General features: G+C 71.7%; 195 protein-coding genes, 1 other RNA gene and 5 CRISPR repeat arrays (1 of these 201 running past the window's edge). Of the genes, 83 read left to right on the forward strand and 113 right to left on the reverse strand.

The window, feature by feature from the left end:
- The first annotated feature begins 155 nt into the window (after positions 1-155).
- The 6 genes from kdpF to ACYVHU_RS09550 all read left to right on the forward strand — a co-directional run bounded on the left by kdpF (position 156) and on the right by ACYVHU_RS09550 (position 7,943).
- Entirely contained in the window at positions 156-248 is a 93-nt protein-coding gene (gene kdpF / locus ACYVHU_RS09525) for a K(+)-transporting ATPase subunit F (protein WP_200813608.1), read from the forward strand.
- Positions 249-251: 3 nt separating this feature from the next.
- Positions 252-1,928: a potassium-transporting ATPase subunit KdpA gene (kdpA, locus tag ACYVHU_RS09530; protein ID WP_498948127.1), complete on the forward strand. Its 1,677-nt coding sequence runs from the start codon at positions 252-254 to the stop codon at positions 1,926-1,928.
- Position 1,929: 1 nt separating this feature from the next.
- Positions 1,930-4,038 (forward strand): potassium-transporting ATPase subunit KdpB, encoded by a 2,109-nt coding sequence (kdpB, locus tag ACYVHU_RS09535; protein WP_498948128.1) that lies wholly within the window; start codon positions 1,930-1,932, stop codon positions 4,036-4,038.
- Position 4,039: 1 nt separating this feature from the next.
- Entirely contained in the window at positions 4,040-4,624 is a 585-nt protein-coding gene (gene kdpC, locus ACYVHU_RS09540) for a potassium-transporting ATPase subunit C (protein WP_498948129.1), read from the forward strand.
- 68 nt (positions 4,625-4,692) lie between these two features.
- On the forward strand, positions 4,693-7,248 hold the full coding sequence (locus ACYVHU_RS09545; protein WP_078761511.1) for an ATP-binding protein: 2,556 nt from the start codon (positions 4,693-4,695) through the stop codon (positions 7,246-7,248).
- Complete coding sequence (locus ACYVHU_RS09550) at positions 7,248-7,943, forward strand: response regulator (protein WP_078761512.1); 696 nt, start codon at positions 7,248-7,250, stop codon at positions 7,941-7,943. Before ACYVHU_RS09545 ends, ACYVHU_RS09550 begins: the two co-directional genes overlap by 1 nt.
- Before the next feature lie 37 nt (positions 7,944-7,980).
- On the opposite strand, the gene ACYVHU_RS09555 is transcribed toward ACYVHU_RS09550, so the two are convergent.
- Positions 7,981-9,078 (reverse strand): glycerophosphodiester phosphodiesterase, encoded by a 1,098-nt coding sequence (locus tag ACYVHU_RS09555; protein WP_078761513.1) that lies wholly within the window; start codon positions 9,076-9,078, stop codon positions 7,981-7,983.
- Between the two features lie 196 nt (positions 9,079-9,274).
- A complete protein-coding gene (locus ACYVHU_RS09560; RefSeq protein ID WP_078761514.1) occupies positions 9,275-10,195 on the reverse strand; it encodes an aminoglycoside phosphotransferase family protein in 921 nt (306 codons plus the stop codon).
- Between the two features lie 355 nt (positions 10,196-10,550).
- On the opposite strand from ACYVHU_RS09560, the gene ACYVHU_RS09565 reads away from it, so the two are divergent.
- Positions 10,551-12,632, forward strand: coding sequence for an HAD family hydrolase (locus ACYVHU_RS09565; protein ID WP_498948130.1), 2,082 nt, complete (start codon positions 10,551-10,553; stop codon positions 12,630-12,632).
- Between the two features lie 85 nt (positions 12,633-12,717).
- Here ACYVHU_RS09565 and ACYVHU_RS09570 read toward each other — a convergent pair whose 3' ends face one another.
- Complete coding sequence (locus ACYVHU_RS09570; protein ID WP_078761516.1) at positions 12,718-13,398, reverse strand: sirohydrochlorin chelatase; 681 nt, start codon at positions 13,396-13,398, stop codon at positions 12,718-12,720.
- Between the two features lie 770 nt (positions 13,399-14,168).
- On the opposite strand from ACYVHU_RS09570, the gene ACYVHU_RS09575 reads away from it, so the two are divergent.
- From ACYVHU_RS09575 to ACYVHU_RS09600, 6 genes are read left to right on the forward strand one after another with little or no spacing between them, the layout of a single operon-like run.
- Complete coding sequence (locus ACYVHU_RS09575) at positions 14,169-15,389, forward strand: glycosyltransferase family protein (RefSeq protein ID WP_078761517.1); 1,221 nt, start codon at positions 14,169-14,171, stop codon at positions 15,387-15,389.
- A gap of 44 nt (positions 15,390-15,433) precedes the next feature.
- Positions 15,434-16,693, forward strand: a complete 1,260-nt coding sequence (locus ACYVHU_RS09580; RefSeq protein ID WP_078761518.1) for a glycosyltransferase — start codon at positions 15,434-15,436, stop codon at positions 16,691-16,693.
- A 23-nt stretch (positions 16,694-16,716) separates the two neighbouring features.
- Positions 16,717-17,856 (forward strand): glycosyltransferase family protein, encoded by a 1,140-nt coding sequence (locus ACYVHU_RS09585; RefSeq protein ID WP_498948131.1) that lies wholly within the window; start codon positions 16,717-16,719, stop codon positions 17,854-17,856.
- A 43-nt stretch (positions 17,857-17,899) separates the two neighbouring features.
- Positions 17,900-19,705 carry an ABC transporter ATP-binding protein gene (locus ACYVHU_RS09590; RefSeq protein ID WP_498948132.1) on the forward strand — a complete coding sequence of 602 codons (1,806 nt, stop codon included), beginning with the start codon at positions 17,900-17,902 and terminating at the stop codon, positions 19,703-19,705.
- A complete protein-coding gene (locus ACYVHU_RS09595) occupies positions 19,698-20,957 on the forward strand; it encodes a phosphotransferase (RefSeq protein ID WP_432936725.1) in 1,260 nt (419 codons plus the stop codon). Before ACYVHU_RS09590 ends, ACYVHU_RS09595 begins: the two co-directional genes overlap by 8 nt.
- A 49-nt stretch (positions 20,958-21,006) precedes the next feature.
- Positions 21,007-22,125, forward strand: a complete 1,119-nt coding sequence (locus ACYVHU_RS09600; protein ID WP_432936728.1) for a phosphotransferase — start codon at positions 21,007-21,009, stop codon at positions 22,123-22,125.
- Positions 22,126-22,181: 56 nt separating this feature from the next.
- Here the strand turns inward: ACYVHU_RS09600 and ACYVHU_RS09605 are convergent, their stop codons facing one another.
- Both ACYVHU_RS09605 and ACYVHU_RS09610 read right to left on the reverse strand, forming a co-directional pair.
- Complete coding sequence (locus tag ACYVHU_RS09605; protein WP_078761712.1) at positions 22,182-23,837, reverse strand: BCCT family transporter; 1,656 nt, start codon at positions 23,835-23,837, stop codon at positions 22,182-22,184.
- 325 nt (positions 23,838-24,162) lie between these two features.
- Complete coding sequence (locus ACYVHU_RS09610) at positions 24,163-24,885, reverse strand: maleylpyruvate isomerase family mycothiol-dependent enzyme (RefSeq protein ID WP_078761522.1); 723 nt, start codon at positions 24,883-24,885, stop codon at positions 24,163-24,165.
- 422 nt (positions 24,886-25,307) lie between these two features.
- Between ACYVHU_RS09610 and ACYVHU_RS09615 the strand changes: the two genes are divergently transcribed.
- Positions 25,308-26,117 carry an aminoglycoside adenylyltransferase domain-containing protein gene (locus tag ACYVHU_RS09615; RefSeq protein ID WP_078761523.1) on the forward strand — a complete coding sequence of 270 codons (810 nt, stop codon included), beginning with the start codon at positions 25,308-25,310 and terminating at the stop codon, positions 26,115-26,117.
- Positions 26,118-26,237: 120 nt separating this feature from the next.
- Positions 26,238-26,999: a CRISPR direct-repeat array (repeat unit 29 nt; unit sequence GGGTCCATCCCCGCGTGCGCGGGGAGCAG).
- Between the two features lie 111 nt (positions 27,000-27,110).
- Here ACYVHU_RS09615 and ACYVHU_RS09620 read toward each other — a convergent pair.
- On the reverse strand, positions 27,111-27,446 hold the full coding sequence (locus ACYVHU_RS09620; protein WP_498948133.1) for a hypothetical protein: 336 nt from the start codon (positions 27,444-27,446) through the stop codon (positions 27,111-27,113).
- 564 nt (positions 27,447-28,010) lie between these two features.
- Entirely contained in the window at positions 28,011-28,268 is a 258-nt protein-coding gene (locus ACYVHU_RS09625) for a hypothetical protein (protein ID WP_498948134.1), read from the reverse strand.
- Between the two features lie 389 nt (positions 28,269-28,657).
- Between ACYVHU_RS09625 and ACYVHU_RS09630 the strand changes: the two genes are divergently transcribed.
- Entirely contained in the window at positions 28,658-29,491 is an 834-nt protein-coding gene (locus ACYVHU_RS09630; RefSeq protein WP_498948135.1) for a helix-turn-helix domain-containing protein, read from the forward strand.
- Between the two features lie 9 nt (positions 29,492-29,500).
- Entirely contained in the window at positions 29,501-29,680 is a 180-nt protein-coding gene (locus ACYVHU_RS09635; RefSeq protein ID WP_498948136.1) for a DUF397 domain-containing protein, read from the forward strand.
- Between the two features lie 591 nt (positions 29,681-30,271).
- Here the strand turns inward: ACYVHU_RS09635 and ACYVHU_RS09640 are convergent.
- Genes ACYVHU_RS09640 through ACYVHU_RS09650 form a run of 3 tightly spaced genes read right to left on the reverse strand, consistent with a single transcriptional unit; the run spans position 30,272 to position 33,154 of the window.
- Entirely contained in the window at positions 30,272-30,946 is a 675-nt protein-coding gene (locus tag ACYVHU_RS09640; RefSeq protein WP_078761528.1) for a hypothetical protein, read from the reverse strand.
- Complete coding sequence (locus ACYVHU_RS09645; protein WP_498948137.1) at positions 30,943-32,757, reverse strand: polymorphic toxin-type HINT domain-containing protein; 1,815 nt, start codon at positions 32,755-32,757, stop codon at positions 30,943-30,945. Before ACYVHU_RS09645 ends, ACYVHU_RS09640 begins: the two co-directional genes overlap by 4 nt.
- Positions 32,758-32,803: 46 nt before the next feature.
- Positions 32,804-33,154 carry a hypothetical protein gene (locus tag ACYVHU_RS09650; protein ID WP_078761530.1) on the reverse strand — a complete coding sequence of 117 codons (351 nt, stop codon included), beginning with the start codon at positions 33,152-33,154 and terminating at the stop codon, positions 32,804-32,806.
- A gap of 318 nt (positions 33,155-33,472) precedes the next feature.
- Positions 33,473-33,928: direct repeats of the CRISPR family, unit length 29 nt; unit sequence GGGACCATCCCCGCGTGCGCGGGGAGCAC.
- A gap of 367 nt (positions 33,929-34,295) precedes the next feature.
- Between ACYVHU_RS09650 and ACYVHU_RS09655 the strand changes: the two genes are divergently transcribed.
- The 3 genes from ACYVHU_RS09655 (at position 34,296) to ACYVHU_RS09665 (ending at position 37,358) form a co-directional block, all read left to right on the forward strand.
- Complete coding sequence (locus tag ACYVHU_RS09655) at positions 34,296-35,723, forward strand: FAD/NAD(P)-binding protein (protein WP_498948138.1); 1,428 nt, start codon at positions 34,296-34,298, stop codon at positions 35,721-35,723.
- A 74-nt stretch (positions 35,724-35,797) separates the two neighbouring features.
- Positions 35,798-36,574 (forward strand): SDR family oxidoreductase, encoded by a 777-nt coding sequence (locus tag ACYVHU_RS09660; RefSeq protein ID WP_498948139.1) that lies wholly within the window; start codon positions 35,798-35,800, stop codon positions 36,572-36,574.
- A 442-nt stretch (positions 36,575-37,016) separates the two neighbouring features.
- Positions 37,017-37,358: a VOC family protein gene (locus ACYVHU_RS09665; RefSeq protein WP_498948140.1), complete on the forward strand. Its 342-nt coding sequence runs from the start codon at positions 37,017-37,019 to the stop codon at positions 37,356-37,358.
- A gap of 109 nt (positions 37,359-37,467) precedes the next feature.
- Here the strand turns inward: ACYVHU_RS09665 and ACYVHU_RS09670 are convergent, their stop codons facing one another.
- Together ACYVHU_RS09670 and ACYVHU_RS09675 are read right to left on the reverse strand one after the other, a co-directional pair.
- On the reverse strand, positions 37,468-38,331 hold the full coding sequence (locus ACYVHU_RS09670) for a hypothetical protein (protein WP_498948141.1): 864 nt from the start codon (positions 38,329-38,331) through the stop codon (positions 37,468-37,470).
- A 63-nt stretch (positions 38,332-38,394) separates the two neighbouring features.
- Complete coding sequence (locus ACYVHU_RS09675; protein ID WP_235000911.1) at positions 38,395-38,805, reverse strand: peptidase inhibitor family I36 protein; 411 nt, start codon at positions 38,803-38,805, stop codon at positions 38,395-38,397.
- A gap of 439 nt (positions 38,806-39,244) precedes the next feature.
- Between ACYVHU_RS09675 and ACYVHU_RS09680 the strand changes: the two genes are divergently transcribed.
- Positions 39,245-40,012 carry an aminoglycoside adenylyltransferase family protein gene (locus ACYVHU_RS09680; RefSeq protein ID WP_078761536.1) on the forward strand — a complete coding sequence of 256 codons (768 nt, stop codon included), beginning with the start codon at positions 39,245-39,247 and terminating at the stop codon, positions 40,010-40,012.
- Positions 40,013-40,076: 64 nt separating this feature from the next.
- Positions 40,077-40,411: a CRISPR direct-repeat array (repeat unit 29 nt; unit sequence GGGACCATCCCCGCGTGCGCGGGGAGCAT).
- 89 nt (positions 40,412-40,500) lie between these two features.
- On the opposite strand, the gene cas2e is transcribed toward ACYVHU_RS09680, so the two are convergent.
- The 8 genes from cas2e to cas3 are packed head-to-tail and all read right to left on the reverse strand — an operon-like array spanning position 40,501 to position 49,675.
- Positions 40,501-40,860 (reverse strand): type I-E CRISPR-associated endoribonuclease Cas2, encoded by a 360-nt coding sequence (cas2e, locus tag ACYVHU_RS09685; protein WP_498948142.1) that lies wholly within the window; start codon positions 40,858-40,860, stop codon positions 40,501-40,503.
- Positions 40,857-41,825: a type I-E CRISPR-associated endonuclease Cas1 gene (cas1e, locus tag ACYVHU_RS09690; RefSeq protein ID WP_498948143.1), complete on the reverse strand. Its 969-nt coding sequence runs from the start codon at positions 41,823-41,825 to the stop codon at positions 40,857-40,859. Before cas1e ends, cas2e begins: the two co-directional genes overlap by 4 nt.
- The gene (gene cas6e, locus ACYVHU_RS09695; RefSeq protein WP_498948144.1) at positions 41,822-42,535 is read right to left on the reverse strand and encodes a type I-E CRISPR-associated protein Cas6/Cse3/CasE; all 714 of its coding nucleotides are present in this window, start codon (positions 42,533-42,535) and stop codon (positions 41,822-41,824) included. Before cas6e ends, cas1e begins: the two co-directional genes overlap by 4 nt.
- Positions 42,535-43,260 carry a type I-E CRISPR-associated protein Cas5/CasD gene (gene cas5e, locus ACYVHU_RS09700; protein ID WP_498948145.1) on the reverse strand — a complete coding sequence of 242 codons (726 nt, stop codon included), beginning with the start codon at positions 43,258-43,260 and terminating at the stop codon, positions 42,535-42,537. Before cas5e ends, cas6e begins: the two co-directional genes overlap by 1 nt.
- Positions 43,257-44,450: a type I-E CRISPR-associated protein Cas7/Cse4/CasC gene (gene cas7e, locus ACYVHU_RS09705; RefSeq protein ID WP_498948146.1), complete on the reverse strand. Its 1,194-nt coding sequence runs from the start codon at positions 44,448-44,450 to the stop codon at positions 43,257-43,259. The genes cas5e and cas7e overlap by 4 nt, the downstream gene beginning before the upstream one ends.
- On the reverse strand, positions 44,447-45,109 hold the full coding sequence (casB, locus tag ACYVHU_RS09710) for a type I-E CRISPR-associated protein Cse2/CasB (protein WP_498948147.1): 663 nt from the start codon (positions 45,107-45,109) through the stop codon (positions 44,447-44,449). Before casB ends, cas7e begins: the two co-directional genes overlap by 4 nt.
- Positions 45,106-46,782 carry a type I-E CRISPR-associated protein Cse1/CasA gene (gene casA, locus ACYVHU_RS09715; protein ID WP_498948148.1) on the reverse strand — a complete coding sequence of 559 codons (1,677 nt, stop codon included), beginning with the start codon at positions 46,780-46,782 and terminating at the stop codon, positions 45,106-45,108. Before casA ends, casB begins: the two co-directional genes overlap by 4 nt.
- Positions 46,772-49,675 carry a CRISPR-associated helicase Cas3' gene (cas3, locus tag ACYVHU_RS09720; RefSeq protein WP_498948149.1) on the reverse strand — a complete coding sequence of 968 codons (2,904 nt, stop codon included), beginning with the start codon at positions 49,673-49,675 and terminating at the stop codon, positions 46,772-46,774. The genes casA and cas3 overlap by 11 nt, the downstream gene beginning before the upstream one ends.
- Before the next feature lie 90 nt (positions 49,676-49,765).
- Positions 49,766-50,467: direct repeats of the CRISPR family, unit length 29 nt; unit sequence GGGGTCATCCCCGCGTGCGCGGGGAGCAG.
- A gap of 416 nt (positions 50,468-50,883) precedes the next feature.
- Here cas3 and ACYVHU_RS09725 point away from each other — a divergent pair.
- Complete coding sequence (locus ACYVHU_RS09725) at positions 50,884-51,396, forward strand: DUF6624 domain-containing protein (RefSeq protein WP_078761545.1); 513 nt, start codon at positions 50,884-50,886, stop codon at positions 51,394-51,396.
- A 7-nt stretch (positions 51,397-51,403) separates the two neighbouring features.
- Here the strand turns inward: ACYVHU_RS09725 and ACYVHU_RS09730 are convergent, their stop codons facing one another.
- The 4 genes from ACYVHU_RS09730 to ACYVHU_RS09745 all read right to left on the reverse strand — a co-directional run bounded on the left by ACYVHU_RS09730 (position 51,404) and on the right by ACYVHU_RS09745 (position 54,264).
- Positions 51,404-52,486 (reverse strand): methyltransferase domain-containing protein, encoded by a 1,083-nt coding sequence (locus ACYVHU_RS09730; RefSeq protein ID WP_498948150.1) that lies wholly within the window; start codon positions 52,484-52,486, stop codon positions 51,404-51,406.
- A gap of 434 nt (positions 52,487-52,920) precedes the next feature.
- Positions 52,921-53,244 (reverse strand): hypothetical protein, encoded by a 324-nt coding sequence (locus ACYVHU_RS09735; protein WP_498948151.1) that lies wholly within the window; start codon positions 53,242-53,244, stop codon positions 52,921-52,923.
- Positions 53,245-53,341: 97 nt separating this feature from the next.
- Complete coding sequence (locus ACYVHU_RS09740; protein ID WP_498948152.1) at positions 53,342-53,482, reverse strand: hypothetical protein; 141 nt, start codon at positions 53,480-53,482, stop codon at positions 53,342-53,344.
- A gap of 371 nt (positions 53,483-53,853) precedes the next feature.
- Positions 53,854-54,264, reverse strand: a complete 411-nt coding sequence (locus tag ACYVHU_RS09745) for an ATP-binding protein (protein WP_498948153.1) — start codon at positions 54,262-54,264, stop codon at positions 53,854-53,856.
- 239 nt (positions 54,265-54,503) lie between these two features.
- On the opposite strand from ACYVHU_RS09745, the gene ACYVHU_RS09750 reads away from it, so the two are divergent.
- The 4 genes from ACYVHU_RS09750 to ACYVHU_RS09765 all read left to right on the forward strand — a co-directional run bounded on the left by ACYVHU_RS09750 (position 54,504) and on the right by ACYVHU_RS09765 (position 58,187).
- Positions 54,504-55,313, forward strand: coding sequence for a helix-turn-helix domain-containing protein (locus ACYVHU_RS09750; protein WP_498948154.1), 810 nt, complete (start codon positions 54,504-54,506; stop codon positions 55,311-55,313).
- The gene (locus ACYVHU_RS09755; RefSeq protein WP_498948219.1) at positions 55,310-55,477 is read left to right on the forward strand and encodes a DUF397 domain-containing protein; all 168 of its coding nucleotides are present in this window, start codon (positions 55,310-55,312) and stop codon (positions 55,475-55,477) included. Before ACYVHU_RS09750 ends, ACYVHU_RS09755 begins: the two co-directional genes overlap by 4 nt.
- Before the next feature lie 180 nt (positions 55,478-55,657).
- Positions 55,658-56,236: a CRISPR direct-repeat array (repeat unit 29 nt; unit sequence GGGACCATCCCCGCGTGCGCGGGGAGCAC).
- 244 nt (positions 56,237-56,480) lie between these two features.
- A complete protein-coding gene (gene def / locus ACYVHU_RS09760; RefSeq protein ID WP_498948155.1) occupies positions 56,481-57,035 on the forward strand; it encodes a peptide deformylase in 555 nt (184 codons plus the stop codon).
- 177 nt (positions 57,036-57,212) lie between these two features.
- Positions 57,213-58,187 carry a coiled-coil domain-containing protein gene (locus tag ACYVHU_RS09765; RefSeq protein WP_432936775.1) on the forward strand — a complete coding sequence of 325 codons (975 nt, stop codon included), beginning with the start codon at positions 57,213-57,215 and terminating at the stop codon, positions 58,185-58,187.
- 252 nt (positions 58,188-58,439) lie between these two features.
- Here the strand turns inward: ACYVHU_RS09765 and ACYVHU_RS09770 are convergent, their stop codons facing one another.
- Positions 58,440-59,087 (reverse strand): DUF6518 family protein, encoded by a 648-nt coding sequence (locus ACYVHU_RS09770; protein WP_498948156.1) that lies wholly within the window; start codon positions 59,085-59,087, stop codon positions 58,440-58,442.
- A gap of 371 nt (positions 59,088-59,458) precedes the next feature.
- Here ACYVHU_RS09770 and ACYVHU_RS09775 point away from each other — a divergent pair, with 371 nt between their 5' ends.
- Complete coding sequence (locus ACYVHU_RS09775; RefSeq protein WP_498948157.1) at positions 59,459-60,439, forward strand: MBL fold metallo-hydrolase; 981 nt, start codon at positions 59,459-59,461, stop codon at positions 60,437-60,439.
- Between the two features lie 247 nt (positions 60,440-60,686).
- Here ACYVHU_RS09775 and ACYVHU_RS09780 read toward each other — a convergent pair whose 3' ends face one another.
- The 5 genes from ACYVHU_RS09780 to ACYVHU_RS09800 all read right to left on the reverse strand — a co-directional run bounded on the left by ACYVHU_RS09780 (position 60,687) and on the right by ACYVHU_RS09800 (position 65,442).
- A complete protein-coding gene (locus ACYVHU_RS09780; RefSeq protein ID WP_498948158.1) occupies positions 60,687-61,904 on the reverse strand; it encodes an MFS transporter in 1,218 nt (405 codons plus the stop codon).
- A gap of 88 nt (positions 61,905-61,992) precedes the next feature.
- Entirely contained in the window at positions 61,993-62,799 is an 807-nt protein-coding gene (locus ACYVHU_RS09785) for an alpha/beta hydrolase family protein (RefSeq protein WP_235000916.1), read from the reverse strand.
- Positions 62,800-63,208: 409 nt separating this feature from the next.
- Positions 63,209-63,778, reverse strand: a complete 570-nt coding sequence (locus tag ACYVHU_RS09790) for a TetR/AcrR family transcriptional regulator (protein WP_498948159.1) — start codon at positions 63,776-63,778, stop codon at positions 63,209-63,211.
- Positions 63,779-63,799: 21 nt separating this feature from the next.
- Entirely contained in the window at positions 63,800-64,126 is a 327-nt protein-coding gene (locus tag ACYVHU_RS09795) for a DMT family transporter (protein ID WP_432936791.1), read from the reverse strand.
- A gap of 533 nt (positions 64,127-64,659) precedes the next feature.
- Positions 64,660-65,442: a CPBP family intramembrane glutamic endopeptidase gene (locus tag ACYVHU_RS09800; protein ID WP_432936794.1), complete on the reverse strand. Its 783-nt coding sequence runs from the start codon at positions 65,440-65,442 to the stop codon at positions 64,660-64,662.
- A gap of 221 nt (positions 65,443-65,663) precedes the next feature.
- On the opposite strand from ACYVHU_RS09800, the gene ACYVHU_RS09805 reads away from it, so the two are divergent.
- Positions 65,664-67,826: an elongation factor G-like protein EF-G2 gene (locus ACYVHU_RS09805; protein ID WP_078761554.1), complete on the forward strand. Its 2,163-nt coding sequence runs from the start codon at positions 65,664-65,666 to the stop codon at positions 67,824-67,826.
- 70 nt (positions 67,827-67,896) lie between these two features.
- On the opposite strand, the gene abc-f is transcribed toward ACYVHU_RS09805, so the two are convergent.
- On the reverse strand, positions 67,897-69,555 hold the full coding sequence (gene abc-f / locus ACYVHU_RS09810; RefSeq protein WP_498948160.1) for an ABC-F family ATP-binding cassette domain-containing protein: 1,659 nt from the start codon (positions 69,553-69,555) through the stop codon (positions 67,897-67,899).
- A 176-nt stretch (positions 69,556-69,731) separates the two neighbouring features.
- On the opposite strand from abc-f, the gene ACYVHU_RS09815 reads away from it, so the two are divergent.
- Both ACYVHU_RS09815 and ACYVHU_RS09820 read left to right on the forward strand, forming a co-directional pair.
- On the forward strand, positions 69,732-70,337 hold the full coding sequence (locus ACYVHU_RS09815; RefSeq protein WP_078761556.1) for a TetR/AcrR family transcriptional regulator: 606 nt from the start codon (positions 69,732-69,734) through the stop codon (positions 70,335-70,337).
- Positions 70,338-70,483: 146 nt separating this feature from the next.
- On the forward strand, positions 70,484-71,422 hold the full coding sequence (locus ACYVHU_RS09820; protein WP_498948161.1) for a threonine ammonia-lyase: 939 nt from the start codon (positions 70,484-70,486) through the stop codon (positions 71,420-71,422).
- Between the two features lie 25 nt (positions 71,423-71,447).
- Here ACYVHU_RS09820 and ACYVHU_RS09825 read toward each other — a convergent pair whose 3' ends face one another.
- A complete protein-coding gene (locus ACYVHU_RS09825; RefSeq protein WP_078761558.1) occupies positions 71,448-72,245 on the reverse strand; it encodes a M48 family metallopeptidase in 798 nt (265 codons plus the stop codon).
- A gap of 54 nt (positions 72,246-72,299) precedes the next feature.
- Positions 72,300-74,078, reverse strand: coding sequence for an amidohydrolase (locus tag ACYVHU_RS09830; RefSeq protein ID WP_498948162.1), 1,779 nt, complete (start codon positions 74,076-74,078; stop codon positions 72,300-72,302).
- 345 nt (positions 74,079-74,423) lie between these two features.
- Here ACYVHU_RS09830 and ACYVHU_RS09835 point away from each other — a divergent pair, with 345 nt between their 5' ends.
- Complete coding sequence (locus tag ACYVHU_RS09835; RefSeq protein ID WP_498948163.1) at positions 74,424-75,509, forward strand: acyltransferase family protein; 1,086 nt, start codon at positions 74,424-74,426, stop codon at positions 75,507-75,509.
- A 78-nt stretch (positions 75,510-75,587) separates the two neighbouring features.
- Here ACYVHU_RS09835 and ACYVHU_RS09840 read toward each other — a convergent pair whose 3' ends face one another.
- Positions 75,588-76,589: a CDP-alcohol phosphatidyltransferase family protein gene (locus ACYVHU_RS09840; RefSeq protein ID WP_498948164.1), complete on the reverse strand. Its 1,002-nt coding sequence runs from the start codon at positions 76,587-76,589 to the stop codon at positions 75,588-75,590.
- 224 nt (positions 76,590-76,813) lie between these two features.
- Here ACYVHU_RS09840 and ACYVHU_RS09845 point away from each other — a divergent pair, with 224 nt between their 5' ends.
- From ACYVHU_RS09845 to ACYVHU_RS09860, 4 genes are all read left to right on the forward strand, one after another.
- The gene (locus ACYVHU_RS09845) at positions 76,814-78,253 is read left to right on the forward strand and encodes a GuaB1 family IMP dehydrogenase-related protein (protein ID WP_078761562.1); all 1,440 of its coding nucleotides are present in this window, start codon (positions 76,814-76,816) and stop codon (positions 78,251-78,253) included.
- A 177-nt stretch (positions 78,254-78,430) separates the two neighbouring features.
- Positions 78,431-79,474 (forward strand): P-loop NTPase family protein, encoded by a 1,044-nt coding sequence (locus ACYVHU_RS09850; RefSeq protein WP_498948165.1) that lies wholly within the window; start codon positions 78,431-78,433, stop codon positions 79,472-79,474.
- 7 nt (positions 79,475-79,481) lie between these two features.
- Positions 79,482-81,911: a YhgE/Pip family protein gene (locus tag ACYVHU_RS09855; protein ID WP_498948166.1), complete on the forward strand. Its 2,430-nt coding sequence runs from the start codon at positions 79,482-79,484 to the stop codon at positions 81,909-81,911.
- 68 nt (positions 81,912-81,979) lie between these two features.
- Positions 81,980-82,618 (forward strand): TetR/AcrR family transcriptional regulator, encoded by a 639-nt coding sequence (locus tag ACYVHU_RS09860; protein WP_432936815.1) that lies wholly within the window; start codon positions 81,980-81,982, stop codon positions 82,616-82,618.
- Here the strand turns inward: ACYVHU_RS09860 and ACYVHU_RS09865 are convergent.
- The 3 genes from ACYVHU_RS09865 to ACYVHU_RS09875 are packed head-to-tail and all read right to left on the reverse strand — an operon-like array spanning position 82,593 to position 85,433.
- A complete protein-coding gene (locus tag ACYVHU_RS09865) occupies positions 82,593-82,973 on the reverse strand; it encodes a DUF3592 domain-containing protein (RefSeq protein ID WP_078761565.1) in 381 nt (126 codons plus the stop codon). The two genes, ACYVHU_RS09860 and ACYVHU_RS09865, sit on opposite strands and share 26 nt — an antisense overlap.
- Before the next feature lie 60 nt (positions 82,974-83,033).
- Positions 83,034-83,669 carry a hypothetical protein gene (locus ACYVHU_RS09870; protein WP_498948167.1) on the reverse strand — a complete coding sequence of 212 codons (636 nt, stop codon included), beginning with the start codon at positions 83,667-83,669 and terminating at the stop codon, positions 83,034-83,036.
- A gap of 3 nt (positions 83,670-83,672) precedes the next feature.
- On the reverse strand, positions 83,673-85,433 hold the full coding sequence (locus tag ACYVHU_RS09875; RefSeq protein ID WP_498948168.1) for a substrate-binding and VWA domain-containing protein: 1,761 nt from the start codon (positions 85,431-85,433) through the stop codon (positions 83,673-83,675).
- 555 nt (positions 85,434-85,988) lie between these two features.
- On the opposite strand from ACYVHU_RS09875, the gene ACYVHU_RS09880 reads away from it, so the two are divergent.
- The 5 genes from ACYVHU_RS09880 (at position 85,989) to ACYVHU_RS09900 (ending at position 91,034) form a co-directional block, all read left to right on the forward strand.
- On the forward strand, positions 85,989-88,472 hold the full coding sequence (locus tag ACYVHU_RS09880; RefSeq protein ID WP_498948169.1) for a sensor histidine kinase: 2,484 nt from the start codon (positions 85,989-85,991) through the stop codon (positions 88,470-88,472).
- Positions 88,469-88,915: a roadblock/LC7 domain-containing protein gene (locus ACYVHU_RS09885; RefSeq protein ID WP_432936823.1), complete on the forward strand. Its 447-nt coding sequence runs from the start codon at positions 88,469-88,471 to the stop codon at positions 88,913-88,915. Before ACYVHU_RS09880 ends, ACYVHU_RS09885 begins: the two co-directional genes overlap by 4 nt.
- Before the next feature lie 11 nt (positions 88,916-88,926).
- A complete protein-coding gene (locus ACYVHU_RS09890; protein ID WP_498948170.1) occupies positions 88,927-89,304 on the forward strand; it encodes a DUF742 domain-containing protein in 378 nt (125 codons plus the stop codon).
- Positions 89,285-89,878 carry a GTP-binding protein gene (locus ACYVHU_RS09895; protein ID WP_498948171.1) on the forward strand — a complete coding sequence of 198 codons (594 nt, stop codon included), beginning with the start codon at positions 89,285-89,287 and terminating at the stop codon, positions 89,876-89,878. The genes ACYVHU_RS09890 and ACYVHU_RS09895 overlap by 20 nt, the downstream gene beginning before the upstream one ends.
- A gap of 196 nt (positions 89,879-90,074) precedes the next feature.
- The gene (locus ACYVHU_RS09900) at positions 90,075-91,034 is read left to right on the forward strand and encodes an oxygenase MpaB family protein (RefSeq protein ID WP_498948172.1); all 960 of its coding nucleotides are present in this window, start codon (positions 90,075-90,077) and stop codon (positions 91,032-91,034) included.
- Positions 91,035-91,088: 54 nt separating this feature from the next.
- Here ACYVHU_RS09900 and ACYVHU_RS09905 read toward each other — a convergent pair whose 3' ends face one another.
- Positions 91,089-91,607, reverse strand: a complete 519-nt coding sequence (locus tag ACYVHU_RS09905; protein WP_498948173.1) for an NADPH-dependent FMN reductase — start codon at positions 91,605-91,607, stop codon at positions 91,089-91,091.
- A 540-nt stretch (positions 91,608-92,147) separates the two neighbouring features.
- Between ACYVHU_RS09905 and nagA the strand changes: the two genes are divergently transcribed.
- The 3 genes from nagA to ACYVHU_RS09920 all read left to right on the forward strand — a co-directional run bounded on the left by nagA (position 92,148) and on the right by ACYVHU_RS09920 (position 94,842).
- Complete coding sequence (nagA, locus tag ACYVHU_RS09910; protein WP_498948174.1) at positions 92,148-93,284, forward strand: N-acetylglucosamine-6-phosphate deacetylase; 1,137 nt, start codon at positions 92,148-92,150, stop codon at positions 93,282-93,284.
- Positions 93,285-93,345: 61 nt separating this feature from the next.
- Entirely contained in the window at positions 93,346-94,383 is a 1,038-nt protein-coding gene (locus tag ACYVHU_RS09915) for an aminotransferase class V-fold PLP-dependent enzyme (RefSeq protein WP_498948175.1), read from the forward strand.
- A gap of 105 nt (positions 94,384-94,488) precedes the next feature.
- On the forward strand, positions 94,489-94,842 hold the full coding sequence (locus ACYVHU_RS09920; protein ID WP_498948176.1) for a hypothetical protein: 354 nt from the start codon (positions 94,489-94,491) through the stop codon (positions 94,840-94,842).
- A gap of 19 nt (positions 94,843-94,861) precedes the next feature.
- On the opposite strand, the gene ACYVHU_RS09925 is transcribed toward ACYVHU_RS09920, so the two are convergent.
- The 12 genes from ACYVHU_RS09925 to ACYVHU_RS09980 all read right to left on the reverse strand — a co-directional run bounded on the left by ACYVHU_RS09925 (position 94,862) and on the right by ACYVHU_RS09980 (position 110,412).
- A complete protein-coding gene (locus ACYVHU_RS09925) occupies positions 94,862-95,059 on the reverse strand; it encodes a hypothetical protein (protein ID WP_498948177.1) in 198 nt (65 codons plus the stop codon).
- A gap of 183 nt (positions 95,060-95,242) precedes the next feature.
- Positions 95,243-95,613: a transfer-messenger RNA gene (gene ssrA / locus ACYVHU_RS09930) on the reverse strand.
- 642 nt (positions 95,614-96,255) lie between these two features.
- The gene (locus ACYVHU_RS09935) at positions 96,256-98,220 is read right to left on the reverse strand and encodes a penicillin-binding protein (RefSeq protein WP_498948178.1); all 1,965 of its coding nucleotides are present in this window, start codon (positions 98,218-98,220) and stop codon (positions 96,256-96,258) included.
- Positions 98,221-98,242: 22 nt separating this feature from the next.
- On the reverse strand, positions 98,243-98,707 hold the full coding sequence (gene smpB, locus ACYVHU_RS09940; RefSeq protein WP_078761577.1) for an SsrA-binding protein SmpB: 465 nt from the start codon (positions 98,705-98,707) through the stop codon (positions 98,243-98,245).
- Positions 98,708-98,729: 22 nt separating this feature from the next.
- Entirely contained in the window at positions 98,730-99,638 is a 909-nt protein-coding gene (gene ftsX / locus ACYVHU_RS09945) for a permease-like cell division protein FtsX (protein WP_498948179.1), read from the reverse strand.
- A gap of 77 nt (positions 99,639-99,715) precedes the next feature.
- Positions 99,716-100,405 carry a cell division ATP-binding protein FtsE gene (gene ftsE, locus ACYVHU_RS09950; protein WP_078761578.1) on the reverse strand — a complete coding sequence of 230 codons (690 nt, stop codon included), beginning with the start codon at positions 100,403-100,405 and terminating at the stop codon, positions 99,716-99,718.
- Between the two features lie 363 nt (positions 100,406-100,768).
- Positions 100,769-101,884 carry a peptide chain release factor 2 gene (gene prfB, locus ACYVHU_RS09955; RefSeq protein WP_078761579.1) on the reverse strand — a complete coding sequence of 372 codons (1,116 nt, stop codon included), beginning with the start codon at positions 101,882-101,884 and terminating at the stop codon, positions 100,769-100,771.
- A gap of 37 nt (positions 101,885-101,921) precedes the next feature.
- The gene (locus ACYVHU_RS09960; protein WP_498948180.1) at positions 101,922-102,761 is read right to left on the reverse strand and encodes a tetratricopeptide repeat protein; all 840 of its coding nucleotides are present in this window, start codon (positions 102,759-102,761) and stop codon (positions 101,922-101,924) included.
- A gap of 113 nt (positions 102,762-102,874) precedes the next feature.
- Complete coding sequence (locus ACYVHU_RS09965) at positions 102,875-107,725, reverse strand: NAD-glutamate dehydrogenase (protein WP_432936844.1); 4,851 nt, start codon at positions 107,723-107,725, stop codon at positions 102,875-102,877.
- A 507-nt stretch (positions 107,726-108,232) separates the two neighbouring features.
- Positions 108,233-108,994 carry an HAD family hydrolase gene (locus ACYVHU_RS09970; protein ID WP_078761582.1) on the reverse strand — a complete coding sequence of 254 codons (762 nt, stop codon included), beginning with the start codon at positions 108,992-108,994 and terminating at the stop codon, positions 108,233-108,235.
- Positions 108,995-109,215: 221 nt separating this feature from the next.
- On the reverse strand, positions 109,216-109,671 hold the full coding sequence (locus ACYVHU_RS09975) for a DUF6912 family protein (protein WP_078761583.1): 456 nt from the start codon (positions 109,669-109,671) through the stop codon (positions 109,216-109,218).
- A gap of 84 nt (positions 109,672-109,755) precedes the next feature.
- On the reverse strand, positions 109,756-110,412 hold the full coding sequence (locus ACYVHU_RS09980; RefSeq protein WP_498948181.1) for an HAD family hydrolase: 657 nt from the start codon (positions 110,410-110,412) through the stop codon (positions 109,756-109,758).
- A 193-nt stretch (positions 110,413-110,605) separates the two neighbouring features.
- On the opposite strand from ACYVHU_RS09980, the gene ACYVHU_RS09985 reads away from it, so the two are divergent.
- Positions 110,606-111,805, forward strand: coding sequence for an acyl-CoA dehydrogenase family protein (locus ACYVHU_RS09985; protein WP_078761584.1), 1,200 nt, complete (start codon positions 110,606-110,608; stop codon positions 111,803-111,805).
- A 131-nt stretch (positions 111,806-111,936) separates the two neighbouring features.
- The gene (locus ACYVHU_RS09990; protein ID WP_432936852.1) at positions 111,937-113,310 is read left to right on the forward strand and encodes a hypothetical protein; all 1,374 of its coding nucleotides are present in this window, start codon (positions 111,937-111,939) and stop codon (positions 113,308-113,310) included.
- A gap of 53 nt (positions 113,311-113,363) precedes the next feature.
- On the opposite strand, the gene ACYVHU_RS09995 is transcribed toward ACYVHU_RS09990, so the two are convergent.
- The 7 genes from ACYVHU_RS09995 to ACYVHU_RS10025 form a co-directional block, all read right to left on the reverse strand.
- A complete protein-coding gene (locus tag ACYVHU_RS09995; RefSeq protein ID WP_498948182.1) occupies positions 113,364-115,037 on the reverse strand; it encodes a glycoside hydrolase family 3 protein in 1,674 nt (557 codons plus the stop codon).
- A 122-nt stretch (positions 115,038-115,159) separates the two neighbouring features.
- The gene (ptsP, locus tag ACYVHU_RS10000) at positions 115,160-116,842 is read right to left on the reverse strand and encodes a phosphoenolpyruvate--protein phosphotransferase (RefSeq protein ID WP_078761587.1); all 1,683 of its coding nucleotides are present in this window, start codon (positions 116,840-116,842) and stop codon (positions 115,160-115,162) included.
- A 9-nt stretch (positions 116,843-116,851) separates the two neighbouring features.
- Entirely contained in the window at positions 116,852-117,100 is a 249-nt protein-coding gene (locus ACYVHU_RS10005; protein ID WP_078761588.1) for an HPr family phosphocarrier protein, read from the reverse strand.
- Positions 117,101-117,128: 28 nt separating this feature from the next.
- Positions 117,129-117,794, reverse strand: coding sequence for an HAD family hydrolase (locus tag ACYVHU_RS10010; protein ID WP_235000920.1), 666 nt, complete (start codon positions 117,792-117,794; stop codon positions 117,129-117,131).
- Positions 117,791-118,237: a PTS sugar transporter subunit IIA gene (locus ACYVHU_RS10015; protein WP_078761590.1), complete on the reverse strand. Its 447-nt coding sequence runs from the start codon at positions 118,235-118,237 to the stop codon at positions 117,791-117,793. The genes ACYVHU_RS10010 and ACYVHU_RS10015 overlap by 4 nt, the downstream gene beginning before the upstream one ends.
- Before the next feature lie 55 nt (positions 118,238-118,292).
- A complete protein-coding gene (locus ACYVHU_RS10020) occupies positions 118,293-118,529 on the reverse strand; it encodes a PTS sugar transporter subunit IIB (protein ID WP_078761591.1) in 237 nt (78 codons plus the stop codon).
- Positions 118,530-118,619: 90 nt separating this feature from the next.
- On the reverse strand, positions 118,620-119,663 hold the full coding sequence (locus ACYVHU_RS10025) for an SIS domain-containing protein (protein ID WP_078761592.1): 1,044 nt from the start codon (positions 119,661-119,663) through the stop codon (positions 118,620-118,622).
- Between the two features lie 194 nt (positions 119,664-119,857).
- On the opposite strand from ACYVHU_RS10025, the gene ACYVHU_RS10030 reads away from it, so the two are divergent.
- On the forward strand, positions 119,858-120,598 hold the full coding sequence (locus tag ACYVHU_RS10030) for a GntR family transcriptional regulator (RefSeq protein WP_078761593.1): 741 nt from the start codon (positions 119,858-119,860) through the stop codon (positions 120,596-120,598).
- Positions 120,599-120,677: 79 nt separating this feature from the next.
- Entirely contained in the window at positions 120,678-122,024 is a 1,347-nt protein-coding gene (locus tag ACYVHU_RS10035) for a PTS transporter subunit EIIC (protein ID WP_235000921.1), read from the forward strand.
- A gap of 757 nt (positions 122,025-122,781) precedes the next feature.
- On the opposite strand, the gene secA is transcribed toward ACYVHU_RS10035, so the two are convergent.
- Entirely contained in the window at positions 122,782-125,688 is a 2,907-nt protein-coding gene (gene secA / locus ACYVHU_RS10040) for a preprotein translocase subunit SecA (protein ID WP_078761594.1), read from the reverse strand.
- 219 nt (positions 125,689-125,907) lie between these two features.
- Here secA and ACYVHU_RS10045 point away from each other — a divergent pair, with 219 nt between their 5' ends.
- The gene (locus ACYVHU_RS10045) at positions 125,908-126,231 is read left to right on the forward strand and encodes a hypothetical protein (protein WP_078761595.1); all 324 of its coding nucleotides are present in this window, start codon (positions 125,908-125,910) and stop codon (positions 126,229-126,231) included.
- 260 nt (positions 126,232-126,491) lie between these two features.
- On the opposite strand, the gene hpf is transcribed toward ACYVHU_RS10045, so the two are convergent.
- The 5 genes from hpf to mtrA form a co-directional block, all read right to left on the reverse strand.
- The gene (hpf, locus tag ACYVHU_RS10050; RefSeq protein ID WP_078761596.1) at positions 126,492-127,166 is read right to left on the reverse strand and encodes a ribosome hibernation-promoting factor, HPF/YfiA family; all 675 of its coding nucleotides are present in this window, start codon (positions 127,164-127,166) and stop codon (positions 126,492-126,494) included.
- Between the two features lie 711 nt (positions 127,167-127,877).
- Positions 127,878-128,558: a ComF family protein gene (locus tag ACYVHU_RS10055; RefSeq protein ID WP_078761597.1), complete on the reverse strand. Its 681-nt coding sequence runs from the start codon at positions 128,556-128,558 to the stop codon at positions 127,878-127,880.
- Between the two features lie 63 nt (positions 128,559-128,621).
- Positions 128,622-130,502, reverse strand: coding sequence for an LpqB family beta-propeller domain-containing protein (locus ACYVHU_RS10060; RefSeq protein WP_078761598.1), 1,881 nt, complete (start codon positions 130,500-130,502; stop codon positions 128,622-128,624).
- Positions 130,499-132,244: an MtrAB system histidine kinase MtrB gene (gene mtrB / locus ACYVHU_RS10065; protein WP_078761599.1), complete on the reverse strand. Its 1,746-nt coding sequence runs from the start codon at positions 132,242-132,244 to the stop codon at positions 130,499-130,501. The genes ACYVHU_RS10060 and mtrB overlap by 4 nt, the downstream gene beginning before the upstream one ends.
- A gap of 11 nt (positions 132,245-132,255) precedes the next feature.
- A complete protein-coding gene (gene mtrA / locus ACYVHU_RS10070; protein ID WP_078761600.1) occupies positions 132,256-132,933 on the reverse strand; it encodes an MtrAB system response regulator MtrA in 678 nt (225 codons plus the stop codon).
- Between the two features lie 458 nt (positions 132,934-133,391).
- Between mtrA and ACYVHU_RS10075 the strand changes: the two genes are divergently transcribed.
- The 5 genes from ACYVHU_RS10075 (at position 133,392) to ACYVHU_RS10095 (ending at position 138,941) form a co-directional block, all read left to right on the forward strand.
- Positions 133,392-134,717, forward strand: a complete 1,326-nt coding sequence (locus ACYVHU_RS10075; RefSeq protein ID WP_498948183.1) for a DUF7847 domain-containing protein — start codon at positions 133,392-133,394, stop codon at positions 134,715-134,717.
- Positions 134,714-135,355 carry a DUF4129 domain-containing protein gene (locus tag ACYVHU_RS10080; protein WP_235000923.1) on the forward strand — a complete coding sequence of 214 codons (642 nt, stop codon included), beginning with the start codon at positions 134,714-134,716 and terminating at the stop codon, positions 135,353-135,355. Before ACYVHU_RS10075 ends, ACYVHU_RS10080 begins: the two co-directional genes overlap by 4 nt.
- Positions 135,356-135,369: 14 nt before the next feature.
- A complete protein-coding gene (locus ACYVHU_RS10085) occupies positions 135,370-136,521 on the forward strand; it encodes a DUF4350 domain-containing protein (protein ID WP_078761720.1) in 1,152 nt (383 codons plus the stop codon).
- An 88-nt stretch (positions 136,522-136,609) separates the two neighbouring features.
- The gene (locus ACYVHU_RS10090) at positions 136,610-137,593 is read left to right on the forward strand and encodes an AAA family ATPase (RefSeq protein WP_078761602.1); all 984 of its coding nucleotides are present in this window, start codon (positions 136,610-136,612) and stop codon (positions 137,591-137,593) included.
- Positions 137,594-137,639: 46 nt separating this feature from the next.
- Positions 137,640-138,941, forward strand: coding sequence for a DUF58 domain-containing protein (locus ACYVHU_RS10095; RefSeq protein ID WP_432936875.1), 1,302 nt, complete (start codon positions 137,640-137,642; stop codon positions 138,939-138,941).
- A 386-nt stretch (positions 138,942-139,327) separates the two neighbouring features.
- On the opposite strand, the gene ACYVHU_RS10100 is transcribed toward ACYVHU_RS10095, so the two are convergent.
- On the reverse strand, positions 139,328-139,738 hold the full coding sequence (locus ACYVHU_RS10100; protein ID WP_078761605.1) for a VOC family protein: 411 nt from the start codon (positions 139,736-139,738) through the stop codon (positions 139,328-139,330).
- A 20-nt stretch (positions 139,739-139,758) separates the two neighbouring features.
- A complete protein-coding gene (locus tag ACYVHU_RS10105) occupies positions 139,759-140,193 on the reverse strand; it encodes a helix-turn-helix transcriptional regulator (protein WP_078761721.1) in 435 nt (144 codons plus the stop codon).
- A gap of 257 nt (positions 140,194-140,450) precedes the next feature.
- On the opposite strand from ACYVHU_RS10105, the gene ACYVHU_RS10110 reads away from it, so the two are divergent.
- Positions 140,451-140,924, forward strand: coding sequence for a DUF1801 domain-containing protein (locus ACYVHU_RS10110; protein ID WP_498948184.1), 474 nt, complete (start codon positions 140,451-140,453; stop codon positions 140,922-140,924).
- A gap of 222 nt (positions 140,925-141,146) precedes the next feature.
- Here ACYVHU_RS10110 and ACYVHU_RS10115 read toward each other — a convergent pair whose 3' ends face one another.
- Positions 141,147-142,142 (reverse strand): stage II sporulation protein M, encoded by a 996-nt coding sequence (locus ACYVHU_RS10115; RefSeq protein WP_498948220.1) that lies wholly within the window; start codon positions 142,140-142,142, stop codon positions 141,147-141,149.
- Positions 142,143-142,275: 133 nt separating this feature from the next.
- On the opposite strand from ACYVHU_RS10115, the gene ACYVHU_RS10120 reads away from it, so the two are divergent.
- Positions 142,276-143,079: an RDD family protein gene (locus ACYVHU_RS10120; RefSeq protein WP_498948185.1), complete on the forward strand. Its 804-nt coding sequence runs from the start codon at positions 142,276-142,278 to the stop codon at positions 143,077-143,079.
- A gap of 30 nt (positions 143,080-143,109) precedes the next feature.
- Here the strand turns inward: ACYVHU_RS10120 and ACYVHU_RS10125 are convergent, their stop codons facing one another.
- On the reverse strand, positions 143,110-144,369 hold the full coding sequence (locus tag ACYVHU_RS10125) for an adenosylhomocysteinase family protein (protein WP_498948186.1): 1,260 nt from the start codon (positions 144,367-144,369) through the stop codon (positions 143,110-143,112).
- Positions 144,370-144,388: 19 nt separating this feature from the next.
- Positions 144,389-145,825, reverse strand: coding sequence for an adenosylhomocysteinase (ahcY, locus tag ACYVHU_RS10130; protein ID WP_498948187.1), 1,437 nt, complete (start codon positions 145,823-145,825; stop codon positions 144,389-144,391).
- A 104-nt stretch (positions 145,826-145,929) separates the two neighbouring features.
- Here ahcY and ACYVHU_RS10135 point away from each other — a divergent pair, with 104 nt between their 5' ends.
- Entirely contained in the window at positions 145,930-146,298 is a 369-nt protein-coding gene (locus tag ACYVHU_RS10135; protein ID WP_498948188.1) for a MerR family transcriptional regulator, read from the forward strand.
- A 440-nt stretch (positions 146,299-146,738) separates the two neighbouring features.
- Here the strand turns inward: ACYVHU_RS10135 and ACYVHU_RS10140 are convergent, their stop codons facing one another.
- Entirely contained in the window at positions 146,739-148,841 is a 2,103-nt protein-coding gene (locus ACYVHU_RS10140) for an acyltransferase family protein (protein ID WP_498948189.1), read from the reverse strand.
- A 242-nt stretch (positions 148,842-149,083) separates the two neighbouring features.
- Between ACYVHU_RS10140 and ACYVHU_RS10145 the strand changes: the two genes are divergently transcribed.
- The gene (locus ACYVHU_RS10145) at positions 149,084-150,328 is read left to right on the forward strand and encodes a hypothetical protein (protein WP_498948190.1); all 1,245 of its coding nucleotides are present in this window, start codon (positions 149,084-149,086) and stop codon (positions 150,326-150,328) included.
- 13 nt (positions 150,329-150,341) lie between these two features.
- Here ACYVHU_RS10145 and ACYVHU_RS10150 read toward each other — a convergent pair whose 3' ends face one another.
- The 5 genes from ACYVHU_RS10150 to ACYVHU_RS10170 all read right to left on the reverse strand — a co-directional run bounded on the left by ACYVHU_RS10150 (position 150,342) and on the right by ACYVHU_RS10170 (position 154,928).
- A complete protein-coding gene (locus ACYVHU_RS10150) occupies positions 150,342-151,589 on the reverse strand; it encodes a serine/threonine-protein kinase (RefSeq protein ID WP_498948191.1) in 1,248 nt (415 codons plus the stop codon).
- A 28-nt stretch (positions 151,590-151,617) separates the two neighbouring features.
- Positions 151,618-152,736, reverse strand: a complete 1,119-nt coding sequence (locus ACYVHU_RS10155; RefSeq protein WP_498948192.1) for an SIS domain-containing protein — start codon at positions 152,734-152,736, stop codon at positions 151,618-151,620.
- Between the two features lie 52 nt (positions 152,737-152,788).
- A complete protein-coding gene (locus ACYVHU_RS10160; protein ID WP_078761615.1) occupies positions 152,789-152,965 on the reverse strand; it encodes a Trm112 family protein in 177 nt (58 codons plus the stop codon).
- A gap of 36 nt (positions 152,966-153,001) precedes the next feature.
- Entirely contained in the window at positions 153,002-154,366 is a 1,365-nt protein-coding gene (locus tag ACYVHU_RS10165) for a phosphomannomutase/phosphoglucomutase (RefSeq protein WP_498948193.1), read from the reverse strand.
- Positions 154,367-154,517: 151 nt separating this feature from the next.
- Positions 154,518-154,928, reverse strand: a complete 411-nt coding sequence (locus ACYVHU_RS10170; protein ID WP_498948194.1) for a DUF3499 domain-containing protein — start codon at positions 154,926-154,928, stop codon at positions 154,518-154,520.
- A gap of 147 nt (positions 154,929-155,075) precedes the next feature.
- On the opposite strand from ACYVHU_RS10170, the gene ACYVHU_RS10175 reads away from it, so the two are divergent.
- Entirely contained in the window at positions 155,076-155,501 is a 426-nt protein-coding gene (locus ACYVHU_RS10175; protein ID WP_078761618.1) for a metallopeptidase family protein, read from the forward strand.
- Between the two features lie 209 nt (positions 155,502-155,710).
- On the opposite strand, the gene ACYVHU_RS10180 is transcribed toward ACYVHU_RS10175, so the two are convergent.
- Together ACYVHU_RS10180 and ACYVHU_RS10185 are read right to left on the reverse strand one after the other, a co-directional pair.
- Complete coding sequence (locus ACYVHU_RS10180) at positions 155,711-155,998, reverse strand: WhiB family transcriptional regulator (protein WP_078761619.1); 288 nt, start codon at positions 155,996-155,998, stop codon at positions 155,711-155,713.
- 214 nt (positions 155,999-156,212) lie between these two features.
- The gene (locus ACYVHU_RS10185; protein ID WP_144390080.1) at positions 156,213-157,637 is read right to left on the reverse strand and encodes a hypothetical protein; all 1,425 of its coding nucleotides are present in this window, start codon (positions 157,635-157,637) and stop codon (positions 156,213-156,215) included.
- Positions 157,638-157,912: 275 nt separating this feature from the next.
- On the opposite strand from ACYVHU_RS10185, the gene cofD reads away from it, so the two are divergent.
- The 4 genes from cofD to ACYVHU_RS10205 all read left to right on the forward strand — a co-directional run bounded on the left by cofD (position 157,913) and on the right by ACYVHU_RS10205 (position 163,330).
- Complete coding sequence (gene cofD / locus ACYVHU_RS10190) at positions 157,913-158,881, forward strand: 2-phospho-L-lactate transferase (RefSeq protein WP_078761621.1); 969 nt, start codon at positions 157,913-157,915, stop codon at positions 158,879-158,881.
- Positions 158,878-160,158, forward strand: a complete 1,281-nt coding sequence (locus ACYVHU_RS10195; protein ID WP_078761622.1) for a coenzyme F420-0:L-glutamate ligase — start codon at positions 158,878-158,880, stop codon at positions 160,156-160,158. The genes cofD and ACYVHU_RS10195 overlap by 4 nt, the downstream gene beginning before the upstream one ends.
- 274 nt (positions 160,159-160,432) lie before the next feature.
- Positions 160,433-161,629: a glycosyl hydrolase family 18 protein gene (locus ACYVHU_RS10200; protein WP_078761623.1), complete on the forward strand. Its 1,197-nt coding sequence runs from the start codon at positions 160,433-160,435 to the stop codon at positions 161,627-161,629.
- A 117-nt stretch (positions 161,630-161,746) separates the two neighbouring features.
- Positions 161,747-163,330 carry a Na+/H+ antiporter gene (locus tag ACYVHU_RS10205; protein ID WP_078761624.1) on the forward strand — a complete coding sequence of 528 codons (1,584 nt, stop codon included), beginning with the start codon at positions 161,747-161,749 and terminating at the stop codon, positions 163,328-163,330.
- 21 nt (positions 163,331-163,351) lie between these two features.
- Here the strand turns inward: ACYVHU_RS10205 and ACYVHU_RS10210 are convergent, their stop codons facing one another.
- From ACYVHU_RS10210 to ACYVHU_RS10225, 4 genes are all read right to left on the reverse strand, one after another.
- Entirely contained in the window at positions 163,352-165,964 is a 2,613-nt protein-coding gene (locus ACYVHU_RS10210; protein WP_078761625.1) for a bifunctional FO biosynthesis protein CofGH, read from the reverse strand.
- Positions 165,965-166,045: 81 nt separating this feature from the next.
- Positions 166,046-167,224: a glycosyltransferase family 4 protein gene (locus ACYVHU_RS10215; RefSeq protein WP_078761626.1), complete on the reverse strand. Its 1,179-nt coding sequence runs from the start codon at positions 167,222-167,224 to the stop codon at positions 166,046-166,048.
- Entirely contained in the window at positions 167,224-168,054 is an 831-nt protein-coding gene (locus ACYVHU_RS10220) for a hypothetical protein (RefSeq protein WP_235000925.1), read from the reverse strand. The genes ACYVHU_RS10215 and ACYVHU_RS10220 overlap by 1 nt, the downstream gene beginning before the upstream one ends.
- A gap of 307 nt (positions 168,055-168,361) precedes the next feature.
- Entirely contained in the window at positions 168,362-169,066 is a 705-nt protein-coding gene (locus ACYVHU_RS10225) for a class I SAM-dependent methyltransferase (protein ID WP_144390081.1), read from the reverse strand.
- Positions 169,067-169,173: 107 nt separating this feature from the next.
- Between ACYVHU_RS10225 and ACYVHU_RS10230 the strand changes: the two genes are divergently transcribed.
- On the forward strand, positions 169,174-170,100 hold the full coding sequence (locus tag ACYVHU_RS10230) for a lysylphosphatidylglycerol synthase domain-containing protein (RefSeq protein WP_200813612.1): 927 nt from the start codon (positions 169,174-169,176) through the stop codon (positions 170,098-170,100).
- Here ACYVHU_RS10230 and ACYVHU_RS10235 read toward each other — a convergent pair.
- From ACYVHU_RS10235 to ACYVHU_RS10245, 3 genes are read right to left on the reverse strand one after another with little or no spacing between them, the layout of a single operon-like run.
- Complete coding sequence (locus tag ACYVHU_RS10235; RefSeq protein ID WP_078761628.1) at positions 170,042-171,214, reverse strand: glycosyltransferase family 4 protein; 1,173 nt, start codon at positions 171,212-171,214, stop codon at positions 170,042-170,044. The two genes, ACYVHU_RS10230 and ACYVHU_RS10235, sit on opposite strands and share 59 nt — an antisense overlap.
- A gap of 7 nt (positions 171,215-171,221) precedes the next feature.
- Positions 171,222-172,154, reverse strand: a complete 933-nt coding sequence (locus tag ACYVHU_RS10240) for a glycosyltransferase family 2 protein (protein ID WP_078761629.1) — start codon at positions 172,152-172,154, stop codon at positions 171,222-171,224.
- A gap of 49 nt (positions 172,155-172,203) precedes the next feature.
- Entirely contained in the window at positions 172,204-174,225 is a 2,022-nt protein-coding gene (locus tag ACYVHU_RS10245) for a hypothetical protein (protein ID WP_078761630.1), read from the reverse strand.
- A 158-nt stretch (positions 174,226-174,383) separates the two neighbouring features.
- On the opposite strand from ACYVHU_RS10245, the gene ACYVHU_RS10250 reads away from it, so the two are divergent.
- The 3 genes from ACYVHU_RS10250 (at position 174,384) to ACYVHU_RS10260 (ending at position 178,310) form a co-directional block, all read left to right on the forward strand.
- Positions 174,384-175,187 (forward strand): TIGR03089 family protein, encoded by an 804-nt coding sequence (locus ACYVHU_RS10250; RefSeq protein WP_078761631.1) that lies wholly within the window; start codon positions 174,384-174,386, stop codon positions 175,185-175,187.
- A 21-nt stretch (positions 175,188-175,208) separates the two neighbouring features.
- Positions 175,209-176,657, forward strand: a complete 1,449-nt coding sequence (locus tag ACYVHU_RS10255; protein WP_078761632.1) for an LCP family protein — start codon at positions 175,209-175,211, stop codon at positions 176,655-176,657.
- 207 nt (positions 176,658-176,864) lie between these two features.
- The gene (locus ACYVHU_RS10260) at positions 176,865-178,310 is read left to right on the forward strand and encodes an LCP family protein (protein ID WP_498948195.1); all 1,446 of its coding nucleotides are present in this window, start codon (positions 176,865-176,867) and stop codon (positions 178,308-178,310) included.
- A gap of 49 nt (positions 178,311-178,359) precedes the next feature.
- Here ACYVHU_RS10260 and ACYVHU_RS10265 read toward each other — a convergent pair whose 3' ends face one another.
- From ACYVHU_RS10265 to wecB, 3 genes are all read right to left on the reverse strand, one after another.
- Positions 178,360-180,495 (reverse strand): glycosyltransferase, encoded by a 2,136-nt coding sequence (locus tag ACYVHU_RS10265; protein ID WP_078761727.1) that lies wholly within the window; start codon positions 180,493-180,495, stop codon positions 178,360-178,362.
- Between the two features lie 193 nt (positions 180,496-180,688).
- Entirely contained in the window at positions 180,689-182,416 is a 1,728-nt protein-coding gene (locus ACYVHU_RS10270; RefSeq protein WP_498948196.1) for a hypothetical protein, read from the reverse strand.
- Between the two features lie 97 nt (positions 182,417-182,513).
- Positions 182,514-183,632 carry a non-hydrolyzing UDP-N-acetylglucosamine 2-epimerase gene (wecB, locus tag ACYVHU_RS10275; RefSeq protein WP_078761634.1) on the reverse strand — a complete coding sequence of 373 codons (1,119 nt, stop codon included), beginning with the start codon at positions 183,630-183,632 and terminating at the stop codon, positions 182,514-182,516.
- A 91-nt stretch (positions 183,633-183,723) separates the two neighbouring features.
- On the opposite strand from wecB, the gene ACYVHU_RS10280 reads away from it, so the two are divergent.
- The 4 genes from ACYVHU_RS10280 (at position 183,724) to ACYVHU_RS10295 (ending at position 188,969) form a co-directional block, all read left to right on the forward strand.
- The gene (locus ACYVHU_RS10280; RefSeq protein ID WP_235000927.1) at positions 183,724-185,415 is read left to right on the forward strand and encodes a glycosyltransferase family 4 protein; all 1,692 of its coding nucleotides are present in this window, start codon (positions 183,724-183,726) and stop codon (positions 185,413-185,415) included.
- A gap of 88 nt (positions 185,416-185,503) precedes the next feature.
- Positions 185,504-186,826 carry a nucleotide sugar dehydrogenase gene (locus ACYVHU_RS10285; RefSeq protein WP_078761636.1) on the forward strand — a complete coding sequence of 441 codons (1,323 nt, stop codon included), beginning with the start codon at positions 185,504-185,506 and terminating at the stop codon, positions 186,824-186,826.
- Positions 186,827-187,042: 216 nt separating this feature from the next.
- The gene (locus tag ACYVHU_RS10290) at positions 187,043-188,248 is read left to right on the forward strand and encodes a glycosyltransferase family 4 protein (protein ID WP_078761637.1); all 1,206 of its coding nucleotides are present in this window, start codon (positions 187,043-187,045) and stop codon (positions 188,246-188,248) included.
- Positions 188,249-188,360: 112 nt separating this feature from the next.
- Complete coding sequence (locus ACYVHU_RS10295; RefSeq protein ID WP_078761638.1) at positions 188,361-188,969, forward strand: malonic semialdehyde reductase; 609 nt, start codon at positions 188,361-188,363, stop codon at positions 188,967-188,969.
- 81 nt (positions 188,970-189,050) lie between these two features.
- Here ACYVHU_RS10295 and ACYVHU_RS10300 read toward each other — a convergent pair whose 3' ends face one another.
- The 8 genes from ACYVHU_RS10300 to ACYVHU_RS10335 all read right to left on the reverse strand — a co-directional run bounded on the left by ACYVHU_RS10300 (position 189,051) and on the right by ACYVHU_RS10335 (position 196,152).
- On the reverse strand, positions 189,051-189,881 hold the full coding sequence (locus ACYVHU_RS10300; protein WP_078761728.1) for a glycosyltransferase family 2 protein: 831 nt from the start codon (positions 189,879-189,881) through the stop codon (positions 189,051-189,053).
- A gap of 320 nt (positions 189,882-190,201) precedes the next feature.
- Positions 190,202-190,972 carry a CDP-alcohol phosphatidyltransferase family protein gene (locus ACYVHU_RS10305; protein WP_078761639.1) on the reverse strand — a complete coding sequence of 257 codons (771 nt, stop codon included), beginning with the start codon at positions 190,970-190,972 and terminating at the stop codon, positions 190,202-190,204.
- Complete coding sequence (locus ACYVHU_RS10310; protein WP_078761640.1) at positions 190,950-191,999, reverse strand: iron-containing alcohol dehydrogenase family protein; 1,050 nt, start codon at positions 191,997-191,999, stop codon at positions 190,950-190,952. The genes ACYVHU_RS10305 and ACYVHU_RS10310 overlap by 23 nt, the downstream gene beginning before the upstream one ends.
- Positions 192,000-192,004: 5 nt before the next feature.
- A complete protein-coding gene (locus tag ACYVHU_RS10315) occupies positions 192,005-192,736 on the reverse strand; it encodes a phosphocholine cytidylyltransferase family protein (RefSeq protein ID WP_078761641.1) in 732 nt (243 codons plus the stop codon).
- A gap of 43 nt (positions 192,737-192,779) precedes the next feature.
- Entirely contained in the window at positions 192,780-193,400 is a 621-nt protein-coding gene (locus ACYVHU_RS10320) for a DUF5941 domain-containing protein (RefSeq protein WP_078761642.1), read from the reverse strand.
- Positions 193,401-193,403: 3 nt separating this feature from the next.
- Positions 193,404-194,324 (reverse strand): hypothetical protein, encoded by a 921-nt coding sequence (locus ACYVHU_RS10325; RefSeq protein WP_498948197.1) that lies wholly within the window; start codon positions 194,322-194,324, stop codon positions 193,404-193,406.
- A gap of 215 nt (positions 194,325-194,539) precedes the next feature.
- On the reverse strand, positions 194,540-195,334 hold the full coding sequence (locus ACYVHU_RS10330; RefSeq protein WP_078761644.1) for an ABC transporter ATP-binding protein: 795 nt from the start codon (positions 195,332-195,334) through the stop codon (positions 194,540-194,542).
- Positions 195,334-196,152: an ABC transporter permease gene (locus ACYVHU_RS10335; protein WP_078761645.1), complete on the reverse strand. Its 819-nt coding sequence runs from the start codon at positions 196,150-196,152 to the stop codon at positions 195,334-195,336. The genes ACYVHU_RS10330 and ACYVHU_RS10335 overlap by 1 nt, the downstream gene beginning before the upstream one ends.
- A gap of 450 nt (positions 196,153-196,602) precedes the next feature.
- On the opposite strand from ACYVHU_RS10335, the gene ACYVHU_RS10340 reads away from it, so the two are divergent.
- Together ACYVHU_RS10340 and ACYVHU_RS10345 are read left to right on the forward strand one after the other, a co-directional pair.
- Complete coding sequence (locus ACYVHU_RS10340) at positions 196,603-197,361, forward strand: IspD/TarI family cytidylyltransferase (RefSeq protein ID WP_078761646.1); 759 nt, start codon at positions 196,603-196,605, stop codon at positions 197,359-197,361.
- A complete protein-coding gene (locus ACYVHU_RS10345; protein ID WP_078761647.1) occupies positions 197,358-198,110 on the forward strand; it encodes a glycerophosphodiester phosphodiesterase in 753 nt (250 codons plus the stop codon). The genes ACYVHU_RS10340 and ACYVHU_RS10345 overlap by 4 nt, the downstream gene beginning before the upstream one ends.
- A 28-nt stretch (positions 198,111-198,138) precedes the next feature.
- Here the strand turns inward: ACYVHU_RS10345 and ACYVHU_RS10350 are convergent, their stop codons facing one another.
- Complete coding sequence (locus tag ACYVHU_RS10350) at positions 198,139-199,140, reverse strand: glycosyltransferase family 2 protein (protein ID WP_078761729.1); 1,002 nt, start codon at positions 199,138-199,140, stop codon at positions 198,139-198,141.
- 540 nt (positions 199,141-199,680) lie between these two features.
- Here ACYVHU_RS10350 and ACYVHU_RS10355 point away from each other — a divergent pair.
- The 6 genes from ACYVHU_RS10355 (at position 199,681) to ACYVHU_RS10380 (ending at position 205,985) form a co-directional block, all read left to right on the forward strand.
- Positions 199,681-201,045: an LCP family protein gene (locus tag ACYVHU_RS10355; RefSeq protein ID WP_235000929.1), complete on the forward strand. Its 1,365-nt coding sequence runs from the start codon at positions 199,681-199,683 to the stop codon at positions 201,043-201,045.
- A gap of 63 nt (positions 201,046-201,108) precedes the next feature.
- Complete coding sequence (locus ACYVHU_RS10360) at positions 201,109-201,729, forward strand: hypothetical protein (protein WP_498948198.1); 621 nt, start codon at positions 201,109-201,111, stop codon at positions 201,727-201,729.
- A gap of 314 nt (positions 201,730-202,043) precedes the next feature.
- Positions 202,044-203,108 carry a hypothetical protein gene (locus ACYVHU_RS10365; protein WP_078761649.1) on the forward strand — a complete coding sequence of 355 codons (1,065 nt, stop codon included), beginning with the start codon at positions 202,044-202,046 and terminating at the stop codon, positions 203,106-203,108.
- Positions 203,109-203,522: 414 nt separating this feature from the next.
- Positions 203,523-204,842, forward strand: coding sequence for a UDP-glucose dehydrogenase family protein (locus ACYVHU_RS10370; RefSeq protein WP_394330051.1), 1,320 nt, complete (start codon positions 203,523-203,525; stop codon positions 204,840-204,842).
- A 60-nt stretch (positions 204,843-204,902) separates the two neighbouring features.
- Complete coding sequence (locus ACYVHU_RS10375) at positions 204,903-205,316, forward strand: CoA-binding protein (RefSeq protein ID WP_078761651.1); 414 nt, start codon at positions 204,903-204,905, stop codon at positions 205,314-205,316.
- A gap of 54 nt (positions 205,317-205,370) precedes the next feature.
- On the forward strand, positions 205,371-205,985 hold the full coding sequence (locus ACYVHU_RS10380; RefSeq protein ID WP_235000931.1) for a type III secretion system chaperone family protein: 615 nt from the start codon (positions 205,371-205,373) through the stop codon (positions 205,983-205,985).
- 38 nt (positions 205,986-206,023) lie between these two features.
- Here the strand turns inward: ACYVHU_RS10380 and purE are convergent, their stop codons facing one another.
- Together purE and ACYVHU_RS10390 are read right to left on the reverse strand one after the other, a co-directional pair.
- On the reverse strand, positions 206,024-206,566 hold the full coding sequence (gene purE, locus ACYVHU_RS10385) for a 5-(carboxyamino)imidazole ribonucleotide mutase (protein WP_078761652.1): 543 nt from the start codon (positions 206,564-206,566) through the stop codon (positions 206,024-206,026).
- Positions 206,563-207,720 carry a 5-(carboxyamino)imidazole ribonucleotide synthase gene (locus tag ACYVHU_RS10390; RefSeq protein ID WP_078761653.1) on the reverse strand — a complete coding sequence of 386 codons (1,158 nt, stop codon included), beginning with the start codon at positions 207,718-207,720 and terminating at the stop codon, positions 206,563-206,565. The genes purE and ACYVHU_RS10390 overlap by 4 nt, the downstream gene beginning before the upstream one ends.
- A 97-nt stretch (positions 207,721-207,817) precedes the next feature.
- Between ACYVHU_RS10390 and ACYVHU_RS10395 the strand changes: the two genes are divergently transcribed.
- The 3 genes from ACYVHU_RS10395 (at position 207,818) to ACYVHU_RS10405 (ending at position 210,497) form a co-directional block, all read left to right on the forward strand.
- On the forward strand, positions 207,818-208,303 hold the full coding sequence (locus ACYVHU_RS10395) for a GtrA family protein (protein ID WP_235000932.1): 486 nt from the start codon (positions 207,818-207,820) through the stop codon (positions 208,301-208,303).
- Positions 208,304-208,481: 178 nt separating this feature from the next.
- On the forward strand, positions 208,482-209,150 hold the full coding sequence (locus tag ACYVHU_RS10400) for a response regulator transcription factor (protein WP_078761655.1): 669 nt from the start codon (positions 208,482-208,484) through the stop codon (positions 209,148-209,150).
- A gap of 63 nt (positions 209,151-209,213) precedes the next feature.
- Positions 209,214-210,497, forward strand: coding sequence for a sensor histidine kinase (locus ACYVHU_RS10405; RefSeq protein WP_078761656.1), 1,284 nt, complete (start codon positions 209,214-209,216; stop codon positions 210,495-210,497).
- Positions 210,498-210,725: 228 nt separating this feature from the next.
- Here ACYVHU_RS10405 and ACYVHU_RS10410 read toward each other — a convergent pair whose 3' ends face one another.
- The 8 genes from ACYVHU_RS10410 to ACYVHU_RS10445 all read right to left on the reverse strand — a co-directional run bounded on the left by ACYVHU_RS10410 (position 210,726) and on the right by ACYVHU_RS10445 (position 219,187).
- Positions 210,726-211,367, reverse strand: a complete 642-nt coding sequence (locus tag ACYVHU_RS10410; protein WP_078761731.1) for an MBL fold metallo-hydrolase — start codon at positions 211,365-211,367, stop codon at positions 210,726-210,728.
- Entirely contained in the window at positions 211,367-212,449 is a 1,083-nt protein-coding gene (locus tag ACYVHU_RS10415; RefSeq protein ID WP_078761657.1) for an S-(hydroxymethyl)mycothiol dehydrogenase, read from the reverse strand. Before ACYVHU_RS10415 ends, ACYVHU_RS10410 begins: the two co-directional genes overlap by 1 nt.
- Before the next feature lie 121 nt (positions 212,450-212,570).
- The gene (locus ACYVHU_RS10420; RefSeq protein WP_078761658.1) at positions 212,571-213,578 is read right to left on the reverse strand and encodes an adenylate/guanylate cyclase domain-containing protein; all 1,008 of its coding nucleotides are present in this window, start codon (positions 213,576-213,578) and stop codon (positions 212,571-212,573) included.
- 330 nt (positions 213,579-213,908) lie between these two features.
- The gene (locus ACYVHU_RS10425; RefSeq protein WP_078761659.1) at positions 213,909-214,781 is read right to left on the reverse strand and encodes a biotin--[acetyl-CoA-carboxylase] ligase; all 873 of its coding nucleotides are present in this window, start codon (positions 214,779-214,781) and stop codon (positions 213,909-213,911) included.
- A gap of 68 nt (positions 214,782-214,849) precedes the next feature.
- Positions 214,850-217,450 carry a phosphoenolpyruvate carboxylase gene (locus ACYVHU_RS10430; protein ID WP_235000943.1) on the reverse strand — a complete coding sequence of 867 codons (2,601 nt, stop codon included), beginning with the start codon at positions 217,448-217,450 and terminating at the stop codon, positions 214,850-214,852.
- Positions 217,451-217,661: 211 nt separating this feature from the next.
- Positions 217,662-218,753, reverse strand: a complete 1,092-nt coding sequence (locus ACYVHU_RS10435) for a type II toxin-antitoxin system VapC family toxin (protein ID WP_078761661.1) — start codon at positions 218,751-218,753, stop codon at positions 217,662-217,664.
- Complete coding sequence (locus tag ACYVHU_RS10440; protein WP_144390082.1) at positions 218,740-218,982, reverse strand: hypothetical protein; 243 nt, start codon at positions 218,980-218,982, stop codon at positions 218,740-218,742. The genes ACYVHU_RS10435 and ACYVHU_RS10440 overlap by 14 nt, the downstream gene beginning before the upstream one ends.
- 55 nt (positions 218,983-219,037) lie before the next feature.
- The gene (locus ACYVHU_RS10445; protein WP_159457255.1) at positions 219,038-219,187 is read right to left on the reverse strand and encodes a hypothetical protein; all 150 of its coding nucleotides are present in this window, start codon (positions 219,185-219,187) and stop codon (positions 219,038-219,040) included.
- Positions 219,188-220,205: 1,018 nt separating this feature from the next.
- Between ACYVHU_RS10445 and ACYVHU_RS10450 the strand changes: the two genes are divergently transcribed.
- The 3 genes from ACYVHU_RS10450 (at position 220,206) to ACYVHU_RS10460 (ending at position 223,969) form a co-directional block, all read left to right on the forward strand.
- Entirely contained in the window at positions 220,206-221,810 is a 1,605-nt protein-coding gene (locus ACYVHU_RS10450; RefSeq protein ID WP_498948199.1) for an acyl-CoA carboxylase subunit beta, read from the forward strand.
- On the forward strand, positions 221,807-222,061 hold the full coding sequence (locus tag ACYVHU_RS10455) for an acyl-CoA carboxylase subunit epsilon (protein ID WP_078761664.1): 255 nt from the start codon (positions 221,807-221,809) through the stop codon (positions 222,059-222,061). The genes ACYVHU_RS10450 and ACYVHU_RS10455 overlap by 4 nt, the downstream gene beginning before the upstream one ends.
- A gap of 138 nt (positions 222,062-222,199) precedes the next feature.
- Complete coding sequence (locus ACYVHU_RS10460) at positions 222,200-223,969, forward strand: acetyl/propionyl/methylcrotonyl-CoA carboxylase subunit alpha (protein WP_078761665.1); 1,770 nt, start codon at positions 222,200-222,202, stop codon at positions 223,967-223,969.
- Positions 223,970-224,624: 655 nt separating this feature from the next.
- On the opposite strand, the gene ACYVHU_RS10465 is transcribed toward ACYVHU_RS10460, so the two are convergent.
- The 8 genes from ACYVHU_RS10465 to ACYVHU_RS10500 form a co-directional block, all read right to left on the reverse strand.
- A complete protein-coding gene (locus ACYVHU_RS10465; protein WP_498948200.1) occupies positions 224,625-225,119 on the reverse strand; it encodes a hypothetical protein in 495 nt (164 codons plus the stop codon).
- Positions 225,120-225,165: 46 nt separating this feature from the next.
- A complete protein-coding gene (locus ACYVHU_RS10470) occupies positions 225,166-225,834 on the reverse strand; it encodes a hypothetical protein (RefSeq protein ID WP_498948201.1) in 669 nt (222 codons plus the stop codon).
- 73 nt (positions 225,835-225,907) lie between these two features.
- On the reverse strand, positions 225,908-226,333 hold the full coding sequence (locus ACYVHU_RS10475; protein ID WP_498948202.1) for a hypothetical protein: 426 nt from the start codon (positions 226,331-226,333) through the stop codon (positions 225,908-225,910).
- Between the two features lie 37 nt (positions 226,334-226,370).
- Positions 226,371-226,844: a hypothetical protein gene (locus tag ACYVHU_RS10480; protein WP_498948203.1), complete on the reverse strand. Its 474-nt coding sequence runs from the start codon at positions 226,842-226,844 to the stop codon at positions 226,371-226,373.
- Between the two features lie 38 nt (positions 226,845-226,882).
- Positions 226,883-227,278 (reverse strand): DUF4913 domain-containing protein, encoded by a 396-nt coding sequence (locus tag ACYVHU_RS10485; RefSeq protein WP_498948204.1) that lies wholly within the window; start codon positions 227,276-227,278, stop codon positions 226,883-226,885.
- 514 nt (positions 227,279-227,792) lie between these two features.
- On the reverse strand, positions 227,793-227,981 hold the full coding sequence (locus tag ACYVHU_RS10490; RefSeq protein ID WP_498948205.1) for a hypothetical protein: 189 nt from the start codon (positions 227,979-227,981) through the stop codon (positions 227,793-227,795).
- 300 nt (positions 227,982-228,281) lie between these two features.
- Positions 228,282-230,081: a type IV secretory system conjugative DNA transfer family protein gene (locus tag ACYVHU_RS10495; RefSeq protein ID WP_498948206.1), complete on the reverse strand. Its 1,800-nt coding sequence runs from the start codon at positions 230,079-230,081 to the stop codon at positions 228,282-228,284.
- A gap of 9 nt (positions 230,082-230,090) precedes the next feature.
- Positions 230,091-230,686, reverse strand: the final stretch of a protein-coding gene (locus tag ACYVHU_RS10500; protein ID WP_235000934.1) for a putative type IV secretion/conjugal transfer ATPase. Its footprint extends 994 nt past the window's final position; only the last 596 of its 1,590 coding nucleotides appear in the window; the start codon falls outside the window, past its right edge; it ends in the stop codon at positions 230,091-230,093.

The raw sequence follows: 230,686 nt of genomic DNA on the forward strand, positions 1-230,686 counted from the left end.
GTTCAATCCTTCTGCCGGGCTTGTTCGAGTAGGGGGACGGTCCCCTGCCGGGCGCGGCGGAAAGGAGCGATCCCCGTGCTGGACGCCGTCTACATCGCCCTGACGCTCGCGTGCTTCGCGCTCGTCGGGCTGGTCGCCAGAGGGGTGGGACGGCTGTGACCCCCGTCCTGGAGATCACCGGCCTGGTCGTCGCGATCGCGCTGCTGGTCTACCTCGTCGTCGCCCTCGTCCTTCCCGAGAGGTTCTAGGCCGTGTCCGACACCTTGGCGGGGCTGCTCCAGATCGCCCTGCTGTTCTGCCTGCTCGCCGCCGTGTACGTCCCGTTGGGCGACTACATGGCGCGCGTCTACTCCTCCACCCGCCACCTCGCGGCCGAGCGCCTGGTCTACCGGCTGTGCGGGGTGCGGGCCGACACCGAGCAGCGCCCGGGGGCCTACCTGCGCGGTGTGCTCGCGTTCGCCCTGCTGTCGATCCTGCTGGTCTACCTGCTCCAGCGGGTCCAGCAGTGGCTTCCCCTGTCCATCGGGATGGGGCCGATCGACCCCGACCAGGCGTGGAACACCGCCGTGTCGTTCGCCGCCAACACCAACTGGCAGTCCTACTCGGGCGAGGCGGCGATGAGCCACCTCACCCAGATGGCCGGGCTGGCGGTGCAGAACTTCCTGTCGGCCGCGGTGGGCATGTCCGTGGCGGTGGCGCTGGTGCGCGGCCTGATCCGGCGCCGCAGCGACACGCTCGGCAACTTCTGGGTGGACCTGGTCCGCACGGTCGTGCGCATCCTGCTGCCGCTGTCCTTCGCCGGCGCGCTGGTGCTGGTCGCGGGCGGGGTGGTGCAGAACCTCTCCGGCCTGACCGAGCAGGCGACGCTGGGGGGCGGGACGCAGCTGGTTCCGGGCGGTCCGGTGGCCTCGCAGGAGGTCATCAAGGAGCTGGGCACCAACGGTGGCGGCTTCTTCAACGCCAACTCGGCGCACCCCTTCGAGAACCCCACCGCCTGGACCAACCTGTTCGAGATCTTCCTGATCCTGCTGATCCCGGTGTCGTTGACCCGCACCTACGGGACGCTGCTGGCGCGCTCCGGGGCCGGTTCGCACCGCCACGGCCTGGCGATCCTCGGCGCGATGGCGACCCTGTTCTGCGTGTCGCTGGCCGCGACGACGGCGGCCGAGGTCCACGGCGGCGGCGCGGCGACACAGGCGGCGGGCGCCGCGATGGAGGGCAAGGAGGTCCGTTTCGGCGAATGGGCGTCGGCGCTGTTCGCGACGGCCACGACCGGCACCTCCACCGGCGCGGTGAACTCCTTCCACGACTCCTTCACCCCGCTGGGCGGCGGAATGGTCCTGTTCAACATGCTGCTGGGCGAGGTCACGCCGGGCGGTGTGGGATCGGGCCTGTACGGGATGCTCGTGCTGGCGATGCTCGCGGTGTTCCTGGGCGGGCTGATGATCGGCCGCACCCCCGAGTACCTCGGCAAGCGGATCGGCGCCCGCGAGATCAAGCTGATCGCCCTGTTCGTCCTGACCACACCGGCGCTCGTGCTGGTGTGCACGGGGATCGCCATGGCGCTGCCGCAGGCGCGCGCCTCGATGGGCGACCCCGGCGCGCACGGCTTCACCGAGGTCCTCTACGCCTTCGCGTCGGGGGCCAACAACAACGGGAGCGCCTTCGCCGGGCTCAGCGCCGACACCTTCTTCTACAACACGGCGATCGGCCTGGCGATGCTGTTCGGCCGCTTCCTGCCGATCGTGTTCGCGCTGACGCTGGCGGGCGCGCTGGCCGCCCAGCAGCCGGCGCCGGTCACCGCGGGCACGCTGCCCACCCACCGTCCCCTGTTCGTGACGATGGTCGTGGCCACCACGGTCATCGTCACCGGTCTCACCTTCTTCCCGGCGCTCGCGCTGGGGCCCATCGCGGAGGGGCTGCTCTGACATGTCCGACACCGATACCCTCACCCCCGCCCCCTCGGGCACCGACGGGTCGGCCGCGCCGGCTCCCGCCCGCGCGGACGCGGCGGCCGGCCGGCTGACCGCGCGGGCCGTGCTCGCGCAGGTGCCCGCCGCGCTGCGCAAGCTCGACCCCCGGTCGATGGCCGCCCAGCCGGTGATGTTCGTGGTGCTGGTGGGGTGCGTGCTGACCACCGTCTACTGCGTGGTGGAGCCGAGCGTCTTCGCGGTCGTGGTCACGCTGTGGCTGTGGGCGACCGTGATCTTCTCGAACCTGGCCGAGGCGATCGCCGAGGGCCGCGGCAAGGCGCAGGCGGACACGCTGCGCCAGGCCCGCCGCGAGACGACGGCGCGCCGGCTTGAGGGCGGCGTGGAGAACGTCGTCCCCGCGACCCGGCTGGGCGTGGGCGACCTGGTGGTGTGCGAGGCCGGTGACGTCATCCCCGGCGACGGCGACGTCGTCGAGGGGGTCGCCAGCGTGGACGAGTCCGCGGTCACCGGCGAGTCCGCCCCGGTGATCCGCGAGTCCGGGGGCGACCGCAGCTCGGTCACGGGCGGTACCACCGTCCTCAGCGACCGGATCGTCGTGCGGATCACCGCCGAGCCCGGCGCGACCTTCCTGGACCGGATGATCGCGCTGGTCGAGGGGGCCGACCGGCAGAAGACGCCCAACGAGATCGCGCTGGGGGCGCTGCTGGCCTCGCTGACGCTGTGCTTCCTGCTGGCCGTGGTGACGCTGTCCCCCTTCGCGGCCTACGCCTCGGGGGACGGTTCGGGCCCCTCCGTGCTGATCCTGGTGGCGCTGCTGGTGTGCCTCATCCCCACCACGATCGGCGCGCTGCTGCCGGCGATCGGCATCGCCGGCATGGACCGCCTGGTGCGGCGCAACGTACTGGCGATGTCGGGCCGGGCGGTGGAGGCCGCCGGCAACGTGGACACGCTGCTGCTGGACAAGACCGGCACGATCACGCTGGGCAACCGCCAGGCGCACGCGCTCCTGCCGGCCGCCGGTGTGAGTGCGCGGGAGCTGGCCGCGGCGGCGCTGGCCGCGAGCGCGGCCGACGAGACGCCGGAGGGCCGCAGCATCGTGGTGCTGTGCGAGCGCGAGACCGGCCCCATCGCGCCGGCGCAGGAGGCCACCGCGGTGCCCTTCAGCGCCGAGACCCGCATGAGCGGCATGGACCTGCCCGGGGGGCGCGGCGTCCGCAAGGGCGCGGCCTCGGCGGTGCGGCGCTGGGTCGAGGAGTCCGGCGGGACCTACGACGCCGCGGTGACCGAGGTGGTCGAGGCGATCGCCTCCGAGGGCGGCACCCCGCTGGTCGTCGCCGAACGCGACGGCTCCACCGCCCGCGTCCTGGGCGTCGTCCACCTCAAGGACGTCGTCAAACCCGGCCTGCGGGACCGGTTCGCGCGGCTGCGCGCGATGGGGATCCGCACGGTGATGGTCACCGGCGACAACCCGCGCACCGCGGGGGCGATCGCGGCCGAGGCCGGTGTCGACGACTTCCTGGCCGAGGCGACCCCCCAGGACAAGCTGGCCCTGATCAGGAGGGAGCAGGAGGGCGGGCGCCTGGTCGCGATGACCGGTGACGGCACCAACGACGCCCCCGCGCTGGCCCAGGCCGACGTCGGCGTGGCGATGAACACGGGCACGACCGCGGCCAAGGAGGCCGGCAACATGGTCGACCTGGACTCCGACCCGACCAAGCTCATCGACATCGTCGCGATCGGCAAGCAGCTGCTGATCACCCGCGGCGCGCTGACCACCTTCTCCGTCGCCAACGACGTCGCCAAGTACTTCGCGATCATCCCGGCGATGTTCGCCGGGATGGCCGGCTACGAGGGGTTGGGAACGCTCAACATCATGGGGCTGACCAGCCCGGAGTCGGCGATCGTCTCGGCGGTGGTGTTCAACGCGCTGGTCATCGTCGCGCTGATCCCGTTGGCGCTGCGCGGCGTGCGCTACCGCGCGGGCGACGCGGCGGCGATGCTCCGCCGCAACCTGCTGATCTACGGCCTGGGCGGCCTGATCACGCCCTTCGTCGGCATCAAACTCATCGACGTCGTCGTCTCCCTCATCCCCGGATTGGCCTGACATGTCCTCCACCTCTCCCTGGCTACGCCGCCACCTCGCCGCGGCGCGGGTCCTGCTCGTCATGACGGTGCTGCTCGGGGTCGCCTATCCGCTGGCGGTCACCGGTGTGGCCCAGCTCGTCTTCCCCCACCAGGCGGACGGCTCGCCCGTGAGGCACGACGGCGAGGTCGTCGGTTCCGAACTGCTCGGACAGTCCTTCTCGGGACCGCGGTGGTTCCACCCCCGCCCCTCGGCGGCCGGCGACGGCTACGACGGGTCGGCCAGCGGCGCCTCCAACCTCGGCCCCAACAACGAGGAGCTGACGGCCGCGGTCGAGGAGCGGCGGGCCACCGTGGCGGCGGAGAACGGCGTGGCGCCCGAGGAGGTGCCCGCCGACGCGCTGACGGCCAGCGGCAGCGGACTCGACCCGCACATCTCGCCGGCCTACGCCGACCTCCAGGCCGACCGGGTGGCCCAGGCCCGGGGAATGGACCCGGGAGAGGTGCGCGCGCTGGTCCGCGAGCACACCACCGGCCGCGCCCTGGGCTTCCTCGGCGAGCCGGGCGTGAACGTGCTGACGCTGAACCTGGCCCTGGAGGACGCCTGAACCGCCGTGGCCGTGCCCCGGGACGCGCCACCCGGGGCGCGGCCGCGGCCTTTTCCCCAGGCAGCACAATGAGTGGTGTGGCACGTGGCAGACTCCGGATCTACCTGGGCGCAGCGCCCGGCGTCGGCAAGACCTACGCCGCGCTGAGCGAGGCGCGGCGCCGGCGGGAGCGCGGCACCGACATCGTCGTCGGCTTCGTCGAGACGCACGGGCGGCCCCGCACCGCCGAACTCCTCGAAGGGCTGGAGGTGGTCCCGCGGCGCACCCTGGTCCACCGTGGTGTGGCGTTCGAGGAGCTGGACGTGGCGGCGGTGATCGCCCGGGCCCCGCGGGTCGCGGTGGTCGACGAGCTCGCCCACACCAACGTGCCGGGGTCGCGCAACGCCAAACGCTGGCAGGACGTCGAGGAGCTGCTGGAGGCCGGCATCGACGTCATCTCCACCGTCAACATCCAGCACCTGGAGTCGCTCAACGACGTCGTGGAGCAGATCACCGGGGTGCGCCAGCGCGAGACGATCCCCGACGAGGTGGCGCGCCGGGCCGACCAGATCGAGTTGTGCGACATGTCGCCGCACGCGCTGCGCCGGCGCATGTCGCACGGCAACGTCTACCCGGTGGAGAAGATCGACGCCGCGCTGTCGAACTACTTCCGCGAGGGCAATCTGACCGCGCTGCGGGAGCTGGCGCTGCTGTGGGTCGCCGACCGGGTGGACGAGGGGTTGGCCCGCTACCGGGGCGAGCACAACATCCGCCTGACCTGGGAGGCCCGCGAACGGGTGGTGGTCGCGCTGACCGGCGGCCCCGAGGGCGAGACGCTGATCCGCCGCGCGGCGCGGATCGCCGCGCGCTCCCGTGGCGGCCGGCCCCAGCCCAGCCACCTCATGGGGGTGCACGTGGTCTCCGGCGACGGCCTGTCCTCGGCCGAGCCCGAGGCGCTGGCCCACCAGCGCCGGCTGCTGGAGCAGTTGGGCGGCACCTACCACCAGGTCCTGGGCGACGACGTGGCGGGCGCGCTGCTGGACTTCGCGCGCGGGGTCAACGCGACCCAGATCGTGCTGGGCTCCTCCCGCCGGCGCAGCTGGCAGTACGTGTTCGGGCCCGGCGTCGGGGCGACCGTGGCGCGCGAGGCCGGTGACGTCGACGTGCACATCGTCCCCCACGAGCACGTGGGCAGCGGCATGGGGCTGCTGCCGCCGCCGGCGGCGGCCGGCCTGGGCCGGGCCCGCCGCGGGTGGGGGTGGGTGGTGGCGGCGCTGGCGCCGCCGCTGGTCGCGGCGGGGTTGTGGCTGCCGCCGCTGAACCTGCTCGGCCTGTCCACCGACATGATGCTGTTCCTGCTCATCACCGTGGCCGTGGCGTTGATCGGCGGGTTGCGCCCGGCGGTGTTCTCGGCGCTGTGGGGCAGCACACTGCTCAACCTGCTGTTCACCCCTCCCCTGTACCGGTTGACGGTCGCCCAGCTCGACAACCTGGTGGCGTTGGTCGTCTCGGTCGTGGTGGGGGTGGTGGTGGCGCTGATCGTGGACGTGTCCACGCGCCGTTCGGCGCAGGCCGCCCGCGCCCGCGCCGAGGCGAGCACGCTCAGCCTCCTCGCCGGCAGCGTCCTCGGCGAGGAGGACCCGATCCCGGCGTTGCTGCGGCGCATCACCGAGACGTTCGGGCAGCGCTCGGCGGCGCTGCTGGAGCAGGACGACACGGGGCGGTGGCGGCCCCTGGCGGGGGTCGGCTCCGACCCCTGTGACCGCCCTGAGGACGCCGACGTGCTGGTGTCGGTCGGTGACACGCTCGCGCTCGCGTTACGCGGCCGGGTCCTGGCCGCCGGGGACCGCCGGGTGCTGGGCGCCTTCGCCACCCACCTGGGCATCGCGCTGGACCGCCAGCGGCTGGCCCGCGACGCCGCCGAGGCGCGCCGCCAGGCCGCGGGCAACCGGATCCGCACGGCGCTGCTCGCCGCGGTCTCCCACGATCTGCGCACGCCGTTGACCTCGATCAAGGCGAGCGTGTCGAGCCTGCGCGCCACCGACATCGACCTGGACGAGCGGGACCGGCGAGAGCTGCTGGAGAACATCGAGGAGTCCACCGACCGGCTCAACGGCCTCGTCGGCAACCTGCTCGACATGAGCCGCCTCCAGACCGACACCGTCCGGCCCAACGTCAAGGCGGTCGGCCTGGAGGAGATCGTCCCCGCCACGCTCATCGGCGTGCCCGCGCGGGCCGTGCTCGTCGAGGTCCCCGACGACCTGCCGCGCGTGGCCGTCGATCCGGGGCTGCTGGAGCGGGCGGTGGCCAACGTGGTGGAGAATGCCGTACGGCACAACCCTCCCGGCGCGGCCCCGGTGCGGATCGCCGCGAGCGCCCTCGGCGACACGGTGGAGCTGCGCGTGGCCGACCACGGCCCGGGTGTCCCCGATGAGTCCAAGGAGCGGATCTTCGAGGCGTTCCAGCGGCTCGGCGACGCTCCGCGGGGCACGGGCATCGGCCTGGGGCTGGCGGTGGCGCGCGGGTTCACCGAGGCGATGGAGGGCAGGCTGGCCGCCGAGGACACCCCCGGCGGGGGGCTGACCATGGTGTTCACGCTGCGTGGCGCGGACAAGGGACGGCACGGCGGAAAGGGGACCGGGTGATGCGGGTGCTCGTGGTCGACGACGACGCGCAGATCGTCCGCGCCATGCGGATCAACCTGCGGGCGCGCGGCTACGAGGTGGACACCGCCGCCGACGGCGCCGGCGCGCTGGAGGCCGCGGCCCGGCGCGCCCCCGACATCGTGCTGCTCGACCTGGGCCTGCCCGACATGGAGGGGATCGAGGTCATCGAGGGGCTGCGCGGCTGGTCGGCGGTGCCGATCATCGTGCTGTCCGCCCGGCACTCGGCCGGGGAGAAGGTGCGCGCGCTGGACGCGGGCGCCGACGACTACGTCACCAAGCCGTTCGGGATGGACGAGCTGCTGGCCCGGTTGCGCGCGGCGGCCCGGCGCGCGGTGCGCGTCGAGGAGGCGCCGGTCGTGCGCACCGCGACGTTCACCGTGGACCTCGGCGCCAAGCGGGTGCTGCGCGACGGCGGGGAGGTGCGGCTGACCCCCACCGAGTGGCACATCCTGGAGATCCTGGTGCGCAACGCCGGCCGGCTGGTCAGCCAGCGGCAGCTCCTGCACGACGTGTGGGGGCCGGCCTACCAGAGCGAGACGAACTACCTGCGCGTCTACCTGGCGCAGTTGCGCCGCAAGCTCGAAGCCGACCCCGCGCACCCGCGCCATCTCATCACCGAGGCGGGGATGGGGTATCGCTTCGAGCCCGGTGAGCCTCCCACGGAACAGGGCTGACCGCCGGGCGGACCGCGCTCCGCCCGGCGGCCGGCCGTCACCGGCGGTCGCGCAGGAACTTCTGGCGCGCCTTGTACAGGTGGTCGGGGTTGTCGGAGAACACGCCGTCCACCCCGGTCTCCAGGACCGCGGTGTAGTAGGCGCGGTGGTCGCCGTACTTGTCGGGCCGGGAGCCCTTGTCGTAGCCGTCGGGCAGGTGGGCGTTCTCGCTGCGCAGCGTGTAGGGGGTGACGAGCAGCCCCCGGTCGTGGGCGTCGGCGACCAGCGAGGTGGGCTCACCCGCGCGGCCGTCGGGTCCGGTGGGCAGGACCAGCGAGATCGTCGGGCCGATCGCGTCGGCGTAGCCGGCCACCTCGTCCAGCCCCTCGGGGGTGGTCAGCTCGCGCTGGCCGCCGCTGATGAGCTGGACGATCCGTACGTCGGTGCGCCGGTCGAGTTCGCGGGCGCTGTCGGGCTCGAACGACTGGAGGACCACGGGGTCGTCCTCGTCGGTGAGCCCGCGCTCGGCGAGGGCGTCGGTGACCTTCTCCTCCAGGTCCAGGCCGATGGAGTCGAAGTAGGCGCCGTGCTTGAGCTCGGGGATGATCGGGATCTGCCGGCCGTGGCGGCGGGACAGCTCCTCGCGCAGGTCGAGGATCTCCTCGAAGGTGGGGATCTCGTAGCGGCCGTCGTAGCGGCTGCTGCCGGGGCGGATGTCGGGGATGCGTTCGACGGCCCGCAGCGTCTTGAGCTCGGCGAGGGTGAAGTCCTCGGCGAACCAGCCGGTGACGCTCACGCCGTCGATGACCTTGGTGGTCCTGCGGTCGGCGAACTCGGGGTGGTCGGCGACGTCGGTGGTCCCGCCCAGCTCGTTCTCGTGCCGCGAGACGAGGTGGCCGTCCTTGGTGGCGACCAGGTCGGGTTCGAAGAAGTCGGCGCCCTGGCGCACCGCCAGCTCGTAGGCGGCGAGCGTGTGCTCGGGCCGGTAGGCCGAGGCTCCCCGGTGGCCGATGACCCACGGCGTCTCCACCAGGGACTCCTCGCCCCCGGCGGTGTCGGCCGCGGCGGGGGCCGCCACGGTGGTCAGCCCCGCGCCGAGGAGAAACAAGGTGGTCAGAGCGCCGGTCCAGGCCCGCGCCGGTGCGTTGCGCCGCATGGTTCTCCCTCGCGTTCGGTGACGATGCGAACGGGGGAACCCTGCCGGGTCGGCGCGTCCCCCCGACCCCTGCCGATTGAACGACATCCCACGGGCGGTTGAACGCTGGCGGGCGCGGCCGGGAGCGGCCAGGCGCGCGGCCGCGGTCACGGCGCGTCGTGGAGGGGGCGGACCGCGGCCGGGGAGCGAGGGCCGGTCAGCAGCTGCCGAAGTCCATCAGCGTCGCGAAGGAGGCGCTGGAGGCGCCACCGCGGTTGGCGACGGCGATCGCCATGATCGGGGCGAGGGCGCGGGCCCAGGCCAGCAGCCGCTCGGTGGGGACGCCGACGCCCGTGGCGAGGATGGCGGCGCGGTGTTCGATCTCCTCGACCGACTCGACGCGCCACAGCGCCCAGTCGGCCGCGTCGGCGGCGGCGTCTCCCAGGCAGCCGCGCGGGTCGACCGCGACCAGGCCGCGCTCGGGGCCGCCGTCGAGGACGTTGCCGGGGTGCAGGTCGCCGTGGAGCGGAACGAGGTCGTCCTCGCCCGAGGCGAGGGCGCGGGCGCGGGCGTGGCCGTGGTGCAGCACGGAGGCGGGCACGAACTCGGCGGCCAGTCCGTCGGCCCGGTAGCGTTCCCACAGGTCGAAGACGAAGTGGATGCGGCTGTGCAGCGGGTGCAGGCGCCCCCGGTCGCGTTCGGGGATGTCGGCGCCGTGCAGGTCGGCGATGAGCGCGGCGATCTCCTCCACGGTCGGCGCTCGCTCGGCCTCGGCGATGGAGCGCCCCGGTGAGATCGCCTCCATCAGCAGGCCGCCGCGCCGCCCGTCGACCTGCCACACCTCCGGTACCCGCCGGGTGCCCTCCCACAGCCGCAGGATCTGCGCCTCGTTGCGGATCAACCGGGGTTCGGGGCCGACCTTGAGCACGGCGGGGGTGCCGTCCTCGCGCCGGCAGTACAGGACCACCGAGGTGGCGCCGTGGGGCGCGGGTCCGTCGATGGTCAGTCCCCACTCGCGGGCGATCTCATCGACCAGCGCGGGCATCGCGGCCAGCCAGTTCCGTGCTCCGGCGCCGAAGCGTCGTACCAGCCTGTCTCGCTGTTCGTCATCGACCAACTGCGCTGTGACGTCGCTCATAGGGTCCACCTTATGCATCCGCGCCGCGGCCGATTCGGGGTGCGTCCGGTGCCCGCGGCACGCCGGGGGTCGGCGTGACCTGCGCGGCGTCCCGGTACCCGCGGTGTCCCCAGGGCCGCGGCCGGCCTGGTCCCGTCGCGTCCGGAACCGGACTCCTGACTGCCTTCCTGCCCGCCTCGGCGGCGACGAATCCCCTTTGGGGGGTGCCGTTCGCAACACGCCCGATGTCGTGGGCTGCCCCGCCTCCCCCGAGCGGCGTGGGAGCGTGAACGCGCCCGGGGGAGGCGCCACTTGACGACCACATACCCCCAGGGGGTATAAAGCGGATGATGACACCCGATCTCGGGAGGCCGATATGGGACCCGATGACCACGCCCGGCACCACGCGGCGGCGCCCGCCTCCACCGGAGACCCCGCGCCCGCCACCACCCCGGGCCACGGCCAGCACGCCGGCCACGACGGCCCACACGGGCACGGCGACCACGCGGCGGCGTTCCGCTCCCGCTTCCTATGGAACCTGCTGCTCGCCATCCCCGTCGTGGCCACCAGCCACATGGTCGCCGGATGGTTCGGATACTCCGTTCCGCACTGGGCCGCCTGGATCCCGCCCGTCCTGGGCACCGTGATCTTCGGCTACGGCGGCTGGCCCTTCCTCAGCGGCGCCGTCGGCGAACTGCGCGCCCGCCGGCCGGGCATGATGACGCTCGTCGCGCTGGCGATCACCGTCGCCTTCGTCGCCGGGCTGTTCTCCGCCGCCGGGCTGGCCGGACCCGCGCTGGACTTCTGGTGGGAGCTCGCCCTGCTCGTGGTCATCATGCTGCTGGGCCACTGGCTGGAGATGCGGGCGCTGGGCCAGGCATCAGGCGCGCTGGAGGCCCTCGCCGAGCTCCTGCCGGACACCGCCGAGCGGATCGCCGAGGACGGGAGCGTCGAGGAGGTGGGACTGGGCGAGTTGCGCGTGGGCGACACCGTCCTGGTCCGCTCCGGCGGCCGGGTCCCCGCCGACGGCACGGTCATGGACGGTTCGGCCGCGATGGACGAGTCGATGATCACCGGGGAGTCGCGGACCGTGACCCGCCGCGCGGGCGAGCGGGTCGTGGCGGGAACCGTGGCCACCGACTCCGCCGTCCGGGTGCGCGTCTCGGCGGTCGGCGAGGACACCGCGCTGGCCGGAATCCGGCGGCTGGTCGCCGAGGCGCAGGAGTCGCGTTCGCGCGCCCAGGCGCTGGCCGACCGCGCCGCGGCGGCCCTGTTCTGGTTCGCCCTGGTCGCGGGCGCGCTCACCTTCGCCGCCTGGTCGCTGCTGGGGCCGCTGTCCGACGCCGTGGAACGGACCGTGACCGTCTTGGTGATCGCCTGCCCGCACGCGCTCGGCCTGGCGATCCCACTGGTCATCGCCATCTCGACGACGATGTCGGCGCGCGCGGGCATCCTGGTCAAGGACCGCTTGGCGCTGGAGCGCACGCGCGCGGTGGACGTGGTGCTGTTCGACAAGACCGGCACGCTCACCCGCGGCCGGCCCACGGTCACCGGCGTCGCCGCCGCCTCCGGCCACGACGAGGAGGAGGTGCTGGCACTGGCCGGCGCCGCCGAGGCCGACTCCGAGCACCCCTTGGCCCGGGCGATCACGCGCGCCGCCCGCGAGCGGGGCCGAGTCCCCTCGGCGAGCGGCTTTCACTCCCTCACCGGCCGCGGCGTGCGCGCCGAGGTCGACGGCGCGCGGATCGAGGTCGGCGGTCCGGCCCTGCTCGCCGAGTCGGGCGCGGCCGAGCCCGCCGAACTCGTCGAACGCACCCGCGGCTGGCGGGAGCGGGGGGCCACCGTCCTGCACGTGCTGCGCGACGGCGCGGTGACCGGCGCGCTGGCGTTGGCCGACGAGGTCCGGCCGGAGTCCCGCCAGGCCGTGACGGAACTGCACGACCAGGGGGTGCGCGTGGCGATGGTGACCGGCGACGCCCGGCCCGTGGCCGACGCGGTGGCGGCCGAACTCGGCGTCGACGAGGTGTTCGCCGAGGTGCTGCCCGAACAGAAGGACCAGGTGGTGCGCGACCTACAGCGGAGAGGACACCGGGTGGCGATGGTCGGCGATGGCGTGAACGACGCGCCCGCGCTGGCCCGCGCCGACGTCGGCATCGCGATCGGCGCGGGAACCGACGTCGCGATCGAGTCGGCGGGCGTGGTGCTGGCCTCGGACGACCCGCGCGGCGTGCTGGCGGTCCGCCGCCTCTCGGCGGCCGGGTACCGCAAGATGTGGCAGAACCTGCTGTGGGCGGCGGGCTACAACATCATCTCGGTGCCGCTGGCGGCGGGGGTGCTGGCGTCGATCGGCTTCGTCCCCCCACCCGCGGTGGGCGCCGTGGTGATGAGCCTGTCGACGATCGTGGTCGCGCTCAACGCCCAGCTCCTGCGCCGGGTGGACCTGTCGCCCGGTAGGTGATGCGCTGCCGCGCCGCCGCGCGGGCGGGACCCGCGCGGCGGCGCGACGCTCATCCGGTACGGGGGCGTTCCTGACGGGGAGCGGCTCAGGCGGCCAGCCGCGACGTCGCCGCGCGGTGCTGGGCCAGCAGCGTGTCCACCACGACGTCGGAGGGCCACAGCGGCGCGGTCACGGCCGTGGCGTCGAGTTCGCGGAGACGCTCGCCGTCGGCGCCGTCGACCAGGCGCCAGGCGGCGACGGCGACCCGCGGGTTGCCGTTGCGGCGCAGCCGCGCCACGGCGTCGGAGACCGAGGGCGCCCAGGTTCCCAGGTGCCCGACCTGGACGGGTGAGTGCACCCTGCGGCTGAGCATCCGCGCGACCGCGGCCACCTGCTGGCGCTCGTCCTGGTCGCGGATGCCGTCGGCGGCGAGGACGACACCGTCGCCGGGCCGCCAGCCGGCCTGCTCCAGGCGGACCGCCAGGTTGGCGACGATCGAGGGGACGGCGCCCAACGGGGCCGTCGCGCAGGCGTCGAAACGGTCGGCGAGGTTCAGTCCGGCGAAGAGCTCGGAGCTGGCGTGGTCGCCACCGGCCAGGAAGGCCGGGACGGCGACGAGCGGTCCCTCCAGCGCCTCGACGGCGGTCTTCAGGTCGGTGTCGGAGCCGAAGGCGGTCACCACGGGAGCCTCTCCACGACTCGCGATCGCCTCGGCGAGGTCCCCCAGCGCCTCCCTGCGCTGCGGGTCGTGAGAACCGTCGGCCACCAGCAGCATCGTCGGAACCATGTCCGTCTCCTTAAAAATCGCCGAGAACGCCCACTCGGTATTGACGAGCGTAAAGATCACGGGTTTCACCCGAATGACCTCGTGTTACACACGTGAAAACAGCGTCTAATCACGACGTCCAAACGACCCAAAGGGGCGGCAAAGATCACCCGAGGTGACTCCGGAGCTCGTTCCGGGAAAAACGACGGCCGCAGGACCAGGCCCTACTTCCGCACGATAGCAACGATATACGGGGGGATTTCCTTTTTCCACAGCGGGGTGCTGTTATCGCCATCACTTCCTCCGCGGTCGCCTCCGGAGCGGGATCGCCTGAGTCTCCGACGCTCTCGCTAAGCCGGCGACTTTACTACCCGACCTCTCTAGAGAGGTTCGCGTGATTGAGATTGGCAATTAACCGCCCCGCACTGGGAAATGGGAAATACCCATCTGGACGGATGATTAACATCAGCACCGGCCTCCCGGGCACGGACTGTCGGCACATGACGCTCTCGCGTCAACGATTGCGCTGCCCAGGACACCCGCCACTTCCACCTTGGCCGCCCCCGGCCAGGTCGCCCGCGCAGGCGGGCCAATGATCCGTCACCGGATCCGCGCGCAATTTCACGTCTCGCGTTCCCACGCTCCCACCGGCGCTCCCGCCGGCGCGCACCCCTCCGCCGCCTTCTCATCGCCTTCTCGTCTCCTTAACCCCCCGTTAGGGCGCTCGCCAGCACAGTTGTTGCGCCGGGCGACACCGCCGGCCATCCCACCCGACCCCGTGGAGGATCCCTGTGACCCTGGATGACGTAGCGACCCCGCGTCCCCCGCGCGCCGCCGGGGACGGGCCCGGCCGGCTTCGCATCGCGCTGTACTCCCACGACGCCCAGGGCCTGGGCCACACGCGCCGCAACCTCGCCCTCGCCTCGGCCCTCGGCGCGCTGGAGCCGCGCCCCGACGTGCTCCTGCTCACCGGGGCGCCCGAGGCCGCGGCGTTCGGCCGTCCCCCGGGCTGTGACGTGGTCGGCCTGCCCGCGCTGGGCAAGGACCCCGACGGGGAGTACGCCGCCCGTCACCTCTCCGCCGACCTCGCCGACCTCATCTCGCTGCGCTCGGCGATCCTGTCCTCGACGCTTCGCTCCTTCACCCCCGACCTGCTCATCGTCGACAAGCACCCGCGCGGCGTGTTCGGCGAGCTGGAACCGGCGCTGCGCGTCCTGTGGCGCGGCCCCACACGCGTCGTCCTGGGTCTGCGCGACGTCTTAGACGCCCCCTCCGCCGCCGCGGCCGACTGGGAACGCGCCCGCGGCACCAGCGCGCTGCGCCGCTACTACGACGCCGTGTGGTGCTACGGCGACCCGACGCTCAGCGACCCCACGGCCGACCTCGGCCTGCCCGCCGACCTCGCCGCGCGCGTCACCCACACCGGCTACCTGGTGCCCGACCGCGGGCGGAGCGGCGCGCCCGCGCCGATGCAGACCCCCTTCGTGCTGGGACTGGCCGGCGGCGGCGCCGACGGCGCCCGCCTGGCCGAGGCGTTCGTCTCCGCCCCGCTGCCCGCGGGGGTGCACGGGGTGTTCGTCACCGGACCGCACATGCCGCCGGCGCGGCGCCGGGCGGTGGAGGCCCTGGCGGCCGGCCGCGCCGACATGAGCGTGCGCGAGTTCGCCCCCGACCTCGCCCCCTGGCTGGAACACGCCTCCGCCGTGGTGTCGATGGGCGGCTACAACACCGTCTGCGAGGCCCTGGCGGGCACCGCCCCGCTGCTGGTGGTGCCACGGGTGCGGCCACGGGCCGAACAGCTCGTCCGCGCCCTGCGGCTGGCCGGGGCCGGACTGCTCGACCTGCTGCACCCGGCGGCGCTCACCCCCTCGGGGATCGGGGCGTGGGTGGGCGAGGCGCTGGAACGTCCGCGCCGGCCGCGCGGCGGAGCCGACCTGGAGGGGCTGGCCCGCATCCCCGAACTGGCCCGGAAGCTGATCGACTCCCCGGCCTTCGCTCCCACCGCCTCCTGACCGTCCCTGTCCTGTCGGACAGGCATCCCCCGAAAGGACCCGTCATGTCCCTCTCGTCGCCCGGCGGCGCCACCGGACACCGGATCGGCTACGTGCTGAAGATGTACCCGCGCTTCTCCGAGACCTTCGTCGTCACCGAGGTCCTGGCCCGGGAGGCCCGCGGGGCCGACATCGAGCTGTTCTCGCTGCGCCTGCCCAACGACGGCCGCTTCCACGACACCCTGTCGCGGGTCCAGGCCCCCGTCACCTACCTGCCGCACACGCGGCTGCGCGCCGCGGAGCTGTGGGAGACGCTGGCCCGGGTCAACGCGCTGCGCCCCATCGGCCCCGACGCGCTCACCGCCCTGCTCGCCGCCGACGCCCGCGACGCCGCCCAGGCCATGGAGCTGGCCGTGCACGTCACCGAGCGGGGCATCACCCACCTGCACGCCCACTTCGGCTCGGTCGCCACGACCGTGGCCCGGCTGACCTCGCTGATCACGGGGGTGCCCTACTCGTTCACCGCCCACGCCAAGGACATCTTCCACGCCTCGGTGGAGCCGGCCGACCTGGCCGCCAAACTCGCCGACGCCCACCACGTGGTCACCGTCAGCGACTACAACGTCGGCCACCTCACCGACCGCTACGGGAGCGCGGCGCGGCGGGTGTACCGGGTCTACAACGGCCTGGACCTCTCCGCGCACCCCTACCGCGACCCCGTCGACCGTCTCCCGCTGATCGCCGCGGTGGGCCGCCTGGTCGAGAAGAAGGGGTTCGACGTGCTGCTGGAGGCGTGCGCCCTGCTGGTGGCGCGTGGCGTGCGGTTCCGCTGCCGCATCGCGGGGACGGGCGCGCTGGCCGGCGAGCTGACCGCGCTGGCCGAACGGCTCGGCCTGGCCGGGACGGTGGAGTTCACCGGTCCGCTCCCCCAGCCCCGGGTCCGTGAGCTGGTCGGCGCGGCCGCGGTGTTCGCGGCGCCGTGCGTCGTGGGCTCCGACGGCAACGCCGACGGGCTGCCGACCGTGCTGCTGGAGGCGATGGCGCTGGGCACCCCGTGCGTGTCCACCGACGTCACCGGCATCCCCGAGGTGGTGCGCGACGGCGAGACCGGGCTCGTGGTGGCCCAGCGGGACCCGGCCGCCCTGGCCGACGCGCTCGCCGCGCTGCTGGCCGACCCGACGCTGCGGGTCGGCCTGGCGCGGGCGGGCCGCGCACTGGTCGAGCGGGAGTTCGACGCCGCCGTCCAGGCCGGCCGGCTCGACGCGCTCCTGCCCCCGCCCCCGGTGACCGGACCTCCCGTGCCCGCCGCCGTCGCGGCCCTGTGACCAGCCCCGTCAAGGAGGACAACGTGCGAATCGCCTATGTGTGCGCCGACCCCGGCATCCCGGTGTTCGGCTCCAAGGGGGCCTCCATCCACGTCCAAGAGGTCCTGCGGGTCCTGCTGGCGCGCGGCGCGCGCGTCGAGCTGTTCTGCATGCGCACGGGCGGCCCGCCGCCCGCCGACCTCGCCGGCATCCCCGTGCACGAGGTCGCGCCGGCGCGCACCGGTGACACGGCCACGCGCGAGCGCATGACGATGCGCGCCGCCGCGGCCCTGGAGAACCTGATGGAGGCCGCCGGCCCCTACGACCTGGTCTACGAGCGCTACGCGCTGTGGGGCGGGTTCGCGTTGGAGCGGGCGAGCGCGGCCGGGGTGCCCGGCGTGCTGGAGGTCAACGCCCCGTTGATCGAGGAGCAGGCCGAGCACCGCGGCCTGGTCCACCGGCGCGGCGCCGAGGCGATCCTGTCGCGCACCCTCACCGTGGCCTCGGCCGTGGTGTGCGTGTCGGGACCGGTCGCGGAGTGGGTGCTGGCCCACGGCGCGCCCCCGCAGCGGGTCCACGTCATCCCCAACGGCGTGGACGTACGACGGTTCCGGCCCGCCGACCGGGAACCCGACGGCCCGTTCACCGTCGGCTTCACCGGTTCCCTCAAGCGCTGGCACGGCGTGGACGTGCTGGTGGGCGCGTTCGCCCGGATGCGCGGGGACGACGCGCGGCTGCTGATCGTCGGCGACGGCCCCGAGGCCGCGTCGCTGCGCGACCTCGCCCACCGGCTGGGCGTCGCCGAGCGGGTCGAGTTCACCGGGGCGCTCCCGCCCGACCGGGTGCCCGCGCAACTGCGCCGGATGCACGTGGCCGCGGCGCCCTACCGGGCCGAGGGCGGACACTACTTCTCACCGCTGAAGCTCTATGAGTACCTGGCGGCGGGCCTGCCCGTGGTCGCCGGCGACGTCGGCCAGATCGGCCAGGTCGTCGTCCCCGGCTCCAACGGCCTCCTGGTCCCCGGCGGCGACGCCCCCGCGCTGGCCGCCGCGCTGGAGTCCCTGCGCGACGACCCCGCGGCGCGCGCCCGGATGCGCGCCGCCGCCCGCCGCACCGCCCTGGGGCACACCTGGGAGGCGGTCGTGGAACGCACGCTGGCCGTCGCCGGTCCGATCGCGGTATGACCACCCCCGTCCCCACCCCGCTGCCCCCTGAAAGGACCACAAGATGGCCCGACCGAAGAACCTACGGGAGTCCCTGCCGGGGCTGCGCCGTATCTTCGGCCACCTGCGCCCGCATCTGCGCCAGGAGCGGACCCTCGTCGCCGGCGGCTTCATCGCGCTGTTCACCGAGGTCGCCTTCCGGCTGCTGGAACCCTGGCCGCTGAAGATCGTCCTGGACGCGGTGGTCCGTCCCGACCTGGAGCCGACCCCGCGCCTGATGTTGATGCTGGTGCTGTGCGGGGTGACGGTCGTCGCGTTCGCCGGGATGCGCGCGCTGGCCTCCTACCTGATGACGAGCGCGTTCGCGCTGGCCGGGTCGCGCGTGCTCACCAAGGTCCGGGGCGACCTGTTCGCCCACCTGCAACGCCTGTCGTTGCGCTACCACCGCAGCAGCCGCGCCGGCGACCTGCTGACCCGGCTGACCGGGGACGTCAACCGGTTGCAGGAGGTCGCCGTCACCGCGGCGCTGCCCATGGTGGGCAACGTCGTCACCCTGCTGGGGATGAGCGTCGTCATGCTCATCATCAACTGGCCGCTGGCCTGCCTGGTGCTGGCGATGTTCCCGGTGTTCGCGCTGTACGGGACGCGGGACTCCGCGCGGATCAACTCGGCGGCGCGCGAGCAGCGCCGCCGCGAGGGCGAGCTGGCCGGCGGCGCGGCCGAGGCGCTGGCCGCCATCACCGTCGTGCAGTCCTACGGCCTGGAGGCCGAACAGCAGAGGGGCTTCGCCGCCAGCAACGACTCCAGCCTCGTCTCGGGCGTGCGCGCCACCCGGCTGTCGGCGGGGCTGGAACGGCGCACCGACCTGCTCGTGGGCATCGCCACCGGCATGGTCGTGACCGCGGGCGGGTATGCCGCTCTCTCAGGCAGCCTCACCCCCGGCGAACTGGTGGTGTTCGTGACCTACCTGAAGAGCGCGTTCAAACCGATGCGGGACATGGCCAAGTACACCGGCCGCATCGCCAAGGCCGCGGCCAGCGGTGAGCGCGTCGCCGAGCTGCTCGCCGTGCGCCCCGACATCACCGACGGGCCGCTCGACGTCACCCCGCCGCGCCGCGGCGAGGTCCGCTTCGAGTCGGTGAGCCTGGACTACGGCGCGGGCCGGTGGGGGCTGCGCGGACTGGACCTGGCGGTGCCCGCGGGCACCCGGGTCGGCGTGATCGGCCCGTCGGGGTCGGGCAAGTCGACGATGGCGTCGCTGCTGCTGCGCCTCCAGGACCCCACCGAGGGGCGGGTGGTGATCGACGGGCTGGACCTGCGCGACCTGCCGGTCGCGGCGGCGCGCTCGCAGGTGGCGATCGTGCTCCAGGAGTCGGTGCTGTTCGCCACGACGATCCGGGAGAACATCCGGCACGGCGACCCCACCGCCGACGACGCGCAGGTCGAGGCCGCCGCCCGGGCCGCCAACGCGCACGGCTTCGTCTCCGCGCTGCCCGACGGCTACGACACGGTGCTGGGCGAGCGCGGGGCGACCCTGTCGGGCGGGCAGCGTCAACGCATCGCGATCGCCCGGGCGATGCTGCGCCGCTCCCCCATCGTGGTGCTGGACGAGGCGACGACCGGCCTGGACCCTGATAGCCGGCGGGAGGTCCAAGACGCGCTGGCCGAACTGACCCGGGGGCGCACGACCTTCCTCATCTCCCACGACATCGACGCGGTCGCCGACTGCGACGTCGTCATCGCCATCCACGACGGGCGGGTGCTCGCCCAGGGACGGCCCCAGGAGGTCATCGAGGTGACCGCGAACATCGCCGCCGCGTCGGAGACGACCGGCTCCCCGACCGAGCCGAGGAGGCCCACCGGTGCTTGAGCCAGCGGACGCCGAGATCGCCGACCGCGACCCCGCCCTTCCCGCGCTGCGGGTGGTGCTCGACCACGAGGCGCTGACCTCGCTGGTGGCGGAGCTGCTGCCCGCGGACGCGAAGGCCCCCGAACGGGTCACCGTCACCTACCTGCGCTACAAGCCGGGCACCAGCCTGACCGCGGCGCTGCGGCTGGGGTACGGCGGCAGGACCCGCCGCGCCTTCCTGCGGGCCTACACGGCCGAAGGCGACGGCAAGCTCGGTAAGGACGTCCGCCACGCCGAGGGGCCCCCCGCGCCGGCCCCGCCAGGCGTCGATCTGACGGAAGTGACCGATCCGGGCTGGCGGGGCCCCCTGGTCGCCCCCGACCTGGGGCTGGTGGTGGCGGCGCCCGCCGACGACCGCGCCCTGCCGGCGCTGCGCCACTTCGCCGGCGCCCCCGGGTTCGCCTCGCAGGGGACCCGACGCGCGCGGACCCTGCGCCACAAGCCGGGACGGCGCTGGGTGGGCCGGCTCGACGGCGACGCCCGGCGCCCCGAGCACGTGCTGCGCGCCCACTCGGGCGGGGTGAACGTCGCCCCCTATGTCACGCTGGCGGCGGCCGGGCTGCCGGTGCCGGAGGTGACCAGGGTCAGCAGGTTCGGGCTGTTGGCCACGCGCTGGATCCCCGGGACGCCCCTGGACGGAGCGCTCGCGGCCGGTGACGTCGACGCGCCGGCCGCCGTGGGAGGTCTCCTCGCCCGGTTGCACGCCGTCCCGGCGCCCCGGGAGCTCCCCGAAGCCCGGCCCACGGACCCGGCTGTGGCCGCGCGGGCCGTCGCCGCGCTCCTGCCCGACCTCGCGGCGCGGGCGGAACAAGTCGCCCAGGCGTGCGCCCGGGCCCTGGAACCGGAGCCGGGCGTCCTGGTGCACGGCGACCTCTCCGCCGACCAGGTCCTGCTGACCGAGCGGGGTCCGGCGCTGATCGACCTGGACCGGGTGCGCGTGGACGCCCCGGCCGCGGACCTGGCGTCCTTCGTGGCCGCCGAGATCGCCGCGGGCCGGGCCCTGGCCGGCGCCGAACCGGACCGGGTGCTGGGCCCGCTCCTCGACTCCTACCTGGAGGCCCGCCCCGGCCGGCCCCGGCCGCGGGGGCTGGCCGCGCACACGGCGGCGGCACTGCTGAACCGGTGCGCCGAGCCGTTCCGGCACCGCGTGCCCGGCTGGGCGGGGCAGGCCCGGATGCTCGTCGAGACGGCCGCCGGACTGGTGGGCGCGTGAACGAGGACCACGCGGCGCAGGACGGCCGCGCCCACCCGTGGAGGATCCCGTGACCGAACGCTTCGTCGCCGACCGGGTCGTCTCCCCCGCCACCGGCGAACCGCTGCTGCTGCGCCGGGCCTGGCCGCGCGGCACCGACCACGCCCTGGTCGAGTGGGAGCAGGCCGACGGGCGGCGCGTCGCGGGGCAGTGGTTCGCCGACCCGGACCGGCTGGAACGGGTCGCGGCGGCGACCCCGGGCGCGTCCGCCCTGCCCGGGGAGGGCGTGCTGCTCCAGCCCGACGGGGCCGACCGCAGGCTGCCGAGGGTGCGCGCGCTCGTCCGGGCCGGCGGCCGGCTGGTCGCCCACCGGCCGGAACGGCGCGCCGTGGTGCGCACCGACCGCGGCTACGTCAAGGCGGTGCGGCCGGGCCGTGAGACCGCCCTCGTGGCCCGCTTCGAACAGGCCGAGCGCCTGGCCGGGACGGCGTTCGCGGTGCCGCGGCTGCTGGAGGACATGGGCGAGGGGGCGACCCTGTGGTCGGCGCTGCCGGGCGAGCCGCTGACGCGCCCCGCGGCCGGCGGGCGGGTCGGCGACTGGCTGCTCGACTGGTACCGGGCCGGCGCCGCGCTGGCCGTACTGCACGCGGCAGAGCCCCCCTCACCCGGTCCGGGCGGGCAGGGCGGACTGCCCCGGCACACCCCCGCTGACGAGAAGGAGACGGTGCTGCGCTGGCTGCGCCCGGCCTGGCGGTTCGGGCTGCTGCCGCACGCCGACCCCGACCCGGTGCTGGCCGCGCTCGGGGAGGAGGCCGGCGCGCCGCTTCGCCCGGTGCACCGCGACTGCTACGACAAGCAGTTCGTCGCCGCTCCCGAGGCCGAGCGGATCGGGCTGGTGGACCTGGACACCCTCGCGCTCGGCGAACCCGCGGTGGACGTGGCCAACGTCGTGGCGCACCTGGAACTGCGGAGCGCCCAGGGGGTGGTGGGCCCGGCCCGCGCCCGGGCGGCGCGGGCCGCGTTCCTGGCCGGGCTGGAGCCCGACGAGGCGACGCTGCGCCGGGTTCCCGCCTACGCGGCGGCGACCCGGCTGCGCCTGGCCGGGGTCTACGCCTTCCGGCCCCGCTGGCGGGGGCTGGCCCGGGAGCTGTACGCCTCGGCGCTGGAATCGCCCCCGGCCCCCGGTTGAGACGGGCCGGGGCCGCGCCCCGCCGGGCACGGCGGCGGCACGGCCCCGGTTCGCGGTCAGTAGCGGCCGGCGAACTCCGGCTCCTTGCGGCCCACCTCGGAGGGGCCGGTCCAGGAGGGGACCTCCTCGTCGCGCTTCTCGGGGATGCCCGCCGCGTCGGCGCGGGAGAGCAGACCCTGCTCGACGGCCATCCAGCGGATGATGCGCGGCGTGGTCCACAGGGTCGGCAGCATGATCAGGCCGACGGGGACGGCGGTGACCACGATGAACGACTGGAGGGCGTTGACCCCTCCGTCGCCGATCGCGATGAGGACCGCCGCGGCGGCGCCCATCACGACGCACCAGAAGGCGCGGATGACGGGGCGCGGTTCGCTGTCGCGCATGCCCGAGGCGGCCAGCGCGTAGGACATCGAGTCCATGGTGGAGGCGACGAAGACGACCGTCACCACCAGGACGATCACGCCGAGCAGGGCGCTCATCGGCAGCTGCTGCACGATCGACAGCGCGGCGGCCGGCAGACCGGTCTCCTCGTAGGGGCCGGAGACCGAACCGGGGTTCTGCGTCTCCAGCCAGATGCCGGTGCCGCCCAGGGCGGTGAACCAGAACGTGGTGACCACGGTCGGCAGGACGGTTCCGCCGATGAAGATCTCCCGGACGGTGCGGCCCTTGGAGATCCGCGCGATGAAGATCGCCATCAGCGGGGCGTAACCGACCCACCAGGCGAAGAAGAAGGTGGTCCAGGAGCCCAGCCACGACCCGTCGCCGCGGTAGACCGACATCGACAGGAACTGGGTGGCGTGCAGCGCGAAGGCGTCGAAGAAGGTGTTGAAGACGAACACCGCCGAGCCGAGGGCCAGCACGCAGACGAGGAGGGCGAGCGCGACCCACACGTTGAGCCGGCTGAGGAACTGGATGCCCTTGTCCAGACCGCTGAGCACCGAGATCGCGGCGACCACGGTCAGCCCGATGATCACCACGAGCTGGGTGGCGTAGCCGTCGAACGTCCCGAACATCTCACCGGAGATGTAGGAGACCTGAAGGCCGAGGAAGCCCACCGGGCCGACCGTTCCGGCGACGACGGCGAGGATGCAGCAGATGTCGGCGACCGTGCCGATCCAGTGGTCCTTGACCCGGTCGCCCATGATCGGGTACAGCAGGGTGCGCGGCCGTAGCGGCAGGCCGCGTTGCACGCCCCGCATCATGACGAACGTCGCCAGCGTCCCGCCGACGGCCCAGCCCAGGAAGCCCCAGTGGATGAAGCTCTGGGCCAGCGCCACGCTCTCGGGCGAGGGGTCGGTGGCGCCGCCGCCGGTCCCGAACAACGGCGGGGTGTCGACGTAGTGGGCGATGGGCTCGGCCGCCGCCCAGAACACGCCGCCCGCGCCGAGCAGGGTCGTCATCACCATGGCGACCCACTTGAACCAGCCGAACTCCGGACGCGCGATCCCGCCCATGCGGACCCGGCCGTAACGGGAGCAGGCGAGGACGGCGGCGACCAGGAACGTGGCCAGGAGGAAAAGCTGCCAGTAGGCGCCGAACCAGTCGGCGGACCAGGTGAACGCCGTGTCGACGGCGTTCTCCGTGGCGGTGGGGAAAAGGAGGGCTGCGGCGACGAAGGCGATGAGGGCTCCGCCACTGACGCCGACCACCCAGGTGTCGACCCGCCCCTCCTCTCGTTTTCGGAGGGCACGGGTGCGTACACGTTCAACCATGTTGACCATGGGAATGAGAACTCTTCTCAGCTCGTCTGGACCGGTCGAAACGGTCCTCAGACGCCTGCCGGGTCGGCAATGAACGACCCCGAAGACGACAAAAACGTCTTTTCTATCAAATTGCGACGGTACCCGGCGAAGTAACGCGCCATGCACCGTCACGCTGTGGCGGATCACTCACTCCGGCGTGCCTGGCGCACATCCCGGCGGGGATCCGCCATCGCGACGGCGGTCGGAACCGCGACGTGACGCCGTTCACCGCGGGACGTGGTTCATGCCACCGCGGACGCGCCCACCGGCCGCCACCACGCCGTCCCGGGCCCGGTCACCTCCACGCCGGCGGACGCGGCGCCTCCCGCTCGGTCCCCGTGCGCAGCCGTGTCCCGCGCTCGCGGCCCGTCAGCCAGCCCAGCAGGTCGGCGGCGGGCCCGGTCACCTCGGCGACCTCGCCCTCCCCCGCGACCTCCCAGGTCCGTCGCCGGTCGGTGGCGACCAGGTGCAGCGCCGGGCATCCCGGCCGCTGCGAGAGGTCGCCGGCGGCGCGGTCCAGCAGCGCGTCGACCAGCTCCGCCGGCAGGTCCGCGCAGGAGTCGCCCGCGTTGAGGTCGACGAGGTGCAGCCACACCTCGACCACGCGCTCCCAGGGAAGGTCGCGCGCCGTGATCTCGGCCCCCCGCGCGTCGGTGAGGACGGTGTCCGGTTCGGCCTCCCCCAGCCCGGCCAGGGCCTCGCTCAGCCGGCGCGCGGAGTCGGCGAACTCGGCGCGCAGCCACTCCGGCGGGTCCTGCGCGCCCTCCTCGATCTGGGCGTCGCGCTCCTCCGGCGACGGGTACATCGGGGTCTGCACACCGGTGCGCGCCCAGGCGACCAGGTTCAGCAACGCCCCGGCGTTGGCCACGAGGTGGGCGATGACGTGCGCCCTGGTCCACCCCGGCAGCCGCGAGGGCACCCGGAAGTCGGCGTCGGGAAGGCCCGCGATCCGTTCGGCGAAACGCTCGGTTCCCTGTTCCAACCACGACTGGATCTGTTTCGGTTCGAGCTGCGGCATCAGGTTCTTCCTGGCTCGGGGGCGGGCCGTCCATGTCCGTCCCTTAGATCCCCCATGGCCGCTGGTTTATGCTCGATGGCCCGCGGCCGCCACCGGGCCGGGCCGCGAAACCGGGCGCGTGGTGGTGCGCGCACCACCATCCACGGGGACATGGCACCAGACTCGCGCCGCTTCGCTTGCCAAGCCGCGCACCGGCTCCCAGACTGGAAGGCAGGGGCCGCGCAGCCGGCCCCTGCGACAACCGAACGCATGAGCATCGACGCCGCCTGCCGTCCCCGATTCCCCCGCGCGCAGCGGAACCGGGAACCGGACGGGGTCGTTGGACGTGAAGGGCCCAGGCCCCGCGCCATCGCCGGCGATGGCGCCGCGCGAGCGCTCACGACCCTCACTTCCGCGGCCAGGCGGAGCAGACTGGAGACCACATGGCTGTCCATCCGCAGGCGCGGACCGTTGCCGAGACGTTCCTCAGGGACATCGACGGCGAGGCCCCCGGCTTGGTGGAGGGCCTGTACCTCACGGGGTCGGTCGCCCTGGACGACTACCGTCCGCACGTCAGCGACGTCGACTTCGTCGTGGTCACCGCCCGCCGCCTCACCGACACCGACTTCGACGCGCTGCGCCGCGTCCACTCCCGCATGCGGTCACGGTTTCCCCGACCGCAGTTCAACGGCATCCACGTCACGTGGGAGGATCTCGACGACGACCCCGCCGCGTGCGGCCCTCTCGCGTCGGTGAACGCGGGCCGGCTGCGCCGCAAGGCGAGCGCCGACGTCAACCCGGTCACCTGGCACGTGCTCGCCGAGCGCGGCGTCACCGTGCGCGGGCCGCTCCCCGTCGAGCTGGACATGTGGAACGAGCGCGACAGCCTGCGCGACTGGTCGCTGGGCAACCTCGACGAGCACTGGCGCCGCTGGCGGGCCAAGGCCGGCCGGCTGGTCACGCCGCGCGGCCTGGCCGCGCTGGGGTCGCTGGCGCCGTCGTGGAGCGTGCTGAGCGTCAGCCGGCTGCACTTCACGTTGCGCACGGGCGAGATCACCTCGAAGTCCGGCGCGGGGCGTTACGCGCTGCACGCCTTCCCCGAGCGGTGGGACCGCATCGTCAACGAGTGCCTGCGCATCCGCCGCGGCTCCCGGCTCCCGTCGCTCTACCAGAGCGCGCTGGCCCGCCGCCGCGCCGCCCTCGACTACATCGAGATGGTCCTGGACGACGCCCTCTCCCCCCAGCCGGCCTGACCCGCCGCCCAGACGCACACGTGGGGCCTCTCCCGGAACACCGGGAGAGGCCCCACGTTCTTCGCCCACCCTGAACTGGCCCCGACCGCTCCGGCTCGCCACCCCGGGCGGGCACGGAGAGGGGCCGTCCCCGCGTGCGCGGGGAGCAGCGACGCTCTGTATCGAGCATCCCGGTATCCCCAGGGTCCATCCCCGCGTGCGCGGGGAGCAGGAGGGCGGTCCGATCCTGATCGAGATCTCCTCGGGTCCATCCCCGCGTGCGCGGGGAGCAGGAGGGCGGTCCGCTACTGGTGGGCCCATTTGCGGGGCCATCCCCGCGTGCGCGGGGAGCAGTCCCCCCAGAGGTGGTCAGCGTAAAGCTGGTCGGGGCCATCCCCGCGTGCGCGGGGAGCAGAGGACGTGCACGGGGCGCACCCGGCTCCGGCTGGGGCCATCCCCGCGTGCGCGGGGAGCAGAATCCCGGGATGAGGCGCGGACCGATCTGCGAGGGGCCATCCCCGCGTGCGCGGGGAGCAGGCAATCGCATCGCGAGCTACTTCTCCCGTGTCGGGTCCATCCCCGCGTGCGCGGGGAGCAGCTCCAGCGATGAGCCCAGCCCCTCGAACAGGCGGGTCCATCCCCGCGTGCGCGGGGAGCAGTGGGTCCACCTCACCGCCAACCAGCCGACCCTGGGTCCATCCCCGCGTGCGCGGGGAGCAGCCACCACGCCGTCGAGGAGTAGCCCGCACGCCGGGTCCATCCCCGCGTGCGCGGGGAGCAGGCGAAGGTCCACACTTACGAACCCACAGGTTCGGGTCCATCCCCGCGTGCGCGGGGAGCAGGGAGGGAGCCGCGTGGATCTACCGGGCTGCCTGGGTCCATCCCCGCGTGCGCGGGGAGCAGTCTTATTGACCTGGGACGTTACCAGCTGACCCCCTCGGTTTCGACCACTTCTTAAGAAAAGGGCGAAGCGCGCGATAGGCCACCAAACGCCCATTCAATACCCAGGGGAAATCACCCTCTTCCCGTCACCGGCTTGTCCGACTGATCGGCGTGGCCGGCCGCATGGGACTTCAGGCGAGCCTTGATCGTGTCGAGCGCGACCCCGTAGGCGCGGGCAAGCGAACGCTGAGACTCCCCCGCCCGAAACCGCGCCGCGATCTCCTCCACCGGCAGGTCCAACTGTCCGCCGGGTGGACGAACCGCGATACCCGCACGACGTAGATGACGCGCCACCACGCTGCCCGCCGCCCCCACCCGCATCCCGACCTCGGCCAACGACAATCCCTGGACCACATACATCTCTCGCAACACTCCGATATCCAGATCAGCGCGCCGCGGCGGAGCCACCCTCACCCACCTCCCTTCCCACAGGACGGGAGATGGCAGGAGCATGGCCGGTGAGGCACCACCGCACCGGGCGCCGCCCCACCACCCGCGCGCGTCTCCCCTCAAGGGAGCCCGCGGGGAAGCGAGCCGGGGAAACGGTCGGAGAACCCGCTGGAACGCGTCGAGGAATGCGGACTCCCCGCGCAGCCTCACGGTCAAGAGCGGATGTGCTCCCGGATCGTAAGACGGCGAGGAGCGCCTCAACGGTCTCGGCCTCACGCAGTCCCGAGGAGGTCATCGCCCAGTACCGCTGGGTCACCTCCCCCCACCACACCACCACGCCCGGGAAACGCCGCCGCACCGCAGCCGCTCGTCGATGCTCCACCGCGAACTCCCGGCAACGCCCCCACACCGCCCCGCCCTCGTTCGCCGCCCGCGCCGCACGACACCTTTGGTGCGCACACGACACACAGGCACCACCCCGGCCCAGAGTCTCCTCCCCGCCAGGCCGACATCCCTCACCACTACGAGGCGAACCGGGACGAGCGTTGCCGCCCACTGGATCGCAAGACGGGTTCATGTCCCTCACCCTCCCGCCGGGGCCATGAACACCAGATCGTTCAACGCGGCCAACTCCTCGGCGCGCTGGCGCTCCTCGGCCTCCACCACATAACGGCGCACCCGCGACGGCGGCTCCGCCACCGACAACATCACCTCGAACAACTCCCGATCCGACGCCGCGAACACCAGATCCGGCTGCCCCCGATGCCGCGCCCGATACGGCATCACCGCGTCGTAGTCATAGGTGAGCTCCCACTTATGCGCATACCGCTCCGCGAGCACACACCACCCGTAGTGATCCGGTATCCGCCGAGGCGGGGGCGGTGCCTGCCGCGCCGGCAACACCGGCGGTGGAGTTGGAGGGGGAACCGGAGGACGTGCCACCCTCGAGGCGGGATCCCCCACCCGCGCGCCCCCTGACGACCACAACCGCAACAACGACAAACCCATCCAGAAATACAAAGAAAGGACCGTCATAGGAACCCCAAGAGAACAGGCCAGGTGAGACACCCGGCAAGATCCAACACTCTCAGCATGAAACGTAGAATCTACGATTTCAACGAGAAAGAAGTAGATGGGCGACCTGGAATTACAACTTTGTATTGGATGGAATTTCTGACTCGGGATTGCGTGGATAATATGAGCGCCCAGCTCGTCGGGAGGTAGACGCGGTGCCGGACAGCCCCACCATCAAGAGACGGCAGCTTTCCAATGAACTCCGTCGTCTCCGCGCAGCCGCCGGCTTGACAGTCGAGCAGGCCGCCGAAGCCCTCGAATGGTCACGGGCGCGACTGGGACACATCGAAACCGGTCGCCGCAAGAAACCTCTCATCACCGACGTGAAGGCGCTGCTCGATCTCTACAAGGTCACAGACGAGCGCGAACGTGATGCCGTACTCAACCTCGCTCGTAGTGCACGGGAATCCGGATGGTGGACTCGCTACGACGATGTGCTCACCGGACATTTCGTGGGCTTCGAGGCAGCCGCACGCAACATCGGTACCTACCAGCCCACCGTCATCCCAGGTCTACTTCAGACGCCCGCCTACATCAGGGCCATGACGCGCGCCGCCCTCATCGTGGACACAGACGACATCCAGCGAGTAATCGCCACGAGACAAAACCGCCAGGCGCTCCTCACCTGCCCTGACCGACCAGACGTGTGGGCCGTCATTGACGAGGCCGCGCTGCTGCGCCTCGGTGACGGGGACATGGCACGCGAGCAGATCCAGCACCTGATTGACGTCATAGAGGACACCGCGAACTCAGTGACAGTACAGGTGCTCTCACTCGATGCCGGATTACACGCGGGCGTCGGCGGTCCCTTTGTCCTGCTGGATTTCGATGAGAGCACGAAGCCGCTGGTCTACATCGAGACCGACACCGACGGGCTGTACTTGGAGGAAGAGAAAGAGATCGAGCGCTACCGCAAGCTCTTCCTGCACATCCAGGCGGCAGCATGGAAGCCAGCGAAGTCTCTGGACTACCTGAAGAGCAAACTCTAGAGAGACGCCATGGACACGATCCCCGACTTCCGCAAGTCCTCCCACAGCAGGAGGAACGACTGTGTCGAGATCGCCGACCTGTTCGGCGCCGCCGCCGTCCGCGACTCCCAGAACCCGGACGGCCACCTGATCTTCCCGGCAGGCGAGATGGCCGCCTTCCTCGACGCGATCAGGGCCGACGAACTCTAGACCTCAAGAGCCAGGGCCTGGCGGCACATACCAGAACCACGTCAAGGATGCCCCTCACCCACGCTCGGTATCGTCTGCCCTCTGGAGATACGTTCGGTCACGCCGATCGCGCCCCCGCGGCGTCCTCGCCCTGGCCTCTCACTTCGTCCCCGTCGACGGCACAGCCACGACGACCGACTTTTTCACCTCGCCTGGACAGAACCCACGGGCGGGGCAGGGCCACGCCTCCTTCTTATGGAACGATCCCCGCGTGCGCGGGGCTTACGATCCGTGTCGTCGACCCCGCCGTCGACGTGTCGGTCCATCCCCGCGTGCGCGGGGCTTACCGACGGTCTGGGACTGCCCGTCCAATGGGTCGCGGTCCATCCCCGCGTGCGCGGGGCTTACAGCCACGCCTGCATGATTCTCCGCAGCGCCGGCGGTCCATCCCCGCGTGCGCGGGGCTTACAGAAGATGACCTGCGGCTTCGCGGGCCGTTATCTCCGCTTTATAAAGCTTGAGAGTCTGCCGGTTATCAAGCTTGAGGGTCTGCTGAGACGCGCACGAGCCCTCACCTACGTCAGCGACCCGCTCGTGCCGTCCCTCGAACTGCTAGCCCCGTGCCGCCTCGATGTCGTCCGGCGACCAGCCGCTGGAGGAGGCGAGGACGGGCAGCAGGACCTCCCGCACGCGCCGCCCGTGGGCGGCGGAGCGTTCGCGCAGACGGCGCCGGGCCTCCGCCTCCGGCTCCTCGCGCACGATCCTCAGGCTCTCTTCGAGGAGGTCGCCCTCCAGCTCCTCGAACGGTCCACGCGAGTCGGCGTACTCCTCGGCGAGCCCGCGCAGCGGGTCCGCGCCGATGGCGCCCTCGACCTCCTGCACCAGCCCGATGCCGAACTGGATGGCGCGGTCGGCTGCGCGGAGGGAGTCCTCCTCGGCGAGCTCCAGGAAGGCGAAGCGGGGAACCTCCAGCGCCCGGATCTTCCAGTAGCGCGGCTCGTCGGGCTCGTACTCGGGCTCGTCGGCCTCGAACTCCGGGTCCGGGTCGTCACCGTAGGGCCAGATCGCGCCCAGACGCTCCAGCACCGCGCGCGCCTGTTCCGGGCCGCCGGGGTCCAGCGACCACAGCTCCTCCACCGCCGATGCCAGCACGGCGCGCTCGGAGTCGTCGGCGAAGTAGTCGTACACCGCCGCCGCGCGGGCCGCGGAGCCCGCGGCGAGCGTCACACGCTGTCGCGCGTCGAGCTCTCGCAGCTCGTCGCGGTAGCGCGATTTACGCGGGATCATCCGCCCTCCCACCAGAATTCGCGTTTCCCAGAGGTGTAAGTGGTGCCAGGGTAGTCACCGCCGGTCTCCAGACCCAACTCGTCCTCGATGATGGGCATGCAGTTCCCGGTCGAACGCTCCCCCTGGCAGATGTTCGAGCTGGTGCCGCCCTCGACCACGCGGTACTGCGGGTTGCGGTTCAGGTGGTCCCTGAGCGCGTTCTCGGCGTGGCCGCGGCCCGGCACGTAGATCTCGCCGGGGTTCAGGTCGAACCCGGCCGGCGGGTTGTTCGCGTAGGAGCCGGGGTCGTCGCTGTTCTGCCCCTTGGGGTTGCTGCTGGTGACCCACACCTCGAACTCGCCGGTCTCCGTGTTGTACACCCGGGTGACCGCGACGGTCAGGTTGCGGCTGTTGGTGCCCCGCATGATCTCGTGGGCGCGCTGCGCGGCGACGGCCGCGAAGTCGCGGTCCCCGACGGGGCGCTGCACCCCGTCGTCGTCCTCCCGGTATTCGCGGTCGGGGTGGCAGTCGCCGTTGGTGTTGTGGACGAGCGCGTTCGCGGCCCCCGCGCCCACGTAGTAGGTGTGCAGGTCGGCGACGGTGAGGTTGTGGACGCGCTGCGCCTCGGCCTCGGCCCGGTCGACCGCGGTGATCTGGACCCAGGTGCCCGCCGACGTGCGCAGCCAGGTGCCCGGCTCCAAGGCGGCGGCGTCGACCCACTCCGCGCGGTCGGGCACCCAGAAGGGGTGCTCCGCGGTGGCGGTGATCGTGTCGGTCGCACCGCCGCCGTCGTCGACGGTGAGGGTGATGAGCGTCTTGGTCCCGATGCTGGAGACGAGGGCGGTGACCTCGCGAGGCCCCTCCTCCCCGGTCAGGGGGTCGAAGGCGAGGACGGTGTCGCCGACCTCGATCTCCTCGATGGGGAGCATGGTGCCGTCCGCCAGCAGGACCGGGGTGCCCGGCACGAAGCTGGACGGGCGGCGGCAGGAGGGGCTTTCCGCGTTCTCGCCCTCCTGGTCACCGTCGGCCCGTTGCTCCCCGGTGCCGTCACCGTCCCCGCCACCGCCGTCGTCGCCGCTGTTGTCGGCCATGTCGTTAAGGCGGTCGATCTTCTTGCCCCAGCCGAAGTAGGGGATGAGCGCGACCGCGTTCTCGGCCACCCCCTGGCCGATGGCCTCCAGGTAGTTACCGTTGTTCCAGTTCTCCTGGGTCTCCTCGCTGAAGAGCAGGTCCAGGCCCCAGCCGACCGGGTCGTCGGTGAAGGCGTCCCAGTTGCCGGTCACCCCGTCGACCAGGGAGTCCCAGGTGTCGGAGACCCACTGGCCCGGGTCGTCCCACAGGCGCTGCGCGCCGTCGACCAGGCCGTTCCAGGCGTCGCCCACGCTGTTCCACGCGTCACTGGCGGCGTTCCCGACGCCGGTGCCGAAGTCGGTGACGCCGTCCCACACCGCGCCGAGCCCGTCCCCCGCCCACGACAGGAACCCGCCGCCGTCGTCATCGTCGCCGCCGCCACCGCCGCCGTTGTCGGAGACCTGCGTGACCTCGCCCTGCGGGGCGTCCGGGGCATCACCCGACTCCTCCGCGCCGTCGTCCCCGTCGCCGCCGGTGCCACCCGTCTCCCCGGTACCGCTCCCGCCGTCGTCACCGCCACCACCGTCGCCTCCGCTGGTGCCGTTGAGGATCGACTCCACGCCGGCGGCCACGGAGGAGGAGATCTGGCCGCCGATCCCGCTGGTGATGAGGACCGCGAAGAGCGCGGCGACGAGCAGGATGACGGCGGTGTACTCGATGTAGCCGGCACCGCGTTCGGGATCGTGGATGCGTCGGAGCATGGGGGAACCTCGATGTCGGCCCGGGGCCACGGGGCGGTGGGGAGGGTCAGCGCAGGAAGAACGCGCGCGATGCCGGGCGCAGGAGCAGGACGAGGATCACGACGGGCAGGATGAGCTGGGTGATCCGGCCGTCGCCGCCGAGGGTGAGCAGGGAGTACAGGGCGAGCAGCGACTCCAGGACGAGGATCGACCAGAACACCACGCGCCCGCCACGGCGGACGAACACCGCCAACAGGATCTGGAGGATGCCGGGCAGGGAGGCCATGAGGTTGTAGCCGAGTTCGTAGGCGGAGATCCCGGTGAGGATCAGCATGGACACGGCGAGCAGGAGGGTCAGCCCACCAGAGACGTACAGCAGGGCACGGACCCAGCGCACGGGCACGGGAAGTCGGGTCACGGGCGATCTCTTCTGGACGGGGGGCACCGCCCAACCTGCGGGTCGGGCATGGAAGGACGCCTAGCATAGATGGAATACGTCACAGAAAGCCGGAGGGTGGCCGTTTTCGGCCAAACGAAGGCGCCGAGGCCCCATTAAGGCGTTCTGCCGGGTATCGCCCGATTCCTTGCCGGTCGTGTGGGTCTGTGGCGTGGCCAGCGTCATTGGGACGGTTGCGCGCGCCTCGGGCTCTCCCCGTGCCCCCTAAGCCCCGAGCGTCCACTGGCGGCCCTGACCACGATCAGCGCCATGAGATCCGCCCTTGCCAGGGCAGACATACACCCCATCCCCGCGTGCGCGGGGAGCACACCACCGTGCCCGCGCGCGGGGTGCCGTCGGCGGGACCATCCCCGCGTGCGCGGGGAGCACGGTGGCTGCTGCGCACGGCCGGCCAGACCGTAGGGACCATCCCCGCGTGCGCGGGGAGCACTCGCCGTAGCGGACCGCGTTCGCGGGGGCGTTGGGACCATCCCCGCGTGCGCGGGGAGCACAAGAGCCAGTACGTCGGCCTGTGGTACCGCCGGGGACCATCCCCGCGTGCGCGGGGAGCACGCAAGTCTTCGCCTCTTCACAACGAAAGACGAGGGACCATCCCCGCGTGCGCGGGGAGCACCCGGTTAACGGATGGTGGCCCATCCCCAGCTTGGGACCATCCCCGCGTGCGCGGGGAGCACGTGGCCAGGGCCTGGATCTTGCCCAGCAGGTGGGGACCATCCCCGCGTGCGCGGGGAGCACTCTTGTTGACCTGGGACGTTACCAGTGGGGAGCCGCGTTTTCGACCACTTCTTGAGAAAGCGGCACGGAGCAGCAAAAGGCTCAAAACGGCACAGAAACGCCCTTCTCCCGGTCGGAGGCGCCGGGATGGGACGGACCAAGCCCATGGCTCCTCTCACACCGAAGTGGCACACGGCGTCACGTGGCGCCGGCCCGCCGAGGAGGCCGGGACCCGCGAAACGTCTCACAGGTAGTGGCCGCCCCGGCCGCTCTTCACAGGCGGTGGCCGCCCCCGGCCGCTCTTCCCGTTTCCCCGGCTCCCGGTTCCGCTCTGCGGCAGGATGCACCATAAGTACGCGATTCGCCGCGGAGGAGACACATCGGAAGCATGCGGGACATCGCCATCGTCGGGGCCGGCGTGGCCGGGATCAGCGCGTTCGTGCAGTTGGTTCGGGAGGCGGGCGCCGGCCTGTCCTCGGTCACGCTGATCGATCCGAACGCCCCCGGCACCGGGCCCGTCTTCGGTGATCCGGATCCCGACCTGCTCTGCAACACGTCGGCGGGCATCTGTTCCCTGCTTCCCGAAGCGCCTTCCGACTTCGTCGGCTTCTGCGCCGAGCATGCCCGCCCCGTCGGGGACGCCGACCTCGTTCCCCGTTCCTGGATCGGCGAGTACGCCCGTGTGCTTTTCCGGGACCACTCCGCGCCGGCGCGCGCCCGGGGCGTCGGGGTCGCCCACGAACCCGGCCGCGTCCACCGCGTGACCAGGACGGGCGGCGGGTACCGGCTCCGGCTGGGGGACGGAAGGGAAAGGACCTTCTCCCACGTCATCGTGGCCGTGGGCCTGGGGGGACCGGTCGTCCCCGACGGTTTCGCGGCGCTCACCTCCCACCCCCGCTGGACACCGTCGCCCTACCCCTCGGCCCGCCTGCGCCGGCGGGTCGGGGACGCGCCCTCCCGCGTCCTGGTGGTGGGCGGGGGGCTTTCGGCGGTCGACGCCGCGCTGCTGCTGTGCCGGGACGGCCACCACGTCACCTTGGCCTCCCGCAGCGGCCTGTTGCCCGCCGTGCGCGCCCGTATCCTGCCGTCCCCCCGGCCCCTCCCCTCCTTAGAGAGGATCGCCGGGCTGGAACCGGACGACCCCCTCCTGCACCACAAGGTCGGCCGCGCGGTGGTGGAGGCCGTGCGCGTGGTCTCGCCCCTCCCCCTGCGCCGCCAGCTGTCCCGCAGCACCGACCCGGTCCGGCGGCTGCGGGAGGAGACCGCGCTGGCGGAGGCGGGGTTGTGCCACTGGCAGGACGTCCTGCTCTCCGTCTTCCACGCCGCGTCCGCGTGGAGCGAGGGGCTCCCCCTGCCCGACCGCGAGGCCGCCCTCGCCCCCGTCAGGCCCGTGATATGGCGTTACGTCACTTCCCTGGCGTTGCCCAACGCCAGGAAACTGCTGGCCCACATCGACGCCGGGAAACTGACCCTGGACACCTACGACCCCGCGCGCGTCCGCGCCCACGACGGAGGTTTCGAGGTGGCCTCGCGCGACGGCCGCGTCCGCGTCCACGACCACGTCGTGGCGGCGGCCGGGTTCCACATGCCCGCGCTCCACCACGACGCGGACGGCGTCCACCTGGTGGACCCTCCGCCGTCGGCCGTCCCCCTCACCGCCATCGACGGGGACCTGCGCCTCCACCTCGACGGCCGGCCGGAGCGGATCTGGGTGATCGGCCCGGCCTCCCACGTCCGCCGGTCCTTCGTCAACTTCCTGACCTCCGTCGCCGTCCAGGCGCGCGCCGTCGCCCGGCAGATCGGCGAGGGCTCCTGAGCCTGCCGGGGTGTGGCACTCCCAGGCACGACAGGGCCTTCATCGGTTCGGCGGCCGCGACGAGAGTGGACGCCATGACCACGAATCAGACAGCCAGGCACACCACGTCCTCCTCGCAGGAGGACGCGGCGCGAAAGGTCGTCCTCGTGACGGGGGCGAGCAGCGGGATCGGCGAGGCGATCGCGCGCCGGCTCGCCGCCGAGGGGCACACCGTCGTCCTCACCGGCCGGCGCGCGGACCGTCTGCGCGCCGTCGCCGACGAACTCACCGGTGACGGGCACAGCGCCGACGCCCGAACGCTCGACGTGACCGACCGGGCCGCGTTCGCCGCGCTCGTCTCCGACGTGATCGCCGCCCACGGGCGCCTCGACGTCCTCGTCGGGAACGCGGGCGTGATGCTGCTCTCGCGCCTCGACTCGCTGCTCGTCGACGAGTGGGACCGGATGATCGACGTCAACGTGCGGGGGCTCTGCAACGGCTTCGCCGCGGTGCTGCCGCACTTCCGCGACCGCCGGTCGGGGCACGTCGTCACCATCGCCTCGATCGGGGCGCACGAGGTCTCGCCCACGTCGGCGGTCTACTCCGCGACGAAGTACGCGGCCTGGGCGCTGGCCGAGGGGCTGCGCCAGGAGGCCGACCCGTCGATCCGGGTGACCACCGTCTCCCCGGGGGTCGTCGAATCCGAACTCGCCGACCACATCACCGACGCGCACGCCGCCGACCTGATGGTCGGGTACCGGGCGGCGCTCCTCCCCGCCGACGCGGTCGCCCGCGCCGTGGCCTACGCCATCGACCAGCCTGCGGACGTCGACGTCAACGAGATCGTCGTCCGGCCCGCCGCCCAACGTTGATCCCGCTCCGCCCGTCCGGCCGGCTCCCGCGCTCCGCCCGTGGGAGCCGCGCCGTTTCCGGGGGCCGTCCGGACGCGCAGCCACGGCAGGACCGTCGGCGGGTCCACCGGGGTCGGGCGCGGCCGGGGCCGGTCTCGCGCCGGGAGGTCCGTTCTCAGGCCCCGCTCTCTCGCGTTCCGGGCCGTGTCCGCCCCCGTCCGGGTGACGGGCGCGGCGGCCGTCACCCCTCGGCTCCCTCGCCCGGCCACCCGTCCCGTTCCCCGGTGCCTCCCCGGCCTTCCCGCACCCGGAAGGCTCCGACCCGGGCCTGCCCCCGTCACCGACCGTCGCGTGGCCTGTCACCGCCTCGGTTCCCGGCCCGGCGGGCATCCGCCGTGCGCTCCGGTGACGCGACCGGGACCGGGGACCCTGGTCTGTCTCCGGCGGCCTCTACGATGCGGGCATGTCCGTCGATCTGTACGCGGGGATCCCCGTCAGCGACTACGAGGCGGCGCTGGACTGGTACCGGCGGCTGCTCGGCTCCCCGCCCACCTACGTCGCGAGCGACACCGAGGCGGTGTGGGAGCTGGCGCCCCATCGGTCGCTGTTCGTGGAGTACTCCCCCGAGCACGCCGGCCACGCCCTGATCAGCGTCTTCGTCGACGACCTCGACTCCTTCGTCACCCGCGCCGCCGAGCAAGGGCTGGAACCCGCGAGGCGGGAGACCTACGGGAACGGGGTGCGCAAGGCGGTCTACCGCGACCCCGAGGGCAACGAGATCGGTTTCGGCGGCGCCCCGCTCTGAACCCGCCCGGACGTCCTCGGCGGGCGGGCCGGCTCCCCGTGCGGCGCGGCGTGCCACGGCGAGCGGGAACCCGGACCATCCCTTCGCCCTCTCCCGCCTCGCCGGAGCCTCACGGCGGGTCCGTCGCCTCGATCACCTCCCGGGCCGCGTCCAGCTCGGCGTCCCTCACCCGCCCGAACAGGGCGAAGTCGCCGGGGTTGGCGTCGATGACCTCGCGCTGGATCTCGTCCTCCACCGCGTTCCAGACCGCGACCAGGTCCGTCTCCGCCTTGCAGAGCACGTCCGCCCCGGCCACGGCCACCTCCCGGGACGACGCCTCCTCCGTCTCCGCCCAGGCCGGGTCGGAGAGGGCGTCGAGCGGATCCTCGTAGGCGTACCCCCGCTCCCGCATGCAGGCGCTCCACGCGCCGACGACCTCCACCACCCGCGGGTCCCGCCGGGACGCCTCGAACGTGTCGCCGATGTAGCCGTTCAGCACCCCGGCGTCGAACCCGGGGACGTCCGCGCCCAGCCGTTCGCGGGCCTCGGCCAGGCAGCCTCCCCGGCCGTCCGTCCCGTAGGCGGCGACCTGCTCGCCGAGGGGCAGCGCCGCCCTGACCCGGCGCGCCTCCTCGCGTGCGCGCTGACCCGGCGCCGGAGGCGGCGGATGGTAGCCGTACCGCCGGGCGACCTCCGGTTCGACGAGACCGTAGCGCCTGCGGTTGAGCGGGTCGGCGTCGTGCTCCTCCGGCGGCGGCAGGAGCTCCCAGTCCAGGCCGAGGTCGCGCATGCACGCGCCGATGAGCAGGTCCTCGGCGTACTCGATCGTCTCGATGTCGGGCCGGGAGAGGTTGTAGTCGTCGAGGGGGACGTGGAGGGCCCGGACCTGGCGCCCCACCTCGGGAGGTCCGGCCTCCTGGGCGTCCTCGGGGGCCGCCGCACAGCCCGCGGCGGCCAGCACCAGCCCCGCGGCGAGAAACCGGGAGATCGGCACGGCGCTCCTCCCTCCGTCGAAGGGCGGCGCCGGGCGACCGGCACCGCCCTCCCTCCACCGGTGCTAGCTCACGAAACGGACGGAGCTGGCCCTGTTGTCGAAGTTCGACGGGTTGTTGCTGTTGTTGCTCAGGTCCTTGTCCTCGGAGTGGCCCAGTGCGGTGTAGTAGGTGCCCCCGTAGTCGGCGTGGGTGTACAGCAGCGCCCGGTTGCTTCCGGTGTTGCGGAAGGAACTGATGTTGTCGTTGATGTTCCCGCCGCTGCCGCCACCCCAGGTGTTGTTGATGAAGTTGCCGTCGTTGGCCGTCAGCCGAGCCGACCGGCCGCCGAAGTCGTCGTGCTCGTAGACGTAGAGGGAGCGCGTCGCCGGAGCGCCCGCGATCGTGGACTCGGCCGCCGTCACCGGCGTCGCCGCGCCGAGCAGGCCGACGAGGCCGGCCGCCGCGACGGCCGCCGCCGTTCCGATTCGCTTCACGTTGTTCTCCCGTGTTCTGGTCTCGCCATCCGCGATGGCCGTGGACTCCCCTCCGGCGTGAGAGACACCGCTCCCGAAAGGGAACGACCCTCGATCACGACGGTCGGTGATCATTCGGATCCGTAACGTACAAGAGGAGGAGCCGCCCTCTGCCTGGAAGCGGAAAACGCAGGTAAGAGGCCGTTTCATAACCTCCCCGATCATCCGGCCGGATATCGGCGACAGGCCGTGGCAGGTGACCGTAAGCCCGGAAGAAAGGCTGGTATACCCGTTTTCCCGCCACCGGCCGCCCGCCCGAGGACCGCCCGCCCGAGGACCGCCCGCCCGAGGACCGCCCGCTCCCCTCCACTGACGGGACGACGGCCCGCGCCCGGCCCGCAGTCCCCAGGGACGGGAAAAGCGGTTGCGTCCCCTCCTCCCCGCGCCCGAGACTGGCCACGTGGATCAGATCCGGGAAGTCGTGAGACTGGTCGACGAGACGTTGGGACCCGAGGTCATCGGCACCTACCTCCACGGATCCCACGTGCTCGGCGGCCTCAGACCCGCCAGCGACCTGGACATCCTCACCGTCTCCCGGCGCGGCATGGACGACCGGGAACGGCGCGCCCTCCTCGACGGGCTCCTCCGCCTCTCCGGGATCACCGACGAACTCCGCCCGGTCGAACTCACCGTGGTCGTCCAGTCCGAGGTCCGCCCGTGGCGGTTCCCGCCCACCGGCGACTTCCTGTACGGCGAGTGGCTGCGCGAGGAGTTCGAGGCCGGGGCCCTCCCCCGGCCCGGGCCGATGCCGGACCTCGCCATCGTGATCACGATGCTGCTCGCCGGCGACCACCCTCTCTCGGGCCCACCTCCGGCCCAGGTCCTCGACCCCGTACCGCGCGAGGACCTCATCCGCGCGAGCGTGAACGGGCTCCCCGGCCTGCTCGCCGAACTGGACGACGACACCCGCAACGTCCTGCTCACCCTGGTGCGCACCTGGAGCACCCTCGCCACCGGCGTGATCAGGCCGAAGGACGCGGCGGCCGACTGGGCCATGGACCGGCTCCCCGGGGAACACCGGCCCGTCCTGGAGCACGTGAAGGGGCTCTACCTCGGCTCCCCCTACTCCGAGGAACGCTGGAGCGACGACCTGAGGGCACGGGTCCACCCCCTCGCGGAGGCCGTGCTCTCCGAGATCCACCGGATCGACCGGCTGTCCCACCCCTGACCTGAGGCCGGAACCGGCACTCCACAAGGACCACCCCACCCGGCCCCTGCCCGCCGGAACACACCCGACGATCCCCGCACGCGCGGGGAGCATCTGGCGCTGGGCGAACCCCTCATCCTCCACCTGGGGACCATCCCCGCGTGCGCGGGGAGCATCGGATCCGCCGTTTCGCCGGGTCGATGAGGTTGGGACCATCCCCGCGTGCGCGGGGAGCATGCGTGCGTCGACTACTGGAGGCGCACCCGCTCGGGACCATCCCCGCGTGCGCGGGGAGCATCCGAAACCTGCCCTGATGGGCGGTAGGTCCCGGGGACCATCCCCGCGTGCGCGGGGAGCATCGCAGTGAGCTGGAGACCGCCCCCCTGGAGGCGGGACCATCCCCGCGTGCGCGGGGAGCATACTTCGTGACCTGCGGCTTTATCCCGGGCGGACCCTCGTTACAACCACTTTCCGAGAATCGGACAAAAGCTCCATAACACCCAATCCGTTCACCGGTTCCCGAAGCGGCGGCGTTGGTAGGCCTTGCTCCACCCCTTCTTCTTGAGTTGTGGCTCCGCCGTCGTCCCCTCCGCCTTGTCGCGGAGGCGGTGGATGAGGGTGAGTCCTTCGTGATCCACCGGGTGCCACTTGTGGTCGTGGGTCCGGAAGGTGAACCCCTGCTCGTTGTCGGTGCTGTGGACCAGGAGCGCCCTGCCCTTGCCCGTGTACCCGCGCACCTCGTCCCACAGCGCGTCGCGGATCCGGGCGGAGGGGCGGCCGATGAAGACCCCCGGTGAGATCTCCATCAGCCAACGGGTGAGGAACCCGCGCAGCCCCTGCGGGCAGTCGGTGAGGACGATGACCGTCACCAGATCACCCCGTCGTCGACGGCGTGGTTGTATCCCGACTCCACCTCGACTCCGTGGTCGGATTGGAGGGTGACCCGGTCGGGCGCGTCGGCGAGGTCGGTGTCCGGCCCGTCCACGACGCTTCCGGGGAGCAGCAGCGACTTGACGTCGGCGACGCAGCGGTCGAGCAGGCGCGTCTCGTTGATCCGGTCGCGGATGGCGCGCCTGGTCCGCGAACCGACCTCCTCCGGCCCCTCCGCGGCGACCTCGAAGGCCACCGGGATGCCGATCTCGGCCTTGTACAGGTCGGCGATGTCGAGCACGAACGACAGTTCGTGGCCGGAGTGGACGAACCCGAGCGCGGGGACGCAGCCGAGGGCGGCGACCACCGTCTGCGCGACCCCGTACATGCACTGGGCGGCGGCCGTGATGGCCTGGTTGGGCGGATCCCCCGAGGCGTAGTCGCCCGGAACGTAGCGACGGCCGTGCCAGGCGACGCCGACCCGGGCGGCCTCGGCCCGGTAGACCTTCCTGATCCGCTCGCCCTCCCGGCCGAGGAGCTGCCTGCGGGTGAGCCCTTCGGGGTCCTCGTCGGGGAACCGCATCCGGTACATCGCGCGGGCGACGTCCAGGCGGGCACGGCGGTTGGCCCACAGGCCGGCCTGCGCCTGGGCGAGGGCCGCCGAACGGGTGAGCGCCCGGCCGCCCGCGTAGAAGCGGACCCCGTGCTCGCCGGTCCACACGACCCCGGCCCCGCTCTCGCCCAGCAGCTCCATCGCCCTGTGCGTGACGCGGGTGCCCGGGCCGAGCAGCAGGGTGCCGATGGTGGCCGAGGGGATGTGCCTGACCCCTTCGGCGTCCTCGGCGGTCAGCGCGTTCGATTCGCGGTGGACGGTGCACCGCTCCAGGTAGACGAAGGAGAGCCGGTCTGCGACGCGGGTGAGTTCGTGCGGTTTGAGGGTGGGACGCCGGCCGACCGCCGTCACCGCTTCCCCGCCGGGGCGAGCGTCATCAGCCCGCACCCGTAGGCCCTGGCCCGGCCCAGCCCCGTGGTGAGGGTGCGGCGCAGCGCGTCGGGGTCGGTGACCTCCAGGTGGCCGTCGTAGGTGACGGTGACCAGGGAGACCGGTTTCGCGCCGGCCGCGCGGCCGGCGCCGCCCTTGCCGAAGCGGAGGTCGCGGCGGCCGTGCACGAGCAGGTCGTGGCCGTCCTCCTCGGGCGCGTGGTCGTCCTCCCCGGGCCGTTCCAGCACCCGGAACCCGGCGGCCTCCTGGCGCTGCAACAGCCAGCGCGCCTGATGGCGGGGGGTGATGTGCGGGGTGAGCTTGGTGGGTTCGCCGTCCCTGCGGCGGATGCTGTGGACGGGGTTGGCGGTGAGCCGGAACGCCCACACGTCGCCCTTGGCCAGCCGGGACAGGAAGGGCGCGTAGTCGTGGGTCCGCCAGCCCCCTTCCTTGGCGGGCCAGCCGGCCTGTTCGACCAGGTGGGTGAGGTCGGGCTCGTCGGGCCCGACGACGTAGAGGAGGACCTCGGCGCGGGCGTTGCGGTCGACCCGCCACAGCACGCGCGGCCCGTCGTCGCCGGGGAGGATGTCGGGATAGGAGCTCATGACGGCGGCGTGCAGCGCCTGGGGCGAGGCCAGGAGCCTGCGCGCGCCGGTGCGGGCGGTGTTGAAACGGAAGCTGGTGAGGTACATCAGTCGCCTTCGAACAGGGCCGCCGGGTCGTGGTGGGGAGGCTCGGGCTTTCGGGCGCGCGGGTTGGGCACCTCGACGGTGCCGGCCCGGACGCCGCGCAGCGCGTAGCGGCGGTGGAGCGGGTCGAAGCTGATCGGGTGGTCGCGGATGGTGTCCGCCGCCCCCTCCTCCGAGGCGTGCCCGGGGTCGGCGTCGACGAGGAGGTCGAGGACGACGGTCGCCCGGTTCCGTTCGCGTCTCTGCCGCCACTCGGGCGCCTGCCACGGTTCATCGCCCAGCGCGGCCTCCAGCGTCCCGCCGTGGTGGACGCGCAGGCCCACGGGCCGGGCCGGCGGGCAGGAGCGCCGGCCCAGGTAGGGCAGGAAGGCGGGGGCGCGCACGGCCCTGTCCAGGTCCTCGATCAGGCCGTCGTCTCCCTCGACGGCCGCGACGAACACGGCGTCGCTCAGGTAGAACCGTTCGGAGACCGGCATGGACTTGCCGGTGACGAAGTGGCGGGCGGTCTGGTAGTCGCGGACGCGGACGCCGCGCTGGTCGACGCGCACCCCGAACCGGAGGGCGGCGAGGTCGGAGATGTCGTCGCCGCGTTCACGGCCCTGGGCCGCGGCGAGCAGCCCGACGACGCCGCTCTTGGTGGGCGCCCCCTCGGTGGAGCGGCGCGCGAACCGGGAGGAGGATCCCCACGCCTGGAGGGGGCCGGCCAGCAGCAGGGTGAGGACGCTCATTTCGCGTCGGCCTGGCGCCGGGCCACTTCCTCGCCGACCTTCCTGACCAGCTCGGGCAGGGTGGTCTGGCGGCCGACGCCGGCGAGCTTTCCGGTCGCCTCGCCCACGCGCACGACCCAGGTGTCGACGTCCTCCCCGACGTCGAAGGCGCGCTCCACCTGGGGGATGTAGTCGGCGAGCCGTTCGGCCGCCTCCCGCAGGTGGCCGCGCCCGGAACCGGCCTCGACCGCCTCCTCGAAGGCCCCCACGAAGCTGACCGGCCGGGTGCGGCGCAGCTTGGCGATGACCACGTCGGGCAGGGTGTGGTTGCCGAAGGTGTTGATCTTGCCGCTGGGCAGCGACTCGACGAAGCCGCGGACGAACGCCTCGACGGCGCGGCGCAGCGGCTCGGTGGCGGGCTCGTCCTCGCGGGGGCTGTCGCCGAGGTTGCGGCGCAGCAGGTCCACGTCGAGGGCGGCGTAGCGGTAGAGGGTGGCGGAGTTGAACTCGACGGTGCCGATCATGCCGGCGCCGGGCTCGGCGTCGGTGTTGTGGTCGTCGACGGCGGTGTAGTAGTCGGACTCGTTGTCCACGGCGTGGACGCTGATGGCGTGGGCGACCTGCGCGGCGGCGTCGACGTTGATGTCGGCGCCGTCGGCGACCATGCGGCCGAACAGGGCGATGTCGACGGAGTGGCGGCTGTCGGCGGCCTTCTTGGCGCGTTCCTTGTTGGCCTTGTCCTTGAAGAACGCGGCGATGTCGTCCTTGCCCTCGACGGCGAGCGCGGCCAGGGCGTCGAGCTGGCGCGCGCTGAGGAAGAGGAGGTAGGAGGACTCGGGGGCGGGTTCCTCCTCGCCCTTCTTCTTGGCGCTGTCGGCCTTGCGCTTGGGCACCTCGATCTTGGCGCCGGTGGCGGTCTTGACGGTCTCGGCGGCGAGGTTCCAGCGGGTCTTCTCGTCCAGGTCGGAGTCGAGCTCGTGGATGCGGCCGGAGAGCAGTTCGACGACGCGCTTGGTGCGGGTGCCCAGTTCCCGCGGGTCGAGCAGGTCGTGGAAGGCGAGCCGGGTGGCGCGTTTCCACGCCTGGCTGGAGACGCGGGCGCGGCGCACCCCGCCGTACACGGCGGTCTTGGGGCTGCCGGTGTCGTCCCTGTTGAGGTTGCTCGGCGGGACGGTCTGGAGGACGTGGAGGTCGAGGATGGTGCGGTTCACGCGGCGTCCTTGTCGGTGTCGTCGTTCGTGCCGGTGTCGGCGGGCTCGTTGGCGGGGCGGTAGGCGTGGAATCCGCGGCCCCAGGCCGTGCGGACCTGTTTGATTCCGTTCCGTTCGGCCAGCGCGGTGTGGAGGTGGTCGGCGAGCAGGCCGTAGTCGAGGGGGATGGATTCGCGGCGCAGCAGGGTGACGATCTCGCGGAGACGCTGGGCGAGGACGGCGGGGTTGACCGCCGTCCCGGCCTGGACGAAGCGCCGGTGCAGGGCCTGGTCGATGTCGCCGGGCGGCATGAGGCGGCGGACCGCCCGGCCGAGGTCGGGGCCGGGCCGGTGCATGCGTTCCTCGCGGCGGGACTGCTGGTGGACGGCGTAGAGGGACAGCGCCATGTGCACCGCGTTCTCGGCGGCCTCCCGCCGTCTCTCGCCCTCGGGGTCGCCGCCGTAGGGCAGGGCGTCGTGGAGTTGGGGCGCGGAGGTGAACTCCCACGCCTCGGGCGCGTCGGTGAGCGGTTTGCCCGCGCCGCCGCGCAGCCCGGCGAGGGTGGCGACGGCCCCGGGGCGGTCGCGCAGGTAGCCCTCCTGGAGTTTCCTGACCTGCTCGTCGACGTAGGCGCCGAGGGGCCGCAGGGCGGGTTTGCGCTCGGTGGTGGTGGCGGTCATCGGTCCTCCCCTTCGGGGTTCTGCTGGTCGCCGCCGAGCGGCAGGTCCTTGCGGAGCCTCGCCCGGAAGCGCAGGTCGGCGCGGGAGGCGTTGAGCCAGACGGCTCCCGTCGCGGTGCTGACGACGCGGCCGACCCAGGCCGCCTCGCCGGCGCCGTCCACGAGCTCGCGTCCCAGCGCCAGGACGACGCGGCGGACCGTCCGCTGCCATTCGGCGTGCCGTGGCCTGGGATCGGCCGCGTCCCCGGGGGACAGCCCGCGCAGCCAGTCGCGGAAGTGGCCGTCGAGTTCGCCGAAGCCGCGGTCGCGGGCGGCGTCGCGGGGCTCCTCGGACTCGATCCCGGCGGCCCGGGCGAGGTCGTCGGCCAGGTCGCCCAGGGCGTTGACGGCGTCCTCGGCGTTGCCCACCGCGTCCACGGCGGTCTGGCCGAGGAGCCGGTCGCGTTCCCGCAGGACGACCACGGCCATGGTCACGGCGTCGTCGACGACCTCGTCGATGACGGACTGCTGGGTGCCGTAGACGGCGCCGATCAGCCGGGCCCGGACGAAGTGGTCCTCGGGCAGGTAGCCGTCGTTGGCGAGCCGGGCCACCCAGTCGAGGACGCGGGGCCGGACGACGGCGGCGGCCTCGCCCCGCTGGTGGGCGTTGCGGACCCGGCCGGTGATCAGGGCGGCCAGGCCGCGCCAGGCACTGCGCGCGGGCTCGTGATCGCGCGGCAGGTAGATCGGCGACTCGCCGAGCTTCTTCTCCTGGGCGGGGCTGCGCCGCCAGGCCGTCATGGGCTCGCGGTCGTGCATGTTGCGGGGCGACAACGGGTCGCCGTAGGCGAGCAGCACGCCGTGCACGCCCTCGGCGTCGTGGTGCAGGCGCACCCGCCGCGACTGCCAGGTGTAGAGGTCGCGCACCCCGTTGGGGCGGACGGTGAGCTCCGCCTCGTCCGCGGGGCCGGGGCCGCAGGGGTCGCGGCGCCAGGCGGGCCGGTCGTCGCCGTCGCCGCGCAGCCCGCCGGCCTCCTGCTGGGTGGCGACGAGGTTGAGCAGCAGCGTCTGCCGCAGGTCGTCGCCTTCGACGAGGACCCCGCCGAGGTTGCCGGCCCAGCCCACGCCCAGCGGGTAGCCGCGCCCTCCCTTGACCCGGGGGTCGCCGACCGCGCCGGACTTGATGCCGGAGGGGTCGTAGGCGTGGGCGTGGACGAGCCAGCGGGCGGCCTCGGCGAAGCCGAGCCGTTCGGCGCCGCGCGATCGCATCGTGAAGAACGGTTCGCCGTTGGGGACGTCGGCGACGATCCGGTCCAGCGGGAAGATCTCGTCCTTGGCCGTGCGCAGGTCGGCGACCTGGAAGAACGGCGTCCGCGGATGGAGCAGGTCGAAGCGGTCGCGGTGCTTGTCGAGGTAGGCGGTGACGGCGGCGAGGGGCAGGCCGTCGGCCTCCCACAGGGCCTGCCAGTCCTCCTCGTAGGCGGGACCGTCGACGGCGTCGTGCAGGATCGCCAGCAGCAGCCGCGTCAGCGCGAACTCCTGGGTGGGGACGTCGCCGACCAGCCGGCGCAGTCGCGGCGCCTGGGCGAACACCTCGGTGATCGACAGCTCGTCCTGGGTGCCGTCCAGGCGCAGGACGGGCAGCCAGGGCGAGTCGACCAGGTCGAAGGAGGCGGTGGGGGTCTCAGTCACCATGGTTGACCTTCAGTCCGTCGGAGCGGGTGTAGTGGAGATCGAAACCGGCCAGGTGGGCGCGCTGGTCCTGGTCGAGGGCGAGGACCAGCTCCCCGGCGAGCCAGTGCGCCTCCTTGGCCTGCCACGCCTCGACGCACTGGGCCTCCAGCTCCTCGATGACCCGGTCGAGGGTGCGGGGGTCGGCGCACATCTCGTAGGGCAGCCGCATCCCGCACGAGGCGACCGTGCGGGCCAGCGCGGTGGGCGGGACGGCGTGGGTGGGCAGCTCGCGTCCGCCGTCGCGCCTCAGCCAGGGCAGGGAGGCCAGGGTTCCGTCGGCGCGGCGCTGCACGACGAGGACCTCCAGGCTCTCCCGGCTGTCGCGGACCTGGGCGCGGCCGGCGTAGGTGTCGTCGGCGTCGCCGACCCCGGCCCGCACCCAGCCCACCAGGGCGCGGCCAGGGCGGGCGACCCCGCCCAGCAGGAAGTCCTCGGCCCTCTTGCGCTTGTCCGCGCGCTCGACCTCGTGGGCGAGACGGGCGTGGTCGAGCGCCTCCCGCCAGTGGTCGGGACCGACGGGGTCGGGGCCGTAGGCGCGCTGGACCAGCGGGCTGATGTCGTCGGGCAGCCGCACCGGACGGTCGGACTCGGCGAGGAACGGCTCCAGTACGGCGGCGGAGCGCAGCAGCGCGTGGGCGCCGTAGACCGCGCGCGAGCCGCGGACGGGTTCGGGCACCCGCGCCGCCCAGTCGGCCCCGGTGACCAGGCAGCGCGCGCGGCGCAGCCGTTCGGGGCGCTGGGACCGGCCCTCCCCGCGCCGATGCCGGTGCAGCCGCCCCATCCGCTGGAGCAGCAGGTCGACGGGGGCGAGGTCGGTGACGAGCAGGTCGAAGTCGACGTCCAGGGACTGCTCGGCGACCTGGCTGGCCACCACGACGTGGCGTTCGGGGCGGGTCTCGCCGGCTTCGGCGACCTTCGCCTCGGGGCCGAAGAGGGCGAGGAGACGCGCGTCGTTCTCGGCCCGGTCGGGGTCGATGAAGCGGGCGTGGGCGACGGTGACGGGGATGCCGTCGGCCCCGAAGTGTTCCCGCAGGTGGTCGGCGGTCTCCATGACCCGGCGCACCGTGTTGCGGACGACCAGCGCGCACCCGCCGCCGGCGAGTTCGGTCTCGAGCCGCGCGGCGAGCGCGCCGAGGTCGTCGTCGAACCGTTCGACCAGCACGTCGGTGCGGCGCCCGGACGCCTCGGGGGCGGCCATGACCACACCGTCCGCCGCCACGCCGGTGATCAGCGGATAGGCGTCGGCCTCGCCCACCGGCGCGAACGCGGGGCCGGCCGGCCCGCCCGCGTAGGACTCGGCGAGCTCGCGCCGCCGCGCGGCGGGCAGGGTGGCCGAGAGCACCACCACGGGGACGCCGTAGGCGCCCAGCCACGACAGCACCCGGTCGAGGTAGGAGTTCATGTAGGCGTCGTAGGCGTGGGCCTCGTCGATGACGACGACCTTGCCGGCCACCGCGAGGTGGCGCAACGCCAGGTGGCGGCTCTTCAGGCCGGCGAACAGCAGCTGGTCGATCGTGCCGACCGTGAAGGAGGACAGCATCCCCTTCTTGCGGCCCTTCAGCCAGTGGTGGGCCACCAGCTCCGCGGCCGCGGAACCGGCGGCCCCCCGCGAACGCCGGTGCTCCTCCCCGTCACGGTCGACGTCGGACACCGGCCGGCCCGCGCGGACCAGCTCCGTGAAACGCTCGTTGAGCGCCGCCTTGGAGTGGGCGAGGAACACCGAGTGGGCGCCCGCCCCGGCGCGGGCGTCGGGCAGCCGCTCCAGCCAGGCCAGCAGGCGGGGGAACATCGCGTTGCCGGTGGCCATCGTGGGCAGGGCGACGAAGCAGCCGCCGGCGCCACTACGAGCGGCGAGGATCTCGGCGGCGGCCAGCGCGGCCTCGGTCTTGCCCTCGCCCATGGGCGCCTCGACGATCATCAGTCCGGGCCGGGGCATCGTGCGCGCGACCCGCAGGGCCTCGGCCTGCACCGGGTGGACGCGCGCGCCGGCGGGCAGGTCGAAACGGGACGCGAACAGCGCGCCGGGGTCCTCTCCGGTGTCCTCGGCGACCCAGGGGCGGGGCAGGTCGAGCATCCGCCAGGCGGTGTCGAGGCGTTCGGGGTCGGTGCGGCGCTCGCCGGGGAAGTAGGGGAACAGTTCGGGGTTGCTGGCGATCCAGTCGGCGACGATGACCAGCGCGGTCAGCAGCACCTGGACGGGCTGCGGCAGCTTCACCCCGCGCCACTCGGCGAGGCGGGAGGTGACGCCGCACGCCTCGGCCGCGGCGTCGAGGAGTTCGTCCTGGACGGCCCGCCACGCCTCGGGGCCGTCCGGGTCGCACAGCAGGGCGGGATGTTCGCGCAGGACCTGGATGTCGGCGTCCTCGGGCGGGACGCCGTGGTGGCCTCCGGCGACGACGGCGAACTGCGTGGTGGCCGGCCGCGCCCAGCCGTGCCGTTCGACCAGCCACCGCTGGATCAGCAACTGCCCGGCCAGACCGTGCGGGGCGAGCCTGCGATCGGCGATCTGCTTCTCCAACGGCATGGGCAGGCCGGCCGCGCGCATGCCATCGGCGAGATGCTCGACCTGGCAAGCGAAGGCGGGGGTCGCCTTGCCGGCATCGTGAGTGGCGGCCAGCCACACCGCGAGCCGCCGGGCGTCGTCGGCACCGCCGGGCAGCGCGCCGGCGACGAGCCTCCGGATCTGCTCGGGAACCCACTCGTCCCACAACAGGCCGGCCACGCCGGCGCTGTCGGCCATGTGCCGCCACAGCGGCAGCCAGCCGTCGCTGTCGCGGTCGTGCTTGGCCCAGACGGACCGCGCGGCTTCGGAGAGCCCCACAGGTCCGATGGGCCGAAGGCCGTCGTAGGTCATAGCCGGATCCAAGCGGTTGTCCCGGACAGAAAACCGCGAAACCCGGAAATCCCCTGTGGCCTGATCCGGCCAGGGGAAAGGGGAACCGTTGGGGTGCTCCCCGCGTGCGCGGGGAGCAGGACCCGTGCCCCCGCCGCCTCGCCTACAAGCTGGGGTCATCCCCGCGTGCGCGGGGAACAGCGGCCCGGCTACTCGCGGTGGCCGTCGTCCGGGGGGTCATCCCCGCGTGCGCGGGGAACAGACGTTCGTCGCGTTCCCACCGCAGCGACCCAAGGGGTCATCCCCGCGTGCGCGGGGAGCAGCTCGGGGGCGACCCCGTGCTCGGCCCAGACCTCGGGGTCATCCCCGCGTGCGCGGGGAGCAGACCTCGGCCCGGTCGACACCCCGCAACAGGCCGGGGTCATCCCCGCGTGCGCGGGGAGCAGAGCTCGCGCAGCGCCCGGTCGATGGTGGGCTGGGGGTCATCCCCGCGTGCGCGGGGAGCAGTCCAGACTGCGCCCTCCAGTGTCATCGTGGCCCGGGGTCATCCCCGCGTGCGCGGGGAGCAGCCACGGGGCGTCGGGCTCATGCTCCCGGTACTGGGGTCATCCCCGCGTGCGCGGGGAGCAGCCGCAAGCCTCCCCGCCGTCGGCTCATGAAGCGGGGTCATCCCCGCGTGCGCGGGGAGCAGAGCCGTGGACTCGTGGCCAACAGCGGAGTCGAGGGGTCATCCCCGCGTGCGCGGGGAACAGAGCGGCCGGGGGTGTTCCTGAGGCGGGTCGGTGGGGTCATCCCCGCGTGCGCGGGGAGCAGTCTTATTGACCTGGGACGTTATCAGCCGACCCCCTCGGATTCGACCACTTCTTAAGAAAAGGACGAAACGCGCCACAGGTCGCAAAAACCCATCGAGGCGCCTAACCGCCGACGTCTCAGAGAAGCCTCCACCGGTCCTGCCGATGGTGCCGGTCGAGGCCATCTCTCCCAGGCGGGTGGCCGAGTCACGGCAGCTGCTCGCCCCCATGGCGACACTCGGTTCACGATCAAGGCGACGCTCTTGCCGAAACCGCCTCCTGGAAAGTCCTGGAACCGGTGCCCCTTGAAGGGCGAAGCGAGGACATTCACCTCCCCTGGGGGGTCGGCCTCCGCGTGCGCGCCGATGTGTCACGGGTAGGGCTGCGCTCACGCGGTGCCGCCATCCGGACGGCGGTCCGCGGGAAGGGGGATGCTCTGTGAGGACAACAGAGATCCTGCGCGCGGAGCTGCTCGACCGCGCGAGGCGGGATCGTCGGGCACGTGAGGCCCTGCCCGCCGGGTACACGACGCGGGACTGGGCCAGGCTGGTGGCTCCGGTCGACGAGGACAATCACGCCTGGCTGCGCGAACTCGTCGCGGCCCACGGGTGGCCGGGGTGGTCGTCGGCCGGTGACGACGGCGCCGAGGCGGCCTGGCTACTGGCCCAGCACGCTCCGCCCGAGGACCAGGAGAGGTTCTTGCCGTTGCTGCGCCGCGCGGTCGAGAACGGGGACGCCGCACCCGTCCACCTGGCCTATCTGGAGGATCGGGTGCGCGTATGGCGGGGACTGCCGCAACGGTACGGGACACAGTACCGCCGGCTTCCGGACGGCGGGCTGCGCTTGGAGGAGGTGGAGGACCCATCGGGCCTGGACGAACGCCGGGCGTCGGTCGGTCTCGGACCCCAGGCCGAGTACGACGCACGGCTCCGCGCCTCCGCGTCCGCGTGATCCTCGCTCACGCCGGTGTGATCCGCTGCCCTTCCGGGGTCACGGTGATGGTGTGGTCGCCGATCGCCGGCCTGCCCGCGGACTCCCACTCCGCGTGGGCGTTCTCCGCAGCGGCCCACAGGTCGCGTGTTCCGGCTGTCCGTACCCTCCCCTCCTCGGCGAGCGCCCAGGACCCGTCCGAGGTGAACAACAGCGTCCTCTGCCCCATGCGAACGAAGCCGATATCGGGCGCGGCCAGCCACAGGGCCCAGGCCATGTCGGGATCCCCGAGCACGGCGCCGTCGAGGTCGCTGACGCGGGTGATGGCGTCACGTAGGTCCATGGCGGGTGGAAAACGCCGGTTCGGGGTGGCGGCGTCCGAACGGGCGGGCATGAAACAGCCCGGCTCCGCGTGACCGAAGTCGCCGCTCGCGGTGCCGTCGTCGTCAACGGTCAGCCGGGCGATGTGACCGATGTGGGTGTTGCCCACGGAGCGGATATCCACCAGGATCACGCCGCCGGGCCTGGTCTGGGACACCCAGGTGTAGGGGACCCGCTCGACGGAGTGGGTCGCGATCACCCGGTCGTAGGGCGCTTCACCGGGGTATCCCTCGCGGCCGTCGGCGGCGACGAGGACGGGGTGGTGCCCTAGAAAGGCCAGGCGGCCACGGGCCGTCTCCACCAGCTCGGGGTCGATGTCGACGGAGACCACGTGGCGGTCCCCGAGCCGGGCCCCCAGCAGGGCGGCGTTGTAGCCGGTACCGGTCCCGATCTCCAGTACGCGCATCCCGTCGGCGACGTCCAGGGCCTCCAGCATCGACAGCATGAGGGAGGGGCGGCTGCTGGAGGAGGTGGGCCACCAGTTCTCGGGGTCGTCGGGATGGCGGCGTAACTGTGTGACCAGGGACTGGTCGGCGTAGACGCCCGGCAGCCACGCGGGGTCGTCGGAGCCGATCCAGGCGGGCGGGTTCCGTTCGTCGTGGAAACCGGGAACGAAAACGTGCCGGGGAACCGAGAGGAACGCGTCGCGCCACGCGGGATCGGCGGGCGCGATCTCATCGACCAAGGCGTCCAGCAAGGGCCGCCACCGTTCCTCGGGAATGTTCGTCACGGACTCTCCTCGGTCAGCGCGTCGGCGACCAGGGAGCTGATCGGCGCCCCCGTCTCCTCCTGAAGCCAGGCCCACTGCGCGCCGGGACCATCCCCGCATGCGCGGGGAGCACTTGAGTTCCTCGAACTCCACCTCGCCGGGCACGGGACCATCCCCGCATGCGCGGGGAGCACTCTTACTGACCTGCAACGTTACCGAGCTTCGAAGCCGTTCACGACCACTTCTTAAGAAACCGGCAAAACACCCACCGGACCACGAACCATCCTCTGACCCGAAGAAGCAGCAAGGTCCACACCCGCCTCGACCAGTCCCGACAGAGAACGGCGACGGCCGCCCACGCGGCGCGGGCGGCCGCCCCTGTCCTTCAGCGAAAGTCCTCACACGGCAGGCAGGTGAAGAGCCCCGATGGCTCCGGACAACCGAGAAGGGTTCTGTCAGGCGGTCACGTAAGGCCGGTAGGGCGGCCCGTCATGGATGAACGACTGTGGCCGCTTGGAAGCCGCGTGGGCGTCCCACCATTGCGGGGAGCCGAAGGCGTAGGGGGCGCGGGAGGCGAGGGCGGTGGCGTAGGGGCGCACGCGCTCGGTGCCCGGCCGTGGGGGCGTGGGTTCGGGTGTGGCCGGGGGTGGTGTCTCGGGACGTGCGGGCGCGGTGGTGGCGGTCAACGCCGCCGTGATGGCCTCGGCGGTGCGGGGGTGGGCGAGGGCCAGCAGCATGACCGTGAACGCGGCCATGACGCGGCTGATAAGGTCGCGCATAGCTCTCTTCCTGGTAGTGCAGGTTGGGAGTCAGGCCCTGGGCCAGGTGTTCCTAGCACCTGCCGGGGCCGTTTTTCTTTCCTAAGGTGATCGGCCTCTAGGGCTCGTCCTCGTCGTGCTCGTCGTGGTGGTCTTGTAGGACCTCGGGCATGGGCAGCCCGCTCTTGAGGATGCGGGCGCGCACTTCACTGCGCTGAGCCGCAGTGAGGTGGACGGCCTGCCCGGGGGGCATGGTCAAGGCTTCGGAGATGCCTGGTGTAGGTGGCTCCACAGCATGCGACTCCTTGCTTGTAGGCGGATGAGTGAGCCCCGCCCGGGCGGGATCTGCATTTCCGCATGAATTGAAAGGTGGCGCGGCCCGCTTCCCTCTGCGCGCCATCCCTACGCACGGGCCGCGCCTGGGGCACTAGGAAGTGCCCCCTCCAGCGGCGGCTTCCTTGGCGCCGCTGGAAGCATCACCGAAGTAGAAATCTGGCATCGGAGAGAGACCCTCGCCTTGGGGGCGCCCCTTCTTCACAGGCCGGGGATGCCAAGGAACGGATCTCGCGGGATTTTGCGGCCAATACCGTTGAGCCAGGTCACGGCGTGGAAGCTCAGGGCGGCCAGACATCAAGCACCCCCTCCCCACCTAAGAGCAAAAAAGGTTCCGTGCTCGTAAGGCTCTAGGCTTCCGCACTCGGCCGCCAAGGACCGCACGAGGTGTAGTCCCCGCCCTCCCACACAGGGAGAATCGTCGTCGGCCAGAACCGACCTCACCTTGGGCGGTTTGGTGCGAATGCTCCCGGAAAGGCCGCGCACGTCGATGTCGATGCTGAAGTACAGGTCATAGGTCCCGCCTGGGTCCCCGCTGCGCGTATGACGGATGGCATTAGTCGCTAGCTCCGACACGATGACCTTGGCATCTTCGACGATACCCAGAGGAACCTCTTCAGGAACGGCTAGCGCACCCACGACGAAGCGACGGGCCAGGTAGACACTTTCCGGGGTCCCCGGCAGGGAAGTAGAAAAAATCGCCCTCATACGCCCCCCTTCCCGGGAAGGCCCCTACGGGATTGCTTGGGAGAGATTTGCTCTATCTTGGTACTTGTCACAGCACTCCTGGATGCTGGTGGCCACTCCCCGGACGGTGCCCCCCGTCGCGGGGCTTTTCGCGCCTAGCGTCCAGCAGAAAGTCCGGTCCTCTCCAGGGGTTACACCGAACTGGGAACCTTCTGGCAAACCTTGTCCAAGCAGAGATCCATCTGGTACAACTCTGTCTTATGGAGGAAAACAAGCTTGCTGATTGGGAACTTTTTGGCGGAGAGGCGCGACGATCACGCCTTCGATCAGGGCTTTCTCTGCGAGAGGTGTCCCAAAACGCCAACATCTCTATTAGCATGCTGTCCAAAATTGAGCGAGGAGTGAGAGCCCCCAAAAGGGACACCGTGGTACTACTGGATCAGGCTCTTTGTACAAATGGAGATCTGATCCGCAGATGGACAGAAGTTACTAGGCAAGCCGTGGACCCGGCCTGGTATCGACGGATGGAGGATGCCGAGAGAGCAGCGTCCTCACTATCCTTATTCCATCCCGTGCTGATCCCGGGTCCCCTGCAAGCACCGGAGTACGCGGAAGAGGTGCTGACGGCCGGACGACCGCTTGATCCTCCAGAGGCCATCGCTTCTCTGGTGCGACTGAAAAAAGCGCGAAGTGAGCGCCTTCTAGCGCCTGGTCCTCCCCTGGTGTCCGCCGTAATCCCCGAACCAGTAGTGAGGACATGCATGCCCAGTTCGCAGTTACCGCACCTTCTAGACCTGGCCGAGGCAGGCACCGTAGAGATCCAGGTCATCCCTAGCGGTCCAGCTTTGAACATAGGTTCAGCGGTCGGCGCTTACGATTTGTTCGTTTTCGCTGACCGATTGCCCCTGGTTCACTCAGAGCATGCGTGCGGGGGGGAGTTGATAGAAGAGGCAAGAGAGGTGCACCGTATTGCCACGGTGCATGGACGGCTGCAGGCCTGGGCGTTGTCCCCAGCAGACTCAATCGACCTGATTAGGAGCGTAGTGTCGTGCTCAGCACCGACTGGATGAAATCCTCATACTCTGGCGCGGGAGGGGCTTGCCTCGAAGCTCGCCTTGAGGAAGAGGATGAGGTACAGATTCGAGACACCCAAAATCGAGCTTTCGGCCACTTGAGCTTCAGCCGTGCTAGCTGGGAATCCTTCCTTCTAGCAGCGAAGGAAAACAGGCTCTAGGTCCGGATCAGTACCGTTTCACGGAGCGCCCTTCCGGCAGCGCTGGACCAGATTTTCCCCTGGTCACAGCGCTGCCGGCGGGGCGCGGATTTTTATGTGGGGCGGTATTGGTCCGCTAGCCGTATGGCGTCGGCTCGGTAGGTGGCGCGGACGTGGACGGCGGTGCCGTCACGGTGGTGGGGGACCATCCCCGCGTGCGCGGGGAGCACACCGCGTCGACCGTGTCACGCTCCTCCACCTCGGGACCATCCCCGCGTGCGCGGGGAGCACCCCGCCTTCTGGCGCAGGCTCAGGCTCGTCCCGGGACCATCCCCGCGTGCGCGGGGAGCACGAGAGCGTGTGGGCGGACGATGAGGGCTACCTGGGACCATCCCCGCGTGCGTGGGGAGCACAGACCTCGGTCACCCTGCAAACGATGTACGACGGGACCATCCCCGCGTGCGCGGGGAGCACCTCCGTGGTCATGTTGGAGGACAACCCGGTCACGGGACCATCCCCGCGTGCGCGGGGAGCACGAGGGCGCCGTCCCGAAGGCCGTCCACGACGGGGGACCATCCCCGCGTGCGCGGGGAGCACCAGCTGCGGATTTTTTGTTGGCTTTGCTAGCGGGACCATCCCCGCGTGCGCGGGGAGCACCCACCGGGTGCCGTCGGGGCGGCGATGCTGCTCGGGACCATCCCCGCGTGCGCGGGGAGCACTCGAACAGCAGCAGGCGCAGGAGGCGACCGTCGGGACCATCCCCGCGTGCGCGGGGAGCACTCTTGTTGACCTGGGACGTTACCAGGCGCTTCCTCTCTCCACGACCACTTCTTGAAATTCCGACACAAGCCCCATAGAACACGCAAGGCGACAAAGGGCCACCCTCCCCTCCCTGCCCCGCGCCCCGGATCGTCCGTCCCGTCCGTCTCGGCGCCTCTCCGTCGCCCCTCTTCTCCCGGCTTCCCGAGGTCATCCCCTCATAGGGCGGAATGCCCGCTCCCGGAGCGCGGCTAATCTTGCGGGCATGACCATGCGGCCCATCGTGTACTTCGGCGACCCCGTTCTCGTCACCCCCACCACGCCCATCACCACGTTCGACCGGCACACCGAGGCGCTGGTGCGCGACCTGCTCGACACCGTGGACGCGCCCGGGCGCGCCGGGGTGGCGGCGACGCAGATCGGCGTGGGGCTGCGCGCGTTCAGCTACAACGTCGAGGGGAAGATCGGCTACGTCATCAACCCCGAGATCGTGGAGCTGTCCGAGGAGGTCCAGGAGGGCGATGAGGGCTGCCTGTCGGTGCCGCGCCTGTGGTATCCGACCCGGCGGGCCCAGCGCGCCGTGGTGCGCGGCGTGGACCTGCGCAACGAGCCGGTCACGGTGTCCGGCGAGGGGCTGATGGCCCGCTGCCTCCAGCATGAGACCGATCACCTTGACGGCATGCTCTACCTGGACCGCCTGGACCGCGACAACCGCCACGCCGCGATGCGGGAGGTCCGCAACTCCCCGTGGTTCCTGCGGGAGAAGCCCGAACCGGTCTCGCCGTCGAAGCTCCCCAGCGCGTTCGGCGGAATCGGATGATCCTCCCCATGTCACGACAAACAACGACACCGACTAGGCAGATAACGGCACGATCTCGTAAGGTCTGCTGAAGCATCACGTGGCCCAGCGGAACCATTCGCCCCCCATCTCAGGGCGAGGCCACAGGTCTGCCCACGGAGCACTCCAGTGACGAAACCCCTTGCATCACGCCCCTCTATGCCCACGCGCCGCCGCCGCGCGATGGTGTTCGCCGGCCTGGCCGCCGCGTTCGCCCTCGCCGTGCCCGCGCCCGCCTACGCCGACCCCGGGGACGAGGTCGACATCGAGGAGCTGAACGAGCGCGCCGAGAAGCTGGAGGAGGAGTACGACAGCGAACTCGTCCAGTACACCTCCGCCAAGGAGGGTGCCCAGAAGGCCCAGGACGACCTGGACGAGATCAACAAGCGGATGGAGGAGGCCCGCCAAGGCGTCTCCCAGATCGCCGCGAGCCAGTACAAGAGCAGCGGCCTCAACCCCACCATGGAGGTCGTGTTCAGCAGCTCCCCCGACGAGATGCTCGGCGACGCGGCTCTCGTCGACCACCTCGCCGACAGCAACGGTGAGCGCGTCCTCTCCCTCGCCGACCTGCGAGCCGAGGCCGAGAAGGCCAAGGAGAAGGCCGACGGCAAGCTCAAGGAGGCCGAGGAGCTGATCGAGGACCTGGAGGAGCAGCGCGACGAGGTCCTGGACAAGATCGAGAAGTACGAGGCCGAGCAGACCCCCGAACCCGCCGAGACGGGTTCGTCCGGCGGCTCCGGCGACGGCACCGTCCCGGCGAGCGCGATCGGCCCCGGCTGGGACGGCGCGACGCCGCGCATGGCGGCGATCCGCGACGAGATCGTCCGCGAGTTCGGCGCCCCCTTCCCGGTCGGCTGTCTGCGGCCCGGCGACCCGGGCGAGCACGGCTCCGGCCGCGCCTGCGACTTCATGATGAGCGCCAACGGCGGCATGCCCTCGGCGGCCAACCAGCAGCTCGGCACGCAGATCGCCGAGTACGCGAAGAACAACGCCGACCGCCTGGGCGTCATGTACGTCATCTGGGAGCAGCGCATCTGGGACTCCCGCAACCCCGGCGCCGGCTGGAAGCCGATGGAGGACCGCGGCAGCATCACCCAGAACCACTACGACCACGTGCACGTCTCGTCGTACTGACGGGCACGCGATCGGGGACGGGGACGCCGGCGGCGTCCCCGTCCGTCGTGTCCGGCCCGCCCCGGAGACCGGGGTCAGGCGGGCCGGCACCGGAGAGTGGTCGCCCTCCCCCGCGGCCTCGCACCCGCCGTCCCGGCGCTTGACGGTCCTCGGCGCCGTCCCCGCACAGACCGTTCCGTGGAGTCGCGCGCCGCTCTCACGAGACCGGCCCGACCTGCCGGTACACCGGGCACCGGCGCGTCGCCGCCTCGCTCAGGACGACCACCAGATCAGCAGGTCGCCCGAGTAGACGACCACGAACGCGACGGCCGTCACCGCCGCGACGGCCACCGCCGCCAGGATCGACCGCGCGTCGCGGAAGCGCCACACGCACCCCCACGCCAGCAGGGCCGATCCCGCGGCGATCGATCCCGCCCAGTAGACCCCCGAGGTGGTCGCCAGGATGTACAGCAGCCCGTAGGCGCCCTCACCGACGAGCACCCCGCTCAGCAGGCCGACGCCGTAGGGGGCGAAGGCCGTCCGGAACCGCAGGGCGTGGGCCGTCAACCCCAGGAAGGGGCCGACGACGACGGCCGCCGTCACCCAGAAGAGCGTCACACCGGCCGAGACGGAAAAGCCGCGCAGGACCGAGGCCAGGTCGTAACCGGCCATCATGGCCGCCAACGCCAGGACGCCCGCGACGACCGCGGCCCACCGCCGTGGCGCGAGCAGCGCCAGCAGGAGCGCCGCCACGCTCCAGGAGCCGGCCGAGTTGGCCAGGGAGTTCAGGGCCGATGGCAGCCATCCCTGCCCGAACGAGGTCAAGACGCCGATCGCCACGCCCCCGACGACGGTCAGGGCGAGGGCGGCGATGGAGGCGAGGGGGGAGGCGGCCGGTGGCGCCGTCGTGCTGGTGGTCATGCCTCTCCTCACGAGGGGCCGGTGGCCGCGCGGAGTCTCAAGGACGATCCTGCCCGATCCGGTCCGGGGAGGCGATCCGCGGCGCCGGCGACCGGAAGGGCCGCGACGGCGCCGCGGGGCCGCCCGTCCGGTGGGCGGCCCCCTGGTGACCGTTTCCGGTCACGGACCGCGCCTCCCCGGTCCCGGGACGGCGGAGGTGGCGGCGCCGGCCGCCCGCAAGCCGCAGGCCAGCGGCGCGGCGGGACGCCGCGCCCACGCCGAGGCCCGGGGTTTCGGACCTCGCCGAATCACCGCGGAGCGGCTCGTCCCGGCCACGCGATCCGCGTAGCGTGCCCTCCGCCCCGTGCCACACGAGTCAGCAGGAGAACCACGTGCGTCCCTCACCCCGCCGCGATGGCGAGGCCGGTCTGGTCTCCCGGCGCGGCTTCGGCCGGCTCGCCGCCTTCGGGCTCGCGGCCGGCGCCGGCCTGGTCGGTCCCGCCCCCGCCGCGAGCGCGGCGGCCGACGGACAGGACTACTACGAGCGCGCCCGCGCGCTGGCCGGGGACGATCCGGTCCTGCGGGCCCTCGCCTCGGCGCTGGCCCCCGACGTCACCTTCCCCGACGTGCCCGCGCCGGCGCCGCTGCTGCTGTTCGACGATCTCGCCCTGGTGAGCGTGGGCTTCGTGCACGCCATGGCGCTCCTCACCGACGACGGGATCGTGCTGTTCGACGCGCTCCGCTCCCCCGAGGACGCCGAGGACGTCATCGTCCCGGGGCTGCGCGAGCTGGGCGCCGATCCCGCGGCGATCAGGTACGTCGTCATCACCCACGGGCACTACGACCACTTCGGGGGCGCCCAGTACCTCGCGGACCGCTACGGGGCCCGCGTCCTGATGTCGCCGGCCGACTGGGATCTCGTCGCCGGCTCCCGGCCGGACAACGCCCCCGTCCGGGATCTGGAGATCGCGGACGGGCAGCGGCTCACGCTCGGCGGCACGACGGTCCGCTTCCACCACACCCCGGGTCACACCCCCGGCACGGTCTCGCCGATCTTCCCCGTGCGGGCCGGCTCCGATCGGCACACGGCCATGTTGTGGGGCGGCACCAACCCGCCCGGCACGCTGCCGGAGCTGCGCGACTACCTGGCCTCCATCGCCTCCTTCCGCGGCCGGATGCGGGAGGCGGGGGTGGACGTCGAACTGTCCAACCACCCCAACGACTACGGGCTGCAACGCGCCGAGCAGCTGAGGGAGCGGCCCGACGGGGCGAACCCCTTCGTGCTGGGCCGGCACCGCGCCGACCGGTACATGGCGGTCATGGACCTCATGCTGCGCGGGAGGATCGCCGACGCCGAGGCCACCGGCGGCTGACCGCCGACGCGGTGTGGCGCCGCCCGCTCCGATCGCGTCCGCTGCCCGACCCGACGCTCGTGACCGTCGCCGGAGGGACACCTCCGGCGGCCGGTGTGCCGGGCCTCGGGCACGGAGGTGACCTCCACGGCCACGTGTCCCGGCCGCGTTTCACGCAACGCCCCGGAAACGGTGCCGGAGGACCACGGACGGGGAGCGTCCCCTTCCGCGCCCCGCGTCCACGCGAGTGGGCCGCGGTGAAGGCGGGCTAGCGGGCGCCGACGGTCTCGTCCCGACCGCGCCGGCCCAGGCGCAACGTGGTGGGCAGGCACACGGCCGCCACCAGCGCGGACAGCGCGAACGCCGGACCGTGGCCGAGCCCCTGGGCGACGACGCCCAGGGCGAGCGCTCCCACACCGGTCCCCGCGTCGTAACCGATGTTCCACGCGGCGCTGGCCGTGCCGTAGCCGCGCGGCCCCGAGCGGCGCAGCATGACGGTGACGGTGTCGTTCTGCGCCGCGCCGAACCCGGCGCCGAACAGGGCCGCCCCCGCCACGACCAGGACCGTTCCCGCCGCTCCCGGCCCGCTCCAGCCGGGAACGGCGGCCCACAGCGCCCAGGCGATGGCGGCGCACCCCAGCGCGCAGGCGGCCACCGCCGGTGTCAGCAGGGCCGCGCGGCCGGCACGGTCGCCGAGCACGCCCGCGACCCCGCGGCCGACGGCCGAGAACACCCCGTAGGCGAGCAGCGCGACCGTGGCGACCGCCGGGACGCGCTCCAGGGGGATGGCCAGGAACGTGACGAGGCTGTTGGAGGCGATCGCCACCGCCAGCATGACGGCCAGCGGCGCGGCGAGGAGGAGCCAGGTCCGGGCGCCCGCCGGCCCTTCGGCGCGCGCGCCGCCGCCCCGCCCCCGCGTCCCGGCCGGGGCGCCGTCGCCGCCGGTGAGCCACACGCCCACCGCGGCCACGGCGCCCAGGAGCGGGCCGACGCAGGCGAGCCAGAACACGGCCGCGAACCCGACGTTGAGCGCGATCCACACCCCACTCGACAGGAAGACGAGGTTGGACAGGCCGACGGCGAGCCCGTAGTAGCCGGTGGCGCGCCCGATCTGCTGGGGTGGGACGAGCCGCGCGGCCAGCGCCGTGCCCGCGACGGTGGCCATGCCGAAGCCGATCCCGCGCGCTCCCGACAGGGCCAGGAGCGTGGCCAGGTCGGTGGTCAGCGGGTACAGCGGCGCGGGCAGGCCGAGCAGGAGCGAGCCCACGGCCATGGTCCAGCGGTAACCGCCCCGGTCGAGGATCCAGGGCATCGCGAGCTGCGTGAGGACGGTCGTCAGCATGAACACCGACGTGGTCGCGCCCGCCGCGACCTCGCCGGCGCCGCCGCGCACCGCCCACAGGGGGACGACGGGCAGCAGCAGGACGTAACCGCTGAAGGTGGCGATGGTGGCGGCGATGAGGAGCCGGAAGGCCGGCGTGCGCACGCCGCGCCGGGGCGGGGTCACCGGGGCGTGCCGGGGCGAGCGGACGTGCCGCCTTTCGCGTCCCGGTCCGTCCCGCGCCCTCGGGGGCTCACTTCCCCTCCGGCGCCGGCCCCGAAGCGCCGTCCAGACGCGCGGCCAGCCACCGGGCGACGCGTTCGGCCCGTTCGGGGGTCATGGCCCGCTCGGCGTGGCCCATGCCCGGCTCGATCCACAGTTCCTTCGGTTCGCGCGCCGCCTCGTGGATGCGCAGGGCGTGTTCCACCGGGAAGTAGGCGTCGGCGTCGCCGTGCACGACGAGCAGGGGCGCCGGGGCGATCGCGGCGGCCAGCTCCGTGGGGTCGGGCGGAACCGGGTCCCACTCCCGGTCGGTGACGCGGACCCGGCGGGCGGTGCGCAGGAACCACCGGCCGGCCGGCTTCTCGACCCCGAAGTGCAGCAGCCGCATACGGGGGGTGCCCCGGTAGAACCAGCGGCTGGGACCGCTGATGGCGACCACGGCGTCCACGCCGCCGAACGTGCCGGCGTGGCGCACGGCGACGGCCGCGCCCATGGAGAAGCCGACGGTGGCCACACGGGTGTAGCCGAGGCCGCGCAGGTGGCCGACGACCGCCTCCAGGTCGTGGATCTCGCGGTCGCCGACCGTGCACTCACCGCCGGAGGAGTGGTGGCCCCGGAAGTCGAAGACCATGACGTCTCCGACGGCGAGGAGGCTGCGGGCGATCATGCGGCTGCCGGGGTTGCGCCAGGTGCCGGTGAAGCCGTTGGCGACGGCGATGGCGACCGGGCGCGTGGCGGTGCCGCGCAGCAGGGCCGCGTCGATGGAGACGCCATCAGAGGTCAGCAGGGTGGCGGGCTCGGGGTGGGACGGCGTGGTGCCGGGCAGGAGGTCGGACACCGTCCCATCCTGCCGCATCCCGTTTCCGGGGTCAGGGGGGTGGGCCGGTGATCGGGCGTGGTGCGGGCCCCACCGGTCCGGGTCCGCGGTCGCGCGGGCCGGTGGCCGGTGGCCGGGAGCGGCACCGGGGTTCATCGGCGTGCCCGGTCGCGCGGCCTTGGGCGGGCGGTCGCGTCCGGACTTCTTGGAGCCGGCCCGGACGTGGCGTCTCCACGTCGGCCCGGCGGGGCCGGTTTCACGACGCCCGCCCGGTGTCCGCGCGACTCACCGAGGCGGCGGGCCGGTCGCGGCCAGTGAACCGGGAGGCCGAACACCCCGATGGGCCGCGGCCGATCCCTCCACCGGAGGACGCCTGATCCCGCCTCCCCACCGGCGTCTCCCCGGACGGGCGCCGCGCCCGCCGTCCGGATCAGGCGGGGAACAGGCGGGGGAGCGCCGCGGCGAGGGCGGTGGTGGCGGCCCCCTCCGGGTCGGCCACGCCCTCGCCGCCGGCGTTGACGAGCAGGCCGTCGGTGAGCGCGAGGGCCAGCCTCGCGTCGTCGGAGTCGACGTCCCGTCCGGCCCGGGCGAAGAGCGAGACGATCACGCGGACCAGGTCGGTGTTCCAGTCGCGTACGACACCGGCGTAGGCGGGGTGGCGTCCGGCCTGGACGTAGCGCTCGTAGAAGGCGAGCGCGCCGGATTCGCCGACCGGTCCGGCGACCATGCGGACCAGGGCCGCGGCGAGTTCGCGCTCCCCTCCCGGCTCGAATCCGGCCAGGACCTCCTCCGCGTGGGCGCGGAACCTGCCGCCGAGGCGGACCAGCGCCTGGACGGTGAGGTCCTCCAGCGAGTCGAAGTAGTAGGTGGTGGAGCCGAGCGGCACGCCGGCGCGCGCGGCGACCGCCCGGTGGCTCAGCGCGGCGAAGCCCTCGCCGAGGATGATGTCCACCGCGGTCTCCACCAGTTCGGCCTTGCGCCGTTCGCCGCGTTCGGTCACGCCGCCTCCTCCCTCGGGTCGTCAGTGGGCGCCGCCGCCCGCCAGTTGCAGGGCGACGACCCCCGCCAGGATGAGCACGATCGCGACGATGCGCAGCACCTGGACGGGATCGCCCAGGAACATCATGCCGAAGACCGCGGTGCCCGACGCCCCCAGACCGGTCCACACCGCGTAGGCGGTGCCGACGGGCAGGGAGCGCAGGGACAGGCTGAGCAGGGTGAAGGACGCCGCGGCGGCGGCGACGAAGGTGACCGTGGGCCACAGTCGGGTGAATCCCTCGCTCATCTTCAGGGCGATGGCGAAGACGGTCTCCAGCAGCCCCGCGATGATCAGCAGGATCCAGGCCATGACGAACTCCTTTTGTACGGCTGTACACAATTGTACGGTCGTACAATTTCAGGGGCAACGTCAGACCGGTCACCTCCGGCACTCCCTCTCGCGTCACCGCACGGCGGCGCGAGGGCGGGAACGCGCTGGGGTGCCTCCTCGTGGCCCTCCACGGCCCGGGGCGCGGACCCGCGGGATCGGCCGCGCGGCGGGGTCCCGGGCCACCACGCGCCTCCTCGCCGGAGCGCTCGACCCCCTCGCGTCCCCGAACGGTCAGCCGGCCACGGAGACGGAGACGGCCGGACCCAACACCCGTCGGCGACGAGGGCGACCGCCCATTCGGGGCACGGCAACAGGCCGCCACCGGCCGCCACCCAGCCGGACGGCACTGGTCCCAGCGGGAGACGGTTCACCGGACAGGACGCGGACCCTGCGGGTGCCCCGTGTCGGCGGCGGGATCGATCACCTCGCCGGCGAACCGGAACATCGCGCCTCTAACCACCCGAGAACGCGGGAAGACGGCGCCCCGTCCCGGCAGGTCCGCCCCGGGCCGGCTACAGCTCCGGCGCGCGGTGGCGGCGGCCGGTTCCGGTCAGCAGCAGCGCCCTCGTGTCCAGCAGGATGTGCAGGACGACGGGGATGAGCAGGCTTCCCGTCCCCAGGTAGAGCACCATGAACAGGGCGCCGAGCAGCCCGGGGCCCACCAGCCCCCACCAGCCCTGGTAGACGTGGGCGAGCGCGAACAGGACGCACGACGCCACGGCCGCGGCCCACAACGGCAACCCCAGGGACACCCCCAAGGCGACGAACAGACCGCGGTACAGCAGCTCCTCGCAGATCCCCGTTGTGATGGCCAGGCCGATCCCCAGCCGCCGCTCGGTCCGCGAGCGCGGCGCGAGCGTGGTGATGACGTGCCCGCCCGGGGTCGCGCGCGACGACGACGGCGCTCCACCCGCGCGCCCGGAGCGCCGGGACCCGCCCGAGGCGCCACGGTCGCGCGTCAGCAGCCACAGCACCAACGCCGCCAGGCAGAAGCCGATGACCGCGGCCAGCAGCGGCCCCCACTGGCTGGGCGCGCGCAGGCCCAGGTGCTGGGCCTGCACTCCCGGGGACAGCAGGACCGCGACGACGATGAGCGCGGTCCAGGTCCATTCGACGCCGATCGTCGTCCGGTACAGCCGGGTCAGCGCGCGCGGGTCCGAGGGGCGTCTTCGCTCCAGCCGGGCGAACCCGCGTCGGCCCAGCAGCGGCTCACCGACCGCCGCGTAGGCCACCAACACGATGCCGATGATCGTCGCGGCCGTACTGAACTGGGGAACGCTCTCGCTCCATGGCACGGGCCACAGCCTAAGAGATCGCGAGGGCCGTTCGGGTCCCGGCGGCGCACCCGGATCCCCTCCTTCTCCGAATCTCCTACGTAGCCGGATGACCTGGGCTTTCGCCCCGGCGTGTCGTGTTTTCCCCCTTGCGGGATGTGCCGATGGGGGGTGACCGTAGAAGGTGTCCCCTGTCACACAGGACGCGGGACATCTGTCTCTTCCCATGGGAGTGATGCACCATGGCGGACAAATCCGGTACGGTCACCGCCGGCAGGGCGCCCACGGCCGATCAGCCCGCGAACATCCGCAACGTCGCGCTGGTCGGCCCTTCCGGCTCCGGAAAGACCACGCTGGTCGAGGCGTTGCTGTCGGCCTCCGGGACGATCGAACGCGCCGGCCGGGTCGAGGACGGCACGACCGTCAGCGACCACGACGACGTGGAGGTCCGGCAGAAGCGGTCGGTGAACCTCGCCATCGCCCCCGTCCGGGTCGGCGGCGTCAAGGTCAACCTGATCGATACACCCGGTTACGCCGACTTCGTCGGTGACCTGCGCGCCGGACTGCGCGCCGCGGACGCCGCGCTGTTCGTGGTCTCCGCGATCGACGGCGTTGACGGGCGCACCCGGCTGCTGTGGGACGAGTGCGCGCGGATCGGGATGCCGCGCGCCGTCGCGATCAACAAGATCGACCACCACCGGGCCGACTTCGACGGCGTCGTCGAACAGTGCCGGGCCGCGTTCGGCGAGGGGGTCGTCCCCGCCTACCTGCCGGTGGTCTCCGGCGAGGGAGACGAGCGCACCGTGCGCGGGCTGGCGGCCCTGTTGTCGGGGCGCTACACCGACCACACGGGAGCCGAGCGGACGGTCCGTGACGGGCTGCCCGAGGAGATCGCCGCGCAGGCCGGGCCGCTGCGCGACGCCCTCATCGAAGGCGTGATCCAGGAGAGCGAGGACGAGACGCTCATGGACCGCTACATGGAGGGCGGGCAACTCGACGCGACGCTGCTGATCACCGACCTGGAGGCCGCGGTCGCGCGCGGCGGGCTGCACCCGGTGCTCGCGGTCTCGGCCACCACCGGCGTGGGCGTGGCCGAGCTGTTGGAGGAGCTGCCCCGGGCCTGCCCCTCCCCGCCCGAACGGCCGATCCCGCCGGTGACCACGCCGGAGGGGCGCCCGGTCTCCGACCTGACGTGCGACCCCGACGGGCCGCTGCTGGCCGAGGTCGTCAAGACGGTGAGCGATCCCTACGTCGGCCGGGTCAGCCTGGTCCGTGTCTTCTCCGGGCGGTTGCGCCCCGACTCGTCGGTCCACGTGTGCGGACGCGGCCTGGCCGATCGCGGCCACGAGGACCACGACGCCGACGAACGGGTGGGCGCGCTCGCCGAGCCGTTGGGCAACCGGTCCCGGCCGGTGGGCGAGGTCCTGGCCGGTGACGTCTGCGCCGTGGCCAAGCTGGCGCACGCCGAGACGGGGGACACCCTGTCGGACAGGGAGCGTCCCCTGCTGATGCCGCCGTGGACGTTCCCCGACCCGCTGCTGCCGGTGGCCGTGCACGCGGCACACGCCTCCGAGGAGGACCGGCTCGCCCAGGCGGTGGCGCGGCTGTCGTCCGAGGACGTCACGCTGCGGGTCGAGGTCAACCCCGAGACGCACCAGCTGGTGGTGTGGTGCATGGGCGAGGCCCACCTCGACGTGGCCCTGGACCGGCTCGCGCACCGCTACGGGGTGGAGGTCGAGACCGAGGAGGTGCGCATCCCGCTGCGCCAGACGTTCACGATCCCGGCGCAGGGCATGGGACGCAACGTCAAGCAGAGCGGCGGCCACGGCGAGTACGGGGTCTGCCACATCAAGGTCGAGCCGCTGCCGTCGGGGTCGGGGCTGGAGTTCGTCGACGAGATCGTCGGCGGCGTCGTGCCGCGCCAGTACGTGCCCTCGGTCGAGAAGGGCGTGCGCGCCCAGATGGAGCAAGGGGTGGGGCCCGGGTACCCGGTGGTGGACATCCGGGTGACCCTCTACGACGGCAAGGCCCACTCGGTGGACTCCTCCGACATGGCCTTCCAGAAGGCGGGGAGGCTGGCGTTGCGGGACGCCGCCGAGAAGGGGCAGGTCACCCTGTTGGAACCGGTGGACGAGCTGTCGGTCGTCGTCGCCGACGCCTACATGGGCGCGGTGATGAGCGATCTGAGCTCCCGGCGGGGCAGGGTGGTGGGCACCGAGTCCCTGCCCGGCGGGCGCACCCTGATCCGGGCCGAGGTCCCGCAGGCGGAGATCGCGCGCTACGCGATCGACCTGCGCTCGGTCTCCCACGGGACGGGCACGTTCAGCCGGCGCTACCTGCGCCACGAGGCGCTGCCCCGGCACCTGGCGGACAGGTACGTCACGCCGAAGGCCGGGGCGCGCTGAGACCCGTCCGCCGCTGGGGGCCGTCCCGATCGGGGCGGCCCCCACACGTGCCGGCGCGGCGGCGCGGCGCTCACCCCCGTCTCCCGGCGGGCACCTCCTCCCGCGATCGGCTCCGCGGTGGCGCCACGACCCGGCCCTCCTCGACCCACAGCTCGGCACCGGCGAACGCGCGGCACAACGCCCGGTCGTGCGAGACGACGACGATCGCCCCCGGGTAGTGCCTCAGCGCCTCCTCCAGCTCCTCGACCAGGTCGAGGGAGAGGTGGTCGGTGGGTTCGTCGAGCAGCAGCAGGTCGGTGTCGGCGGCCAGGACGCGGGCGAGGGAGAGCCGGCGCAGCTGCCCGGTCGACAGCGTCCCCAGCCGCGCCTCCAGCCGGTCGGGGCGGAACAGGCCGAACGACAGCAGCCGTTCGGCGTGCTCCTCAAGGGTGCCGGGCCTTCCGGCGGCGAAGGCGTCCAGCAGGGTCCGTCCGGGGTCGGTGACCACGGTGTGCTGGGGGAGCAGACCGATCCGGCCGCGGCGGCGTACCACGCCCCGGTCGGGCCGCACCTGTCCGGCGATCACCCGCAGCAGGGTGGTCTTGCCGGCCCCATTAGGGCCGCGCACCAGGAGGCGCTGTCCCGCCTCGATCTCCAGGTGGGCGACGGCGAGCCGGTCGCCGACCGCCACGTCCGCCATTCCGACGAGCACGCCCCGCGTCTCGCCGCCGCCGGGGCGGGCCGTGAAGCGCAGGGGGTCGGGCGGGCGCGGCACGGGGTCGGCGTGGAGGCGGCGCAGCCGTTCCCGGGCGTTGCGGATGCGGACGGACATCGACCCCTGGACCCGGCCCGCGGCCCGGTCGTAGGCCATCTTGTTGTTGTCCCTGATGGCACGGCCGGGGGCGACCTGCCGGGCGGTGAGGGCGACCTGCGCGGTGAGGCGTTCCACGTCGCCGCACCACCGCTCGTAGTCCTGTTCCCACCGCCGGCGGGCCGCGGCCTTGCCCTGGAGGAAGCCGGCGTAGCCGTCGCCGTGGCGCACGACGGTACGGCGCTGGGCGTCGACCTCCAGGATCGCGGTGGCGGTGCGTTCCAGGAAGAGACGGTCGTGGGAGACGGCGACGACGGTGCCCCGGTGGGCGCGCACCCGTTCCTCCAGCCAGGCGGTGGCGTCGGCGTCGAGGTGGTCGGTGGGCTCGTCGAGCAGGAGGATCTCGGGCGGGGCGGCGAGCAGGCCGGCCAGGGCGAGCCGGACGCGCTGTCCCCCGGAGAGGGTGGAGAGGGGGCGGTCATGGCCGATTCCGGCCAGGCCGAGGATGTCGAGGGCCGCGGCGACGCGGGCGTCGGCCTCGTATCCGCCGCGCGCCTCGAAGGCGGAGAGCAGGTCGCCGTAGGCGGCGAGATCGGCGGGACGGGCCTGGTCGAGGACCGTCTCCAACTCGCGCATGCGCCGTTCCATGGCTCGCAGGTCGGCCAGGGCGGTGTCGATCGCCTCGCCCACGGTGTGTTCCCCGGGCAGGGCCACGACCTGGCCGAGGTGGCCGACACCGTTGTCGGCGTCCACGGTGACGCTTCCGCTGTCGGGCTGCTGTTCGCCGGCCATCAGGCGCAGGAGGGTGGACTTGCCGGCGCCGTTGTCGCCGACGACCCCGACACGCTCGCCGGGGGTGACGGTCAGGGAGATCCGGTCGAGGATCAGTCTCCCGTCGTAGGAGACGGTGACGTCACGCAGGGAGAGCTGAGTAGGCAAAGAGGACTCCGATCGCTTCGGGCGCGGCCGTGTGGCGCGCGAGGGGTGGGGGAAGGGGCGCGTCCTCGCAGGTCCATGACTGGTGTCTCCTCACGTACGAACCTAAGGCAACTTTAGTTGCGTTAAGCTGATCCTGGACCATTTCCGCTCCCGACGCAACCGGAGAACCGCGTTCCATGGAGGACGAGAACACGCCCGGCACCCGACGGCCCGGCGGACGGACCGCCCGCACCCGGGCGGTCGTGGTGGCCGCGACACTGGCCGAACTGGGCGAATACGGCTATGGCGGGCTGACCGTCGAGGGCGTCGCCCGTCGGTGCGGCGTCCACAAGACGACCCTGTACCGGCGCTGGGGCGGCGTTGACGGCCTGCTCTGCGACGCCCTCGACGCCGCGAACGACGACACCTGGCTGCCGGCCGACACCGGGACGATCGACGGCGACCTGCGCGAGATCGCCCGCGAGGTGGTGCGGGGCTTCACCGGCCCGCAGGCCCCGGTCCCCTCCGCCGTGATCGCCGCGGCCTTCCAGTCCGAACGCGCCGCGGCGGCCCTGCGCGGGTTCTTCGCCGTCCGTCACCGGCGCTGCGCCGTCGCCGTCGCCCGGGCGGTGGAGCGCGGCGAACTGCCCGCTGACGTCGACGCGGTGGACCTGGTCCGCACGGCGGTCGCGCCGTTGTACTACCGGCTGTTCGTCAGCCGTGAGCCGGTCGGACTCGACGACGCCGACCGCGCCGCCGCCACCGCCCTCGCCGCGGTCCGGGCCACCGCGCACCGCGGCTGACGGTCCGGTCCACCCGGTTGCGCCCCGACCGTATCGAGGCGCGGGGAAGACCGGTATCAACGGGAAAGTCGGCGGAAAGCCGCATGCCCGGACAACAGGCAGAGAGTCCACCACGGGATGAATTCGCCGCGCTCTACCATGCACACATGCCGAACGCTGCCCTCAGCCTGGACCGAATCGAAGCGGCCAGCCGCCTCATCGACCCCGTTTTCCGCGACACCCCCCACCTCGCCGACGAATCGCTTTCCCGAAGCCTGGGACGCGAGGTATTCGTCAAGATCGAAACGCTCACCCCGGTCCGCTCGTTCAAGGGACGCGGCGCGGACTTCCTGCTCGGCCACACCAAGGAGACCAGGACGGTGGTGTGCGCCTCCACCGGCAACTTCGGCCGGGCGTTGGCCCAGGTGGCCCGCCGCCGCGGCCTGGGCGCCTGCGTCTTCGCGCCGGTCGGCACCGCCCCGGCCGAGATCTCACGGCTGCGCGGGCTGGGCGTCCGCGTCGTCGTCGAGGGGCGCGACATCGACGACGCCCGGCACGCCGCGAGCGTCTACACCCGCGGACGCGGCGACCTCGTTCTGATCGAGGAGGGGCGGGAGGCCCGGATCGCCGAAGGCGCCGGGACCATCGGCGTGGAACTCGCGCCGTTACGCCCCGACACCGTCCTCCTCCCGGTCGGCAGCGGCGCGTTGGCCGCCGGCGTCGGCCGTTGGCTGAAGGCGCGCTCCCCCCGCACCCGCGTGATCGGCGTGTGCGCGGCCGGCGCCCCCGCCATGGCCCACAGTTGGCGCGCCGGATCGCCGATGGCCACCGCGCACGCGCGCACCTTCGCCACCTCCCTGGCCGTGCGCTCGCCCACGCCCGAGGCGGTGGAGTGGATGCGCGACGTCGTCGACGACATGCTCCTCGTCGAGGAGAAGGCCATCGACGACGCGCTGCGCCTGCTCCGCGACACCCTCGGCCTCCTCGTCGAGCCGGCGGCCGCGGTCGGCATCGCCGCCGTGCTGGCCCACGATCCACCCGGGGCGCGGACGGCGACGGTCCTGACCGGCGGGCGCTCCCCGGTGGAGGCGGTGCGCGCCCCCTGACCCCCGCCACGCGAACGCTCCACGGTCACAGCAGCCGGCCCGGCCGCTCCCGGTCCCGCAACGCCGCGAACCGCCAGGTGTTGATGGGATGGCTGGACAGGAAGTTGACGAGCAGCACGAAGAACCCCTGGTCGGTGTGGGCGCGGGCGACGATGTCGTCGAAGTCGACCCGCCGGTAGAGGTACTTGCCCGCGGCCAGGACCCGCAGCCCCTCCACCCCTTCGGGGCAGAACACGTAGGCGTAGTTGTCCGCCGTGTACTCCTGGGCCCGGCTCAGACCGGCCCCCACCCCGGGGACGAACTCGGCGATGGACACGCCCAGCTGACGCCAGAACGAACCGTGGCCCGCCGCGATGTGGCCCACCTCGTGGCCGATGACGAAGCGCAGCGCGTCGCGGTCGGTCATGCGTCCGCCGATCTCGAACAGATCGCTGTGGATCGCCACGTAACGACGGAACCCGTGTCCCGAGGCGAAGGCGTTGATCCGCCCGTTGCCCGGTACCACGTAGGCGTCGGGGACATCGGGCAGGCCGAAGGAACGGGCCGCGTCCACCACCATCCGGTGGACCTCGGGAAACTGCCCGGGGCCGATGCGCACCCCGTTGACCCGCTGGCGGGCGTAGAGCTGCCCGCGGGTGAAGTAGACCAGGGCCGGGATGCCCAGAAGCAGGAGGGGGCGCCCGGTGTCCCCATCGAAGACGCGGTTGAGCGTGCCCACGATCGTCAACACGGTCACGACCACGCACAGCGCCAGCAGCGCGTTCTCCCGGGGATGGCGCAGGGCGCGCCGCCGGTCGCGGTCACCCCAGCGCAGGACGGGCATGGGCTCATTGTCGTGGCGCGGGCCCCTCCGCGAAATCCCTTCGGCCCGACCGGGTCACTCCCGGTACGGGTAGGGCAGATCGTCGCTCAGCGGGTCCTCCCCCGGCGCGGGCGGCGGGGCGGCGACCGGCGGACCCGACGGCGGAGGGGCGGGGAACGCCGGCCCCGTGGGCGGCTGCGGTCCCACGGGCTGTTGCGGGCCCGTGGGCGGCCGGCCGGGACCGGTGTCGGTGCCGCGCGTGGGCCCCGTGGGCGGCGGAGGCGGTTCCTGCGGCAGCCCCGCCCGATCGGCCCGGCCCTCGTCGGCCCGGCCCTCGTCGGCCCGGCCCTCGTCGGCCCGGACCTCGTCGGCCGGGTCCTCCTCGGCGAGCAGGGCCGCCATGTCCGCGTCGCGGGTGGAGTCCAGCTCGGGCTCCTCCTCCACGACGGGCTCCCCTGCCGGGGCGGGGACGGACGCGGGCGGCTCTCCCAGGAGGGAGGGGTGGCCGGCCGTCGCCGCCTCGGCCGGGGGCCGGGGCGAGGTGTGCCCCAGGTAGGTGAGCGCCCCCAGGGTGAGCGCGGCCAGGCCGACGCGCAGGGTGGGTTCGCGGTCGGGGGCGAAGAACGGCGAGTGGTTGCCGGGCACCCCGGCGAGCTTCTCGTAGGGGGTGCTCCCCGGTGCCGCGTTCCACACGTCGTGCGGGGTCCCGCCGATGAACCAGAACACGTAGGGCACGGGGTCGGGGCCGTCGGACAGCCCGAAGTCGCCGAAGTCCTCGCTGCCGGTGAACGGCTCGGGCATGTCGACGACGTAGGCGTCGCCCAGGTAGGCGCGGTGCGCGGCGGCGAGCGCGGCGGTGTGCGCGGGGTCGTTGCGGGTGACGCCGGCCTGCTGGACCAGGGTGATCTCGGGTTCGCGGGGCGCTCCGGAGGCGGCGGCCTCGGCCCGGACGATCCGCTCGATGGCCGCGTGGAGACGCCGCTGCACCCGCTCGTCGAAGGAGCGGGTGTTGATCTCCAGGTAGGCCTCATCGGGGATGATGTTGGCCTTGCTGCCCGCCCTGAGCACGCCGACGGTGACGACCGCGCTGTCGGCCGGGTCGATCTCGCGCGACACCACGGTCTGCAGCCTGGTGACGATGGAGGCCGCGATGACCACCGGGTCGATCGCGTTGTGCGGCCGCGAGGCATGCCCGCCGGAGCCGAACACCCGGACCCGCAAGGTGGCGCCGGCCCCCAAGATGACGCCGGCGCGGTGGGCGATCAGGCCGGCCGGCTGCGGACCCACATGCTGGGCGAGCGCGATGTCGGGCCGGCCGAACCGCTCGTACACGCCGTCGCGGAGCATGCCCTCCGCGCCGTCGATCATCTCCTCGGCGGGCTGGGCGACGATCATGAGGGTGCCGCTCCACCGCTCGCGGGTGCTCGCCAGCAGGTCGGCGGCGCCCACGAGGCAGGCGGTGTGCACGTCGTGGCCGCAGGCGTGCATGATCGGGACCTCGTTGCCCTCGCTGTCGACACCGCGCGCGGTGCTGGCGTAGGGCAGGCCGGTCTTCTCCTCGACCGGCAGCGCGTCCATGTCGCCACGCAGCATCACGGTGGGCCCGGGGCCGTTGCGCAGCACGCCGACGACGCCGGTGCCGCCGACCTCCGAGGCCACCTCGAACCCGGCGCGCGACAGCCACTCGGCGACGGCCCGCGAGGTGCGGTGTTCCTGGTGCGACAGCTCGGGGTTGCGGTGCAGGTCAACGTAGAACCCCTCGACGAGCGGGAAGATCTCGTCAACGAGTCGCATCACCGCTTCGCCGTGCTGGGCGACACGTTGTGGATCGACCGCCTGCGGCACTGCTTCCACCGCCTTCATCGGGTACGGGCCTGGGGCGCGGCGGTGCCCCGGACATGGGGCGCTCCGCCGCGCCGATTCTCCCGCCAGGGATGACGAATCTCAAACGCGGGTGCGGCGCACCGCTCCCCTCGTGCGGGTTCGCTCCCGATGAGAAGGTTCGTCCCCAGCGGATCAAGATCAAAGTGGAATCAAGTGTCCACGAAGGAGTAACGTCCCTCCCAGCGATTCCACAGGTGTGTGCGCTAAGGGCCGGCTCCGCCATGGCGGAGGACCGGCGATCCCCCTGTGGGTGAACCCGCTGTGGGCGACCCGCTCCGCCCGTCGCGTCGACACAGAACAACGACCGGAGTCTCCGTGCCCTCGTCTTCCCCGTCAACCCCCCTCGACCATGCCCGGACCCGGGAGGAGAGCCCCGCGCCTCCTCCCCCGAAACAGCGCGACGCGCTGCTCGACAACGCCAAGTTCCTGCTCATCGGCCTGGTCGTGATCGGCCACGCGATCAGCCCCCTGGAGAACTCCCGCTCCGCCGAGGTGCTGTACTTCTGGATCTACCTGTTCCACATGCCGGCGTTCGTGCTGATCAGCGGCTACCTGTCGAAGTCCTTCGACGCCTCCCCGCGTCGGATCGACAAACTGCTGACCACCGTGGCCGCGCCCTACCTGGTGTTCTGGTTCCTCTACGCGCTGCAGTCGCTGTGGGTCGGGCGCGACATCCCCGGCTCGCCTCTCCAGGCGCTGTGGTTGACCTGGTTCCTCGCCGCGCTGTTGGTGTGGCGGCTGACGGTCCCCCTCTGGTACCGGGTGCGTCACCCCGTGCTGATCTCGATCGCGATCTCGTGCTGTGCCGCCGTGGTCGACCTGGGCACCGTCATGGCGTTGCCGCGCATTCTCAGCCTGTTGCCGTTCTTCGTGGCGGGCCTGTTCCTGGAACCCCGCCACCTCGCCTTCCTCCGGCACACCTGGGTGCGGGTGTGCGCGGCGGTCACGATGGCGGCGAGCGCCGTGGCGACCTACCTGTTCCTCCAGCCGGAGCTGCACCCGACGTGGCTGTTCTGGAGCAGGAGCCTGACCGACCGCGACATCGAGCTCTTCCCGCTGGGGCTGCCCATCCGGCTCTTCCTGCTCGTCACGGCGGCCGTGCTGACCGCGGCGTTGCTGGCGCTGACCCCGCGCCGCGCCACCTGGTTCACCGGCCTGGGGGCGCTGACGATGTACGCGTTCCTGCTGCACGGGTTCCCGATCCGGTTCGCCCAGTACTTCGGGCTGTACGAGCACCTGTCGGGCCTGTCCGGACTCGTGGTGGTCGGCGTGGCCGCGGTCGCGCTGACACTGCTGTGCATGACCCCATGGGTGCGGCGGGCCACCTCCTGGGCGGTCGAACCGAAGGTGGGGCCGCTGATCCTGCGCCCCTCCGAGCCGAAGTCCCCCCAGGGCTCCTGAAATCCCCGCCGGGCGCCCGAACGCCGGCGGGGGCCGGGTCCGCACGCGGACCCGGCCCCCGCCCGTTGCCGCACCGGTTCACCCGGCCTGGATGCGGTTCATCTCCTTGGTGAAGTCCCGGGTCGCCAGCCACAGCTTGTAGACGATCACGACCTCGAAGAACAGCAGGGCCGCGCAGGAGAGGACCACGACCGGCACGATCAGGCCGGGCAGCGGCGAGATCGGCGCGAGGAGCGCGGTGAGGGGCGCCAGCACGCACACGAACATCTCGAACTCGATGCCGCTGAACAGGTGCGGACGCACCCGGCTGCGCAGCAGGAAGGCGCGCACCCGCTCGTACCAGCCGAACTTGCGGCTGAACCCCTGGTGGACGTCGATGACGCGGGCCCCCGACAGGTGCGCCCCCGACCGCACCTGCTCGGCGTCGAGGTCGGGGTTCTCCCGCAGGACCTCCTCCATGAACACCACCGGCGCGCCGTCCCCCGCGGTCGCCGGCGCCGCGTCGATGGGCTGCTCGGCGGTCTCGGTGCTCTCCGGGTCGTCACCGGCGGTGTCGGCCGGGCTGCCCGTGGCCGCGGCGCGCAGTTTCTCCCGCATGCTCTGCCGGGTCTTGGCGACCTGTGATCCGTTGAGGTAGCGCAGCAGGTCGACGAAGGTCACCACCGGCGTCAACAGCAGGTAGACCACCTCACCGGTGGCCGCCCACTGTCCGACGAGCAGGGCGAGCATGCACCCGAAGAACCGGATGCGGTCGAAGATGAAGTCCACCCACGCGCCGAACACCGACCCGTTGTTCTTCAGCCGGGCGATCTTGCCGTCCATGCAGTCGAGCACGAAGCTCAGGTGGAACAGGATCGCGCCGGCCACCAGCCAGGGCCAGTCGGCGAGCGCGAAGCAGATCGCCGACCCCAGGCCGAGCACGCCCGCGCCGAAGGTGATCTGGTTGGGCGTGATGTTGGTGTGGTTGGCGGTCCACACGACCAGGCGGGACGCGAGCGGGTCGACGAGGAACACCGTCCACCACGCGTCCCGTTTCTTATAGGTGCGCTCGCGGACGTCCGCGAGTGTGAAGCTCGTCATCTCATCTCCTGCGGGTCTCCCGCCGGTGGCGCGCGCCACGTCACCGTGCGCGTCGCAAGGGGACACGACCGGGGGAGGGGAGGGTGGGTGTCAGCCGGAAGATCATTCCAGACGGTATGCCGGGTGACCTAATCGGCGCGGTCATAATTGACAAGTAAGAGGGGTTGTGGGCCGAACGGACACGTTCGCCCGCCATCCCCCGAAGCAACGACCGAGGTAGAGGCGTGCGCTTTCTGAACAACCAGGTCCCCAACCACGACCTGACCTACAGCGACGTGTTCATGGTTCCGCGGCGCTCGGCCGTGGGATCCCGGCTGGACGTGGATCTCGCGTCCCATGACGGGACGGGGACGACCATCCCCATCGTAGTCGCGAACATGACCGCGGTCGCCGGACGGCGGATGGCCGAGACGATCGCCCGACGCGGCGGCCTGGCCGTGATCCCCCAGGACATCCCGATGGACGTCGTCGCCGACGTCATCCGCTGGACCAAGGAACGCGACCTGGTCCACGACACCCCGATCACGCTCGGCCCCGACAGCACGGTGGGCGACGCGCTCAACCTGCTGCCCAAGCGGGCCCACAACGCGGTCATCGTCATCGACGACAAGCGCCGTCCCCTCGGCGTGGTCACCGAGGCCGACTGCACCGGCGTGGACCGCTTCACCCAGTTGCGCGAGGTGATGTCGGCCGACCTGTTGACGATCACGGCGGGGACCGACCCCAAGGAGGCGTTCGGGACGCTGCACGACTCCCGGCACCGTCTCGCCCCCGTGGTGGACGCCGAGGGCGCGCTCGTGGGCGTTCTCACCCGCACCGGCGCGCTGCGCGCGACCCTGTACCGGCCGGCCGTCGACGCCAACGGGGCGCTGCGCGTCGCCGCGGCCGTGGGCGTCAACGGCGACGTGGCGGGCAAGGCCGCGCAGCTCCTGGAGGCCGGCGCGGACGTCCTCGTGCTCGACACCGCGCACGGCCACCAGGAGAAGATGATCTCCGCGCTGCGCAAGGTGCGCGCGCTCGACCCCCAGGTGCCCGTCGTCGCCGGGAACATCGTCACGGCCGAGGGCACCCGCGACCTCATCGAGGCGGGCGCCGACATCGTCAAGGTCGGGGTGGGGCCGGGCGCCATGTGCACCACCCGGATGATGACCGCGGTCGGCCGGCCCCAGTTCTCCGCGGTGCTGGAGTGCGCGGCCGCGGCGCGTGAGCTCGGCAAGGCGGTGTGGGCCGACGGCGGTGTGCGCCACCCCCGCGACGTGGCGCTGGCGCTGGCGGCCGGCGCGTCCAACGTGATGATCGGCTCCTGGTTCGCCGGGACCTACGAGTCGCCGGGCGACGTGATGCGCGACGCCCAGGGCCGCCTGTACAAGGAGAGCTTCGGCATGGCCTCGGCTCGCGCGGTCCGGCTGCGCACGGCCGAGGACTCCCCCTTCGACCGCGCGCGCAAGGCCCTGTTCGAAGAGGGCATCTCCACCGGCCGGATGTACCTGGACCCCGAGCGGCCCAGCGTCGAGGACCTGGTCGACGAGATCGTCGCCGGGGTGCGCAGCTCCATGACCTACGCGGGCGCGACCACGCTGGACGAGTTCCACGAGCGCGCGACCGTGGGGGTGCAGAGCGCCGCCGGCTACAGCGAGGGCAAGCCCGTTCCGACGAGCTGGTAGCGGCCCGCCGGGCCGAGGCCCGGGGTGGCGGGGATTGGACCGCCGCCCCGGACCGTTCCTCCCTCTTGACCTGCGTGATCCGCCTTTCCACCGGGAAGGCACAGGTTCGGCCAATGGCACGCGCGTCGCGTTGAGTTTCCCGTTGCGCTCCGTGAGGCTCGAAGGACACGGCGGAACGTGTCCTCTCCCGAGCCGCCCGGCCGGGCCGGAGGTACGCGGGACGAGGGGGCCGAACGGATGCGTCGGGCGACGGGAGCGCGGGTGGAGGCCCGCGGGCTGGGGCTGCGTACGGGCAGGGGCCCGGTGTACCAGGACGTCGACCTGGACGCCGCCCCCGGATCGCTGACGGCCGTCCGGGCCGAACAGGGCTGCGGACGGACCTCCCTGTTGTTGACGCTGGCCGGACGGATGCGGCCCACCTCCGGCTCCCTGCGCGTGGACGGCCACGAGCTCCCCCACAGGGCGCGGCTGGTGCGGCGGATCGCCGCCCTGGGGGTCAGCGAGGGGGTGAACGACCTCGACGACCGGCTGCGGGTGCGCGAACACCTGCGTGAACGGCTGCTCCTGCGGATGCGCCCGGCCCGTGGCGCGCTGACGGGCGCGGCGCTGGAGTCGGCCGGGTTGGCCGAGTCGGACGGGCGCCGGCTGGTCAGGGAGCTGGACACGCTCGAACGGCGTCGGCTCGGGGTGGCCCTGGCGCTCCTGGAGGAGCCCCGGCTCCTGGTGGTGGACGACCTCGACCTGGGGCTGGGACCGGACCATCAACGCGACCTGTGGCGGACCCTGCGCGACCTCGCCGACGACGGGCCCACCGTCGTCGCCGCCTGCGCCGACACCGCGGCGGCCGAGGATGTGGCACCGGCGGTGGTGGAACTGCGCCGTCCCCCGGCCCACGCGGCGGACGAGGGTGCGGCCGCCTCCGAGGACACCGAACCGCTGGAGCCGTTGCCCTCCCACCGCGCCCCGTCCCACTACGTCCCGGCCCACCGCGCCCGGTCGCGCGGGTTCCTCGCCCTGCGGGGCAGATCTGGACCTCGTGAGGAGGGGTCCGCGCCCCCGGTCCCGACGCCGCGCCGCGGGGAGGGGCGCCTCCCCGACCACGCTCCCCTCCGACCACCCCGGCCGCGCGGCGGCCACGTGCGGACGCTCCAGCCGGACACGGGGCCACGCCAGCCCCGGCACGCGCGTCCCGACACGGAACCGGTGGAGGACGGGAGGTGACCGGACCGTGAGTCCTCGCGTGCTGCCCTCGGCCCGCGTCGCCGGCCTGGGACTGCTGTCCTTCCTGCGGGCGCCGTTGCCGGCCGCGGCGCTGGCCGCGCTCGTCCTCATCCCGCTGCTCTACTCCGGCCTGTACCTGTGGTCGTTTTGGGACCCGTTCGGGCGGCTGGAGCGCCTTCCGGTGGCGCTGGTCAACGAGGACCGGGCCGTCACCGTGGACGGCTCCCGGCTGCACGCGGGGGCGGACCTCACCGACGAGCTGCTGAAACGCGGCGATCTGGACTGGCATGCCGTGGGCGCCGAGACGGCGGCCCGGGGGGTCGCCGACGGCAGCTACTACCTTTCCCTGACCATTCCCCGGAACTTCAGCGCCCATCTCGCCACGCCCGCCGACCCCGAGGCCGAACCGGTCCCCGCGAAGCTGGAGGCCCACTTCAACGACGCCAACGGCTACATCGTGCGGGAGGTGGTCGACACCCTCTTCATCGAGATCAAGGACGCGGCGGGGGCGACGGCCACCGCGCGCTACCTCGACCGCATCTTCCTCGGCTTCAACGAGATCCACAGCCGAACGGAGGAGGCCGCCCACGGCGCCGCGAAACTCGCCGAGGGGACCGACGACGCCAAGAGCGGCGCGGACCGGTTGGCCTCCGGTCTCGCCGACGCCAGGGACGGTGCCGGCGGGCTCGACTCGGGACTGGACGAGGCCAAGGACGGCTCCGCCTCACTCGCCTCGGGCGCCGCCAGCGCCAATGAGGGCGCCCACGAGCTCGACTCGGGACTGGGCGAAGCCAAGAACGGCTCCGCCTCACTCGCCTCGGGCGCCGCCAGCGCCGACGACGGCGCCCACGAACTCGCCGCGAGCCTGGCCGAACTCGACGCGGGGGCGGCCGAACTGGCCTCCGGCGCCACCGCGGCCTCCGAGCGGGTCTCCACGGCCGCCGACGCGCTCGACCCGATCGCCGCCGAGGTGATCCCCCGGTTGCGCGACGACGCCCCCGCGATCCAGGCCGGCGCCGGCGCGGTGGCCGACGCCGCGACGGCGCTGGCCACCGCGCTGGAGGAGCTGCCGACCGCCGTCTCCGCCGTGGAGGAGGGGACCGCGGATGTCGGCGGCCGGATCGGCGCCTACCTCGACGCCCATCCCCGGCTCGCCGAGGACGATCCTCTGCTGTACGCGCTGCTCACCGACGCGCGTACCGCCGTGGACCGCGCGGTCGCGGTCGAGGCGTTCGTCCGCGACAACGACGAGAGGATCTCCGCCATCGCCGCCGACGCCACCGAGGTGGCGGAGCTGGCCTCGGCGATCGCGGCCGAAGCGCCCGATCTCGCCGACGACGCCGAGGCGGCGGTGGGCGCGGTGGACGAGCTCGACGCGGCGCTGGCCGACATCGCCGAGGGCGCCCGGACGCTCGACGACGGGCTGGACGCGGCCTCGGCCGGGGCGGCCGATCTCGCTGATGGCCTGGACTCGCTCTCCCAGGGGGCGACCACGCTCGATGACGGCCTCGGCGACCTCAGCAACGGAGCGACCACCCTCGACAACGGCCTCGGCGACCTCAGCAACGGCGCAACCGCCCTCGACAACGGCCTCGGCGACCTCAACGACGGAGCGACCACCCTCGATGACGGCCTCGGCGACCTCAGCAACGGCGCAACCGCCCTCGACAACGGCCTGGGCAACCTCAGCGACGGAGCGCACGGCCTGTCGGAGGGCCTGGCGAACGGCCTCGACCAGATCCCCACCTATGACCAGGGGGAACGTTCCTCGCACCGGGCGATGATGAGCGACCCGGTGCGGCTGAGCGAGAGGATCGACAACGAGGCGCCCCAGTACGGCACGGGGTTCGCGCCCTTCTTCCTGCCGTTGTCGCTGTGGGTCGGCGCGATGGTGACCTACCTGGTCCTGCCCGCCGTGTCCGGTCGGGCCCTGGCCAGCACCGCCCGGTCGTGGCGTGTCACCCTGGCGGGGTGGCTTCCCGCGGCGGCCATCGGCGCCGGCCAGGTCATCGTCATGCTGTCGGTGCTCCACCTGGCCCTGGGCCTGGACGCGCGCCGCTGGCCGGCGACCGTGGCCCTGATGGTGCTGTGCGCGCTGAGCTTCGCCGCCCTGGTCCAGTGGCTCAACGTCCAGTTCGGCCTGGTCGGCCGGGCCATCGCCCTGGTGTTGCTGATATTGCAGCTGACCTCCTCGGGGGGCACCTATCCGTTGGAGACCAGCCCGGGCTTCTTCCAGGCCGTCGCCCCCTTCCTGCCGATGAACAGGACGGTGGCGGCGCTGCGTCACCTCATCAGCGGGGGCCAGACCACCGAGATCTGGCAGGCCGCCGCGCTCCTGACGGGTTACCTGGTGGCGGCGCTCGTCTTGACCTGGATCGCCGTGGCCCGCAGGCGTGCCTGGACCCTGGGACGGCTGCACCCGACCCTGGTGGTGTGAGCGGGCCGGGCGCGACGCGCGGAGCCGATAATGGAGGTTGTGCCCGCCCCCACCGACGAGGAGATCCGATGAGCGCCCGCCGTGAGGCGACTCGGCAGAAGTTGTTCGAGGCAGCGATCACGTTGATCTCCGAACAGGGTTTCGGCGCGACCACGGTGGATCAGATCGCCGAGCGCGCGGGGGTCGCGAAGGGGACCGTCTACTACAACTTCGCCGGCAAGGCGGAGCTGTTCACCGCGCTCCTGGAGTGGGGGGTGGACCGCCTCGCCGAGCATCTGCGCGCGGCCGTCTCCGGCCCGCCCCGGGCCGCGCTGACCGAGGTGCTGCGGGCCGAGCTGGCGTTCATCGGCACGCACGAGGCGTTCGCCCGCCTGCTCATGGCCGAGACGTGGCGGACCAACCAGGTGTGGTACGCGGCCGTGCGCCAGATCCGTTCCAAGGCGATCGGCGTCATCTCGGGGCTATTGGAGGAGCTGGCCGCCGAGGGAGAGCTGCCCGCCGGGCTGGACGTCGGTGTGGCGGCGTCGGCCCTGTTCGGAATGGTGCTGACCGTGGCGCTGGACTGGCGCACCCTGCAACCGGACCGCCCCTTGGAGGAGGTGCACACGACCGTGGCCCGCATGGTCGAGGGCATGCTCCGCGCGGACGACCGGTCTGGTGAGACGAACGGCGGGCCTTCGCTCACCCCCAGGCGAACACCCCGATGAGCGCCCCGATGAGCAGGCAGGCCCCGCCCAGCATCCCGACCATGGCCCGCACCCCGCCGCTCTGCCACGGCCCTTCGACGACCCTGGCCCGTTCGGGCCGCGCCCGGTCGTAGGAGACGACGACCGGTTCGCCGGTGCGGGCCGCGGCCCAGGCGGTGCCGGCGTCGGTGGTGAGGATGTCGCGGCCGTCACGGGTGCGGAACCGCACCACCATGCGCGAGGTGCGCCCTGTCTCCTGGTACCCCACGATCTCGCCGGGTGCCCGGATCCCCGACCTGGTGAGACCCAGGTCGCGTGCCGCCCACGCGAGCAGGGCCAGGCCCACGACGATGGGCAACAGCGGGTACAGCTCCATGAGTCCACTCCGCGATGTGTCCGGATGAGCGCCGGAGTCCCCTACCCCGTCTCTGTGCGCTCAACGGTCGGCCGGATCGGAGTGTTCCGGGGGAAGCTCGCGCAGTATGCCGGCGGCGATCTGGTCGGTGGCGGCCACGCCGTGGCCGAGCTCCCCGAGTTCGGCCATCACCGCCTCGACCGTGGACCGCCCGTGCTCCCCGTCCGCCTCGGAGAGGAGCGCCAGGAGCCGTTCCAGCCCCAGGACGGTCGCCGCCAGCCGATGGCGGACCTCCTCGTGCCGGAACCGGTGGTGGGGCGGGTGGTCCGCCGCGTCCAGGCGCAGCCCCACCAGGTGCGAGGTGGCGGCGAGCCGCTCGACCGCGGCGACCACGGAGGCGAACGCCGCGGGCACATCCGGGCCCGCCGCCTCCGCCCGCCGGGCCGACCGGGCGACCTCCCCGGCGACGCGCCGCGCCCGGTGGACCGCGTCGGCCTCGGGACCGGCCGGCACGGCCGCCCCGCGGTTCGGGGGCTCCTCGGGGAAGAGGTAGCCGAGGACGAGAACCCAGGTGAGCCAGACGATCGCCGCGACGGCGACCGAGGCGAGGAGGGGGACCCCGACGGCCCACGCCAGCCCGCCGGCGATCGCGCCGGTGAGAAGGCCCCTGGGGTCGGCGAGCCTGCGCTGGAGCAGGGCACGTGCGCGCATGGGCATGGCCTAGAAGTTGGAGATGACGGCCTCGAACACCTCACCGATGCTCTCGGGGTCGGAGGAGTCGTAGGCGGCGGCTTCGGTGGTCTCGGCGATGCGGGTCACCGTCTCCAGGTCGGCGTCCTCCCCGTAGGCGATGGTGAAGACCCGGGTGGTCTCACCGCCCGCCTCCGCCTCCAGTTCCCCGATCAGCTCCTCCAGGCCGATGCTCTGGAAGTCCTCGTTGCGCCCGTCGGTGAGGAAGACGACCGCGTTGATCGCGTCGTCGCGCCCTTCGGCCGAGACGTGGCGGTGCGCGGCGAGGACCGTGTCGTACAGGCCGGTGCCGCCCGCCGCGGGTAGTCCCTCGACCCGTTCGACGATCTCCTCGCGATGGGTCCGACCGTCGCCGCGCTCCCCCATCGGGGTGATCGGGGCGAGTTCACGCCAGTCCCGCCCGTCGTCCCCCAGCTCGGTGCTGAACATCCACAGGCCGACCTCGTCGGTGTCGGCGAACTGTTCCAGCGAGTCCGTCGCCGCGTCCTTGGCCAGTTCCAGCTTGGTCCTGCCGGTGCCGGGGACCTCCTGCTGCATCGACCCGGAGGTGTCGACGACGATCAGGACGTCGGCCGGCTTGCGCAGCTCGGCCCAGTTGCCCAGCATCTCGTCGAGCACCCCCGAGGAGGGCAGGGTGAGCAGGTCGCCGGGCTCTTCCGCGATCAGCCCGTTGTCGAGGGTGTGCGCGTCTCCCGTGGCCCCCTCGTGGTCACGGAAGCCGTTGTCCAGGAGGGTCTGCTGGACCTCGGCGCCGAGCAGGTAGTCGAGGAAGCCCTCCGCGGCCGTCCGCCGCGCGTCGTCGGCCCAGTCCAGGACCACGTAGGGGTGGTCCGACATCAGGGTGCCCTCCTCCGGGTAGACGGCGACGAGCGGCACCTGGGGGGCGGCGTGGTCCCCGAGGGTGGCGGGGTCGCCGCTCGGGTTGCCCTGGTTGTAGTGCAGCACCGACATCTCCTCGACCGCGACCGCGGAGATGTAGGTGAGCCCCTGTCCTTCCTCGTCGGCGCGCTGGAGGTTGGCCAGGAAGGTCATGGTGATGTCGCCGTAGTGGACGATGGACCGCTCCACCCCGCTGACGAAGGCCCTGGTCCGGCTCGACGCGAGTTCGTCGACGGTCAGGTCGGAGGTCAGGCCGGTGGCCGCGAAGTAGGCGCCGATCGTGGCGTTGAGTCCGGAGGTCGAGTAGTTGGGGTTGGTCTTGCCCATCCGGAAGTCCCCCCACTCGGGGTGACCGACGCTGCCCCAGCCCGCGCCGTCGGTGGACAGCTCCAGAAGGTCCGACCAGCCGATGGACTCGTCGGGCCAGCCGAGCGCCTCGGCCATGGGACGGGGCATCGCGATGACGAGCGGGGAGTTGGCGATGGAGGGGAGATCCTGCGGGATGAGGTCCTCTTGTTCGCCGCCCTGGAGCCGGTCCCGGGCGATCTGCACCCAGCTGGAACTGGCCGGGAGCCACACGTCGGGGCGCGGGCCGAGTTCGGCCTCGTCCCACTCCCCCGATCCGATGGCCTCCAGCGTGGTCCCCGACGCCTGTTCGACGACCTCGACCGTGACGCAGGCGCCCCCGGCCTCGGTCTCGCCGTACTCCTCCGCGAACCGCTCCATCAGCCGCGCCTTCTCCGGGGAGGAGACGACGGTGAGGGGCCTGCTCTCTCCCGAACAGCCGGCGAAGGAGGGGAGGGGGGCGCCGACCGCGGCCCAACGTACGAGCGCGATGACGAGGACCGCCACGAGCGCGACGATCGTGTAGGGGAGGATACGTTTCCGCCGCGGTGTCCCGTTTGCCATCTCAACCGCCCAACTTTGTCCAGGTATGCCCGCGCAAGTTAGAGGAAGGCTAGGCGTATCAGGTTGCATCACGGCGGCGGTTCGGCACGGTTACTCCAACGTTCCCGTCCTCCCCCGGCCACTCCGTCGCGTGACGCGCCTGGCGCTAAGCGTAACTATTTGATAATTCTTCGCGTTCGCTCCGTTATCGCGCCCTCCCCCTCTCCTCGTCGACATGGGCAAACGCCCGTGGAGCAATCACAGACCGACACATGGCCCCTTTAAGGACCAAAGGCCCTGTCACCCAAGCGAATGCCGTTTCGGACAGACAAGGTACGATCCGATGGCCGGATTCGTCTTCTGGCGGAGTCGCGACTTCTTTCCGTTGCGCCCACCCGGCCTCCCCTGAACGGTGGCGCCCCCGGACCCGGGCACCCGCCCCACCGGCGGGGCCGCGCCGTCCACCTCGTCGGCCGCCCTCGCCACGCGCACGGCGATCCACGGGCTAGTAGGAGAACAGTGCAGGCAGCAGATCGACGCAAGGAGCAGTCCATCCGGACCCGGCTCCACCGAATCGTCCTCGTCCCCACGGCCGCCCTGGTGGCCCTGTGGCTCGTGGTCAGCGGCTACCTGTTCTACGGCGCGGCGGTCCAATACGCGATCGTCAAGGGCAACGAGGAGATGTTGACGCCCTCCGCGCTCGCGCTCACCTCTCTCATGGACGAGCGCTCGGCGACGCTGGCCTACCTGGAACGCCCCGCCGAGCACACCACCGCGCTCCAGGAGGCGCGCGCCGCCTCCGACACCTCGATGAACTCGGTCCTCGACAAGTTCGAGGGGCTCTTGCCGTTCTCCCCCGCGAAGGTCCAGACGCGCATCGAGGACCTGCGCGAGAGCTTCGATCGGGTTCCCGAGATCCGGGCCCTCGTGGACAGCGGTCAGGCCTCGCGCGACGACGTGTCGGAGTACTACGACGGGCTGATCCTGGCCGGCGCCGACCTGTTCGACGAGCAGGCCCGGCTCAACCCCTCCAAGGAGGCCGTCGGCCCCGGGCTCAGCGCCACCTACCTCTTCCGCGCCGTCGACCTGATGTCCCAGGCCGACGCGCAGCTGTCCCGCGCCTTCGCCTCGGGTGAACTCAGCACCGCCGACCAGCAGGAGTTCACCCGCCTGGTCGGCGCCTACCACTCCATGCTCGACGCGGTCGGCGACTACCTGGGCCCCGAGCAGGCGGAGCGGCTGGAGGCCATCCGGGCCGACGAGCGCTGGAGCGACCTGGTCGCGCTGGAGGGCGAGATCTCCGGCCGCGTGGTGGCCACGACCACCGACCCCTTCACCGGCGGGCAGGTCGAGGACACCTCGATGCCCGTGGGCGAGGAGGAGTGGCGCACCGTCTACGCGCCCACCAAGGACGCCCTCACCGAGCTCGGCGCCGAGCAGGCCCTGTGGGCCGGCGACCTCCAGGCCGAGATCGCCAACGAGGCGATCCTGCTCGCCGTGGCCGGCAGCCTCGGCGTGGCCGCCGTCTCCGCCCTCGCCTTCACCATCTCCATCCGCGCGACGCGACGCCTGGTGGCCCGGCTGAACCGGCTCCGCGACGAGACCCAGGAGCTGGCCGACCGCCGGCTGCCCGGACTGATCGAACGGCTGCGCCGCAACGAGGAGGTCGACGTCGCGGCCGAACTGCCCGAGGTCTCCCAGAGCCCGGACGAGATCGGCGAGGTCGCCCGCTCGTTCAACGCGGCCCAGCGCACCGCGGTCGAGGCCGCCGTCCAGCAGGCCGAACTACGCGAGGGCGTCAACCGGGTGTTCCTCAACATCGCCCACCGCAGCCAGACGCTCGTCCACCGCCAGCTGCGCCTGCTGGACCGCCTGGAACGCGAGCAGGAGGACCCCGAGCAGCTCACCGAACTGTTCAAGCTCGACCACCTCGCCACGCGCTCCCGCCGCAACGCCGAGAACCTGCTGATCCTGGGCGGCGAGTCGCCCGGACGCACCTGGCACCGCCCGATGCCGTTGATCGACGTGATCCGCGGCGCCATCTCCGAGTCCGGCGACTACACCCGGGTCAAGCGCCAGCGCATCGCCCGCGTCTCGCTGAGCGGCCCCGCCGTCGCCGACGTCATCCACCTCGTCGCCGAGCTCGTCGACAACGCCACCACGTTCTCGCCGCCGCACACCAGCGTCCACCTGCGCAGTGAGCAGGTGCCCAACGGGGTCACGATCGAGATCGAGGACCGCGGGCTGGGCATGAAGGAGGAGGAGTTCGCCGCCACCAACGAACTGCTGGCCAATCCGCCGGAGTTCGACGTGATGCGGCTGAACGAGAAGATGCGCCTGGGGCTGTTCGTGGTCTCGCGCCTGGCCCAGCGCCATGGCATCAGCGTGCGGTTGCGCTCCTCGCCCTACGGCGGGGTGCAGGCGATCGTCCTGTTGCCCTCCTCCCTCATCGTCGCCGACCCGAAGGGGCCGGATCCCAAGGACGGGGCCACCGACTCCGCCCCCGAGGACGACGCCCCGTCCCACGAGGACGGCGCGGCCGACGCCGAAGCGGTGCCGGGCGACGTGCTCGCCGCCGTGCCCGACGGTGAGGAGCGCACCCCCTCGCCGCAGCGGCTGCCCCGCCGCTCCCCCGGGCTCAGCCGGGCGTCCCTTGCCCCCAGCGGCCCGCTGTTCCCCCCGAGCCCGGCCTCCCCCGCCGAGACAGGGCCGAAGCCCACAGTGGAGGACGAGCCCGCGGAGGGGGACACCCCCGCGCAGGGGTCGTCCGCCGAACGGCCCCGGCTCCCCAAACGCCGCCCGCAGGCCAACCTCGCCCCCCAGCTGTACGACACCTCCCTCGTCTCCCTCCCCGAGAGGAAGCGGGAGGCCGACCCCGGTGACGACGCCGGGCCCGACCGGTCGCTGCGGCTCCGTCGAAACATGTCCGCGTTCCAGCAAGGCACCCGGCGAGGACGCGAAGAGGGCCGGCAGCGGCAGAACGACACCGAGAAGGATGCATGACCGTGACGAAGAACGCTCCCAGGGACCTGGACTGGCTACTCGACGAGCTCGTCGACCGGGCGGTCGGCGCCCAGTACGCCATCGTGCTCTCCGCGGATGGCCTGCTCATCGGCAAGTCTCGGGAACTGGGCAAGGACGACGCCGAGCACCTGTCCGCCCTGGCCTCGGCGTTCCAGAGCCTGGCCAAGGGGACCGGACGGCAGTTCGGCGGGGGACGGGTCCTCCAGACGGTCGTGGAGATGGAGCACGCCTATCTCTTCGTCACCGGAGCGGGGAACGGCGCCTGCCTGGCCGTGGTCGCCGGCGAGGAGTCCGACGTCGGCCTCATCGCTTATGAGATGAACGTGCTCGTGGAGCAGGTGGGCAAGTTCCTCGACGCCGCCCCGCGAAACGGCGAGGAGCAGGCGAACACCGAACCCGCGTCCGTGGAAGCCGACCGGTAACGGAGGCCGGAATGCCCGACCGTCACGAACCCGACCCCGGTTCCCCCGAGGCCGGCCCTCTGGTCCGGCCCTACGTCATGACGTGGGGCCGGCAACGTTCCGACGCCGTCCAGTTGGACATGATCAGCGTGGTCATCGCGGCGCGCCGCGCCGAGGTGGACGAGATGGCGCTGGAACCCGAACAGGTGGCGATCCTCGACCTGTGCCGCAGACCCCAGTCCGTGGCGGAGGTGTCGGCTCGCCTGGACATCCCGGTGGCCGTGGTCAAGGTCCTGTTGAGCGACCTCATCGGGCGTGGCTACGTCCTCGCCCGCGCCCCTTACACGACGGAGAGCCCGGTGAGCCGGGACGTATTGCAGGCGGTACTCGATGGCATCCAAAGGCTCTGACCCCAGTAGTGGCGAGAACGTCATCCCCTCGGCGATCAAGATCCTGATCGCGGGCGGCTTCGGCGCGGGCAAGACCACGATGGTCGGCTCGGTCAGCGAGATCGCCCCGCTCAGTACCGAGGAGCTGATGACCGAGGCCAGCCTCGGCGTGGACGACCTCTCGGGTGTGGAGGAGAAGAGCACGACGACGGTCGCGCTGGACTTCGGCCGCATCACCATCAACGACGGTCTGGTGCTCTACCTGTTCGGTACGCCGGGCCAGCAGCGTTTCTGGTTCATGTGGGACGAGCTGGCGCTGGGTTCGCTGGGCGCGGTCGTGCTGGCCGACACCCGACGGCTGGAGACGTGTTTCCCCTCGGTTGATTTCTTCGAACGGCGCGCAATCCCGTTCGTCGTCGCCGTGAACTGCTTCGAGGGCGCGCATCGCTACGATCCCGAGGAGGTGCGGGAGGCGCTCAGCATTTCCTCTCACACCCCTATCGTGTTGTGTGACGCGCGTTCACGGGAATCCAGCAAAGAGGTCCTGTCGACCCTGGTCAACCACGTCGCGGAAACGATTTCGGCGGGAGTGTAGCCGTCGGGAGGCCCCGCGCCGCCGGCCTTACCGCCATCGAGCCCCCGAATCAACTGAAATGGATAAACGTGTATCCACCCCACGATTCCATTTCCTCCGCCCTCGGGATTAGGCTGTTGAGAGGCGATCCGGCGGCGCGTGGCATCGGCGCGCGCAAACACGTCGGAATCTGGACGGCGAGATCGAGAGAGCCTTGATGAAACGCTACGACTGGTACGACGAGATCCACCGGCTGGACGCCGAGGCCGACTGCCTGCGGATCACCCAGATCATCGCCACACACGAATTCCCCTGGGATATGACCCAGGCCCTCGGGTTGGCCCTGTACCGGACCTACGCGGTGCCCAGCATCGGCGAACTGCTGTACCGGACCCGCGAGTTCACCGAACGGACCCAGCACCGCTACGACGACACCGGGCTGATCCTGGACGCCATCATGGAGCACGGTTTCGAACCGGGGCCGGGGCGCGACGCGCTACGCCGGATGAACCAGATGCACCGCTCCTACGACATCTCCAACGACGACTACCTCTACGTGCTCAGCACGTTCGTGGTCATGCCGGTGCGCTGGCTCAACGACTGGGGCTTCGGCTGGCGCCGGCTCAGCGACCACGAGATCACGGCGGGCACCAACTACTACCGCCGGCTCGGCAAGCACATGGGGATCAAGGACATCCCCGAGACCTACGCCGACTTCCTGGAGCTGTTCGACTCCTACGAGCGGGCCCACTTCGGCTACTCCGAGGGCGGGCGCAAGGTGGCGGACGCGACGCTGGACCTGATGGTCGACTTCTTCCCCTCCTGGCAGCGTCCGGTCGTCCGGCCGTTCACGATGGCGCTGCTGGACGACCGGTTGATCACGGCGTTCCGCTATGACGAGCCGTCGCGGACCTGGCGTTTCCTCGCCCGGGCCGGCCTGAAGGCCCGCGCCAGGGTCGTCCGCATGATGCCCCCGCGCAAGGAGCCGATGTGGGTGCGGATGAGCCCCAACATCCGCAGCTACCCGAACGGGTTCGACGTGTCGCAGATCGGGACCTTCCCCAAGGGCTGCCCCGTGCCCCACGGACTGGCCACCGTCGAGGTGCCCGAGACCGGTGCGCGGGTTCCGGTGCCGCAGTCCGCGCGGGGGACGGCCGATCCCGCCGGGCACGCCTGACCCGCGCACGCCACCGTGTGGGGGAGGGCGGCGCGCCCTCCCCCACACGTGCGATCACACGGAGACGACCGTCGCCTGACGCAGCGTCGGCGCGGCCACCTCGGCCCAGGCGGCGATGACCGCCGCCGGATCGCCCAGCTCGTCGCGGGCCAGCAGCAGCCCCGGCTCGATCACCCTGGCGCCCAGGTCCGAGAGCAGGACGCGCAGGTCGTCCTCCACCCCGCGTCCGGTGCGCAGATCGTCCACGACGGCCATGGGGACGGCGATGGTGTGGCCGAGACCGACCTCGGGGATCCGGTCCAAGAACACCTTCAGCAGGCCCGTGTAGCTGCCGTGGACCTGGGGCGAGACCACCAGGACGACGTCGCTGGCGCGCACCCGGCCGAGCGCGGCCGCGACCTCCTCGCCCGGATCGGCGGCCAGCAGCGCGGAGCCGAAGGAGGCGAGGTCGACGACCTCGATGGGGTGGGCAAGCCCGGTGGGCGGGAGCAGGACCTCGGCGGCGCGGAGGGCGGCGGCGCGGAGGGCCGCGTGGGACTGGGGGGCACCGATGAGCACGGTGAAGCTGGTCATGGAGGATCTCCTGGTGAGACATGGCCGCGAGGCCGGGAGGAACGTGGCGCTGGAGCCGGCCGGACGGGACTACGGTGTCCCCGGCCGGGCCCTGTCTCGCGAAACGATGGGATCGCGGCGAGAAAGGCTGGTAGTGGCGGCGTCTGGAAAATCCCCGCAGCCGCGCGCGACGTTCCACAACGTGGAGATCACCGGGATCTGGACCGTGAGCCGAGCACCGCGGGGGACGAGAACAGCGCAGGGCGGATGCCCTGGACTGGCGCTCAGCTACAACACAGTGCGCTCGCCTGCTGTCGAAGATCGACGTGCAGGCGCTGGACAAGCAGCTCACCGGGGGCCATAGTCCCCATGATGCGCGGGGGCGGCACTATCGTCAATGCGTGGTAGGGGTTTCCTCCCCCTCGCGAGCATGACGGCGGACGGTCCGATGCGCCCGCTCGGCGCGAAACGGCCCAGCTCCTGGGCTCCTTTCACACCGGTGGCGGCGCACTCCCGACACAACGGCACACGGTGTGGTATACGGCACAGGAAGGTGCGGACATGGGCACGGTGGCGAACGCTCGGCTGGTCACTCCCGACGGAGTACTGGAGGGATGGCTACGCGTCGAGGACGGGCGCATCACGGCCCTGGGGCCGGGCCCCGTCCCCGAACCCCGCGGTGAGACGGTCGACGCCGCAGGACGCTGGGTACTGCCCGGCGCGATCGACATCCACGTGCACGGTGGCGCCGGCGCGGCCTTCACCGACGCCGACCCCGAACGGGCCCGTTCGATCGTGGAGTTCAACCGCTCGCACGGCGTCACGACCGTGGTCGGGGGGCTCGTCGCGGCCTCCCCCGAGGACACGCTGCGTCAGGTGGCCGCCCTCGCCGAACTCGCCGACGACGGTGACCTCGCCGGCATCTACCTCGAAGGCCCCTACATCGCGAAGAGCCGGTGCGGGGCGCATGACCCGGCGCTGCTGCGCGACCCCGACCTGGAGGAGTTCGCGGCGGTGCTCAAGGCCGGCCGCGGGCACGTCCGGATGATCACCGTGGCGCCCGAGCTGCCCGGCGCGCTGGACCTCATCCGCGCGGCGACCGCCGAAGGCGTGGTGGCCGCTGTCGGCCACACCGAGGCCACCTACGACCAGGCGCGTGCCGCGTTCGACGCGGGCGCCACCGTCGCCACCCACCTGTTCAACGCGATGCGGCCCCTGCACCACCGCGAGCCCGGGCCCATCGCCGCCGCGTTGGCCGACGAGCGTGTCACCGTCGAGCTGATCAACGACGGCGTGCACCTGCACCCGGCGATCGTCGGCCTGGCGGCGTCCCAGGCCGGCCCCGAGCGGGTTGCGCTCATCACCGACGCCATGGCCGCGACCGGCCTGGGGGACGGCGAGTACACGCTGGGGAAGCTGCGGGTGCGCGTCGAGAACGGCAACGCGGTGGTGGTCGAGACCGGCGCGATCGCCAGCAGCACGATCGTGCTGCCCGAGGCGATCAGCCGGGCGGTCCACCATGTCGGCCTGCGCCTGGAGGACGCCGCCCGGTCGGCCTCGGAGGTCCCGGCCCGCGCCCTGGGGCTCACCGGGGTCGGCTCGCTGGTCGAGGGCGGGCGGGCCGACCTGCTCGTGCTCGACGAGGACCTGAGTGTGGCCGGCGTGATGCACCGCGGGAACTGGATCCGCTCGTTGTGAACCGCCGCGGGACGGCCGGGCCGGCCTGGCCGGGCCGTCCCGCGGTCGCCATGATGGACACATGGATCCTCGTTCCGCGCACCTCCTGTGGGATGCCGCCCCTCTCTGGCTCAACACCGCCCAGTACGGACTTCCGCCACGCCCGGCCTACGAGGCCCTGCGTTCGGCCCTGGACGGCTGGCGGCACGGCAGGGAGACGCCCGAGGTCTGGTTTCCCGCCGGCGAGGCCGCGCGGGCGCGCTTCGGCGAACTCGTGGGGGCGCCTCCACAGGACGTGGTCCAGGGGGCCGCGACCTCACAGCTGCTCTCCGCGATCGCCCTGGCCGTCCCCGACGGCGCCCGGGTGGTGATCCCCGACGGGGAGTACACCTCCAACGCCTACCCCTGGATGGTCCACGCCGACCGCGGGGTGAAGGTCGTGACCGTGCCGCCCGGCGAGCTGGCCGCCGCGATCGACTCCGAGACCTGGGCGGTCGCGTTCAGCCTGGTCTCCTTCTCGACCGGGGAGATCGCCCCCGTGGACGACATCGTCGCGGCGGCCCGGCGGCACGGCACGAGGGTGATCGTCGACGGCACCCAGGGGGTGGGCTGGCTGCCCGTGGACGCCACGCGCTTCGACGCGCTGGTGTGCTCCTGCTACAAGTGGCTGATGGCGCCGCGCGGGCTGGCGTTCGGCTACCTGGCCCCCGGACTGCGCGCCGTGATGCGCCCGATCGCGGCCGGACCGAGCGCGGCGGCCGATCCGGCGGGGGCGTTCTCCGACATGGACATGCGCCTGTCGCGCAGCGCGTCCCGGTTCGACATCTCGCCGAACTGGTTCGCGGGGGTCGCCGCCGCCGTCTCCCTGGGGGTGCTGCTCGACATCGGGGTCGAGCGCGTCCACGCGCACAACGTGGCCATGGCCGACCGGTTCCGCGCCGGGGTCGGGCTGCCTCCGGGCGGCTCGGCGATCGTCTCGGTCGGCCTGCCCGGTGGCGCGGAGCGGCTTCGGGAGGCGGGCGTGCGCTTCTCCGAACGTTCCGGCCGACTCCGGCTGTCCTTCCACGTCTACACGACGGAGTCCGACGTGGACCGCGCGGTGCGGGCCCTCACCGGCTGAACCGCCGCGCAGGAGGCCGCGGCGTGTCGGCGGCGCGCTCCGTCCCGGCTCGGCCACGGAGGGTGACAATGGCGGGAGGACCACCGCATCTCCCGTGAGGACAGCATGTTCCGTGCCGAGCGCGCCCGTCGACCTCCCCGGACCCCGGTATCACCGCCGCCGCCGGTCCTGTCCGCCCTGCCGGTCACGCCCACCGGGCCGGCCGAACGCCATCAGCTCGCCGAACTCGCCTCCGCGCTCTCCGGCTACGGTGTGTGGGCGCGGGTGATCGAGAGCGGTGTGCCGTTCCTGCGGGTGAGCAACCCCCGGTCCTTCTACGCGGTCGAGGACGTGGTCTGCGAGCGGCACGCCGACTCCTTCACCTTCCGGACCTCCTTCGGCGTCGTGCTCGGCGACAGCAGGGAGCTTCCCCGCGCCGCGGTGCGCACGGCCTGGCTCGTCGGCGCGATCGACCGCTGATCCCGACGGGGGCCGTTGATCAGCCGGCCCGCTTGCGGCCGCGCCGCATGGCCCCGCCCAGAACGGTCAGCACCAGCCCGAGCACGGCGATCCCCAGGTAGGCGGTCTGGGACAGGTCGAACCACAGATGCAACAGTCCCATCTCCCTGTCGAGGAACGGCCCCACGAATCCGAGGACTCCCTGGATCAGCACGAGGATCCCGACGATCTCCACCATGGTTCCGGTTCCCTTCCGACGTTCGCCGGCCACGGAGGCGTCGTGGCTGTGGCCGCTGGACCCATGCTCACGCCCGAAGGGCAGGCTTTCCTCCCCCCGGGGAGGGAGATCTCCTCCTCCGAAGGAATGAGGGACGCAAACGCGCAGAGCCGCCGGCCTGATGGCCGACGGCTCTGCGTCACTGGGTGGAGGTGGCGGGAATCGAACCCGCGTCCTTCGGTACCGCAACAGGGCTTCTCCGGGCGCAGTCTGCTGTACGTTCTACTCGGCTCCAGCGCTCACGCAGACGTGTCGCTGACAAGCCCAGCCACGTGAATTTCCCGATCGGGCCCCGTGGCCTGATCCGATCGGTAAGTCTCCTGAACGATGCCGGAACCTGAGCCGGAGACGAGCTCAGGCCGACAGAGTCGCTATCGCTTAGGCAGCGAGAGCGAACTCAGTGCGCTTAGAATTGGCACTTGTATTTATGCGATCGCAGGATTTACGAGGTCACAACCGCAACCCTCGGCCCGCTTCCCCTGGAACAACCACCGAAGTCGAAACCGATCACCCCCTGTGGAATTTTCAACGGGCCCGAGGGCCCGCGCGCGGGGCCGCCGCAGCGGTCCCGACGTTCTCACGCTACCGGTACAACGGCCGCGGAGCCAAGTCGATTCCCGCCCGGCGCAGATTTTTCGGAGCGACGTCACAACCGGGTGGGTGAACGCCGGGGCTCGGAGCCCGCACATGAGAAACCCCCGCGGGCGCGGACGGGATCCATCGACGCTGCCCGCGAGGGCGGCCGGCAGGGTCGGGCCGGCCTCGAAACGACAGGGCCTCCCCCGAGACGAGGTCCTGTCCTTCAGGACTGGTCACCGCAACCCCCTTTACGGTTCCAGTCATAGGGGAAGACGCCCCAGGCCACGGGGCGGGTTGCCCCATTGGCCGAGTTTGCTGGTGTTTTGCCCGGTGAGCTCTTCCCGGAAGCCCCCGTCTCGCCCCTCCACGGGCCACCCGCTCGCGTCCCGGGAGGTCCCTACCACCGGTCCCTTGGCCACGCCCGCGAACACGGCGGGCACGCCCGGTACCCCGACGCGGGATCCCCACGGCCACACCCGTCCGGCCCGCGACCGGCGATCCCGCCGTCGCACGGGCCGGGGCCGGGAAAACGGACGTGGGGCCGGGCGATCCGCCCGGCCCCACGTCAGCGGCGGAGGTCAGTACACCGGATCGACGGCGGGAACCCCACCGGCGTCGGCGGCGCTTCCCTCCTGCGCCGTCGTGTCCTGCACATACCCGTAGGGCAGGCGCTGGAGGAAGTCGGCCGCGGCCGAGACCGCGAACGAGTAGGTGTTCGCCGGGTCGGTCTCCACCGCCACCGCGAATGCGACCTGGCCCTGGTAGCCGACGAACCACTGGACCGCGCCGGCCTCGCCGTCGATCTCCTGCTCGGCGAAGCCCACCTGGCCGTGTACCGGCACCATCCCGATGTTGGCCGCCGCCGCGGACCCCTCTTGCACGGTCGAGCGCATCATCGCCCGCAGCGACTCCACCACGGCCGGATCGAGCTCGACGGAGGGGGACTCCTCAGCGCCTTCCTCGTCGGCGACCAGGCGAGGCGCGTGCCAGGTCCCCTCGGCCACCGCCGCGGCGACCGTGGCCATCGTCAGGGGGCTGACCTTGACACCGTCGGCGCCCACCATGGCCGCCGCGATGCCGGCCTCGCCGCCTCCCGGGGAGAACTCACCGGTGTAGGCGGGCACCGGAACCTGCCAGTCGCCTCCGATGCCGAAGTCGGCCGCGGCGGCGTTCAGCGCCTCGGGGTCGGCCTCGGCCGCCAGGCCGGCGAAGGTGGTGGCGCAGGCGTTGGCGAACGCGCGGGTCAGGTCGGGCTGGCCCCACATCAGGGAGGCACCGCCGGGGTTGGTGAAGGTGCGGTCGCCGATGGTGGTCTCGGCGTCGCAGGTCACCGCCTGGTCCGCGCTCACCGCACCGGAGCTCAGGAGGGCGGCGGCCGAGACGATCGTGAACGCCTCGCCCGGGTGGTACTCCCTGGTGAAGGCACCGACGTTGTCGACGTCGTCGGGCCGGCCGGCGGCCCCCAGGATCTCGCCGCTGCGAGCGTCGAGGGCGACGAGGTAGGCGCTGCCCGGGAGCAGTTCCAGGGCCCCCTCGGCGGCGGTCTGGACGTCGCTGTCGAGGGTGGTGGTGAGCGAACCGCTCTCCTGTCCGGCCCACTCGTGCAGGACCTCGGTCTCGCCGCCCCGTTCGTCGAGGGTGACCACCTTGGTGGTCGCGGACCCCGCGAGCCTTTGCTGGTAGACGCTCTGCAGGCCGCCGAGGCCCACCGTGTCACCGGCCTGGTAGGGGCCCGAGACCCGGGAGGAGACCTTGTGCTCGACCGTTCCGGCGACCTCGCCGACGATCGCGGAGGCCATGTTGGGGGCGAGCGGCATCTTCAGCTCGCTCGTCTCGACGCCGGGAATGCCCGTGGCGCGGGACAGGAGCGAGGGGTCGACGTCCTGGGCGCGCATGAGCACCAGGGGCTGGAACTCCTCCGGCGGCGCCGAGCGCACCCGGTTGAGCAGCGGCTCGGGGTCCTCGCCGAGGATCTCGGCGAGGCCCTGGATACCGCCCTCCATGTCGTCCATCCGGGCCGGGCGGACACCGAAGGCGATGACGTCGGTCTCGCCGACGAGCGGCTGCTCGGAACGGTCGTAGATCTGGCCGCGGTCGGGCACGTCGTAGGTGATGGCCAGCCGCTCGCCCTCGGCGAGGCGCGGGTGGATGACGGCGGGCGACCAGTTGATGGCCCACCCCTCGGAGGTGCGGGAGAGGGGCATGCTGCCCTCGTACTCCCACACCGGGTCGCCGATCCCCAGGTCGGCCTGTACGTCGAACGAGGCTGTCGCCGTGTCCCCATCGATGGAGATGGGTCCCAGGCCCAGCCGTAGCGCCGCCAGGTCGAGCTGGTCGTGCGCCTGTTGGAGGGCCGCGGCGACCGAGTCGACGTCGCCGTCGGTCTGGCGGGCCGCGGCCTCGTAGTCGCCGGCCTGCCAGTCGAGCAGGAACGTGCGGACGGCGACCTCGGGGCTGGGCTCCGCCGCACAACCGGCCATGACGGTCACCGTGGCGGCGCTCACCGTCGCGGCCAGGAAACGACGGAGGTGACGGGGGGACACCTTTGGGGTTCCTTTCACACGCTCAGCGCCGACGCCGCAGAGCGCGTTCGACCTCACGCTGGGCCTCACGTTCGGCGATGTCGTGGCGTTTGTCGTATTCGCGCTTACCGCGCGCCAGCGCGATCTCGACCTTGGCCCGTCCGTCGCTGAAGTACAGCGACAGCGGGATCAGGGTACGACCCGCTTCCTGGGTCTTGCCGATGAGTTTGGCGATCTCCTCGCGGTGCAACAGCAGCTTGCGGGGCCGGCGCGTTTCGTGGTTGGTCCACGTCCCTTGGGTGTACTCCGGGATGTGGACGTTGTGCAGCCACACCTCGCCGTCCCTGACCAGCGCGAAACCGTCCACCAGGGAGGCCCGTCCGGCACGCAGCGACTTCACCTCGGTGCCGGTGAGGACGAGCCCCGCCTCGTAGGTGTCGTCGATGTGGTAGTCGTGCCGGGCACGCCGGTTCTGGGCGATGGTCTTGCGCCCCTTTTCCCGTGGCACTGAAGAACCCCTTTCTGCCGCCTCACACCCGCAGGTAGCGCCGCAGCGTCAGGAAGGAGGCGATGGTACAGAGCAGCACGCCGAGGATCATCGACACGCCGATGACGTAGAAGACCGAGCCCATACCCAGCGTGACGTCGAACTGGAACCAGTCCTGGACCTTGTCCAGCAGGAAGAACTTCGTCGCCACGATGAAGCCCGAGGCGAAGATACCGCCGATGAGACCGGCGATCGCGCCCTCCAAGAGGAAGGGGAGCTGGATGTAGAAGTTCGACGCGCCGACGAGCCGCATGATGCCGGTCTCGCGACGGCGGCTGTAGGCCGACAGACGGATGGTGTTGCCGATCAGCAGCGCGGCGGCGGCCAGCTGGACGGCCGCGACGACGAGAGCGGCCCACTTGAGACCGTCGAGCAGCTCGAAGAACTGGTCGAGGACCTCCTGGTCGTTGGAGACCGAGTCCACGCCCGGCATCTCGGCGACCGCGCCCGCGACCGTGTCGTGGTCGCCGGGGTCCTGGAGCTGCACCCGGAAGTTCGCCGGGATGTCCCCTTCCTCGGTCGCCTCGACCAGGGCCTCGCTGTTGGAGAAGCGGTCCTGGAAGTCCTGCCACGCTTCGCTCTCGGTCATGAAGGTGACCTCGGCGACCTCGGGCATGGATTCGAGCTGGGACTGGATCGCCTGCCGCTCTTCGTCGCTGGCCGCTCCGCTCTCCTGGCAGATGGCGCTCGGAGAGGTGTCGTTGCACAGGTAGACCGTGAGCGAGACACGCTCGCCCCAGTACCCGCGCATCTCGGAGACCTGCTGGTTGATGAGCAGACCGGCACCGAAGAGGGCCAGCGAGATGGCCACCGTGGTGATCACCGCGATGGTCATCGTCAGATTCCGGCGCAGACCGATCCAGATCTCGGAAAGTACGAACTGTGCTCGCATGATGTTCTAAGGGTCCATCCTTGTGGGGCTTCGCCGCGCTGGTTCACCAACGCTGGAACGCGTAGCCGGCCGGCGTCTTAGTACGCCTGACCGTAGACACCACGCGACTGGTCCCGCACGACCTGGCCCTCTTCGAGCTCGATGACACGTTTGCGCATCGAGTCGACGATGGCGGCATCGTGGGTCGCCATGACGACGGTCGTTCCCGTCCGGTTGATTCGGTCGAGCACCTTCATGATGCCGATCGAGGTGGCAGGGTCGATGTTCCCGGTGGGCTCGTCGGCCAGCAGGATCTGCGGACGGTTGACGAACGCGCGCGCGATCGCGACGCGCTGCTGCTCACCACCCGAAAGCTCGTCGGGCATGCGGGTGGACTTGCCTTCCAGCCCGACCAGCTCCACGACCTCGGGAACGACCTTGCGGATGAATCGGCGGGGCTTGCCGATGACCTCCAGCGCGAACGCGACGTTCTCGAAGACGTTCTTGTTCGGCAGCAGCCGGAAGTCCTGGAAGACACAGCCGATGCGGCGCCGCAGGTGCGGCACCTTCCAGTTGGACAGACGAGCGAGGTCCTTGCCCGCGACATGGACCCGCCCCTTGGTGGGCTTCTCCTCCTTGAGGACGAGCCGCAGGAACGTTGACTTACCCGAGCCGGACGGACCGACGAGGAAGACGAACTCCCCCTTGTCGACGTCGATGGAAACGCCGTCGAGAGCGGGGCGTTTCTGGGTCGGGTAGACCTTGGTGACGTTTTCGAAGTGGATCACAGGTGCATCACAAGGTTCTCGAAGGTTGGGGAGCCCAGGCGGAACCCATCCGCTCGGGGCAGTACCGGCCACAGGGCCAATCGACAGTGTAGGGGTGAATGCAACCCGGAATGTCCAGATCGAGACTCGTTCCCGGAACGATCCCACGGAGGCGGAACCGGTTCTCCGGAACGGCCGTCTCTTCCTCCCCCTGCCACCACGGCGTCGCCATCGCGCCGGGACACCGGGGGTTCACGGGGCATCCACTCCCACGCCGCGCTCGACCGAGCTGCGGAACGGAACAGCAGGACCGAGCATATCGGAAGAGTCAACCGGTGATAACGTTCACATATACGTGTTTCCGATAAAACCGCTGCTCCGGCGCTATTCCGCGGCGCGCTCCTGGTTGCGCATCCAACGGATCTCGGCATCGATGAATTCGTCGATCTCGCCGTCGAGCACCGCGCCGGTGTTGCCGGTCTCGACGTTGGTGCGCACGTCCTTGACGTTCTGGTAGGGGTGCAGCACGTAGTTGCGCATCTGAGTGCCCCAGCTGCTGGCCCCCTCGCCGCGCAGCTCGTCGATCTCGGCACGCTCCTCCTGCCGCTTGCGCTCCAGCAGCTTGGCCTGGAGGACCGACATGGCGGTGGCGCGGTTCTGCAGCTGCGACCGCTCGTTCTGGCAGGAGACGACGATGCCGGTGGGCAGGTGGGTGATGCGCACCGCCGAGTCGGTGGTGTTGACGCCCTGACCACCCGGACCGCTGGAACGGTAGACGTCGATGCGCAGTTCGCTCTCGTCGATGTCGATGTGGTCGCTCTGCTCGACCACCGGGACGACGTCCACGCCCGCGAAGGAGGTCTGGCGCCGGCTCTGGTTGTCGAACGGCGAGATGCGCACCAGGCGGTGTGTGCCGTGCTCACCGCGCAGCGTGCCGTAGGCGAACGGGGCCCGCACCGCGAAGGTGGTGGACTTGATGCCCGCCTCTTCGGCGTAGGAGGTCTCATAGATCTCGGTCGGGTAGCCGTGGCGCTCGGCCCAGCGCAGGTACATGCGCTGGAGCATCTGGGCCCAGTCGGCGGCGTCGACGCCGCCGGCCTGGGCGTTGATGCTGACCAGCGCCTCACGCTCGTCATAGGGGCCGGACAGCAGCGTGCGGACCTCAAGGTCGCCGATGTCCTTGCGCAGGGCCGTCAGCTCGTCCTGGGCCTCGGTGAGGGTGTCGGCGTCGTCCTCGGCCGCCGCCAGCTCGAACAGCACGCCGAGGTCGTCGAGCCTGCGACGGATCCCCTCGACCTTGGTGACCTCGGACTCAAGGTAGGACAGTCGCCGGGTGACCTTCTGCGCGTTGTCCTGGTCGCTCCACAGCTCCGGATCCGCGGACTGCTCGCGCAGCTGTTCGATCTCCGTGCGCTTGGCGTCGAGGTCCAACACGGACTCGACGCTCTCCAGCGTCGCCGAGAGTTCCTTGATCTGGTCTGCGGGGTCTAGGTCTGCCACGCTCCCAAGTCTAGGGCGTCGCGGAGGCGTCCTTCACTCACAGCCCTCGCGCCGCGCAGGCGGCCTCGACCCTGCGGCGAACGTCGGCGACCACGGCGACCAGCTCCTGGGGGATCTCCAGCCCCCGCAGCCGGGCCAGCGCGAGCGCCGCGTCCCCGGGTCGTCCCAGGCGCAGGTCGGCCTCGATCGCCTCGATGAGCGGCAACGGGCCGCGCGAGCCGGTCCAGTGCCGCCTGACCAGGGCCGTGCAGATCGCGTCGTGTCCCTCGGCGGCCAGGATCCGCGCGGCGGCCGCCAGCGGTCCCGGCTCGGAGGGGGCCGACCGGCAGGCCGTCTCGAACAGTTCCAGGGCCGTCTGCGTGTCCCCGCCGCGCAACTCCAGCTCGCCCAGGATGATCCGGGCGCGCCAGCTCCGCTCGGACCGCTCGGCCACCCACTGGGCCGCCGCCTGCGGCCCCTCCTCGCGCAGCCGGTACTTGTACCCCCATTCCAGCGCGTCGGGGTGATCGGGGTCGTGGCGCAGCGCGTTGTCCAGTGCCGTCGCGACATCGCGGTCGCTGCCCCGCCACGAGGCCAAGGGGGCGAGCGCGAACCAGGTGTCCGCGCTGCCGCCGCGCGCGCGGATGTACCGGATCAAGACGTTCTCGGCCCGGGCGTGCTCGGCACAGGCCCGCAGGACGAGGGCGTGCGCGAGCACCGCCCGCTGTGCGTCGTCGTCGATGTCGCGCAGCCGCTCGGCCGCGGGCAGCGCCTCGCGTGCCCGTCCCTGGTCGAGCGCGCGCAGGACGGCCGCGTACAACAGGTCGGGGTCGTCCCAGACCTCACCGGTCTCCTCGTAGGGCCCGTCCGGGCGAGCCGTCTGTCGTCTGTCGTCCATCGTGCCCACGACACTAGATCGCGCCCCGCGCCACCGCCTCGCGTGGTCCGGGTAACGACGCGGCGGGGGCGCGCCCCGTGGGCACGCCCCCGCCGTCGGCGAACCGGTTCCGCTCAGCCGCCCGCCACGAGCGCCCGGACCGAGCGCAGCGCCACGGAGAGGGTGGACAGGTCGAAGCGTTCGCTCTCCCAGATCTCCGAGAGCGTCTGGCCGGCCCGACGGACCGCGGTCTCGTTCTGCGCCGTCCAGTGGGCGCGCAGCTCGTCAGGGGTCTCGCCGGAACTCCCCGACGCCAGGACGTCGCGGGCCAGCTCGGCGTGCGCGGCGTAGAGGTCGTCGCGGATCGACCCGCGGGCCATCGTGTTCCAGCGGTCGTCACGCGGCAGCGCGATGATGCGCTCGCGCAGCCGGCTCAACTGGAGCTGCTCGGCGAGGTCGAAGTAGACCTCGGCGACCTCGCGCAGCGGTCGGTCGATCTGCCGCGCCACCTCGACCAGGTCGAACGTGGAGTAGGCGGGGACCATGCCGGCGACCCGCTCGGCGAGCTCGACCGGAACGCCGCGGGCGGCGAAACGGTCGCGCCGCTCGGTGAACGACGCCAGGTCGCGCCCCTGGAGCAGCTCCGGCAACTGCGGCACGATGTGGCGCACCCCCTCGGCGAAGAACGCGATCTCCTCGCCGAGGTCGAACATCGACGTCCGGTTGCGCAGCAGCCAACGGGTGGCGCGCTCGGTGAGCTTGCGGGCCTCCAGCAGCATCGACAGCTGGGTGTCGACGTCGATCTGGCCGCCGAGCTCCTCGACGGCCTGCCAGAAGTCCCGCAGCCCGAAGGCCTCGCTGACGACGAGGTAGGCGCGGGCGATGTCGGCCGCGCTGGCCCCGGTCTCCTCGTTGATCCGGAACGCGAAGGTCGTCCCCGAACGGTTGACCATGTCGTTGACGACCTGGGTGGTGATGATCTCGCGCGCCAGCGGGTGCTCCGGCATCGCGTCGGCGAAGCGCTCGCGCAGGGCCGACGGGAAGTAGGCCGTGAGCGTGCCCCGCAGGAACGGGTCGCCCGGCAGGTCGGAGGCGAGGATCTCCTCGCTCAGCACGATCTTGGTGTAGGCCAGCAGCGTGCCGAACTCCGGACTGGTCAGGCCCTGTCCGGCCGACCGCCGCGCGGCGATCGTCTTGTCGTCGGGCAGGAACTCCAGCTTGCGCTTGAGGTGACCGGACCGTTCGAGCCTGCGCAGGTAGCGCGCGTGGACGTGGAGCATGCCGCCGGCCTGCTTGCGCGACGCCGAGAGGACCACGTTCTGGTGGTAGTTGTCCCCCAGCACCAGCCGGGCGACCTCGTCGGTCATGCCGACGAACAGCTCGTCGCGCTCCTCCTTGGTCAACCGTCCGGCGCGCACCTCGCGGTCGAGCAGGATCTTGATGTTGACCTCGTGGTCGGAGGTGTCCACCCCGGCGGAGTTGTCGATGAAGTCGGAGTTGACGCGACCGCCCTCGAGCGCGAACTCGATCCGGGCGAGCTGGGTGAGCCCGAGGTTGCCGCCCTCGCCGACGACCTTGCAGCGCAGCTCGGTGGCGTCGACACGGACCGGGTCGTTGGTCTTGTCGCCGACCGCGGCGTGGGACTCCGTGGACGCCTTGACGTAGGTGCCGATGCCGCCGTTCCACAACAGGTCCACCGGGGCCCGCAGGATGTGGCGGATCAGCTCCGAGGGGGTCAGCGAGGTGATCCCCTCGTCGATCCCCAGCGCCTCGCGGACCTGCGGGGTGATGGGGATGGACTTGGCGGTGCGCGGGTGGACGCCACCGCCCGCGGAGATCAGCTTCTCGTCGTAGTCGGCCCAGGAGCTGCGCGGCAGCTCGAACAGACGGCGCCGTTCGGCGTAGCTCGTGGCGGCGTCGGGGGCCGGGTCGAGGAAGACGTGCCGGTGGTCGAAGGCCGCGACGAGCCGGATGTGGCGCGACAGCAGCATCCCGTTGCCGAACACGTCCCCGGACATGTCCCCGATGCCGACGACGGTGAAGTCCTCCCGCTGGACGTCGACGCCCATCTCGCGGAAGTGGTACTTGACCGACTCCCACGCGCCCCGGGCGGTGATCCCCATGGCCTTGTGGTCGTAGCCGACCGACCCGCCGGAGGCGAAGGCGTCGCCGAGCCAGAACCCCCGCTCGGCCGCGATCCGGTTGGCGATGTCGGAGAACGTCGCGGTGCCCTTGTCGGCGGCGACCACGAGGTAGGCGTCGTCGCCGTCGTAGCGGACCACATCATCGGGGTGACGTACGTCGCCGTCGACGAGGTTGTCGGTGACGTCGAGCAGACCGCTGATGAACTGCTCGTAGCAGGCCACCACCTCGGCCTGGACGGCGTCGCGGTCGCCGCCCGCCGGCAGGTTCTTGCAGACGAAGCCGCCCTTGGCCCCGTTGGGGACGATGACGGAGTTCTTCACCGTCTGCGCCTTGACCAGGCCGAGGATCTCGGTGCGGAAGTCCTCGGGCCGGTCCGACCAGCGCAGGCCGCCACGCGCGACCGAACCGAACCGCAGGTGGACGCCTTCGGTGCGCGGCGAGTAGACGAACATCTCGAACTTGGGCCGGGGCGCGGGCAGGTCGGGGATGCGCTGCGGGTCGAGCTTGTAGACGAGGTAGGGCTTCTCCCGTCCGTCGGCGTCGCGCTGGAAGTAGTTGGTGCGCAACGTCGCCTCGATGGCGGCGAGGAAGGAGCGCAGGATGCGGTCGTGGTCGAGGCTCGCGACCGCGTCGAGCTCGCCGCGGATCTCCTCGGCGATGGCCTCGCTGCGTTCCGCGCGCCCCTCGTCGAGCCCCGGCGTGAACCGCGACTCGAAGAGGCGGACCAGCAGTCCGGCGACGTGGACGTTGGAGAGGAGCACGCCGGCGATGTAGGCGGGGGTGAAGGTGCTGCCGGTCTGGCGCAGGTACTTCGCGTAGGCGCGCAGGATGGTGACCTGGCGCCAGGTGAGCCGGCCGCGCACGACGAGCGCGTTGAACCGGTCGGACTCGACCCGGCCGTCCCACATCGCGAGGAAGGCGTCCTCGAAGAGGGTGCGCAACCGCTCCTCGCCCCCGCTCCCCTCGGGAAGGTCGGCGAGGCCGAAGTCGTAGATCCAGCCCCATTCCCGCCGCTGCCCGGAGGAGTCGGGGCGTCCCAGACCGTAGGGCCACTCGTCGACGATCTCCAGCCCCATGTGCTCCAGCAGCGGGAGCGCGCGCGACAGCGAGATCGGGGCGCCGGTGCGGTAGACCTTGCAGCGCCACTCGCCGGGACGGGCCCCCTCGCGCCGGTAGAGCCGCACGGCGATGTCGTCGTCGCCGAGCCGGTCGATGTGGTCGAGGTCGTCCACCGCGACGTGGGCGGGCACGTCGACCTTGTAGCTCTCGGGCAGCGCGTCGGCGTAGGAGCGCAGGAGCGTGGCGGCGCGGTCGGCGCCGAAACGCGCGGTCAGCTCCTCGGCGAGGCCGTCGTCCCAGGAACGGGTGGCCCGGACGACCTCGGCCTCCAGCGCGGCGTGGTCGATGTCGGGCAGGGCCCTGCCGCGCTCGGCCCGCACGACCAGGTAGAGCCGGGCCAGCGGCGCGGAGCTGACCATGACGGCGTGGTCCATGGAGGCGCCTTGGAACGCCTCGGCCAGCACCTGCTGGATGTCGAGTCGGACCTGGGTGGTGTAGCGGTCCCGGGGCATGTAGACCAGGCAGGAGATGTAACGCCCGTAGACGTCGCGGCGCAGGAAGAGCTTGGTCCCGCGGCGCTCGCGCAACCGCAGCACGCCCAGCACGATGTCGTAGAGCTCCTCGACCGGGACCTGGAACAGCTCCTCGCGCGGGAAGCCCTCGAGGATCTCGATCAGGTCCTTGCCGTCGTAGCTGTCGGCGTCGAAGCCCGCCAGGTCCAGCACCTCGGCGAGTTTGCGCTTGAGGATGGGGATCTGGGCGATGCTGGTGGTCACGGCGTCGTGGGTGAACAGGCCGAGGAAGCGTCGCTCGCCGATGACGTTGCCCTGGGCGTCGAACTTCTTGACGCCGATGTAGTCGAGGTACTTGGGCCGGTGGACCGTGGCGCGGGAGTTGGCCTTGGTGAGGACGAGGACGTGCGGTTCCCGGGCGTGGGTGCGGACCTCCGAGGGCAGCGCGGCGAAGCTCTTCGAGGCCGGGGCGTCCATCCGCAGCAGTCCCAGCCCCGTGCCGGCGACCGGGCTCAGGGCGTCGTTGCCCTGCTCGTCGCGCACCAGGGTGTACTCGCGGTAGCCCATGAAGGTGAAGTGCCGGTCGGCGACCCAGCGCAGGAACTCCGCGCCTTCGTCGACCTCGCGCTCGGTGGGGCCCTCCGCGCTCGACGGGAGCGCGGCGACCTCGTCGGCGAGCCGCAGGGCGCAGTGACGCATCCGGGCGGAGTCCTCGTCGACGTGACGCACGTCGGCCAGGACGCGCTCCAGGTCGGCGGCGAGCTGTTCGAGCTGGTCGGGGTCGGTGCGGCGGTCGATCTCGATGCGCATCCACGACTCGGCGAGCGGGGTGAGGGTCGGCTCCTGGGGGTCGATCTCGATGAGGCGGCCCACGATGTCGCGTTCCACCCGGAGCTGGGGGTGGATGACCAGGTGGACGCCGATACCGTGGCGGGCCAGTTCCATCGTGACGGAGCTGACGAGGAAGGGGGCGTCGTCGGTGACGATCTCGACCACGGACGGGGCGGCCTCCCCCTCGGGGGTGGTGACCCGCACCTTGGCGCGTCCCTGGGGACGGATCTCGCCGAGCTCGCGGTGGGCCAGCGCCGGCCCGTAGATGTCGGCGGGACGGCGTTCCTTGAGTTCCTCAGGGGCGACGTGCCGGTAGTACAGCCGGAGGAACCGCTCGACCTGGTGCACTTCGACGGGTGATCGGCCGGAGAGCTCGGACCACTGCGCGACCGCGTCGCTCAGCAGGTGGTCCCTGACGGCGTCAGACTGCCCGGACATGTGCGATCTCACTCCCTTGTGAGTCGTCGGGGGTTGGTTGCCTGCCTCGGGAGGTTCCCGGCCAGGCGATACAGATTGTGAAGTTTTGTTAACCCGGACGTGAAGCCGGGATACGGGGAAGGACGGCCCGGCTCGCACACCAGGACCCATGCACACAGGTCAAGGCGCGAAACGGAAGGACTTCTTTGTCCGATCCATGCCCGCGCCTAGGCTACTGCGTTTCACAACTTGCAACAGCGTTCAACGCTGTTAACAGTAGGTTTCGCCCGTTAGCAGTTTGTTTCGTGGGAACGTCCGACCTCCACCCGTGGCGGCCCGTGTGCGGGGCGTCACCGGGTTCCCCTGTCCGCTTCCGGACATGAGTCCCCTCCCCGTCTCCTTAACCGCAAAACGTGACACTACGTCGGATTTAGGGCGTTGGCCAGTCCCGCTACGGTCTTCCGTCCTCTTCCTACCCGAGCGCGCCCCCGTCCCGTGGGATTCCCACACGATCGACCTTGTGCGGCCTCACGCCCGCCCGGCGCCCGAGGTGACCTCCTCGACCGCCGCGACCAGCGCCCGCGGGTCGGTGAGGTCGGGCAGGACCCGGCGCGCGCCCGCCGCGCGCAGCTGCGTCTCCGTCGCCGACCCGCTCACGACCGCGATGGGGGCCGCACGGCCGATGCAGGCCGCCTCGACATCGCGCACCGACTCGGTGATGTAGACCGTGCTCGCCTCGGGGAAGGACCTGCCGTAGGCCTCCTCCGCGCGCATCCGGGTGAACTGGATCAGGCTCGCCTTGGGATAGTGCTCGGATCCGAACCCCCCGATGGCGAGGTCGAGATAACCGTCCAGGCCGAAGGCGGCCAGTTTCGCCATCGCCCCGGACATGATCGAGCCCGTCACGACGCTCTGTACCGTGTCGGCCATCCGGGCGACGGCGGCCAACGCCTCCTGCGCGCCGGGCAGGGCGCGTCCGTTCGCCACCATCTCCTCACGACGCCGGGCGAAGGCCGTCCCCAGGGCCTCGGTGAAGGCCGGGAGCAGGTCGACCGCCTGCTCGGAGTCGATGTCGTTGCGGGCGAGGAACTCGAAGAAGATCTCCGAATCGGTCCGTCCCGCGGTCTGCGCCAGGTAGACCAGCGGCTGGCCCGTGACCTTCTCGAACGCCTCGGCGTAGGCCGCGCGCGTGACGCGGGCGACGTCGACGAGGGTGAAGTCGATGTTCCACAACACCAGGCGGCTGATGGGGGGCTCCTCGGGAAGGGGACCTGCGTGTTCGGTGCCCATTGTGCCGCACGACGGCCCCGCTGGGGGTTCCCTATCCGGTCCGATCCGGTCGCAACGCCGGTGCCGCAGGGGTTTTCGGGGGTTCTCCCCGTGCCGCCGACCGCCCCGCTCCGGCCCTCGGGTCCGCTGGGACGCGCCGGTGGCCGGTGAGGGGCGCGGGGGAACTCCCTGCTCCGGCGCCCTGCGGGCGCAGAGCGTCCCCCGCGCGCCCCTCACCCGGTTCACCCCACCAGGTACCTCAGCTCCTGGGTGGCGTACCACATGAGCTCGTGTTCGTCGGCGTGGCCGGCTTCGGGCTCGGCGAGCGCGGCGGCGATGTCCTCGGCGGCCTCGGCGTCGTCGACATGGGCCGAGACGACCCGCTTGAGCGGGACGCCGCCGTCCACCTCGACCCCGGCCGGTCCGTCGGAGGCGGTCGGCCGGAGGACGCCGTCGGGGACCTCCGCGGCGATGACGACCCGACGGCGCGGGGCTGTCGGGTCCGCGGCGAGCAGTCGCAACGAGGCGTCGGCCGCCGCTCCCATCGCCATGTACTCCAGCTCCTCGTCGTCGTGCCCGTCGTGGCGGCGGCGCAGCGTGTCGGTCACCGCGTAGGCGATGAGCGGCGCGCCGCGCACCTCTCCGTCGGCCAGGACCACGGCGAGGGCGGACAGGGTGCTCGGCAGGTAGATGCGCATCGTTGGTCTCGTCATTTCGGCCGGTCGGATGGACGGTGGCACCAGTCTCCCAAACCTCGGCCGGCACCGTGCGCCGCGTGCGGGTCAGACCATGACGTCGAGCCGGACGCCACAGGCCTCCTCCAGGCGGACCCGGGTCTCCTCGGGGTCGCGGTGCAAGATGCCGAGCATGCCCAGCTCCCTGGCCGCCTCGACGTTGCGCTCGACGTCGTCGACGAACACGCACTCCCGCGCGCTCAGGCCGACCAGGCCGAGGGCGTGGGCGAAGATCTCCGGCTCGGGCTTGCGCATGCCGACCTCACCCGAGATGACCACCGCGTCGAAGGTGTCGACGAACATCTCGCGCGGGTAGCCGTTGCCCCAGGAGTTGGACAGCAGGCACGTGCGCACACCCTGGCCGCGCGCCTGCCGCAGGGTCGCGTACATCGACTCCACCGGGAGGAAGCCGGCGAACATCCGCTCGATCAGCCCCTCGGCGGGGACCGCGCCGCCGTCGACCAGGCGCAGCTCGGCGGCGAGTCTGCGCTCGAACTCCGTTGTCTCGACCTCGCCCCGTTCCAGCGCGTGGACCGGGCTGACGGCGCCTCCCGCGTAGGCCTCCTGGAGCCAGCCGCGCATGACGCGGCGGTAGTGCTCGTGGTCGATCCCGTCGGCGGCCAGCCAGGCGTCGATCGTCTCGGGCAGCGGAGAGGTGAGCACGCCACCCCAGTCGGTGATGATGCCACGGCGCGCGATGGTCATCCGGTCGCCTCCGTTCACTCGGGAATGGGAGTCCAGCGGGTCCCGTCCCCACCAGGACGGTCCGCCCCGCGCGGACCACCGCGCCGGGGGATGAGTTTTCCCCGGCCGCCGGGGATCGAATCCTCGGGGTTCCCCGTCCGGCGTCCGCCATCCAACGGTACCGACCGGTCGGTCTGGTGGCATACTCGGCGGTATGGACTTCGAACTCAGTTCCACGGCGCGCGCCTACCTGGACAACCTCCACGAGTTCATGGACGAGCACGTCTATCCGGCCGAGCCCGTCTACCACCGCTGGCGGGCCGAGGCCGGCCGCGACGACCACACCCTTCCGCCGATCATGGAGGACCTCAAGGCCGAGGCCCGCCGGCGCGGCCTGTGGAACCTCTTCCTCCCCGACGTGAGCGGCCTCAGCGTCACCGACTACGCCCCCCTCGCCGAGCTCACCGGCCGCTCCCCCCTCCTGGCACCGCAGGCGCTGAACTGCTCGGCGCCCGACACCGGGAACATGGAGGTGCTGCACATGTTCGGCACCCCCGAGCAGCAGGAACGCTGGCTGACCCCCTTGCTGGAGGGGCGCATCCGGTCGGCGTTCGCGATGACCGAGCCCGACGTCGCCTCGTCCGACGCCACCAACATCTCCACCTCCATCACCCGCGACGGCGACGACTACGTGATCAACGGCCGCAAGTGGTGGATCAGCGGTGCGGCGGACCCCCGCTGTGCCGTGTTCATCGTCATGGGCAAGACCGACCCCGATGCCCCGACGCACCGCCAGCAGTCGATGATCATCGTCCCGCGCGACACCCCGGGCCTGGAGATCGTGCGCGCCCTGCCGGTCTTCGGCTATCAGGACCAGGAGGGCCACTGCGAACTGCGCTTCACCGACGTCCGGGTTCCGGCGACAAACCTGGTGGCCGGCGAGGGGGACGGCTTCATGATCGCCCAGGCCCGGCTGGGCCCCGGGCGGATCCACCACTGCATGCGCGCGATCGGCATGGCCGAGCGCGCCTTGGAACTGATGGTGCGCCGCGCGCGCGAGCGGGTCGCCTTCGGACGCCCTCTGGCCGATCAGGGCGTGGTGCAACAGCAGATCGCGGAGTCGCGCCTGGCGATCGAGCAGGCCCGCCTCCTCGTACTGAAGACGGCCTGGCTGATCGATAACCGCGGCACCAAGGAGGCCCGGACCGAGATCTCCGCGATCAAGGTGGCGGCACCGCGCGTGGCGGTGGAGGTACTGGACCGCGCCATCCAGGTGCACGGTGGAGCGGGGGTCAGCGACGACTTCCCCCTCGCGGAGATGTACGCGCACGCGCGCGCCATGCGCATCTTCGACGGCCCCGACGAGGTGCACCTGCGCTCCCTCGCCCGGCAGGAGATCAAGCGGCACGGTTGAGCCGCCGTGTCGGAACGGTCGAGGGCGCTCGCGGGACGACCGCGGGTGCCCTCGCTCTTTCCCGCCTTACCCCCCGGAACAGGACATATGGTATAAGAACGAAAACGGTTTTCATTTGTCGAAGGAGTGCCATGCGCAGGTCAGCGCTTGCCGCACCCCTTGTTCTCCCCCTGGTGATGCTGGCGAGCGCATGCGGAACCGAGGAGAGCGAAGGGAACAACGGACCCGACCCCAGCCCCTCGCCCGCGGCCGGCTGGGAGGCGCGCGAGGCGTCCCACGGCGCGGCCCTGCCCCGCCTGGTCGTCTCCGCCGCCGACAGCGGCGCGGTGCACGTCATCGACGTCGCCTCCGGCGAGACCGCGGGAAGCGTCGAGGCCACCGGCCCCGCCCTGCTGTCCGCCGCGAGCCCCAGCGGCGGACAGGTGTTCCTCGTCCAGACCGGCGACGACACCGTGCAGCTCCTCGACGCGGGGATCCGCTACACCGCGCACGGCGACCACGCCGACCCCGACCACGTCGAACCCGCCCTGGTCGAGGGCGCGATCGAGGTCCCCGAGCCCTCACACGCCCTTGTCCACGGCGACCACGCCGCCGTGTTCGCCGACGGCGACGGGTCGGTCTCCCTCGTCCACGTCGGCGACGAGGCGCCCGATGAACTCGCCGCCGAGGCCACCACACCGTCCGGCACGGCCCACCAGGGTGTCGCCATCCCCCTCGGACACGACATCGTGGCCAGCCGCGCCGACTCCTCCGGCGAGGTGACCGGTGTCCAGGTCCTCACCGAGGACGGCGACGTCGAGGCCGAGTTCGACGACTGTCCCGACCTGCGCGGCGCCTTCGCCCCCGACTCCGAGACCGCGCTGTTCGGCTGCTCCGACGGGGTGCTGAAGGTCCACTCCCACGACGGGACGTGGGAGGCCACCAAGATCGACGCCCCCGAGGGCGGCGGCGAGGACGCGCGGGTCACCATGCTGGCCGGCGCCCCCGGCGCCGAGCAGGTCCTCGGCTCCTACTCCGACGGCCAGGTGGCGGTGATCGACACCGCGGCCGAGGAGATCTCCCCGCTCGACCTGCCCGCCGACTTCGTGACACTGGCCTGGGACCCGTTCTGGGAACAGGGCCTCGTTCTCACCTCCGACGGCTCCCTGCACGCCGTCGACCCCGCCAACGGCGAGATCACCCACTCCACGCGGGCCACCGGGGAGGTGGGCGACGCGACCGAGGACGGCGGGCGCGCCGCCGTGGTCGCCGGGGAGAACTACGCCTACGTCGTCAACCCGACCACCCGCGAACTGGCCGAGGTGTCGGTGGGCGGCGACGGGCTCGCCCTCGAACGCGCGATGACGCTGGACTTCACACCGCGCGACCTCGCCATCGTCGGCCTGGCCGAACTCGGCGGCCACGAGGAGCACGAGCATACGCACGAGGAGGGGCACGACCACTCCTCAGACTCCGGCGAGGGCCACGACCACGCCCACGAAGAGGAACACGACCACGCGCACTGACCGACGCGCGTGGTGACCGCGGGCCGCACTCCCGCGCGGCCCGCGGTCGCGGCTCAGTACGTCAGGCCGTCCCCGAGGCCGAGGTCGGTGCCCGGGATGTCCACGGGCAGCCGTCCCGAGGGGTTCACCTCTCCGGTCAGCACCCGGGCGGCGGCCGTCCGGGAGACCTCCACCGAGGAGTAGGTGGCGAGGTAACCGTCCGGCTCGGCGATGGCGACGATGTCGTAGGGGGTCCCCTGGGCGACCACCACCACGGGGGTGCCCGAGGAGCCCGCCGATTCCACCATGGCCTGCTGCTCTGCGTCGCCGCGGGCGCCCTGGGTGCCGACCACGACGACGTCGGCCTCCCCGGCGGACCCCGTCACCGTACGGCCGAGTTCCTCCAGCGCCGCCGAGATCTCCTGGGCCCCGGCCCCGGTCACGTGCACCCGGGCCCCTTCGGCCAGGGGCAGCACGTCGCCCTCGTTGCGCAGCAGGGTGACCGAGCGGTCCGCCACCTCCTGGGCGGCCCGCCGGTGCTCCGCCGACCCGACCGTGTCGCGCGCGTGGTCTGGATCGGCGGGGGCGGCGTCGAACAGGCCGCGCTCCAGCTTGAGCTCCAGGACCCGCCGCACCGACGCGTCCAGCCGTTCCCGGTCGATCCTGCCCTCCTCGACCGCGGCCAGCACCGCGGCGTGGGCGGTGGCGAGGTCCGGCGGCATGAGGAGCTGGTCGGCGCCGGCCAGCACCGCGCGGACGGCGATCTCGCCGTCGTCGTGGGTCTGGCGCACCCCCTCCATGTTGAGGGCGTCGGTGGTGACGACCCCGTCGTAGCCCAGCTCACCGCGCAGGACCCCGTCGATGACCTCCGGGGACAGGGTGGAGGGCTCACCGGATCCGTCGATGGCCGGCATCACCACGTGGGCGGTCATGATCATGTCGACACCGGCCTCGACCGCCTGGCGGAACGGCGGCAGGTCCACCCGCTCCCACTCCTCGCGGGTCTTGTCCACCACGGGCAGGCCGGTGTGGCTGTCCACGTCGGTGTCGCCGTGGCCGGGGAAGTGTTTGACGACGGGGACCACCCCGGCCTCCTCGAACGCCTCGGCCTGCGCGGGCACCATGGTCGCCACCAGCTCGGGGTCGGAACCGAAGGAGCGGACGCCGATGACCGGGTTGGCCGCGTTGACGTTGACGTCGGCGACCGGTGCGTAGTCGAGGTTGATCCCGAGCGCGGACAGCTCGGCGGCGGTGGTGCCGGCGAGCGTGGCCGCGGCCTGCGGGTCCCGGGTGGCCCCGATCGCCATCGCGTCGGGGAAGCGCGCGCCGAACGGCAGCCGGGCCACCATGCCCTGCTCCTGGTCGATCCCCAGGAACAGGGGGATGCCGGCACCGCTGTCGGCGGCGAGGTCCTGGAGGCCGTTGGACAGGGTGGCGACCTGTTCGGGGTCGGACAGGTTCTCGGGGAAGTAGATGAGTCCCCCGGGGTGGTAGGTCTCGATCAGATCGGCGTTGTCCTGCGCCCGTGTTCCGCTGACGGTGGCCACGAACAGTTGGCCGACCTTCTCCTCCAGGCTCATGTCGGCGAGCAGTTCGGCGGCCCTGGCCGCGGTGTCCGGGGAGGGTGTCGTGGACCCCGGTGAGCTCGATCCGTCGTTCCCTCCCCCCTCTTCCGAGGCGCCGCCACAGGCGGTCGAGGACAGCAGGAGACCCGCGCCGACCAGCGCGAGGAGACGTCGAAGGGCCATGTGGATCTTCCGGACAGGATGCTGGGAAAGTGCGGAATGGGATATTCACGCTGAGTCCCCACCATAAGCCGTGGGGCGGTGGGCCGTACCCGGCCCACCGCCCCACACGTCCGCCTTCGGCCCTAGAACCCCAGCTCGGCCAGGCCCGGCAGATGGTCCCGGGCCGCCCGGCCCGCGCCCTCCGCGTCCCGGGCCGCGCGCGCGGCCGAAGCCGCGGCCCGGCACTCCTGGAGGGTGACCCGGGAGAGCGCCGCACGCACCGCGGGCAGCGCGCCGGCCCCCATCGACAACGAGGTCACCCCCAGGCCGGTGAGGACACAGGCCAGGACGGGATCGGCGGCGGCCTCGCCGCACACCCCGCACTCGCGTCCCGCGGCGTCGGCCGCCTGCGCCGCCATCGCCACCAGGTCCAGCACCGCCGGCTGCCAGGGGTCCTGGAATCTGCCGAGCGCGCCGACCTCGCGATCGGCCGCGCAGGTGTACTGGGTCAGATCGTTGGTCCCGACGCTGAAGAACCCCGCCGTCGCGGCGATGTGCGCGGCGCGTATCGCGGCGGCGGGCACCTCGATCATGACCCCCGCCCCCTCGATGCCGGCCTTGGCCGCCGCCTCGGCGAACCACGCCGCGTCGGCCTCGTCGGTCACCATCGGGGCCATGACCCGGAGTTCGGCCGCGGTGTCCCGGGCCGCCTCCGCGAGCGCGGCGAGCTGCGTCTCCAGCACCTCGGGGAACAGCCGCATCATGCGCACGCCCCGCTCCCCCAGCGCCGGATTGGGCTCTCCCGCGCTCGGCGGCAGGAAGGCCAGCGGCTTGTCGGCCCCCGCGTCGAGGGTGCGCACGACGACCTTCGCGCCCGGGAACGCCTCCAGCACGGCGCGGTAGGCGGCCACCTGCTCCTCGTGCCCGGGGGCGTCCGCCCGGTCCAGGAAGAGGAACTCGGTGCGATACAGCCCGACCCCCTCGGCCCCGTTCTCCAGCGCCGCCGGCACGTCCTTGGGGCCGCCGATGTTGGCGAGGAGGGGAACGGGATGCCCATCGGCGGTCCGCCCGGGGCCCACGCTCGCCGCGACGGCCGCGGCCCGCGCGGCGGCCCGCTCCCGGGAACGCTCGACCAGTTCCGGCGCGGGATCGACGGTGACCGTTCCACCGGCGCCGTCGACCAGCAGCGTGGTGCCGTCGGTCACGGCACGCGCCCCCGGACAGGCCACCACGGCCGGCAGCCCCAGCGCACGCGCGAGGATCGCGGTGTGGCTGGTGGGCCCGCCCTCGGCGGTCACCAGCGCCAGCACCCGTCCGGGGTCCAGCGTGGCCGTGTCCGCCGGCGCCAGGTCGTCGGCCACCAGGACGAAGGGCTCGGCCGACTCGGGGACGCCCGGGACCGGGACGCCGAGCAACCGGGCCACGGCGCGGTCGCGCACGTCGTCGAGGTCGGCGACCCGGGCCGCGAGATACCCTCCCGCAGCCGCGAGCATGTCGCGGTAGACCGTGAAGGCGTCGAACACGGCCCGTGCCGCCGACGTGCCCTCCTCCACGCGCCGCCGCACGTCATCGGCGAGCGCGGGATCGCGCGCCATCAGCGCCTGGGCGGACAGCACCTCCTCGGCCTCGCCCCCGGCCCGCGCGCCGCGCTCGGCGAGCTCCTCGGCGGTCCGTTCCAGCGCGTCCGCGGCGCGGGCCGCCTCCGCGGCGACGTCGCCGTCGTGGCGTTCGCCGCTCGGCGGCTCGGGAACCGCCCGCACCAGGCGCAGCGCGGGTCCCGCGCCGACCCCGGGGCTGACGCCGACGCCGCTCAACGTGTCGGCCATCGTCTCCCCCTAGCCCGCGTTCGCGATCGCGGCGAGCTCGTCCAGCAGCTCCTCGCTCTCGGCGTTGATGACGATCTCGTCGCCGTGGCGGACGTCCAGGCTCATCACCGCGAGGATGCTCTTGGCCGAGACGGGGGAGCCGTCCCCCTTGGCGACCGTCACGTCCCCGCCGGCCTTCGCCGCGGCCCCGACGAACAGCGCGGCCGGCCGAGCGTGCAACCCGACCTCGGATTCGACCTTCACGCGGCGCTCTGCCACGATTCCACCTCTTCTTCGGCTATCGGAATTACGGGGTGAGCCGAGGCCAGTCGACCTCGGTCAGGTGGTCGACGATGCGGTCCGCGCCGTCCAGCAGCTCCCTGGCGTGGGTCGTCGTGATGGCGACGACCCGCATGCCGGCGCGCCTGCCGGCCTGGATGCCGGCCGGGGTGTCCTCGAAGACCACGATGTGCTCGGGCGCGTAACCGAGGATCTCGGCGCCTCGCAGGTATCCCTGCGGGTCGGGCTTTCCCTCGGTGACGTCGCCCGCCGTCACCAGCCCCTTGAACAACTCGCGCACCCCCAGCTGGGTGAGGGCGGTCTCGGCCCATTCCCGGCCGGCCGAGGTGACCAGGGCGAAGGGCACCCCCTCGGCGTGCAGGCGGCGCAGGAAGGAGACCGATTCGGGCAGGTGCTCCACCGGGGGGAGGTCCGGGGCGCTGCCGTAGATCTGCAACTCGTCGATGAGCACGTCCAGCGTGACGCCGGGCAGCAGGTCGGGGTATTCGGAGAGGACGTCCTTGCCGCGCCGGCCCATGAAACGGCGCAGTGTCGTCTCGTCGTAGTCGACGTTGTGGGCGTCGAGGAGTTTGGCCCAGACGGCGACGCTGCGCGGCTCGCTGTTGATCAGCGTTCCGTCGAGGTCGAACAGTGCGGCGCGGGGCAGGTCTGCGTTGATGAGGGTTTCGTTCACGCCCACTGGAACAGTTGGCTCCCCTTCTCGACTTCCCCCGCGACCGCGCGGGAGATCACATCGTGACCGGCGTCCAACGCGACCACCGGGACGACCGTGGCCATCCCCTTGGCCGCGACCTCCGCCGGGTCCCAGCGGATCAGCGGCTGTCCGGCCTCGACGTCGGCGCCCTCGTCGACGAGCCTTTCGAAGCCCTCGCCGTTGAGCTTCACCGTGTCGATGCCGAGGTGGACGAGGACCCCCCGACCACCCTCGCCCACGACGACGAAGGCGTGCGCGTGCAGCTTGGCCACCCTGCCGGCGATCGGCGCGACCGCCTCCTGCCGCCCGTTTCGGGGCAGGATCGCGGTGCCTGGGCCGACCATGCCCTGGGCGAAGACGGGATCGGGTACCTCGGACAGTCCCACGGCGGTGCCCGAAACGGGCGACAGCACGGAGAGCATGGACTACCTCCTTGAACGGGCGCGGCCCCGGGGCCGCGCCCACGTCGTCGGCGGGTCAGTCGAGCAGGTCGTTGATGTCGTCGGTGAGCGTGTCGGCCTCGGGGCCGACGACGACCTGGACCACGTTGCCGGACACGAGCACGCCGTGCGCGCCCGTCGCCTTCAGCGCGGCCTCATCGACCTTGCCCGGGTCGGCGACCTCGGTGCGCAGGCGGGTGATGCAGGCCTCGATCTCCTTGATGTTGTCCGCACCGCCGAGCCCTGCGACGATCGCCGCTGCCTTGTCGGCCATGTGTCTCCTCCTGCTTCGGGGGCGCGGGCCGGGCCCGCGCCGGAACCGATGGATGTGAGCAGAGCTTAGGTCCACTCACCACGGGCCTCGCTACGAGGTCTGGGTGACCTTGCCCAGGCCCCGCGGCGCGTCGGGGTCATAGCCGAGCCTGCGCGCCAGCTTCTCGGTGATGAGCTGGGCGGGGACGATCAGACCGATCGGCGCCAGCCATTCCGGCAGGTCGGGTCCTGGGACGGCCAGGTCGCAGGCCCCGGCGAGCGCGGCGCCGCCGCCGATGCCATAGGCGGGGGCACCCGCGGAGACGACCCGCTGGGCGAGGGCGACGGTGCCCGGGAGGGTGGGGCCGTTGTTCGCGGCGACGAGCAGTGCGGGGGTGTCGGCGTCGACGACCGCGATGGGACCGTGCAACAGGTCCGCGTAGGACAGGCCCATCGCGTGCAGGTAGCACGCCTCCTTGAGCTTGAGGGCGGCCTCCAACGCGGTGGAGAAGGCCATGCCCCGCCCGGAGACGACGGCGCCCTGGACCCCCACCAGGCGTTCGACGATCTCGTCGAGGGCGTCCTCGGAGGCCTCCAGCGTCGCCTCGATCTCGTCGGGGACCGCGCGCAGCTCTCCCGCGTCGAGGTCGGCGCCCAGTCCCAGGGCGAGCACGGCGAGCGCGGCGAGCTGGGTGGTGTAGGTCTTGGTCGCCGGGACGGCGACCTCGTCACCGGCCCGGGTGAGCAGGGAGACGTCGGCGATCTCGGTCATCGGCGAGCCGGCGCCGTTGGTGATGCCGATGGTCCGGGCGCCGCAGTCGGCGGCCCAGCGCATCGTGTCGACGATCTCCTCGGTACGGCCCGACTGCGAGATCGCCACGGCGAGAACCCCGGACAGGTCCATCTTCGCGCGGTAGGTGGTGGCGATGGAGGGGGAGGCCAGTGTCGCCAGACGCCCTCCGTGCGCCTGGATCAGGTAGCCGCCGTAGACCGCGGCGTTGTCGGAGGAGCCACGCGCGATGAACAGGACCTGCCTGGTCTGCTGGGCGAGCGCGGCGATCTCTCCCGTCAGGGGCAGGAGGGCGTCAAGGGTCCGACGCACCGCCTCGGGCTGTTGCGCGATCTCCGAACGCATGACGCTGGTCGTCGTTGTCATCAGGTCTCTTCCCATCGCTCGCCTCTGCTCGGCCGGAGGCCGTATCCGCCCCGAGCAGGGGGGACACCGCGTTGTCAAAGTGTTAAACGGTGTGCCGACACCAATTATTGACACAGCATTGTTTACTGTGGTCTAGTCCGGCCTATACCAGTACGCACCATATCCGACCGTTACGCAACCGAACAGGCACCAGCATGGCGATCGACCCCACCAGCCCCATCCCGAAGTACTCACAGCTTCGCGAGATCCTGCTCGACTGGATCGAGGAGACCGGGCTCGGAGTGGACGACGCCATCCCCTCGGAACGTGAACTCGGCGCCCTCTACGGCCTGTCCCGCATGACCGTGCGCCAGACCATCGACCACCTCGTCGCCGAGGGCAAGCTCTACCGCGTCCCCGGCAAGGGGACCTTCGTCGCGCGCCCCAAGATCGAGATGTCCCTCGCCCTGACCTCCTTCACCGAGGACATGCGCGCGCGGGGCTTCACCCCCGACTCCCAGGACCTCGCCCGCCGGATCGACCCGGCCAGCGGACACCTGGCCCGCATGCTGGACATCGAACCCGGATCGCCCATCCACCACATCGAGCGTCTGCGCACCGCCGACGGCGAGCCCATGGCGCTGGAACGCTCCAACATCCCGCTCTCCCTCGTCCCCGGCCTGGACGAGCGGTCGCTCGCCGGCCGCTCCCTCTACCAGCTCCTGGAGGAGGAGTACGGGATCCTGCTCGACTCCGGTGAGCAGACCATCGAGGCGGGGATCTGCGATCCGACCGACGCCCGGCTCCTCGGCCTGCCCCCGGGCAGCGCCGTCCTTCTCATGCAGCGGCGTAGCTTCGCCAACGGCCGCTGCGTGGAGCTGGCGATCTCGACCTACCGGGCCGATCGCTACCAGCTCCACTCCACGCTGGACCCGCGCCGCAGCGGATCCGCCTAGTCCCCGTCCCGGGGACCCTGCACCCATCCACCCCGTTTTCGAGCCACGGCTCAACGGCACCTACACGGGAGGCACAGCGGTGAGCTCCTCATCCACCGCGGCCGGCGGGTCCTCCGCCGCTCCGGAGAAGACGAAGAAGACGTCGAGTGCGCTGGCGATCCTGCAACGGATCGGCCGCAGCCTGATGATGCCGATCGCGGTGCTGCCGGCAGCGGCGATCCTGCTCCGGCTGGGGCAGCCCGACCTGCTCGGCGCCATCCCAGGGCTGGAGAGCACCTCCGAGGTCATCGGCCAGGCGGGTAACGCCCTGTTCGAGAGCATGCCCCTGCTGTTCGCGATCGGCGTCGCGATCGGGTTCGCGAAGAAGGCCGACGGCTCCACCGCCCTGGCGGCCCTCGTCGGCTACCTGGTCTTCGACCGGGTCACCAAGCTGATGTTCTTCAACGCCGGCGGCGAGATCGGCGCCCGCGTCACCCTGGAACTCGCCGACGGGACGACCGCGGTGAACTGGGGTGCCAAGAACCCCACCGACGTGCTCGGCGGCATCCTCATCGGCATCGTCGCCGCGTTGCTGTGGCAGCGCTTCTACCGGATCAAACTGCCGACCTGGCTCGGCTTCTTCGGTGGCCGGCGCTTCGTCCCGATCATCACCGCGGTGACCGCCCTGCTCCTGGGTGTCGTGTTCGGGTTCCTGTGGCCGACCATCGGCGGCTGGATCAACGGGCTGGGCGAGTGGATCATCGGTTCCGGGGCTGTCGGGGCCGGTGTCTACGGCATGGTCAACCGCCTGCTCCTGCCGTTCGGCCTGCACCACATCGTCAACTCCGTCGTCTGGTTCGTGTTCGGCTCCTTCGAGGGCCCCGACGGGGTCGTGCACGGCGAGATCAACCGCTACCTGGCCGGCGACCCCACCGCGGGCGGCTTCCTGTCCGGCTTCTTCCCCGTGCTGATGTTCGGCCTTCCCGCCGCCGCGCTGGCGATGTGGCGGGCCGCGCGCCCCGGCCAGCGCGCCGCGGTCGGCGGCATCATGATCTCGGCCGCGCTGACCGCCTTCGTCACCGGCATCACCGAACCGATCGAGTACGCGTTCATCTTCATCGCGCCCGTGCTGTTCGTGCTCCACATCGTGCTGACCGGCATCTCGATGGCGGTGCTCAACGCCCTGGACGCGCACCTGGGGTTCGGGTTCTCCGCCGGCCTGATCGACCTGCTGCTCAACGCGACCAAGGACAACACCACGGGGCTGGGACTGATCCTGCTCCTCGGCCTGGTGTACTTCGCCCTCTACTACGTGGTCTTCTACTTCGCGATCACCAAGCTGAACCTGCCCACACCGGGCCGGGAGCCGGAGCAGGAGAAGGTCACGGCCGACGTCCCGTCCGAGACGGGCGGCGACACGAAGGAGACGAAGACCGACACACCCTAGCCTCCTGCCCATGGCACGGGGCCCGGCCGATCCGGCCGGGCCCCGTCCGCTTTCCCGGTCCCCCGCGCGGGACCGGAAATCCCGGCGCACCGGGCACCGCGTGCCTCCCTCGACGGATCATCCCGCCGGGCGGCAGCCCGTTCGAGAGTCCAGGGACTGAACCCACCGCACCGCGACGGCGGCGACCTGGACAAGCTCGGCGCGCAGCACGCGGATCGCGTTCGGCGAGCGCCTCCGCCGTCTCCACGGCGAGCAGACCCGCCCAGGTGGTGGGGTCCCGGCCGAGGACCGCGCATGGTAGCCAGCACCGGAGCGACGGCACCAGCACTGCCCTCCAGACCATGCCGAACACCCCACAGACCCTGCTGGGCATAGCGCTCGGCCGCCACATCGGCCAGGACGGCTTCCAAGGCGCCCGGGACACCCGGGGTCAGAAGCGCGGCGGCGCGCAGCCGGGGTCCCCTCTCTGGCCCCTCGGCGCGGTGCCTGACCGCCCACGGTGGGCGCCCCAACCGTCACCGGGGCGCTCCTCTCCGCCACGTCGGGCATCGGGCACCGGACGGTGCGGACCGGTTCGGCCGAGCGGCGCCCCTATCGGCACATCCTCGTCAACGCCTCACGCGCGGCCGGGGAGCCTGCGCCCACGGCCGTCCGGCAGGCCCCCACGGAAGCGGGCCGGAGGGAAGACGGGCGAAGAGACGACGGGGGCGCCCCGGGACCTGACGGTCCCGAGGCGCCCCCGTCGTGCGTGCCGCGCTCAGACCCTGTTCTTGGGATCGCCGTGGCACTTCTTGAACTTCTTGCCCGAACCGCAGGGGCAAGGAGCGTTGCGCGAGGTACCGGCGTAGGAGTCACCGGTGGACTCGCTGTGCTCCTCGACACCGCCCCCCTCGCTCGGCGCGGTGTAGCGCAGCTGGCTGGGACGGTCGGCGCCGAAGCCCGGGACGACGACCTCGGGAGCCGCCTCCTCCTCGCCCTTCTCCGGGGCCGCCTCGGCCGCCTCGTCCGTGTCCGTCGCGGCCGCCGCGACCGGCGTCTCCTCGGGTTCGGCCGGACGCTGCGCCTCCTCGGCGGCCGGCGCCTCCTCCTCCTTGGTGACGACGGCGGCGCCCGCGGTGGCCACCGCGGCGGCGCTGGCGGGGGTGACCTGCACCTCGGGGCGGTTGCGCACCTGGACCTCGAGGTTGAACAGGAAGCCGACCGACTCCTCCTTGATGCCCTCCAGCATCTCCTGGAACATGTCGTAGCCCTCCCGCTGGAACTCGATCAGCGGGTTGCGCTGGGCCATGGCGCGCAGGCCGATGCCCTCCTGGAGGTAGTCCATCTCGTACAGGTGCTCACGCCACTTGCGGTCCATGACCTGGAGGATGACGCGGCGCTCGACCTCGCGCATGGCCTCGGTCCCGAGCTCCTGTTCGCGGCGCTCGTAGGCCTCGTGGGCGTCCTCCTGCACCCGGTGCAGGATGAGGTCGGGGGTCAGCGCGCTGACCTCGCCGCCGTTCTCCTCGATCAGCTCGTCAACGGTGAAGCCGATCGGGTAGACCTGCTTGAACGCCTTCCACAGCTTGTCGAGATCCCAGTCATCGGGCTCGCCCTCGGCCGTGGCGATCCGGACGTAGGACTCCAGGACGTCGTCGATCATCGACTGGACCTGCTCACGCAGGTCGGCGCCCTCGAGGACCTTGCGACGCTCGGCGTAGACCACCTTGCGCTGGCGGTTGAGGACCTCGTCGTACTTCAAGACGTTCTTGCGGATCTCGAAGTTCTGCTGCTCGACCTGGCCCTGCGCGGACTGGATGGCCTTGCTGACGACACCCGACTCGATGGGCTGGTCGTCGGGGATGTTCAGCCGCTCCATGATGATCTCGACCCGGGCGCTGTTGAACAGCCGCATCAGGTCGTCACGCAGGGACAGGTAGAACCGCGACTTGCCGGGGTCGCCCTGACGGCCGGAACGGCCACGCAGCTGGTTGTCGATGCGGCGGGACTCGTGGCGCTCGGTGCCCAGCACGTAGAGACCACCGGCCTCGACGACCGCCTCGTGTTCGCTCTCGACCTCCTGCCGGGCCTTCTCCAGCGCCTCGGGCCAGGCCGCCTCGTACTCCTCGGGGGTCTCCAGCGGGGACAGGCCGCGCGCCTGGAGCTCCTCGTCGGCGATGAAGTCGGGGTTGCCGCCGAGCATGATGTCGGTGCCGCGGCCCGCCATGTTGGTGGCGACCGTGACCGCCTTCAGCTTGCCGGCCCGCGCCACGATCGCGGCCTCACGCGCGTGGTTCTTCGCGTTGAGGACCTCGTGGGCGATACCACGCTGCTTGAGCATCCTCGACAGCAGCTCGGACTTCTCGACGCTGGTCGTACCGACCAGGACGGGCTGGCCCACCTCGTAGCGCTCGGCGATGTCGTCGACGACCGCGGCGAACTTCGCCTCCTCGGTCTTGTAGACGACGTCGCGCTCGTCCACGCGGACCATCGGCTTGTTCGTGGGGATCGGGACCACGCCGATGTTGTAGGTCTGGTTGAACTCGGCCGCCTCGGTGGAGGCGGTACCGGTCATGCCGGCCAGCTTCTCATAGAGGCGGAAGTAGTTCTGGAGCGTGACCTTGGCGAGGGTCTGGTTCTCGTCCTTGATCCGCACCTTCTCCTTGGCCTCGATGGCCTGGTGCATGCCCTCGTTGTAGCGGCGGCCGCGCAGGACACGTCCGGTGAACTCGTCGACGATGAGCACCTCGCCGTCCTTGACGATGTACTCCTTGTCGCGCCGGTAGAGCTCCTTGGCCTTGAGGGAGTTGTTGAGGAAGCTGATCAGAGGGGTGTTGACGGACTCGTAGAGGTTCTCGATGCCGAGCCAGTCCTCGACCTTCTCCACGCCCGACTCGGTGATGCCGACGGTGCGCTTCTTCTCGTCGACCTCGTAGTCGACGTCACGACGCAGCCGCGGCGCGATCTTGGCGAACTCGGCGTACCAGCGGGAGTTCTGCTCGGCCGGACCGCTGATGATCAGCGGCGTGCGCGCCTCGTCGATGAGGATGGAGTCGACCTCGTCGACGATGGCGAAGTAGTGCCCGCGCTGCACGCAGTCCTTGATGGACAGGGCCATGTTGTCGCGCAGGTAGTCGAAGCCGAACTCGTTGTTGGTGCCGTAGGTGATGTCGGCGGCGTAGGCCTTGCGGCGGTCTTCGGAGGACATGTCGGGGACGATGACGCCGACCTCGAGCCCGAGGAACTGGTAGATGCGTCCCATGTTCTCGGCGTCACGGCGGGCCAGGTAGTCGTTGACCGTGACGACGTGGACGCCCTTGCCGGCGAGGGCGTTGAGGTAGACCGCGAGTGTCGCGGTGAGGGTCTTGCCCTCACCGGTCTTCATCTCGGCGATGTTGCCGAGGTGCAGTGCCGCGCCGCCCATGAGCTGGACGTCGAAGTGACGCTGTCCCAGAGTGCGTTTGGCCGCCTCCCGGACGGTGGCGAAGGCCTCCGGGAGCAGGTCGTCGAGGGATTCACCGTCCTGGTGGCGCTGCTTGTACTCGTCGGTGAGTTCGCGAAGTTCGGCGTCGCTCAGATCGACGAAGTCATCCTCGATCGAGTTGATCTGGTCCTTGAGCTTCTTCAGCTTGCGCAGGACCTTTCCTTCGCCCGCGCGCAGGACCTTGTCGAGTATGCCTGGCACTTCCTATGCGCTCCTCACAGATCGTGACCCGCATCCGGAGGCGGGACGGATCCTTTACCCCCAGCGTTCCATCGTAGGTGAGCCTATTGCCTTGATGACGCTGAGCGGGTATCGCGACGGGATCGACATTGAGTTCACGGCGTTTAGCCAGTTCGCGCCTGGGTTATGGCCGAATGTGAAGGTTGTGGACGAGCCAGGGGCTATACCGGAGGTGCGCCGATGGCCGAGAACACCCGCGACACTCGTTTCATCAGAGGCTCACAGGCCGAGGGCGGCGCCTTCGCCCCGACCAACAGCCACCGGGGCCGGGGACGGTCCTGGATCGCGGTCGCCGTCATCCTCGTCGCCTTCGTGTTGATCGCGGTGTCGCTGACGCTCGGCCCCGCGTGGTGGCTGCTGGGGATCGGGGTGGCGCTGATGGTGGTCGGCGGCGTGCTGTGCCTGGTCACCGACATCTTCACCGACGTGGTGCTCGACGAGCCTCGCTATGAGCCCGAGGAACCGCACTCGACGCCCCTGCACCGGATCAAGCAGGGCAAGTAGCCGACGTTCCCCGACCGTCGACCGGTCCGGCCTGGTCGACGGAGGGGTCCCGCGGGCGCGCGACGGGTGGGAACTCCCGTTCGCGACCGGGCGGCCCTTCTCCCCCGCGCCGGGGTGGGGCCCGGCGCGACCTCGAACCCGCCGATCCGGCATCCTCCTGCGAAGAGCCGCGGCCGACGAGAGCGGACGCCCCCGTCCCCGCGGGCGTGCCGTGCCCGGAGAACCGGACACGGCACGCCGTCGTTCGGCCGGGCTCCGCCCTACTCCATGAGGCGCAGTACCCCGTAGTTGAAGCCCTTCCGGCGGTAGACCACGCTGGGAGCGTCACGCTCCTCGTCGCGGAACAGGTAGAAATCGTGGCCGACCAGCTCCATCTCCATGAGGGCCTGGTCGATGGTCATGGGTTTCGCGTAGTGGAACTTCTCGCGAACGATCACCGGCGCGTCCCCCTGGGTGTCGAGCTCGACGACCTCGTCGGCGAACGCCTCGTCGACGGCGGCGCCGTCGATCTCCTCGTCGTCCATCGGGGCTGTGGGAGCGGGTGGCGTCGCGACGGCCCCCAGGGGCGCGGCCTGGGCGTCGCCGAGGGAGGCGGTCGCCGCGGCCACCGAGACGGGCGTACGTCCGCCCTTGTGCACCTTGCGACGGTCGGCTGCCTTGCGCAGCCGCGATTCGATCCGGTCGAGAGCCAGATCGAGCGCCGAATAGCGGTCGTCTGCCGCGGCCTCGCCGCGGACCACCGGACCACTGGAGTGGATGGTCAGCTCAACCCGCTCGCGCTGGTCCGCCAGTTTCGGGTTGCGCTCCTTGGACACCTCCACATCGACGCTCATCCCCTTGTGCTCCCACTTGGAGAGCCTGTTCAGCTTGTTCTCGACGTGCTGTCGGAACTTGTCACTGACCCCTGTGCGCCGACCCTTGACGATGATGTCCACAAGACCCCCTTCGTCGCTTGGCTACCGGCTGATAGCCCGGCTTCGTATCGTGTGCCCGCGTCGTGGTCGCAGGCCCGAGGGACCTCCTTCCTGGGTCCACGCCGTCCCATGACGGCTCCAGTGGGAGCCGTATACCCGGGAGATCGCTGGAACTCACCGGAAACGGGAACGATCGTCGGGCCCGGGAGAGAACGCGCGCCACAACGGCGTCGCGGGAGAGGAGGGAGTCGGGAGGGACCGACCCGGGGCACGATACGTGGAAGGAATATGTCACCCGTCCGGCCGACCTGGTCTTCGTCCCCACATCCGCCTGCTGAGGGTCTCGCGGCGCTTGTGTGCCACTACTGCCCTTCTCCCTGACCCGGAGGACATCGGGACCTCCGGCGAGGCAGGGCTTACCTCTAAGCCGCACCGTGATCGGTCGACGAAAAGTCGCCTTACGTGGGCCGTTTCGCCTGCGGCTGGCATCGGCTTGCCGAATCGACGTCCCCACTCGGAGGACGCCGGCTACGGCGCAACCACGGACCCGGACGGGTGCCATGTCTGGAACGCTAGCCCGTGAACAGCCAGATGTCAGGTGCTGTTGGTCCTGAATCTACTTTTCCCGGGCTCGATGTTCCCTACAGACGCCGAAAGAGGAAGGAACCGGATCGTCGGGTAAAGAGTTCCTGACGATCCGAGTTTCAGGGGCCACCTCCGGCCCTACCGAGACTACCCCCGTTCGCACAGCACAACGGCCCCCTGCACGGTGCAGCGCGCGGCGCGGAGCGCCCGCGCGGCCTCGGCGATGGTGGCCCCGGTGGTGAGCACATCGTCCACGATGAGGACGGGAGCGCCGCGCAGGAGGGGCATCGCGTTCGGCCGGACCGCAAGTGCGCCCGCCAGGTTGGCCCCGCGCTGGGTGGCGGTGAGCCCGACCTGATCGGCGACGCGGCGGACATGGTGCAGGCCGGCGACGACCCGGATCCGCGGCGGATGGCGGCCGGTCCCGGCCGCGGCCGCTCCGGCCAGCAGCCGAACGGGGTCATACCCCCTGTGGCGCAGAGCGGAGCCACGGGAGGGAACGGGCACCAGGAGGACACGGCCGTGACCGCGCGCGGCCTCGGCGACCGCCCGGGCCAGCGTGTCCCCCAGGGGTCCGGCGAGGGACCTGCGTCCCCCGTTCTTGAACGCGAGCAGGAGGTCGCGGTGGGGACCGGAGTAGAACCCGCAGGACCACACCAGCGGGCAGCGGGGGCGCGGGCGGCAGGGGCGGGGTGGACGTCGCAGCACACCGGAGCAGGACGGGCACAGCCGCGTGCCGGGGACGCGGCAGCCCGCGCACCGTCGCGGCAGGACCAGGTCGACAAGGGCGGCCAGGCCGCCGGCGGGGAGGAACGACACGTCTGTCATGCCTCCCAGCCTGACCGCCGGCGAAACGTCCCCGCCAGCGCGATCCACGGCCTGTGGACAAGCTCAGCCGGGATAGACCGGATTGGCCCCGTCGGTGACGCGCTGCCACATCAAGCGGTCGTTGGTCATGGACAGGTAGTCGTCCTCGACCCCCGCCAGCAGGGGCTGCCCGGGCGCGGCGGCGATCGTCTTCATGTCCGACCCCGCCGCGGCACCGGCGCTGGTGGACTCGGTACTGCCGTCGAGCGAGACCAGGTAGGCCTGGAGCGCTCCGCGCTCCTTGCGGCCGAGCACCGCGAGCTGGTCGGCACCGCGCCAGGCGATGTCGGAGACGTGGTCGAGATCCATGGCCAGGGGGATGAGGTGTTCCAGCGCGACGCCGCCGTCGGCGTGGACCACCCGGCCGACGAGGAGCCGAGTGCCGTCACCCTCGCCCACGAGGACCGCGACGCGGGTGCCGTCGCGCGAGGCGCGCAACTGGGTCACCGTGCGTCCGGCCAGCTCGGGCGCGTTCACCTGCACGGGGTCGGACCCACCGGGCAGCATCCACAGACGGGTCCCCGGGCTCTTGGGTTCCCGTGGGGACGGCTCCGTCCTGGGCGTGTCGCCGGGCTCGGTGTCGTCGTCGACGTCCTCGGCGTCGGCGCGTTCGGCGACGTCGCCACCGGAGGAGATGTCCTCGACCGCCCACAGGTTGCCGTAGCCGTCCCACGACAGGGCCGTGTAGTCGCCGCCGTCGAGGACAATGGCGTACTCGGAGCCGTCGACCATCTCGGTGGTCACCACCCTGTGGTGCCCGGCCGTGATGCCGGCGACCCATCGCTCGTCCAACGACACGGCGTGCTGCTCCAGCGGGGTGCCGCCCACGCCCGCGGCTCCCTCGACCCGGGCCTCCTGCTGGGAGGAGTCCAGCGACCACAGTTGGCCGTCACGGACGAAGTAGGAGCGCAGCGCCCCGTTCACCCCCGAGGGGTTGACGGAGTTCCAGTAGTCGCCGCCGATCTGCAGGCCCTCGTCCTGCGAGCCCGGAACCTCGATCTCCTCCCCGTCGAGGCGCAGCGTCAGCTCCTGGACCTCGGGGAGCTGTTTGAGCGTCCAGACGAGCTGGGCCGCCATACCGACACGCTGCTCGGAACCGATGTACTCGGACTCGCCGGTGGTCAGCTCCACGGTGAGGTGACCGGTGTCGTAGGCGACCGCGGCGTTGGTGCCGGGCGGGAAGGCGGAGCGCACGGCCGGCTGCAGCCACTCCGTCGGCCCACTGACCAGCATGCGGGCCAACAGGCGGGAGAGCTGGTCGGGCAGGTCGGTGGTGGACTGCACCGGGAGGAGGACCGGATCGGGCACCAGCGTGCCCATGTCGCGGTTGAAGAAGTAGAGGTTGAGGGGACGGTAGACCCGGTCGACGTCGCGGCGGCTGAGCACGAGCTCCTGCGGCAGCTCGGCGATACGCCACTCGCCCTCGACCTTCACCAAATCGAAGGTGACGTCGATGACCTGGCCGGATGTGGCCGGAACGTACTGGCCGCTCGCCTCGATGGTGGCGACCTGCTCGGTGCGCATGCGCACCGTCGCGGTCTCCCCGCCCTCGGCGGTCGCCACGTCGAGGCCGACCGCGTCGATCTCGCCGTAGACGAGCACGGTCCCGTCCGGCCGCCATGTCGCCTGCTTCTCCGGCGTCATGTACATCCGGGGCGCGCGGTAGTCGTCCTCGACGCTGCCCATGTCCTTGAGGAAGCCCTTGACCAGCGCGGCCTCGTCGACGCCGCGCTGCGGCCCGGCGGGGATCTGGCGCACGTAGGTGCCGTCCTGTCCGGCGGCGTTGCCCCGCCCCGCGCCCTCGACGATCGGCCCACTGGTGGGCACGGTGGCGCACCCGGAGAGCGCGGCGGCCAGGCAGGCGGCCCCGGCGGCGGCCCCCAGGCGCATCGTCCGTCCCGTCACGGCGTATCCCCCAGTCCCCCCGACCACGAGGAGTCGAGTTCGGTCTGCGCCGCCGGCAACACGCGCCCGCGGCCGATGGCCATCTCCGGCGGAGCCAGGGGCAGGGGCGAACCGCGCAGTTCCGCGCCGGCCTTGCGCGGCAGCGACAACCGGAACTGGGCCCCCTTGCCCGGCATCCCCCACGCCTGGAGCCACCCCCCGTGCAGCAGCGCGTCCTCCTTGGCGATGGACAGTCCCAGACCGGTGCCCCCGGTGGTGCGGGCGCGGGCCGGGTCGGCGCGCCAGAAGCGGTCGAAGCACAGGTGCTCCTCGCCCTCCTTCAGGCCGACCCCGAAGTCGCGTACCGCGACGGCGACCGCGTCGCGGTCGCCCGCGGCGGTGACGATGACGTCCTTGCCCTCGCTGTGCTCGATGGCGTTGACGATGAGGTTGCGCAGGATCCGGTTGATGCGGCGCACGTCGAACTCCGCGACACACGGCTCGGCCGGCAGGCGCAGCACCACCTTGATCCCGCGGCGCTCCGCGAGCTGTTCGGCGTCGCCCACCGCCCGCAGGACGGCGTCGCGGATGTCGCCGGCCTCGACGGCCAGCGTCGCCGCCCCGGCGTCGTGCCGGCTGATCTCCAGCAGGTCGGCGAGCAGCTCCTCGAAGCGTTCGAGCTGGCTCTGCAACAGCTCCACCGACCTGCGCATGGTCGGATCGAGTTCGTCGCGGTCGTCGTAGAGCAGGTCGCCGGCCATGCGGATCGTGGTCAGCGGGGTACGCAGCTCGTGGGAGACGTCGGAGACGAACTGGCGCTGGACCTGGGAGAGCTCCTCGAGTTCGAGGATCTTCTCCTGGAGGTTGCCGGCCATGTCGTTGAACGACACCGCCAACCGGGCGAGGTCGTCCTCGCCCTGGACCTTCATCCGCTCGGTGAGGTCGCCCGAGGACAGCCGCTCCGCCGAACTCGCCGCCTGGCGTACCGGGATGACCACCTGGCGGGTGACCACGTAGGCGATGGCGGCGAGGAGCAGGATGAGCGCCGAGACGACGAGCAGCAGCGTCCCCTGCACGAGGTCGAGCATCTCCTGCTCGTGGTCGAGCGGGAAGAGGTAGTACAGCTCGAAGGCGCTGGACAGCTGTGAGCCGACGACGAGCCCGGGCTCGGTGCCGTTGCCCCGGATGATCTCGGTGTAGCCGTAGAACTGCTTCTCCAGCTCGGTGCTGTTGCGGACCTCCTCGCGCATCCGCTCGGGCACGCTCGCCTCGGAGACGTCGCCGCTGGCGCGGCCGGTCATGCCGCCGACCGAGGGAAGGATGATGACCTCGTAGAGGCCGGTGGAACCGCTGCGCGCGCCCAGGTCCTCGGTGATCCGGTCGAGCTGCCGGTCGCGGTCGGACTCGGCGCTGTCCTGGAGCACGCTGAGGGCGTAGGTGAGCCCCGCGCGATGGTCGTGCAGGGCGGCGTCCTGCTTGGCGTCGAGCAGGCCCGCCTGGACCTGCTGCATGAGGAAGAAGCCGAGAACCGCGGTGACCAGCCCGGAGATCGCCAGGGTGGTGGTGACCACCCGGAGTTGCAGGGACCGCCGCCAGCGGGTGTGGACCCCGCTCACCAGGGCACGCGCGGCCCGCTGGGCCGCCAGGTAGCACCGGCTCAGCAGTCCGGCGAGGCGTTGCCAACGCGAGAGCGCGGCGTCCTCGCCCTCTGGCGGGTACGCCGCGTTCGCGCCACCTGGGGTGACCGATGCCGAGGCCGTCACAGGACCTTCCGTCAGGCGCCGCCGGCCTTGTAGCCGACGCCGCGGACGGTAACGACGACCTCGGGGTGTTCGGGGTCCTTCTCGATCTTGGCGCGCAGCCGCTGGACGTGGACGTTCACCAGGCGGGTGTCGGCCGCGTGGCGGTAGCCCCACACCTGCTCCAGCAGAACCTCGCGGGTGAAGACCTGGCGGGGCTTGCGCGCGAGGGCGACCAGCAGGTCGAACTCCAGCGGGGTGAGGCTGATGGGCTGGCCGTCGCGGCGCACGGAGTGGCCGGCGACGTCGATCGTGATGTCACCGATCTGGAGCACCTCGGGAGCCGGCTCCTCGGTGCGGCGCAGCCGGACGCGGATACGCGCCACGAGCTCCTTGGGCTTGAACGGTTTGACGATGTAGTCGTCGGCGCCGGACTCCAGGCCGAGCACGACGTCCACCGTGTCGCTCTTGGCGGTGAGCATCACGATGGGAACACCCGATTCGGCGCGGATCTGGCGGCACACGTCGATGCCCTCGGTTCCGGGCAGCATGAGGTCCAACAGCACGAGATCCGGCTTGGTCTCCCGGAAAGCCTCCAGGGCCTTGTCCCCGTCGTGTACGAACGACGGCTCGAAACCCTCGCCTCTGAGGACGATGCCCAACATCTCGGCGAGAGCGAGGTCGTCGTCGACGACCAGTACGCGTCCCTTCATCGATTCTCCGGCGCTCTCCGCCCCGCGGGGCGGACCTGCGAGCGCCTTCTCCTTTCCGGACACTCAAACGGCGAAAACGTTCGATCTCTTCTGCCGGGTCCCCCCGTGGAGCGACCTTCCGTCCCTAACCTTGCCATCATCGGCCTTGCCCTCGGGCAGGGTTGCCCCGATGACCACACACAGCGGCGGGGGATTCCCACGGGCCCACAGCGCCTGCGGGTTCCCCCTCCGGTTCCCTCCGTCCGGTCCGCCACTCCCGCGAAGCGGGGGTTTGGGCTGCCAGAGGGCACGGTCGCTAGATAACGAAAGCATACAAAAAGAATGAACAACGTCGCCGTTCCGATATGGAACGAACCCTCCGTGCGGTAGGTGGGGTCCGACGCTAGGTTGAACTCACATAACGTGGGTAATCCGACGGCCGCGTTGCGGCCTTGCCGATGGAACCAACGGGAGGACCGATGCCCCAGGAGGACGGTCAGGCTTGGCGGGCCCCTGGAGACCGACCCGACCACCCCTCCCCGTCCGCTCCTGGCCCCTCCGGTGCGCCCGGTGGCGCCACCGGTGGCTGGGCGGCTCCCGGCGGTCCCGTCCCGCAGCCCAACGCGCCCGGCCCGCAGGGGGCACCCGGCCCCGGCTGGCCGCCCCCGCACCAGGGCGGCGCGGGGTGGCCGCCGCACCAGCCCGGTGGGCCGGGTTGGCAGCAGCCCCACCACGGCGGGGCGGGCTGGTCCCCTCCACCCCCCGACCCCAAGCCCGGCGTCGTCGCGCTGCGCCCCTTGACGCTCGGTGACATCTTCAACGGCGCCTTCAGTTACATCCGGCACAACCCCAAGGCCACGCTGGGGCTGTCCGTCATCGTCATGGCCATCGCGAGCCTGCTCCCGGCGGTGGGGTTCGGCTCGTTCATGGACGAGTACACCTCCTACCTCGACGCCCTCGTGGCCGATCCGGCGGCCGACGTCGGCGCCTTCCCGTTCTCCTCCTTCAGCCTGATCGGGGTCTACGGCGGGGCGCTCCTCTCCCTCATCGCCGGCTACATCCTCAACGGACTGCTGGCGGTGGTGATCGGCCTGGCGGTGATCGGCCGGCGGGTCACCCTGAAGGGGGCCATCGACGCCCTCCGGGGCCGGATCGGCGCGCTCCTCGGCCTGGGCGGACTGTTCCTCCTGCTCTCCCTGCTGTGGACGGTGGTCCTGGCGTTGGTCCTGACGGTCATCGCCCTGTCGGCCCTGGTCGACCCGTGGCTGATCGCGGTCACCGCCGTCATCGGGATCCCCGCCGTGATCGCGCTCGGCGCGTGGGTCTACATCCGCACCGCCCTGGCCATGCCGGTGGTGGTGCTGGAGCGCATCGGCCCGGGCCGCGCGCTCGGGCGTTCCTGGCGGTTGACGCGCGGAAGCTGGTGGCGGGTGTTCGGCATCCTCCTGCTCGTCCAGTTCATCGCGGGGATCGTCGCCAACCTCCTGGCGACCCCGTTCACGCTCGTCTCGCTGGCCCTCACCTTCCTGGCCCCCGACGCCGCGTGGATGCCGGTCGCCGACTCCGCCTCGTACTACCTGGGCATGGTCCTGTCCGGTGCCGTCACCAGCCCCTTCACCGCCGGAGCGGTGACCCTGCTCTACGTCGACCTGCGGATGCGCCGCGAAGGGCTGGACCTCCGGCTGCGCTCGGCGACCCGTCCGGGCGAGCAGGCCGGCGCCGAGGTGTACCTCACCGATGGCGGGTACCACCCCTCCGGCGCCCCCTCGGGCCCGGTCGGCCCGTACCCGGGGGCCCCGGCTTGAGCGGCCCTCTCCCGCACGCCGCCGAGGTGAGCCGCGAGGAGGGGGCGCGGGCGGCCCGAGAAGAGCTGTCCAAGGACATCTACCAGCGCTCCGAGCCCAGCCTCATCGAGATCATCTACACCCGGGTCATGGACTGGATCGAGGAGCTCACCCGCCGCATCGGCGACAGCGTCCCCGGCGGCTGGTGGGCGCTCGGGGCGCTGCTCGCCGTGCTGGCCGTGCTGCTGGTCGCCCTCCTCGTCCACACCCGGCCGGCCCGCCGCGCCCGGCGGCGCGGGGCGCAGGTGGACCAGGACACGCCGCTGAGCGCCTCCGGCCACCGCGCCCTGGCCGAGCGGCACGCCGAGGCCGGCGCCTACGCCGAGGCCATCGTGGAGCGGTTGCGCGCCATCAGCCGCGAGCTGGAGGACCGGGCGATCGTCCTGCCGCGGGCGGGACGCACGGCGACCGAGTTGGCCACCGAAGCCTCCCCGGCGCTCCCCGACGAGCGCGGCGCCCTGCGCGCCGCCGCCGACGTCTTCAACGACGTCCGCTACGGTGAGCGCGTGGCCACCGCGGACTCCTACGCGGTGCTGCGCGACCTTGACGAGCGGATCCAAACGGCCCGTCCCCACCACGGCCGGGAGGTGACACGGTGACCGCCGCCCCTCCCATGGCGCCTCCGCCCACGGTGACCTCGACGAGCGCCGCCGACCTGTGGCGCCGTGTCCGCGGCCCGCTCGGCTTCCTCCTCGCGTTGACGGTCATCGCCGTCGTCCTCTCCCTGGGGTCCCGTCCCTATCCCCAGGGCGACCTCGACCCCGACTCCCCCGTTCCCGAAGGCGCGCGGGCCCTCGCCGAGGTCCTGCGCGAGCGGGGCGGCGAGGTGACCATCGCGCGCGACACCGCCGAGGCCGTGGAGTCGCTGGGGCCCGGGACCGTGCTGATCCTCACCCAGTCGCACCGGCTGCTCCCCGAGGAGCTCGACCGCCTCGCCGCGGCCCCGGGCGACCGGCTGCTCGTCCAGCCGACCACCGCGGCGCTGGAGGCGCTGGCCCCCGGTGTGGCCGTGTCCGGCCGCGTCGAAGCCGGCACGCTGTCGCCCCGATGCGGGCTACCGGCCGCGCGCGCGGCGGGGCCCGCCGACGCCGGCGGGGAGCTGTACGCCGTCGAGGAGGGCCTGGCCTGCTATCCGGCGCCGGAGGGCGCCGCCCTGGTCCGCTCCTCCGGTGACGGGGGCACGGTGACGGTGCTGGGCACCGGCGCCCCGTTGCGCAACTCCCACCTCGACCGCGAGGGCAACGCCGCGCTCGCGCTCAACCTGGTCGGCGGGCGCGACGTGGTCTGGCTCCACCCCGACGTTCCGGTCGCCGAGGGAGACGCGACCCTGTGGGAGCTGCTCCCCCAGGGGATCAGGCTGTCGGTGTGGCCGTTGGCGTTCGCGCTGGCGCTGCTCGCCCTGTGGCGCGGCCGGCGGCTCGGTCCGCTCGTCGCCGAACGGCTCCCCGTCGTGGTGCGCGCCTCGGAGACGACGGAGGGACGCGCCGGCCTGTACGCGGCACGGCGCGCCCGCGACCGCGCGGCGGCGGCCCTGCGCGCCGGATTCCTCGACCGGGTGCGGCCGCTCCTGGGGTTGAACGCCGCTTCCACGCCGCAGGCCACGGCCGAGGCGCTGGCCGAGCGCACCGGGGAGTCCCCCGACCGGCTGCTCGTCCTGCTCTACGGCGATCCGGCGGACGAGGGTGGCGACCCCCACTCCGTCGACGACGCCGCACTGGTCCGACTCGCCGACGAACTCGACAGGATCGAGGGCTCCCTGCGATGACGGGTCCAGGCTCCCGGACCGCTCCCGGTCCGTCCACGGGCCCGCGAGCGGGCGTGCCCGACCACCACAACAGAGAGGTGCCTCAGCCGTGACCGCCTACACCACCGAGGGGCAGCCGTCCGCCGAGGAGGCACGGACGGCGCTGACCGCGCTGCGCGACGAGGTCGCCAAAGCCGTGGTCGGCCAGGAAGAGACGGTGACCGGCCTGGTCATCGCGCTGCTGTGCCGCGGCCACGTGCTGTTGGAGGGCGTTCCCGGCGTCGCCAAGACACTGCTGGTCCGGGCGGTGTCGGCGGCGCTGTCGCTGGACCACAAGCGCGTCCAGTTCACCCCCGACCTCATGCCCGGCGATGTCACCGGGTCGCTGGTCTATGACACCCGGACCTCCAACTTCGAGTTCCACGACGGGCCGATCTTCACCAACATCCTGCTCGCCGACGAGATCAACCGCACCCCGCCCAAGACCCAGGCCGCGCTGCTGGAGGCGATGGAGGAACGCCAGGTCACCGTCGAGGGGCGGCCGCGCCCGCTCCCCGACCCGTTCGTCGTGGCCGCGACTCAGAACCCGGTGGAGTACGAGGGCACCTACCCGTTGCCCGAGGCCCAGCTCGACCGCTTCCTGCTCAAGCTCATCGTCCCGCTCCCCCAGCGCGCGGAGGAGGTGGACATGCTGTCCCGGCACGCCGCCGGGTTCGACCCGGGCGACCTGGAGGTGGCGGGCGTGCGCGCCGTCGCAGGCGCGGCGGAGCTGCGGGCGGCGCGCGCGGCGGCTGCCGCGGTCCGGGTCGCCCCCGAGGTGCTCGGCTACATCGTGGACCTGTGCCGGGCCACCCGCGAATCGCCGTCGCTGCTGCTCGGCGCCTCCCCCCGGGGCGCGACCGCGCTGCTGCGCACCAGCCGGGCGTGGGCCTGGCTGTCCGGCCGCGACTACGTGACGCCCGACGACGTGAAGGCCCTGGCGAAGGCGACCCTGCGCCACCGTGTCGCGATGCGCGCCGAGGCCGAACTGGAGGGGGCGACCGTGGACGGTCTGCTCGACGGCGTTCTCGCCGCGGTCCCGGTCCCCCGCTGACCCCCGGATCGGCCCCGGGTCGGTGACGAGTTAAGGAAGACGACGGATGGCGATCACTGGACGGGCGGTCCTGCTCGCGTTCGCGGGCCTGCTGCTCGTGCTCATCGCGGGATCGGCCGGCACGTGGGTGCTGTGGGCCGCTCTCGCCCTTCCCGCGCTGGCGATCCTCGCCGACCTGCTGCTCGCCGCCAGCGCGCGGGCGGTGACGTTCGAGCGCGCCGGCGACACCTCCGTGCGCCTGGGCGAGACCGCGACGGTACGGCTCGTCGTCGCCAACCCCACCCGGCGCCGGATGCGCGCGCGGGTGCGCGACGCCTGGCCGCCCAGCGCGCAGGCCCGGCCGCGCGCCCATGACGTGGTGATCCCCGCGGGAGAACGCCGCCTGCTCGCCACCGAACTGACGCCGACGCGCCGTGGCGACCAGCAGGCGGCCGGGGTGACCGTGCGCAGTATCGGCCCGCTCGGCCTGGCCGCGCGGCAGTGCACCCACGCGGTCGCCTGGCAGGTGCGCGCGCTGCCGCCGTTCCACAGCCGGCGCCACCTGCCGGGCAAGCTGTCGCGCCTGCGCGAACTGGACGGTCAGCACCGCGCGCTGGTCCGGGGGCAGGGCAGCGAGTTCGACTCGCTGCGCGAGTACGTTCCGGGCGATGACGTCCGGTCCATCGACTGGCGGGCCACCGCCCGGCGTGACGCGGTCGTGGTACGCACCTGGCGTCCCGAACGCGACCGGCGCATCCTGCTGGTGCTGGACACCGGCCGGACCTCGGCCGGCCGGGTCGGTGACACCCCCCGGTTGGACCACTCGATGGACGCCGCGCTGCTGCTCGCCGCGCTCGCCGCGAAGGCCGGCGACCGGGTCGACCTGCTGGCCTATGACCGCCGGCCCCGCGCCAGGGTCACCGGCACGGGCCGCGGGACCATGGTGCCCGTCCTCGTCCAGGCCATGGCCACCCTCGAACCGGAGCTGGTGGAGGCCGACACGGCGGGGATGGTCGCCGAGATCCTGGGCCGTACGGGGTCGGGCCGGCGGCTCGTCGTGCTGTTCACCGACCTCAACGCCACCGCGCTGCACGAGGGCCTGCTGCCCCGGCTCCCCGCCCTGACCGCCCGCCACCTCGTGCTCGTCGCCGCGGTGAGCGACCCCCGGGTGGCCGAGATGGCCGAGGGGCGGGGGGACGCGCAGTCGGTCTACGCCGCCGCCGCGGCGGAGCGCACGCTGCTGGAGCGCCGTCACGTCACCGCGGAGCTGCGCCGGCGCGGTGTGGAGGTCGTCGACGCGCCGCCGGAGCGCATCGCCCCGGCGCTGGCCGACGCCTACCTGTCGCTGAAGGCCCAGGGACGGCTGTAGCGGCGGGACCGGCCCCGTCTCCCAGTGGTGGGACAGGGCCGGTGGGCGGCGGCGGTAGCCCTCACCGTGCCGGCCCACCGGCCGGCCTCGGCCGGCTCCGCCGACGCGGTCCCGCCTGTTCGGTGGAGGTGCCCCGGGCCGTGCCGGCCGTCGCCGGGACCGTCCGGGGCGGTGGCGGTCACGCGCCTACCGTGACCGCCCAGTGGTGGCCGTCGGGATCGGTGAAGTATCCGACGTGGTCCCCCCGGTCCGCGCCTCCACCGTGACGACCCGCCCGCCGGCGGGCTCCACGGCCTTGAGGAGGGTGATGGCGTCGAGTGAAAGCGCCATGCGGGTGGTTCCGAAGTCGGGGTGGGTGGTCTCGTCAGGCCCCTCGCGGGCTCTCTTTAGGCGAGCTGGTTGACGCGGACGAGGTTGCCGGCCGGATCGCGGAAGGCGCAGTCGCGGACCCCGTAGCCCTGGTCGATGGGTTCTTGGACCACGTCCACGCCGGCGGCCGTCAACCGTTCGAAGAGGCCGTCGAGGTCGTCGGTGGCCAGGGTGATCGCGGTGTAGGTGCCCTTCGCGATCAGCTCCAGGATGGTGCGGCGCTCGTCCTCGGTGACGCCGGGGTCGGCGGCCGGCGGGTGCAGCACGATGGAGGTCCCGGGCTGTCCGACCGGTCCGACGGTGATCCAGCGCATGTCCTCGTAGCCGACGTCCTTGCGGACCTCGAATCCGAGGATGTCGCGGTAGAAGGTCAGGGCGGCCTCGGCGTCGGTGTGCGGGAGGAAGGCGTGGTGAATGGTGATCTCCATGCCCCTCACGCTAGACGTGGCTACCGGACGCGCGCTTCTTGATTCCTGACCGGTCTGGTCACCTGCTTGGCCAGGCAGGGCGGGATGCCCGCCGCCGCCTGCGCGTGGTCGCGGCGGTAGACGCTCGGGGGCACGCCGACCAGCTCGGTGAACCTCGTGCTGAAGGTGCCCAGCGAGGACGAGCCCACCGCGAAGCAGACCTCGGTGACGCTGAGGTCCCCGCGGCGCAGCAGCGTCATCGCCCGCTCGATCCGCCGGGTCATCAGGTAGGAGTACGGCGACTCGCCGTAGATGCGGCGGAACTCCCTGCTCAGGTGGCCGACCGACATGTGCGCGCCGCGGGCCAGCGCCTCGACGTTCAAGGGTTTGGCGTACTCGCGGTCGATCCGGTCACGGACCCGCCGGATGACCGCGATGTCGCGCAACCGCTGTTCCTCAGCGCGCCGGTTAGCCATGGGGCCATCATCCCACGCCTCGTCCCGGCCCACCGGTCACGCGCCCGCCCGGAAGGATGCGGCGGGTCCCGGTCGCCGAGCCCGCGATTTTGGCGTCCTGGTCCACGTCGCGCGACGGTTCGGATCGGGCGGGCGCTCTCCCGCCTCCTCGGGGAGGGCGTCCGGTGATCAGGAATCAAGAAGCGCCGGCCGTCCCGACGGAACTAGCGTGGCGAACACGCACCACACCGGTGACGAGCGGCAGGAGGAGGACGACCATGGGCGTGGACACCGAGGGACAGAACGGTAAGAGGCCGGAGGGTTTCTCCGAGCAGGAGCGTGCCGCCATGAGGGAACGCGTGGCGGAGCTGAAGAGGGAGGCGGCCCGCGGACGTGGCGGCAGAGCCGCCGCTGGCGAACTCGACGTGCTGGCGAAGATCGCCGAGATGGAGCCGCCCGACCGCGCGGTGGCCGAACGTGTCCACGCCATCGTCACCGGCACCGCCCCGGAGCTGACGCCGAAACTGTGGTACGGGCAGCCGGCCTATGCCCGCAAGGGGAAGGTGGTCTGCTTCTTCCGTAGCGGCGGGGTCGACAAGGAGCGCTACTCGACATTCGGGTTCACCACCGAGGCGGGCCTCGACGACCCCAGCGGGCTGTGGCCGACCTCCTACGCCGTGACCGAACTGACCGAGAAGGCCGAGGAGACGATCGCCGCCCTCGTCGAACGCGCCGTGAGCCGAGTCCCGTGAGCCGGGCGCCCGCGGGGCCGCGCGACACTCCCCCGGGCGCCACCTCCACGGGCCGCTTCACGGGGACGGACGCCCGGGCACGGCGCTTCTCTCGGCGCATGAGCCCCGGCCCGGACGGCCTGCCCGCACTCCGGCCGGTTCCCGGACCGCTCACCGGCGGCCGGGCCGAAGACGGTGCGGCCGTGCGTGGCCCCCGCCCCCGGCCACCCCGTAGGTTCCGGCTCAGCCCGCGACCGGGGCCGCGGCGGGCGCGTCCTCGATGTCGCCGGTCTCGCCTTCCCGGACCGCGCGACGTCCCAGCGTGAAGACATAGGCGAGGAACAGTGCCTCGGCGACCACGCCGATGCCGATGCGCAGCCAGGTGATGTGCACCCAGCCGGTGACCAGGCCCTCGATCAGGCCCGAGACGAACAACACCACCACCAGGCCCAACGCCACCGCGATCGCCGGCCGCGCCTCCTCGCCCAGCGCCCGCAGCCGCGGCCTCGCCCCCGGTTCGATGATCGTCCAGCCCAGCTTGAGCCCGACCCCCGCCGCGACGAACACGGCGGTCAGCTCCAGCAGCCCGTGCGGCAGGATCAGGCCGAAGAACACGTCGCCCTTGCCGTGCGCGAACATCAACCCTCCGGCCACCCCGATGTTGGCCCCGTTGAGGGCCAGCACGTACAGGGTGGGCACGCACAGGAAGACGCCGAAGATGAGCGCCTGGGCGGCGGCCCAGGCGTTGTTCGTCCACACCCGGGCCGCGAACGAGGCGCCCGGATACTCGACGTAGTAGTTCTCAAAGTCGTTCTCGACGTAGGCGCGGATGTCCTCGGGGGTGCCGAGGAGCGCCCGCGCCTCGGGGTCCAGGGCGATCCAGGTGCCCAGGGCGAAGGAGAGCGCGAGCGTGCCCAGCGTCGCCCCGATCCACCACCAGCGCAGCCGGTAGACCACCGCGGGGAAGGTCCGGGTGAAGAAGCGGGCGACGTCCCGCCAGGCGGGGGCGTGCGCGCCGGTGACCGCCGAACGGGCCCGCGCGACCAGACCCGACAGCCGGCCGGTGAGCACCGGATCGTGCCCCGAGGAGCGGACCACCGACAGGTGCGTGGAGACCCGCTGGTACAGCTCGACGAGTTCGTCCACCTCGTCGCCGGACAACCGGCGCCTGCGGCGCACCAATTCGTCCAGTCGGTCCCAGTCGGGGCGGTGCGCGGCGGCGAAGACGTCGAGATCCACGTGTTCGACTCTACTGACCGTGGGGATGATCGGCATGCGGGGTGTTCCTCGCCGGTCCTGAATGGTCCGTTCCCCTGTCAGCTCCTGACAGACTGGGAAGAAGAGGGCAGCCGAGTGAAGCGGGAGAGGCACCGTGGCGTATCCAGGCGGTGGCGGCCACTACCAGCAGACCCACCTGGTCACCGGCGACGCGGTCGTGCTGGACCTGCGTCCGGCGGGATTCGCCACGCGGATGCTCGCGTTGCTGATCGACGTGCTCGTCCAGGTGGCGCTGTTGATCGCCCTGTCGGTCCTGACCGTGCTCGTCGGAAACGGCCTGGACGCCGCCGCCACCGCGTCCGTCCAGCTCGCGGTCGTGGTGCTGGTGCTCATCGGCTACCCCACCGCGTTCGAGACCCTCACCCGGGGCCGTTCGCTCGGCAAACTGTCGCTGGGGCTGCGGGTCGTGGGCACCGACGGTTCTCCCGAGCGATTCCGTCAGGCGCTGGCGCGGGCGCTGTGCGCGTTCGTCGAGATCTGGCTGCTCAGCGGTGTCCCCGCGCTCATCACCTCCCTGGTCAACCGTGACGGCCGGCGTATCGGGGACTTCCTGGCGGGCACGCTCGTGGTCGAGGAGCGTTCGGCGCGCGGGCACGAGGAGACGATCATGATGCCCCCCCACCTGGCGGAGTGGGCGAGCCACGCGGAACTGTCGGGCCTGTCCGCCGAGACCGCGGCGACGGCGCGTCAGTACGTGCTGCGTTACGGGGAGCTCACCGAGGAGGCGCGGCACGAGATGGGCGCGCGGATCGCCGCGGAGGTGGCCCGATCGGTCAGCCCGCCCCCGCCCTCCCACGCCGCCCCGCTGGACTTCCTCTCCGCGGTGCTGGCCGAGCGCCGCCGCCGCGAGGAGGAGCGGCTGGCCCGGCAGCGCCAGACCCCGCCCTACCCGGGATAGGGCTCCGCCCCCGTCGCCGGCCGGGCCGGTTCAGGGCCGCCAGGAGCCCAGGTACTCCTCCTGCTCGGGGGTCATCGTGTCGATCCGCACCCCCAGGGCGGCGAGCTCCAGCGCGGCGACCTCGGCGTCGATCTCGGCGGGGACCTCCAGCACCCCCGGCGCCAGTTCCGCGTGGTTGCGGGCGATCCAGGCGACGCTGAGCGCCTGCACGGCGAAGGACATGTCCATCACCGCGGCCGGGTGCCCCTCGGCCGCGCCGAGGTTGACCAGCCGCCCCTCGGCGAGCAGGACGACGCGCCGGCCGTCGGGGAGCACGTACTCGTCGGCGTGCTCGCGCACCCCCCGCCGCACCTCGACCGCCATCTCCTCCAACGCCACCAGGTCGATCTCGATGTCGAAGTGTCCCGCGTTGGCCAGCACCGCGCCGTCCTTGAGCACGGCCAGGTGCTCGGCGCGGATCACGTCGCGGTTGCCGGTCACGGTCACGAGCACGTCACCCGCGCGGGCCGCCTCGTCCATGGGCAGCACCGTGTAGCCCTGCATGACCGCGTCCAGGGCCTTGACCGGGTCGACCTCGGTGACGACGACGCGAGCCCCCATCCCCCGAGCCCGTTCGGCCAGGCCACGGCCGCAGAACCCGAACCCGGCGACGACCAGGGTGCGGCCCGCCAGTAGGGCGTTGGTGGCCCGCATGATGCCGTCCAGGGTCGACTGCCCGGTGCCGTAGCGGTTATCGAACATCCGCTTGGTGGCGGTGTCGTTCACCGCCACCATGGGCAGCCGCAGCGCCCCCTCGGCGCTCATGCGGCGAAGCCGCAGCACTCCCGTGGTGGTCTGCTCGCAACCGCCGACCGCCTCGGCGAGCAGTTCGGGACGTTCCAGGTGGACGATGTTGACCAGGTCGCACCCGTCGTCGAGGAGCAGGTGGGGCCGTTGTTCCAGGACCGTGACCAGGTTGCGGTCATAGGTGGCGGGGTCCATCGCCGAGCGCGCGTAGACCGACACCCCGTACTCGGCGACGAGCGCGGCGGCGGTGTCATCCTGGGTGGACAGCGGGTTGGAGGCGGCGAGGGCGACCTCGGCCCCGCCCGCCCGAAGCGCGCGGAGCAGGCCCGCGGTCTCGGCGGTCACGTGCATGCACGCGGCGATCCGCATCCCCTCCAGCGGACGTTCCCGCTCGAAGCGCTCCCGGATGCCCCGCAGCGCCGGCATGGATTTCTCGGCCCATTCCACGCGGCGGACCCCGGCCTGGGCCAGGCCGAGGTCCGCGATCTCGTGTGGTGGCAGCATCGAAGAGGATCGGGACGCTTTAGTAACGGTAGTGGTCTGACTTGTAGGGGCCGGCGATGTCCACACCGATGTAGGCGGCCTGCTCCTTGGTCAGCGTCGTCAGCTTGACGCCGAGCGCGTCCAGGTGCAGGCGCGCCACCTTCTCGTCGAGGATCTTGGGCAGCACGTACACCCCGATCGGGTACTCCGACGGCTTGGTGAACAGCTCGATCTGGGCGATCACCTGGTTGGTGAAGCTGTTGGACATCACGAAGCTCGGGTGGCCGGTGGCGTTGCCGAGGTTGAGCAGGCGCCCCTCGGACAGCACGATGATCGAGTGGCCGTTGGCGAAGCGCCACTCGTGCACCTGCGGCTTGATCTCGATCTTCTCGATGCCGGGGATGCGGGCGAGCCCGGCCATGTCGATCTCGTTGTCGAAGTGGCCGACGTTGCCGACGATGGCCTGGTGCTTCATGCGGGCCATGTGGTCGGCGGTGATGATGTTGAAGTTGCCCGTGGTGGTGATGAAGATGTCGGCGGTCTCGACGACGTCCTCCAGCACGGTCACCTGGTAGCCGTCCATCGCGGCCTGCAGCGCGTTGATCGGGTCGATCTCGGTGACGATGACGCGCGCGCCCTGGCCGCGCAGCGCCTCGGCCGCGCCCTTGCCGACGTCGCCGTAGCCGCAGACCACCGCGACCTTACCGCCGATGAGGACGTCGGTGCCGCGCATGATGCCGTCGGGCAGCGAGTGGCGGATGCCGTACTTGTTGTCGAACTTGCTCTTGGTGACCGAGTCGTTGACGTTGATCGCCGGGAAGAGCAGCTTGCCCTCGCGCTGCATCTCGTACAGGCGCAGGACACCGGTGGTGGTCTCCTCGGTGACGCCCTTGATGCGGGAGGCGATCGTGGTCCACTTCCGCGGGTCGGCGGCCAGGCTGCGCTGGAGCAGCCCGAGCACGATGGCGTACTCCTCGCTGTCGGCGGTGGAGGGGTCGGGGACCGCCCCGGCCTTCTCGAACTCCGCACCCTTGTGGACGAGCAGCGTCGCGTCACCGCCGTCGTCGAGGATCATGTTGGGCCCTTCACCGTCGGGCCAGGTGAGCGCCTGCTCGGTGCACCACCAGTACTCCTCCAGCGTCTCGCCCTTCCAGGCGAAGACGGGGACACCCTGGGGGTTGTCGGGGGTGCCGTTGGGGCCGACGACGACGGCCGCCGCGGCGTGGTCCTGGGTCGAGAAGATGTTGCAGCTCACCCAGCGGACCTCGGCGCCCAGGGCGACCAGGGTCTCGATCAGGACCGCGGTCTGCACGGTCATGTGCAGCGAGCCCATGATCTTGGCGCCCTTGAGGGGCTGGGAGGGGCCGTACTCGGCGCGGGTGGCCATCAGGCCGGGCATCTCGTGCTCGGCGAGGCGGATCTCCTTGCGGCCGAACTCGGCCAGGGAAAGGTCGGCGACCTTGAAGTCGAATGCCATGACGTCGATCTCCTCCTATGGGTGCGCCCTGAAGTCTAGGGCCGGAGACGGCGGGACGGACCGCACAGGGCGCAGAATTGACAATTGTTCGTTAGATTGCTCGCATGGAGCGTGACATTCCTATTTCGGCCGCCGCCGAACGCCTCGACCTGACCGCCCGGATGCTGCGCTACCGCGAGGCCCTGGGGCTGCTTCCGGTGACCAAGGAGCCGCCCACCGGACGGGGACACCGGCACCGCAGGTTCAGCGAGGCCGACCTGCGCACGATCGCCGCGGGCCTGGAACTGGAGCGCGGCTACGACATCACCCCGGCCGCGCTGGCGTTCGCGCTGCGCGTCCTGGCCGAACCCGCGACGATGGCGCGGGTCCGCTCCTACGGCGAACGGCTCGGCCGGCTCGCCCCTCCCCCGGCCCGCGCGCTCGACTTCGAGCAGCGCAAGGCGCAGCGGCTGCTCCGCGGCCAGGGGCGTTGAGGCCCGAGGCCGGCCCCTGCCACGCCGGGAGCGCGGCCGGCGGAGCATGACCTCGGCGTCCCCGGTTCCCTCCCGGGTCGATCCTCCGCCGTCCCACCGCGAACGGACGGCCCCTAGGCTCCGGCTCCGCGACGGGACGCCCGCCGACCGGGCGTGCGCGCGGGCGCGTCCTCAGGCCGAGCGCGGTCCGCGGACACGGCGCGCCCGGGGTGGAGGGCCGCCGAAGCAGGACGGTCCGCGATTCCCGTTCCGGATCTCCCACGGCTCGCTCGCCCGCTCGAAGCCCGCCCGGCCGAGCGAGCCCCGGGGGCGTCCCTCCCCCGGCCCGCGCAGTCCCAGCGCGGCCCGGTGTGGCGGACACCCCGGCGGGAGCGGGCCGCCCCCGGGACGGGCGGCCGGGAGCCAGGTGGGCGCCGGCCCGCCCTCCCCGCCCCGCGCGTTCACCAGCCGGTGGCACGCTCGATCTCGGCCCCCAGGGCCGGGGCCAGGGTACGGGCGAAGGTCGCGGTGAAGTGGGCGTTGTCCCAATAGACGAGGACGTTGCCGATGACCGCGGGACATCTGCCCTCGACGCACAGGTGGTCGGTCAGGTCGACGAAGGACACGTTGCCGGACACCCCCTCCAGGTCCTGTAGGGGCGAGACCGGCGCCAGGGAGGGCTCCGCGGTGCCGACGCACGTGTCGGCCCCCCGCTCGGCGACGCACTCGGGCGCCGCGAAGTCCAGGCGCGGGGTGTCGCGGACCGCGACCACGTCGATCCCCAGCTCCCCCAGCTCCGCCCAGCGTTGCAGGTACCCGTCCACCACGCTCTCCCCGGCATAGCCCGACGCGGGGTCGATGCTGCTGGTGGTGGCGGTGGTGAAGACCACGTCGGGGCGCAGCTCGGCCAGTTCGGCCACGACGTTGTCGTTCCACCGCGCGCAGGAGGTGTAGTCCTCCCCCTTGTAGCGCTGCGGCGCGGGGGTGAACAGGCAGGCGCCCTTGGTGATGTTGACGACCCGCCACCCCTTCTCCTCGGCGACGACCTCCAGCGCGGGCAGCCAGTGGGCCGCGTGGGAGCCCCCCACCAGCGCGATCGTGCGCTCCGCCCCCTGCTCCCCGAACTCGCAGGTCAGGGCCTCGCTGCCGGCGATGCCCTGGTTGCAGCCGAGCGCGTAGCTGGCCGGGAGGTCGTCGGCGGCGTCGACCGGGGCGGGATGGACCGGGACGTCGGGCAACCGCTCGTCCAGGACCCCGTCGGCGAGCACCGCCGCCCCCGGGTAGTTGGCCGGGTCGGCGGCGAGCACCTCGGCCTGGTGCCGCTGCACGGTGAGATGGGCCGACCAGGCGCCGGCGGCCAGGGTCACCGGGAGCAGGCAGGCGAGGGCCACCGCAAGAGTCCGCGCCGGCGTGGCCCGCGGCCCGATGACCTTCCCTATCCCGCCCTCCACGAGCCACTTCGTGGCGACGGCGAGCGCGAACGACAGCGCCAGCACCTGGAACCCGCCGGTCAGACTCGCCTGGGACCTGCCGGTCACCGTCAGGTAGCAGACCAGCACCGGCCAGTGCCACAGGTACAGCGCGTAGGAGATGTCACCGATGTAGTGCAGCGGGCGCAGGGCCAGCAACCGGTCGGCACCGAAGCGGCTCCCCGTCGTCCCCGCCATGATCACCAACGCCGCGGCGCCGGTCGGCCACAGCGCGACGTAGCCGGGGAACATCGTCGAGACCTGGAGCAGCATCCCGCACGCCACCAGGCCCACCAGTCCGACCCAGCCCATCACGACCCGCAGCCGGCCGGGGATGCGCAGCCGGGGCAGCACGATCGCGAGGACGCCGCCGAGGGCGAGCTCCCACAGGCGCGCCCCCGTGTCGAAGTAGGCCCAGCGCTGGTTCGTCTCGGTGACGACCACCGAGTAGGCGAAGGAGACCACGAACACGGCCGCGACGAGGACCAGCAGCACCCGGCGCACACCGGCCCCCCGGCGCACACCGGCCCCCCGGCGCCGGGCGACCAGCAGGGCGACCGCGACCAGCACCGGCCACACCAGGTAGAACTGCCCCTGGATGGCCAGGGACCAGAAATGCTGCGCCGGGCTCACCGCGTCCCCGCGCGACAGGTAGTCCACGGCGTTGAACGCCAGGTACCAGTTCTCGTAGTACAGGGCCGACGCCACGACCTCGGCGATCGTGTCACGCCACCGGTCCTGCGGGAGGAGGAGCGCGGTCGCGGCGAGCACGCCGGCCAGGACCACCGCCGCGGCGGGGAACAACCTCCCCGTCAGGCGGGTCCAGAAGGCGGCGAATCCCACCCGCCCGTCCCGTTCGACGGCGCGCAGCAGAGACCCGGTGATGAGGAACCCGGTGAGCAGCAGGAAGACGTCCACGCCTCCGGAGACCCGGCCGAACCAGATGTGGTAGACCGCCACGAGCACCACGGCGACGGCGCGCAGCCCCTGGATCTCGGGGCGGCGCCCGCCCCGCCCCGTCCGCGCGGTGCCACGCTCCGCCACCGCCGTGCCGGTCTCGGGGGGAACGGCGACAGGGGAGGAGAGGACACGCACGGCCGGACACCGCCTCGGTGAGGGAGGGAGAAAACGATCACGGCGCGCGGGCCTCCCCCGTGACACGGGTCCGGGCCTCCGGCGCGCCGGGCCATCCTCGCGCACCCCTGTTACAGGCCGGGGCGGAGCACGCCAACCACAGATGAACCCGTGGTCACCACACGATGACCGGAACCGGCAGATGACCCTCGGACACGGCGGGCCAGGTTTCCGCGGCTGCGGCCGTGGTTACGGTGACACTCGTGAATACGCGACGTGGCCATGACCTCGCCCCGACCCGCTTCCCCGACGGCGTCCGCAGGCGCCTCATCTCCCTGGACCGGCTCCGCGAGGTGTGGGCCGACCACCAGGCCCGCCGCCCCGACCACCAATGGGCCGGGGAGCGGCGACGATTCTTCCGCAGGCACGTCCTCGAACTACGCACCCTCGCCGGGCAGGCCGAGGTCGCCGCGGCCGACGCGGCGCGGTTGGCGGCCCTCGGCTGGGACTCCGCCGACATCGCAGACGACCTGCGCGACCGGTTGCGCGCCGACGAGGAGGCGCTGGTGTCCATGGCCGAGGAGTGTCGGTCCGGCCAGCCCCTGACCCCCGGCTACCTGGACGGCCTGGCCCGCAAGCTCCCCGGTTCCGACGGCCCGGACGCGCCGTTCGAACACACCGGTGAGGATCTCGCCGAGGCGGCCGCGGTCGAGACCCACCCCCTCATCCGCGCCGCCCACCTCCAGCTCGGCTGCGACCGGGCGCTCCGCGCCTCTTCGGCCCCGCGTCCCCGGGCCCTGGGCCCCTTCCCCTGGGCGGTGGCCTCCCTCTCCCTCATCCGCTCCCACTATCCGCCCCTGGTCATGGACCACCGGTTGGCCTCCCTCCACGAAGAGGTGCTGTCCCGGCCCAGCGAGGAGGAGCGGCTGGCCGGCCTGGTCGAGCTGTTCGCGGACCTGGAGACGGCGGCGCTGCGCGGGGAGCTGAGCTGGACGGCGCGCGCCTCCTCGCGTCCGCCGGCCAACACCGCCCCCCTGGCGATCTCCCTGCACCGGCGCCTGCTGGAGCACCTGCGCGCCGCCTCGGCCTCGCTGCGTCTCGTCGCCCGCGAGATCGACCCCGACGCGCGGGTGACCGTGGACGCGGGAGACGTGTGCGACGACGAACGCTACCGGGAGCGGTTGGACGCCGCCGCCGAGCGGGCGATGTTCACCCGCGGCCCCGGTTGCTGGTGGGCGTCGCTGGAGGTCCGGGTGGACGAGGGGGAACTGCGCCTGCTCATCGCGGTCCAAGACGTCGGCGCCCCGGCCACCGGTGTGCTCGCCGTCACCGCGGACGGCCGTCTGGTGTCCGAGCGGGGCGAGCGCGACGCCCTCGACCTCGCTTCGACCGACTGTGTCACCCTGATCCCCACCGACAGCGCCGGAGAGCGCTGGCCCGACGTGGAGCGATTCGCCGACGACGTGGTGTCGCGCGCTGTCGGCGCGTTGATGACCGCGGTCCGCTGAGCCCCGGGGCGGGTCAGGTGGCCAAGGCCGTCAGAACCAGCAACAGCAGCAGGATGATGATCGTGATGAGCACCGCGGGGATGACCCACCCCTGCGACAGCACGGGATCCTCGCTACGCGACTGTCCCGTGTAGGCGGGCTCGCGTGGGACGTTGGGCTGCGGGATGGGAGCGCCGGGGTAGGGCGTGGAGGGGCCGGTCATCGGCGGTCGTCCCATCCCCGGATGGCCGCCGGTGGGCGGCATCTGGGACATGTGGGGGGCGTATCCCCCCTGCTGGGGGCCTGTCGCCGGGTGACCGCCGTGCGGCGTCCGGTAGGCGTTCGGATAGGGCGTCTGGGGGCCGCTGTGCGACAGCGGGGTGTAGGCCGGGGGCTGCGGCTGCCCGCCGGTGGGGGAGCCCGCGATCCGCGCCCCCTCGGCCATGGCCTCGGCCGGGGACGGCGCGTCGCCCTCGTCGTGGCCCAACAGCCGCATCAGGAGCTTCTGCGCCGTGGGCCGCTGCTCGGGGTCCTTGTTGAGGCAGTCCTCGATGATGGGCCGCAGCGGCCCGGTGATGCCGTCGATGTCGGGCGGCGCGCTGACCACGCGGTGCACGACCGCGGGGACGCTGTCGGCGCCGAAGGGGGCGTTGCCGGTCGAGGCGAACGCCATGACACAGCCCCAGGCGAAGATGTCGACCTTGTCGGTGATTCCGGTGCCGGCGATCTGCTCGGGGGCCATGTAGGAGGGGGTGCCGACGATGGAGTTGGTCATCGTCGCGGTGCCGTCGACGACACGGGCGATGCCGAAGTCGATGACGCGCGGCCCGTCGGGCCCCAGCAGCACGTTGCCCGGCTTGAAGTCGCGGTGCACGATGCCGGCCTGGTGGATGGCGACGAGGGCGGTGGCGGTGGAGACGGCGAGCCGCTGGAGCGCGGCGCCCTTGCGCGGCCCCTCCTTGGCGACCGCCTCCTGCAGGGAGGGGCCGGGGACGTACTCGCTGACGACGTAGGGCGGGTCGTCGTCGAGGTTGGCCTCGTGGATGGCGGCCGTGCAGAAGGAGGCGACCTTCTGGGCGGCGCGCACCTCCTTCTCGAACCTCCGACGCAGTTCGCCGTCCTGGGCCCACTGGTCGTTGAGCACCTTGATGGCGTACTCGTCGCCCTCGGGGTCGCGGCCGAGGTAGACGACGCCCTGGCCTCCCCGCCCCAGACGTCCGACGACGCTGTAGCGGCCGAACGCGGTGGGATCGTTCGGCAACAGCGATCCGGAACCGGGCATCAAGCTCCTCCAGGGGGTCGTGGGGGCGCTAGCGCACGACCAGAGTATTTGCTAACGGATCAGCGCCATACGCCACAGCAAGATACACAGTGGCGTAATCGGTTAGAGCGATCAAACCGGCCAGACGTTCCATGGGGTGTCCCTCGGGAACCTCGATCCCACTTACGGGGGTCCCCCGCTCGTGCGCCGCTCGCTCGACGGCGGCGAGTTCCGCCGCCGCCTCGGGGAGCCCGTCCTCCTCGTCACGCAGGACGACCAGGCGCATCCGGACCCGGCCGTCCTCGACCGGGTCGTCGAAGATGCTGCGCGGTCCCGTGGCGCCGAAAGGCCCCTCCAGGAGAGGGTACCGGTCCCGGGCGAGCCCCGGCGGGGCGCCGGTGAGCGCCGGATAGCCCGCGGTTCCGGCGAGACGGTCGGCGAAGGCGCGGGCGGCGAGGTCGGCGATCGGGGAGGCACCGCACACCAGGGGAAGGGTCCCGGCCACGTCGAGGGCGAGGGTCTTCGCCGGATTCTCGAACGTCTCCACCGTCGGCCCGCACCGCCGGGCCGTCTCCTCCAACCGGTCGGCGGTCGCCTCGTAGACGGTCTCGGGCAGCCCCGCGGCTCCGAGGTGGCCGGCCGCGACCAGCAGCGGCACGAGCAGCGACCACAGCATGGTGCGGGGCTCCCCCGCCAACGGGAGCGCCACGTGGGGGGCGCGCGCCCGTTCGGCGAGGTCGGCGAGGGGCCCGTCGGGGAGGCCGACGGCGAGGAAGCGGCAGCCGCGCCGCACCGCCTCGGCCGCGATCCGGACGGTCGCGGCGGCCTCGTGTCCGCTTGTGGCCGCGACCGCGACCACGAGGTCGTGGCCGCCCACCCAGCCGGGCAGCCGGTGGCCCCGCACCGAGGAGATGGGGACCGGGCAGCCGTTGCCGAGGACCGCGGCCAGCACCTCGCCGGCCTGCGCGGCGACACCGCCGCCGGCGACGACGATGGAACGCGGACGCCCCTCGGAGGCGAGCCGGTGCAGGCCGGCCTCGACGGCCGCCGTGTGCGCCGCGCGCACCTGCGCGGCGGCCGAGGCGAACTGGCGCAGCAGGCCACCGGGATCCAGTCCGGGGTCCTCGGCGAGCGCGTCGAGACGGTACTCGTCGAATTCCGTTGGCACGTGACCTCCCTGTGCGCCCGGCGGCCCCGCCACCGAGGGGCGGGGACACGCGCTAACCGATGCGGCGCGCCTCGTCGACGAGCAGCACCGGAATCCCGTCCCGGATGGGGTAGGCCAGTCCGCTCTCGTCGCAGACGAGCTCACCGGCCTCCTCGTCGAGACGCAGCGGGGCCTTGCTTTCCGGACAGGCCAGGATCTCCAGCAGCCAGTCGTCGATTTTCGCGGTCATCTCGTGGTTCTTCCTTGGGTTCTGTGGCGTTGTGGATCAGGCCCGGACGATGGCGAGCACGTCGTCGCGCAGCTTCGCCATGGTCGCGGAGTCGGGGGCCTCGACGTTGAGTCGCAGCAGCGGCTCGGTGTTGGAGGCGCGCAGGTTGAACCAGCTTCCGTCGGCGAAGGACACCGTGAGCCCGTCGAGGTGGTCGACGGTGACGTCGTCGCGGCCCGCGTAGGCGGCCTCGACGGCGGCGGAGCGGCCGGCCTGGTCGGCGACCTCGGAGTTGATCTCGCCCGAGGCGGCGTACCGGGCGTACTCGGCGGTGATCTCCGACAGCGGCCGCTCCTGACCGCCCAGCACGCCGAGCACGTGCATGGCGGCGAGCATGCCGGTGTCGGCCCGCCAGAAGTCCCGGAAGTAGTAGTGGGCGGAGTGTTCGCCGCCGAAGATCGCCCCGGTCTCGGCCATGGTGGCCTTGATGAAGGAGTGGCCGACCCGGGTGCGCACCGGGTTCCCGCCGTGCTCGCGGACGATCTCGGGAACCGCCGAGGAGGTGATGAGGTTGTGGATGATGGTCGCGCCGGGCTCCTTGGCGAGCTCCTGCACCGAGACCAGCGCGGTGATCGCCGAGGGCGACACCGGCTCGCCCCGCTCGTCCACGACGAAGCAGCGGTCGGCGTCGCCGTCGAAGGCCAGGCCGATGTCGGCCCCGGTCTCGCGGACCCGGGCCTGGAGGTCGACGATGTTGTCCGGGTCCATGGGGTTGGCGGGGTGGTTGGGGAAGGTCCCGTCCAACTCGAAGTACATCGGCACGATGTCCAACGGGAGCGGGTCGAGGACCTGGTCGCCCAGGACGGCGGGAACGGTGTAGCCGCCCATGCCGTTGCCCGCGTCCACGACGACCTTGAGCGGGCGGATGCCCGAAAGGTCCACCAGGGAACGCAGGTGCGCGGCGTAGTCGGCGAGCAGATCGCGCTCGGTGATGGTCCCCGCGGGGCCGTCGTGGGCCGGAACCCCTTCCTCGGCGAGCCAGCGGATCTCGTCGAGACCGGTGTCGGAGCTGATCGGCGCGGCCCCGGCACGGCACATCTTGATGCCGTTGTACTGGGCCGGGTTGTGGCTGGCGGTGAACATCGCGCCGGGGAGGTCCAGTCGGCCGGAGGCGAAGTAGAGCAGGTCGGTGGAGGCCAACCCGGCCATGACGACGTCGGCGCCCTGGCTCGCGGCGCCCTCGGCGAAGGCCCGGGCGAGTTCGGGGGAGGAGGGACGCATGTCGTGCGCGACGACGATGCCGTCCGCCTCGACGACCCGGGCGAAGGCGGCGCCGATGGCACGGGCGATGCCCGCGTCCAACGTGTCGGGAATCACACCACGAACGTCGTAGGCTTTGAAGATCTGACCGAGGTCACCCACAGCTTCTCCGGATAAGAGTGTCGATGTGCCGCCGAGCCCGCGGACCGGTGGACCCACGGGATACCAACGTACAAGACGGCGGCCCCGGTCGTACGGGGCCCGATCGGGCCCTTCCCGCTCGTTTGTCCGGCAAACGCGCTGGAAGACCCCTTCAGGCGTCTTGTGGGGGACGGTCGGGGCGACCGGGACGCCCCGAGGGGTGGCCCGGCGCGGGGGGCTCGGACTTGACGACGCGCAGGTGGCCGCGGCGGTGGGTCTCGACGCCCTGCCCGACCGGTTCGCTGGCCTGAGGGGGGCGCGCCGCCTCGCGGACGGCGTTGGCCAGCGCCTCCAGGTCGTCGCTCCCGGGTCCGCCGGTGGTGTCGGCGGGAAGCCGCACCACCTCCCACCCGCGCGGCGCGGTGAGGCGGTCGGCGTGCATCGCGCACAGGTCGTAGCAGTGGGGTTCGACGTAGGCGGCGAGCGGGCCGAGCACCGCGGTGGAGTCGGCGTAGACATAGGTGAGCGTGAAGACTGCTGGCTGCCTGCACGCGGTGCGTGAGCAGCGTCGTACAACGCTCACGGGCAAAGACGGTATCCGTTTCGGGGCCCGCACGCCAGCATCGCGCCCCCCGCTCGTGTCTTCGCGACGTGGCGGATCGGACACCGCCGAAACCCCCAGGGGCTGCGCTCGGGGGTGGTGATGGCTTAGGCTCGATATGTGCGACGAGTGCACCTTCACCGGCCTCAAGCCAACCGAGTACGACGTAGAGACCGCCACGGCCGCGGGATCCGCGGTCCACTGACGCCTCCTGAGCTCCCCATCACCCGCAGCCGCGCCCAGCTCTTCGACGACCTGGTGCTCGACGCCGTCGAACGCCTGGAACGGGTCTGGGCTCGCGAACTCGCGAATGTGGAGTTCCTGGTCGAAGACGTCCCGCAGGTCCCACGCGGCGTCACCGCGGACGACGGCATCCCCTTCTCCCGTCTGGAGGCATCCAGGACGGGCCAGGCCCGGATCATCGTCTACCGGCGCCCTGTGGAGATCCGCACCAAGGATCCCGAGGAGATGGCGCTGCTGGTCTACGACACGGTCGTCGAGGAGGTCGCCAACCTGCTCGGACTGGAGCCGGAGACCGTCGACCCCGAGGCCTGACGCGCGAATCCGTCCCGGGAGCGGGCCGCCCGCTCCCGGATCGTCCTGGGCGGGTCCGCCCGCCATTCCCTCCGGGGCGGGGTGTCACACGATCGGGACATCCCATGTGGCGCGCCTCCGTTAGAAGAGGCGGACAGCCGGAAACGACAAAAAGGGCGTGCGCCCCAGGTGCCGAACACCCAGGACACACGCCAGAAGCCCCCGTTGGGCTACAGAGCGTCAGCCAGGAAATCGAAATCCTGACCGGCCGCTTTCTTCAGCCGACGCCGTTCGCGTTCGGAGAGTCCCCCCCAGATGCCGAAGCGTTCATCGTGCTCCAGCGCGTATTCCAGGCACTCCGCCCGCACCTCACACGAGTGGCAGACCTTCTTCGCTTCTCGTGTCGAGCCGCCCTTCTCGGGGAAGAACGCCTCGGGATCGGTCTGCGCGCACAGGGCGCGTTCCTGCCAGCCCAGATCTTCGTCTGCGCCGTGCGCCAGCGGGATAACCTCGCTCACGCGCACCTCCTATTGCCCCCCTAGATGTACCCTCCCTTTCGACCCCCGGGAGGGTGGAAACACACCTTGAAATTACACGCGCGTGTCTCGCTATACGTCAAGCACGCGACGTGGTAATCCCCTGAATATCACGTGACAAACGGCGACTCACCGTTGAACCGCGATCCCTCAGCGGATTACCACGTCAATTCGCGGTGCGCGGGGCGCGGAGGGATCAGCGCCGGTCGTCGTCGCGGTACCAGCCCTGCTGGCGGTCCTCGCCCTCGGTGCTGGAACGCCGCTGCTCCGAGGAGTAGTTCTCGCCGTAGGGACTGGTCGTCTCGTGCGGGTTGGCCGTGTAGCCCCCTGTTCCGTACTGCCCGCTGTAGCCCGGCTCAACCCTCATCGTCGACTCGCTGTCGCTCTGATCCTGCTGAGGGGTCTCAGCGGCCGGGGTCTGCTGGTACCAGCCGTACTGGATGGCGTCCTGCGCCGCCTGCTCGCCGCCCTGCGCCGGGTCGTTGCCCGGAGTCACCGGCGGCTGGATCATCGTCGCCTCGGCGTCCGAGGGGTAGCCCGGCTGCTGCCCGCTGTAGGAGTGCTGCTCACCGCCGGCGTGGGCCTGGCCGGACTCGTACTCCGAGGCCCCGTAGGACTGCTGTCCGCCGGTGCCGTAGGGCGCCGCGGGCTGCTGGCCGTAGGACCCGTAGCCGCTCTGCGCGCCGCTGTCGGTGTAGCCGGGCTGGGCCGCGTAGGGCGGCTGTTCGGCCTGCGCGTAGGACTGCTGACCGTAGGCGTTCCCCTGCTGGTGCGCCCCCTGCTGCCACTCCTGGCCGTAGGACTGCTGCTGGTAGTCCCCGTAGCCCTGCTGGGCGTTCCACTCCCGGGCGGAGTCCTGTCCCCCGGTCGAGGAGTACCCCGCCTGTCCCTGGTAGGCCGACTGGTCGTAGGAGGCCGAGGGGTCGGGCTGGGCCTGGTAGGCCGGCTGTCCCCCGCTGGGCTGGGCGTACCCCTCGCCCTGGGGCTGCGGCCAACCGGTCTGCGCCGGCTCACCGTAGGTGTGGCCGTAGGCCGCGTGCGCGCCGGCCTGCGGGAATCCGGTGCCGGTCTGCGCCGCGGGGTCGGCCGGCGGCGCGAACGACTGCTGGGCACCCGTGTGCGGGGCGAACGGCTGCTGCTGGCCGTAGGGGCCGACCGACGCGGAGCTGCGCGGCACCAACGTGCGGTCACCGAAGACCTTGAGCAGGACGAAGGCGGCGACCCCGAGGATGGCCAGGTGGGCCAGTGTGACGAAGAAGTCGCTGAAGCTGATCGCCATGCTGTAGCCCGCGGAGGCGACGAAACTCATGATCAGGGTGATGAGCCCCACCAGAAGGCCCAGCCCCGCCATGATCAGGGAGGCCAACACGACGGGGAACGCCCGTGAACGTCCGGACGGGAGAACGGCGAGCGCCACCGCGGCGAGGAGCAGGGCGACGGTCACCGGACCGAAGAACAGCTCCCCCCTGGCGACGAAGTTGGCGGGGATCGATGAAGGGCCGTACTCACTGGCGTGCGCCCCGAACAGGTAGATGAGGCCGCCGAGCATCCGCACCCCTACGGCGCCGAGCAGCGCCCAGGCGGCGGGCTCCCGCAACCGTTGGATGGCTTCGTTGTTCAAGAGAGGTTCCCCTCTGCTGCTTCGCTGTCGCGTCGGTGGCAGCTTTGCATATCGACACGTTGTGCAAGGAATTCGATTGGAACGCGGGATGGTCCCCGGCATCGCCGCGCGTCACCGACGGCGGGAGCACGGTTTCGGCCACCATGCCGGAAGCGTGCGGGGACCGGGCCGGCGGTGATCGGTGTCCCCCACCGCTGCGGCGCCTCCGACCCACGCCGCCGGCTCCCCCCAGGGACACGGCGCGTCCATGATCCCACCCTGCCAGACTTGATCCCATGCGGATAGTCGTGCTGGCTGGTGGTATCGGAGGGGCGCGGTTCCTGCGCGGCCTGAAATCTGTGCTCGGGTCCGGGGAGGGGACCGACGGGAGCGATCCGGAGATCACCGTCATCGGCAACACCGGTGACGACATCACCCTTTTCGGCCTCAAGATCTGTCCGGATCTGGACACCGTGATGTACACGCTCGGGGGCGGAATCAACGAGGAACAGGGGTGGGGACGCGCGGAGGAGACGTTCAGCGTCCGTTCTGAGCTGGCCGCTTACGGAATGCAGCCGCAATGGTTCGGTCTGGGAGACCGTGACGTCGCCACCCACATCGTGCGGACCCAAATGTTGTCCGCCGGCTACCCGCTCTCGGCGGTCACCGAGGCGCTGTGCGACCGTTGGCGGCCCGGCGTCCGGTTGATCCCGATGACCGACGAGCGGGTCGAGACCCACGTGGTGGTCTGCGACGACGAGGGACGCCGGGCCATCCACTTCCAGGAGTGGTGGGTGCGCCACCGGGCCGCCCTGCCCGCCGAGGCGATCCTGCCCGTCGGGGTCGAGAAGGCGACGCCGGCCCCGGGCGTGCTGGAGGCCATCGAGGCGGCCGACTTCGTCCTCTTCCCCCCGTCCAACCCGGTGGTCAGTGTCGGCACGATCCTGGCCGTCCCCGGCATCCGCGACGCGGTCGCCGCCAAGACCGTGGTCGGGGTCTCCCCGATCATCGGCGACGCGCCGGTGCGGGGCATGGCCGACGCCTGCCTGAGCGCGATCGGGGTGGAGACGAGCGCGCGCGCCGTCGCCGAGCACTACGGCGCCGAGCTGCTCGACGGCTGGCTGGTGGACGACGCCGACGCGGGCACCCGGGTCGAAGGCATCGACGTGCGTTCCCGTCCGCTGTACATGAGCGATCCCGCCGCGACCGAGGCGATCGCGCGGGCCGCCGTCGACCTGGCACTCGAACTCAAGGAGCGCGCATGACCACCTCGATCTCCGTCCACGGTGTGACCGGCCTGCCCGAGATCGGGGCCGGGGACGACCTCGCCGCGTTGATCGCCGACGCGGTCGACCTCCACGAGGGGGACGTCGTGGTCGTCACGTCCAAGGTCGTCAGCAAGGCCGAGGGCCGGCTGCGCCACATGGACCGCGACGAGGCGATCGACGCCGAGACCGTGCGCGTGGTGGCGCGGCGCGGGCGCACCCGGATCGTGCAGAACCGGCAGGGCTTCGTGATGGCGGCCGCCGGTGTCGACTCCTCCAACGTGCCCCCGGGGACCGTGCTGCTGCTGCCCGAGGACCCCGACGCCTCGGCGCGCGCTCTACGGGCCGGACTGCGCGCGCGGTCGGGGGTGAACCTCGCCGTCATCGTCAGCGACACCTTCGGTCGCCCCTGGCGCAACGGGCAGACCGACATCGCGCTCGGTGCGGCCGGGATCGATGTCCTGGAGGACCTGCGCGGACACACCGACTCCCACGGCAACGTATTGGAGGTGACGGTCAGCGCCGTCGCCGACGAGATCGCGGCGGCGGGCGAGCTGGTCAAGGGCAAGACGGCCGGTGTGCCCGTGGCCGTCGTCCGCGGGCTCGGCCACCTGGTGACCGCGGAGGACGGGGCCGGCGCGCGGGCGTTGATCCGTCCCGCCGACGCCGACCTGTTCCGTTACGGTTCGCGTGACGTGGTGGCCGCCCGGCGAACGGTGCGCGAGTTCACCGGGGAACCGGTCGATCCGCAGGCCGTGCGGCGCGCGGTGGCCGCGGCCCTCACCGCCCCCGCCCCCCATCACACGACCCCGTGGCGGTTCGTCCTGGTGGAGTCCGCCCGGACGCGCAAGCGGCTGCTCGACGCGATGTTGGAAGCCTGGGTGGCCGACCTGCGCGGTGACGGCTTCGACGAGAAGGCCGTGGCCCGGCGTACGCGCCGGGGTGACGTGCTGCGCAAGGCCCCCTATCTGATCGTCCCGTGCCTGGTGGCCGATGGCGCGCACGCCTATCCGGACGAGCGCCGGGCCGGCGCGGAGCGTTCGATGTTCCTGGTCGCGATGGGCGCGGGGGTGCAGAACCTGCTCGTGGGGCTGACGATGGAGGGCCTGGGCTCGGCCTGGGTCTCGTCCACGCTGTTCTGTCCCGACGTGGTGCGCGAGGTGCTGGAACTGCCGCGGGAGTGGCAGCCGATGGGGGCGGTGGCGGTCGGGCACGCCGCCGCGGCGCCGAAGGAACGCCCTCCCCGGGATCCGGCGGCGTTCATCGAGGTGCGCTGAGGTCTTCGTTCGGCGCGGGGGCGGGGTGGGCCGGTGCCGGCCCACCCCGCCCCCGCTTTTATCGAAAAGAATCTTTCCGGTTTATTGACCGCCGCGAACCGATCTCTTAACTTTGTTTCCAATTAAATAGGCGACCGGTCGGCGACACCCCGCACAGCAGAAACCGGACGGGCCGAGCAGGGCACCCCGCCCCGCCGACGCCCGCCCGGGCCGCCCCGTCGTATCTCCCCCAGCGTCAGGAGCCTCCGTGAACCTCAGACCACTACGCTCCGTAATGGCGGCGATCGCCTCCGCTCTCATCACCGTCGGCGGCATCACCCTCGCCGCCACCTCCGCGCACGCAGAGGACCCGCCCGCCCCCGAGCCCGCCACGACCTCGGCCTCCGGCCAGTGGCTCACCGGTTACTGGCACAACTTCAACAACGGCTCCACCGTGCTACGCCTCAACCAGGTTCCCGACGCCTACAACCTCGTCGCGGTCGCCTTCGCCGACAACCTCGCCGGCACCCCCGGCGGCATCACGTTCAACCTCGCCTCCTCCGAACTCGGCGGCTACACCGAACAGCAGTTCAAGAACGACATCGCCGCCATCCAGGCCCAGGGCCGCAAGGTGATCATCTCGGTGGGCGGTGAGCGCGGGCACGTCAGCGTCGCCAACGCCACCGAGGCCGCCAACTTCGCCCGAACCACCTACGACCTCATGGTCGAGTACGGGTTCGACGGTGTGGACATCGACCTTGAGCACGGCATCAACGCGCAGTACATGGAACAGGCGCTACGCGACCTGGCCGGTCGGGCCGGATCCGACCTCATCATCACGATGGCCCCCCAGACCATCGACTTCCAGGCGACGACGATGCCCTACTACCAGCTCGCCCGCAACATCTCCGACATCCTCACCATCGTCAACATGCAGTACTACAACTCGGGTTCGATGCTCGGCTGCGACCAGCGGGTCTACAGCCAGGGCACCCCGGACTTCGTCGCCGCCCTGGCCTGCATCCAACTCGAAATGGGGCTGCGTCCCGACCAGGTCGGCCTGGGCGTCCCGGCCGTCCGTTCCGCCGCCGGCGGCGGCTACATGCCCCCCTCCGACGTCATCCGCGCCCTGGACTGCCTGGAGACGCGGACCAGCTGCGGTTCCTTCACCCCCTCCCGGGCCTATGGCCCCATCGGGGGGATCATGACGTGGTCGATCAACTGGGACGCCACCAACAACTACGCCTTCGCCAACACGATCGGTGCCCGGCTGGGCAGCGGTGGCGGAACCACGCCCACCCCCACCCCCGAGCCGACGCCCGAACCCACCCCGGGCGACTGCGCCGCCCCGGCCTGGAGCGCCAGCGCCGTCTACACCGGCGGTGACCAGGTGACCTACAACGGCCGCCTCTACCAGGCGCGCTGGTGGACCCAGGGCGAGACGCCCTCCTCCGCCGCCTGGGGCGTGTGGCAGGACCTCGGTCCCTGCTGACCCGTCCCCTCCCCGTGGCCGTCCCCGACCTGGGGGCGGCCACGGTCGTGTGGTGTCGCCCCGCCGCTCCACCCCGTGCGTGCCACAGTGAGAGGCGACGACACGGAGGGGGCACACGTGACCGACGACGCCTACATCCTGGCCGGGCTCATCATCGTGCTGACCGTCCTCGCGGGACGGCTGGTCGCCCCCCTGCTGCGGCTACCGGACGCGGTCGTCCTGGTGGCGCTGGGTTTCGCGGTGAGTTTCCTGCCCGGTATGCGCGAGGTCCACATCTCGCCCGAGGTCGTGCTGCTGGTCTTCCTCCCCCCGCTGATCTACAACGCGGCGTTCTTCTCCTCCCCCCGTGAAATGCGCGCCGAGGCCCGGCCGATCATCGCCCTCGCGGTCGGCGCGACCCTGGTCACCGCGCTGGCGGTGGCCGCGGCCACCTACTACACGCTGCCCGCGACCGGTTGGCCCGCGGCGATCGCGCTCGGCGCGGCCGTCGCGCCCACCGACGCGGTCGCCGCCTCCTCCGTGCTCAAGCGGGTCGGCGCGCCACGACGGGTGGTCACCGTGCTGGAGGGCGAGAGCCTCATCAACGACGGTGTGGCGCTGACGTTGTTCGGCCTCGCGGTGACTGCCATGACCACCCACCTCACCCCCGCCGACGGCCTGCTGGAGCTGGTGCGCGTCGTCCTCGGCGGCGTCGCCTACGGGCTGGTCGTGGCGCTCGTCGTCACCCGGGCGCGCCGGCGGATGGACGACGACAACGTCCAACTCGTCGTCTCGCTGGTGACCCCGTTCGTCGCCTACGTCCCGGCCGAGCTGGTGGGCTTCTCCGGCGTGCTGGCCGCCGTGACCGCGGGCTTCTACCTGGGCACCCGCGGCGAGGGCATCCTGCCCCCACGTGTCCGGGTGACCGGGCGGACCGTGTGGCAGGGGCTCGTCATGCTGCTGGAGTCGGTGCTGTTCGTCCTGCTCGGGCTGCAACTGCACGAGGTGATCGCCCACGTCGCCGGACTGCCGCCGGCCGAGCTGGTGACCACCTCGCTGGCGGTCATCGTCGCCGCGGTGGTGGTCCGTCTCCTGTGGGAGGTGTTCGTCCCGCCGGTGATGCGCCGGCTGCCGGGCGGACTCCGGCTCGACCCCGGCCCGCTGCCCCACCGGCTCGTCGTCGGCTGGAGCGGGATGCGCGGCGCGATCTCGCTGGCCATCGCCCTGTCGCTGCCGCTGACCGTCGGCGGGGCCCCCTTCACCGACCGCAACCTGCTGATCTTCCTGGCCGCCGTGGTCGTGCTGGCCACCCTGGTCGGCCAGGGGACGACCCTGCCGCTCCTGCTCCGCCGGCTCGGTGTGACGGCCGAGGACCGGGTACGGCACGAGATCGCCCTGGCCGAGGCCGCCATGGGGCGCGCGGCACTGGCCCGCATCGACGACCTGCTCGCCGACGAGCAGGTCGACGAGCGGACCGCCGAGACCTACCGGCGGGTGCACGAGCTGCGCGTGGCCCACTCCGAGGCCCTGGTGGACACTGACGGCCGCGACCACGGCGCGCGACGCGACCTCAAGGACACGGTGTTCCTGCGACACGAGATCATCCGGGCCCAGCGGGCGGCACTGGGCCGCCTGTACCGCAGGGGCGGGATCGGTCACGAGGTGTTCCAGTCCCTGCGGCACGAGCTCGACGTCCAAGAGCCGCACCGGCCGGAGCCCTGACCTCCGGCCGGCGACCGGACCTCAGGCCAGGGGGAGCCGGGTGCGGCGCAGGCTCTCGGCGACACCGTCATGCGCCTCGGCGACCGCGCGACGCTCCGGCGCCACCTCCCCGTACAGCGTCGTCCGCTGGCGCAACGGCCGCCCCGTCGGCTCGACCAGCGCCCGGATGTCGCTGATCGTCTTGAACGAGCCGTTGTCGGAACCGGCCATGCGGCTGATCGTCTCCTCCATCAGCGTCCCGCCGACGTCGTTGACGCCTCCCGCGAGCAGCAGACGGCAGGTGTCCTCGGCCAGCTTGACCCAGGAGCACTGGATGTTGTCGATGTGACCGTGCAGCAGCAGCCGCGCCAGCGCGTGCACCGCGCGGTTCTCGCGCACCGTCGGCCCGGTCCGGGCCAGGCCCGCCAGGTAGATCGGCGCGTTGGTGTGCACGAACGGCAGGAGCACGAACTCCGTGAAACCGGGGCGGCCGTTGCGTTCGACCGCCCGCTGCTGGAGCGAGCGGATCAGCTTGATGTGGGCCACCCAGTGCCGCGGGGAGTCCACGTGCCCGTACATCATCGTCGAGGTCGTCGGAATCCCCAGGTCGTGGGCGGTGCTGATGACCTCGACCCATTGGGCCGCCGGCAGCTTGCCCTTGGTCAGCACCCATCGGACCTCGTCGTCGAGGATCTCGGCCGCCGTCCCGGGGATCGAGTCCAGCCCGGCCTCGCGCGCCCTGACCAGCCACTCGCGGACCGGGAGGTCGGTGCGGGCCGCTCCGTTGACCACCTCCATGGGGCTGAAGGCGTGGACGTGCATCCGCGGAACACGTTCCTTGACCGCCCGGGCGATGTCGAAGTACGCCTCGCCCGGCAGGTCCGGGTGGATTCCCCCCTGCATGCACACCTCGGTGGCGCCGGCCTCCCACGCCTCGGCGGCGCGGTCGGCGACCTGGGCCACCGACAGGGTGTAGGCGTCGGCGTCGGTGCGGCGCTGGGCGAACGCGCAGAACCGGCAACCGGTGTAGCAGACGTTGGTGAAGTTGATGTTGCGGGTGACCACGAAGGTCACGTCGTCGCCCACCGCGTCGCGGCGCACGGCGTCGGCGAGCCGCGCCAGTTCCTCCAGCTCCGGACCGTCGGCGTGCAGCAGGGCGAGCGCCTGGTCGTCGTCGAGGCCGGCGGGATCCCGTTCGGCCGCGGCCAGCGCCGCGCGCACCTCGGGGTCGAAGCGCCGCGGCGCCGCGGCACCGGAGAGCTCGGCCCGCTCGCGCAGCAGCGACCAGTCGCCGTAGACCTCGTCGAAGTCGCCGCGGCGGTCGTCGGTCCGCCCCTCGGCGTCGATGCCGACGTGCAGGTCGGTACGGCCCGACCCGCCCAGCGCGGCCTCGGGCGCCTGCCAGGGCCGGCCCTGCACGGTGACGTCCTCGCGGGCCAGCCCGGTGGCCGGATCCGCGAGGGCGGTGACGTGCGGGACCAGCCTCGGATCCAACCAGGGTTCGCCGCGCAGCACGTACTCCGGGTAGATCGTGAGGCGCTCGCGCAGCGCGAACCCCGAGCGCGCGGTCTGCGCGGCCAGCTCCTCGATCTGCGGCCAGGGGCGTTCCGGGTTGACGTGGTCGGGCGTCAGCGGGGAGACGCCGCCCCAGTCGTCGATGCCGGCGCGCAGCATCAGCGCGTATTCGTCGCCGATGAGGTTGGGCGGCGCCTGCACCCGCGCCGTGGGCCCCATCACCAGCCGGGTCACCGCGATCGTGGCGGCCAGCTCGGCGAGTTCGGCGTCGGGGCGGTGCATCATCGCCGTGTCGGGCTTGGCGCGGAAGTTCTGCACGATGACTTCCTGGATGCCTCCGTACTCCCGGGCGACCGCGCGCATCGCGAAGATCGACTCGGCCCGTTCGGCGACGGTTTCGCCGATGCCGATGAGGATGCCCGTGGTGAAGGGCACGTTGCTCCGCCCGGCGTCCTCCAGCACCCGCAGGCGGACCGCAGGGTCCTTGTCGGGGCTGCCGTAGTGGGGGCCGCCCCGTTCGGTGAACAGCCGCCGCGACGTCGTCTCCAGCATCATCCCCATGGAGGGCGCGACCGGCTTGAGCCGCTGGAGGTCGGACCAGCCCAGCACCCCCGGGTTGAGGTGGGGCAGCAGGCCGGTCTCCTCCAGGACCAGGATCGCCATGGCGCGGACGTAGGAGAGGGTGTCGTCATACCCCTGCTCGTCCAACCAGCGCCGGGCCTGCTCCCAACGGTCCTCGGGCCGGTCGCCCAGCGTGAACAGGGCCTCCTTGCATCCCATCTCGGCGCCCTTGCGGGCGATGTCCAGCACCTCGTCGGGGGTGAGGTAGGGGGCCGGGAGCCGGCCCGGGACGGTCGCGAAGGTGCAGTAGTGGCAGCGGTCACGGCACAACCGGGTCAGCGGGATGAAGACCTTGCGACTGTAGGTGACGACACCAGGACGTCCGGCCGCTTCCAGGCCCGCGTCACGCACCCGGCCGGCGTACTCCAGCAGCGCCTCCAGCTGCTCGCCGCGCGCGTGCAACAGGACCTCGGCCTCGCCGACGTCCAGCGTCTTGCCGTCACGGGCGCGGGCCAGGGCCCGCCGTAGCGCCGAGGGGGACGGGGCCTTCTCGGTGTTCTGGTTCGTAGCACCACTCATAGGCGGCACGATACGCGCAGGTAGCCCTGCCCGGGGTCACCGCCCGTGGCAGGGCCGCCTGTCGGTCGGTCCGCGGCGGGGTCAGGCCGCCGTACGGGCGCGCTTGGCCGCGATCCGCTCGTCCAGGAAGGACTCCCAGCGCTCGGTGACCAGGGACAGGTCGTAACGGGCGGCCGACTTCAGCGCCTCCTCGCCCATCCGCTTGCGCTCCTCCCGGTCGCGGACCAGCCGCAGCAGCGACTGGGCGAGGGCGTCCACGTCCTGGTGCGGCACCAGCAGACCGTCACGCTCATGGGTGATGATCTCGCGCGGACCGTGCGGGCAGTCGAAGCTGACCGCCGGCACCCCCACCGCGAAACCCTCGATGATGGTCATGCCGAACCCCTCGGCCTTGGAGCTGACGGCCAGGATCGACGCCTTGGCGAGCTCGCCGGTCAGGTCCTTGGTGCGGCCCATGATCATCACCTGGTTGTGCAGGCCCATCTTGGCGATCTTGGACTTGAGGGCGGACTCCTTGCCCCCGCCCCCGTAGATCCGCAGCCGCCACTCGGGGTGCTCGCGGGCGACGATCGCGAAGGCGTCGATCAGCTTGGGGTACTGCTTGATCGGGGTGAGCCGGCCGGCCGCCGCGATGATGGGGTTGTCCAGCGTGGAACGCGGGTACTCGCCCGGGGGCAGCGCGTTGGGCATCGTGGTGAGCCAGCCGGGGCTGACCGGGAGGAAGTCCTCGTAGGCGCGTTTGTCGGCCTCGGTGAGCACGGTCAGACCGTCGAGGCGGGGATAGAGCCGCTGGATCGCCCGGCGCACGTCCTCCTTGTGGTTGTCGAGGTGGACGTGCTCCTGGCCGATCGTGACCAGCCGGGGCGGCGCCCACCTGGCCAACAGCATGTTGACGCCCGGCCGGGTGCCGACGACGACGTCGGCGTCCGTGGTGCGCAGGAACTTGCGCAGTTCGTGGGAGGTGCGAGCGTTGAAGGCGCCGTTCTTCTCGGCCTCGGTCTTGGCCACCGTGGGGCAGGGGCGGGACTCCCGCCAACGGTCGATCAGCCCCTGACGCGGACGGTCGGTCCACCCGGGGGTGGGGGCCAGCGCCCGGATGGGAACCCCTTCGGGCAGGTCGAAGAAGGGGGTGGTGCGGTGCTGGACGAGGCTGACGATCTCGACCTCGTGGCGGGTGGACAGACCGCCCGCGATGTTGAACACGGTGCGGATGGTGCCGCCCATGCCGTACCCGTTGGCGATGATCAGGGCGATCTTCATCAGCGGTCTCCTTCCGAGGCCGTGCCGCCGTCCTTGGCCAGCAGGGAGAGGCCGTCGTAGATCGTGTAGTAGGGGCGGATCGCCACCTTGCGCTCCCCCTTGTCGAGCAGGGTCCGGGGAAACCTCACCCGGTTCTTCTTGCCGACCACGTCGTCGGCGTGCGAGGCCAGGCGCAGCTCGGCGTCCAGGGCGGGGACGGCCAGCCACAGATCCCACTCGTTGTGCTTGCGCGCGAAGTCGTGCGCCTCGACCAGGGGCTCCAGCGCCATCCGGACGTCGAAGGCCGCACCCTCCACCTCGGTGGGGATCTCGCTCACCCCCGACAGGCCCCGTTGCCGGGCGACCAGCCGGGCCTCGTGGCGTCCCTCGCCCAGCGCGGCGTAGGCGAGCACGCCGGCCAGGCGCACCTCGGTCGCCTCGACGTCGACCCACTGGACTTCGGCGTGCGGCTTCACCGCCGCGGCGCGCACCCGAAGCCGCCCGTCGGGAGATCGAAGGACCCGCAGGTCGCGCTCGCGCGGACGGGCGATGTAGGCCTCGCGCTCGGCGAGGCTGAACCCGGGATCGGAGGTCCGCACCGGGACCTCGGCGCCGTCCGGATCGATCCACAGCACCTCCCAGGTGCCGTCGCGCAGCTCGATCCCGCCCAGGTCGGCGCGGATCCGGCCGTTGTCGACCGGCAGTTCCCCGACCTCGACGGTCTCGGGCTCCTCCCCCAGCAGACGCAGCGCCAGGCGCGCGCGGCTGATGTCCGAAGGACGCCCGTCCGCCGCGCGAAGACGCAAGTCGAGCACGTCCTCCGGGTCGATCCGGTTCACCACTGTTTGCACTGTTCCCCCATGCCATGCCCATGGGCGCGCAGCGGACCGCGGTGTCACGGCCGGGCGCACCAAGGCGTCAAGTGGACTGGGCCGTGAGCGGGACGGTCCTCGAAAGGTCAGGGGCGGGCGTCGTCCCATTCGTCGGAACGGCCACGGTTCCCCTGGTGAGCACGCACCATACGACCACCCGGTTAAAGGGTAGTTAAGAAAAGGCGTCCCGTCACTCCAGGCGACGGGTACGACACCCCACCGCGCTCCCCTCCCGGACGCGTCCGGCGCGACTCGCCCGCGGCGCGCCGCAGACCGATCTTCGAGGTCAACGTTTGCGGGCGCGCACCAGCACGATACTGCCCCGCGTGTCGGGGGCGCGGCGGTCCCCCAGCGCGACCAGGGGGATGAGCGGCGCCGCGACGTTGAACCCGAACCGGCCACCTCGGGCCGACAGGGTCAGATACCCCCGCTCGGCGAGGGCGCCGCGGAACTGGTAGGTGTGTTCGCGCACGTCCAGGCCGCACTCGTCCAGGATGCGGGCGAGGCTGTCGTGGGTGTAGGTGCGCTGCACGTGGTAGCGCCGGCGGTGCGCCTCGAACAGCCCGGGCCACCGGTCACGGCGGGACAGGCAGTCGGCCGACATCACCAGCTCGCCGCCGGGCCGCAGCACCCTCGCCATCTCGCGCAACGCGGCCGGGCCGTCGTCGAAGTGCTCGATGGCGCAGATGGACATCACCTTGTCCACCGACTCGTCGCGCATCGGCAGCCGCAGCGCGTCCCCCTCGACGAGCGCGGGGGCCGATCGCAGCCGCCGGCCCCGCAGCATCTTGTGGCGGGCGAGGTCGAGGGACACGGCCCGGGCCCCGCGCCGCCGCGCCTGGGCCGCCCAGTAGCCGTCCCCTCCGGCCACGTCGAGCACGACCTGGCCCCGCAGGTCGCGACCGAGCCAGCGCAGCAGGGTCCCGGCCTCGCGGTAACGGCAGACGTGGATCTGGTGACCGGCGAAGGCCACGACATCAGGCAGGCGCACGGGACTCACTCTAGATCCCCCGGGCGATCGCCCCGGCCACGGCGCGAACGCCGCCGTGGGACGGGCTGGCGGCGGCGTGGGGAGCCGGACGGCCCTAGTCTGGCGTGGTGTTCAGCCGTCTGCGCGCCGACCGCAGGATCCGCGCCGCGATCGTCCTGGTCGTCCTGTGCTGCGCCGGTTACACGCTGTACGACCGCTGGGACCAGGCGCGCGCGGCGCTGGCCGTGCTCTCCCCGTGGGTGGTCGCCGGGTCGCTGGCGGCCGCGCTGGCCGGACTGGGGGCGCAGATGCTGGCCTGGCGCGCGCTGCTGGCCGATCTCGGCTCTCCACTGTCCGTGGGCGTCGCGGCGCGGGTGATGTTCGTGGGTCAGCTCGGCAAGTACCTGCCGGGGTCGGTGTGGGCCTTCGCCGCGCAGGTGGAACTCGCCCGCGACCACGAGGTGGGACGCCGGCGCGGCGCCTTCGCGACCCTGCTCGCCGTGGTGGTGACGTTGACGGTGAACCTGGTGGTGGCGGCGCTGACGCTGCCGTTCGCCGCCGAGGAGGCCGCCCGCCGCTGGTGGTGGGCGCTGGCCTGCGCCCCCCTCCTCCTCGTGGCGCTGCACCCGCGCGTGGTGACCTGGCTCCTGCGGGCCGTCCCCCGGTCGCTGCGTCGCGAGCCGGCCGCGCGGCGGGAGGAGGCGGAGCGGGTGAGCGGGGCCGGCATGGCGACCGCGGTGGGCTGGTCGCTGCTGGCCTGGCTGCCCCTGGGACTGCACGTCTGGCTGCTGGTGGACGGGGTGGGCGGCGCGGGCGTCTCGGCGTTTCCCGTGGCCACCGGCGCCTACGCGCTGGCGTGGACACTGGGGGTCGTCGTGGTCATCGCCCCGGCCGGGTTCGGGGTGCGCGAGGTCGTGCTCGTGGCCGCTTTGGCACCGGTGCTCGAACCGGGGCCCGCCCTGGTCGTGGCGGCGCTGTCACGGCTGGTGATGACGCTCACCGACCTGCTGTGGGCGGGGTTGGCCATGGCGGTGGCCCGTCCCGCCCCCCGCTGACCGGCCGCGCCGAGCCCGGTCGGCCGAGCAGCGCCGCCAGGTAACGCTCCCAGTAGGGGGCGGGTTCGACCGGCCGGACCCCCGAGCGCAACCGGGCGGGCTCGCCCGGCGCGTAGAACGCCCGCAGCGCGCGCGTCAGGTCGCCGACGTCGTCCGGGTCGCACAGCACCCCGTCCACGCCGTCGCGGACGTGGTCGGGCAGTGTCCCGGCGCGCGTGGCGATGACGGGGAGCCCGTGCTCGTGGGCCAGCCACACGTTCTGCGACGCCGTGGCCGTCCGGTAGGGCAGCACGAGGGCGTCGGCCGCGGCGAACAGGGCCGGCAGTTCCCCCACCGGGACGTAGCCCTCGCGGAACTCGACCCGGTCGGCGACCCCGAGGTCGGCGGCGAGCCGGCGCAACCCCTCCGAGCCGCCCCAGAACTCCCCCGCGACGGTCAGCGCGATGCCGGGCGGCCCCGCGGCCAGCGCCCGCAGCAGGACGTCCACCCCCTTGTAGGGCCGGACGATGCCGAGGAAGAGCAGACGGCCCCGCGCCCCGGTGTCGCCCTCCCCCGCGCCGTTCCCCCCACCACCTGTCCCGGGGAGGTGCGGCGGCAGGCCGGCCACGCGCACCTCGGCCCGCCTCCCCGCGAGATGGCGCGCCAGCCGGGCCTGTTCGGCGGAGTGGACCAGCACCGCGTCCACCCGGCGCAACAGCGCGCGGACCAGGGGGGCGTCCACACGTCCACGCTCGTGCGGCAGCACGTTGTGGCACAGCGCCACCGTCGCCGCCCTGTCGCCCACCCCGGCCAGGAGGACGAGGTAGGGCACGACCTGGACCGGTGAGAACAGGGTCACGACGACGAGGTCGGCGGCGCGCCCCGACCGCCGGCCGGTGGCCCACCAACCGTCCGGCCGGTACCAGGCGAGCCGGTGACGGGTGGCCGGATAGGGAACCCCCTCGGCCTCCTCGACCCGCTGCGCGCCCGGATACAACAGCGCCGGGTACTGGGCGTGCCAGGACTCCACGACGACCTCGTGGCCCGCGGCCGCGAGCCGGTGCGCCAGCTCCGTGGTATGGCGGGCGCCGCCTCCCTTGTAGGGGTGCGCGGGGCCGACCAGCACGATCCTCATGCGTTCCTCAGGTCCCGTTGCGCGAGCGCACGATCAGGTCGGCCAGGAGGGCCATCGAGGCGATCATCAACCCGGTCAACACCAGCATGATCGTGTTGTTGCGGATGTAGATCGGGTCGCTGACGACGTCGTAGACGCCCTTGGCCATCCCGATGCCGAGCAGCCACAGCGCGGGCGGCATCAACACCTTGAGCGGGTTGAAGTACATCACCATCCGCAGCACCTGGAGGATGTAGCGGTAGGCGTCGCGGACGAAGTGGAACTTGGAGTGGCCGGCGCGCTTGGCGTAGTCGATCGGCACGTAGTGCACACCGTGCTGGTTGGACAGGAAGGCCAGCGTGATCGTGGTGACGCAGGAGAACCCCGGCGGGAGGAGCCGCAGGTAGGGCAGTGACACCTCGCGGCGGAACGCGCGCAACCCGGAGTTGAGGTCGGGGATGCGGGTGTTGGTGAGGCGTTCGGCGATCTTGCGGATGAGCCACTTGGCGGGGATCCGCAGGAACCGGTGCGTCCCCATCTCCTGACTGCGCGCGCCGACCACCTGGTCGATGCCGGGGTCGGCGTCCAAGATCGCGACGAGTTCGGGGATGCGCTCGTTCGGATAGGTCATGTCGGCGTCGGTCCACACCACGATCTCCCCGCGGGCGCGCTGGGTGCCGATGCGCCGCACGGTGCCCGACCCCCCGTTGTGCCCGAAGGCGACGATCCGCATGTGGGGGAAGCGGGGTGCCGCCTCGCGCAGCCGCGCCAGCGTCGCGTCGGTCGAGGCGTCGTCGATCGCCAGGAGCTCATAGCCGTATCCGGCGCGGTCCATGGCCGCGCAGATCCGCTCGACCTCGGCGACCACGTGGTCCTGCTCGTTGTAGCAGGGGAGGACGATCGTGACACGGGGCGCGTCCGCGCCGGGGGGCCTGTGATGTTCTTGGGACAATTCGCTCACGGTGGGCTCCAGGATAGCGACGGGGCCGCCACCGCGGCACCGAGCGTGTTCACGGGAGGACGGCCAGCCACACGTTGCCGACGAACCGCCACGCCCCGTCCGGAGGACGCATGAGCGTGCTCATGTCCTGCTCGGTGTTGACGTTGAAGGGCTGTGTGGCCGGAACCCCGGGCGGGAGGTAGGGGACGACCTGCTCGGCCTCGCCTCCGGCGAGGACGGGGACGCGCTCCCGTTCCCGCACCTCGGCCGTGACCCGTTCGACCTCGGCGGGCGTGGGCTGTTCCAGGTGGGCGGTCGGGACCCCGCACATGCCGCGGATGAGCTGACCGAAGTTGCTCATGGTGCCGCCGTCGACCACGATGACGCTGCCGTCGTCGGGGATGTCCTCGCACAGGTCCCGCGCGGCCTGGATCGACCCGACGTCGGTCCGGTACCCCATGACGCCGGCGGCGGTGATCGTGGTGGGGACCAGCAGCGCGAACACGCCCAGCGCCGCCACCGGAGCCGTGTACCACGACGTCGTGCCCCCGGCCGGGGAGGCCCCGCGCAACCGGCGCACCGCCCAGGCGGCGAACCAGACCGCGAAGAGCACGAACGCCGGGATGACCAGCACCACCAGCCGCCGCGCGGCCCACGGGTGGTCGGGGGTGATCGCGGGGCGCAGGAGCGTGGTGACGACCGACCAGGACAGGACCATCAACGGCAGCACCCAGGCGCCCGCGCGCCGGCGCAGGATCCGGTTCAGCAGCAGCGCCACACCGGCCGTCGCCATCGCCACCGCCCCCAGGCCGACGTACCAGCCGACCCAGTACAGGCTCATCTCCTCGTAGGTGCGGTCGGGATCGATGGGCAGCCCCTCGATCTGCTGGACCTGACCGATGTAGTAGCCGGTCGCGGCGTCGCCGTGGCCGTACTCCACCCGGATGAGCGGCCGTAGCGCGAATCCCGCCATGATCAGCACCGAGACCGCGGCGACCGCCGTGGGCAGCCAGGCCGGGCGGTCCGTCCGCGGTATCCCGTGGCGCCACAGGATCGCGGTCGCGGCCGCGGTGAGCGCCACGACGCCCGCGCCGAGGGCGAGCAGCGGGTGCAACGAGTCCGACAGGTAGTCCAGGTAGGGCCGTGACAGCCCGTATCCGGCGGTGAAACCGTAGCCGAGCCCGAGGAGCAGGCCCACCAGCATCGGGACGGCCTGCCCCCGTCGGGCGACCAACAGCAGCCCGAGGAAGCCGACCACCGGGAGGATGTCGCGCAGCGCGTCGATGCGCACCACCAGCCCCAGCCCGAAGGCCAGGCCCGCGGCGAAGGCGAGCGCGTGGGGAGCCCCCGGACGGCCACGCGCGGGCACCCGCCACGCCAGCGCGTCGACGGCCAGCAGAAGTGCGCCGATGAGCAGGATCTGCGCGGCCGGTTCGCTGTAGGTGGAGCGGGAGACCCACTGCTGCGGCAGGCTGATCGCGAGCACCAGCGCGGCGAGGGGCGCCCAGCGCGCGCCGATCAGCCGCGCGGCCAGCCCCGCGAAGGACAGGATGCCCAGCGCGCCGAGGATCGGCGGGACCAGGACCATCCCCTCCACTCCGGCGATCCAGTAGCCGATGGACAGCAGGAGCGGTGTCCCGGCGAGGAACTGGGGCCAGATGACGTCGCCCACCTCGTAGTAGGCGAGGCTGTCGTAGGAGAGGGCGGGGTCGTCCCCGGCGATGAGCTCCTCGTGCTGGGGGATCGGCAGGGAGCCGTGCTGGGCGATCCAGATCGTGAACTGGGCGTAGGAGGCGGGATCGCGCCGGATGACGAGCTGTTCGGAGTGGTAGGCGAGCTGCACGACCGCGAAGGCCACGCTGACCACGAGCACCGCGACGACCGGCCACCAGGGGGCGTCCTCGATGTCGGGCAGCAGGCGCGGGACGAACAGCACCGCCGCGAGGACCGCCGGAACGCCGAGGAGGACCCCCGCCAGCGGTGTGAACGTCCCGACGAGCAGGAGCGGGAACGCGACGATCAGCCATGCCGAGAGCGCGAGGACGGGGACTGCGGTGACGCGGGCGAGGACGCGTCCGGGGGTCGTGCCCATGGGGGTAACGATGCCAGCTCTACGTGTATGCGCAACGTGAAGCGGAGTGAGGCGGGTACGGCCGGTGACGTTCGCGGGGCGTTCCCCGGTCCCGCGGCGTGGACCGGCGAGTAACATGTCGAAGTCCTCGACTCCGACCGACCCGTGAGGAAACAGCCGTGTCAGCGCGAACCCCTGTGGACCTGTGGCATTCCTCCCTGGCCGTGGACCCGGCGCGGCCGTTCGTCACCGCCTACGATGACGCGACCGGTGGTCGGGTGGAGCTGTCCCACGCGACGTTCGACAACTGGGTGGCCAAGACCGCCAACCTGATCGTCGACGGGCTCGGCGCGCAGCCGGGCGAGCGGGTCGTGCTGGCCCTTCCCGCCCACTGGCAGAGCCTGGTGTGGTTGCTCGCCTGCTGGTCCGCCGGGGTGACGGCGGTGGCCGCGGACGGCGCGGTCCTGCCGGAGGGCGAGGTCGTGGTCGCCGACGCCGACCGGTTGACGGCGGCCCTGGACTCCGGCGCGCGTGAGGTCGTGGGCGCCTCGCTGCACCCGCTCGGCCTCCCCCTCGCGCAGTGCCCTGCCGCCGTGGTCGACTACGGGGTCGAGGTCCGGGGCCACGGGGATCGCTTCGTCGCGCCGGCGCCGGTGGATCCCTCGGCGGTCGCCTTCGAGGGCGACCGTGCCTACACCGGCGCGGAGCTCGTGGAGGTGGCCGAGCGGCACGCCGTGGAATGGGGGCTGTCGGCCGCCGACAGAGTGGCGCTCGTCACTCCCCCCGCCGGCTCGCTCGGCGTTCTGGGACATGACCTGTCCCGTTTCCTGGGAGTGATCGGGGGTTCCGCGGCGCTGATTCTGACCTCTGATATCGATTCGGCTACCCTGCAAGCACGGCTTGCCATGGAGCGCGCTACGGCCATCACCGGCGCTCGGCCCGCCCCCTCCTCCCCCATGGGCGCCCTCAAGTCGTTGAACTGACGCCTATCCCTTTGGTGCGCGATGCCCAGAAACCGTTCCTCCTCGCGTAGGGCCACCAGGGCCCGCGGCGCCGTGCGCCGCAGGCTGACCTCTGGCGGCTGGGTGGCCGTGGCCACCACGGCCATGGTGATCGGCAGCAGCCTGACCGCTTACGGCGCCTACTACGACATCTACGGCAACATCAGCCAGGAGAACATCGACACCGATGCCTTCGGGGATCGCCCCACCAAGGTCGATGGCGCCGTGAACATCATGGTCATCGGCTCCGATGTGCGCACGGGCGACAACGCCAACTACGGCACGGCCGAAGGCGAACGCCCCGACACCCTCGTCATCGCCCACCTGTCGCCCGAGCGCAACGGGGCGACGCTGGTCAACCTCCCCCGCGACTCGCTCGTCGCGCTGCCGGATTGCCCCGCCACCGAGACCAAGCCCGGCCAGTCGGCCCACACCGGCATGATCGGCGAGGCGATGAACAACGGCGGCGTCCAGTGTCTGTGGAAGACGGTGGAGCAGCTCACCGGGGTGCACATCGACCACTTCGTCAGCGTCGACTTCACCGGCTTCAAGGGCATGGTCGACTCCCTCGGCGGCGTCGACATGTGCATCCCCACCGACCTCAAAGACGAGAAAGCCAAACTCGACCTCAAGGCCGGCCAGCAGACCCTCAACGGCGAACAATCCCTCGCCTACGTCCGCTCCCGCTACGCCCAAGGCGACGGCAGCGACCTCGGCCGCATCGAACGCCAACAAGAATTCATGGGCGCCATGCTGCGCAAGGTCACCAGCGGCGACATCCTCTCCAGCCCCACCACCCTCTACGACTTCCTCGGCTCCGTCACCAATTCCATCACCACCGACGACGGGTTGACCGTGGACACCATGGCCGACATCGCCATCGCCATGCGTGAGGCCGACATGAGCAACATCCGCTTCATCACGGTGCCCAACGGCCCGGCGCCGCAGGACCCGAACCGGATCGCCTGGACCGAGCCGGACGCCTCCCAGCTCTTCCAGGCCATCGCCGAGGACGCCGACCTGTCCGGTGGCGAGGAGGAGTCCTCCGGCGGTTCCGCCAAGAAGGAGGAGGAGCCCGAGGAGTCCGCTCCCGCCGTCGAGCCGTCGCAGGTGGCGGTCGAGGTCGTCAACGGCACCGGGGTGTCCGGCCTGGCCAGCGAGGTCGCCACCGCGTTGGGCGCGGAGGGCTTCCAGGTGGTCGGGACCGGCAACCCGATGGACGCCGTGCCGGAGCAGACCACGGTCTACTACGGGACCGGTCAGGAGGCCCACGCCCAGACCCTCGCCGACGCCCTGCAGACCGCCACCATCACGGAGAACCCGGCGCTCGGCACGACCGTGCAGCTCGTGCTGGCCGGCGACTGGAACGGCGTGAAGGGCGCGAGCTCCGGGGAGCTGCCCGAGTCGGCGAAGGGGACGACCGCGGAGAAGCCGGCCAACGCCTGCGGTTGATCCTCCCGCCATTCCCCCTCTTAACGACAAAGACCCCGAACCGGTACGGTTCGGGGTCTTTGTCATCAAAATACGTACAAGGATCCTCCCCGTGGGCTAGGGTCACTCATGGCTGTTACGGACAACCCCACGGGACTTTTAGGGTCATCCGAACTCCCCCGGCTCGGGTCTCCACGGCCATCCCCTCCACTGACCGTTGGGTTTCCCATGTCCAGAAAACGTTCCCCCGCCCGGGCGTCCAGACGGCGTAGCGTCGGCCGTTCCCTCACCTCTGGCGGCTGGGTGGCCGTGGCCACCACGGCCATGGTGATCGGCGGCAGCCTGACCGCTTACGGCGCCTACTACGACATCTACGGCAACATCAGCCAGGAGAACATCGACCGCGACGCGCTCGGCGACAGCCCGGCCAAGGTCGAGGGCGTGGTCAACATCATGGTCATCGGCTCCGATGTGCGCACGGGCGACAACGCCAACTACGGCACGGCCGAAGGCGAACGCCCCGACACCCTCGTCATCGCCCACCTGTCCCCTTCACGGGGAAGCGCCACACTGGTCAACCTTCCCCGCGACTCACTCGTGGACCTGCCGGATTGCCCCGCCACCGAGACCAAGCCCGGCCAGGCCGCGCATCGGGCGATGATCGGCGAGGCGATGAACAACGGCGGCGTCCAATGCCTGTGGAAGACCGTTCAGGAACTCACCGGCGTGCACATCGACCACTTCGTCAGCGTCGACTTCACCGGCTTCAAGGGCATGGTCGACTCCCTCGGCGGCGTCGACATGTGCATCCCCACCGACCTCAAAGACGAGAAAGCCAAACTCGACCTCAAGGCCGGCCAGCAGACCCTCAACGGCGAACAATCCCTCGCCTACGTCCGCTCCCGCTACGCCCAAGGCGACGGCAGCGACCTCGGCCGCATCGAACGCCAACAAGAATTCATGGGCGCCATGCTGCGCAAGGTCACCAGCGGCGACACCCTGTCCAGCCCCACCACCCTCTACGACTTCCTCGGCTCCGTCACCGAATCCATCACCACCGACGACGAGTTCACGGTGGACAGCATGGCCGACATCGCCATCACCATGCGCGAGGTCGATCTGGGCAACATCAAGTTCGTCACCGTGCCCAACGGGCAGGCCCCCGACGATCCCAACCGCATCGCCTGGCGTGAGCCGGACGCCTCCCAGCTCTTCCAGGCCATCGCGAGCGACACCGGGTTGGACACCGACGCGCCCGAGAAGGACGAGGAGGAGAAGGAAGAGGAGCCGGAACCCGCCGAAGCGGACGTCGCCCCCGCCGCTCCCGCCGAGGTCTCCGTCACGGTCCACAACGGGACCGACGTCTCCGGCCTGGCCGCCGAGATCGCCGCCACGTTGCAGGCCGAGGGGTTCGTCATCGCCGGGACCGGCAACCCCGAGGGCGCACCGCCCGAGCGGACCACGGTCTATCACGACACCGGTCTGCGATCCCACGCCCAGGCCGTCGCCGAGGCCCTGCCCGACGCCACGGTCGAAGAGCTCCCGGGGATCGGCACGACCGTGCGACTCGTCCTCGCCGGCGACCAGCACGGCCCCGGGGGCGAGGACACCGCGGCGCTGCCCTCCTCGGTCGAGGCGGTCGACGCCACCGCGAAGCAGAACGCCTGCGGATGACGGACGGGGCCGGCGACGCGCGGAACGCGTCGCCGGCCCCGGACCCGGGCTACTGCGCGGTGAGCGGCGCGAAACGGTCCAGGTCCAGTGGCCGGGGCACGGTCCCGGACACGATGAGGTCGGTCCACATCGCGCAGACCCGGCGCAGCGCGTAGTTCTCGGAGATCTCGGCCTGCGCCGCCCTGCGCGCGGCGTCGAAGCGCCCCTCCGACACGATGGCGTGGATCGCGTCGGCCATCGCCGAGGTGTCCTGGTGCACCCAGCGCTTCGAGTAGATCGTGTCGGCCCCGGGCCAGGCGAGCACCGACGGCACTCCCCCCGAGGCCGCGCACTCGGCCGGCGCCAGGTGGAAACTCTCGTCGTCACTGGTGGACAGCATGAACCCGACACGGCGCAGCCACACCGCCACGTCCGGGCCGAACGGGTCGAAGACCACGCCCTCGGAGAGCCGTTCCGAGCGCTGGATGCGCCGGTAGGTCCGCTCGTAGTAGTCCCGCTCCTCCGTGCGGTTCCAGATCCACCAGTAGTCCCAGGGCTGCTTGGTCTTGACCGCGAGGGTGTAACGCGGGTCCCTGCGGCGCAGCTCGTCGAGTACGTCCAGGCCGCGGTCCAGCCGCTTGCGTGACGGCGCGATGCCGATCATGCCCAGCGTGTACTCGGCTCCCGGCAGCTTGGGCCGGTCGAGCTGCTCGACGTCCACCCAGTTGGGCAGGACGATCACCTTGTCGGCGGGCCACCCGGCGCGTTCCCTGGTGAGGTCGGCGTAGTAGGGGCTCACGCAGATGATGGCGTCGACCTTGTCGATGTCGAGCTTGCGCGGCCACTCCGCGTACAACTCGAACCGGTGCAGGCGGACGAGCAGCCGCTGCCCGGGGCGCTTGTGCTCGGCGTAGAACAGCGCGTTGGGACCGCACCACTCGCAGATGACCACGTCGGCCCAGGCCGCCAGCTCCTTGCTGCGGTACTGGTCGTGGGCGCGCAGCGACTCCCACTCGTCCATGCGGACCTCCAGCCCGGGCAGGGAGGTCAGGTGGTCGGCCAGACGGGTGAAGAACTTCAGGTCGTGGCCCGCGACGACGACCTTCAGGGGGCGGGCCGGATCGGTTCCGGCCGGCGCCTGCGGGAAGGCCAGGTCCAGGTAGCCGCGCAGCCGCTCGGCGGCGCGCTCCAGCGTGAAGCGGGCCGACGCCTGGGCGCAGCGCCGCGCGGCGAAGCGGTAGACCTCGGGGTCGGCGGCCAGGGCGATCGCGTCGGCCGCGGAGTCGAGGTCCTCCCCCGCGTAGAGCGGGTAGTCGGCGCCGAGCAGCTCCTCGTGCATCGGCGTGCGGTTGAGCACGACCGGGAGGCCGAGCCCGCCGAGCTCCAGCACCTTCGTGGACAGCTCCAGGCTCGCGTCCATCTCCGGGTCCCGCCAGGACAGCCCGACATCGCACCCCGCGGACAGGCTCAGCGCCTCGGCCCGCGGACGCCCCCCGTGCCAGGTCACCCCGGGGGTGTCCTCCAGGGCCTTGGCCATCCGCTTGGCCCAGTCCGGGGAGTCGCGGTGGATCTTGTCGCCGATCATGTGGAGCTCGGCCGCGACGCCGCGCTGCTCCAGCGCGCTCGGCAGCTCCGTCATCTCCAGGGTGTTCCAGCGGGGCGCGAACTTGCCGGTGTAGACGAGTTTGAGGGGGGTGTGCGGCTCTCCCGCACCGGCGACCCCCTCCGGCAGGACCACGACGGGCGGGAACAGCACGCTCTTGCCGCAGGCGGCCGGGACCGCCGACTCCAGGAAGCCGCGCAGCTCCTCGGTCTGGCAGAGCAGGAAGCGCGAGGCGACGGCGATGTCGGTGAGCTCGGCGACGGCCGTGGAGGTGAGGTCGGCCACCGTCTGGGGGACGTCGGTGAGGTAGGTCCACAGCCGGCCGGCCAGCGCCTCGGTGTGCGCCGCGATGGCGGCCAGCCTGCGACCGCGCACGACGACGAGGTCGAAGCGGCGTTCGGCGTCGAGCCTGGTGATGAGGGAGACCGCCTGCTCCGGCGTGAGACCGCGCGGCCCGAGGTCGGCGAGGAGGCGCTCCTCGTAGGGGCGGCGCAGGGTCACGCCGGGCACCTCGGTGAGCGGCGCCACCAGGCGGTCCGTCTTCACCTGGGCCTTCAGCAGCAGGGTGACCTCGCACCCGGCGGCCGCCAGGGCCTGGGTCATCGACTGCGCCCAGATCGCCGAGCCGTCAATGATGTTGAGGTCGACGTCGCCGTAGACGAGTGCGCGAATGGTCACGTGTTTCCCTTCGAGAACCTGTCCGCCGGGCGCGTCCGGCGGACTGGGGTGCTTGCCTTGAGCTTGCCGTCGCGGGGCCGGCCGGCGCGCCGGCGTCCCGGGACGGCTCGCGACGTGGTCAGTCCGCGCCGCCGGAGGACCGACCGGACAGCGGCCCCAACGCGAGCAGCCGGGCGCCGTGCCGGTTCCACACCCCGGGGTGCAGGGCGCGGACGAGGAGTCCGCGGCGGGCGAGTTCCGGCTGGATCGCGCCGACGAACACGTAGTCGCGGTCGGCACCGGCCCAGTCGACCGCGTCGGCGTCGGCGGGCGTCCTCTCACCGGGCGTCCCCCAGGCCGCGGCGACGGGGCCGACCGCGTCGGCCCCCGAGCACTCGGCCGCGCACACGGCGTCGGCGAGGAACGCCGCGCCGCGCGGTTCCCGCCACAGCGCCACCCACGGGGTGTCCGCGGCCTCGGCCAGGCGCGCCCAGGCCGCGGGGGACGCGGAATCGGTGCCGACCCCGGGGACGGTGCGCACCGGAAGGCCGTGCGCCCGCAGCCGCTCCACACCGGTCAGGTGCGCGGACTCCTCGGGGACGACGACCTCGGCGGGAGGCCACTCCTGTTTGAGGGCGTCCTCCGCGAGGGCCAGCGAGGTGCCGTCGTCGGCGGGCAGCGCCAGCAGCGTGACGCGCCGTTCCCGCAGGGGCAGGTCCGACCCTCCCGAACCGGGGGCGAGTGTCACCTGACCGAAGATCTCGGCGAGCCGCACCGGCGTGGCGGCCGACAGGTACAGCCGGCGCAGCGCGAGACGCAGCTCCTCGGCCCCGAGCGGGCCGGCCTCGCGCACCTGGGCGATGCCCATGGCGATCCCCTCGGCGCCCGGGCCGCGCGGACCGGGGTCGACCACGTGCGCCCCGTCGTCGAGCCCGCCCCGCCCGGTGGGGGAGGGGGCCAGGAGCAGGACCCGCGTCCCGCAGGCCAACGCGCGCTCGGCGAGTGACGGGTCGGTGACGACCGCCGCGTCGCTCCCGCGCAGCACGTCGGGCAGCCCGCTCCAGTGCGGCTGGGCGCTGCGCAGTCCCGCGCCGGTGAGCGCCTCCAGGGCCGCGGCGGTCCGGCCGCGCTCGGGCGTCGCCGCGGGGACGTGGACGGGAACCGGGTCGCGGTCGGGCTCGACGGCGACCGGGTTGAAGCGGTGCAGGGGGACGCCGAGATCCCCCTCGTGGACGTGGTCGAACCCCAACCAGGCCAGGGCCGGCGGAGCGGGAGCGTCGGCGACCAGGATCGAGGGGACCCCGCGGGCCGCGGCCGCCTCGACGACCCAGCGCAGCGCGCGGGTGCGGTCGGAGGCGGCCGGATCGCCGGCGTGCGCCCACGCCGTACCCGGCGCGGTGGCCGACGCGGTCACCAGGACCGCGTCGACGTCGACGGAGTCGAACACGGCCTGGGCGTCGTACGGACGCAACGGCACGACCCGGATGTAGGGGTCGACCGCGGCGCGGGCCTCGGGGGAGAGCACCCCCGCGACGACGAGACGGCCGTCGAGCGGCCCGACCGTGCCGGCCAGCAGCCGCGACTCCTGGCGCTCGGCCTCGTAGGAGCGCACCGGCTGGGCGGGACGCCGTCGTCCCGCGGCCTGTCTGGTGCGCGTGCTGCCGCGCCACAGCCGGTACAGGTCACGCGGCAGCCGGACGAGACCACGGGCCGGCCGCTTCGCCGCGGCCGTCAGGGCCCGGCCCACCTGAAGCGAGGTGGACCCCTCCAGGGCCGCCAGGCGCGCTTGGGCCTCGTGGAGCTGGGCCTCCCGTTCGGTGAGCGCTCGGCGGAGTTGTTCGGTCTGGCTCTGTTCACGCCGCTTCATCGGCGGTCCTCCTGCGCGAGGTGGGGCGGGGGGCAGGCGAGGGCCGCCCCCACGGTCCGGCGGGGCGGGGCTGGGATCGGGTCCCGGTCAACCGGCATCATCCCAGTTCCCCGGCGAGCACGGCGGCGATGCGCTCGCCCGCCCGGCCGTCCCACAGCGGGGGGACCTCGGCGAGGGTGGTGCCGCCGAGCGCGTCGCCGGCGAGGATCTTGGCGACCAGGCCGGGCAGTTCCGACTCCACGACGAGGCGGTTGGTGCCGTGGGTGATGGTGATGGGCCGTTCGGTGTTGGGACGCAGCGTGAGGCAGGGAACGCCGAGGATCGTGGTCTCCTCCTGCACTCCGCCGGAGTCGGTGACGACCGCGGTGGAGCCGCGCACCAGCGTCACGAACTCGACGTAGCCCAGCGGTTCCAGCAGGTGGACCCGCGGGTGGTCGCCGAGGCCGGCCGCCTCGAACGCGGCCCGGCCGCGCGGGTGGACCGGCATCACCACGTCCACGGAGTCGGCGACCTCGTGCAGCCGCGCGACCAGGCGGGCCACCGTGGCGGGGTCGTCGACGTTGGCGGGACGGTGCAGCGTCGCGGCGACGTAGGTGTCGGGCAGGTCCCGGGTGCCGCGCAGGGCCGCGACGTCGAAGCGGTCGAGGTTGGCGAGCAGGGTGTCGATCATCGGGTTGCCGACGAGGTGGACCGACTCGGGGGCGATCCCCTCGTTGGCGAGGTGGGCGACGGCCTCGGGGCTGGTCGCAAAGCACAGGTCGGAGAGCTGGTCGGTGACCCGGCGGTTGACCTCCTCGGGCATCGACCAGTCGAACGACCGCAGCCCTGCCTCCACGTGGGCGACGGGTATGTGCAGCTTGGCCGCGACGAGCGCGGCGGCGAGGGTCGAGTTCACGTCGCCGTACACGATGACGAACGCGGGTGAACGGTTGGTGAACTCCTGTTCGAGACCGACCAGCAGCGCCGCGGTCTGCGCGGCGTGCGATCCCGACCCCACGCCCAGGTCGACGTCGGGACGGGGCAGGCCCAGTTCACGGAAGAAGACCGCCGACATCCGGTCGTCGTAGTGCTGCCCGGTGTGCACGACAGCCTGCCGGATCCCACGGGACTCCAAGGCCGCGACCACGGGTGCCGCCTTGACGAAGTTGGGCCGCGCGCCGACGATGTGGACGACCTCGGCGCCCGGCTCGACGGTGCTGTTCGGTGCAGACGACATTGCGTTCCCTTCGCGAAACATACTGTTCGGTCCCGTGCGCGACGCCGCGACGTCACCGGGAGGTCACTCCGGCGTGGTTGCATTCCCGGCTGTGCGCAACATCGTGAAAGCGGGTACCTTCACCGCGACCCTGACCCTGCGGCACCTGCGGGAGGAGCCCGCCCGTCTGCCGCTGCTCGGCCTGCGGCTGCTGCCCGGCCCCGTCCGGCGGGGCGCCCGCGGCCTCGGCTCCCGGCTCGGCACCCTGCCCGCGGCCTACGCGCTGTGGGACGCGGGTCGCCGAGCGGAGGCCGTCGAGACGATCCGCGACGCCGGCCGCGACACCTCCCCCCGACGCCTGGCCAGACTGGCCTCGTTCGCCGTCGCCATCGAGCGCCCCGACCTGGCCGGGGAGCTGATCGCGCGGCTTCCCGAGGGCCGGAACCGTGCCGAGCTGACGCACCGCCTGGAGCTCAAGACCGGACGCGCCGTCCGCACCAGAGCCCCGGGACAGTGGGACGCCGTCAGCGTAACCCCGGGGCGGAGAACTCCGAGCTACGCCGCGATGAACGGTCGGGTACTGCACGTGGTCACCAACGCGCTCCCGCACACCAACGCGGGTTACACCCAGCGGACCCACCGCATCGCCCTGGGGCAGCGCTCCGTGGGGCTGGACCCGCACGTGCTCACCCGCGTGGGCTACCCGCTGACCAAGGGGATTCCCGACACCCGCCCCCGGGTGGAGGTGGACGGCATCCCCTACCACCGGTTGCTGCCGTGGACCGCGCCGCGCGACGCCGAGGAGGAGCTGCGGGTCGCACTGCGCATGGCCGCGCCGCTGGTGGAGCGCCTGCGCCCCGAGGTGCTGCACGCGGCGAGCAACCACCACAACGGGCGGCTGGCACTGGAACTGGGACGGCGCTACGGCCTTCCGGTGGTCTATGAGGTGCGGGGGTTCCTTGAGGAGTCATGGCTCTCCCGCGACCCCTCGCGCAGCACCGACGACGCCTTCTACCGAAGTGAGCGCGCCCAGGAGACCGCGTGCATGAAGGCGGCGGACCTGGTGGTCACGCTCGGCGCGACGATGCGGGCCGACATCATCGCGCGCGGCGTGGAGCCCGAGAAGGTCATCGTGGTGCCCAACGCCGTGGACGAGAGCTTCCTGGAGCCGCTGCCGGACGGCGCCGGGTTGCGTGCCGAGCTCGGCATCGGTCCCGAGGAGTTCGTGGTGGGGACCACGACGAGCTGCTACGGCTACGAGGGGTTGGACACGCTGGTCGACGCGGTGGCGGCGCTGCGCCGTCGCGGTGTGGCGGCGCACGCGCTGGTCGTCGGGGACGGCCCCGAACTGGGGGCGCTGCGCGAGCGCGCCGCGCGCGCCGGGCTCGAGGGGGCCGCGCACTTCCCCGGCCGGGTTCCGGCGGGCGAGGTCCGCCGCTACCACGCGGTGCTGGACGTGTTCGCGGTGCCGCGGCGCGACGAGCGGGTGGGACGGTTGGTGACCCCGTTGAAGCCGGTGGAGGCAATGGCCGGAGGCATTCCGGTTGTCGCCAGTGATTTGGAGGCGCTCGCGGAAATCGTGGAACCGGGAGTGACGGGGGAGTTAATTCCTCCAAACGACTCCGAAACTCTGGCCAATTGCCTGGAAAGTCTGTTTTACAGTCAGAGAACGCGAGATTCTTACGCTCTCGCCGCACGTCAGCGGGTGGGTCGGGACCGTACATGGAACGCCGCCGCATACCGCTATCACGAGGCATATTCTGAGCTGAGGCGAAGATTGTCCGAAGCAGGCCACTTTGTGTAATGGTGGCCAACGCGGAACTAATCTCGGACGTCTAGCGACGGAAACATTCCTCGACATCCCACACCTTTCACCGCGAGGGGGACCATCTGTGGACGTCGACACCTCCACTTCCGATCTTGCCGTCATCGGCCTGGGGTACGTGGGACTTCCCCTGGCCCATGAGGCGACCCGGATCGGGCTCAAGGTCATCGGACTCGACGTCAACACGCGCGTGGTCGACGGTCTGGCCGCCGGGAAGTCCCACGTTGACGACCTGTCCGACCGTGACGTGGCCGGCATGCTGGCCGCGGGTTTTCGGGCCACCACCGACGCGAGCCTGCTGGCCGAGGCCAGGACCATCGTGATCTGCGTCCCGACCCCGCTGTCCGACGAAGGCGGTCCCGACCTCGGTGCCGTCACCTCCGCGGCGAAGTCGATCGCGGCCCACCTGCGTCCCGGAACGCTGGTCGTCTTGGAGTCGACCACCTACCCGGGGACCACCGAGGAGGTCGTCCGCCCGATCCTGGAGGAGTCGGGGCTGGTCGCCGGCGAGGACTTCCACCTCGCCTTCTCGCCCGAGCGCATCGACCCGGGCAACCCGTCCTTCGGCGTCGCCAACACGCCCAAGGTCGTCGGCGGGCTGACCGAGCGCTGCGGCGAACTCGCCGCGTCCTTCTACGGCAAGTTCGTCCAGACCGTCGTCCAGGCCCGCGGCACTCGCGAGGCCGAGATGGCCAAGCTCCTGGAGAACACCTACCGGCACGTCAACATCGCGCTGGTCAACGAGATGGCGATCTTCTGCCAGGAGCTCGGCGTCGACCTGTGGGACTCGATCGCCTGCGCCTCGACCAAGCCGTTCGGCTTCCAGGCGTTCTACCCGGGTCCCGGTGTGGGCGGCCACTGCATTCCCATCGACCCCAACTACCTGTCCTACAAGGTGAAGACGCTGGGCTATCCCTTCCGCTTCGTGGAGCTGGCCCAGGAGATCAACGCCCGCATGCCCGCCTACGTGCTCCAGCGGGCGCAGGAGCTGCTCAACGACGCCGGACTGGCGCTGTCGCGCTCGAAGGTGCTCCTGCTCGGCGTCACCTACAAGGCCGACATCGCCGACCAGCGTGAGTCCCCGGCGCGGCCGGTGGCGCGCAAGCTGGCCGACAAGGGGGCGACGCTGACCTACCACGACCCCCACGTCGCCGAGTGGACGGTCAACGGGCGCAGCGTGCCCCGCCGCGAGGACCTGGTCGAGGCGCTGCGCGAGGCCGACCTCACCATCTTGGTGACCGACCACAGCGAGTACCAGGCCGACCTGCTCGTCGAGCACGCCCGGCTCCTGCTGGACACCCGTGGCGTCCTGCGCCGGCTGCCCCCGTCGGGGGTGGCCGCCCAGCGCACGACCGCGCAGATCGAGCGCGAGGGCGTGCAGGTCCTGTAGCCCCGCCGGTTCGTCCGGGAGCGCCCGCCGTGTCCACGGCGGGCGCTTCGCCGTGGAGGACCGAAAGGGGATTCATTCGTCCCACCCCAGCCCGTAACCCGGCTTTTCACCCGCTGTTTCCCTGACTCCCTATCGTGGCGCTCGTCAAGGTTCCGCCGTTCCGGGCGAACCGACCCAGGCACTCCCACACGGTGGGAAGAGGCAGGTGAGGCGGCAATGCACGCACTCGTGGCCACCGTGGTCCACCACCCCGAGGACGCGCGCATCCTGCACCGGCAGATCCGCGCACTGCTCGACGCCGGGCACGATGTCACCTACGTCGCGCCGTTTCGCGAGCGCGGCGTCACCCCCTGGCGGGAGCTGACGGCGGTGGACGTTCCCCGCGCCGCCGGCCGCAACCGGTTGAAGGCGCTGCGGGCGGCGCGCCGGGCGCTGGCCGAACACGCGCCAGACGCCGACCTGCTGCTGTTCCACGACCCGGAGCTGCTGCTCGCGCTCCCCCGCAAGCGCCCGGTGACGGTGTGGGACGTCCACGAGGACGCCGCCGCCGCGCTCCTGACCAAGCCGTGGGTGCCCAAGCCGCTGCGCCGTCCCCTCGCCCCGATCGTGCGCGGCTTCGAGCGCCGGGCCGAGCGGCGGATGCGCCTGCTGCTGGCCGAGGAGGGCTACCGCGACCGTTTCCGTGTCGCGCACCCGGTCGTCCCCAACACCACCTACGTCCCCGAGCGGCCGGCCCGCGAACCCGGCCGGGACCGCGTCGTCTACCTGGGCCAGGTTTCGGCCGCGCGCGGCGCGCGCGAACTGGTGGAACTGGGACGCCTCCTGCGCCCGCACGGTGTCAGCGTCGAGGTGATCGGCGCCGCCGATCCCCAGGTCCGCACCCTGCTGCGGGAGGCGCAGCAGGAGGGGGCGATCCGCTGGTACGGGTTCGTCCCCAACGACCAGGCCCTGCGGATGGTCAGCGGCGCCCTGGCCGGGATCTGCCTGCTGCACGACACCCCGAACTACCGTCACTCGGTGCCGACCAAGGTCATCGAGTACATGGCGCACGGGCTGCCGGTGGTGACCTCCCCGAATCCCTCGGCCGAGGCCCTGGTGACCGGCCAGCCTCAGGGCGAGTGCGGGATCGTCGTCCCCTTCGAGGACCCCTCCGCGGCGGCCGGGGCGGTGCTGCGGCTGCGTGAGGACGCCGCTCTGCGTGAGCGCATGGCCCGGACCGGACACCAGATCGCCCGCGCCCGGTTCCACTGGCCGGTGCAGGCGGCCTCCTTCGTCCGGCGGTTGGAGGAGTGGGCGGGCGTCGCCCCGTCCGCCTCCGGCGCCTTCCCTCCCGACGGGCTTCCCGTCCAGGGAGGGCCCGATCCGGCGGCGCTGGTGGGCTCCCCCATCGCCACGGGGACGGCCGCTCCCTCCCGAAGGTGAGGAAGTGTGGTTCCCACCACGATCGGCAACCGGAATTGTTTCCCGGGAAGATGAGTTGATGTTCCATGTCCCTCTCTGGGACATGGAACTTTTTCTTCACGAGGTGGGAAGCATGACCGACATCATCGAGCCGCTCGCGCTGTCCAAGGACGCCCAGGACCTGCTGTTCCGCAGCGCGCGCACGGCCAACGCGTTCACCGACGAGCCGGTCACCGAAGACCAGGTGCGCGCGATTCACGACCTCGTGAAGTACGCCCCGACCTCGATGAACATCCAGCCGCTGCGGGTGACGCTGCTGCGTTCGCGCGAGAGCCGCGAGCGTCTCGTCCAGCACATGGCCGAGGGCAACCAGGCCAAGACGCTGAACGCGCCGCTCACCGCGATCCTCTCCCTCGACGGCGACTTCCACGAGCGGGCCGGCGAGTTCTTCCCCGACCGCGAGGAGATGATCAAGGGGCTGTTCGGCTCGGACGAGGCCATGCGCCTGAGCACCGCCCAGCTCAACGCGGCGTTGCAGATCGGCTACTTCATCATCGGCGTGCGGGCCGCCGGTCTGGCCGCCGGCCCGATGACCGGTTTCGACGCGGCGGCGATCGACGCGGAGTTCTTCTCCGGGTCCGCCCGCAAGACGCTGGTCGTGGTGAACATCGGCCGCCCCGCGGGTGAGAACTTCCCGCGTCTGCCGCGTCTGCGCTACGAGGATGTCGTGACCGAGCTGTAGGACGCGCTCGCCTCCCGCCGTCATGGCGGAAAGGGGCCTCCCGCCGATCGGCGGGAGGCCCCTTTCCGCGGGACATCCCGATCAGATGATCGGCGGGCGCCCCACACGGGTCATCCGCCAGGCCGTGGACCACTTGATGGGCGTGCGCGGACCCGCGTCCTCGCGCCATCCCTCGCGGAAGCCCGCGAACCAGGCCCGCAGCGCCGGACGGGAACGTTCGCGCAGCAGCGTGATGGCCACCCAGGTTCCCAGGTAGCACAGCGCCAGGGGCCAGGGAAGGTTACGCCGGGCCAGCCAGACCCGGTTGCGGGCGTTGAGCCGGTAGAAGTCCTCGTGGCGGGTCGGGGCCACCGCCGGGTGGTACATGACCGCCTCGGCGTCGTAGACGATGTCGTAACCCGCGTCGAGGATCCGCCAGGCGAGGTCGGTCTCCTCGTGGGCGTAGAAGAACTCCCCGGGCAGGCCCCCGCCCTGTTCGAAGGCGGTGCGGCGGATCGCGCAGGCACCCCCGAGGAAGGTCGTGACCGCGCTGGAGCGCTGGGGGTCCCCCGCCCGCAGCCGCGGAACGTGCCTGCGCTGGTCGGGGCCGCCGTCGGGGTCGGCGATACGGAAGGAGATGGCACCGAGCCCGGGGTCGGCGGCGAAGCGGTCGTGGACGTGCCGGGCCAGGTCGCGGGAACGGTACCACCCGTCGTCGTCGAGGAACAGGATGATGTCGCCCGCGCTGGCCTTGACGCCCTCGTTGCGCCCGGCGGGGATGCCGACGTTCTCGGGCAGGCGTAGCGTGACGACGCCCTCGGGGAGTTCGGGGAGGTCGGCGCCGTTGCCGACGACGACGACCTCGACATCGGCCCCCTCCTGTTGGAGGACACTGTCGATCGCGCGCCGTAGTTCCGCGGGACGGTTGCCCATCGTCAACAGGACACAGGAGATCTTCACCCGTTGTCCACCCTCCCGACCCGCGCGCGTCCGGCTCTGTTCACCCGCACTGGAGCCTAGCCCGTCATCCGCCCCACGCGGGCGAAGGGCGGACTGCGCGGAGGGATCGGTGCCGCCGTCCTGCGGACGGGTGTGCGAGGGAGCGGGAGTGGTCATGGGAACCGTTCATCCAGGTGGACATCTGGTTGACGACAGTCAACCATTCCACGAATCGGGTAACGAAAAGATAAGGGAAGGTTTCCCGGTGGCCTCCGGGTGGGAAGGGGCCGGCCCGCCGGGGCCGCCCCCTTCCGTCAGTGCAACCGGCGCGACGCCAGCACGCTGATCAGGTGCAGCACCGACTGGAGCGCCGCCACGGCGACGCACAGCGCCATGAGCACCTGTGTGGCCAGCAGGTCACCGCGCACCACGTCGACGACGGCGACGACGACCACGATCAGCGACAGCTCCACCGCCTGGATGATGCGGTGGAAACGCAGCGCCGAGGCGAACTTGCGCGCCAGGCTCAGCCCGGACGAACGCGGCTGGAGGGCCGCCTCGGAGACCTGCTCGCTGAGCCCGGCCTTGGCCCGGGCGACCACGACGTTGTCCGTCTCGGCCTTGATCAACGCCGCGCCGAGCGCCGCGGCCATGCCCGCGATCACCCAGCCGCCCGCGTCGAACCCGCCCTGGGCCCGGATGCCCAGGCCGATGAGCAGCGCGATCTCGGCGAGGTAGTGACCGATGCGGTCCAGGTAGATCCCCGCCACGCTCGTCCGTCCGGTGAAGCGGGCCACCTCGCCGTCGGAACAGTCGAGCAGGAGGTAGACCTGCACGAGCACGGCGGCCAGGAGCGCCGTCCACAGCCCGCCGAACGCGAGCACCACACCGGCGAGCACACCGCAGGCCATCATCAGGTAGGTGATGGAGTTGGGGGACGTGCCCATCCGGACGAAGACGGTGCTCACGTACGGCGAGATGTCCCGCATGTAGAGCCGGCCGGCCCAGTGCTCCTCGTTGCGACGCTCCTTGATCCCGGGGGGCTGCCCCCCGGCGCGGACCTCAGCGACCGAAGGCTTCGACATACTCACCCACACTCGCGCGGATGTCCGCCTCGGACAGGTCCAGGTGTTCCAGGATGGTGTAGCGGCCCGGCCGCGTCTCGGGGGCGTAGGCCACCGCGCGGACGAACTGCTCCTCGTCCAGACCGATGTCCGAGGGGAGGACGGGCAGGTCGTGACGGCGCAGGCAGGCGTGGATGTCCCACATCCGCGTCTCCCCCTGCCCCTGGTGGCGGTTGCGCAGGAAGTAGGCGTAGAGCGCGCCGATCCCGGCGAGCTCGCCGTGGTTGCTCGTCCCCGGGTAGAGCTGGGTGATCGAGTGCAGGATCTCGTGGCAGGCGCCACTGGCGGGACGGCTGGAACCCGCCACCGACATCGCCATGCCCGAGAGCACCAGCGCCTCCGCCAACGCGGTCAGGAACTCCTGGGAGTCCACCGAGTCGGTGCGGTGCACGATCGCCTCGGCGGCGACCCGCGCGAAGGTGACCGCGATGCCGTCCACCGGCTCGCCCAGCTCACGGCCGGCCAGCTCCCAGTCGGCGATGGCCGAGAGGTTGCTGATGGCGTCGCCGATCCCCGAGCGGACCAGCCGCTGGGGCGCGGCGCGCACGTAGTCGATGTCGACGACCACCGCGATGGGCATGGTCACGCCGATCGAGGGTTTGCCCCCCTCGTGCTCCAGGGAGCTGACCGGTGAGGCGATGCCGTCGTGGGACAGGTTGGTCGCCACGGCGACCATGGGGATGCCCGCCATCGTCGCCGCGTACTTGGTGACGTCGATCGTCTTGCCGCCGCCGATCCCGGCGACGGCCTCGTAGGCGCCGGCCCGCAGTTTCTTGCCGAGCTCGGTCGCCGCGTCCACGCTGCCGCCGTCGACCCGGAAGACCTCGCAGTTGGGCAGGTCGAGGTCGGCCGCGATCTGGGCGCCCTGACCCGGGCCCACGGCGACGGCGATGCGGCCCTCGGTCGCGATCCGGCGGTCGGCCAGCACCGTGCCGAGGTCGGCGATGGCGCCCCGGCGCACGTCGATCGCGAGGGGGGAGGCGACCATTCGGGCTAGTAGCGGCATGCGATCTCCCGAGCCCGGGCCAGGTCGTCGTGGTTGTCCACCTCGACCCACTCGACCTTGCCGATGGGGGCCACCGCGATCTTGGCGCCGCGGTCGACCAGCTCCTGGTACCCGTCCTCGTAGTAGAGCTGCGGGTCCCGCTCCCAGGTGGCCCGCAAAGCGTCGGCGAGACGGTCGGCCAGGGTGGACTCGATGAGGGTCGCGCCGATGTACTCTCCGGCCGCGGTGGCCGGGTCCATCAGCTTGGTGATGCGCTTGAGGTGACCGCTGTCGTCCAGCGTCACCTTCATCTCCTCGTCGGCAAGGCTTTTCACATTGTCCACCGCGAGGAGGAGTTCCGGTCCCCTGGCGGCGAGTAGCGTCTCCTCGACGGACACCGGGTGGACGGTGTCCCCGTTGACCAGGAGGACCCCCTCGGAGAAGTACTCGCGAGCGGTCCACAGGGAGTAGGCGTTGTTCCACTCCTCGGCCTTGTCGTTGTGGACCAGGGTCAACTTGACACCGTGGCGACGCTCCAGCGTCTCCTTGCGCTCCTCGACCGCGCCGGCGCAGTAGCCCACGACGACCACGACGTCGGTGAGGCCGACGGCGGCGAGGTTGCGCAGCGAGATGTCCATGATGGTGGTGTCACCGTCGACCGGCACCAACGCCTTGGGCAGGGTGTCGGTGTAGGGGCGCAGCCGGCGGCCCGCTCCCGCGGCAAGAACCATACCGAGCATGTAGGCGCCTTCCTCCTTATGTTCCGGAGGCGTCCATGCCTCCTCAATCGTTTGGCGGCTCGTCCGCCGTTCGGGTGACCGGGGTGGCGAGCCAGGTCGCCGCGCTCTCTCGTACGAGCAGTACCAGCAGGTACCCCGCCAGCAGACCATAGGCGAACGGCAGCCAGCCGAGCGTCCCGCCGGCGGCGATGAGCAGCATCCGCCCGTCCCATCCGAGCATCGCGCGCGTGATCCAGGAAGGGGGGCGGACTCCGCAGCGTGTGCGGTGCGCGACGTCGCAATGGTGGAGGACGATCGCTGTCAAGAGTACGAACACCAGCGGTCCCGGTACACCGGATCCTAGGCCGAGCGCGAGCAGGTAAAGATACTCCGTTCCGCGCAGGACCGGCGGGACCATCCAATCAAACCGTCCGTCGTGCGGATGCGCCGAGGCCACTCCCGAGAGCAGCAGCGCGGCCACCGGTGCGAACAGGGTAATGCCTTGCAGTTCGCCGGGGCCGGCCAGGAGGAGCACGAGGGTGACGAGCGCGCCGGCCAGAGCCGGCAGCAGCGGCGGCAGGGAACCGGCCACCAGCCGACCGAAACCGTCGCTGAGGTGACCATCATCACGGAGAAGTCGCAGGTCGAGCCGGTTGGGAGCGGACGGCGGCGCCACCGGGGGCATGGGTCACCTCGTACGGTCGTGGCCGGACGTCCCGGCGAGGTCCCCCACCACCGCCAGGACGCATCCGGCGATCAATGCGATGAAGGTCACCCGCCCGTCCCACACTGTCACGGTGACGGCGATGACCACGAATCGGTGCGTCTGGGGGAACGCGACGATCCGGCGCAGCAGCCCTGAGGACGCGGGGGCCGCCCGGCGGGGCCTGGGCCGCTCCTCTCCGGCGTTGTCGGCGGACACGGGGGCCTGGGGGAGGGTGGCGATGGCCCTACGCGCGCGCGCCGTCCTGATCCGCTCCCGTGGCCGGGCGGACCGGGCCCGGCCGGGCCCGGTCTCGCGGTCGTTGCGTCCCGGCGGAGCCGGCCGGGGCGCCCCCAGGATCTCGTTGGCCAGCGACTGGTCGGAGGGGGAACGCCCACCGGGCCGGCCGGGGTCGAGGGCGTCGAGCGGGGTGGCCGGGCGCACGGCGTGCTCGGAGTTCCGCGAGGGGAGGACCGGCCCATCTGGCGACGCGGTGGAGGACATGACGACCGATTCGCGCAGCGCGTGCGCGATCAGCGCCCCCGCCGCCCACGTCCAGGCCCCGGGGATCCCGGCCGCCACGGCACCGGCCGCGACCCCCGCGTAGACGACGTACTCGCGCAGGACGCGCAGCACCGCGCGGAACCAGGCGGTGAAGGCGTCACGACGGGCGCGGCCCAACTCCGCCCCGACCGCGTCGGCGAACCACGCGGCGGCGAGCAGGAGGGAGCCGAACAGCGCGCCGCGCGGCCCCGGTTCGCTGAACCACACCGCGGAGAGCCCGCACAGCAGTAACCCGATCCAGGCCAGGCGGGCCGGCGCGAGCGAGCGGCGGGCCACCCAACCGGCGGCGCCGCGGGTCACGGGACGCAGCAGGGACACGTCATCCGCGGCGGTCTGCGTCACGGCGGTCCCCTCTCCCGTACTCCTCGTGCCGTAACCGTTACCCAGGGCGCGCCGGTTGGCAAGTCCGACGCGCCGACCCGTACCGGCCGGAAGGGGCCCATTCGCCGCCGCGGGCGCCGAAGGCCCTCCGCCCCCGCAGGAGGGTGCCCGAAACGACGCCGGCCCGCGTGGAGAGGTCTCCACGCGGGCCGGCGCGGTAAGCGCTGGGGAGGGGGTCAGGCGGCCTTGCCGTCGCCGCCGGACTTCTTCTTGCGGGCCTCGATCTCGGCCTGGGTGTCGGCGTTGTAGGCGGCGAGGGCCGAGGTGATGTCGGTGTCGGCCACCAGCGAGCCGTCCTTGATGTAGAGGCCGCGGTTGCAGAACCGCTTGAGGTCACCCTCGTTGTGGGAGACCAGCACCATGGTGCGGTCGTTCTCCAGCATCTTCTCGATCGTGTCGTAGCACTTGCGGCGGAACGCCTTGTCCCCGACCGCCAGCACCTCGTCGACCAGCATGATGGGGTGCTGCAACTGGGAGATGAGGGCGAAGCCCAAGCGCACCTTCATGCCGCTGGAGTAGTGCCGCACCGGCATGTCGATGTAGCCGGAACGCAGCTCGGCGAAGTCGACGATCTCCTGGAACTTCTCCTCCAGCATCTTCGGCGTCATGCCGTGCAGGGAGCCGACCAGGTTGACGTTCTCGCGCCCGGTCAGGTCGTCGGAGAAGCCCGCCCGCAGCTCCAGCAGGGGGGCGATCTTGCCCCGGACCGTGACCTCGCCCTCGTCGGGGATGAGCACACCGGCGATGAGCTTGAGCAGCGTCGACTTCCCGGTGCCGTTCTTGCCCACGATCCCGACACAGTCGCCCTTGGCGACCTCGAAGGAGACGTTGCGCAGGGGCCAGAAGTCCCCCCCCTTGTTGGGGTCGCGCTTGCTGCCGTGGATGAACATCTCCCGCAGGCTGAGCCTGCGCCGCCGGTTCATGGCGAACTTGACGCCGAGCCCTTTGGCCTCGATCACCGGCTCCGCCATTACAACTCCTTCAGGACGGCCGTCTCAAGACGCCGGAACGTCAGGTATCCGATCACGAACATGATGAGCGCCCCCGCGACCGTCGACCACAGGATGAACTGGGTCGGCTGCTCCGTGGGGAACCACACCGCGTGGTGCATCTGGAAGATGCCCACGAGGGGGTTCATCTCGTACAAGGTCTTGAACCAACCAGGGATCCGTTCGGATTCCATGACTTGGAACATCGGATAGATGATCGGCGAAGAGTAGAACAGTACGCGGTTCAGGATACGAACGATTCGCTGCACGTCGCGCAGGAGCACGTTGAGCGACGCCAGGAAGAGCGTGATCCCCAGGGTGAACACGAACTGGACCGCGATGGCCACGGGCAGCCACAGCAGGGTCCAGCCGGTCTGTCCGCCCAAGACGATGACGAAGAGCAGGAGCACCGGCCAGGTCAGCAGGTACTCGATGAACTTCGTCTGCACCACGGCGAGCGGGAAGATCTCCCGCGGCACCTTCATCGTGGTGATGAGCTTGGCGTGGGTGATCAGCGCGCGGCTGGCGTCGTTGAGCGCCGTGCTCATCCACATCCACGGCAGGATGCCCGACAGCAGGAACAACGCGTACCCGCCCGGCGCGTCCTCGCCTCCCGGCGCCACCCTGGCGTTGAACAACACGCCGAAGACGAAGAAGTAGATCGCCGCCTGGGCGAGCGGGTCCAGAAGCGACCAGGCGTAGCCGAGGATCGACTTCTGGTACTTGACCTTCAGTTCTCGCCTAACCAGGAGGTTAACTACCTGCCGGTTCTGCCAGACGGCAAGCGCCCTCGACGCCACCGCCACCTCCTCCGGGATGCAGTCGTAACTAAGCGGTCGCACGGCTGGGGGACGTCACCGCGGGATCCGGGACGGACGCGGCACCGCGGGAAGCGGGGCCACCGGCGACGGGCCTGAGACGAACCTTGGTGCGCCCGTGTCACGGGGCACCAGCGCGCCATTGGGCCACACAGGCCGCGGTACGGCGCGGTTCAGGGGTGAAAGGGTGTCATGGGGGAACGGGTGAGCCTCGGATCACCGGCCTCGGTGCGGCCGGGGCGGCCGGAACTCGACGTCCGATCTTTCCACATTCGCGGACCGAACACCCATCCAGGCGTCCTCAGCGTACCGGTCGGCGGGGCCGGGCGGACCCCCCAGGGGGGATTGTTCGAGCATCGTTGCCCTGGTGTGTCCCCTCTCCCGCGGCGAGGTGGGCTACCCTCGGCCTTCGACCGTGGAAGAGAGGATCCCATGTCGACGGAGTCGGTTCCGGCACGCCAGGCGCGTCCTCGGGTGACGGCCGCGGTGCTCGCCGGCGGGGTCGGTACGCGCATGGGCGGGGACCGCCCCAAGCAGCTCCTGTCGCTGGCCGGCAGGCCGATCATCGAGCACTCCATCGCGGCGTTCTGCTCCGCCCCCGAGGTGGACGACGTGATCGTGTTGATGGTCGACGACCATCTGGCCGAGGTGGAGAAGATCGTCGCCGAGGGCGGCTACGGCAAGGTGTCCCGGATCCTTCCCGGCGGCGCCACGCGCACCGACACCTCCTGCGCGGCACTGCGCGCGCTGGAGGGACGGCCCGGGGAGGAGCTGGTGCTCCTGCACGACGCGGTCCGGCCGCTGGTGAGCGGGCGGACCATCGCGCGCTGCGTGGCGGCGCTCGGCGAGGCCGGCGCGGTGGGCGTGGCGGTGCCCTCGACCGACACCGTGGTGGAGGCCGAGCTGGGACCGGACGGCCGTGAGGTCCTGCGCGGTGTCCCCCCGCGCGCGTCGCTGCGGCGCATGCAGACGCCCCAGGGGTTCCGCCTCGACGTGATCCGGCGCGCCTACGAGCGGGCGCTGGCCGATCCGGGCCTGGTCGCCACCGACGACTGCGGCGTGGTGCTGCGCTACCTGCCGGACGAGGAGATCCGGCTGGTGCAGGGCGAGGAGGCCAACATCAAGGTGACCCACCCGGGTGACCTGGCCGTCGCCGAGGCCCTGTTGCGCGAGCGCGGGGAGCCGGCGTGACCTTCACCGCGCCCGAGGTGATCGGGCACCGCGGCGCCGGACGCGGCACCGTGGACGGCCTGCGGGAGAACAGCGCCGAGTCGTTCGCCGCCGCGGTCGCCGCGGGGGCGACCTGGGTCGAGATCGACGTGCGGCGCAGCGCCGACGGCGTCCTGCTGATCCACCACGACGCGGCCCTGGCGGACGGACAGGCCATCGTGGACCTGCCCGCCGCCGAGGGGCGCAGGGCCGGCCTGCTCACCCTGGAGGAGGCGCTGGAGGCGATCCCCGCCGACATCGGGCTGGACGTCGACGTCAAGACCGTGATGGAGGACGCCTCCGACCCGAGGGAACGGCGCACCATGACGCTGCTCCTCCCCCACCTGCGGCGCGAGGCGCGGCGGCGCCGCCTGTTCGTATGCTCCTTCGACCCGGCCGTCCTGCTGGCCGTCCAGGCGGAGGCACCGGGGATCCCCACCGCCTGGATGCCGTTCGTGCGCAATCCGCTCGACCAGGCCGTGGCCGGAGCAGCGGGGCTGGGCTGCCAGATCGTGGCGATCGACGCGCGCTCGTTCGGGCTGGCCGGCGATCCACCCCGGCCCGGCCGCCGGACGGTGGACTACACCGTGGAGGTCGCGCATCGGGCGGGCCTGGAGGTCGTCTCGTGGTGCCCCGGTCCGGCCGACGCCGCCCGCTTCGCCGCGGCCGGCGTCGACGCGGTCGTCGTCGACGACGTCGCGGGCGTGGTCGCGGCGCTGGACGGACGCTAGCCCGCTCCCCTCAGCGGAGCGGGGCCGGTCAGGCGTCCTGGTGCTGTGCCCGGGCCGTGCGGGAGTCGGAGCCGAGCCCCCGCGGGCTGGTCAGGAAGCCGCTTCCCCAGGACATGTGCATGGTGACCAGCGCCACGGGGACGCACAGGCGCCCCTTGAGGCCCAGCCCCGACCCGAGCGGGACGGAGACCGCGGCGATGGCGACCAGGTAGGCGGCCGGGACGAGCCAGGCCGGCCAGAACAGGAAACCCCCGAGCAGGCCCGCGGCGAAGGCCACGACCGCCGTCGGCGGGGCGAGATAGCGCAGGTTGATCGTGCCCTTGTGCTGCCGGGCCACCACACGCCGCCAGCGACCGTAGTGGAAGTACTGCTTGGCCAGGGCCTTGGCGTTGGGGCGCGGCCGGTAGGACACCCGCATGCGCGGCTGGAACCACACGGTTCCGCCGGTCTGGCGGATGCGGTGGTTCATCTCCCAGTCCTGGGCGCGCAGGAACGCCTCGTCGTAGCCGCCGACCCGGTCCAGGGCGGAACGGCGGAACACCCCGAGGTAGACGGTGTCGGCGGGGCCCCCCTCGCCCCCCGTGTGGAAGCGCGCGTTGCCGACACCGACCTTGGAGGTCATGGCCTTGGCGACGGCCTGCTCCCAAGGGGTCTCCCCCTCGGCCGCCATGATCCCGCCGACGTTGTCGGCCCCGGTCTGCTCCAGGGTCTCCACGGCCACGCGCAGGTAGTCCGCGGGCATCATGGCGTGGCCGTCCACACGTGCCACGATCCCGTGCGAGGAGGCGGCGATCGCGGCATTGAGGCCGGCCGGGGTGCGCCCGGTGGGGTTGGGGACCACCTTGACCCTGGGGTCCTCCGCCGCGAGGGCGTCGGCGACCTCCTGGGTGCGGTCCTTCGACGGTCCCACCGCGAGCACGACCTCCATGTCGCCGGGATAGTCCTGGCTGAGGACGTGGCGCACGGCGGCGGCGAGGTGGCGTTCCTCGTTGAGGATGGGCATTACAACCGATACGGCCGGCCAGGTCACGGGCATGTCCAAGAAAAGGTGGTGGAGAACGAATCGGGGGACCGCGCGATGGCGCGCGTGGGCAACGCTACTGCACGGGTCGAAAGCCGCGTCACGCCAAGGGACACGGCCGTTGTGCGGCGGCGCCGCGCCCCTCCATTGTGCGCCGCCCGGCCTGGATTGACCAATCGGGAACCGGGGCGCGGGGCCACGGTCCCCCGTCGCTCGTCCGTGTCCGGCCATCGCGGCCACCACGCCGGCCCTTGAACCGTCGGAGGGGTACGGACGCCACGCCCGGGCGTGGCGTCCCGGGACCGGTGGGTGGATTCCTGACACCCTAGGGGACATTCAGGTGGAAGGGGGACGGTCGATGGGACGGGGGCTCATCCGGTGAACGGCGACACAGGGAGAAACGGGCGGGGCTCCTCTCCGGAGTTCCGCCGTGTCCGGTCGGGCCCGACCCCGCCGGGCGGAACGTCCGGCGCGTCCCCGCGGCGCCCCTTCGCCCTTCCGAGCAGGCGGGCCCGGCGTAAACGGGCCGGGCTGCTGCTGGCGGGCACCATGTCCGTCGTCGTGCTGCTCGCCTCGGGGACCGCGTGGGCCCTCACCAGTTGGGTCTCGGGGCGACTCAACCGGTTCGACGTGTTCGCGGGCCTCGGGGGCGACCGTCCGGCCGCGGGGGCCACCGGCGCGCTGGACTTCCTCGTCATCGGCTCCGACAGCCGTGGCGAGCTCGACCGCGGGGCACAGGCCGAACTCGGGGTCGGCAACGCGGCCGGACAGCGTTCCGACACGATGATGCTGGTGCACGTCAACGAGGACCGGGACCAGATCACCGTCATCGGCATTCCGCGCGACTCGTGGGTGCGCGTCCCCGGACACGGGGAGGCCAAGATCAACGCGGCCTACGCCTACGGCGGCCCCCAGCTCGCCATCCAGACCGTGGAGTCGACCACGGGCGTGCGCATCGACCACTACGTCGAGGTCGACTTCGCCGGCTTCGTCGATGTCGTGGACGCGCTCGGGGGCATCGAGGTGTGCCTGGAGGAGCCCATCTACGACGAAAAGGCCCACCTGAACATGGGCGCGGGAACCCACCACGTGGACGGCACCGAGGCCCTGGCGTTCGCCCGGACCCGCAAGACCGTGGACGGCGACCTCGACCGCATCGACCGGCAGCAGCAGGTGATGGCCGCGCTTCTCGACAAGGCGCTCGACTCCGACACCCTCGGCAACCCCGACAAGCTCACCCGCTTCCTGGACACCGCGCTCGGGTCGGTCACCGTTGACGAGGGACTGGACACCGCGGCCATCAACCAGCTGGCCGCCCAGCTGCGCTCGATCAAACTGGACGACGTCGCCTTCACCCAGGTCCCGGTCTCCTCCATGGACTTTCGGACGCCCAACGGCGAGACCGCGGTGACCTGGAACAGCGAGGCCGCCGAGGAGCTGTTCGACAAGGTCGCGGCGGATGAGCCGCTGACCGGCAAGGACGGTGAGGAGGAGCCCGCGCGCTCCGAGTCCCGGCCGGGACCGACTCCGCAGGAGGTCACTCTTGAGGTGTTCAACGGGGCCGGCGCCCCCGGTCTGGGCGCGCGGGCGGCCGCCGACCTGGCCGGGGCCGGCTTCCAGGTACCGGAGCAGGCGAGCAACTGGCCCTCGTTGGGGGTCACCCAGACCCTGGTCCGCCACGCGCCGGAGCAGGCCGACGCCGCGGCCCTCGTCGCCGCGGCGATCCCCGGGGCCGTCCTGGAGGAGGACACGTCGCTGTCCGAACGGGTCCAGGTCGTGGTCGGCTCCGGCTACGGCGGCGTCGACGCGCCGGCCGACACCGCCGTCGCGGAGCCCGCGGCCGCAAGCGGTGTCGGGGCGGGCGGACGTGACATGGTGCACACCTCGACCGCGCAGGAGAACATCTGTGCCTGAGGGAGCGTGAGGGACGGCCCACGTTAGCCCCGTGGTCCGAGTGGTAATACCACGGGCAACCGCTTGTTCCGGGAGGACGCCGTGTTGCGCCATCTGCTCGGTCTGCCGATCGGGCTCCTTGTCACCCCACTGCTGTGGGCCGGCACCGCGTGGTCGGCCGCGACGATCGAGGCACGCATGGGGGACATCGACCCCGGGGACCCCACGCTGCTCACCGCGGTCGCCGCCGTGATGGCGATCGGCCTGGTCTGCGGGGTCCTGGCCGGTTCCCGGGTCTCCCCCCTGGCGGCCTTCGTCTCGGGCGGCGCACTGCTGGCCGTGGGGCTGTGGCCGCTGCTCGATCCCGGTTCGTTGGCGTCGGCCCTGCCCTCGTGGATCGCGCCCGGTTCGCTGTTCCACCCCCTGGGTCCCGCCCTGCCGCTGAACCTCGCCCTGGGGACGCTGCTGTTCATCTCCTCGCTCACGCCGTCGCGCTGGCGTTCGCGTCCGCGCGCCGACGGGCCCCGTCCCGGGGCGGAGCCCCGGATCGCCGCCGCGCCGCCCGTGGCCGGCCCGCTTCCCGCGGACGACGACTCCAGCCGCACCACCACCCCCTTCCGGCGGGGTGAGAACGGCTTCGAGACCACGACCTGGGGTTCTCCCGATCCCGGGGACCAGACCCGGGTGTTGCGCGACGACCGCTGATCCGCGTCGGCGGCGGTGAGTTCCGTGCCGCGGCGTCCGACACGGGGATCGGCGCGCCCGTCGTGGAGCACCACGTGTCCGGGCGGCGTCCTCTCCCACCGGGTTCCCCACCCCCTCCCACCCGGACAACCCGGGCAGACGAGGGGCCCACCGCGCCCCGGGGCGCGGTGGTCGGACTCCCCGCCGTCTCCGAGCCCTCCCACCGTTGTCCGACCACTGGAACACGCCTCTGGCGCGGGTTCCGTCGCAGGTAGGCGTCCTGCGACTAGAGTCGGATCGCGTCCTCCCAACAGGGACGACGAAGGGGGTTTGGCATGTCGGACGGGCTACGGCACCTCATCGGAGCAGGGGTCGGTCTGGTCGCTGCACCGGTCTCGGTGTTCGCGCTGGGCTGGGGGGCTGACTCTCTGCGCGCGGCGATGATGGCGCTCCACGTGGATCCCGGGCTTTACCTGCCCGGACTGGCCTCGGTGTTCATCCTGGGACTGCTCCTCGGACCTCTCGCGGGGTCGAGAATGTCACCGCTGGCCTCGCTGCTTCCCGGTGTCACGCTGACGGCGCTGGGGCTGTTCGCGCTCTCACCGGTGTTCGCCGAGCTGGCGACCGGCCTCACCCCGCTGGGGCGGCTGGGCGGCGGCGCGGTGGTCTACCTGCTGCTGGGCGGACTGCTGATCGCCGCCTCGGTTCCCGCATCGCGGTGGCGGCCGGCGGCGCGCCGGACGGCCGAGGCCGTTCCCGAGACCGTCATGGAGCGTCCCGCCGAGCGTCCCGCCGACCCGTGGACGCCCCCGCCCCCCACCTGGGACCGCTGGGAGACGGACGAGGGGGTCCGGGTGATCCCGCCCTCGCCGCACACCGGGCCACGTCCACCGGCGGGGCCGGAGCCCCGCGCGGCACGTCCCCGGGAAATGCGGCAGCCACCGCACCCTCGGCACGGCGGCCACGACACGCCGCCTGCGTGGGGGCAGCGTCCGGCCACCTCGCACGAACCGACGCACCGGCGTCCGCCTGACGTCCCGCACCTGTACGGGACCGGGCCGCTGCCCGCGAACGCCGCGCCGGCTCCGCAGAGGCCACGGCACTTCGCCGGCACCGAGCCGTTCGCGCAGGCCGCGCCGACCATCCCGCAACCGGCTCCGCGGATGACGCCCGCCACGGCGCCCGCGCCCCGTGAGACGCCCCACTTCCACAACACCGGGCCCGCGCCCCGCGCGCCGCAGACCGCGCCGCCGCCCGCGGGGCCGCCTTCGGCGCCCCGCGAGTTCCAGCACCGTTACGGAGGCCCGGCTCCCCGGATGACCGAGCCCGTGCAGTGGCCGCCGCCCCGGGAACCCGATGAGGAGGACTACCCCTACAGCGGTCCGCCATCGCGTTGGTGACCGGCTCCACCGCGGCTTCCACGACGCCCATCCGCACTCGGCGCGGGTGGGCGTCGTGCTGAACTGCGAGGGAATGCGAGGGAAGAGGGAACCGTGTAACGGCCCCCCGCATACGTACCATCTCAAAAAGTCACATAAGATGCGGCCGTTCTGCTTTAGGGCAGGGTTGAGGTGGTGTTAGGGCCGAGTTCGGCAATGTCTCATTGAGGAACGCTGGTTCGGGTCCCTTCCCCTACCGCACCATGGACGGCAAGAACAGACGGGTGCGTGTCGCCACGTTCCGCCACATCGCGCCATGGTCGTCCGGCGTCGATGACCTCCCGCGCATCTCACCGCCCGTGTCGGCCGGGAAGCACACTGTGACACGTCTTGGCCGACTGTAGGAAGGACAAACCATTGGTCGGACAACAGCGCCTGAAGATCTCGGTGATCGGTACCGGTTACCTGGGCGCCACGCACGCCGCGTGTATGGCCGAACTGGGTTTCGACGTGCTCGGCATCGACGTCGACCAGGCCAAGGTCGACTCCCTGTCGTCTGGCCGGCTCCCCTTCTTCGAGCCGGGGCTGGAGGAGGTGCTGGCTCGCAACCTGGCCGCCGGGCGGCTGCGCTTCACCACCGACTACGCCGAGGTCGCCGAATTCGCCGACGTCCACTTCATCTGCGTGGGCACCCCTCAGCGCGCCGACTCCAACGCCGCCGACCTGTCCTACCTCGACGCCGCCGTCGACGCGCTCGCGCCGTTGCTGTCGCGCCCGACCGTCGTCATCGGCAAGTCCACCGTTCCCGTCGGGACCGCCGCGCGGCTGGCCGCCCGCCTGGCCGGCACCGCCCCCGCGGGTGCCGACGTCGAGCTCGCCTGGAGCCCGGAATTCCTCCGGGAGGGCTACGGCGTCGAGGACACCCTGCGTCCCAACCGCATCGTCATCGGCACCGCCCCCGGATCACGGCGGGCCGAGGCCGTGATGCGCGAGGTCTGCGCCGAGCAGATCGCCGCGGGGATCCCGTTCCTCACCACCGACCTGGAGACCGCCGAGCTGGTCAAGGTGTCGGCCAACGCCTTCCTCGCCACCAAGATCTCCTTCATCAACGCGATGGCCGAGGTCTGCGAGGTCGCGGGCGCCGACGTCATCAAGCTCGCCGAGGCGCTGTCCCACGACGACCGCATCGGCGGCAAGTTCCTCGGTCCGGGCCTCGGCTTCGGAGGCGGCTGCCTCCCCAAGGACATCCGCGCGTTCATGGCGCGCGCCGACGAGCTCGGGGTGGAGCCGGCCCTGTCCTTCCTGCGCGAGGTCGACGCCATCAACCAGCGTCGCCGGGCGCGCACGATCGACATCGCCCGCGGTCTCATCGGCGGCAGCTTCAGCGGACGGACCGTGGGGGTGCTGGGCGCCGCCTTCAAACCCAACTCCGACGACATCCGCGACTCTCCCGCGCTCGACGTCGCCGCGACCATCAGTTCGCTGGGCGCGCGCGTCACGGTCTATGACCCCGAGGCCCTGGAGAACGCCCGCCGCGCCCACCCCGGCCTCGGCTACGCCACCTCGATGCTGGAGGCCGTGCGCGACGCCGAGGTCGTCCTCCTGCTGACCGAGTGGGCGGAGTTCCGCGACGCCGACCCCGACGAGCTGGCGAAGGTCGTCGCCCAGCCCCGGATCGTGGACGGCCGCAACGCGCTGGACCCCGAACAGTGGCGGGAACGCGGCTGGACCTACCGCGCCCTGGGCCGCCCCTAGGTTCTCCGGCCTCCCCTCCCGGCGCGGCGGGACCACCACGGCGACGAGTAGGGTGCGCACATGCACGACATCGACGACGAGGTCATCCGCCGCCTGCTGGAGCAGTCCAGGGTCTGGGCGGTCGTCGGGTTGGGCGCCAACCCCGACCGCCCGGCCTACCGGGTCGCCCGCTTCCTCCAGGACCAGGGCAAGCGCATCGTCCCGGTCCACCCCACGGCGCAGACCGTGCACGGGGAGACGGTCTACCGCTCTCTCGCCGACATCCCCTTCCCCGTGGACGTGGTGGACGTGTTCCGCCGTTCCGAGGACGCCGGGGCGGTCGCCGACGAGGCGCTGCTCCGCGACGACGTGCGTGCCGTGTGGTTCCAGCTCGGTGTGGTCGACGAGGACGCCGCGCAGCAGGTCCGCGCGGCCGGCCGGGTCATGGTCATGGACCGCTGTCCCGCCATCGAATGGCCCCGCCTGCTGAGCTGAGGTAACGCCGGTCGACACCGATTCCCTCACCCCCCTCGGGGGTAGGGGAGGCGTATGCGACGTCCACGACTGGCCCTGCTGCGCGGCCGGACCCAGAAGACACGGGATGCCGGTGGGCCGGGGCCCATGCCCGACGACCTCGGGCTGGCGGCCGACCGCCGGAGGTTGGCCGACCGCAACGGCTGGCTCTACACGGAGCACGACCAGCGGATCATCCACGGCTGGCCGCGGCCGGTGCTGCCTCCCGGCCGCATCGGCGGGGTCCGCAACGTCCTGTCGGGCTCCTACCGGGGCTCGGAGTTCACCGTGTTCGACTACTTCCATGTTCCCTCGGGAACGCACCAGTGGGAGACGCTCACGGTCCACACGATGGCGCTGCCGGCGGAGGTCCCCTACGTCGAGATCAGCGATCCCGAAGGCGGCGCGCACGACCTCTACGCCCAAAGCCCCGAACCGCGCTTCCCCGTGGAACTGCTCTCCGACGAGGTGCGCGAGACGATCCGCAGGCACGCCTTCACCGCCTTCGTCCTCGACGGTGACCTGCTGATCTGCACCTCGTCGGGCGGCGGCCCCGAAGACGTCGAGGCGAAACTCGACGCGATGGCCGACCTGCTCAGCGAGGTCTCCGGTGACCTGTGGACCCGCTGGGACGGCGTGCCGGCCCGTTGAGCCCGCCGCCCGCCTCACGGAGGCGGGCGGCGGAACCGTCAGCGGGCGACGCCGAACCCGATGGCGGAAGAGGTCCCCTCGGCGACCTGGCGGCGCAGACGCTCCCCCTTCGCCTGGGCCTGCTTCTTCAGATCGGCCTGGAACTCCTCCATCCTGGCGCGCAGCGCGTCGTCGTGGGCGGCGAGCATGCGGACGGCGAGCAGCCCGGCGTTACGGGCCGCGCCGACCGCGACGGTGGCCACCGGAACCCCCGCCGGCATCTGCACGATCGACAGGAGCGAGTCCATGCCGTCCAGGTACTTCAGGGGGACCGGGACGCCGATGACCGGCAGCGGGGTCACCGAGGCCAGCATCCCGGGCAGGTGCGCGGCGCCCCCGGCCCCGGCGATGACCACCTTGAGCCCCCGCTCGGCGGCCCGGGTCCCGTAGTCGATCATCTCGTGGGGCATCCGGTGGGCGGAGACGACGTCGGCCTCGTAGGGAACGTCGAACTCCTCCAGTGCCTTCGCCGCCTCCTGCATGAACGGCCAGTCGGAATCACTGCCCATCACGATGCCGACGATCGGGGCTGTCTGGGTCACTGTTGGTCTCCCTTGAGGTAGCTGGCCGCGTCACGGGCACGGGCGAGGAGGTCCTCGTAGTCGTCGCCGAGCACCGTGACGTGCCCGATCTTGCGACCGGGTCGGACCTCCTTACCGTAGAAGTGGATCTTCACCCCGGGGTCCTTGGCCATGACATGGACGTAGCGCCGGTAGACGTCGGGGTCGGCGCCGCCCAGCAGGTTGGCCATCACGGTGTAGGGGGCGGTGGCGCCGGGGGCACCCAGCGGCAGGTCCAGCACCGCGCGCAGGTGCTGCTCGAACTGGGAGGTCCGGGCGCCCTCGATGGTCCAGTGGCCGGAGTTGTGCGGACGCATCGCCAGCTCGTTGACGACGACGCCCGACTCGGTCTCGAACAGCTCCACGGCCAGCATTCCGACCACGCCCAGCGCGTGGGCGATCTCGATGGCGAGCTCCTGGATCCGCACCGCCCGCTCCTCGTCGAGGCCCGGGGCCGGTGCGATGACCTCGTGGCAGATGCCGTCGCGCTGCACCGTCTCGACCACGGGGTAGGCGGCGACCTGTCCGTAGGGGGAGCGCGCGACCTGGACGGCGAGCTCGCGGGTGAACACGACCTTCTCCTCCACGAGCATCGGGACGCCCGCCCGCGCCGCGCCGTCGAGGACCTCGCGCGCCTCCTCGCCGCTTCCGGCGACCCATACGCCCTTGCCGTCGTAGCCGCCGCGCGCGGCCTTGAGGACGACGGGCCAGCCGGTGACGGCGGCGAACTCGTCGACGTCGGCGGCGGTCGCGACGCCACGCCAGCGCGGGCAGGGGGCACCCAGCTCCGTCATACGAGCGCGCATGAGGAGTTTGTCCTGGGCGTAGCGGAGCGCGTCGGGGCCCGGGCGCAGGACGGTTCCGGCCTTCTCCAGCTCGCGCAGGACCGGTTCGGGCACATGCTCGTGGTCGAAGGTGATGACGTCGCAGGACTTGGCGAAGGCCGACAGGTCGGATGGGGATCGGTCGTCACCGAGCTGGACGTCGCCACAGATCAGTGCGGCACTGTCGGAGGGAGAGTCGGCCAGAACCCGGAATCCCACCCCGAGGGCGATCGCGGCCTGGTGCGTCATCCGGGCCAGTTGCCCGCCTCCCACCATGCCAACGGAGGGGACGGACCGATTACGCTCACTCACACTGCCTCAACTCTTGACGGGATGTGGGTTTCGACGTCGCCAGGCGTGGCTCTCATGGAATTCTAGTGACCCACCTGCGAGAGGATCGGAACGGCTCTTGAGTATCGTCCGGGCGCTCTACCAGCGCTTCTCCCACCTGATCCACGAGGTCGCCAAGTTCGGCACCGTGGGCGCCGTGGCCTACGTGGTGCAGCTGACGGCCACGAACACGTTCTGGTGGTTCCTGGGCATGTCCGAGCTGGCCGGGCAGGCGCTGGGCACGCTCATCGCCACCGTGGTCGCCTTCCTGGGCAACCGGTTCTGGACGTTCGGCCACCGTGCGCGCAGCGGCCTGGGGCGCGAGTACGCGCTGTTCTTCCTGTTGAACGCCGTCGGTCTGGTGATCCAGCTGCTCTGCCTGGAATTCACCGTGTCGGTGCTCGGCCTGGACGGCCCGCTCGCCCGCAACATCGCGGGCAACGTCGTCGGCGTCGGCCTGGGGTCCCTGTTCCGCTTCTGGTCCTACCGCAAGTGGGTCTTCCGCGAGGCGGAGCCCGCCGGCCTCCCCGAACCGACCACCCCGCGGCGCGAGGGACGGATCTGAACGGGCCCGTGCCCTACCCCCGCCACACCAGGTCCGATCCAACCGGACACGAAACCACGGACAGGGTGTGAAGTAAGGGAAGTATGCCGGTTATGGGACTTGCGCATTTTTGGTCAACCCTCAGTCAAGCGGCGCGCATAATAGGGAAAACCCTCCGGCCCAACCTACGATCAGGGGCATGACCTGCGTTTTGCTGGCCGAAGACGACACCTCGATCTCCGAGCCACTCGCCCGCGCGCTTCGCCGGGAAGGGTACTCGGTCGACGTCACCGTCGACGGCGTGGAGACTCTCGAACGCGCCCGCGCGGGAGACGTGGACCTGATCGTGCTCGATCTGGGACTGCCGGAAATGGACGGTCTCGAAGTGGCGCGACGGCTGCGCTCCGAAGGACACGGGACGCCCATCCTGATCCTGACCGCCCGCGCCGACGAGGTGGACACCGTCGTGGGGCTCGACGCGGGCGCCGACGACTACGTCACCAAACCGTTCCGCCTGGCCGAACTCCTCGCCCGGGTCCGCGCGCTCCTGCGCAGGGGCGGCGCCGAGGTCCCGGTCGTCCACGGCGTGCGCATCGACAACGACTCCCGCCGCGCGTGGCTGGGCGACCGCGAACTCCAACTCACCACCAAGGAGTTCGACCTGCTGCGGGTTCTGGTCCGGGACGCGGGCAAGGTCGTCACCCGCGAGCAGATCATGCGCGAGGTGTGGGACACCAACTGGTGGGGATCGACCAAGACCCTGGACATGCACATCTCCTGGCTGCGCCGCAAGCTCGGCGACGACGCCAACCAGCCCTCCTACATCACCACCGTCCGAGGCGTGGGGTTCCGGTTCGAACGGGAGTGACGGGGATCCGCGGCCCGGAGCCCCGACACGCCGGTACCGGCCGCGGCGCGGACGAGGGGTGATATGCGCAGGCGGATGCTGTTCTCCACGCTGGTGGTCGCCGTCATCGCGGTGATGCTCCTGGGACTGCCGCTGGGCGCGTTGGCCTACCAGTCGGTCTACAGCGAAAGCCTCAGCCAGCTCAGGCGCGAAGCCGACGTCATCGCCGCCGAGACCGACGCGCAACTGGAGAACGAGGGGCGTGTCGACACCGAGCACTTCGCCGAGGTCTATCCCGGGCGCCGCATCGAGATCACTCCCCCCAACGGCCGGACGGTGGTCACCGGCGGCTGGGACTACACCCCCGGAGACGCCAGCGCCGGAACCGCCCTGGAGGCCACCGCGACCTCCCGCGGCAACGTCCGGGTCGACATCTGGCGCGACACCAGCGACGTGCGCGACAGCATCATCAGCGCCTGGGTGGGCATCGCCTCGCTCTCCCTCCTGGCCATCGGCGTGGCCGTGGGCCTGGCCATCCTCCAGGCCCGACGGCTGACCCTGCCGCTGGTGGACCTCGCCGCCACCGCCGAACGACTGGGATCGGGGGTGACCACCCCCTGGGGTCACCGTTACGGAATCCCCGAGGCCGACCGGGTGGCCGAGGTCCTGGACCGCAGCGCCGAACGGATCGCCAGCCTCATCTCCACCGAACGCCACTTCGCCACCGACGCCTCCCACCAGCTGCGCACCCCCCTCACGGCACTGTCGATGCGCCTGGAGGAGATCATCGCCGAAGCCGACGACCCGCAGGTCGTGCGCGAGGAGGGTCAGGCCGCGCTCGCCCAGACCGAACGGCTCGTGGGCATCGTGGAGAGCCTGCTGGGGCGCGCCCGCAAGAGCCAGAACCCCGAGGTCGAACCGGTCCGCATCGACGACGTGATCGAGCAGTTCGTCGACGAGTGGAGCCCGATGTTCACCCAGGCCGGAAGGGAGCTGCGGCTCACCGGGACCCCCGGTCTGACCGCGCTGACCGTCCCCACCGACCTGACGCAGATCCTGGCGACGCTGGTGGAGAACGCCTTCAAGCACGGCGCGGGAACGGTCACCATCCGACGGGTGGAGACGGGCCAGTCGGTACGGGTCGAGGTCACCGACGAGGGCGAGGGGATTCCCGAGGAGCTGGCGCCGCGCATCTTCGAACGTGAGGTCAGCGGCGGCGACGGCACGGGGCTGGGCCTGGCGCTGGCCCGCCACATCGCGGAGTCGGAGGGCGCGCGGGTGGAACTCGTCCAGGCCAGGCCGACGACGTTCGCGGTCTTCCTGCCCTCCAGCGCCGGCGGACTGGTCCGGACGACCGGTCCGGTCTAGGGCGTACCGGCGAGGCGGGCCGTGCGGTGCGCCGGAGCCGCGAGGCGCGGGAGCGCGACCGGCAGCGGTGGACGGCGCATCGGCGGCCAGCGGCCATGGCCCACTCGCCGGCGCCCCGCACACCCCGGGCCACCGGCGAAGCGGCCGGACCGTGAGGGACCGGCCGGCCCCTCACGCGAACGGACGGCCGGCCGCCGGAGTCCCCCGAGGGATCCGGCGGCAGCGGACTCAGTGTCCTCGTTGGATCCATTCGTGCAGGTGGGGCGCTTCGGCTCCGATGGTGGTGGAGGCGCCGTGACCGGTGAGGACGAGGGTCTCCTCGGGCAGGGTGAGGAGACGGCCGCGGATGGAGTCGATGATGGTGGGGAAGTCGGAGTAGGAGCGGCCGGTGGCCCCCGGGCCGCCGCTGAACAGGGTGTCGCCACTGAACAGCACGCCGAGCTCGGGCGCGTACAGGCACACCGCGCCGGGCGCGTGCCCCGGGGTGGCGATGACCTGGAGTTCCACACCGCCGGCCTGCAACCGCTCCCCGTCCAGCAACGGCGCGTCGGGCTCGCGTCCGGGGTGGACCATCCGCCACAGCGGAGCGTCGTCGGGGTGGAGCAGGATCGGGGCGTCGGCCAGGTCCGCGAGGTCGGCGGCGGCATTGACGTGGTCGTTGTGGGCGTGGGTGCACAGGATCGCCATCAGCTCGCGGTCGCCCAACGCCCGCGCGATCGCCTCGTGGTCGTGGGCGGCGTCGATGACGATCGCCTTCCGTTCGTCCCCGACGATCCAGACGTTGTTGTCGACCTCCCAGGAACCACCGTCCAGTTCGAAGGTGCCCGATGTGACCAGACGGTCGACAGGGTCGGGAAGGTTCTCCGTCATCACAGCATCACGACCGATCGCAGTACCTCGCCGCGCTCCATCCGCGCGAACGCCTCCTCCACATCCTCCAACCCGATCCGCTCTGACACGAACCCTTCCAAATCCAACCGCCCCTGCGCAAACAAATCCACCAACATCGGGAAATCACGCGATGGCAGGCAGTCCCCGTACCACGACGACTTCAACGCCCCGCCGCGGCCGAACACCTCCCCCAACGGCAGCTCCACCCGCATCTCCGGCGTCGGCACCCCCACCAGCACCACCGTCCCCGCCAGATCACGCGCGTAGAACGCCTGCTCATAGGTCTCCGGGCGGCCCACCGCCTCGATCACCACGTCAGCCCCGAACCCCCCTGTCAGCTCCCGCACGGCCGCCACCACGTCCACCTCGGCCGCGTTCACCGTGTCCGTCGCCCCGAACCGGCGCGCCCACTCCAGCTTGCGCGCAGACACGTCCACCGCGATGATCCGTCCCGCACCCGCCAACCGGGCCCCCACGATCGCCGCGTCGCCCACGCCTCCGCACCCGATCACCGCGACGCTGTCCCCCCGCGTCACCCCACCGGTGTTCACCGCCGCGCCGATCCCGGCCATCACCCCGCACCCCAGCAGCCCCGCCACCGCCGGGTCCACCCGCGCCACCCGCGTGCACTGGCCCGCCGCCACCAGCGTCTTCTCCACGAACGCGCCGATCCCCAGTGCCGGGCTCAACGCCGTCCCATCGGCCAACCTCATCGGCTGGGAGGCGTTGGCGGTGTCGAAGCAGTACCACGGCCGTCCCCGCCGGCACGCCCGGCACCGCCCGCACACCGCACGCCAGTTCAACACCACGAAATCGCCCGGGGCCACCTCATCGACCCCCTCCCCCACCGCCTCGACCACTCCGGCCGCCTCATGGCCCAGCAGGAACGGGAACTCGTCGTTGATGCCGCCCTCCCGGTAGTGCAGGTCGGTGTGGCACACCCCGCACGCGGCCACCGTCACCACCGCCTCACCCGGCCCCGGATCCGGCACCACCACCGTCTCCACCCCCACCGGCGCCCCCTTGCCCCGCGCCACAACGCCCTTCACCTCGTACGGCATGACGAACCTCCCGGATCGGCGAGTGTGTACGTTCCCAACATGCCGGATCAGACGCCGGCGTGGAAGCTCATCGCACGGTCGGTTCGATGGTGGCCGCGGGCGCGCCGGCCCGGCCGCGGGGCTACGGCGTGCCCAGCACCACCTCGAAGCTGCGCCGCAGGGCGTAGGGCTGGATCTGGCCGAGCCCGTGGGCGTGACGCGGGCGTACCCGCACCACCTGGTAGGAGTCGTCGTCCTCCAGCAGCCCGGCGAGCGCCTCGTCGATGAGGACGGTGCCCGGACGGGCGAAGGAGGTCAGCCGGCTGGCCCGGTTGACGGTGGTGCCGAAGACGTCGCCCAACAGGGCCAGGACGGGGCCGTAGGCCAGGCCGACACGGACGTCGGGGACCTCGACGTGGGTCTTCACCCCGTCGGCGAGTTGCAGGGCGATCTCGGCGGCCTGGGCCGCGGAGTTGGTGACGTAGAGGACCTCGTCACCGAGGGTCTTGACGACCCGGCCACCGCTGGAGGCCACGATGTCGGCCGAGGTGGCCTCGAAGCCCTCGACGACCTCGGCCAGGCCGGCCTCGTCGAGCTCGCGGCTGAGCGTCGTGAACGAGACCAGGTCGGCGAACCCGACCACCAGGGGGAAGTAGTTGGGGGCGGCGTCCTCGTTCTTCTCCAGGACGGCGAGCGTACGCGCCGCCGACGCCGCGAGCTGGCGCCGCCAGATGTGCACGAGCAGCCGCTCGACGTCGGGGAGCAGGTCCTTGGTGATGCCCACGAGAGGGGCGAGCTGGCCGCCCTCCACGGTCTCCGGCGGGGTGTAGTCGAGGGTGGTCAGGATGCTCGTCTGCCACTCGGCGAGGCGGGCCATCGTCTGCCCCATGGCGCGCGCCAGGCGGATCGCGGCCTCCTCGTCCAGCACCCCGTTGGCCAGCAGATTCGCGGTGATACGCAGGGCCTCGACGTCGCTCTCCGTGAACGCGGGGGTGTCATCGCCCCGCGCGGCGAACCCCAGCGCCCGCCAGATGCGAGTGGCGAACTCCTGTGGTGCTCCGGCTCGCCGCACCGCCTCTTCACGGGTGTAGAGCGCCTCGCCTCCCATCAAGGCGGCTTCGATCTGCTTGGGGTCGGGACGCGACGGCATACGTTCTCTCGTGTTCTGGGCCGGAGCGGCGGGCCTGGGACCCGAGGGCGGCCTGGGATGGGCGCACGGAGCGTGCGCGTGACTGCCGGTTTAGTACGTGAGGGCCGGGGCCGTCAAGAAAACGCGCGCCCGGCCGCCGGCGCCACCGCGGGCGACGTCCGGGAGGCGGCGGCGCGGTCGCGTCCGCACGGGATCGGGGACGGTGCCGCTCCTCGCTCCCCGCGGGGTGACGGTCCGTGATCGGCATGAGCACATGGTCGCACAGCCCGCCGTGACGGCGGCGTGACACCATGGTGCACATCAGGTGACCGCGCTGCCGCCCGGCGGAGGTCACGGCGTGGTCCCCGCCCGCCCCGTCGAGGGCCGGACGTGGACGACGTCGCCCGCGCTCAGCGACGTGACCGTCCCGTCGCCGGCGGCCACGGTGAGCCGGCCGTCGGCGTCGATCCCCGTGGCCGTCCCCTCCAGGATCCGCTCGCCCGGCAGGTGGACCCGCACCTGCCGGCCGATCGTGACACAGCGGGCACGGTACTCGGCCGCCAGGCCGGACGCCTCGGCGTCGCCGTCGCGTTCCAGCCACGCCCGGTAGCGGTCGGCGAACCCGCGCAGCACCGCCCGCAGCAGCGGGTCGCGGTCCACGCACGCCGCCTCCTCCACCGCCAGGGACGTCGCCGTGGGAACGGGCAGCTCGGCACGGGACTGCGCGACGTTGAGCCCCATGCCGATGACGACCGCGCTGTCTGTCGTCGAGGGCGCCACCTCGGCGAGGATGCCGGCGAGCTTGCGTTCCTCCCCGCCCGTCGCGAGCAGGTCGTTGGGCCACTTCAACCCGACGTCGACCTCGGCCACCCGGGCGACGGCGCCCGCCGCGGCCACCCCCATGAGCAGCGACAGCCAGCCGTAGCGGGCCGCCGACACCCGCGGACGCACCAGGACCGAGAACGTCAGCGCGGCACGCGGGGGCGTGGTGAAGACACGGTCCAACCGTCCCCTCCCCGCCGTCTGGTGCTCGGTGACGAGCACACTGCCCTCGGGCGCGCCGGCGTGGGCCCGGGCGACCAGGTCGGTGTTGGTGGACCCGGTCTCGGCCACCACCTCGATCTCGCGCCACAGACCCCCGGGCCGCACGAGGGCCCGGCGCAGTCCGGAGTCTCGCAGCGGTGGCCGCCCGAGGTCGGTGTAGGGAGAGGAGTCAGCGGACATGCCCCCATTCAACCGTGTCCGGGGAGGCGTCCGGTGGTCGGCCCAAGGCCGACCACCGGACCGGCACCTCACCCGGTGTTCTGCAGACCCGCCGCCACCCCGTTGACCGTGAGCAGCAGCAGGCGCTCCAGGTGGCTGCGGTCCTCCTCGGAGAGCTCGCCCGCCTCCGCCGAGCGCAGCGCCTCCAGCGCGCGCAGCTGAAGGTGGGACAGCGCGTCCACGTAGGGATTGCGCAGGTCCACCGCGCGCGACAGGACCGTGCGGTTCTCCAGCAGGCGGTGGTGCCGGGTCACCTTGAGGACCAGCTCGCGGGTGCGGTCGTACTCGGCGAGGACGCGCTCGGTGAGCTCCGGCCGGCCGCCCAGCATGAGGTAGCGCTCGGCGATCGCCCGGTCGGTCTTGGCCAGACTCATCTCGGCGTTGTCCAGCAGCGAGGCGAACAGGGGCCACTCCGTGTAGGCGGCGTGGAGGGCGTCGGGGTCGCCGGCCGCGGCCAGGCCGCTGCCCAGCCCGTACCATCCCGGCAGGTTGACCCGGGTCTGGGTCCAGGCGAACACCCAGGGGATCGCGCGCAGGTCGTCCAGGCCGCGCGCCGCCGAGCGGCGGGAAGGACGCGATCCGAGCCGGAGCTCACCGAGCTCCTCAAGCGGGCTGACCCGGGAGAACCACTCGGCGAACCCCTCGGTGTCGATGAGCGAACGGTAGGCGTCGTGCGCCGCCACGGCGATCCGGTCGGCCACCCCCCGGAACCGTTCGGCCGCGGCCTCCGCCTTCTCCTGCACCGTCCGGGTCGAGGCCATCAGGACCGCGTGGCCCACCTGCTCGATGTGGCGGCGCGCGATCGCCCGCTGACCGTAACGGGCGAAGATGACCTCCCCCTGCTCGGTCACCTTGAACCGGCCCGCGACCGATCCGGGCGCCTGGGCCAGCAACGCGCGGTTGGCCGGCCCACCGCCACGCCCCAGCGAACCGCCCCGCCCGTGGAACATGGTGAGTTCGACGCGGTTGTCCCGCGCCCAGGCGGTCAACCTGGCCTGGGCGTCGTAGAGCCGCAGAGTGGCGCTGACCGGGCCGACGTCCTTCGCCGAGTCGCTGTAGCCCAGCATGATCTCCATGCGGCGACCGGTCTGCTCCAGCCTGCGCTGCACACCGGGCAGCTTGAGCATGCCGTCGAGCACCTGGGGGGAGGCGTCCAGGTCGGCCCCCGTCTCGAACAGCGGAACCACGTCCAGGACCGGCGCCCGCCCCGACGGCAGCGCGCGCTCGGCCAGTTCGTAGACCGCGGCGACGTCCTCCGCGGAACGGGTGAAGCTGACGATGTAGCGGCGGCAGGCGTCCACGCCGAACCGCTCCTGGATCCAGGCGATGACGCGCAGGGTGGCCAGGACCTCCTCGGTGGCCTCCGAGAGCGCCCCTCCCGCGCGAAGCTCCTCCAGGGCCCGCGCGTGGACGGCGCTGTGCTGGCGGACCTCGAGTTCGGCGAGGTGGAAGCCGAAGGTCTCGGCCTGCCAGATCAGGTGCTGGAGCTCGCCGTAGGCCTGGCGGACCGCGCCGGCCGCGGCGAGCGACTGCTGCACCGTGCGCAGGTCCGCCAGGAACGCCTCCGGTCCGGGGTAGGCCAGGTCGGCGTCGCGCTCGCGGGTGGCGCGCAGCCGTTCGGTCGCGAAGAGCAGGAGCTGGCGGTGGGGTTCGCCCGGCGAGCGCTTGACGATCTCGGCGATCAGCCGCGGATGGCCCGCCTGCGCGGTGGCGAGCGCGGCGCGCAGATCCTCACTCGGCGGGGTGAGCCCGGTGTAGACGGTCAGGGTCCGGCCGATCCGCCCGCAGGCGGCCTCCAGCGCGCGCAGCACGTGCTCGGACTGGATCGCGATGGCCTCACGGGTCACCTCGTGCGTGACGAACGGGTTGCCGTCGCGGTCGCCGCCGATCCAGCTGCCGTAACGGACGAACGGCCGGGCCAGGGGAGGCCGCCGGCCGGTCCCCTCCGGGTCGATCGCGGCGTCCAGCGCGCGGTACACCTCGGGGACGACGCGGAAGATCGTCCCGTCGAAGGCGGCCAGCGCGGTGCGCACCTCGTCGAGCGGGTCGAGCTTGGTGTAACGCAGCTGGGAGGTCCGCCACAGCAGGTCGACCTCCTCGGCCAGCCGGCGCCGCGCCTCGGCCTCCTCCGCGCTGCCGGGGTGGGCCGCGCGCAGCCGTTCCAGCTGGTCGCCGACCCGCAGGATCGCCGTGGACACCGCGCGCCGGCGCGCCTCGGTGGGGTGGGCCGTCAAGACCGGGTGGAACTCCATCCCCTCGACGAACTCCCGCAGCCGCTCCTCACCCGCCTCCTCCCGGATGTGACGGACCGCCGCCGCGAGCGACTCGCGCGGCGGGTTCGCGGCGTCGTCGCGCTCGCGCAGCGCCCGGATCCGGTGGTGCTCCTCGGCCAGGTTGGCGAGGTGGAAGTAGACGGTGAAGGCACGCGCCACCTGCTTGGCGCGTTCGAGGGGCCATGAGGCCACGAGTTCGGTGATCTGCTCGCCGGTGACCGAGCCGTCCCGGGCGCCGATGACGGCCCGCCTGAGCCGTTCCACGTCGGCCAGCAGATCCTCGCCGCCGCTCTCGGCGAGGATCGTACCGAGCGTCTCGCCGAGGAGGCGGACATCGCTCCGCAGCCGGTCGGGCATCTCCTGGCGGGCACTGTCGCGTTCCGCGCTAACCGCTGTCATGCGGGTCACCTTACCCAGATTGGTCTGAACCACTTGAGAGGTGGGGGTCACATGGAGGCGGCCGTCGCGCAAAGCCCCGGAAGCCGGTCAGACCATGCGGGGAAGCCGACGTTCACGGAATCGCCCGGACGGGGCCGAGCCGGGAGGAACGCCCCTCCCGGACCCGGCTTCAGGGACCGCGGCGTCGCGGACCTTCCCTGCCCGCGGCCGTGTCCGGGAGGCGCGCGGCCGGACGGAACGGGTTGGCCCGGCCGGATCCCGCCCTGGACTTCTTCCCGGCTCCCCGCGCCAGGGCCTTGCCCGGCCCCGCGGGAAAATCCTTCACTGCGGCCTTCCGGCCCGCCTGGTCCGCCTGCAACGGCAGCCGCCAGGACGCTCCCGCCCGGTCGGCGAGCCTCTGGAAGTCACGGGAGTCGACGGTCGCGATGGACGTGGCGCGGTGCCTCTCGGCCGCGACGAGGACCGAGGCGTCACAGCCCCCGACCTTGATATCCGCGTGCTCCCTGATGATCTGCGCCATGCGGCCGTAGTCCTTGGGGCGCGCGTTGACGACACGGACGTCCGGTGCCTCGGCGAGCGTGCGCAGGAAACTCGCCTCCGCCCTGTTCCCCTCGGCCCCGAGACGACGGATCTGGAAGGCCGCCTCACCGACGATCAGATCGGGGACGAGCAGCTCCTCACGGCTGCGCGCCAGCCACCGCTCACTCGCCTCGGTGTGCCGGTCGCCGGTGACCAGGCTGACGAGGACCCCCGTGTCGAGGACCGCGGAGTCGCCCCGCGTCGCGACCTCGGTGTCCTCGGGCACGGGATCGCGGGGCCGCAACGGGCCCAGGGCGTCGGACTGGTCGGGCGGCGCGAACAGGAGGTAGTCGACCCCCTCCGGGCGCACACCGCCGTAACGGCCGGGGGTCACGGTCGCGATCTGGGGGCCTCCGAGCCGTTCCGCCACGGCAACGGCGCCGGCCTCCGCGGTCCCGAACCCGCTGTTGGGGTGGCGTCCGACGAGATCGGCCATCCGCGCGTAGTCGGCTCGGGTGTGTTCGACCACGACGAACCGACTTCGGTCGTTGAGTTCGTCGAAGAAGGCCGCCTCCGCCTGTGGCGCGCCGAGCCGCTCAAGAGCGTGGGAGACACCGGCGACCACGGAGGCCGGAACCCGTACCTGCTCGGTCTGCCGTTCGAACAGCTCCACGCAGGCCCGGTGGTCGGCGTCGCCCTCGCTGAGCAGGGCGATCAGAAAACCGGTGTCAGCGACGATCACCCGAGGAGCCGTCCTCCCCCTCGCGGGCGTCCTCGCCGTACAGAATCTCCCCGGTCCTTCTGCTCAGATCGGACGGCGCCCCCTTGAGCATCCCCACGAATTTCGGAAGCCCCGGGGCACGCGGCGGCAAAGGCATGCACTGCTCATTCAAGAGATCGATCGCGTCACGCAACCGCTCCTCGGGAATCCTCTCGACGAGCCACCGCAATTCATCACGCAGATCCGACATGAACATGATCCTAGCGCGGCACCGTCTCCGATCCCGGCCCCTGATCTCACCGGCGTCAACGACGATCACCCGAGGAGCCGTCCTCCCCCTCGCGGGCGTCCTCGCCGTACAGGATGTCCCCGATCCTGATGCTCAGGTCTCCCGGCCCCTCGAGCATCCCCACGAACTCCGGAAGCCCCGGGGGCGCGGCGGCGCGGGCATGCACTGCTCATTCAAGAGATTGATCGCGTCACGCAACCGCTCCTCGGGAATCCTCTCGACGAGCCGCCGCAATTCATCACGCAGATCCGACATGAACGCGGCCCTAGCGCGGCACCTTCTCCAATTCCGATCCCTTTTTCACCGGAATTCACCGTTCCCCGAAAAGCCCGGTGAACAGGTCCTCGGAAGAGACCACCGCCCCCACCACGGTCCCATGCCAGTGGTGGACGACAGGGCGCGGAAGGTCCTCGTGCCGGCGGGAGCCCTTGACAGGGGCCAATGGGCGCGCCGGAGAGGGCCGTCCCCGCGCGCCGGTCCGGTCGCAGACAACCGGGAACACCGGCGGCCACGGGAATCCGGGAGGCCCACCACCCCGATCTGCCGTTCCCCGGCTCCACGCGGGCCGGATGACCGGTGACGTGGCTCGGGCGGTGACGACCTCCTCAACGGACAGGACGGCCGGAGACCGGGATCGGCGGCGACCACCGTCCTCGCCCCGGCACCGGCGTTCCTCCGTACCGGCCCCTCGCCCCTGGGCATCCCCACGGACTTCGCAAGACCCGGGGCGGGTGACGGCCAGGACGCGCACTACCCGTCCAGGAGAACGACCGCCGCACGCGGCCACGCCCAGGTCCCCTCTTGATGGGCCACCACGACCATCACGCGAACCCGGCGTGAACGCGCCCGGCGCGGCCGGTCGTCACCTGACAACAGAGGCACCGAGGAGGCGGTCCCCCGGGAAGGAACACCATTCGAGGAGGGGCCGGTTCCTTCCCTTCCCGGAGGTGGACGTCCCGGTCGGTCCGCGCGAGAACGGACCACGGACCCCGACGGATCCGGAACCGGGAATGCCCACTGGACCGTTCTCCTGGCCGGCATCCCTCCCCCGGATTTCTCCCCCTACCGGGCCGTTCACCGGCACGGGACCACCCCTTTGGCCTCTTGTGCCCAACCCCACTTACCTCCGGGTAACCCCGAGCACGTCTCCTCCCAGGCGTCCCACGGGACTACTCTGGTTCTCCATGGCGACCGAAGCCCCTGAACCGTTGCCCGCGGCGGAGATCGACATCCACACCACCGCGGGGAAGCTCGCCGACCTCCAGCGACGCCGCTACGAGGCCGTGCACGCCGGCTCCCAGCGAGCCATCGACAAGCAGCACGCCAAGGGCAAGATGACCGCGCGCGAGCGCATCGACGCCCTGGTGGACCCCGGCTCGTTCGTGGAGTTCGACGAGCTGGCCCGACACCGATCCACCTCCTTCGGTCTGGACGCCAACCGTCCCTACGGGGACGGCGTGGTCACCGGCCACGCCACGATCGACGGCCGCCCGGTGGCGTTGTTCAGCCAGGACGTGACCGTCTTCGGCGGATCGCTGGGCGAGGTCTACGGCGAGAAGATCGTCAAGGTCCTCGACCACGCGCTGAAGACCGGCTGCCCGGTGATCGGCATCAACGAGGGTGGCGGCGCGCGCATCCAGGAGGGTGTCGTCGCGCTCGGCCTGTACGCCGAGATCTTCAAGCGCAACGTGCACGCCTCGGGCGTCATCCCGCAGATCTCGCTGATCATGGGCGCGGCCGCCGGCGGACACGTCTACTCCCCCGCGCTGACCGACTTCATCGTGATGGTCGACCAGACCTCCCAGATGTTCATCACCGGCCCCGACGTCATCAAGACGGTCACCGGCGAGGACGTCACCATGGAGGAGCTGGGCGGTGCGCGCACGCACAACGCCCGTTCGGGCGTCGCCCACTACATGGCCTCCGACGAACAGGACGCCCTCGACTACGTCAAGGCGCTGCTGGCCCACCTTCCGGCCAACAACCTGGAGGACCCTCCGGTCTGGGAGGCGCCGGCGGAGCCGGAGATCACCGACGCCGACCGGGAGCTCGACACCTTCGTCCCCGACTCCGCCAACCAGCCCTACGACATGCACCAGGTCATCGAGCACGTCGTGGACGACGGGGACTTCCTGGAGGTCCAGGCCCAGTTCGCCCCCAACATCATCGTGGGCTTCGGCCGGGTCGAGGGACGGCCGGTCGGCGTGGTCGCCAACCAGCCGATGCAGTTCGCCGGCTGCCTGGACATCGACGCCTCGGAGAAGGCGGCCCGGTTCGTGCGGACCTGTGACGCCTTCAACGTCCCGGTGCTGACCTTCGTGGACGTTCCCGGTTTCCTGCCGGGGACCGACCAGGAATTCCGCGGCATCATCCGGCACGGCGCCAAGCTGATCTACGCCTACGCCGAGGCCACCGTCCCGCTCGTCACCGTCATCACGCGCAAGGCGTTCGGCGGGGCCTACGACGTCATGGGGTCCAAGCACCTGGGCGCCGACATCAACCTGGCCTGGCCCACCGCCCAGATCGCCGTCATGGGTGCCCAGGGAGCGGTCAACATCCTGCACCGGCGCGCGCTGGCCGCGGCCGAGGACCCCGAGGCCGAGCGGACCCGGCTGGTCCAGGAGTACGAGGACACCCTCCTCAACCCCTACGTCGCCGCCGAACGCGGCTACGTCGACGGGGTGATCCTCCCCTCGGAGACCCGGACCTCGGTCATCAAGGCGCTGCGCAGCCTGGGCGGCAAGCGCGCTCAGCTGCCGCCCAAGAAGCACGGGAACATCCCGCTGTGAGCCCGCGCGAGGAACACCCCGGAACCGGCACGCGGCCCTTCCTCCAGGTGGTCAAGGGCGATCCGTCCCCCGAGGAGGTGGCGGCGCTCGTCGCCGTGCTGACCGCGCGGGCCCGTGCCGCCCAGGCGGCGCGGGCCGCCGCGGAGCGTGCCGCCACGCCGGTCTCGGCGTGGCGCGACCGCTCGCGCCTCGTGCGCCGGCCGCTGCGCCCCGGGCCGGGGGCCTGGCGTTCCGCCTTCCATCCCGGATGACCCACCCAGACGTAGATGTCCCGAGGGCGGGCATACCTGTGCCGACGGCCAGTGGTCCGCCTTGCCTAGACTTCTTTCCAGGCTTTTGCCATGCGGGCGCGAGGGCAAGCCGACGCCGTAGCAGGAGGAATTTCTAACGTGCGCAAAGTTCTGATCGCCAACCGAGGCGAGATCGCGGTGCGGATCGCCCGCGCCTGCCGGGACGCCGGTCTGGCCAGCGTCGCCGTCTACGCCGAACCCGACCTCGACGCGCTGCACGTCAAGGTCGCCGACGAGGCGTTCGCGCTGGGCGGCACCACTCCCGCCGACAGCTACCTCGACATCGCCAAGATCCTCGACGTGGCACGCGAGTCCGGGGCCGACGCCGTCCACCCCGGCTACGGATTCCTCGCCGAGAACGCCGACTTCGCCCAGGCGGTCATCGACGCCGGGCTGACCTGGATCGGCCCGCCGCCCTCGGCCATCACCGCGCTGGGCGACAAGGTCCAGGCCCGGCACATCGCGCAGAAGGTCGGCGCGCCACTGGTCGCCGGCACCCCCGACCCGGTCTCCGGGGCCGACGAGGTCGTCGCCTTCGCCCAGGAACACGGCCTGCCCATCGCGATCAAGGCGGCCTTCGGTGGCGGCGGCCGCGGATTGAAGGTCGCCCGCTCGCTGGACGAGGTCGCCGACCAGTACGAGTCCGCGGTGCGCGAAGCCGTCACCGCCTTCGGACGCGGCGAGTGCTTCGTCGAGCGCTACCTCGACCGCCCCCGCCACGTCGAGACCCAATGCCTGGCCGACGCCCACGGCAACGTCGTGGTCGTCTCCACCCGTGACTGCTCGTTGCAGCGCCGCCACCAGAAACTGGTGGAGGAGGCGCCTGCGCCGTTCCTCACCGCCGAGCAGCTCGACCTGCTCTACTCCTCCTCCAAGGCGATCCTGCGCGAGGCCGGTTACGTGGGGGCGGGCACGTGCGAGTTCCTCGTCGGCGCCGACGGCACCGTCTCCTTCCTGGAGGTCAACACCCGCCTCCAGGTCGAGCACCCGGTCACCGAGGAGGTCACCGGCATCGACCTGGTGCGCGAGATGTTCCGCATCGCCGAGGGCGGGACCCTGGACTACGAGGACCCGGTGGTGCGCGGCCACTCCTTCGAGTTCCGCATCAACGCCGAGGACGCCGGCCGGAACTTCATGCCGGCGCCGGGCACCATCACCTCGTTCAACCTCCCCGGCGGGCCCGGGGTGCGCGTCGACACCGGGTGCGAGGCCGGGTTCACCGTCCCGCAGGCATTCGACTCGATGGTGGCCAAGCTGATCGTCACCGGGCGCACCCGGACCGAGGCCCTGGAGCGCTCACGCCGCGCCCTGGCGGAGTTCGAGGTCGGCGGCATGCCCACCGTCATCCCGTTCCACCAGGCGGTCGTGGCCGACCCCGCCTTCGCCCCGGCCGACCCCTCGCAGCCGTTCACGGTGCACACTCGCTGGATCGAGACCGAGTTCGACAACGACATCGCCCCCTACTCCGGGCCGACCGTCCAGCCCGAGGAGGCGGAGCCGCGCGAGCGGGTCACCGTCGAGGTCGGTGGGCGGCGGGTCGAGGTCGTCCTGCCCGCGGGGCTGGGCGCCGGCGCCACGGCCCCGGCCGGGCGGACCGCCCCCAAGCGAACCTCCCGACGGTCGGGCGGGGCGGCCGGCACGGCCGTGAGCGGCGACGCCCTGGTCTCCCCCATGCAGGGCACCGTCGTCAAGGTCGTCGCCGAGGACGGCCAGACCGTGGCCGAGGGCGACACCATCGTGGTCATCGAGGCCATGAAGATGGAACAGCCCCTGACCGCCCACAGGGCCGGCATCATCAAGGGCCTGGCCGTCACTGCGGGCGAGACCATCGGCAACGGCGGCGTCGTCTGCGAGATCAAGGACGCCTAAGCCGGAACCGCTCAGCGAGAACAGAACGCGCCGTCCCACGGGGGCGGCGCGTTCTGTTCTTCAGGAGTCATCCGTCTAGATCCCGGTCCCACTGCTCCACGCCCCTTCCAGCCGGGGCATGGAACAGAAAGACGGAGATCAACGCCGGGAGAGGACTTCCAGAATCCGAGGTCTCTTCTTCGCCCACGACAGTCAGGCCCTTCTGCGCCTGGTGCGGGGGTTTCTGTATCCCGTTCTCGCCACGACCTTCGGTGGCATAGAACCAGTCAAACCGCACGACGGCAAGGGGCGCGATCGTCTGCGCCGATGCCTGCGCGAACGGGTCCCTCCAGCGCCTGACGTACAAGGGTGTGGAGTCCTTGAAACGGTCGGGACAAGACTCATGGCAGACCGACCGGATACTGCTGCCTGCACGATCGTCACGAGCGCAGATCCGGCTGCTTCCCGGCCTTCATCGGCATCGCCTGAAGAACGTTGTTCCGCTCCCGCCGCACACTCACCGAATGACACGAGCTCTGAATTCGTTCTCACCGGCCGCACTCGCTTCGAGACGCTGCAACGTCCAGCCGCACACTCACCGATTCCCAGGTCGACGGTACGCCCACCATCATCTTTTCAGCAAGCGATCGCGGCCGACGGCAGTCTTCCTCGATGGTCAAAAGCTCATCTGATAGACACCGATGAACATGAGCAATAATCCCGTAAGCGACAATATGAAAAGAGCGGAGACATAGACCGTCTCTACATACACCATCTTCCTACTGCCCCCCTGGAGGCCCTTTTCAAGCTCCTGCAGAGGACCCTCCAGGCCCCCTAGAGACCTAAGACCTTCTTGCAAATTCTCATATCTCAAAGCGTATTCTTTTCTATCCAAATCGACATCGACTCCACCAGGAAAAGTCGATCGCCTCCCCCCGCCCTCCCCTATTTCCTTTGCAACGAAATTGTCAATGAGTCGACGTCTGCGCTCGGCAACATCCCTCCACCCCTTCCACCTCTTCAGTTCAGGGAGAGTGTAAGCATATTCTCCACCGCCTTTGAGAATACTGAAAACCCCTTTTATCGCGTCGTCCATAACATTCTCCATCACCCAAACAACTAGAGAAGCAGCGACTATGGAAAAGAATATGAAGGTGGAATCTGCAGCCATCGGCAACCCTTTTACACGTCAAATAGGTTCGGACACAAACAGTTCTTCACAGAGCATTACGCTGTCCTCCGTCATCCCTTTTCCACCCTCGCCCGGTTCCGCTTCCTCCAGTCTTCCTATTACGCTCGACCGCTTTCAGGAGCCGTCGCTTCCCTCCAGGCTCCAGCCCACTTCCCACTTCTCTCCCTGAAGGATTCACCGGACCATCCACTCTTTTCCGTTCTTGCCCTTTACCTGGATATTCACTATTCAAAATATCGCCCAAGCCGGAGAAATCATCTCTTATCTTTATGTTCGCCAAACCAGAGCGATCGCTCCTTTCAAGCAATCCTGCGACCACCGACAGAATCTGCGCGATATCTTCGGTCGACCTGGGGCTCATGCCAGAAACTAGTTCAACTCTCCCCTCGTTCAGGATGCCCAGCGATCCAAGTTCTTTGACCAGGTCCGCAAGGAGTCCCACCTCTTCGTCCCATTTAAGCCGATTCGCTTCGATTTTGGACTCCAGAGCCGACCCCCTGTTGCGTTCCGTCTGCTCGCCCATATCGATCAGGGTCTCTTTACCCTCAGCCCTTTGCTTCCGGGCCGCCAGTTCCTGAAGCTTCACTCCTTCCCCCTCTTCCAGATCACGGAGCTCCTTCTTTTTAGTCACCAGGTTGCGCCAATCTTCCACAATGGAACCGAAATCAGACACAACCGTAAGAACCAGAGTCACTGCTCCTATAACAGTGGCTCCTAGCCCTACGATATTCGGCACATCCAAGACGAATCCCCTTCAACATACACCCCTAAAAGTAGGAGTAAAATCCTCCCGTAATCACTGCCAAAACAAACATCATGAAAATAAACGACGCCTGCCTCTTCGTGAGCACCGCCTTCCTTTCCGCGTCAATATCATATTTTAGACTCCTTTCAAATTCTTCTACCTTATTCCGCTCTTCTTCAATCGCCTTCTTTATCCCCTCGCACACATAAGAGGCGCGCCCGCTATCCTTGACCCTTTCAAGATAAATCAGCTTCTTCCTCTCCGCCCCGAGAACCCTCCTAGCCCGAATCCCGAGGGACACGGATTCGCGGCCCTCCCCCTCCCGTTTCCCCTCGCCCGAATGATTCGGCGAGAGAGTGTATCTATCAGAAACAAGAGCGTAGCCAAGGAAAGCGACGACAACCAGCACAGAAACCGTGAAACCAGTTACGAGAAAAACCACGTCCACCCCAATTCACCTCACTTTAATACTCGAACGGCCACCCTCAGCCTATACCCTTCCCCCTGCCTTGACCTTGCCCCCCATCCCTGGTGGACGGCTTCCTGACACCGGAAATCGCTTCCAAGATCCCTCTGGGAGACAGGGAGGCCCCCTCCTCTCTTCTATTTTTCGGATCCAGATCCCCGTCAAGAATTCTCCCTATCCTTTCACGCGCATCTCTAATAAGGTCAACATTGCTTCCCAGGTTATCCAGGACGGAGGATTTTAAATTATTTTCTTCTCTCAATTTCTCAAGGGCCGTCTCCGGTCCGACATTTTTCAGTTCGACACTCTCCGCCTCTCTCAAAGCTTGACCAGCACGCCTCTCGATTTCCGCTATCCTCCGCCGATACCCGGAGGTGACGATTTTCATGACCCCCGCAACCGATAGCGAAAACGCCTTTACCGCGACAATCGAAAAACTCACTAAAAAGGGAGCGATCCCAGCCGTATTAACTAAACTCTGTACGATCTCCATACCACTTCTCCGCGATCAGGACCACCTGGATAACAGCCTCAGGAGTCGAACCAGCCTTCTGGTGCGGGTACGTGCGGCAGGGGACGGGGCTCCTGGTGCCGGCGGGACGTGCACTCACGGAAGGGGCCGGTGTCGCCCAGGATGATGGGGAGCTGAAAGTCGAGATAATCCCGGTACCACGTGGCCATACCCGTCCCCGGCTCCCAGCGCAGCACCTCCCATGCATGCCAGATCGCCTGGAACCTCGACACCGCCTCGGGATGCCTCCACCACTCCGCACACCATCGGAACTGCCCCCCCTCGGGCCGGCAGTACATCGGCAGGAACCGCTGGGTCACGAACTCCTCGACGCTGTCATAGACCGGCTCCGGAACCTCCTCACCGTTCTCCTCCTCGAACCGGTCCTCCCGCATCTCATCCACCGTCTCCGTCAACCTTCTCCTCCTCACACACCACAACGGCCGGAATCGAACCACCCGACCCGGCCGTCCTCCGCACTTCCTCAACCCCGCTCAGCACTGGTCACCGTCCTCAGACGCCCTCCCCGGGCCCGGCCTGCGGGTTCTGTCCCTTCGAGGGGCAAGAGGGCGTCCTCGCCTCTCCAGGACCAGACGCCTTTCCAGCACGGCCTTCACTGGCCGGTCATATCCAGCCGGGAACATCTCTGCGGGTCCTCTCATCGTCCGCCGTCATTCTGTCCCCGTAATCGGCCGAGTCGAGAGAGACGATGAACATCGCGGCACCGTCACCGGCCGCAATGCTCTTCCTTCAGTGGACACCGCGAAGCCGTCCAGCCCGTTTCCGCCCGGCACGGCGGTCTCCCGGTCCGTCACCGGACCATCCGCGAAGGATGACCTCATGACATCTCCCTGAACCGGCCCACTCAGGCCGAGCATCCTCCTCTGGAACACTCCCATGAATTCCTCTTCGGCCACTTCCTTGAAATCTTCACTTCTTCCGCTCTCCATTCTCATCCTCCCTGCTGATACGCATCTCAATAGGAAGGTGACCGCTCAGAAGGTTCTTGCAGAGGTATTCGACCGGGCTCTCCCCGTCCTGCGCCGTGGCCTCTTCGAGCTCAAGGACCTCCGGCTCCCCGTTCCGGAGACTCCACCCGCCGGCGTCCTGAGTTTTCACCGCCTTCTCACCAACGGGCTCGCCTTCCCCAGAGGAACAGGAACGGGATAGGTGCCGAGAGCGTCCTCACCGTGCGTTTCCCACGCACCGGAGACCCCGGCTTCCCTGACCTCCCATGCCGGATCGGTCCTCATATCCGGATCTCCGGATCCATCACACGACGAGCCCGTTCACATGACCCGCCCGTTTCCCTTCACCCGTCCCGGGAGGGTCCCGCGGAGGCGGACCGGCACGGGTTCCCGCCTGAGGACGCGGCCGGAAGTTCCGGTTCCCTCCCCGCATCCCCCGGCTCGCTCCCGCTCATCTGGAGGCGCCGTACCGGGCCTGCGCCCCTTGGGTGATGACCTGCTCCGACTCCTTGATCGCGGCGCTGACGGCGTCGGCGTCGCGGCCCTTGTACCAGGGGCACATCTCGACCAGGGTGGGCTGGGCGGCCGTGGCGAACAGGAGGGCCTCGCCCTTGGCGATCTGGCGGATCTCCGAGCCCTGCATGATCTCCTGCCTGCGCACCTGGACGGAGTGGTTGCCCTTCCCGTCGCCGTAGCTGAAGGAGCCCGTGGACACGTCGTGCTGGCCGATGAGCTTGGACAGCGCGTCGACGATCTTGTGGTCGTCCAGGCCCGCGCCGAAGACCTTCACGGTCGCGGCCGACCACATGGCCTCCATCCCGTTCTCCGTCCACACGCGCACGCCCTGGCGGTAGCTCTGCAGGATGGTGACGGGGATGATCCCGCGCGATCCGAGGTGGGAGTACAGGTCCGGGAGGTCGGCGATCTTGCAGATGTTGGCGGCCTCGTCGAGGACGGCGACCAGCGGCGGGTCGAGCCGGCCGCCCTGGCCCTCCGATGCCTCCTCACCGGCGATGAAGATGGCGTCGGTCATGGCGGCGATGAGCGGGGCGGCGGCCGAGCGGGACTTGCTCAGCAGGTGCAACGTCTGCTTGGAGGCGACGAAGGAGCGGGGGTCGAACTCGTCCAGGTTCCCCTTCGCGGGCGGGTTGACCCACTCCATGATCTCGGGGTCGTCCAGGCAGCGGGCCGCCGTCCGCGCGGTCGTGTAGATGCCGTCACGGGTCTCGCTGACGATGTTCTGGGTCTCGCGCAGCGCCTCGGCGTAGGCGACGAACCCGTGGTCGAACAGGATGTCGACGGGGCGCGTGTGCTTGGCGTCGTGCAGCCACTCCCCGACCGTCGCCAGGGATTCGCCGTCCAGCGCCGCCGCGAGGATCAACTGGGAGATGAGGGCCTTGGCGGCCGGGCCCCACATGTCCTTCTTGGAGTCGTCGTCGATGGTCAGCACGAAGTGGCCGGCCAGGCGGTGCGCCGCCTCGACCGTGTCGACTCCGCGCAGGGGGTTCCACCAGAACTCCTGCGGCTGGTGGGTGATGCGCTGCGGGTCGAACAGCCAGACCCGCTCCCCGGTGCGCTCCGCGCGGATCTTGGCGGTGGCGGCCCAGACGTCGCCCTTGTTGCTGGTGGCCAGGGCCGGGCCGGGGGCGGCGAGGACGTAGGGGATCGCCATGCCGGTGGTCTTGCCGGCCCGGGGCGCCATGTAGGCGAGGATCGTGTCCTCCCAGGAGGCGAAGAGGGTCGGCCCCGCGGGGCCGCGGGGCTGCTTGATCTTCCCGATGACCAGGCCGACCTCGTCGTCGGAGAGCGACTTGGCCTTGCGGCCGGCCAGCGTGCGCCTGCGCAGCCGCAGGGCCTTCTCGGCCGCCTGGGGACGGGCGAGCTCGGCGACGGTGTCGTCCCCCTTGTTGAGGGCGGCCACGGGGTCGCCCTCGCGCCCCCGGTACTTACCGATCGCGCGGAAGATCAGGATGAGCGCGCCCAGCAGGAGAGTGGCGATCACGGCGAAGACCGCGACGACCAGGGGAGTGGGGACCTCCGGCCAGGTGCTCGCGGTGTCCCAGGTGAACAGGCCGAGGATCCAGGACACCCCGAACCCCGGCACCTCCGCCCCGGTCATGGCTGCGGCGACGCGCGCCGACAACCAGAACAGCCACACCAGTAGTACCGCTCCCCACAGGGCGACGAGGGCGAACAGGGGGCTCGCCGCCGCCGACAGGCCGCTGCCGCGCGGCTGGATCCTTTTTCCCATGTCCGTCCCTCACAACCTCATCGCCTGGTCGGTGTCGTAGAGCCATTCCTCGTCGCGGGTGAGCGCCATCTGGACCGGGATCCCCAGACGCTCCGCGCCGGTCTTGATCAGGTACTTGCCGCGCCCCGGGTGGCGCGCGCCGGGCTGCCAGGAGTCCGGCGACGACCAGGACGCGACGAGCGCCTGCTCGGGGCCGGTGAGCGGGGTGATCTGGTGGACGCTGGCGAGCTCGCGCGGCGGCAGCCCCGCCATGACGAGGATCGCGCTGCGGTCCACGAAGCCCCGGGCCTTGGCCCGGTCCTCCTCCGTGGCCAGGGCCTCCAGGTCCGACAGGGAGTGGGTGACCATGATCGAGGCCATGCCCTTGGAGCGGTTGAGGCGGGTGAGCGAGTCGGCGTACTCGACCAGGCCGGGGGCGCCGCGCAGCGCCCGCCACAGCTCGTCCATGACGCCGAGGAAGGAACGGCGGGGCGCGAGCCCCGCGTCGGCCAGCGCCTGCGCGGCGTCGACCATGCCGAACCCGTAGCTCCAGGTGCACAGCATCGCCGCGGTGAGCAGTTTGTCGCCGGCCGCGCCGACCCTGCTGATGTCCACGCTGACCGCGG

It is taken from the genome of Marinactinospora endophytica (assembly GCF_054780875.1).

Coding starts and splice junctions, on each gene's coding strand:
- kdpB (WP_498948128.1), top strand. CDS start 1,930: ATGTCCGACACCGATACCCTCACCCCCGCCCCCTCGGGCACCGACGGG.
- kdpC (WP_498948129.1), top strand. CDS start 4,040: ATGTCCTCCACCTCTCCCTGGCTACGCCGCCACCTCGCCGCGGCGCGG.
- ACYVHU_RS09545 (WP_078761511.1), top strand. CDS start 4,693: ATGAGTGGTGTGGCACGTGGCAGACTCCGGATCTACCTGGGCGCAGCG.
- ACYVHU_RS09550 (WP_078761512.1), top strand. CDS start 7,248: ATGCGGGTGCTCGTGGTCGACGACGACGCGCAGATCGTCCGCGCCATG.
- ACYVHU_RS09555 (WP_078761513.1), bottom strand. CDS start 9,078: ATGCGGCGCAACGCACCGGCGCGGGCCTGGACCGGCGCTCTGACCACC.
- ACYVHU_RS09560 (WP_078761514.1), bottom strand. CDS start 10,195: ATGAGCGACGTCACAGCGCAGTTGGTCGATGACGAACAGCGAGACAGG.
- ACYVHU_RS09565 (WP_498948130.1), top strand. CDS start 10,551: ATGGGACCCGATGACCACGCCCGGCACCACGCGGCGGCGCCCGCCTCC.
- ACYVHU_RS09570 (WP_078761516.1), bottom strand. CDS start 13,398: ATGGTTCCGACGATGCTGCTGGTGGCCGACGGTTCTCACGACCCGCAG.
- ACYVHU_RS09580 (WP_078761518.1), top strand. CDS start 15,434: ATGTCCCTCTCGTCGCCCGGCGGCGCCACCGGACACCGGATCGGCTAC.
- ACYVHU_RS09590 (WP_498948132.1), top strand. CDS start 17,900: ATGGCCCGACCGAAGAACCTACGGGAGTCCCTGCCGGGGCTGCGCCGT.
- ACYVHU_RS09605 (WP_078761712.1), bottom strand. CDS start 23,837: ATGGTTGAACGTGTACGCACCCGTGCCCTCCGAAAACGAGAGGAGGGG.
- ACYVHU_RS09610 (WP_078761522.1), bottom strand. CDS start 24,885: ATGCCGCAGCTCGAACCGAAACAGATCCAGTCGTGGTTGGAACAGGGA.
- ACYVHU_RS09615 (WP_078761523.1), top strand. CDS start 25,308: ATGGCTGTCCATCCGCAGGCGCGGACCGTTGCCGAGACGTTCCTCAGG.
- ACYVHU_RS09635 (WP_498948136.1), top strand. CDS start 29,501: ATGGACACGATCCCCGACTTCCGCAAGTCCTCCCACAGCAGGAGGAAC.
- ACYVHU_RS09640 (WP_078761528.1), bottom strand. CDS start 30,946: ATGATCCCGCGTAAATCGCGCTACCGCGACGAGCTGCGAGAGCTCGAC.
- ACYVHU_RS09645 (WP_498948137.1), bottom strand. CDS start 32,757: ATGCTCCGACGCATCCACGATCCCGAACGCGGTGCCGGCTACATCGAG.
- ACYVHU_RS09655 (WP_498948138.1), top strand. CDS start 34,296: ATGCGGGACATCGCCATCGTCGGGGCCGGCGTGGCCGGGATCAGCGCG.
- ACYVHU_RS09660 (WP_498948139.1), top strand. CDS start 35,798: ATGACCACGAATCAGACAGCCAGGCACACCACGTCCTCCTCGCAGGAG.
- ACYVHU_RS09665 (WP_498948140.1), top strand. CDS start 37,017: ATGTCCGTCGATCTGTACGCGGGGATCCCCGTCAGCGACTACGAGGCG.
- cas6e (WP_498948144.1), bottom strand. CDS start 42,535: ATGTACCTCACCAGCTTCCGTTTCAACACCGCCCGCACCGGCGCGCGC.
- cas5e (WP_498948145.1), bottom strand. CDS start 43,260: ATGAGCGTCCTCACCCTGCTGCTGGCCGGCCCCCTCCAGGCGTGGGGA.
- casB (WP_498948147.1), bottom strand. CDS start 45,109: ATGACCGCCACCACCACCGAGCGCAAACCCGCCCTGCGGCCCCTCGGC.
- casA (WP_498948148.1), bottom strand. CDS start 46,782: ATGGTGACTGAGACCCCCACCGCCTCCTTCGACCTGGTCGACTCGCCC.
- cas3 (WP_498948149.1), bottom strand. CDS start 49,675: ATGACCTACGACGGCCTTCGGCCCATCGGACCTGTGGGGCTCTCCGAA.
- ACYVHU_RS09735 (WP_498948151.1), bottom strand. CDS start 53,244: ATGCGCGACCTTATCAGCCGCGTCATGGCCGCGTTCACGGTCATGCTG.
- ACYVHU_RS09745 (WP_498948153.1), bottom strand. CDS start 54,264: ATGAGGGCGATTTTTTCTACTTCCCTGCCGGGGACCCCGGAAAGTGTC.
- ACYVHU_RS09750 (WP_498948154.1), top strand. CDS start 54,504: ATGGAGGAAAACAAGCTTGCTGATTGGGAACTTTTTGGCGGAGAGGCG.
- ACYVHU_RS09755 (WP_498948219.1), top strand. CDS start 55,310: ATGAAATCCTCATACTCTGGCGCGGGAGGGGCTTGCCTCGAAGCTCGC.
- def (WP_498948155.1), top strand. CDS start 56,481: ATGACCATGCGGCCCATCGTGTACTTCGGCGACCCCGTTCTCGTCACC.
- ACYVHU_RS09765 (WP_432936775.1), top strand. CDS start 57,213: ATGCCCACGCGCCGCCGCCGCGCGATGGTGTTCGCCGGCCTGGCCGCC.
- ACYVHU_RS09770 (WP_498948156.1), bottom strand. CDS start 59,087: ATGACCACCAGCACGACGGCGCCACCGGCCGCCTCCCCCCTCGCCTCC.
- ACYVHU_RS09795 (WP_432936791.1), bottom strand. CDS start 64,126: ATGGCCTGGATCCTGCTGATCATCGCGGGGCTGCTGGAGACCGTCTTC.
- ACYVHU_RS09805 (WP_078761554.1), top strand. CDS start 65,664: ATGGCGGACAAATCCGGTACGGTCACCGCCGGCAGGGCGCCCACGGCC.
- ACYVHU_RS09815 (WP_078761556.1), top strand. CDS start 69,732: ATGGAGGACGAGAACACGCCCGGCACCCGACGGCCCGGCGGACGGACC.
- ACYVHU_RS09820 (WP_498948161.1), top strand. CDS start 70,484: ATGCCGAACGCTGCCCTCAGCCTGGACCGAATCGAAGCGGCCAGCCGC.
- ACYVHU_RS09825 (WP_078761558.1), bottom strand. CDS start 72,245: ATGCCCGTCCTGCGCTGGGGTGACCGCGACCGGCGGCGCGCCCTGCGC.
- ACYVHU_RS09840 (WP_498948164.1), bottom strand. CDS start 76,589: ATGACGAGCTTCACACTCGCGGACGTCCGCGAGCGCACCTATAAGAAA.
- ACYVHU_RS09860 (WP_432936815.1), top strand. CDS start 81,980: ATGAGCGCCCGCCGTGAGGCGACTCGGCAGAAGTTGTTCGAGGCAGCG.
- ACYVHU_RS09865 (WP_078761565.1), bottom strand. CDS start 82,973: ATGGAGCTGTACCCGCTGTTGCCCATCGTCGTGGGCCTGGCCCTGCTC.
- ACYVHU_RS09870 (WP_498948167.1), bottom strand. CDS start 83,669: ATGCCCATGCGCGCACGTGCCCTGCTCCAGCGCAGGCTCGCCGACCCC.
- ACYVHU_RS09885 (WP_432936823.1), top strand. CDS start 88,469: ATGACCGTGACGAAGAACGCTCCCAGGGACCTGGACTGGCTACTCGAC.
- ACYVHU_RS09890 (WP_498948170.1), top strand. CDS start 88,927: ATGCCCGACCGTCACGAACCCGACCCCGGTTCCCCCGAGGCCGGCCCT.
- ACYVHU_RS09895 (WP_498948171.1), top strand. CDS start 89,285: ATGGCATCCAAAGGCTCTGACCCCAGTAGTGGCGAGAACGTCATCCCC.
- ACYVHU_RS09900 (WP_498948172.1), top strand. CDS start 90,075: ATGAAACGCTACGACTGGTACGACGAGATCCACCGGCTGGACGCCGAG.
- ACYVHU_RS09905 (WP_498948173.1), bottom strand. CDS start 91,607: ATGACCAGCTTCACCGTGCTCATCGGTGCCCCCCAGTCCCACGCGGCC.
- nagA (WP_498948174.1), top strand. CDS start 92,148: ATGGGCACGGTGGCGAACGCTCGGCTGGTCACTCCCGACGGAGTACTG.
- ACYVHU_RS09915 (WP_498948175.1), top strand. CDS start 93,346: ATGGATCCTCGTTCCGCGCACCTCCTGTGGGATGCCGCCCCTCTCTGG.
- ACYVHU_RS09920 (WP_498948176.1), top strand. CDS start 94,489: ATGTTCCGTGCCGAGCGCGCCCGTCGACCTCCCCGGACCCCGGTATCA.
- ACYVHU_RS09925 (WP_498948177.1), bottom strand. CDS start 95,059: ATGGTGGAGATCGTCGGGATCCTCGTGCTGATCCAGGGAGTCCTCGGA.
- ftsX (WP_498948179.1), bottom strand. CDS start 99,638: ATGCGAGCACAGTTCGTACTTTCCGAGATCTGGATCGGTCTGCGCCGG.
- ACYVHU_RS09960 (WP_498948180.1), bottom strand. CDS start 102,761: ATGGACGACAGACGACAGACGGCTCGCCCGGACGGGCCCTACGAGGAG.
- ACYVHU_RS09965 (WP_432936844.1), bottom strand. CDS start 107,725: ATGTCCGGGCAGTCTGACGCCGTCAGGGACCACCTGCTGAGCGACGCG.
- ACYVHU_RS09970 (WP_078761582.1), bottom strand. CDS start 108,994: ATGGGCACCGAACACGCAGGTCCCCTTCCCGAGGAGCCCCCCATCAGC.
- ACYVHU_RS09975 (WP_078761583.1), bottom strand. CDS start 109,671: ATGCGCATCTACCTGCCGAGCACCCTGTCCGCCCTCGCCGTGGTCCTG.
- ACYVHU_RS09980 (WP_498948181.1), bottom strand. CDS start 110,412: ATGACCATCGCGCGCCGTGGCATCATCACCGACTGGGGTGGCGTGCTC.
- ACYVHU_RS09985 (WP_078761584.1), top strand. CDS start 110,606: ATGGACTTCGAACTCAGTTCCACGGCGCGCGCCTACCTGGACAACCTC.
- ACYVHU_RS09990 (WP_432936852.1), top strand. CDS start 111,937: ATGCGCAGGTCAGCGCTTGCCGCACCCCTTGTTCTCCCCCTGGTGATG.
- ACYVHU_RS09995 (WP_498948182.1), bottom strand. CDS start 115,037: ATGGCCCTTCGACGTCTCCTCGCGCTGGTCGGCGCGGGTCTCCTGCTG.
- ptsP (WP_078761587.1), bottom strand. CDS start 116,842: ATGGCCGACACGTTGAGCGGCGTCGGCGTCAGCCCCGGGGTCGGCGCG.
- ACYVHU_RS10015 (WP_078761590.1), bottom strand. CDS start 118,237: ATGCTCTCCGTGCTGTCGCCCGTTTCGGGCACCGCCGTGGGACTGTCC.
- ACYVHU_RS10020 (WP_078761591.1), bottom strand. CDS start 118,529: ATGGCCGACAAGGCAGCGGCGATCGTCGCAGGGCTCGGCGGTGCGGAC.
- ACYVHU_RS10025 (WP_078761592.1), bottom strand. CDS start 119,663: ATGACAACGACGACCAGCGTCATGCGTTCGGAGATCGCGCAACAGCCC.
- ACYVHU_RS10030 (WP_078761593.1), top strand. CDS start 119,858: ATGGCGATCGACCCCACCAGCCCCATCCCGAAGTACTCACAGCTTCGC.
- ACYVHU_RS10045 (WP_078761595.1), top strand. CDS start 125,908: ATGGCCGAGAACACCCGCGACACTCGTTTCATCAGAGGCTCACAGGCC.
- ACYVHU_RS10055 (WP_078761597.1), bottom strand. CDS start 128,558: ATGACAGACGTGTCGTTCCTCCCCGCCGGCGGCCTGGCCGCCCTTGTC.
- mtrA (WP_078761600.1), bottom strand. CDS start 132,933: ATGAAGGGACGCGTACTGGTCGTCGACGACGACCTCGCTCTCGCCGAG.
- ACYVHU_RS10075 (WP_498948183.1), top strand. CDS start 133,392: ATGCCCCAGGAGGACGGTCAGGCTTGGCGGGCCCCTGGAGACCGACCC.
- ACYVHU_RS10085 (WP_078761720.1), top strand. CDS start 135,370: ATGGCGCCTCCGCCCACGGTGACCTCGACGAGCGCCGCCGACCTGTGG.
- ACYVHU_RS10095 (WP_432936875.1), top strand. CDS start 137,640: ATGGCGATCACTGGACGGGCGGTCCTGCTCGCGTTCGCGGGCCTGCTG.
- ACYVHU_RS10100 (WP_078761605.1), bottom strand. CDS start 139,738: ATGGAGATCACCATTCACCACGCCTTCCTCCCGCACACCGACGCCGAG.
- ACYVHU_RS10105 (WP_078761721.1), bottom strand. CDS start 140,193: ATGGCTAACCGGCGCGCTGAGGAACAGCGGTTGCGCGACATCGCGGTC.
- ACYVHU_RS10110 (WP_498948184.1), top strand. CDS start 140,451: ATGGGCGTGGACACCGAGGGACAGAACGGTAAGAGGCCGGAGGGTTTC.
- ACYVHU_RS10125 (WP_498948186.1), bottom strand. CDS start 144,369: ATGCTGCCACCACACGAGATCGCGGACCTCGGCCTGGCCCAGGCCGGG.
- ahcY (WP_498948187.1), bottom strand. CDS start 145,825: ATGGCATTCGACTTCAAGGTCGCCGACCTTTCCCTGGCCGAGTTCGGC.
- ACYVHU_RS10135 (WP_498948188.1), top strand. CDS start 145,930: ATGGAGCGTGACATTCCTATTTCGGCCGCCGCCGAACGCCTCGACCTG.
- ACYVHU_RS10150 (WP_498948191.1), bottom strand. CDS start 151,589: ATGCCCGGTTCCGGATCGCTGTTGCCGAACGATCCCACCGCGTTCGGC.
- ACYVHU_RS10160 (WP_078761615.1), bottom strand. CDS start 152,965: ATGACCGCGAAAATCGACGACTGGCTGCTGGAGATCCTGGCCTGTCCG.
- cofD (WP_078761621.1), top strand. CDS start 157,913: ATGCGGATAGTCGTGCTGGCTGGTGGTATCGGAGGGGCGCGGTTCCTG.
- ACYVHU_RS10195 (WP_078761622.1), top strand. CDS start 158,878: ATGACCACCTCGATCTCCGTCCACGGTGTGACCGGCCTGCCCGAGATC.
- ACYVHU_RS10200 (WP_078761623.1), top strand. CDS start 160,433: ATGGCGGCGATCGCCTCCGCTCTCATCACCGTCGGCGGCATCACCCTC.
- ACYVHU_RS10210 (WP_078761625.1), bottom strand. CDS start 165,964: ATGAGTGGTGCTACGAACCAGAACACCGAGAAGGCCCCGTCCCCCTCG.
- ACYVHU_RS10215 (WP_078761626.1), bottom strand. CDS start 167,224: ATGAAGATCGCCCTGATCATCGCCAACGGGTACGGCATGGGCGGCACC.
- ACYVHU_RS10235 (WP_078761628.1), bottom strand. CDS start 171,214: ATGAGGATCGTGCTGGTCGGCCCCGCGCACCCCTACAAGGGAGGCGGC.
- ACYVHU_RS10245 (WP_078761630.1), bottom strand. CDS start 174,225: ATGGGCACGACCCCCGGACGCGTCCTCGCCCGCGTCACCGCAGTCCCC.
- ACYVHU_RS10255 (WP_078761632.1), top strand. CDS start 175,209: ATGCCCAGAAACCGTTCCTCCTCGCGTAGGGCCACCAGGGCCCGCGGC.
- ACYVHU_RS10260 (WP_498948195.1), top strand. CDS start 176,865: ATGTCCAGAAAACGTTCCCCCGCCCGGGCGTCCAGACGGCGTAGCGTC.
- ACYVHU_RS10265 (WP_078761727.1), bottom strand. CDS start 180,495: ATGACCCAGGCCCTGGCGGCCGCCGGGTGCGAGGTCACCCTGCTGCTG.
- ACYVHU_RS10270 (WP_498948196.1), bottom strand. CDS start 182,416: ATGAAGCGGCGTGAACAGAGCCAGACCGAACAACTCCGCCGAGCGCTC.
- wecB (WP_078761634.1), bottom strand. CDS start 183,632: ATGTCGTCTGCACCGAACAGCACCGTCGAGCCGGGCGCCGAGGTCGTC.
- ACYVHU_RS10290 (WP_078761637.1), top strand. CDS start 187,043: ATGCACGCACTCGTGGCCACCGTGGTCCACCACCCCGAGGACGCGCGC.
- ACYVHU_RS10295 (WP_078761638.1), top strand. CDS start 188,361: ATGACCGACATCATCGAGCCGCTCGCGCTGTCCAAGGACGCCCAGGAC.
- ACYVHU_RS10300 (WP_078761728.1), bottom strand. CDS start 189,881: ATGGGCAACCGTCCCGCGGAACTACGGCGCGCGATCGACAGTGTCCTC.
- ACYVHU_RS10305 (WP_078761639.1), bottom strand. CDS start 190,972: ATGTCGAAGCCTTCGGTCGCTGAGGTCCGCGCCGGGGGGCAGCCCCCC.
- ACYVHU_RS10310 (WP_078761640.1), bottom strand. CDS start 191,999: ATGGTCGCCTCCCCCCTCGCGATCGACGTGCGCCGGGGCGCCATCGCC.
- ACYVHU_RS10315 (WP_078761641.1), bottom strand. CDS start 192,736: ATGCTCGGTATGGTTCTTGCCGCGGGAGCGGGCCGCCGGCTGCGCCCC.
- ACYVHU_RS10320 (WP_078761642.1), bottom strand. CDS start 193,400: ATGCCCCCGGTGGCGCCGCCGTCCGCTCCCAACCGGCTCGACCTGCGA.
- ACYVHU_RS10330 (WP_078761644.1), bottom strand. CDS start 195,334: ATGGCGGAGCCGGTGATCGAGGCCAAAGGGCTCGGCGTCAAGTTCGCC.
- ACYVHU_RS10340 (WP_078761646.1), top strand. CDS start 196,603: ATGTCGACGGAGTCGGTTCCGGCACGCCAGGCGCGTCCTCGGGTGACG.
- ACYVHU_RS10355 (WP_235000929.1), top strand. CDS start 199,681: ATGTCCGTCGTCGTGCTGCTCGCCTCGGGGACCGCGTGGGCCCTCACC.
- ACYVHU_RS10365 (WP_078761649.1), top strand. CDS start 202,044: ATGTCGGACGGGCTACGGCACCTCATCGGAGCAGGGGTCGGTCTGGTC.
- ACYVHU_RS10375 (WP_078761651.1), top strand. CDS start 204,903: ATGCACGACATCGACGACGAGGTCATCCGCCGCCTGCTGGAGCAGTCC.
- ACYVHU_RS10380 (WP_235000931.1), top strand. CDS start 205,371: ATGCGACGTCCACGACTGGCCCTGCTGCGCGGCCGGACCCAGAAGACA.
- ACYVHU_RS10400 (WP_078761655.1), top strand. CDS start 208,482: ATGACCTGCGTTTTGCTGGCCGAAGACGACACCTCGATCTCCGAGCCA.
- ACYVHU_RS10405 (WP_078761656.1), top strand. CDS start 209,214: ATGCGCAGGCGGATGCTGTTCTCCACGCTGGTGGTCGCCGTCATCGCG.
- ACYVHU_RS10410 (WP_078761731.1), bottom strand. CDS start 211,367: ATGACGGAGAACCTTCCCGACCCTGTCGACCGTCTGGTCACATCGGGC.
- ACYVHU_RS10415 (WP_078761657.1), bottom strand. CDS start 212,449: ATGCCGTACGAGGTGAAGGGCGTTGTGGCGCGGGGCAAGGGGGCGCCG.
- ACYVHU_RS10420 (WP_078761658.1), bottom strand. CDS start 213,578: ATGCCGTCGCGTCCCGACCCCAAGCAGATCGAAGCCGCCTTGATGGGA.
- ACYVHU_RS10425 (WP_078761659.1), bottom strand. CDS start 214,781: ATGTCCGCTGACTCCTCTCCCTACACCGACCTCGGGCGGCCACCGCTG.
- ACYVHU_RS10430 (WP_235000943.1), bottom strand. CDS start 217,450: ATGCCCGACCGGCTGCGGAGCGATGTCCGCCTCCTCGGCGAGACGCTC.
- ACYVHU_RS10440 (WP_144390082.1), bottom strand. CDS start 218,982: ATGTCGGATCTGCGTGATGAATTGCGGTGGCTCGTCGAGAGGATTCCC.
- ACYVHU_RS10450 (WP_498948199.1), top strand. CDS start 220,206: ATGGCGACCGAAGCCCCTGAACCGTTGCCCGCGGCGGAGATCGACATC.
- ACYVHU_RS10465 (WP_498948200.1), bottom strand. CDS start 225,119: ATGGCTGCAGATTCCACCTTCATATTCTTTTCCATAGTCGCTGCTTCT.
- ACYVHU_RS10480 (WP_498948203.1), bottom strand. CDS start 226,844: ATGGAGATCGTACAGAGTTTAGTTAATACGGCTGGGATCGCTCCCTTT.
- ACYVHU_RS10495 (WP_498948206.1), bottom strand. CDS start 230,081: ATGGGAAAAAGGATCCAGCCGCGCGGCAGCGGCCTGTCGGCGGCGGCG.